At 69.0% G+C, this 217,990-nt stretch carries 222 protein-coding genes, 1 tRNA gene and 2 pseudogenes (1 of these 225 cut by a window edge); 93 read left to right on the top strand and 132 right to left on the bottom strand.

Annotated elements, in window-relative coordinates:
- The 3 genes in view from ACODSY_RS04100 to ACODSY_RS04090 are tightly spaced (at most 57 nt apart) and all read left to right on the top strand, a layout consistent with a single transcriptional unit that may run on beyond the window.
- On the top strand, positions 1-478 hold the end of the coding sequence (locus ACODSY_RS04100) for a DUF885 domain-containing protein (protein ID WP_488950379.1). 1,331 nt of this gene lie to the left of the window's left edge; only the last 478 of its 1,809 coding nucleotides appear in the window; the start codon falls outside the window, past its left edge; the stop codon is at positions 476-478.
- Between the two features lie 57 nt (positions 479-535).
- A complete protein-coding gene (locus ACODSY_RS04095) occupies positions 536-2,191 on the top strand; it encodes an MFS transporter (protein ID WP_488950378.1) in 1,656 nt (551 codons plus the stop codon).
- Between the two features lie 2 nt (positions 2,192-2,193).
- Positions 2,194-2,484 carry a DUF1905 domain-containing protein gene (locus ACODSY_RS04090; protein ID WP_488950377.1) on the top strand — a complete coding sequence of 97 codons (291 nt, stop codon included), beginning with the start codon at positions 2,194-2,196 and terminating at the stop codon, positions 2,482-2,484.
- A 127-nt stretch (positions 2,485-2,611) separates the two neighbouring features.
- On the opposite strand, the gene ACODSY_RS04085 is transcribed toward ACODSY_RS04090, so the two are convergent.
- From ACODSY_RS04085 to ACODSY_RS04070, 4 genes are all read right to left on the bottom strand, one after another.
- Positions 2,612-3,922: a dipeptidase gene (locus ACODSY_RS04085; protein WP_488950376.1), complete on the bottom strand. Its 1,311-nt coding sequence runs from the start codon at positions 3,920-3,922 to the stop codon at positions 2,612-2,614.
- A 75-nt stretch (positions 3,923-3,997) separates the two neighbouring features.
- Positions 3,998-5,011, bottom strand: a complete 1,014-nt coding sequence (locus tag ACODSY_RS04080) for a phosphotransferase (RefSeq protein ID WP_488950375.1) — start codon at positions 5,009-5,011, stop codon at positions 3,998-4,000.
- 70 nt (positions 5,012-5,081) lie between these two features.
- Positions 5,082-5,966 carry a precorrin-2 dehydrogenase/sirohydrochlorin ferrochelatase family protein gene (locus ACODSY_RS04075; RefSeq protein WP_488950374.1) on the bottom strand — a complete coding sequence of 295 codons (885 nt, stop codon included), beginning with the start codon at positions 5,964-5,966 and terminating at the stop codon, positions 5,082-5,084.
- 2 nt (positions 5,967-5,968) lie between these two features.
- The gene (locus ACODSY_RS04070; RefSeq protein ID WP_488950373.1) at positions 5,969-6,307 is read right to left on the bottom strand and encodes a c-type cytochrome; all 339 of its coding nucleotides are present in this window, start codon (positions 6,305-6,307) and stop codon (positions 5,969-5,971) included.
- 127 nt (positions 6,308-6,434) lie between these two features.
- On the opposite strand from ACODSY_RS04070, the gene ACODSY_RS04065 reads away from it, so the two are divergent.
- From ACODSY_RS04065 to ACODSY_RS04050, 4 genes are all read left to right on the top strand, one after another.
- On the top strand, positions 6,435-6,938 hold the full coding sequence (locus tag ACODSY_RS04065; protein WP_488950372.1) for a (2Fe-2S)-binding protein: 504 nt from the start codon (positions 6,435-6,437) through the stop codon (positions 6,936-6,938).
- 11 nt (positions 6,939-6,949) lie between these two features.
- Positions 6,950-9,154 (top strand): xanthine dehydrogenase family protein molybdopterin-binding subunit, encoded by a 2,205-nt coding sequence (locus ACODSY_RS04060; RefSeq protein WP_488950371.1) that lies wholly within the window; start codon positions 6,950-6,952, stop codon positions 9,152-9,154.
- 22 nt (positions 9,155-9,176) lie between these two features.
- On the top strand, positions 9,177-10,091 hold the full coding sequence (locus ACODSY_RS04055) for an acyltransferase family protein (RefSeq protein ID WP_488950370.1): 915 nt from the start codon (positions 9,177-9,179) through the stop codon (positions 10,089-10,091).
- Positions 10,092-10,177: 86 nt separating this feature from the next.
- Positions 10,178-10,474 carry a hypothetical protein gene (locus tag ACODSY_RS04050; protein WP_488950369.1) on the top strand — a complete coding sequence of 99 codons (297 nt, stop codon included), beginning with the start codon at positions 10,178-10,180 and terminating at the stop codon, positions 10,472-10,474.
- Between the two features lie 52 nt (positions 10,475-10,526).
- Here the strand turns inward: ACODSY_RS04050 and ACODSY_RS04045 are convergent, their stop codons facing one another.
- Complete coding sequence (locus ACODSY_RS04045) at positions 10,527-11,924, bottom strand: PepSY domain-containing protein (protein WP_488950368.1); 1,398 nt, start codon at positions 11,922-11,924, stop codon at positions 10,527-10,529.
- Between the two features lie 40 nt (positions 11,925-11,964).
- On the bottom strand, positions 11,965-13,932 hold the full coding sequence (locus ACODSY_RS04040; RefSeq protein WP_488950367.1) for a TonB-dependent receptor plug domain-containing protein: 1,968 nt from the start codon (positions 13,930-13,932) through the stop codon (positions 11,965-11,967).
- A 122-nt stretch (positions 13,933-14,054) separates the two neighbouring features.
- Between ACODSY_RS04040 and ACODSY_RS04035 the strand changes: the two genes are divergently transcribed.
- The 3 genes from ACODSY_RS04035 (at position 14,055) to ACODSY_RS04025 (ending at position 16,168) form a co-directional block, all read left to right on the top strand.
- Complete coding sequence (locus tag ACODSY_RS04035) at positions 14,055-15,254, top strand: helix-turn-helix domain-containing protein (protein WP_488950366.1); 1,200 nt, start codon at positions 14,055-14,057, stop codon at positions 15,252-15,254.
- A 50-nt stretch (positions 15,255-15,304) separates the two neighbouring features.
- Positions 15,305-15,679 carry a PRC-barrel domain-containing protein gene (locus ACODSY_RS04030; protein ID WP_488950365.1) on the top strand — a complete coding sequence of 125 codons (375 nt, stop codon included), beginning with the start codon at positions 15,305-15,307 and terminating at the stop codon, positions 15,677-15,679.
- A gap of 87 nt (positions 15,680-15,766) precedes the next feature.
- Positions 15,767-16,168, top strand: coding sequence for a hypothetical protein (locus tag ACODSY_RS04025; RefSeq protein ID WP_488950364.1), 402 nt, complete (start codon positions 15,767-15,769; stop codon positions 16,166-16,168).
- On the opposite strand, the gene ACODSY_RS04020 is transcribed toward ACODSY_RS04025, so the two are convergent.
- Positions 16,165-17,283 (bottom strand): serine hydrolase, encoded by a 1,119-nt coding sequence (locus tag ACODSY_RS04020; RefSeq protein ID WP_488950363.1) that lies wholly within the window; start codon positions 17,281-17,283, stop codon positions 16,165-16,167. The genes ACODSY_RS04025 and ACODSY_RS04020 overlap by 4 nt on opposite strands.
- A gap of 22 nt (positions 17,284-17,305) precedes the next feature.
- Positions 17,306-18,274, bottom strand: a complete 969-nt coding sequence (locus tag ACODSY_RS04015) for a cation diffusion facilitator family transporter (RefSeq protein WP_488950362.1) — start codon at positions 18,272-18,274, stop codon at positions 17,306-17,308.
- 87 nt (positions 18,275-18,361) lie between these two features.
- Here ACODSY_RS04015 and ACODSY_RS04010 point away from each other — a divergent pair, with 87 nt between their 5' ends.
- Positions 18,362-19,444, top strand: coding sequence for a CobW family GTP-binding protein (locus tag ACODSY_RS04010; RefSeq protein WP_488950361.1), 1,083 nt, complete (start codon positions 18,362-18,364; stop codon positions 19,442-19,444).
- A gap of 3 nt (positions 19,445-19,447) precedes the next feature.
- Here the strand turns inward: ACODSY_RS04010 and ACODSY_RS04005 are convergent, their stop codons facing one another.
- From ACODSY_RS04005 to ACODSY_RS03995, 3 genes are all read right to left on the bottom strand, one after another.
- Complete coding sequence (locus ACODSY_RS04005; RefSeq protein WP_488950360.1) at positions 19,448-19,636, bottom strand: hypothetical protein; 189 nt, start codon at positions 19,634-19,636, stop codon at positions 19,448-19,450.
- A 96-nt stretch (positions 19,637-19,732) separates the two neighbouring features.
- A complete protein-coding gene (locus ACODSY_RS04000; protein ID WP_488950359.1) occupies positions 19,733-20,152 on the bottom strand; it encodes an ExbD/TolR family protein in 420 nt (139 codons plus the stop codon).
- A 133-nt stretch (positions 20,153-20,285) separates the two neighbouring features.
- Complete coding sequence (locus ACODSY_RS03995; RefSeq protein WP_488950358.1) at positions 20,286-20,729, bottom strand: biopolymer transporter ExbD; 444 nt, start codon at positions 20,727-20,729, stop codon at positions 20,286-20,288.
- 160 nt (positions 20,730-20,889) lie between these two features.
- Between ACODSY_RS03995 and ACODSY_RS03990 the strand changes: the two genes are divergently transcribed.
- Positions 20,890-21,858: a WD40 repeat domain-containing protein gene (locus ACODSY_RS03990; protein WP_488950357.1), complete on the top strand. Its 969-nt coding sequence runs from the start codon at positions 20,890-20,892 to the stop codon at positions 21,856-21,858.
- A 42-nt stretch (positions 21,859-21,900) separates the two neighbouring features.
- Here the strand turns inward: ACODSY_RS03990 and ald are convergent, their stop codons facing one another.
- Positions 21,901-23,013 carry an alanine dehydrogenase gene (ald, locus tag ACODSY_RS03985; protein WP_488950356.1) on the bottom strand — a complete coding sequence of 371 codons (1,113 nt, stop codon included), beginning with the start codon at positions 23,011-23,013 and terminating at the stop codon, positions 21,901-21,903.
- A 130-nt stretch (positions 23,014-23,143) separates the two neighbouring features.
- Here ald and ACODSY_RS03980 point away from each other — a divergent pair, with 130 nt between their 5' ends.
- Complete coding sequence (locus tag ACODSY_RS03980) at positions 23,144-23,380, top strand: hypothetical protein (RefSeq protein WP_488950355.1); 237 nt, start codon at positions 23,144-23,146, stop codon at positions 23,378-23,380.
- Between the two features lie 351 nt (positions 23,381-23,731).
- Here the strand turns inward: ACODSY_RS03980 and ACODSY_RS03975 are convergent, their stop codons facing one another.
- From ACODSY_RS03975 to mtgA, 3 genes are all read right to left on the bottom strand, one after another.
- On the bottom strand, positions 23,732-24,157 hold the full coding sequence (locus ACODSY_RS03975) for a CBS domain-containing protein (protein ID WP_488950354.1): 426 nt from the start codon (positions 24,155-24,157) through the stop codon (positions 23,732-23,734).
- 73 nt (positions 24,158-24,230) lie between these two features.
- Complete coding sequence (locus ACODSY_RS03970) at positions 24,231-24,443, bottom strand: hypothetical protein (RefSeq protein ID WP_488950353.1); 213 nt, start codon at positions 24,441-24,443, stop codon at positions 24,231-24,233.
- A gap of 151 nt (positions 24,444-24,594) precedes the next feature.
- Positions 24,595-25,299 carry a monofunctional biosynthetic peptidoglycan transglycosylase gene (gene mtgA, locus ACODSY_RS03965; protein WP_488950352.1) on the bottom strand — a complete coding sequence of 235 codons (705 nt, stop codon included), beginning with the start codon at positions 25,297-25,299 and terminating at the stop codon, positions 24,595-24,597.
- Positions 25,300-25,369: 70 nt separating this feature from the next.
- Between mtgA and ACODSY_RS03960 the strand changes: the two genes are divergently transcribed.
- The 3 genes from ACODSY_RS03960 to ACODSY_RS03950 all read left to right on the top strand — a co-directional run bounded on the left by ACODSY_RS03960 (position 25,370) and on the right by ACODSY_RS03950 (position 27,219).
- Positions 25,370-26,035, top strand: a complete 666-nt coding sequence (locus ACODSY_RS03960) for a nitroreductase (RefSeq protein ID WP_488950351.1) — start codon at positions 25,370-25,372, stop codon at positions 26,033-26,035.
- Positions 26,032-26,685 (top strand): lysoplasmalogenase family protein, encoded by a 654-nt coding sequence (locus ACODSY_RS03955; protein WP_488950350.1) that lies wholly within the window; start codon positions 26,032-26,034, stop codon positions 26,683-26,685. Before ACODSY_RS03960 ends, ACODSY_RS03955 begins: the two co-directional genes overlap by 4 nt.
- Before the next feature lie 81 nt (positions 26,686-26,766).
- On the top strand, positions 26,767-27,219 hold the full coding sequence (locus ACODSY_RS03950; RefSeq protein ID WP_488950349.1) for a hypothetical protein: 453 nt from the start codon (positions 26,767-26,769) through the stop codon (positions 27,217-27,219).
- Here the strand turns inward: ACODSY_RS03950 and ACODSY_RS03945 are convergent.
- Entirely contained in the window at positions 27,216-27,983 is a 768-nt protein-coding gene (locus tag ACODSY_RS03945; protein ID WP_488950348.1) for a hypothetical protein, read from the bottom strand. The two genes, ACODSY_RS03950 and ACODSY_RS03945, sit on opposite strands and share 4 nt — an antisense overlap.
- Positions 27,984-28,074: 91 nt before the next feature.
- Here ACODSY_RS03945 and ACODSY_RS03940 point away from each other — a divergent pair, with 91 nt between their 5' ends.
- A complete protein-coding gene (locus ACODSY_RS03940) occupies positions 28,075-28,938 on the top strand; it encodes a dienelactone hydrolase family protein (RefSeq protein ID WP_488950347.1) in 864 nt (287 codons plus the stop codon).
- 3 nt (positions 28,939-28,941) lie between these two features.
- Here ACODSY_RS03940 and ACODSY_RS03935 read toward each other — a convergent pair whose 3' ends face one another.
- The 3 genes from ACODSY_RS03935 to ACODSY_RS03925 are packed head-to-tail and all read right to left on the bottom strand — an operon-like array spanning position 28,942 to position 31,968.
- On the bottom strand, positions 28,942-30,312 hold the full coding sequence (locus ACODSY_RS03935) for a M20/M25/M40 family metallo-hydrolase (protein WP_488950346.1): 1,371 nt from the start codon (positions 30,310-30,312) through the stop codon (positions 28,942-28,944).
- 22 nt (positions 30,313-30,334) lie between these two features.
- Positions 30,335-31,060 (bottom strand): sulfotransferase-like domain-containing protein, encoded by a 726-nt coding sequence (locus ACODSY_RS03930; RefSeq protein WP_488950345.1) that lies wholly within the window; start codon positions 31,058-31,060, stop codon positions 30,335-30,337.
- Complete coding sequence (locus tag ACODSY_RS03925) at positions 31,057-31,968, bottom strand: aminotransferase class IV (RefSeq protein ID WP_488950344.1); 912 nt, start codon at positions 31,966-31,968, stop codon at positions 31,057-31,059. Before ACODSY_RS03925 ends, ACODSY_RS03930 begins: the two co-directional genes overlap by 4 nt.
- Before the next feature lie 198 nt (positions 31,969-32,166).
- Here ACODSY_RS03925 and ACODSY_RS03920 point away from each other — a divergent pair, with 198 nt between their 5' ends.
- Both ACODSY_RS03920 and ACODSY_RS03915 read left to right on the top strand, forming a co-directional pair.
- Positions 32,167-33,351 (top strand): M24 family metallopeptidase, encoded by a 1,185-nt coding sequence (locus ACODSY_RS03920; protein WP_488950343.1) that lies wholly within the window; start codon positions 32,167-32,169, stop codon positions 33,349-33,351.
- Positions 33,351-34,541, top strand: coding sequence for a molybdopterin molybdotransferase MoeA (locus ACODSY_RS03915; protein WP_488950342.1), 1,191 nt, complete (start codon positions 33,351-33,353; stop codon positions 34,539-34,541). The genes ACODSY_RS03920 and ACODSY_RS03915 overlap by 1 nt, the downstream gene beginning before the upstream one ends.
- Positions 34,542-34,564: 23 nt before the next feature.
- On the opposite strand, the pseudogene ACODSY_RS03910 reads toward ACODSY_RS03915, so the two are convergent.
- Positions 34,565-35,443, bottom strand: a pseudogene (locus ACODSY_RS03910) (XdhC family protein); the annotation flags it as partial.
- Positions 35,444-35,558: 115 nt separating this feature from the next.
- On the opposite strand from ACODSY_RS03910, the gene ACODSY_RS03905 reads away from it, so the two are divergent.
- On the top strand, positions 35,559-36,425 hold the full coding sequence (locus ACODSY_RS03905; protein ID WP_488950341.1) for a bifunctional regulator KidO: 867 nt from the start codon (positions 35,559-35,561) through the stop codon (positions 36,423-36,425).
- Between the two features lie 162 nt (positions 36,426-36,587).
- On the top strand, positions 36,588-37,217 hold the full coding sequence (locus tag ACODSY_RS03900; protein ID WP_488950340.1) for a hypothetical protein: 630 nt from the start codon (positions 36,588-36,590) through the stop codon (positions 37,215-37,217).
- Here the strand turns inward: ACODSY_RS03900 and moaC are convergent.
- From moaC to ACODSY_RS03875, 5 genes are all read right to left on the bottom strand, one after another.
- Positions 37,214-37,684, bottom strand: a complete 471-nt coding sequence (gene moaC / locus ACODSY_RS03895; protein WP_488950339.1) for a cyclic pyranopterin monophosphate synthase MoaC — start codon at positions 37,682-37,684, stop codon at positions 37,214-37,216. The genes ACODSY_RS03900 and moaC overlap by 4 nt on opposite strands.
- Positions 37,681-38,229 (bottom strand): molybdenum cofactor biosynthesis protein B, encoded by a 549-nt coding sequence (gene moaB, locus ACODSY_RS03890; protein WP_488950338.1) that lies wholly within the window; start codon positions 38,227-38,229, stop codon positions 37,681-37,683. Before moaB ends, moaC begins: the two co-directional genes overlap by 4 nt.
- A gap of 39 nt (positions 38,230-38,268) precedes the next feature.
- Positions 38,269-40,086 carry a glutamine--fructose-6-phosphate transaminase (isomerizing) gene (gene glmS, locus ACODSY_RS03885; protein ID WP_488950337.1) on the bottom strand — a complete coding sequence of 606 codons (1,818 nt, stop codon included), beginning with the start codon at positions 40,084-40,086 and terminating at the stop codon, positions 38,269-38,271.
- Between the two features lie 12 nt (positions 40,087-40,098).
- Positions 40,099-40,371 carry a hypothetical protein gene (locus tag ACODSY_RS03880; protein WP_488950336.1) on the bottom strand — a complete coding sequence of 91 codons (273 nt, stop codon included), beginning with the start codon at positions 40,369-40,371 and terminating at the stop codon, positions 40,099-40,101.
- Positions 40,372-40,682: 311 nt separating this feature from the next.
- Positions 40,683-41,459 (bottom strand): SDR family oxidoreductase, encoded by a 777-nt coding sequence (locus ACODSY_RS03875; protein ID WP_488950335.1) that lies wholly within the window; start codon positions 41,457-41,459, stop codon positions 40,683-40,685.
- 163 nt (positions 41,460-41,622) lie between these two features.
- Here ACODSY_RS03875 and ACODSY_RS03870 point away from each other — a divergent pair, with 163 nt between their 5' ends.
- Positions 41,623-43,701: a 3-hydroxyacyl-CoA dehydrogenase NAD-binding domain-containing protein gene (locus ACODSY_RS03870; protein WP_488950334.1), complete on the top strand. Its 2,079-nt coding sequence runs from the start codon at positions 41,623-41,625 to the stop codon at positions 43,699-43,701.
- A gap of 66 nt (positions 43,702-43,767) precedes the next feature.
- Here ACODSY_RS03870 and ACODSY_RS03865 read toward each other — a convergent pair whose 3' ends face one another.
- Positions 43,768-44,484 carry a PEPxxWA-CTERM sorting domain-containing protein gene (locus tag ACODSY_RS03865; protein WP_488950333.1) on the bottom strand — a complete coding sequence of 239 codons (717 nt, stop codon included), beginning with the start codon at positions 44,482-44,484 and terminating at the stop codon, positions 43,768-43,770.
- A gap of 212 nt (positions 44,485-44,696) precedes the next feature.
- Here ACODSY_RS03865 and ACODSY_RS03860 point away from each other — a divergent pair, with 212 nt between their 5' ends.
- Both ACODSY_RS03860 and ACODSY_RS03855 read left to right on the top strand, forming a co-directional pair.
- Positions 44,697-45,902 carry an acetyl-CoA C-acyltransferase gene (locus ACODSY_RS03860; RefSeq protein ID WP_488950332.1) on the top strand — a complete coding sequence of 402 codons (1,206 nt, stop codon included), beginning with the start codon at positions 44,697-44,699 and terminating at the stop codon, positions 45,900-45,902.
- 110 nt (positions 45,903-46,012) lie between these two features.
- Positions 46,013-48,082 (top strand): PQQ-dependent dehydrogenase, methanol/ethanol family, encoded by a 2,070-nt coding sequence (locus tag ACODSY_RS03855; RefSeq protein ID WP_488950630.1) that lies wholly within the window; start codon positions 46,013-46,015, stop codon positions 48,080-48,082.
- Between the two features lie 2 nt (positions 48,083-48,084).
- Here ACODSY_RS03855 and ACODSY_RS03850 read toward each other — a convergent pair whose 3' ends face one another.
- The 3 genes from ACODSY_RS03850 to ACODSY_RS03840 form a co-directional block, all read right to left on the bottom strand.
- Entirely contained in the window at positions 48,085-48,678 is a 594-nt protein-coding gene (locus ACODSY_RS03850) for a DUF3501 family protein (protein WP_488950331.1), read from the bottom strand.
- A complete protein-coding gene (locus tag ACODSY_RS03845; RefSeq protein ID WP_488950330.1) occupies positions 48,678-50,042 on the bottom strand; it encodes a heterodisulfide reductase-related iron-sulfur binding cluster in 1,365 nt (454 codons plus the stop codon). Before ACODSY_RS03845 ends, ACODSY_RS03850 begins: the two co-directional genes overlap by 1 nt.
- Before the next feature lie 186 nt (positions 50,043-50,228).
- Positions 50,229-50,645, bottom strand: coding sequence for a rubrerythrin family protein (locus ACODSY_RS03840; RefSeq protein WP_293395839.1), 417 nt, complete (start codon positions 50,643-50,645; stop codon positions 50,229-50,231).
- Between the two features lie 171 nt (positions 50,646-50,816).
- Between ACODSY_RS03840 and ACODSY_RS03835 the strand changes: the two genes are divergently transcribed.
- Complete coding sequence (locus tag ACODSY_RS03835) at positions 50,817-51,008, top strand: hypothetical protein (RefSeq protein ID WP_488950329.1); 192 nt, start codon at positions 50,817-50,819, stop codon at positions 51,006-51,008.
- A 12-nt stretch (positions 51,009-51,020) separates the two neighbouring features.
- Here the strand turns inward: ACODSY_RS03835 and ACODSY_RS03830 are convergent, their stop codons facing one another.
- The 5 genes from ACODSY_RS03830 to ACODSY_RS03810 form a co-directional block, all read right to left on the bottom strand.
- Entirely contained in the window at positions 51,021-51,584 is a 564-nt protein-coding gene (locus ACODSY_RS03830; RefSeq protein ID WP_488950328.1) for an alpha-ketoglutarate-dependent dioxygenase AlkB, read from the bottom strand.
- 79 nt (positions 51,585-51,663) lie between these two features.
- Entirely contained in the window at positions 51,664-52,020 is a 357-nt protein-coding gene (locus ACODSY_RS03825) for a hypothetical protein (RefSeq protein WP_488950327.1), read from the bottom strand.
- A gap of 89 nt (positions 52,021-52,109) precedes the next feature.
- Positions 52,110-52,691: a hypothetical protein gene (locus tag ACODSY_RS03820; protein WP_488950326.1), complete on the bottom strand. Its 582-nt coding sequence runs from the start codon at positions 52,689-52,691 to the stop codon at positions 52,110-52,112.
- 80 nt (positions 52,692-52,771) lie between these two features.
- Positions 52,772-53,548 (bottom strand): alpha/beta fold hydrolase, encoded by a 777-nt coding sequence (locus tag ACODSY_RS03815; RefSeq protein ID WP_488950325.1) that lies wholly within the window; start codon positions 53,546-53,548, stop codon positions 52,772-52,774.
- A 14-nt stretch (positions 53,549-53,562) separates the two neighbouring features.
- Complete coding sequence (locus ACODSY_RS03810; RefSeq protein WP_488950324.1) at positions 53,563-54,825, bottom strand: LLM class flavin-dependent oxidoreductase; 1,263 nt, start codon at positions 54,823-54,825, stop codon at positions 53,563-53,565.
- Between the two features lie 175 nt (positions 54,826-55,000).
- On the opposite strand from ACODSY_RS03810, the gene ACODSY_RS03805 reads away from it, so the two are divergent.
- The 5 genes from ACODSY_RS03805 (at position 55,001) to ACODSY_RS03785 (ending at position 58,391) form a co-directional block, all read left to right on the top strand.
- Positions 55,001-55,210: a DUF2061 domain-containing protein gene (locus ACODSY_RS03805; protein WP_488950323.1), complete on the top strand. Its 210-nt coding sequence runs from the start codon at positions 55,001-55,003 to the stop codon at positions 55,208-55,210.
- Between the two features lie 23 nt (positions 55,211-55,233).
- Complete coding sequence (locus ACODSY_RS03800) at positions 55,234-55,671, top strand: Dps family protein (protein ID WP_488950322.1); 438 nt, start codon at positions 55,234-55,236, stop codon at positions 55,669-55,671.
- Between the two features lie 93 nt (positions 55,672-55,764).
- Positions 55,765-56,334: an NUDIX domain-containing protein gene (locus tag ACODSY_RS03795; protein WP_488950321.1), complete on the top strand. Its 570-nt coding sequence runs from the start codon at positions 55,765-55,767 to the stop codon at positions 56,332-56,334.
- Between the two features lie 137 nt (positions 56,335-56,471).
- Positions 56,472-56,744 (top strand): usg protein, encoded by a 273-nt coding sequence (locus tag ACODSY_RS03790; RefSeq protein ID WP_488950320.1) that lies wholly within the window; start codon positions 56,472-56,474, stop codon positions 56,742-56,744.
- A gap of 45 nt (positions 56,745-56,789) precedes the next feature.
- Entirely contained in the window at positions 56,790-58,391 is a 1,602-nt protein-coding gene (locus ACODSY_RS03785) for a peptide ABC transporter substrate-binding protein (protein ID WP_488950319.1), read from the top strand.
- A 3-nt stretch (positions 58,392-58,394) separates the two neighbouring features.
- Here ACODSY_RS03785 and ACODSY_RS03780 read toward each other — a convergent pair whose 3' ends face one another.
- Positions 58,395-58,688: a glycine zipper 2TM domain-containing protein gene (locus ACODSY_RS03780; RefSeq protein ID WP_488950318.1), complete on the bottom strand. Its 294-nt coding sequence runs from the start codon at positions 58,686-58,688 to the stop codon at positions 58,395-58,397.
- Between the two features lie 117 nt (positions 58,689-58,805).
- Between ACODSY_RS03780 and ACODSY_RS03775 the strand changes: the two genes are divergently transcribed.
- From ACODSY_RS03775 to ACODSY_RS03765, 3 genes are all read left to right on the top strand, one after another.
- Entirely contained in the window at positions 58,806-60,002 is a 1,197-nt protein-coding gene (locus ACODSY_RS03775; protein ID WP_488950317.1) for an MFS transporter, read from the top strand.
- Between the two features lie 63 nt (positions 60,003-60,065).
- Positions 60,066-62,195 (top strand): TonB-dependent receptor, encoded by a 2,130-nt coding sequence (locus ACODSY_RS03770; protein WP_488950316.1) that lies wholly within the window; start codon positions 60,066-60,068, stop codon positions 62,193-62,195.
- Positions 62,195-63,274 (top strand): PepSY-associated TM helix domain-containing protein, encoded by a 1,080-nt coding sequence (locus ACODSY_RS03765; RefSeq protein ID WP_488950315.1) that lies wholly within the window; start codon positions 62,195-62,197, stop codon positions 63,272-63,274. Before ACODSY_RS03770 ends, ACODSY_RS03765 begins: the two co-directional genes overlap by 1 nt.
- Here the strand turns inward: ACODSY_RS03765 and ACODSY_RS03760 are convergent.
- The 4 genes from ACODSY_RS03760 to ACODSY_RS03745 form a co-directional block, all read right to left on the bottom strand.
- Positions 63,271-63,975 (bottom strand): glutathione S-transferase N-terminal domain-containing protein, encoded by a 705-nt coding sequence (locus ACODSY_RS03760; protein WP_488950314.1) that lies wholly within the window; start codon positions 63,973-63,975, stop codon positions 63,271-63,273. The genes ACODSY_RS03765 and ACODSY_RS03760 overlap by 4 nt on opposite strands.
- A 46-nt stretch (positions 63,976-64,021) precedes the next feature.
- Positions 64,022-64,570, bottom strand: a complete 549-nt coding sequence (locus ACODSY_RS03755; RefSeq protein ID WP_488950313.1) for a PEPxxWA-CTERM sorting domain-containing protein — start codon at positions 64,568-64,570, stop codon at positions 64,022-64,024.
- A gap of 192 nt (positions 64,571-64,762) precedes the next feature.
- Positions 64,763-64,852 (bottom strand) — tRNA-Ser (locus ACODSY_RS03750).
- Between the two features lie 97 nt (positions 64,853-64,949).
- Entirely contained in the window at positions 64,950-65,372 is a 423-nt protein-coding gene (locus ACODSY_RS03745; protein WP_488950312.1) for a PaaI family thioesterase, read from the bottom strand.
- A gap of 179 nt (positions 65,373-65,551) precedes the next feature.
- Between ACODSY_RS03745 and ACODSY_RS03740 the strand changes: the two genes are divergently transcribed.
- The gene (locus ACODSY_RS03740) at positions 65,552-67,027 is read left to right on the top strand and encodes an AMP-binding protein (RefSeq protein WP_488950311.1); all 1,476 of its coding nucleotides are present in this window, start codon (positions 65,552-65,554) and stop codon (positions 67,025-67,027) included.
- Here the strand turns inward: ACODSY_RS03740 and ACODSY_RS03735 are convergent.
- The 3 genes from ACODSY_RS03735 to ACODSY_RS03725 form a co-directional block, all read right to left on the bottom strand.
- Entirely contained in the window at positions 67,024-68,868 is a 1,845-nt protein-coding gene (locus ACODSY_RS03735) for an FG-GAP-like repeat-containing protein (RefSeq protein ID WP_488950310.1), read from the bottom strand. The two genes, ACODSY_RS03740 and ACODSY_RS03735, sit on opposite strands and share 4 nt — an antisense overlap.
- 51 nt (positions 68,869-68,919) lie before the next feature.
- Positions 68,920-69,855: a calcium-binding protein gene (locus ACODSY_RS03730; protein ID WP_488950309.1), complete on the bottom strand. Its 936-nt coding sequence runs from the start codon at positions 69,853-69,855 to the stop codon at positions 68,920-68,922.
- A gap of 114 nt (positions 69,856-69,969) precedes the next feature.
- Positions 69,970-70,371 carry a helix-turn-helix transcriptional regulator gene (locus tag ACODSY_RS03725; protein WP_488950308.1) on the bottom strand — a complete coding sequence of 134 codons (402 nt, stop codon included), beginning with the start codon at positions 70,369-70,371 and terminating at the stop codon, positions 69,970-69,972.
- A 33-nt stretch (positions 70,372-70,404) separates the two neighbouring features.
- Here ACODSY_RS03725 and ACODSY_RS03720 point away from each other — a divergent pair, with 33 nt between their 5' ends.
- The 3 genes from ACODSY_RS03720 (at position 70,405) to ACODSY_RS03710 (ending at position 73,138) form a co-directional block, all read left to right on the top strand.
- Positions 70,405-71,454 carry an alpha/beta hydrolase fold domain-containing protein gene (locus ACODSY_RS03720; protein ID WP_488950307.1) on the top strand — a complete coding sequence of 350 codons (1,050 nt, stop codon included), beginning with the start codon at positions 70,405-70,407 and terminating at the stop codon, positions 71,452-71,454.
- 89 nt (positions 71,455-71,543) lie between these two features.
- The gene (locus tag ACODSY_RS03715; protein WP_488950306.1) at positions 71,544-72,737 is read left to right on the top strand and encodes a thiolase domain-containing protein; all 1,194 of its coding nucleotides are present in this window, start codon (positions 71,544-71,546) and stop codon (positions 72,735-72,737) included.
- A 2-nt stretch (positions 72,738-72,739) separates the two neighbouring features.
- The gene (locus ACODSY_RS03710) at positions 72,740-73,138 is read left to right on the top strand and encodes a Zn-ribbon domain-containing OB-fold protein (protein WP_488950305.1); all 399 of its coding nucleotides are present in this window, start codon (positions 72,740-72,742) and stop codon (positions 73,136-73,138) included.
- On the opposite strand, the gene ACODSY_RS03705 is transcribed toward ACODSY_RS03710, so the two are convergent.
- From ACODSY_RS03705 to ACODSY_RS03685, 5 genes are all read right to left on the bottom strand, one after another.
- Positions 73,135-73,719 (bottom strand): hypothetical protein, encoded by a 585-nt coding sequence (locus tag ACODSY_RS03705; protein ID WP_488950304.1) that lies wholly within the window; start codon positions 73,717-73,719, stop codon positions 73,135-73,137. The two genes, ACODSY_RS03710 and ACODSY_RS03705, sit on opposite strands and share 4 nt — an antisense overlap.
- Positions 73,716-73,859: a hypothetical protein gene (locus tag ACODSY_RS03700; RefSeq protein WP_488950303.1), complete on the bottom strand. Its 144-nt coding sequence runs from the start codon at positions 73,857-73,859 to the stop codon at positions 73,716-73,718. Before ACODSY_RS03700 ends, ACODSY_RS03705 begins: the two co-directional genes overlap by 4 nt.
- Before the next feature lie 168 nt (positions 73,860-74,027).
- Positions 74,028-74,591 carry a P-loop NTPase family protein gene (locus tag ACODSY_RS03695; protein ID WP_488950302.1) on the bottom strand — a complete coding sequence of 188 codons (564 nt, stop codon included), beginning with the start codon at positions 74,589-74,591 and terminating at the stop codon, positions 74,028-74,030.
- Between the two features lie 5 nt (positions 74,592-74,596).
- Positions 74,597-75,826: a CaiB/BaiF CoA transferase family protein gene (locus ACODSY_RS03690; protein ID WP_488950301.1), complete on the bottom strand. Its 1,230-nt coding sequence runs from the start codon at positions 75,824-75,826 to the stop codon at positions 74,597-74,599.
- Positions 75,827-75,837: 11 nt separating this feature from the next.
- Positions 75,838-76,578: an IclR family transcriptional regulator gene (locus ACODSY_RS03685; RefSeq protein WP_488950300.1), complete on the bottom strand. Its 741-nt coding sequence runs from the start codon at positions 76,576-76,578 to the stop codon at positions 75,838-75,840.
- Between the two features lie 154 nt (positions 76,579-76,732).
- On the opposite strand from ACODSY_RS03685, the gene ACODSY_RS03680 reads away from it, so the two are divergent.
- From ACODSY_RS03680 to ACODSY_RS03670, 3 genes are read left to right on the top strand one after another with little or no spacing between them, the layout of a single operon-like run.
- Positions 76,733-77,899, top strand: a complete 1,167-nt coding sequence (locus tag ACODSY_RS03680; RefSeq protein ID WP_488950299.1) for an acyl-CoA dehydrogenase family protein — start codon at positions 76,733-76,735, stop codon at positions 77,897-77,899.
- Entirely contained in the window at positions 77,896-78,678 is a 783-nt protein-coding gene (locus ACODSY_RS03675; protein ID WP_488950298.1) for an enoyl-CoA hydratase/isomerase family protein, read from the top strand. Before ACODSY_RS03680 ends, ACODSY_RS03675 begins: the two co-directional genes overlap by 4 nt.
- Before the next feature lie 2 nt (positions 78,679-78,680).
- A complete protein-coding gene (locus ACODSY_RS03670; protein WP_488950297.1) occupies positions 78,681-79,505 on the top strand; it encodes a hypothetical protein in 825 nt (274 codons plus the stop codon).
- Positions 79,506-79,517: 12 nt separating this feature from the next.
- Here ACODSY_RS03670 and ACODSY_RS03665 read toward each other — a convergent pair whose 3' ends face one another.
- Genes ACODSY_RS03665 through pgl form a run of 4 tightly spaced genes read right to left on the bottom strand, consistent with a single transcriptional unit; the run spans position 79,518 to position 83,218 of the window.
- Entirely contained in the window at positions 79,518-79,772 is a 255-nt protein-coding gene (locus ACODSY_RS03665) for a hypothetical protein (protein WP_488950296.1), read from the bottom strand.
- Entirely contained in the window at positions 79,769-80,740 is a 972-nt protein-coding gene (gene glk, locus ACODSY_RS03660; protein ID WP_488950295.1) for a glucokinase, read from the bottom strand. Before glk ends, ACODSY_RS03665 begins: the two co-directional genes overlap by 4 nt.
- Positions 80,740-82,551: a phosphogluconate dehydratase gene (gene edd / locus ACODSY_RS03655; protein ID WP_488950294.1), complete on the bottom strand. Its 1,812-nt coding sequence runs from the start codon at positions 82,549-82,551 to the stop codon at positions 80,740-80,742. Before edd ends, glk begins: the two co-directional genes overlap by 1 nt.
- 4 nt (positions 82,552-82,555) lie before the next feature.
- A complete protein-coding gene (gene pgl, locus ACODSY_RS03650) occupies positions 82,556-83,218 on the bottom strand; it encodes a 6-phosphogluconolactonase (protein WP_488950293.1) in 663 nt (220 codons plus the stop codon).
- Between the two features lie 152 nt (positions 83,219-83,370).
- Between pgl and ACODSY_RS03645 the strand changes: the two genes are divergently transcribed.
- The 3 genes from ACODSY_RS03645 (at position 83,371) to ACODSY_RS03635 (ending at position 88,585) form a co-directional block, all read left to right on the top strand.
- Positions 83,371-84,420 carry a glycosyltransferase family 4 protein gene (locus tag ACODSY_RS03645; RefSeq protein ID WP_488950292.1) on the top strand — a complete coding sequence of 350 codons (1,050 nt, stop codon included), beginning with the start codon at positions 83,371-83,373 and terminating at the stop codon, positions 84,418-84,420.
- A 26-nt stretch (positions 84,421-84,446) separates the two neighbouring features.
- A complete protein-coding gene (locus ACODSY_RS03640; RefSeq protein ID WP_488950291.1) occupies positions 84,447-86,600 on the top strand; it encodes an amylo-alpha-1,6-glucosidase in 2,154 nt (717 codons plus the stop codon).
- 95 nt (positions 86,601-86,695) lie between these two features.
- Positions 86,696-88,585: a glycoside hydrolase family 15 protein gene (locus ACODSY_RS03635; protein WP_488950290.1), complete on the top strand. Its 1,890-nt coding sequence runs from the start codon at positions 86,696-86,698 to the stop codon at positions 88,583-88,585.
- A gap of 40 nt (positions 88,586-88,625) precedes the next feature.
- On the opposite strand, the gene ACODSY_RS03630 is transcribed toward ACODSY_RS03635, so the two are convergent.
- From ACODSY_RS03630 to zwf, 3 genes are all read right to left on the bottom strand, one after another.
- Positions 88,626-90,554, bottom strand: a complete 1,929-nt coding sequence (locus tag ACODSY_RS03630; RefSeq protein ID WP_488950289.1) for an AMP-binding protein — start codon at positions 90,552-90,554, stop codon at positions 88,626-88,628.
- Entirely contained in the window at positions 90,542-92,632 is a 2,091-nt protein-coding gene (locus ACODSY_RS03625) for an AMP-binding protein (protein WP_488950288.1), read from the bottom strand. The genes ACODSY_RS03630 and ACODSY_RS03625 overlap by 13 nt, the downstream gene beginning before the upstream one ends.
- 121 nt (positions 92,633-92,753) lie before the next feature.
- On the bottom strand, positions 92,754-94,217 hold the full coding sequence (zwf, locus tag ACODSY_RS03620; RefSeq protein WP_488950287.1) for a glucose-6-phosphate dehydrogenase: 1,464 nt from the start codon (positions 94,215-94,217) through the stop codon (positions 92,754-92,756).
- Between the two features lie 141 nt (positions 94,218-94,358).
- Here zwf and otsB point away from each other — a divergent pair, with 141 nt between their 5' ends.
- Genes otsB through ligD form a run of 3 tightly spaced genes read left to right on the top strand, consistent with a single transcriptional unit; the run spans position 94,359 to position 99,135 of the window.
- Positions 94,359-95,108: a trehalose-phosphatase gene (gene otsB / locus ACODSY_RS03615; RefSeq protein ID WP_488950286.1), complete on the top strand. Its 750-nt coding sequence runs from the start codon at positions 94,359-94,361 to the stop codon at positions 95,106-95,108.
- Positions 95,105-96,517: an alpha,alpha-trehalose-phosphate synthase (UDP-forming) gene (locus tag ACODSY_RS03610; RefSeq protein WP_488950285.1), complete on the top strand. Its 1,413-nt coding sequence runs from the start codon at positions 95,105-95,107 to the stop codon at positions 96,515-96,517. The genes otsB and ACODSY_RS03610 overlap by 4 nt, the downstream gene beginning before the upstream one ends.
- Complete coding sequence (ligD, locus tag ACODSY_RS03605) at positions 96,517-99,135, top strand: DNA ligase D (protein ID WP_488950284.1); 2,619 nt, start codon at positions 96,517-96,519, stop codon at positions 99,133-99,135. The genes ACODSY_RS03610 and ligD overlap by 1 nt, the downstream gene beginning before the upstream one ends.
- 35 nt (positions 99,136-99,170) lie before the next feature.
- On the opposite strand, the gene ACODSY_RS03600 is transcribed toward ligD, so the two are convergent.
- From ACODSY_RS03600 to ACODSY_RS03590, 3 genes are all read right to left on the bottom strand, one after another.
- Positions 99,171-99,512: a hypothetical protein gene (locus ACODSY_RS03600; RefSeq protein ID WP_488950283.1), complete on the bottom strand. Its 342-nt coding sequence runs from the start codon at positions 99,510-99,512 to the stop codon at positions 99,171-99,173.
- Positions 99,513-99,573: 61 nt separating this feature from the next.
- On the bottom strand, positions 99,574-99,867 hold the full coding sequence (locus ACODSY_RS03595) for a DUF1330 domain-containing protein (RefSeq protein WP_488950282.1): 294 nt from the start codon (positions 99,865-99,867) through the stop codon (positions 99,574-99,576).
- A 9-nt stretch (positions 99,868-99,876) separates the two neighbouring features.
- A complete protein-coding gene (locus ACODSY_RS03590) occupies positions 99,877-100,314 on the bottom strand; it encodes a nuclear transport factor 2 family protein (RefSeq protein ID WP_488950281.1) in 438 nt (145 codons plus the stop codon).
- An 85-nt stretch (positions 100,315-100,399) separates the two neighbouring features.
- On the opposite strand from ACODSY_RS03590, the gene ACODSY_RS03585 reads away from it, so the two are divergent.
- Positions 100,400-101,305: a LysR family transcriptional regulator gene (locus tag ACODSY_RS03585; RefSeq protein WP_488950279.1), complete on the top strand. Its 906-nt coding sequence runs from the start codon at positions 100,400-100,402 to the stop codon at positions 101,303-101,305.
- Positions 101,306-101,381: 76 nt separating this feature from the next.
- Complete coding sequence (locus ACODSY_RS03580) at positions 101,382-102,887, top strand: carboxylesterase/lipase family protein (RefSeq protein WP_488950278.1); 1,506 nt, start codon at positions 101,382-101,384, stop codon at positions 102,885-102,887.
- A 7-nt stretch (positions 102,888-102,894) separates the two neighbouring features.
- On the opposite strand, the gene ku is transcribed toward ACODSY_RS03580, so the two are convergent.
- A complete protein-coding gene (gene ku / locus ACODSY_RS03575; protein ID WP_488950277.1) occupies positions 102,895-103,752 on the bottom strand; it encodes a non-homologous end joining protein Ku in 858 nt (285 codons plus the stop codon).
- A 42-nt stretch (positions 103,753-103,794) separates the two neighbouring features.
- Positions 103,795-105,219, bottom strand: coding sequence for a carboxylesterase/lipase family protein (locus ACODSY_RS03570; protein ID WP_488950276.1), 1,425 nt, complete (start codon positions 105,217-105,219; stop codon positions 103,795-103,797).
- Between the two features lie 143 nt (positions 105,220-105,362).
- Here ACODSY_RS03570 and ACODSY_RS03565 point away from each other — a divergent pair, with 143 nt between their 5' ends.
- The 5 genes from ACODSY_RS03565 (at position 105,363) to ACODSY_RS03545 (ending at position 113,554) form a co-directional block, all read left to right on the top strand.
- Positions 105,363-107,555, top strand: coding sequence for a TonB-dependent receptor domain-containing protein (locus tag ACODSY_RS03565; RefSeq protein WP_488950275.1), 2,193 nt, complete (start codon positions 105,363-105,365; stop codon positions 107,553-107,555).
- 120 nt (positions 107,556-107,675) lie between these two features.
- Positions 107,676-108,467 (top strand): ImuA family protein, encoded by a 792-nt coding sequence (locus ACODSY_RS03560; RefSeq protein ID WP_488950274.1) that lies wholly within the window; start codon positions 107,676-107,678, stop codon positions 108,465-108,467.
- The gene (locus tag ACODSY_RS03555) at positions 108,382-109,917 is read left to right on the top strand and encodes a Y-family DNA polymerase (protein ID WP_488950273.1); all 1,536 of its coding nucleotides are present in this window, start codon (positions 108,382-108,384) and stop codon (positions 109,915-109,917) included. Before ACODSY_RS03560 ends, ACODSY_RS03555 begins: the two co-directional genes overlap by 86 nt.
- Positions 109,918-109,940: 23 nt before the next feature.
- Positions 109,941-110,345, top strand: coding sequence for a VOC family protein (locus tag ACODSY_RS03550; RefSeq protein WP_488950272.1), 405 nt, complete (start codon positions 109,941-109,943; stop codon positions 110,343-110,345).
- A complete protein-coding gene (locus ACODSY_RS03545; protein WP_488950271.1) occupies positions 110,342-113,554 on the top strand; it encodes an error-prone DNA polymerase in 3,213 nt (1,070 codons plus the stop codon). The genes ACODSY_RS03550 and ACODSY_RS03545 overlap by 4 nt, the downstream gene beginning before the upstream one ends.
- Positions 113,555-113,600: 46 nt before the next feature.
- Here ACODSY_RS03545 and ACODSY_RS03540 read toward each other — a convergent pair whose 3' ends face one another.
- From ACODSY_RS03540 to ACODSY_RS03515, 6 genes are all read right to left on the bottom strand, one after another.
- Positions 113,601-114,338: a glutathione S-transferase family protein gene (locus tag ACODSY_RS03540; protein ID WP_488950270.1), complete on the bottom strand. Its 738-nt coding sequence runs from the start codon at positions 114,336-114,338 to the stop codon at positions 113,601-113,603.
- A 73-nt stretch (positions 114,339-114,411) separates the two neighbouring features.
- Complete coding sequence (serA, locus tag ACODSY_RS03535) at positions 114,412-115,986, bottom strand: phosphoglycerate dehydrogenase (RefSeq protein ID WP_488950269.1); 1,575 nt, start codon at positions 115,984-115,986, stop codon at positions 114,412-114,414.
- A 72-nt stretch (positions 115,987-116,058) separates the two neighbouring features.
- Complete coding sequence (locus ACODSY_RS03530; protein ID WP_488950268.1) at positions 116,059-117,243, bottom strand: phosphoserine transaminase; 1,185 nt, start codon at positions 117,241-117,243, stop codon at positions 116,059-116,061.
- A 122-nt stretch (positions 117,244-117,365) separates the two neighbouring features.
- Positions 117,366-117,815, bottom strand: a complete 450-nt coding sequence (locus ACODSY_RS03525; protein ID WP_488950267.1) for a hypothetical protein — start codon at positions 117,813-117,815, stop codon at positions 117,366-117,368.
- Positions 117,816-117,833: 18 nt separating this feature from the next.
- A complete protein-coding gene (locus ACODSY_RS03520) occupies positions 117,834-118,313 on the bottom strand; it encodes a hypothetical protein (RefSeq protein WP_488950266.1) in 480 nt (159 codons plus the stop codon).
- Positions 118,314-118,400: 87 nt separating this feature from the next.
- Positions 118,401-118,736: a hypothetical protein gene (locus tag ACODSY_RS03515; RefSeq protein ID WP_488950265.1), complete on the bottom strand. Its 336-nt coding sequence runs from the start codon at positions 118,734-118,736 to the stop codon at positions 118,401-118,403.
- A 206-nt stretch (positions 118,737-118,942) separates the two neighbouring features.
- On the opposite strand from ACODSY_RS03515, the gene ACODSY_RS03510 reads away from it, so the two are divergent.
- A complete protein-coding gene (locus ACODSY_RS03510; RefSeq protein WP_488950264.1) occupies positions 118,943-120,853 on the top strand; it encodes an ATP-binding protein in 1,911 nt (636 codons plus the stop codon).
- Positions 120,854-120,987: 134 nt separating this feature from the next.
- Entirely contained in the window at positions 120,988-121,353 is a 366-nt protein-coding gene (locus ACODSY_RS03505; protein ID WP_488950263.1) for a hypothetical protein, read from the top strand.
- 89 nt (positions 121,354-121,442) lie between these two features.
- Here the strand turns inward: ACODSY_RS03505 and ACODSY_RS03500 are convergent, their stop codons facing one another.
- On the bottom strand, positions 121,443-122,258 hold the full coding sequence (locus ACODSY_RS03500; RefSeq protein WP_488950262.1) for a PhzF family phenazine biosynthesis protein: 816 nt from the start codon (positions 122,256-122,258) through the stop codon (positions 121,443-121,445).
- Positions 122,259-122,353: 95 nt separating this feature from the next.
- Here ACODSY_RS03500 and ACODSY_RS03495 point away from each other — a divergent pair, with 95 nt between their 5' ends.
- Positions 122,354-122,779 (top strand): GNAT family N-acetyltransferase, encoded by a 426-nt coding sequence (locus tag ACODSY_RS03495; RefSeq protein WP_488950261.1) that lies wholly within the window; start codon positions 122,354-122,356, stop codon positions 122,777-122,779.
- On the opposite strand, the gene ACODSY_RS03490 is transcribed toward ACODSY_RS03495, so the two are convergent.
- Positions 122,776-123,345 carry a nucleotidyltransferase family protein gene (locus tag ACODSY_RS03490; RefSeq protein WP_488950260.1) on the bottom strand — a complete coding sequence of 190 codons (570 nt, stop codon included), beginning with the start codon at positions 123,343-123,345 and terminating at the stop codon, positions 122,776-122,778. The genes ACODSY_RS03495 and ACODSY_RS03490 overlap by 4 nt on opposite strands.
- On the bottom strand, positions 123,342-124,142 hold the full coding sequence (gene thiD / locus ACODSY_RS03485; protein ID WP_488950259.1) for a bifunctional hydroxymethylpyrimidine kinase/phosphomethylpyrimidine kinase: 801 nt from the start codon (positions 124,140-124,142) through the stop codon (positions 123,342-123,344). The genes ACODSY_RS03490 and thiD overlap by 4 nt, the downstream gene beginning before the upstream one ends.
- Positions 124,143-124,272: 130 nt before the next feature.
- Here thiD and ACODSY_RS03480 point away from each other — a divergent pair, with 130 nt between their 5' ends.
- The 3 genes from ACODSY_RS03480 (at position 124,273) to ACODSY_RS03470 (ending at position 125,389) form a co-directional block, all read left to right on the top strand.
- Positions 124,273-124,506, top strand: a complete 234-nt coding sequence (locus ACODSY_RS03480) for a hypothetical protein (RefSeq protein ID WP_488950258.1) — start codon at positions 124,273-124,275, stop codon at positions 124,504-124,506.
- Positions 124,507-124,589: 83 nt separating this feature from the next.
- The gene (locus tag ACODSY_RS03475; RefSeq protein ID WP_488950257.1) at positions 124,590-124,892 is read left to right on the top strand and encodes an ArsR/SmtB family transcription factor; all 303 of its coding nucleotides are present in this window, start codon (positions 124,590-124,592) and stop codon (positions 124,890-124,892) included.
- A complete protein-coding gene (locus ACODSY_RS03470) occupies positions 124,889-125,389 on the top strand; it encodes an SRPBCC family protein (protein ID WP_488950256.1) in 501 nt (166 codons plus the stop codon). Before ACODSY_RS03475 ends, ACODSY_RS03470 begins: the two co-directional genes overlap by 4 nt.
- On the opposite strand, the gene folP is transcribed toward ACODSY_RS03470, so the two are convergent.
- From folP to rpsU, 4 genes are all read right to left on the bottom strand, one after another.
- Positions 125,365-126,204 (bottom strand): dihydropteroate synthase, encoded by an 840-nt coding sequence (folP, locus tag ACODSY_RS03465; protein WP_488950255.1) that lies wholly within the window; start codon positions 126,202-126,204, stop codon positions 125,365-125,367. The two genes, ACODSY_RS03470 and folP, sit on opposite strands and share 25 nt — an antisense overlap.
- On the bottom strand, positions 126,201-126,416 hold the full coding sequence (locus ACODSY_RS03460) for a hypothetical protein (protein ID WP_488950254.1): 216 nt from the start codon (positions 126,414-126,416) through the stop codon (positions 126,201-126,203). Before ACODSY_RS03460 ends, folP begins: the two co-directional genes overlap by 4 nt.
- 142 nt (positions 126,417-126,558) lie before the next feature.
- Positions 126,559-128,445, bottom strand: a complete 1,887-nt coding sequence (gene ftsH / locus ACODSY_RS03455) for an ATP-dependent zinc metalloprotease FtsH (RefSeq protein ID WP_488950253.1) — start codon at positions 128,443-128,445, stop codon at positions 126,559-126,561.
- A 280-nt stretch (positions 128,446-128,725) separates the two neighbouring features.
- Positions 128,726-128,959, bottom strand: a complete 234-nt coding sequence (gene rpsU, locus ACODSY_RS03450; protein ID WP_091735317.1) for a 30S ribosomal protein S21 — start codon at positions 128,957-128,959, stop codon at positions 128,726-128,728.
- Positions 128,960-129,120: 161 nt separating this feature from the next.
- Between rpsU and ACODSY_RS03445 the strand changes: the two genes are divergently transcribed.
- The gene (locus tag ACODSY_RS03445) at positions 129,121-129,771 is read left to right on the top strand and encodes a COQ9 family protein (protein ID WP_488950252.1); all 651 of its coding nucleotides are present in this window, start codon (positions 129,121-129,123) and stop codon (positions 129,769-129,771) included.
- A gap of 30 nt (positions 129,772-129,801) precedes the next feature.
- Here ACODSY_RS03445 and ACODSY_RS03440 read toward each other — a convergent pair whose 3' ends face one another.
- The 5 genes from ACODSY_RS03440 to purE are packed head-to-tail and all read right to left on the bottom strand — an operon-like array spanning position 129,802 to position 132,599.
- Positions 129,802-129,999, bottom strand: coding sequence for a helix-turn-helix transcriptional regulator (locus tag ACODSY_RS03440; RefSeq protein WP_488950251.1), 198 nt, complete (start codon positions 129,997-129,999; stop codon positions 129,802-129,804).
- Positions 129,996-130,382, bottom strand: a complete 387-nt coding sequence (locus ACODSY_RS03435) for a hypothetical protein (protein ID WP_488950250.1) — start codon at positions 130,380-130,382, stop codon at positions 129,996-129,998. Before ACODSY_RS03435 ends, ACODSY_RS03440 begins: the two co-directional genes overlap by 4 nt.
- 60 nt (positions 130,383-130,442) lie before the next feature.
- Positions 130,443-131,024 (bottom strand): class I SAM-dependent methyltransferase, encoded by a 582-nt coding sequence (locus ACODSY_RS03430; protein WP_488950249.1) that lies wholly within the window; start codon positions 131,022-131,024, stop codon positions 130,443-130,445.
- Positions 131,025-131,026: 2 nt separating this feature from the next.
- Positions 131,027-132,106, bottom strand: coding sequence for a 5-(carboxyamino)imidazole ribonucleotide synthase (locus ACODSY_RS03425; protein WP_488950248.1), 1,080 nt, complete (start codon positions 132,104-132,106; stop codon positions 131,027-131,029).
- 13 nt (positions 132,107-132,119) lie between these two features.
- A complete protein-coding gene (purE, locus tag ACODSY_RS03420) occupies positions 132,120-132,599 on the bottom strand; it encodes a 5-(carboxyamino)imidazole ribonucleotide mutase (protein WP_488950247.1) in 480 nt (159 codons plus the stop codon).
- A gap of 337 nt (positions 132,600-132,936) precedes the next feature.
- Between purE and ACODSY_RS03415 the strand changes: the two genes are divergently transcribed.
- The gene (locus ACODSY_RS03415) at positions 132,937-133,539 is read left to right on the top strand and encodes a GGDEF domain-containing protein (RefSeq protein ID WP_488950246.1); all 603 of its coding nucleotides are present in this window, start codon (positions 132,937-132,939) and stop codon (positions 133,537-133,539) included.
- 120 nt (positions 133,540-133,659) lie between these two features.
- On the opposite strand, the gene ACODSY_RS03410 is transcribed toward ACODSY_RS03415, so the two are convergent.
- Genes ACODSY_RS03410 through ACODSY_RS03400 form a run of 3 tightly spaced genes read right to left on the bottom strand, consistent with a single transcriptional unit; the run spans position 133,660 to position 134,931 of the window.
- On the bottom strand, positions 133,660-133,875 hold the full coding sequence (locus ACODSY_RS03410; protein WP_488950245.1) for a YdcH family protein: 216 nt from the start codon (positions 133,873-133,875) through the stop codon (positions 133,660-133,662).
- A gap of 13 nt (positions 133,876-133,888) precedes the next feature.
- A complete protein-coding gene (locus ACODSY_RS03405) occupies positions 133,889-134,332 on the bottom strand; it encodes a TIGR02444 family protein (RefSeq protein WP_488950244.1) in 444 nt (147 codons plus the stop codon).
- A gap of 2 nt (positions 134,333-134,334) precedes the next feature.
- Positions 134,335-134,931: a UbiX family flavin prenyltransferase gene (locus ACODSY_RS03400; protein ID WP_488950243.1), complete on the bottom strand. Its 597-nt coding sequence runs from the start codon at positions 134,929-134,931 to the stop codon at positions 134,335-134,337.
- 129 nt (positions 134,932-135,060) lie between these two features.
- On the opposite strand from ACODSY_RS03400, the gene ACODSY_RS03395 reads away from it, so the two are divergent.
- A complete protein-coding gene (locus ACODSY_RS03395; protein WP_488950242.1) occupies positions 135,061-135,234 on the top strand; it encodes a YdcH family protein in 174 nt (57 codons plus the stop codon).
- A 150-nt stretch (positions 135,235-135,384) separates the two neighbouring features.
- On the opposite strand, the gene ACODSY_RS03390 is transcribed toward ACODSY_RS03395, so the two are convergent.
- The 8 genes from ACODSY_RS03390 to ACODSY_RS03355 form a co-directional block, all read right to left on the bottom strand.
- A complete protein-coding gene (locus ACODSY_RS03390) occupies positions 135,385-136,074 on the bottom strand; it encodes a DUF1013 domain-containing protein (RefSeq protein ID WP_488950241.1) in 690 nt (229 codons plus the stop codon).
- A 96-nt stretch (positions 136,075-136,170) separates the two neighbouring features.
- On the bottom strand, positions 136,171-137,859 hold the full coding sequence (locus tag ACODSY_RS03385) for a M10 family metallopeptidase C-terminal domain-containing protein (RefSeq protein WP_488950240.1): 1,689 nt from the start codon (positions 137,857-137,859) through the stop codon (positions 136,171-136,173).
- A 206-nt stretch (positions 137,860-138,065) separates the two neighbouring features.
- Positions 138,066-138,788, bottom strand: coding sequence for a DUF72 domain-containing protein (locus ACODSY_RS03380; protein ID WP_488950239.1), 723 nt, complete (start codon positions 138,786-138,788; stop codon positions 138,066-138,068).
- 32 nt (positions 138,789-138,820) lie between these two features.
- Complete coding sequence (gene ribB / locus ACODSY_RS03375) at positions 138,821-139,984, bottom strand: 3,4-dihydroxy-2-butanone-4-phosphate synthase (RefSeq protein WP_488950238.1); 1,164 nt, start codon at positions 139,982-139,984, stop codon at positions 138,821-138,823.
- Positions 139,981-140,562, bottom strand: coding sequence for an NADPH-dependent FMN reductase (locus ACODSY_RS03370; protein WP_488950237.1), 582 nt, complete (start codon positions 140,560-140,562; stop codon positions 139,981-139,983). Before ACODSY_RS03370 ends, ribB begins: the two co-directional genes overlap by 4 nt.
- Positions 140,563-140,631: 69 nt before the next feature.
- Positions 140,632-142,359, bottom strand: a complete 1,728-nt coding sequence (locus ACODSY_RS03365; RefSeq protein ID WP_488950629.1) for a class I adenylate-forming enzyme family protein — start codon at positions 142,357-142,359, stop codon at positions 140,632-140,634.
- Positions 142,360-142,452: 93 nt separating this feature from the next.
- Positions 142,453-143,775 (bottom strand): acyl-CoA dehydrogenase family protein, encoded by a 1,323-nt coding sequence (locus ACODSY_RS03360; protein ID WP_488950236.1) that lies wholly within the window; start codon positions 143,773-143,775, stop codon positions 142,453-142,455.
- Between the two features lie 119 nt (positions 143,776-143,894).
- On the bottom strand, positions 143,895-144,662 hold the full coding sequence (locus ACODSY_RS03355; RefSeq protein WP_488950235.1) for a crotonase/enoyl-CoA hydratase family protein: 768 nt from the start codon (positions 144,660-144,662) through the stop codon (positions 143,895-143,897).
- A gap of 88 nt (positions 144,663-144,750) precedes the next feature.
- Here ACODSY_RS03355 and ACODSY_RS03350 point away from each other — a divergent pair, with 88 nt between their 5' ends.
- Positions 144,751-145,974 carry a serine hydrolase domain-containing protein gene (locus ACODSY_RS03350; RefSeq protein ID WP_488950234.1) on the top strand — a complete coding sequence of 408 codons (1,224 nt, stop codon included), beginning with the start codon at positions 144,751-144,753 and terminating at the stop codon, positions 145,972-145,974.
- A 123-nt stretch (positions 145,975-146,097) separates the two neighbouring features.
- Here the strand turns inward: ACODSY_RS03350 and ACODSY_RS03345 are convergent, their stop codons facing one another.
- A complete protein-coding gene (locus ACODSY_RS03345) occupies positions 146,098-147,570 on the bottom strand; it encodes an MATE family efflux transporter (RefSeq protein WP_488950233.1) in 1,473 nt (490 codons plus the stop codon).
- Between the two features lie 186 nt (positions 147,571-147,756).
- On the opposite strand from ACODSY_RS03345, the gene rfbD reads away from it, so the two are divergent.
- A complete protein-coding gene (rfbD, locus tag ACODSY_RS03340; RefSeq protein ID WP_488950232.1) occupies positions 147,757-148,644 on the top strand; it encodes a dTDP-4-dehydrorhamnose reductase in 888 nt (295 codons plus the stop codon).
- Between the two features lie 10 nt (positions 148,645-148,654).
- Here rfbD and ACODSY_RS03335 read toward each other — a convergent pair whose 3' ends face one another.
- The 3 genes from ACODSY_RS03335 to ACODSY_RS03325 all read right to left on the bottom strand — a co-directional run bounded on the left by ACODSY_RS03335 (position 148,655) and on the right by ACODSY_RS03325 (position 150,724).
- Positions 148,655-148,804 (bottom strand): hypothetical protein, encoded by a 150-nt coding sequence (locus tag ACODSY_RS03335; protein ID WP_488950231.1) that lies wholly within the window; start codon positions 148,802-148,804, stop codon positions 148,655-148,657.
- A 70-nt stretch (positions 148,805-148,874) separates the two neighbouring features.
- A complete protein-coding gene (locus tag ACODSY_RS03330; RefSeq protein ID WP_488950230.1) occupies positions 148,875-149,333 on the bottom strand; it encodes a hypothetical protein in 459 nt (152 codons plus the stop codon).
- The gene (locus ACODSY_RS03325) at positions 149,330-150,724 is read right to left on the bottom strand and encodes an amino acid permease (protein WP_488950229.1); all 1,395 of its coding nucleotides are present in this window, start codon (positions 150,722-150,724) and stop codon (positions 149,330-149,332) included. The genes ACODSY_RS03330 and ACODSY_RS03325 overlap by 4 nt, the downstream gene beginning before the upstream one ends.
- A gap of 262 nt (positions 150,725-150,986) precedes the next feature.
- On the opposite strand from ACODSY_RS03325, the gene ACODSY_RS03320 reads away from it, so the two are divergent.
- Positions 150,987-153,089, top strand: coding sequence for a redoxin family protein (locus ACODSY_RS03320; RefSeq protein ID WP_488950228.1), 2,103 nt, complete (start codon positions 150,987-150,989; stop codon positions 153,087-153,089).
- Between the two features lie 164 nt (positions 153,090-153,253).
- On the top strand, positions 153,254-154,246 hold the full coding sequence (locus ACODSY_RS03315) for a D-2-hydroxyacid dehydrogenase (protein ID WP_488950227.1): 993 nt from the start codon (positions 153,254-153,256) through the stop codon (positions 154,244-154,246).
- Here the strand turns inward: ACODSY_RS03315 and ACODSY_RS03310 are convergent.
- Positions 154,243-154,881 carry a TetR/AcrR family transcriptional regulator gene (locus ACODSY_RS03310; protein WP_488950226.1) on the bottom strand — a complete coding sequence of 213 codons (639 nt, stop codon included), beginning with the start codon at positions 154,879-154,881 and terminating at the stop codon, positions 154,243-154,245. The two genes, ACODSY_RS03315 and ACODSY_RS03310, sit on opposite strands and share 4 nt — an antisense overlap.
- A 209-nt stretch (positions 154,882-155,090) precedes the next feature.
- On the opposite strand from ACODSY_RS03310, the pseudogene ACODSY_RS03305 reads away from it, so the two are divergent.
- From ACODSY_RS03305 to ACODSY_RS03295, 3 genes and pseudogenes are all read left to right on the top strand, one after another.
- Positions 155,091-155,273 (top strand): annotated as a pseudogene (locus ACODSY_RS03305) (TetR/AcrR family transcriptional regulator); the annotation flags it as partial.
- Positions 155,274-155,402: 129 nt separating this feature from the next.
- Positions 155,403-156,500 (top strand): glycosyltransferase family 4 protein, encoded by a 1,098-nt coding sequence (locus ACODSY_RS03300; protein WP_488950628.1) that lies wholly within the window; start codon positions 155,403-155,405, stop codon positions 156,498-156,500.
- Positions 156,501-156,598: 98 nt separating this feature from the next.
- Positions 156,599-157,069 carry an NUDIX hydrolase gene (locus tag ACODSY_RS03295; protein WP_488950225.1) on the top strand — a complete coding sequence of 157 codons (471 nt, stop codon included), beginning with the start codon at positions 156,599-156,601 and terminating at the stop codon, positions 157,067-157,069.
- 33 nt (positions 157,070-157,102) lie between these two features.
- Here ACODSY_RS03295 and phnE read toward each other — a convergent pair whose 3' ends face one another.
- The 3 genes from phnE to phnC are packed head-to-tail and all read right to left on the bottom strand — an operon-like array spanning position 157,103 to position 159,707.
- A complete protein-coding gene (phnE, locus tag ACODSY_RS03290) occupies positions 157,103-157,903 on the bottom strand; it encodes a phosphonate ABC transporter, permease protein PhnE (RefSeq protein WP_488950224.1) in 801 nt (266 codons plus the stop codon).
- Positions 157,900-158,916 carry a phosphate/phosphite/phosphonate ABC transporter substrate-binding protein gene (gene phnD / locus ACODSY_RS03285; RefSeq protein ID WP_488950223.1) on the bottom strand — a complete coding sequence of 339 codons (1,017 nt, stop codon included), beginning with the start codon at positions 158,914-158,916 and terminating at the stop codon, positions 157,900-157,902. Before phnD ends, phnE begins: the two co-directional genes overlap by 4 nt.
- Positions 158,913-159,707 (bottom strand): phosphonate ABC transporter ATP-binding protein, encoded by a 795-nt coding sequence (gene phnC, locus ACODSY_RS03280; protein WP_488950222.1) that lies wholly within the window; start codon positions 159,705-159,707, stop codon positions 158,913-158,915. Before phnC ends, phnD begins: the two co-directional genes overlap by 4 nt.
- Before the next feature lie 288 nt (positions 159,708-159,995).
- Here phnC and ACODSY_RS03275 point away from each other — a divergent pair, with 288 nt between their 5' ends.
- The 3 genes from ACODSY_RS03275 to ACODSY_RS03265 all read left to right on the top strand — a co-directional run bounded on the left by ACODSY_RS03275 (position 159,996) and on the right by ACODSY_RS03265 (position 163,352).
- Complete coding sequence (locus tag ACODSY_RS03275) at positions 159,996-161,267, top strand: type III PLP-dependent enzyme (protein ID WP_488950221.1); 1,272 nt, start codon at positions 159,996-159,998, stop codon at positions 161,265-161,267.
- A gap of 103 nt (positions 161,268-161,370) precedes the next feature.
- Complete coding sequence (locus ACODSY_RS03270) at positions 161,371-162,426, top strand: 1,9-bis(guanidino)-5-aza-nonane synthase (RefSeq protein WP_488950220.1); 1,056 nt, start codon at positions 161,371-161,373, stop codon at positions 162,424-162,426.
- A 134-nt stretch (positions 162,427-162,560) separates the two neighbouring features.
- A complete protein-coding gene (locus tag ACODSY_RS03265; RefSeq protein WP_488950219.1) occupies positions 162,561-163,352 on the top strand; it encodes an acid phosphatase in 792 nt (263 codons plus the stop codon).
- A gap of 4 nt (positions 163,353-163,356) precedes the next feature.
- On the opposite strand, the gene ACODSY_RS03260 is transcribed toward ACODSY_RS03265, so the two are convergent.
- Both ACODSY_RS03260 and ACODSY_RS03255 read right to left on the bottom strand, forming a co-directional pair.
- A complete protein-coding gene (locus ACODSY_RS03260) occupies positions 163,357-164,130 on the bottom strand; it encodes a molybdopterin-dependent oxidoreductase (protein WP_488950218.1) in 774 nt (257 codons plus the stop codon).
- Complete coding sequence (locus ACODSY_RS03255) at positions 164,127-164,954, bottom strand: cytochrome b/b6 domain-containing protein (protein ID WP_488950217.1); 828 nt, start codon at positions 164,952-164,954, stop codon at positions 164,127-164,129. The genes ACODSY_RS03260 and ACODSY_RS03255 overlap by 4 nt, the downstream gene beginning before the upstream one ends.
- Before the next feature lie 122 nt (positions 164,955-165,076).
- On the opposite strand from ACODSY_RS03255, the gene ACODSY_RS03250 reads away from it, so the two are divergent.
- Together ACODSY_RS03250 and ACODSY_RS03245 are read left to right on the top strand one after the other, a co-directional pair.
- The gene (locus ACODSY_RS03250; RefSeq protein WP_488950216.1) at positions 165,077-165,313 is read left to right on the top strand and encodes a hypothetical protein; all 237 of its coding nucleotides are present in this window, start codon (positions 165,077-165,079) and stop codon (positions 165,311-165,313) included.
- Between the two features lie 52 nt (positions 165,314-165,365).
- Positions 165,366-166,280 carry a thioesterase family protein gene (locus ACODSY_RS03245; protein WP_488950215.1) on the top strand — a complete coding sequence of 305 codons (915 nt, stop codon included), beginning with the start codon at positions 165,366-165,368 and terminating at the stop codon, positions 166,278-166,280.
- Here ACODSY_RS03245 and ACODSY_RS03240 read toward each other — a convergent pair.
- Positions 166,277-167,149: an alpha/beta fold hydrolase gene (locus ACODSY_RS03240; protein ID WP_488950214.1), complete on the bottom strand. Its 873-nt coding sequence runs from the start codon at positions 167,147-167,149 to the stop codon at positions 166,277-166,279. The two genes, ACODSY_RS03245 and ACODSY_RS03240, sit on opposite strands and share 4 nt — an antisense overlap.
- A gap of 40 nt (positions 167,150-167,189) precedes the next feature.
- Positions 167,190-168,473, bottom strand: a complete 1,284-nt coding sequence (locus tag ACODSY_RS03235) for an MFS transporter (protein ID WP_488950213.1) — start codon at positions 168,471-168,473, stop codon at positions 167,190-167,192.
- 71 nt (positions 168,474-168,544) lie between these two features.
- Here ACODSY_RS03235 and ACODSY_RS03230 point away from each other — a divergent pair, with 71 nt between their 5' ends.
- From ACODSY_RS03230 to ACODSY_RS03220, 3 genes are read left to right on the top strand one after another with little or no spacing between them, the layout of a single operon-like run.
- On the top strand, positions 168,545-169,144 hold the full coding sequence (locus ACODSY_RS03230) for a TetR/AcrR family transcriptional regulator (protein WP_488950212.1): 600 nt from the start codon (positions 168,545-168,547) through the stop codon (positions 169,142-169,144).
- A gap of 1 nt (position 169,145) precedes the next feature.
- Positions 169,146-169,601 carry a DUF488 domain-containing protein gene (locus ACODSY_RS03225; RefSeq protein ID WP_488950211.1) on the top strand — a complete coding sequence of 152 codons (456 nt, stop codon included), beginning with the start codon at positions 169,146-169,148 and terminating at the stop codon, positions 169,599-169,601.
- Between the two features lie 59 nt (positions 169,602-169,660).
- Complete coding sequence (locus ACODSY_RS03220) at positions 169,661-170,536, top strand: crotonase/enoyl-CoA hydratase family protein (RefSeq protein ID WP_488950210.1); 876 nt, start codon at positions 169,661-169,663, stop codon at positions 170,534-170,536.
- A gap of 129 nt (positions 170,537-170,665) precedes the next feature.
- Here the strand turns inward: ACODSY_RS03220 and ACODSY_RS03215 are convergent, their stop codons facing one another.
- The 3 genes from ACODSY_RS03215 to ACODSY_RS03205 form a co-directional block, all read right to left on the bottom strand.
- A complete protein-coding gene (locus ACODSY_RS03215; RefSeq protein WP_488950208.1) occupies positions 170,666-171,880 on the bottom strand; it encodes a pentapeptide repeat-containing protein in 1,215 nt (404 codons plus the stop codon).
- Between the two features lie 96 nt (positions 171,881-171,976).
- Positions 171,977-172,930: a magnesium transporter CorA family protein gene (locus tag ACODSY_RS03210; RefSeq protein WP_488950207.1), complete on the bottom strand. Its 954-nt coding sequence runs from the start codon at positions 172,928-172,930 to the stop codon at positions 171,977-171,979.
- A 60-nt stretch (positions 172,931-172,990) separates the two neighbouring features.
- On the bottom strand, positions 172,991-173,680 hold the full coding sequence (locus ACODSY_RS03205; RefSeq protein ID WP_488950206.1) for a CHAP domain-containing protein: 690 nt from the start codon (positions 173,678-173,680) through the stop codon (positions 172,991-172,993).
- Between the two features lie 505 nt (positions 173,681-174,185).
- On the opposite strand from ACODSY_RS03205, the gene ACODSY_RS03200 reads away from it, so the two are divergent.
- On the top strand, positions 174,186-174,980 hold the full coding sequence (locus ACODSY_RS03200) for a TerC family protein (RefSeq protein WP_488950205.1): 795 nt from the start codon (positions 174,186-174,188) through the stop codon (positions 174,978-174,980).
- A 152-nt stretch (positions 174,981-175,132) separates the two neighbouring features.
- Here ACODSY_RS03200 and ACODSY_RS03195 read toward each other — a convergent pair whose 3' ends face one another.
- Positions 175,133-177,289 carry a primosomal protein N' gene (locus ACODSY_RS03195; protein ID WP_488950204.1) on the bottom strand — a complete coding sequence of 719 codons (2,157 nt, stop codon included), beginning with the start codon at positions 177,287-177,289 and terminating at the stop codon, positions 175,133-175,135.
- A 56-nt stretch (positions 177,290-177,345) separates the two neighbouring features.
- Here ACODSY_RS03195 and fsa point away from each other — a divergent pair, with 56 nt between their 5' ends.
- Genes fsa through ACODSY_RS03180 form a run of 3 tightly spaced genes read left to right on the top strand, consistent with a single transcriptional unit; the run spans position 177,346 to position 179,683 of the window.
- Entirely contained in the window at positions 177,346-177,999 is a 654-nt protein-coding gene (gene fsa, locus ACODSY_RS03190) for a fructose-6-phosphate aldolase (RefSeq protein WP_488950203.1), read from the top strand.
- Positions 178,000-178,013: 14 nt separating this feature from the next.
- Positions 178,014-178,772 carry a DUF484 family protein gene (locus ACODSY_RS03185; protein ID WP_488950202.1) on the top strand — a complete coding sequence of 253 codons (759 nt, stop codon included), beginning with the start codon at positions 178,014-178,016 and terminating at the stop codon, positions 178,770-178,772.
- Entirely contained in the window at positions 178,757-179,683 is a 927-nt protein-coding gene (locus ACODSY_RS03180) for a tyrosine recombinase XerC (RefSeq protein ID WP_488950201.1), read from the top strand. The genes ACODSY_RS03185 and ACODSY_RS03180 overlap by 16 nt, the downstream gene beginning before the upstream one ends.
- Before the next feature lie 5 nt (positions 179,684-179,688).
- On the opposite strand, the gene ACODSY_RS03175 is transcribed toward ACODSY_RS03180, so the two are convergent.
- The 11 genes from ACODSY_RS03175 to ACODSY_RS03125 form a co-directional block, all read right to left on the bottom strand.
- Entirely contained in the window at positions 179,689-179,931 is a 243-nt protein-coding gene (locus tag ACODSY_RS03175; RefSeq protein ID WP_488950200.1) for a hypothetical protein, read from the bottom strand.
- Between the two features lie 17 nt (positions 179,932-179,948).
- Entirely contained in the window at positions 179,949-180,230 is a 282-nt protein-coding gene (locus ACODSY_RS03170; RefSeq protein WP_488950199.1) for a hypothetical protein, read from the bottom strand.
- Between the two features lie 159 nt (positions 180,231-180,389).
- The gene (locus tag ACODSY_RS03165) at positions 180,390-180,830 is read right to left on the bottom strand and encodes a GNAT family N-acetyltransferase (protein ID WP_488950198.1); all 441 of its coding nucleotides are present in this window, start codon (positions 180,828-180,830) and stop codon (positions 180,390-180,392) included.
- Positions 180,812-182,230, bottom strand: coding sequence for a dihydrolipoyl dehydrogenase (gene lpdA / locus ACODSY_RS03160; RefSeq protein WP_488950197.1), 1,419 nt, complete (start codon positions 182,228-182,230; stop codon positions 180,812-180,814). The genes ACODSY_RS03165 and lpdA overlap by 19 nt, the downstream gene beginning before the upstream one ends.
- A 79-nt stretch (positions 182,231-182,309) precedes the next feature.
- Positions 182,310-182,741, bottom strand: a complete 432-nt coding sequence (locus ACODSY_RS03155; RefSeq protein ID WP_488950196.1) for a response regulator — start codon at positions 182,739-182,741, stop codon at positions 182,310-182,312.
- A 14-nt stretch (positions 182,742-182,755) separates the two neighbouring features.
- The gene (locus ACODSY_RS03150) at positions 182,756-183,142 is read right to left on the bottom strand and encodes a DUF8776 family protein (RefSeq protein ID WP_488950195.1); all 387 of its coding nucleotides are present in this window, start codon (positions 183,140-183,142) and stop codon (positions 182,756-182,758) included.
- A gap of 152 nt (positions 183,143-183,294) precedes the next feature.
- On the bottom strand, positions 183,295-184,518 hold the full coding sequence (odhB, locus tag ACODSY_RS03145) for a 2-oxoglutarate dehydrogenase complex dihydrolipoyllysine-residue succinyltransferase (protein ID WP_488950194.1): 1,224 nt from the start codon (positions 184,516-184,518) through the stop codon (positions 183,295-183,297).
- A gap of 43 nt (positions 184,519-184,561) precedes the next feature.
- Positions 184,562-187,513, bottom strand: a complete 2,952-nt coding sequence (locus ACODSY_RS03140; RefSeq protein ID WP_488950193.1) for a 2-oxoglutarate dehydrogenase E1 component — start codon at positions 187,511-187,513, stop codon at positions 184,562-184,564.
- A gap of 83 nt (positions 187,514-187,596) precedes the next feature.
- Positions 187,597-188,475 carry a succinate--CoA ligase subunit alpha gene (gene sucD, locus ACODSY_RS03135; RefSeq protein WP_488950192.1) on the bottom strand — a complete coding sequence of 293 codons (879 nt, stop codon included), beginning with the start codon at positions 188,473-188,475 and terminating at the stop codon, positions 187,597-187,599.
- A gap of 3 nt (positions 188,476-188,478) precedes the next feature.
- Positions 188,479-189,678 carry an ADP-forming succinate--CoA ligase subunit beta gene (gene sucC, locus ACODSY_RS03130; protein WP_488950191.1) on the bottom strand — a complete coding sequence of 400 codons (1,200 nt, stop codon included), beginning with the start codon at positions 189,676-189,678 and terminating at the stop codon, positions 188,479-188,481.
- Between the two features lie 165 nt (positions 189,679-189,843).
- Complete coding sequence (locus tag ACODSY_RS03125; protein ID WP_488950189.1) at positions 189,844-190,326, bottom strand: DUF2306 domain-containing protein; 483 nt, start codon at positions 190,324-190,326, stop codon at positions 189,844-189,846.
- Positions 190,327-190,620: 294 nt separating this feature from the next.
- Here ACODSY_RS03125 and ACODSY_RS03120 point away from each other — a divergent pair, with 294 nt between their 5' ends.
- The gene (locus tag ACODSY_RS03120) at positions 190,621-191,373 is read left to right on the top strand and encodes a LytTR family DNA-binding domain-containing protein (protein WP_488950188.1); all 753 of its coding nucleotides are present in this window, start codon (positions 190,621-190,623) and stop codon (positions 191,371-191,373) included.
- Here ACODSY_RS03120 and ACODSY_RS03115 read toward each other — a convergent pair.
- Entirely contained in the window at positions 191,370-191,912 is a 543-nt protein-coding gene (locus tag ACODSY_RS03115) for a GNAT family N-acetyltransferase (protein WP_488950187.1), read from the bottom strand. The genes ACODSY_RS03120 and ACODSY_RS03115 overlap by 4 nt on opposite strands.
- A gap of 120 nt (positions 191,913-192,032) precedes the next feature.
- On the opposite strand from ACODSY_RS03115, the gene ACODSY_RS03110 reads away from it, so the two are divergent.
- The 3 genes from ACODSY_RS03110 (at position 192,033) to ACODSY_RS03100 (ending at position 195,568) form a co-directional block, all read left to right on the top strand.
- Positions 192,033-193,244, top strand: a complete 1,212-nt coding sequence (locus tag ACODSY_RS03110) for a lysozyme inhibitor LprI family protein (RefSeq protein ID WP_488950186.1) — start codon at positions 192,033-192,035, stop codon at positions 193,242-193,244.
- A gap of 108 nt (positions 193,245-193,352) precedes the next feature.
- A complete protein-coding gene (gene dapB, locus ACODSY_RS03105; RefSeq protein WP_488950184.1) occupies positions 193,353-194,126 on the top strand; it encodes a 4-hydroxy-tetrahydrodipicolinate reductase in 774 nt (257 codons plus the stop codon).
- 2 nt (positions 194,127-194,128) lie between these two features.
- A complete protein-coding gene (locus ACODSY_RS03100; RefSeq protein WP_488950183.1) occupies positions 194,129-195,568 on the top strand; it encodes an amidase family protein in 1,440 nt (479 codons plus the stop codon).
- 94 nt (positions 195,569-195,662) lie between these two features.
- Here the strand turns inward: ACODSY_RS03100 and dnaA are convergent, their stop codons facing one another.
- From dnaA to mutM, 5 genes are all read right to left on the bottom strand, one after another.
- Positions 195,663-197,153: a chromosomal replication initiator protein DnaA gene (gene dnaA, locus ACODSY_RS03095; RefSeq protein WP_488950182.1), complete on the bottom strand. Its 1,491-nt coding sequence runs from the start codon at positions 197,151-197,153 to the stop codon at positions 195,663-195,665.
- 451 nt (positions 197,154-197,604) lie between these two features.
- Positions 197,605-197,874: a 30S ribosomal protein S20 gene (rpsT, locus tag ACODSY_RS03090; RefSeq protein ID WP_488950181.1), complete on the bottom strand. Its 270-nt coding sequence runs from the start codon at positions 197,872-197,874 to the stop codon at positions 197,605-197,607.
- Between the two features lie 120 nt (positions 197,875-197,994).
- Positions 197,995-198,774 carry an enoyl-CoA hydratase gene (locus ACODSY_RS03085; RefSeq protein ID WP_488950180.1) on the bottom strand — a complete coding sequence of 260 codons (780 nt, stop codon included), beginning with the start codon at positions 198,772-198,774 and terminating at the stop codon, positions 197,995-197,997.
- A gap of 27 nt (positions 198,775-198,801) precedes the next feature.
- A complete protein-coding gene (locus ACODSY_RS03080; RefSeq protein WP_488950179.1) occupies positions 198,802-199,659 on the bottom strand; it encodes a TraB/GumN family protein in 858 nt (285 codons plus the stop codon).
- Positions 199,659-200,522: a bifunctional DNA-formamidopyrimidine glycosylase/DNA-(apurinic or apyrimidinic site) lyase gene (gene mutM, locus ACODSY_RS03075; protein WP_488950178.1), complete on the bottom strand. Its 864-nt coding sequence runs from the start codon at positions 200,520-200,522 to the stop codon at positions 199,659-199,661. The genes ACODSY_RS03080 and mutM overlap by 1 nt, the downstream gene beginning before the upstream one ends.
- Positions 200,523-200,582: 60 nt before the next feature.
- On the opposite strand from mutM, the gene ACODSY_RS03070 reads away from it, so the two are divergent.
- Positions 200,583-201,341 (top strand): class I SAM-dependent methyltransferase, encoded by a 759-nt coding sequence (locus ACODSY_RS03070; protein WP_488950177.1) that lies wholly within the window; start codon positions 200,583-200,585, stop codon positions 201,339-201,341.
- Between the two features lie 8 nt (positions 201,342-201,349).
- Entirely contained in the window at positions 201,350-202,840 is a 1,491-nt protein-coding gene (gene ubiB, locus ACODSY_RS03065; protein WP_488950176.1) for a 2-polyprenylphenol 6-hydroxylase, read from the top strand.
- Here the strand turns inward: ubiB and ACODSY_RS03060 are convergent.
- Positions 202,837-203,268: an NUDIX hydrolase gene (locus ACODSY_RS03060; RefSeq protein WP_488950175.1), complete on the bottom strand. Its 432-nt coding sequence runs from the start codon at positions 203,266-203,268 to the stop codon at positions 202,837-202,839. The two genes, ubiB and ACODSY_RS03060, sit on opposite strands and share 4 nt — an antisense overlap.
- A 61-nt stretch (positions 203,269-203,329) precedes the next feature.
- Complete coding sequence (locus ACODSY_RS03055) at positions 203,330-203,881, bottom strand: hypothetical protein (RefSeq protein ID WP_488950173.1); 552 nt, start codon at positions 203,879-203,881, stop codon at positions 203,330-203,332.
- 112 nt (positions 203,882-203,993) lie between these two features.
- Between ACODSY_RS03055 and coaBC the strand changes: the two genes are divergently transcribed.
- The 3 genes from coaBC to ACODSY_RS03040 are packed head-to-tail and all read left to right on the top strand — an operon-like array spanning position 203,994 to position 206,463.
- Positions 203,994-205,184, top strand: a complete 1,191-nt coding sequence (gene coaBC, locus ACODSY_RS03050) for a bifunctional phosphopantothenoylcysteine decarboxylase/phosphopantothenate--cysteine ligase CoaBC (RefSeq protein ID WP_488950172.1) — start codon at positions 203,994-203,996, stop codon at positions 205,182-205,184.
- Between the two features lie 21 nt (positions 205,185-205,205).
- The gene (gene dut / locus ACODSY_RS03045; RefSeq protein WP_488950627.1) at positions 205,206-205,640 is read left to right on the top strand and encodes a dUTP diphosphatase; all 435 of its coding nucleotides are present in this window, start codon (positions 205,206-205,208) and stop codon (positions 205,638-205,640) included.
- A gap of 46 nt (positions 205,641-205,686) precedes the next feature.
- Positions 205,687-206,463: an exodeoxyribonuclease III gene (locus ACODSY_RS03040; protein ID WP_488950171.1), complete on the top strand. Its 777-nt coding sequence runs from the start codon at positions 205,687-205,689 to the stop codon at positions 206,461-206,463.
- A gap of 174 nt (positions 206,464-206,637) precedes the next feature.
- Here ACODSY_RS03040 and ACODSY_RS03035 read toward each other — a convergent pair whose 3' ends face one another.
- Positions 206,638-207,366: an alpha/beta fold hydrolase gene (locus tag ACODSY_RS03035; RefSeq protein ID WP_488950170.1), complete on the bottom strand. Its 729-nt coding sequence runs from the start codon at positions 207,364-207,366 to the stop codon at positions 206,638-206,640.
- 225 nt (positions 207,367-207,591) lie between these two features.
- On the opposite strand from ACODSY_RS03035, the gene ACODSY_RS03030 reads away from it, so the two are divergent.
- Entirely contained in the window at positions 207,592-208,410 is an 819-nt protein-coding gene (locus tag ACODSY_RS03030) for an SDR family NAD(P)-dependent oxidoreductase (RefSeq protein WP_488950169.1), read from the top strand.
- An 83-nt stretch (positions 208,411-208,493) separates the two neighbouring features.
- Here the strand turns inward: ACODSY_RS03030 and pnp are convergent, their stop codons facing one another.
- From pnp to rbfA, 4 genes are all read right to left on the bottom strand, one after another.
- Positions 208,494-210,632 (bottom strand): polyribonucleotide nucleotidyltransferase, encoded by a 2,139-nt coding sequence (pnp, locus tag ACODSY_RS03025; RefSeq protein ID WP_488950168.1) that lies wholly within the window; start codon positions 210,630-210,632, stop codon positions 208,494-208,496.
- Between the two features lie 230 nt (positions 210,633-210,862).
- A complete protein-coding gene (gene rpsO / locus ACODSY_RS03020) occupies positions 210,863-211,132 on the bottom strand; it encodes a 30S ribosomal protein S15 (RefSeq protein WP_488950167.1) in 270 nt (89 codons plus the stop codon).
- A gap of 18 nt (positions 211,133-211,150) precedes the next feature.
- The gene (gene truB / locus ACODSY_RS03015; RefSeq protein WP_488950166.1) at positions 211,151-212,080 is read right to left on the bottom strand and encodes a tRNA pseudouridine(55) synthase TruB; all 930 of its coding nucleotides are present in this window, start codon (positions 212,078-212,080) and stop codon (positions 211,151-211,153) included.
- Positions 212,080-212,517, bottom strand: a complete 438-nt coding sequence (gene rbfA / locus ACODSY_RS03010; RefSeq protein WP_488950165.1) for a 30S ribosome-binding factor RbfA — start codon at positions 212,515-212,517, stop codon at positions 212,080-212,082. The genes truB and rbfA overlap by 1 nt, the downstream gene beginning before the upstream one ends.
- 179 nt (positions 212,518-212,696) lie before the next feature.
- Here rbfA and ACODSY_RS03005 point away from each other — a divergent pair, with 179 nt between their 5' ends.
- Positions 212,697-213,092 carry a DUF805 domain-containing protein gene (locus tag ACODSY_RS03005; protein WP_488950164.1) on the top strand — a complete coding sequence of 132 codons (396 nt, stop codon included), beginning with the start codon at positions 212,697-212,699 and terminating at the stop codon, positions 213,090-213,092.
- Positions 213,093-213,099: 7 nt separating this feature from the next.
- Here ACODSY_RS03005 and ACODSY_RS03000 read toward each other — a convergent pair whose 3' ends face one another.
- Entirely contained in the window at positions 213,100-213,891 is a 792-nt protein-coding gene (locus ACODSY_RS03000; RefSeq protein WP_488950162.1) for a dienelactone hydrolase family protein, read from the bottom strand.
- 36 nt (positions 213,892-213,927) lie between these two features.
- The gene (locus ACODSY_RS02995; RefSeq protein WP_488950161.1) at positions 213,928-214,431 is read right to left on the bottom strand and encodes a DUF2939 domain-containing protein; all 504 of its coding nucleotides are present in this window, start codon (positions 214,429-214,431) and stop codon (positions 213,928-213,930) included.
- 97 nt (positions 214,432-214,528) lie between these two features.
- On the opposite strand from ACODSY_RS02995, the gene ACODSY_RS02990 reads away from it, so the two are divergent.
- Positions 214,529-215,020 (top strand): GNAT family N-acetyltransferase, encoded by a 492-nt coding sequence (locus ACODSY_RS02990; protein ID WP_488950160.1) that lies wholly within the window; start codon positions 214,529-214,531, stop codon positions 215,018-215,020.
- Here the strand turns inward: ACODSY_RS02990 and ACODSY_RS02985 are convergent.
- Together ACODSY_RS02985 and infB are read right to left on the bottom strand one after the other, a co-directional pair.
- Complete coding sequence (locus ACODSY_RS02985) at positions 215,017-215,466, bottom strand: hypothetical protein (RefSeq protein WP_488950159.1); 450 nt, start codon at positions 215,464-215,466, stop codon at positions 215,017-215,019. The genes ACODSY_RS02990 and ACODSY_RS02985 overlap by 4 nt on opposite strands.
- A gap of 76 nt (positions 215,467-215,542) precedes the next feature.
- Positions 215,543-217,990: translation initiation factor IF-2 (gene infB / locus ACODSY_RS02980; RefSeq protein ID WP_488950158.1), on the bottom strand; the 2,448-nt coding region annotated here is incomplete at its 5' end.

Here is a 217,990-nt window from a genome sequence, read left to right as displayed (position 1 = left end):
GATCAGCCAGCAGTCCACCGACATCCCGATGATCCGGCGCCAAGGCGGCGGCTTCTCGGCCTATGGCGAGGGCTGGGGCCTCTATGCCGAGCAGCTGGGCGACGAGCTGGGCTGCTACGACGACGATCCGCTGGGCAAGATCGGCTATCTGCAGTCGATCCTGTTCCGCGCCGTGCGCCTCGTGGTCGACACGGGGCTGCACGCCAAGCGCTGGAGCCGCGAACAGGCGACGAACTACATGGTCGAGGCCACGGGTCGGCCGCGCGGCGGCATGCAGCGCGAGATCGATCGCTACTGCGTCTGGCCGGGCCAGGCCACCAGCTACAAGGTCGGCCACAATGAGTGGGTGCGCCTGCGCGAAGACGCTCGCAAACGCCAGGGCGACCGCTTCGATATCAAGCAGTTCCACGAGGTCCTGCGCCGCGGTCGCATGCCGCTGGTGGTGCTGGAGCGGGTGGTGAAGACGACGCTGGTATAGCCGCGAAGTTCCGCGCTAGACGGGACCGCACAAGTCCTTGGGGAAGGAAGACGAAGCATGGCGGAACTCGCCGCGGCGGACGCGCCCGAAAAGCCGACGTCGCTACGGACCGTGGTGGCCGCGTCATCTGCGGGCACGACCTTCGAGTGGTACGACTTCTTCGTCTTCGGAAGCCTGACCGGCGTCATCTCAAAGACCTTCTTCACCGGCCTGCCCGAGACCGCGGCGCTCGCGGCGGCGCTGGCGCTGTTCGGGGCGGGCTTCCTGTTCCGACCGCTGGGCGCGCTGGTGTTCGGGCGGATCGGCGACAAGGCGGGCCGCAAGGGCGCGTTCCTGGCCACCGTGCTGCTGATGGGCGGCGCCACCGTCGCGATCGGCCTGCTGCCCAGCTACACCCAGGCCGGCATCATCGGCCCGGCGCTACTGATCCTCATGCGGATCATCCAGGGCTTCGCCCTCGGCGGCGAATACGGCGGCGCGGCGATCTATGTGGCCGAGCACGCCCCGTCGAACGGCCGGGGCCAGGCGACCAGCTGGATCCAGACATCGGCGGCCTTCGGCCTGTTCGGCGCCCTGATCGTCATCCTGGTCACCCGTACGGCCATCGGCAATGCGGCCTTCGACGCGTGGGGCTGGCGGATCCCGTTCCTGTTCTCAGGCGTGTTGCTGGTCATCTCGATCTGGATGCGCCTGAAGCTCACCGAGAGTCCCGAGTTCGCCAAGCTGAAGGCCGAGGGCAATCAGACCAAGGCGCCCTTCAAGGAAGCCTTCGGCCATTGGCCCAATCTCAAGCTGGTGCTGATCGCGCTGGCAGCCGTCATGTTCGCCCAGGGGGCGGTCTGGTACACGGCGTTCTTCTACGTGCAGACCTTCATGGAGCGCTTCCTGAAGGTTCCGCCCGAGACCATCAACATCCTGATGCTGTCGGCCACCGCGGCCAGCGCCGTGCTCTACGTGGTGTTCGGCTGGCTGTCGGACCGGATCGGCCGCAAGCCGGTCATGCTGTTCGGCATGGCCCTGATGACCGCCGCCTACTTCCCCGGCTTCCACATGTTGTCGAAGACGCTGAACCCGGCCCTGGCCGAAGCGGAGGCCGCCACGCCGGTGGTGGTCATCGCAGACCCGGCCGACTGCTCATTGCAGTTCGACCCGGTGGGCAAGGCGACCTTCGTGTCGTCGTGCGACATCGCAAAGTCGACCCTGGCCAATGCGGGCGTGTCTTACCGCAACGAGCCAGGCGTGGCGGGCCAGCCCGCGCTGGTGCGGATCGGCGCCCGGACCGTGCCGTCGACCGGCGCCGAGGGCCTGTCTCCGCCGGTCGCCAAGGCGGTGAAGACCAGCGTCGAGACGCGGCTCAAGACCGCGCTGGCCCAGGCCGGCTATCCGCCCAAGGCCGACCCGAAGCGCATGAACCTGCCCGGCGCGTTCGGCGTCCTCCTGGTGTTCGTGATCGCCGCGACCGCGCTGTATGGACCGATCGCCGCCTGCCTGGTGGAGCTGTTCCCGACGCGGGTGCGCTACACGGCCATGTCCCTGCCCTATCACATCGGCACCGGCTGGGTTGGCGGCTTCGTGCCGTTCACCGCCTTCGCCATCGTCACCACCGTGGGCGATCTCTACTCCGGGCTCTGGTTCCCGCTGGTCTTCACGGTGATCTCGATCGTCACCTGCCTGTTCCTGCTGCCCGAGACCAAGGGCAAGCCGCTCAGCTGACCATGCGGTACGAAGCCGAAGCCGAGATCTGGGTCTTCCACACCGGCAACTGGCACTTCGTGACCCTGCCGGCCGAATTCAGCGAGGGCCTCAAGACGTTGCGTGGGCCGAAGGCGCCGGGCTGGGGATCGGTCCGCGTGACCGCGCGCCTCGGCTCCAGCGAATGGCGCACGTCCATCTTTCCCGACAGCAAGTCAGGCGCCTTCCTGCTGCCCATCAAGGCCGAGGTGCGGAACCGCGAGCGCGTGACCGCAGGCGACACCGTGTCGATCTCGGTGGAGATCGAAATCTAGCCCGAGTTCCTCCCCCGCAGGGGGAGGGGGACCGCGAAGCGGTGGAGGGGGTTCCTCCCCGACCTTCTGAGCGGAGCCCCCTCAGTCGACATGCGCCGACAGCTCTCCCAGCGGGGGAGCAACTGGATTACTTCTGCGGCCCGTCGAGGTCGGAGAGCTTGGCGTAGGACGGCTGGGTGGTCGTCTGGAGCTGCTTCGCCACGGCCTCGGCCTCGCGCAGCGCGCGCAGCACGTTGCCGCCCGCGACCTTACCCAGGTCCTCGTCCGACCAGCCTCGGCGGGCCAGCTCGGCCAGCAGGTCCGGAAACTTGTCGACGCCCTCCAGCCCCACCGGAGTGTCGGGGATGCCGTCGTAGTCCGAGCCGATGCCCACGCAGTCGACGCCGCAGACCTTGGCGATGTGCTCGACGTGGTCGGCCACCTGGCTGAGGGTCGCGGGCGGGCCCGGATGAGCCTTGTCCCATTGAGCCAGGGCGGCGGCGGCCTTCTCCGGCTGGCCGATGTAGAGGCCGCCGAAGGGCGGGGCGTTGTAGCGCGCCTGCTCGGCCGATCGATCGGCGGCCCAGCGATTGCGCGCCTCCGAGACATAGGTGGTCATGAAGTTGACCATCACCACGCCGCGGTTGCGCTTCACCATCAGGAGCACGTCGTCCGGGACGTTGCGCGCGTGGTCGGCGACGGCCTTGGCGCCCGAGTGCGAGAAGATCATTGGCGCCTGCGACACCTCGAGAGCGTCCTTCATCGTCTTCTCGGAGACGTGGCTGAGGTCGACCAGCATGCCCATGCGGTTCATTTCGCCCACCACCGCCTTGCCGAAGGGCGTCAGGCCGTTGTGCACGGGATTGGCGGTGGCGCTGTCGGCCCAGCGGTTTGCGATCGCGTGGGTCAGCGTCATGTAGCGCGCCCCGGCGGCGTACATCTGGCGCAGCGCCGGCAGGCTGTCGTTGATCTGGTGGCCGCCCTCGATGCCGATTAGCGAGGCGACCCTTCCCGCCTTGTGGATACGGACCACGTCGTCGGCCGTGTAGGCCATCTCGAAAACGTCGGGGTAACGCGCCGCCATCCCCTTCACGATGTCGATCTGCTCCAGGGTCATCTGCACCGCGATCGGACCATCGAAGCTGGCGGGGATGAACACCGACCAGAACTGGCCGCCCACATGCCCCGCCTTCAGGCGCGGGATGTCGGTCATCAGGCCGCTCTGGCCGGGACGTGAGCCCGGCAATTTCGAAGTGTCGGCGCGCAGGTCCAGCTTTCCGGGATCGCCGCCCGCCCGGCCGCGGATCTCGCCCGGCAGGTCGTTATGGCCGTCGATCAGCGGCGTCTTGGCCAGCACCTTCTCGACGCGCGCCTTGATCTTCGGGTCCACCGTCGTTTGGGCCTGGGCCGAAGCCGCCCACACCAGCGCCAGCACCGACGCGGTCACGATCCTATGCATTGGAAAATCCCCTCGAGACGCCGGCCGCGATGCGACCCCGCTCAAGAGAACGAGTCAAGGAACCCGCAACCGCCATCAGGTGGCGACGAGCGCCATTGCCGCCTCGAACGCCGGGCCCTGCAATCCGTCACGCGCGGCCCGCAACCGGGCCTTGGCGTAGGCGATGCGGTTCTCCCAGGCGGTCATGTCGAAGGCTCCCAGCCGCAACCGCGCGCCGATGTCATCGAGCGAGGGACCCGAGAGATCCGGGTCGGACAGCCGGGCCTCGGGCTGTTCGTCGGCGGCGCCGTTCAGCATCACCATGCCGTAGAACACGTGATTCACCTGCCGCATCAGGTAGAGCCGCGCCCGCTGTTCGTCGCTCGGCCCGGCGTTGAAATAGGTGCGCAGCAGCAGGTCCTCCCGCGCCGGGTCTGGGGCGAACCAGTTGGCGACCGTAGCCAGGTCCACATAGCGGTCGGCGAGGAACGCCGCCTCCCAGTCGATGATCCACAGTCGACGGCCGTCGTAGACGATGTTGGCCGGGTTGAGGTCGTTATGGCTGGAGACCAGATCTTCCTCGCGCGGCCGATAGCCGGCGGCCAGCACGGCATAGAGGCCAAGGACGGGCGCGGTCACCGCGGGGTCCAGCAGGTTCGACGCACGATGGCGCTCGATCAGCGCCTGCATGCCCTCCAGATAGTCGATGAGCGGGGGAAACGCCGGCGCCTGGTGCAGCACCCGAACCGCCTGGACCAGCTCGGTCACCAGCGGCCCGCCGTCGCCAGGGTAGTCCAGCGCCAGCGATCGGGGCTGGATGTAGTCGAGGATGGCCACACCGTCGTCGGCGCAGGCGTAGCGGACGCCCGGCGCCAGCGCCGCCTGGGCCGCGATGCGCAGACAGGCGTAGGCGCGGGCGACGTCGCCGAACGCGTTGCGAGGCGTCTCCAGCCGCAGGACGTAGGCGATCCCGCCCACCCGGATGCGGTAGACGCCTGCTCCCGAGAGGCCGCCGGACAGGCGCACAGCGCTGTCCGGCTCGGCCACCCCGAAAGTGCGGGTCAAGGCGCGGTCCACGGCGGCGCGGCGATCATCGGACAGGACGAGCATGGAGGGCTCCGCATAACGGGGCCGCCTTATTACCCGGATATATTAATCGGTCAATATTACCCGGATTAAATTAGCTCGCGATCGGAAGCACCTCCGTCGTGACGCCCGCCTGATTCAGCGCCGCCTGTTCCGTGCGCCAGGAGGAGCCCGTGATGAGGCGCGCGACCGTCAAGCCCTCCGCGGCGAGTTCGGCGAGCTGATCAGGCCTCTGCGCCTCGAGGCGCTCAGCGTCACGGCGAGCCAACGCCAGCACGTCCACGTGGGCGTCCGTGTCGCACACCAGCACGTCGGCGGCGGCGAGAGCGCGGGCGGCCCGCAGGGTCAGCAGGTCGGCAGGCCCACGGGCGTCGATGTACTGCACCCGCCCGGCGAGCGCGGGGCTGTCGAACAAGGCGGCGCGCAGGCGTTCCCGGGCGCCCTCCATGTCGCCCGCCATCGCGGCCTCGGCTGCGGGCCCGGCGAGGGCGGCGCGCAGAAAGCGGCGGCGGGCGTGGGCGTCGGGCAACGCTCCGCGCACCTCGTCCTGCATGCTGCGGAATAGGGCGGCGATCCGGCCGGTCCCCTCCGGCACGCGGGCCTCGATGTCGTGGCGCAACATGGTGGCGAGCATGGGCGAGGCGCCGCCGGTGCCGATGGCGGCCACCACCTCGCCTCGGTCGATCAGCGCCGGGGTCGTGAAGTCGCACAACGCCGGCCGATCCACGACGTTGACCGGCACATGGGCGGCGCGCGCGGCGTCGGCGGCCTCGCGCGCCCATTGGTCGTCCTCCCCGGCCACGAAGGCCAGCGTCATTCCCGCATAGGCGCGATGATCCAGCGCCTCGGCCGGCGACAGCCGCACCACCAACGCGGGCGAACCGTCGAACAGCCGGGCCTTCGCGTCCGCCGCCTCCCCCTCGCCCGCCACGGCCACCGAGCGGCCGGCCAGCGGGAAGAAGGCGGGGAAGGCGTCCATCGCTACTTCAGGGTCTTGATGTAGGCGACCAGGGCCGCGCGGTTCTCGTCGTTGGGGACCGAGATCATCATCTTAGTCCCGGGCGCGAAGGCGGTCGGGCTCTTGAGGAACGCGTCCAGGTTGGCGTCGGTCCAGGTCCCTTCCTTGTTCTTCAGCGCGGGCGAGAAGGCGAAGGTCCCTTCGCCGATCTTGGCCCCCGCGATGCCGGCCAGGCTCGGCCCCATCGGCGAGCCGCCATGGCACATCTTGCACTGCATGTTGAAGAGCTGCGCCCCGTCGGCGGCCAGCGCGGGGGCGGCGGCGAGCGAGAGGACGGCGGCAGCGGCGGCGACGCGAAGCATGAAGTCTCCTGGAATTCGTAGAGCCGGTACGGATTACCCTTCGGCCGCGTCCGACGCCAAGGTCGGATTTACGGGGCCGTCTGAACAACGTTAGGATCGGAGCCAAATCAGGTCGAGGAGCGGCTCCATGGCGACGACAGTGGATGTGAACGGACGGCCTCTGAACGTCAACTCGCCGCCCGACACGCCGCTGTTGTGGGTGCTGCGGGATGAACTGGGGCTGACTGGAACGAAGTACGGCTGCGGCGTCGCGCAGTGCGGGGCCTGCACGGTGCTGGCGGACGGCCAGCCGATCCGGTCGTGCCAGATGCCGATTTCCGCTCTGGGCGCCGCGAAAATCACCACGATTGAGGGCTTGGGCGGCAATCACGCGCTCCAGCAGGCCTGGGTGAAGCTGGATGTGCCGCAATGCGGCTACTGCCAGTCAGGCCAGATCATGAGTGCCTGCGCGCTGCTGGCGTCGAACCCAAATCCCGACGACGCTGCCATCACAGCCGCGATGGATGGCAATATCTGCCGCTGCGGCGCCTACCAGCGGATCCGCGCGGCCATCAAGGAGGCCGCAGCGATGCCGGCGACTCCCACCGAACAACCCGTCGCCTCGCCCGTCGCGGCGAAGCCGGCCGCGTAGGAGGGACGCCCATGAACAAGCCCTTCAAGAACATCGTCGCCGGCGCCAGTCGCCGCGAAGTCCTGGTGGTCGGCGCGACGCTCGCCGGCAGCTCGCTGCTGGTCGGCTGCTCGCTGCCCGACATGCTGGCCGCAGGCTCCAAGGTGGAGGTCGGGGCGTTCGGGCCGTTCCTCAAGTTCGCCCCCGACGGAACGGTCACGGTCATCTCGAAGCACATTGAGTTCGGCCAGGGGAACCACGCGGGCCTGGCCGCCGTCGCCGCCGAGGAACTGGACGCCGACTGGTCCAAGGTGAAGGTCGAGCAGGCGGCCGCCAACGCCAAGCTTTACGGCAACGCCGGCATGGGGGGGACACAGGGGACCGGCGGGTCGTCGGCCATCTCCAACTCCTGGACCCAGCTGCGCACCGCCGGCGCGGCGGCGCGGGCCATGTTCGTCTCGGCCGCGGCGACCAAGTGGAGCGTGCCGGCGAGCGAGGTCACCGTCTCGAACGGGGTGATCGGTCACGCGTCCGGCAAGCAAGCCGGGTTCGGCGAGCTGGTGTCGGAGGCCGCCAAGGTCACGCCTCCCGAGAAGCCAACCCTGAAGGACCCGAAGACCTTCACCCTGATCGGCACCGACCGGGTGCGCCGCAAGGATGCTCAGGCCAAGAGCGACGGGACGGCGCGCTACACCCAGGACGTGAAGCTGCCGGACATGCTGGTCGCCATGGTGGCCCACGCGCCGAAGTTCGGGGCCAAGGTGAAGTCCTTCGACGCGACGGACGCGAAGAAGGTTCCCGGGGTGGTCAATGTCTACGAGATCCCCTCCGGCGTGGCCGTGGTCGCCGACACGACCTGGGCCGCTCGCCAGGGCCGCGACGCGCTGAAGGTCGAGTGGGACGAGTCGAAGGCCGAAACCCGCGGCTCAGCTCAGTTGCTCCAGGAATTCAAGGATCTGGCCTCCGGCAAGACCGCCGGTCCCACGGACGAGAAGAAAGGCTGGAAGGGCTTCGATTCCAAGGGCGACGCCACCAAGGCCGCCGCCGGGACGGCGGCGGTCGACGTCACCTACGACTTCCCCTACCTCGCCCACGCGACGATGGAGCCGATGAACTGCGTGGCGATGGTGGGCAAGGGCCCGACCAAGCTGGTGTTCGGCTCGCAGACCCCGACGCTGGACCAGATGAACACGGCCAAGATCGTCCTGGCGCTGCCCGGTTCGGTCGAGATCGAGACCCTGTTCGCGGGCGGCTCGTTCGGACGGCGGGCGACCTTCCAGTCGGACTACGTGGTCGAGTGCGTCCACATCGCGAAGAAGGTGGGCAAGGGCCGCCCCGTGAAGCTGGTCTGGACGCGGGAAGACGACATGCGCGCCGGCTACTATCGCCCGCTCGTGCACCACGCCGTGCGGGTGACGGTCGACAAGGAGGGCTATCCCGCCACCTGGCGTCACCGCATCGTCACCCAGTCCATCATGAAGGGGGCGCCTCCCGGGGCGCCCGGCGGCGGCGGGGTCGACGGCACGGCGGTGGAGGGGGCGATGGGTTCGCCCTATCTCAAGGCCACTCCGATCGTGGACGCCCAGGTCATCACCCCCGACGCCGGCGTGCCGGTCTTGTGGTGGCGCTCGGTGGGCGCGACGCACACGGCCTATGTGATGGAGCACACCATCGACCAGCTGGCGAAGAAGGCGGGCAAGGACCCCGTCGAATACCGCCGCGCGCTCTACCAGAAGGCCGGTGCGACCCGGCACCTCGCCGTCCTGAACCTGGCGGCGGAAAAGGCCGGCTGGACCACGCCCGCGCCGCTCGGCTGGACTCGCGGCGTGGCCGTCCACGAGAGCTTCGGCTCGGTGGTGGCCCAGATCGCCGAGGTGAAGATCGACGGCGGGACGCCGATGGTGGGCCGCGTGGTCACCGCCATCGACTGTGGCACCGCCATCTCACCCGACCAGATCGCGGCGCAGATGGAAGGCGGGACCTGCTACGGCCTGTCGGCGGCGCTGTTCGGGAACATCACCCTCACCAACGGGGCGGTCGACCAGCAGAACTTCGACACCTATCGCGTGCTGCGGAACTCCGAAGCGCCGACCGTCGAGACCTATATCGTCCCGTCCGCGAATCCGCCCAGCGGGGTCGGCGAGCCCGGCACGCCGGTGATCGGACCGGCGGTCGCCAACGCCCTCCTCGCCATCACCGGTCAACCGACCCTCAGCCAGCCGTTCGTCAAGACCTGACGACGCGTGCTAGCAGCGCCGCATGAACTTCGACCTCATGCGGCTGGTCGCGGCGCTGCTGGTGGTGGTGAGCCACACGTTCCCGCTGGCCGGCCAGGCGCCGCTCCGGATCATGGGCGTGGAAGACCTCGGTGCGCTGGGCGTCTCGGTCTTCTTCGTCATCAGCGGCTACCTGGTCAGCGCCAGCTACGAGCGGGATCCCAAGACCTATCTGCTGAAGCGGATCCTGCGGATCGAACCTGGGCTGATCGCGTCGCTGGTCGTGACGGTAGCCTTGCTGGCGTTCGTCACTACGGCCCCGCAGGCCGAGTACTGGCCGGCGGCGGCCATGTACGTGCTGCGCAACGCCCTGCTGTTCCCGGCGACCTACGCCCTGCCGGGGGTCTTTCAGGACGTGCCCATGGCGGGGATCGTCAACGGCGTGTTGTGGACGCTGCGGCTCGAGTTCACCTTCTACGTCGTGCTGATGCTGATCGGGGCGCGGCTACGCTGGGTGCTGGCGCTGATGATCGCCTGCGCCGCGGTCTTCGTGATCATGACCTTCACCCAGCCCGACTGGGCGCACGAGAAGCTTACGCGCGTGATCTTCCTCGGCGCGCGCAACGGGTTGCTGTTCTTCGCTGGCGCGGCGCTCCAGCTCTCGCGACGCCCGATCCCGCTTTGGCTGGGTGGCGCTTCGGTCCTGGCGTTCCCGTTCCTGGGGCCCCTCGTGCTGCCCATGGCGGTGCTGGGGCTGTCGCGGCCCGGCAAGCTGCCCGCCGACCTGAGCTACGGCGTCTACATCTATGCCTTCCCCATCCAGCAGTGGCTGGCCGCCCAAGGCCACCTCAACGTGGCGACCGCGATCCTGGGCGTTGCGCCCTTCGCCGTGGCCAGCTGGTTCCTGGTCGAGCGTCCGTCCATGAAGCTCAAGCCTGGGCCGAGACCCGCCTGGTAGTTCCGCGACCCCACATTTGATGGGGTTCCCCGTGAACCAATCACGGTTTCGTGCGCTTCTTCCCGGTAACCACTCAGGAGAACCCCATGCGCATCGCGATCACCGCCCTGGCCGCCCTCGGCGCGCTGAGCATCGCCGCCTGCAGCAAGCCCGCCGAAAAGGCCGCCGACGCCCAGGCTGACGCGGTCGAGGCCAACGCCAACGCCGCCGCCGATCAGATGAATGCACAAGCCGACGCCATGAAGGCCAACGCCGACGCCGCCGCCGACGCCACCAAGGCGCAGGGCGAGGCGGCCGCCGAAAGCCTGGAAGCCAAGGCCGACGCTACCAAGGAAGCCGCGGACGAGAAGGCGGACGCCATCAAGGACGCGGCCAAGCACTAAGCCCGCCTTTCGTCGTCTCCACCCGACAACGACGACAGGGAAGGCCCCGGGCTCAGCCGAGCTTCGGGGCCTTTCTGCGTGCGAGCTGCAGACCGTCGGACTTCGCCCGCCGCCAGCCCAGCCAGACGCCAGTGGCCACGCCAGCTCCCGAGAAGATCAGCAGCGCGACCATGGCTATCGCCCACCCGGCCCCGCCGTAGAGCCCGCCCACGAAGTCGAACCGGTGCGGCGCGTTGAACAGCCAACGATAGCCCTTCGCCGCCCCGTCGATCCGCTGCAGCACCTCGCCCGAGACCGGGTCCAGATAGAACCGCACGCCATCGGTGAGCTCGACGCGATAGGCGGGAAGCCGCGCGTGGACGTCATGGCCCTCGTAGAAATAGGCGTCGGGTTCCGTGATCGTCCCGGCCCGGCGGATGGGCCCGAGCCGGTTCGCCGCCTCGGCAAGCTCCGATCCGGCGAGCGGCGCCGGCCGAGCCGCAGCGTCCAGGCGCTTGCCGTCGGCCATCAGGAAGACCTGGCCGCCCAACGGCGCGACGGTCAGCTGGCGCGCCTGGACGCCGCTTGCGCGTGCGGCCTGCACCGCCAGCTTGAGGTCGCCGAACGAGACCGCTCCGGTTAGCTGCTCGGACCGGTCGTCGGGCCCGCTCTCGAGGAAGCCCCACGGGCTCATCGACACCAGGCCGCTCGCCACCCAGGCCAAGGTGAGCAGGCCGGCGAACAGGCCGGTCAGATGGTGCCAGGCCATCCAGCCCCGATAGGGCGTCAGCCGCCGGTCTCGCCACGGCCGCCAGGACATCACGCCCAGGTAGAGGCCCGTCAGGGTCAGGAACGTGCCGACGATCGAGGTCCAGATCACCACCTGGGCCCAGAGCTTGGTGTCGGCCCTCAGCGCCTCGGGATAGAGCCAGTGCGGGATCGGCCCCAGCCAGTTCAGCACCTTCTCCCGCGCGTTAACGACCTGCGACACCGCGCCGGTGTGGGCCGAGACATAGATGTCGGTGCGGGCCGGATCGTCGAAATGGAAGAGATAGAAGGGCCGGCGCGTGTTGAAATAGCCGGTGACGGTCCATTGGTCGCGCTCGATAGCCTCGGGCGTTCCGGGACGGCCGCCGATCCCGTGCGCGGCCGCGTAGGCCTGGGCGACCCGCGCGGCCTCCGTCGAGCTGACCTGGTGGAGCTCCCGACCGCTGGCCAGGTCCAGCGTCTGGCCGTCGAAGCGGAGCACTGGACGGCCCGCAAGGTCCTCGACCACCGCGTTCGAGACCTGGAGCACCTCCTGGACTTCGCCGAAATTGCAGCAACGGGTCCAAGCGATCGGCGGCTGGGCCGCCGCGCGCTCCTGGTCGGTCACGTCAGGCCAGTGCACCCACAGCATCACCACGCCGCTCACGAACCAGAGCAGCATGAGCAGGCCCATGACGATGCCGACGTAGCGGTGGACGACCACCAGCCACCTGGGCGCCCAGGGCTTGCGAGCGGGCTTGGCGTCAGAAGGAATAGGCGTAGCTCACGTGCAGGGTGCGGGGGACGCCCAGGAAACGGTAGAAGAACCGCTGCGTCGAGAGGTCGATGGCGGCCGAGTTCACCCGCGTTGCATAGTCATCGTCGAAGGCGTTCTCCAGCCGGGCGGTGACCCGATGACGCCGGGCCTTGTCGAGGTAGGCGAAGGCCGCCAGGTCGATCACGACATAGTCCCCGTAGTTCACCCGGCCGAAGCCGCTGACCTGCTGATAGACGTCGCCGGTCCAGATGGCCGAGGCCGAGGCGCCGAACGGCCGGTCGGCGGGATCGTAGCTGATGGCGCCCTTGGCCTGGGCCTTGGGGATCCGATCGAACTGCCGGCCCGCGCCCTCGGCCCGCGTCCGGGTTGCGGCATAGGACGCCCGCGCCGAGATCGCGTCGGTGATCTGCGCTGTGCCCGACAGCTCCAGGCCGCGAGATTTAACCGCTTGGTTGACGTTGACGTACAGTCCGTCGGGGAAGGCCGGCAGGTCGTAGACGTCGACGATCAGGTCGTCGATCTTCCGCGCGAAGCCGGTCAGCTGCCAGGTGAACCGGCCCGCCTGGCCGCCCACCGAAACGTTGCCGTTCAGGCTCTCCTCGGGCTTCAGGTCCAGGTTGCCCGCCGCGCAGCAGGGGTCGAAGGCGTAGAGCTGTTCGGCGCTGGGCAGGATGAACGACGTGCCGACCACGCCCTCCAGGTAGATTTCCGGCGTCACGTCCCAGCGGCCCGAGACGTTCCAGACGGCCTTGTCGGCCTCGTCGGTCTTGTTGAACCGGAAGCCGGCCGCCAGGTGGGCGTTCGGCATCAGCTCGTCGGTGGTCCGGACCTGGGCCACGAAGGCGTGCACCTTCTCGGTCTGCTGAGCGATCAGCAGCACCTCGTCGCGGCCGTTGAAGTTCTGAAAGTCGTAGCCGAGATCGAACTCGAACCCACGCACCAGGTTCAGCCTGGCCAGGACACTGATGCCGTAGTCCTCGTAGCCCCAGTAGGTGAGGTCATCGATGATGACACCGGGCGCCGACAGGTTGCCGGGCACGTTGTTGACCGTCGAATAGACGCTGTCCCAGTCGTGGTAGTAGCCCTTCACCGAGAGCTGGACCTGCTCGCTGGCGGTCCAGTCCAGGCTGGCGCTGGCGATCTCCTCGTCGCGATCGTTGAACGACAGGCGGGTCAGGCGCGGGCCCGGATAGTCCAGATGCGCGTCGGTGTGCTGGTAGTAGAGGTTGGCCTTCACGTCGGCGCCCAGGTCGAAGCCCAGCTTGCCGCCATAGCTGACCACGTCGTAGCCGCGCTTGCGGGCCGTGGCGCTGGGCTGGAAGACGTCGAAGGTCTTGTAGCCCTCCGCCTCGTCCTTCGAGATCCAGGCGACAAGACGGGCCGGCCCCGCGGCGCCGCGGACCATGGCGTTGGCGCTGACCCCCTGGTTAGTGTCTCCGCCGACCGTGAGGTTGCCGCTGAGCTGGTCCGAATAGGCGCGGGTGACCACATTGATCACGCCTGCCGCGGCCTGGGTCCCGTAGAACAGGCTCTGGCCGCCCTTCAGCACCTCGATGCGCTCGACCATGCTGGCCGGCAGCGTGTCGGCCGGACTGGTCGACGTGTAGAGGCGGTTGTTGATCCGCACGCCGTCGACCAGCCAGAGCACGTCACCGGTGCGCGAACCCTGCAACGAGAGATCGACGTAGCTGAACGGACCGTTGCGCGGGGCGATGAACAGGCCGGGCGTCTGCATCTGCAGGGCCTGGGAGACGTCGACATAGGCGTTCCTGCGCACGGTCTCTGCGCTGATGGTCTCGAGGTCGCTGCCGTAGCGCGACAGTTCCTGTGGCAGCGTCTCGTCAAGGCGTGCGCCGGTGACGACCAGCTCATCCACCTCGGCCTCCGCCGCGCTCGCGCCGCCAGCCAGCGCCGCCAGCGCGGCGCCCAGCAGCCACGTATGCCGCATCCCCATCTCACGATCCCCCAGCCCCATGTCCCGGGCGTTAGGGCGCGCGCGGCCGGCGCACCCGTACTTTACGGTTTCCAGGCGCGTTACAGGGGGTTACAGGAGCGGCGGGGAGTCGAAAGTCGGGTATGAACGGGCAGCGTTCCGAAGCGTTGGCGGCGCAGGTCGCGAGGGTTCGCGAGAGCGGGGTCCTGGGACGCAGCCACGGCTTGGCGCGCCTGTTCGACTACCTCGCCGAACCGACCAGGGATGGCCGCGTCCTGCGGGAGGCCGACGTCGCCCTGGACGTGTTCGGCCGTGGCCTCGACCTGTCCGGCGACGCGTCGGTGCGGGTCTATGTCCATCGCCTCCGCAAGAAGCTGGAGGCCTTCTACGCCGGCCCTGGCGCAACCGAGCCGCACCGCCTGGTGATCCCCATCGGCGAATACCGGCTGGACGTGGTCGAGACCGGACCGGGCGAAGCATCGCCCGCCCCGAGCAAAGCGCGTCCCCGCCGGATCTGGCCGGCCATCGCCGGCGCACTGGCCCTGATTGCGGCCAACCTCGCCGGCTGGGCCTATGTTGCGCGGGAGACCGCGCCGTCGCGCGACCTGGCGCGCACCGCCGCTTCGCCCCTGTGGGCCGGGATCGGACGCGATCGCCCGGTCCTCGTCGTGGTGGGCGACTACTACATCTTCGGCGACACGGATTACGGCGACGGCCCCAAGCGCATGGTGCGCGCCTTCGAGATCAACTCGCCCGCCGACCTCGACGCCTGGCTGATGGACAACCCTCAACTCCAGGGCCGCTATGTCGACCTCGACACCTACTACACGCCGGTGGGCGCCACGCTGGCTCTGCGGGAGGTCATGCCGCTGGTGCGCCAGGCGGCCGGCGGCCTGGACGGGGTTCGGGTGATCACCGCCTCGCACCTGACGCCCGACCTGATGAAGGGCGCCGACATCGTCTACGTGGGCTACCTTTCCGGCCTGCGGCTCTTGCAGGAGCCGGTGTTCGAGCGTTCGCGCCTCACCATCGGGGCGACGTACGACGAACTGATCGACCGGAAGACCGGCCAGACGTTTGTCTCGGGAGCCGGCGCCGCCTCCGGCGACCGGCCGAACCGCGACTATGGCTACCTGGCCGCCTTCCAGGGGCCGGCAGGCAACCACTTCATCATCATCGCCGGCAACCGCGACATCGGGGTGATGCAGATGGCCGAAGTGGCCACAGACCGGAAGGCGCTGGTTGGGCTGGAACCTCAAGCCGGGCCGCTGGAGGCGCTCTACGAGGTCGACGGCGTCGGCCGGACGGCGCTTGGCGCCAAGCGGGTTATGACCGGCCGCTGAACCGGCGGGGAGCCTAGCCGTTTAACGGACCATCGAAGAAGGAGCCCTGCATGACCGCCAGCGAGCCGACGCACCCCCTGATCCCCGCCGACCGGGTGAACGGCACCGACGTCGTGAACAAGGCCGGCCAGAAGCTGGGCAAGATCGAGGACGTGGCCATCGAGAAAGTCTCCGGCGAGGTGGCCTACGCCATACTGTCGTTCGGCGGCCTCCTGGGGATCGGCGCCAAGTATCATCCCGTGCCCTGGAAGCTCCTGAAGTACGACAGGGACAAGGCTGCGTACGTCATCCCCCTGGAGAAGGCCGACCTCGAGACGGCGCCGATGATCGACGAGACGGAACTGTCGGGCTGGAACGACAGCCTGAGCCGGGACGCCATTTACAACTACTACTCCAGCTACGGCATCGGCCCCTACTGGGGCTAAGGCTTTCTTTCAGCTTGGGTTCAGGTGCGCGGGGCGATACGAGCGCCCCTTTCATCTTTCCGACCCGGCCGAGCGTACAGCAAACCCATGCGACTGTTCATTGCATCCCTGACCGCCCTCGCCCTCGTTGCGACCTCGGCCGAGGCCGCCCCGTCGCAGGGGATCACCGCGGCCTTCGGCAACACCGTCAAGGCGCTCTATCCCGACGGCAAGTACCAGTGGCTCTGGTTCAATCCCGACGGCAGCTGGGAAGCCTTTGGCCGGCGCGGCAAGTGGTCGTCGGGCAAGTGGTCGGCCAAGGACGCGGGCGAGGTGTGCCTGAAGCAGTCCAAGCCGATCCCGATCCCCATCAAGTACTGTACGCCCTTTCCGGCCAACGGCGGTGTGGGCGCGGTGTGGACCTCCAAGAGCATGGAGGGCGACCCGATCAAGGTGACCGTCGTGAAGGGCATCCAGCGGCCGTCTGGCGCGCGCCCCGCCGGAAACTAGTCCGCCGTCTGGAAGGCGTCGTCGCGCACCCACTGCTCGGCCACGGCGCGGGTCACCGATTGCATGAAGGCCAGGCGCGCCGGCACCGACTGGCGGGTGTGGCGCATCATCACCGCGACGGCATAGACGCGGCCGTCGGGGGCGGTCAGCAGGCCCACATCGTTTATGCCGACCGACGCGCCGCGGAAATCCTGGCCCGTGCCGGTCTTGTGGGCGATCGACCAGCCGGCGGGCAGGCCGCCCTTCAGCCGTCGCGGACCCGTGCGGGCCTGGGCCATCAGGCCGACCAGGCGCTGGGTCGAGGCTTCTGAGAGCAGCTCGCCGCGCGACAGGGCGGCCAGCGCCCCGGTGATGCCCGCCGGCGAGGCGCCGTCCAGCGGATCGGCGAGATAGGCGTCCATCGCCGCCTGGCGGAGGTCCATCGGCAGCGCCTGACGGGCGGCCTGGAAGTTCCAGCCGATGCCGTAGTCCGCCTGCCACACCAGCCCGGCCGTCCGGGCCTGCAGGTCACGTTCGTACGCGCCGACCTTGACGCCCGTCAGGCCCATGTCCTTCAGGGTCTCGGCCACGCCGTCGGGGCCGCCCAGTTCGCGCATCAGCCGGTCGTTGGCGGCATTGTCGCTTTCGACCAGCGCGCGGCGCAGCAGGTCGGAGATGGGCGTCGAGTAGCCGGCCGAACCGATCTTGTAGGAGACGGGCTGGAAGAAGACCGACCGATCGGCGTCGGTGAGGGTCACCGTGGCTTCCGGATCCAGCCGCCCCTCGTCGGCCGCCTTCATCACCGCGATGGCTACCCAGAGCTTGGAGACGCTCTGCTGGGGATAGGGCCGGTCCATGTCCACGCCGGCGGTCCAGCCGGTGTCGACGTCGGTCACGGCGACGCCGACTTCCTCGCCATAGGCCGCGACCAGCTCGGCGAGCCGCGTCTGCAAGGCCTCTGGGGCCGGCGGCGCCTGGCGGCGCTGGATCTCGAGGCGGGCCGCGGTCAGCGGCCCGGACGCGAGCCTGACGGATCGATCCGCGGAGACCAGGCCTCCGGCCAGCGCCGCGGCCGCGACCAGCACGCCGGCGGCGATCGCCCGGCGGCTACGGAAGATTCGAGACCACTGCGCCATACGGGCGGAACGCTCCAGCTACTCAATCGTGCGCGTGCCCATGGTGATGGTCGTGCGCATCGCCGCTCGCGCGGACTTCGACCGTCACATGGGACAGGCCCGCCAGTCCAGCAAGCCGGGCGCGGTATGTCGCCACGGGCTTGGGATGCTGGGCCGCGATGACCGCGATCACGGCGTGGTGGCCGGGCCCCAGACGCCAAAGGTGCAGGTCGACCACCGTCTCACCCTCGTCCGACAGCCGTCGCCGCACCTCCGAGGTCAGCTCGGGCGAAGGATTGATGTCCACCAGCGCCGCGCCGGCCTTGCGCATGAGGCTCCAGGCGAACTGGGCGACCAGGAACGCCGCCAGCAGACCGGCCAGGGGGTCGGCGAAGCTGAGGCCCCACCACTGACCCGCACCGATGGCCGCCAGGGCCAGCACCGATACGGCGGCGTCGGCGCTGAGATGCAGGTGGGCGGCCGACAGGTTGAGGTCGCCCTGCGGGTCGTTCCGGGACGCGGTGACGCCCGTGGGCTTCAGCAGCCAGATGCAGACCAGGTTCACCACGAGGCCGCCCGCGGCGATCGGGAGCGCGTCCTGATAGTCGACGGCCTCCGGGTTCAGCAGGCGCGCGACGCTCTCCACAGCGATCAGGACGGCGGTGACGGCCAGCACCACGGCGTTCGCGAAGCCCGCGAGGTAACCGATCTTGCCGGTGCCGAAGCTGAAGGCTGGGTTTTCGGCGTGACGCCGCGCGAGGGCGTAGGCGCCGGCGGCGACCACGAGAGCGACGACATGCGCGGCCATGTGCAGGCCGCTCGCGACCAGGGCCATGGAACGGGTCGCCGCACCGCCGGCGACCAGCGCCGCGAGGGTCGCCACGCAGATGGCGGTCACAATCCAGGTCCGGCGCTCGTTGCGCCGATGGTCCGCGCCCAGATAGGTGCGGTCCTCGCGGAAGGCGTCCAGCGGCGTGGCGGGCGCGGTCTCGGGCCGGTCGGCAGTGGTCATATGTTATAATATAACGCTCACGTCGGATAACACTAGCCCAGAGAACGGCACTTCATAAGTCCCGCTCGTCCGCTTACATGACGGCCCATGAGCGAGACCCTCACCAAGACCCCCGTCACCGTGCTGACCGGCTACCTCGGCGCCGGCAAGACGACCCTGCTGAACCGCATCCTCTCCGAGGACCACGGCAAGAAGTACGCCGTCATCGTCAACGAGTTCGGCGAGGTGGGGATCGACAACGACCTGATCGTCGGCGCGGACGAAGAGGTCTTCGAGATGAACAACGGCTGCGTCTGCTGCACGGTGCGCGGCGACCTGATCCGGGTGCTCTCGGGCCTGATGAAGCGCAAGGGCAAGTTCGACGGCATCATCGTGGAAACGACCGGCCTGGCCGACCCCGCGCCGGTGGCCCAGACCTTCTTCGTGGACGACGACGTGCGCGCCCGTACCGAGCTGGACAGCGTGACCACCGTCGTCGACGCCAAGCACCTGCCGCTGCGGCTGAAGGACTCCAAGGAGGCCGCCGAGCAGATCGCCTTCGCCGACCAGATCATCCTGAACAAGACCGACCTGGTCTCGGAGGCCGACCTCGCCGAGGTAGAGAAGGCCATCCGCACGCTGAACCCGATGGCGCCGATCCGCCGGGCGCAGCGCTCGAACGTGCCGCTGGACGCGATCCTGGGGCGCCACGCCTTCGACCTGACGCGCGTGACCGAGTTGCAGCCCGACTTCCTGAACCCGGCGCATGGCGAGGCCGGGCACGTGCACGACGAGCACTGCGACCACGACCATCATCACCACGACCATGATCATGACCACCATCACGGTCATGACCACGGGCACGGCCACATTCACGACCACGTCGCCGAGAGCGGGATCAGCTCCATCTCGCTGACGTCCGACAAGCCTATCGACGGAAACAAGGTCACCGCCTGGCTCAACAACGTCCTTCAGACTCAGGGCGTGGACATCCTGCGCGCCAAGGGGATCCTGGACGTGAAGGGCGAGGAGCGCCGGCTGGTGTTCCAGGCCGTGCACATGATCCTCGAAGGTGACTTCCAAGGGCCCTGGAAGGCCGGCGACAACCGCTATTCGCGGCTGGTGTTTATCGGCCGCAATCTGGACGAGGCGGGCCTGCGGGCCGGTTTCGAGAGCTGTATCGCGGCTTAGACCCTAAGCCGCGACCGCCGTCTCATTGAGCATCCGGCGGAGACGCTGGGCGGCGACGACCTCGGGGCGCAGGACGCCGCACCAGTCGACGGTGCGGCCGCCGCGCCATTCCATCACCACCTGGCGGCCCACCAGCCTGAACCGGGCGCGATGCGCCGCGCCTGCCACCGTGATCTCGAACGTCTGCCACATCGTCTTCCGCGCCTTTGCGCTGTTCCCAAGGCCGTTCTGGCCCCACCGCCGGCCATGGTTAAGCTTCCAAGGTTGCCCCGCGATTAATGATGAACATCAGAGATCTTCGCCGACGAGACCCACCTTCTCGAAGCCGTGGGCGCGCAGGCGGTTCATCACGCCCATGAGGGCGCCGTAGCGGACACCCTCGTCCGCCCGCAGGTAGATCCGTTGCTCCGTCGGCCGCGGACCTGCGCCCGCGGCGACCAGCTCGGGCAAGGCCTCAAGACTGACGGCGCGCTCGCCCACATAGATGCGGCCTGCCAGCGTCAGGGTCACGATCACCGGGGCCTGGGCCGGCGTGGGCGCCGCCTGCGCCTGGGGCAGGTCGACCTTCACCGACACCGTCGAGACCGGCAACGCCACCATGAAGATGATCAGCAGCACCAACATGACGTCGACGAAGGGCGTGACGTTGATCTCGGCGTTCTGGCGCACGTTCCAGACGTCGTTGCGGGCGGAAAGCGAGGCTCCCATGAGCGCGTCCTCCTGAAAGGTTACGCCTGTAATATATTATCTCTGTAAATTTATACAAGCCCAGGATCGGGTCGAAGAAAAAGCCCGCCGGGGTTTCCCCCGGCGGGCCTTTCGTGAAGCTGTTCGAAAGAGGCTAGAGCTCTTCGTTGATCAGGGCGACCTGATAGAAGCCGTTGCCCTGCAGGTCGTTCATGACGCCCATGAACTCGCCGTACAGCACGTCCCGGTCGGCGCGGATGTACACGCGCTGCTCGGTCGGCGGAATGGTCGGATCCTCGACCTGGAAGCGGGCCGTGAGGTCCGAAGCCAGACGATCGAGTGTCGTGCCCTGTTCACCGATGAAGATGCGCTGACCCCGCTGAATGTTGATCAGCAGGGGCTCCTTCACCTTGGTGCCCGGGGGCGGCGGGATCGCCGGCGGCAGGTCGAGCTTGATCGACACCGTCGCGGCCGGGATCGACACCATGAAGATGATGAGAAGCACGAGCATGACGTCCACGAAGGGCGTCACGTTCATGTCCGAGTTCTGGCCGAGGTCGAATTTGGATCCGCCCCCTCCGCCAACCTTACCGCCCATGAATCCTGGTTCCTTACCCTTAGCGCGCTCAGTCCGCGCCTTCGGCCCGACCATTGGCAAGCCGGTAAGGGCTTGTAAAGTCGAAAGCGCCGGAACGCTGTTCGCCTGTCGAAAACGCCCCGCGCTTGCCCGGCGCTTCCCGCCCTCCTAGGAAGCCGCCATGACCTTCAGCTTCGACGCCTATGTGACGGCCGCCCTCTTCGACCGGGCCGGGAGGGCCGCCTTCGCCCTCGGGGACGGCTCCGTCCGCTTCGAGGGCGGCGAGACCGTCGAGGCCCACGACGGCGCCATCCTCTCAGCCTGCCTGCCACCTAGCGGGGAAGGCATTCTCACCGGCGGGGACGATGGCCGGCTGGTGCTTTCCACGCCTGCCGGCGCCCAGGAAATCGCCAGGCTGCCCGGAAAGTGGATCGACTCGGTCGCCGCCAGCCCCGAGTCGAAGCTGGTCGCCTTCGCCGCCGGCCGCGAACTGCACGTGCGCGATCCCTCCGACCCGGCCTTCGCGCGCACCTTCGTCCACGAGAAGTCGATCGCCGACATCGCCTTCGACCCCAAGGGACGGCGCCTGGCCGCCGCGACCTACGGCGGCGTCTGGCTGTGGTATGCGCGGATCGCCGACCAGAAGCCCACGATCCTCAAGTGGGCGGGCAGCCACATCGCTGCCTGCTGGAGCCCGGACGGCAAGTTCCTGGTCAGCGCTATGCAGGAGAACCAGCTGCACGGCTGGCGGGTGGCCGACGAGAAGAACATGCGGATGGGCGGCTATCCGTCGAAGGTTCGCAGCCTGGCCTTCATGTCGAAGGGCGCGCTGATGGCCACGTCGGGCGCCAACGGGGCGGTCTGCTGGCCATTCGCCGGCGCGACCGGACCGATGGGCAAGCAGGCGGCCGAGATCGGCTATGACGACTCGGCGCTGACCACGCGCATCGCGACCGGGCTCGACAAGACCTGGCTGGCCGCCGGCCTGGACGACGGCCGCGTCTGGGCGGCTGACGTGACCGGCGAGAAGCTGGTCCCCATCAAGTCCGAGAAGGGCGCCGCCATCTCCGCCCTCGCTCTCAGCCCCGACGCCAAGCGCGTGGCGTGGGGGGACGAGGACGGCAATGGTGGCGTCGCCGAGATCTCGTAGGATGCAGATGCACCCCCAGCGGGGGAGGACTTTGTCGCTAGCCTACTTCCAGGCGCCGTAGGGGTCCTTGAAGGGCTTGCCGAGCGCCTCGGCCACCGCCGGGTGCGTGACCTCTCCCGCCAGCACATTCAGGCCCTTCGCGAGGTGCTTGTTCCTATTCAGCGCATCCAGGCCCTGGTCGGCCAGCTGCAGCCCGAAGGGCAGGGTCGCGTGGACCAGGGCTTCCGACGACGTCCGCGGCGCGGCGCCCGGCATGTTGGCCACGCAGTAGTGGACCACGCCGTCGATGACGTAGGTGGGCTCCTTGTGGGTGGTCGGCCGACTGGTCTCGAAGCAGCCGCCCTGGTCGATCGACACGTCCACCAGCACCGAGCCCGGCTTCATCCGTGACAGATGCTCGCGGCGGACGAGCTTGGGGGCCGCCGCCCCCGCCGACAGCACCGCGCCGATCACCACATCGGCCTTCAGGACCTCCTCCTCGACGGCGTCGTACGTCGAGTAGCGGGTGATGACCCGGCCGGCGAAGATGTCGTCGATGTAGCGCATGCGCGGGATCGAGCGTTCGACGATCACCACCTCGGCGCCCAGACCGGCGGCCATCTGCGCTGCGTTGGCCCCCACCACGCCGCCGCCCAGGATGCAGACCCGCGCCGGCGGCACGCCCGGCACGCCCGAGATCAGCAGGCCCATGCCGCCGTTGTGCTTCAGCAGGGTCTCGCCGGCCGAGAAGACCGCGATGCGGCCGGCCACTTCGGACATGGGCGCCAGGAGGGGCAGGCCACCGTTGTCGTCGGTCACCGTCTCATAGGCGACGGCCGCACAGCCCGACGCCAGCAGGCCCTCGGTCTGCGCCGGGTCCGGCGCCAGGTGCAGGTAGGTGAAGAGGATGTGGTCCTTCGTCAGGCGCGCCCACTCGACGGCCTGCGGCTCCTTCACCTTGACGATCATCTGGGCGCCGGAGAACACGGCCGCCGCGTCCGGCACGATCTTCGCGCCGGCCCGCTCGTAGGCGGTGTCCGCATAGCCTGCGCCGACGCCCGCGCCGGCCTCGACGATCACCTCGTGGCCCCTGGAGACGTATTCCCGCACCGCCGTGGGCGGCAGCCCCACGCGATACTCGTCCGGCTTGATCTCGCGCGGCACGCCAACACGCATCGGACGGTCTCCCAGGGTGAGTTACTGCGGTAGGGCGGGCATTTGGGGAGCGACCCCGCCGAGGGTCAAGCGTGGCAGGGCGAAGCCTTCGCCCTCGCGTTCTGCGTTGCCAGCGGACGGGCGGCCGCCCATGCTCCCAGCCATGCTGGCTGAGCTTCGATCGCTCGTCCTGGGCCTGATCATCGTCACGGCGCTGACGCCGCTGGCGGTGTGGGCCGTGCAGGCGGCCAAGCGCCGACGGGGCGGCGCCGCGCTGGTGACCGGCTTCCTGCTGATCGTCGGAATGAACATGCCCATACTCCGTCCACCGCCCTCACTGGCCGAACTGGTGCGTCGGCAGGCCGAGGGCGACGATGACGAAGGCTGACCAAAGGCAGACACGACCATCAGGGCTGCGTGTCGTGATGTTCTGGGCTCGCGAGCACTTCGGGCTGGTCGCCGCGCTCCTGACCCTGCTCATCCTCTGCGGCGGCCTCGTCGCGATCAACCTACCGGCCGGACCGCCTCGCGTCGCTCACGGGGTAATCGCAAGTCTGGGCTTCAGCGAAACGTAACACGGCTCGCAGCCCTACGCCGATGTCCTCGTCGATGGGCGCAGCGCGCGCATAGGGCTAGCCAGAGGATCCCGCTGCCGCACCGGCGACCGCGTGGCGCTCACGCGCCAGAAGGCGGGCGTGGGCGAACGATACGCCCTCGCTCCGCCCGGCTGCACGCGACCCTAGTGGGCCGCGGGCGAGTTCTCGGAAATCTCTTCCAGCGTCTGGCCGACCTTCTTGGCGCCGTAGTCCACGGCGATGTCGCCCAGCGAGATGATGCCGGCCAGCCGGCCCTGGTCGTTCAGCACAACCAGCCGGCGGATCTGCTTCGAACCCATCTTGGCCGTGGCGTCGGCGACATTGTCGTTCTCGCTGCACGTCTCGACGTCCTCGGTCATGACCTGGGACACCGGCGTATCGAGGCCCAGGCCCTCGGCGACCACGCGGATGACGATGTCGCGGTCCGTGACCAGGCCGACAACCTTTCCGTCGTCGACGACGGGCACGGCGCCGCTCTCGATCTTGGCCATGGTCTGCGCGACCTCGGCGATGGTCGAGCGGGGGGTGGCGGTGACCACCTGGGCGGTCATGACTTCACTGACGTTCATGGGGCGGGCTCCTTCGGGGTCGTCGGCAGACAAGAACCCCGATCGAGCTCGGCCGTTCCCGACCGCCGGTGCTTCACTGTTGATTGAACGTCGAAGTATCACGAACCGGCTGCGGGGCGGCGGCCCAGCTCCGGCGCATGCGGAGCATCGCGCCGGTCGCGCCAAAGCCCATGAGCATGAGCAGCCATGCGGCCGCCTCCGGATGCGGCAGGCGCGCGACCGGCGCGACCGGCATCGAAAGGGGCAGCGCCAGCACGCTGGCAGCGAGGGCGGATCTCAATCTCATGGCGCCAATCCTCGTGTGATTGGGCGTCCCTCCACGCGGAGAGACTACGCCGGCCACAAGTCACGACAACGACAATCGCCCGCCGGAACCGCGAAGCGCGGAATTGACGAGCGATTGGGCGCCGGACGGCCTGGATCGCCGAGGCCGCGCCTCAGAGCACGCAGGCGGTGAGGCCCTCGTTGCGCACCACGCGGGCGTTGCGGTTGATGCTGCCCGCCCGGCGCTTCATGTACGGCCCGGGCTTCGCGGCCTTCCACGAAAGGGGCTTAGGTACGATGGCGGCCAGGCGCGCGGCCTGGGCGGCCGTCAGCTTCGACGCCGGCACGTGGAAATTCTTCTGCGCCGCCGCCTCGGCGCCGTACACGCCGGGGCCCCACTCGATGGAGTTCAGATAGACCTCCATGATCCGCTCCTTGCCCCAGCCCACCTCGATCAGGACGGTGAACCAGGCCTCCAGGCCCTTGCGCACCCAGTCGCGGCCCGGCCAGAGGAAGACGTTCTTGGCCGTCTGCTGGCTGATGGTGGAGCCGCCGCGCATCTTCTTGCCGGCGGCGTTTGCCTTCATGGCCTTCTCGATCGCCTCGACGTCGAAGCCGTGATGTTCGCAGAAGCGCGCGTCCTCGGCGGCGATCACCGCGCGCACCAGCGCCGGCGAAATCCGCTCGATCGGGACCCATTTGCGCTCGAAGCCGTGGCCCTCGAACACCCGCTGGATCATGAGGTAGGTTATCGGCGGCGGCACGAACCGGTAGACCGCGACCACGATTACCGGGCCGATGAAGAACACCATCAGGCCGGCCACGACGATGGCCTTCACCACGCCCCAGAACCCGCCGCTCTTGCCTCGTTTCGCCACGCGCGCTTGCCTTCACCCTACGAACGGATGCTAGGCGCGATTCGTAAGGCCCTGGTCAATTGGAACAGCCATGAACGTCTCGGACGCGATCGCCCGCCGGATCTCCATCCGCGCCTTCACCGACCAGGCCCCCTCGCGCGCCATCGTGGCGGGCATCCTTGAAAAGGCGGCCCTGGCGCCCTCGGGCGGCAATCTGCAGCCGTGGCGGGTCTATGCCCTGGCCGGCCAGCCGCTGGCGGACTTCAAGGCCGAGGTGGCGAAGAACCCGATGGGCGAGACGCCGGAGTACGACGTCTATCCGCCCAGCCTCTGGGACCCCTTCCGCACCCGCCGCTTCGAGAATGGGGAGCAGCTCTACGCCGCCGTCGGCGTGCCGCGCGAAGACAAGGCGCAGCGCCTGCGCTGGCTGGCGCGCAACACCGAGTTCTTCGGCGCGCCGGTCGGCCTGTTCTTCTGCCTCGACCGCAAGCTCGGCCTGCCGCAGTGGGCCGACCTCGGCATGTACATGCAGAACGTGATGCTGCTGGCCGTCGAGGCGGGCCTCGACACCTGCGCCCAGGAGTTCTGGGCCCGCTACCCGAGGACCGTCGCCAAGGCGCTGGGCCTGCCCGACGATCACATGGTGTTCTCCGGCATGGCCCTCGGCTATCGCGACCCCGACCACGCCATCAACGCCTGGCGCTCCACCCGCGACCCGGTGGACGTCTGGTGCGAACTGAAAGGGTTCGAGGCTTGAAACGCATCGTCCTCTGGGCCGCCCTGTTCGGCGGGATCTCCTATGTGGCCAGTTGGTTCCTGGACCTGCCGCCCGGGCTCAGCACCGCCTGGAAGGGCACGGGGGTCGGCCTGCTCGCGGTCTACGCCGCGCTGAACGCCCGGAGCCTCGACGGCTGGCTGCTGGCCGTGGTCATGGCCTTCGGGGCCCTGGGCGACGTGCTGCTCGAGACGCACGGCCTGATTACGGGGGCCTTGGCGTTCCTGACCGGGCACCTGATGGCGATCTGGCTCTATCTGAAGAACCGCCGGCCCCACACGGCCGCGCGCCACTGGGCCATCGCCGGCCTGTTGTTCGTGGTCATCACCGGCGTCGCCTATCTCCTGCCGCCGGACCGGGCGGGCGCTCCTGGCATCGCGCTCTACGCCTCCGGCCTAGCCGCCATGACCGCCGCGGCGTTCCTCAGCCGCTTTCCGCGCACCCTGGTCTTCGCGGGGGCCCTGATGTTCGCGGTCTCGGACCTGCTGATCTTCCTGCGCACCGGCCGCCCGGCGATGGACACCTTCCCCATGGGCCTCACCGTCTGGGGCCTCTACTTCGGCGGCCAGGCGCTGATCGCGCTGGGCGCGGTGCGGACGCTGGGCGACCGTTCGCCGCAATCCGTGCGTTGAGGTTCCGCTAACCAACGATCTTCAACCGGTCTTCACCGCGTTCGGCCAGGGTTTGGGCTCGCCCGGCTCGAACGGAATCCCATGCGGCTCACGCCCCACAGCCTGATCAGGATGCTGCGCGTCGGCGCGATCGTCGGCGGCTTGGCCGCGGTGGCCGCGCTGTCGGGGCCGTTCCAGTACGACGACCTGCACCTGCCGTTCCCGGACACCATAGCGCATGGGATGCTGTTCTACGCCCTGACCCTGGTGGCCACAGGCGCCCTGCCCCGCTCCCGCGCCTTCGAGATCGCCCTGGCCTTCGTGGCGCTGGGCGGCGCAAGCGAGCTTGCCCAATCGCTGGTCGGCCGCGAGATGTCGTTTCACGACTTCTTCGGGGACATCGCGGGCGTAACCACCGCGTATGCGCCCGTCGCGATCGGCCGGCTGCGCGAGCTGGCGCGAACCCATCCGGACACCACGTTCGCCGAGCTCCGCAGCCAGGACCGTCGTCGGCGTCGTCGCGAAGCCGCCGCCGCGCCTGAGACGGCGCGCTAGAGCCCGTATTCGGCGGCGAAGCTGTCGATCGGCGCTTCGGTCGCCAGCACGCGCAGCGGGAAGACCAGCCACGGTCGATTCGCATCGAGCGACGGCAGGTTCGCGAGTAGCGCGTCGCGCACGTCCGGCCGCACCTGCTCGCGGCTGTCGATGATCTGGCCCCAGCTCGACGTTCCGGTCAGGTGCAGGGAGCCCGTCCATACCGTCCTCGACGCGGCGTAGTCCGCCGGAAACAGCCGGCGGTAGGCCTCGACGTTGTACAGCCAGGACTTGCCGCGGATGACCTGCGCCTCGGGATGCCCCGTCAGCACATGGCGGGTCATTGCCGCAAGTTCCGCGCGGCGGCGTTCCAGCTTGGCGCGGGCCAGGGGCCCGCCGACGTCGTCGGTGTCGGCGTTGAAGAAGTGGATTCGCACCACGCCCTCGGCGTCGGGCGCGTCGCAGGCGAAGCAGCCGAAGCCCGCCTGCCAAGGGTGCGGGATCGTCTCCGGCGGGTTGGAGGCGCAGGCCGACTGCGACAGCGCTACACGCGCGGCCAAGTCCCCCGCCGCCTCAAGCCCACGCGCGTAGGCCTTCCAGCCCTCAGAGCCGTCCTGGTCCGGCAGGTTCACGCCGAATCCGAGCCGTCGGTGAAGGTTGGTGTGGCGCAGAGCCATCTCGCCCAGCGGAGCGCCGGTCAGCTCGGCCATTCGCCCGGCCAGCCGAAGCTGCGCCTCGAAATAGGGTCCGAGGCGCTCCGCGCGCGCTGGGTGTTCGGACGACATCGCCTGTTGGTCTAGCGCGCCGGGAAATAACTCCGCAACATTCGGCCCGGCGCATACGCGTCCAGAAACAAGACCACCGGGAGGCTCTGCCATGTGTGACGACGACATCCACGTCGGGCTCGTCTACGACCCCACCGTTTCGCGCCGCACCTTTGGACTGATGTCGGTGGCCGCCGCGGGCGGCGTCGCCACCGCAGCTCACGCCGCCGGCGAGGTGGTGGAGAAGGATGTCGAGGTGAAGACCGCGGACGGCGTCGCCGATGGCGCGCTGTTCCATCCGGCCGGCAAGGGGACCTGGCCCGCCGTGCTTATCTGGACCGACATCGCCGGCCTGCGGCCCGCGTTTCGGGAGATGGGTCGCCGGCTGGCCGCGCAAGGCCATGTCGTGTTGGTCCCGAACCCGTTCTATCGCTCGGTGAAGGGGCCGGTGGCGACGCCCGGGTTCGACTTCAACAAGCGCGAAGATCGCGCGCGGGTGATGGGCTATCGCCAGGCGATGACCAATGACGGCGTCGACAACGACGCCAAGGCCTACCTGGCCTTCCTCGACGCCCAGCCGCAGACCGACAAGAAGAAGAAGGCCGGGGTGCAGGGCTACTGCATGGGCGGGCCGCTCTCGTTCCGGACGGCCGCGGCGGTTCCGAACCGCATCGGAGCCGTGGGCTCGTTCCATGGCGGCGGGCTCACCACGAAGGCGCCCGACAGCCCTCACCTGCTGATCCCAAAGACCAACGCCGCCTACCTGGTCGCCGTCGCCAAGAACGACGACGAGAAGCAGCCCGAGTCCAAGGACATCCTGAAGGCCGCTTTCGCCGAGGCGAAGAAGACCGCCACGGTCGAAGTCTATCCCGCCGACCACGGATGGTGCGTGAAAGGCAGCCAGGTCTACAACGAGGCCGCCGCGGAGAAGGCCTGGGCCGAACTCAGCAAGCTCTACAAGGCGAGCCTGGCCTGACCTCTACTTCGGCGCGGCGGCGGCCCCGCCGCGTTCGAACGTGCCCGCGGGGCCCGGAAACACCACCGGGCTCTCGTGGCCGTCGGCGCCGATGGCGCTGACCCCGAAGAACCAGTCGTCGATATTGACCCCGGTCAGCTTCATCTCGCCGCTGGTCCCGGCGACCCGCGAGTGGGTCCACTGCGGCTCGGTCGTGCCTCGCCACCAAACGCGGTAGGCGGCCGCGTCTGGCGAGGGGGTCCACTTCACCGTCGTGTCGGCGCTGACCGCGCCGGCGATCTGCACGCCCACCGGCGGCTTCGGGGCGGAAGCCAGCGCAGCCATGGTGACCACGTTGAGGCGGGTCACCTGGGCCAGGTAGGCGAAGTCGACGCCGTCCACCGTGTCGCCGAACTTGATCCCGTTCTCGGTGCGCAGGTCCTGGTGCTGGCGGGTGTAGTTCTCCACGGCCTCGGTGACGCGCACCGCCGGGAAGCCCGCCTTCAGCATCTCCACCTGGTCGCCGCCGCGGCTGAACCGGTCGGTGCGATAGACCATCACCACATCGAAGTTGCTGAGGTAGCGGTCGGCCATCCCGTCCATGAACCGAGCCAGGTTGCGCGACGGGCTGTCGACCTCGCCCCCATTGTACCGGCGGCGGTTGGCTTCCTCGGCGGTCTCGGTCGTGCGCGTACCCTCGGAGAAGATCCGCACATGGGTGTTGTTACGGGCGCCGCCGATGCCTTCGGTGTTGCCGACGATGTCGTTGTTGAGGTTGGCCTCGACGCTCCATCCCTGGGCGACGGCGTACTCGGCCAGCACCTTGCCGCCCAGCAGGCCCTGTTCCTCGCCGGCCAGGGCGGCGAACACCAGGGTGGCGGGGAACTGTTGCTTGCAGAGCACCCGCGCGGCTTCCATCACCGCCGCCGTTCCCGAGCCGTCGTCGTTGGCGCCCGGCGCATCGGATGTGAAGTTCTTCGCGTCGGTGACCCGGCTATCGTAGTGGCCCGAGATCACGATCACCCGGTTGGGGTCACTGGTCCCCGGCAGGATGCCCAGCACATCCACCACCTCGGTCGGCCCGGCCAGCCGCTCCGCGGTCATCAACTTCGAGGGCGTCGCGACCTTCAGCCGGCCGCCGCACTCCCTCGAAGCCGCCTCGAACTCCGAAGCGATCCAGCGCCGCGCGGCGCCGACGCCGCGCTTGTCCGACTTGGTGTCGGACCCGGTGTGCCGCGTGCCGAACGACACCAGCTTCTCGATGGTCGCCTTCTGCCGCGCAGGCGACACCTGGCCCGCCAGCTCCTTGAGCAGCGGCTGCTCACCACCGAGCGGCTGGGCGTGAGCCGTCGTTGCGACGAGAACGGCGGCGAGGGCGGGAATGGCGATGCGCATGGTGCGCGACCATACCCAAAGTTCAGGCTGGCGAAAGGCTGTGCTTCAGCAGGGCGTCGTAGTGAGGGCGGGCCCGATCGGCGATGCGGCGCAGATCATCGGGAAGCTGCGGCGCCGACTTCTGTCTGGGCGCCTCGAAGCCCGTGGACCGCTCGACGGCGTCGTACCAGGCCGGCGCCCAGACGCCGTCGCTGTCGCGGCGTCCAGCAGGCCAACTCAACATCCGTTCGTCGAAGGGCAGGCCCAGCGCCGCGCAGAGCGCCGACAACATTCCGCGCGGATCGGCCAGCACGTCGGCGCCGCGCACCACCGGCGGCGCTCGACCCAGCCGATCGGCCTCGCGGTCGAACAGCTCGCGCTGCTGCACGGCGCCGATGTCGTCCAGGGTCACGTCGGCGCGCTTCGCCGTGTAGGACGCCAGCACCTCGGCGGGATCGCGGATCAGGAAGCCGTTGGTGCGGTCGGCAGCCCAGTCGAGGCCCATGCCCGGCAGCATGTGGTGGGCCATGTGCTTCTCGTAGACCACCGGGCCGTCCAGGGCGTCCAGCTCACGTACAACGTCGCGCCAATCCTGTGGCTGCGAGGCCAGGACCTCGTCGCGCATGGGATGGTCCAGGCCGGTCTGGGCGAGGTAGGCGGCGTAGAACGGCTCGTCCACGACCGTGCAGTCCGCGCGGTTCTCGAAGCTGCGCATCATGGCGGTGGAGATGTTCCGCGGCCCCGACCACATGGCGATCCGCAGGGTCATGCGCCGGCGTCCTCGTCCTTCAGCGCCGCATAGGCGTCGCGGAGCCGCCGGGTCATCGGCCCGGGCAGCGCCTCGGGCAACTCATGGCCGTCGATCGAGCGCACCGGCGTCAGGCCGCCGAAGGTGCCGGTGACGAACGCTTCGTCCGCCTCCGCCACGTCGGCCAGGTCGAAGTCGCCGAGCGTGATCGGGATGTCGTGCCGCCGGCACAGCGCGATGACGTTGGCCCGGGTCACGCCGTTGAAGCAGTAGTCGCCGGTCGAGGTCATCACCCGGCCATCGCGCACCCAGAAAAAGTTGGTGGCGTTGCAGCTCGACACGAACCCGTTCGGGTCCAGCATCAGCGCCTCGTCCCCGCCCTTCTCGATCGCGTCCAGCAGGGCGCGGATCAGGGCCAGGCGGCTGTGCGAGTTCAGCCGCATGTCGAACATCTCGGCGGGCGTGCAGAGGATCGCCGAGGTGGCCAGCGCCAGGCCTTTGGTCAGGATCTCCGGCGACGGCTCCTTGTACTCGGCGGTGATGACGATGGTGGGCTTGCCCAGCCAGTTGCGCGGGTCCTGGTTGACCGCCTTCTTCTCGCCCCGCGTCACCATCAGTCGCAGGTGCGCGCCGTGCTCCATGCCGTTGGCGTCTAGTGTGCGCTGGATTTCGGCGGTGAGCTCCGCCTGGGTCAACCCGATGTCGAGGGCGATGTCTCTCAGTCCCTTGTAGAGCCGCTCAAGGTGGGCCTCGAGGAAGAGCAGCCGGCCCTTGTGCAGCCGCAGCCCCTCCCACACGCCGTCGCCGAGCACGAACCCCGCGTCGAACACCGACACGCGCGCCTTGTCCTTCGGGACCAGCTCACCGCTGACGTACACCTTGAGGTCGGCGTTCCGAGGGTCCGCCGCGAAGTCCTGACTGCCTGCCATGGGCGGGAACCTAGCGGCGCCGTGCGACGGCTCAAGCCCCTACATCCTGCTCGTCATCCCCGGGCCTGACCCGTGGATCCAACAGGCCTTTCCGGAAGGGCCGGAGGGATGGCCGGGTCAGGCCCGGCCATGACGAGCTGTTGGGGTGGCGTGGAAGGCGGCCGCACGCCATACCTCTCCGCTCTGAAGGAGCCATCCATGACCTACATCGGCGGATCGACGGCGGAACAGGAGCTGGCGGCGCTGGCGCCGTGGCCGAAGGCGCCGGCGATCACCCGCGAGGAGCGGCTGACCCGCCTCGCCAAGGCCCAGGCGCTGATGACCTCGGACGCCATGATCATCGGGGCAGGCGCGTCCTTGCGTTACTTCGCCGGTGTCGCCTGGGGCGCCACCGAGCGCCTAGTGGCGATGGTGCTGCCCAAGGCCGGCGAGCCGGTGATGATCTGCCCGCGCTTCGAGGAGGGGTCGCTGCTGGCCTCGCTCAGCATCAAGGCGCCTTTGCGCCTGTGGGAGGAGCACGAGGACCCCGCAGCCAGGGTCGCCGCGGTGCTGGCCGATTGGGGCGCGAAGTCCCTCGCGATCGACCCGGCCCTCGCCTTCGCCATGTTCGACGCCCTGCGGCTGGCCGCGCCGGGCGTCGAGATGATCAACGCCGCGCCTGTCGTGGACGGCTGTCGGGCGATCAAGTCGCCGGCCGAGCTGGCGCTGATGTCCCAGGCCAAGGCCATGACGCTGGAGGTCCATCGCCGGGCCGCCCGCATCCTGCGCGACGGGATCACCACCGCCGAGGTCCGCCGCTTCATCGACCAGGCGCACCGGGCCCTGGGGGCCGACGACGGCAGCTCGTTCTGCGCCGTGCAGTTCGGCGAGGCCTCGGCCTATCCGCACGGCCTGCCCGGCGAGCAGAGCCTGAAGGCCGACGACCTCGTGCTCATCGACACCGGCTGCCGCGTCCAGGGGTACAACTCCGACATCACCCGCACCTACGTCTTCGGCCAGGCGACCCAGGACCAGCTCCGCGTATGGGAGGTGGAAAAGAGGGCCCAGGCCGCCGCCTTCGAAGCGGTCAGACCCGGCGTGCCGTGCGAGGAGATCGACGCGGTGGCGCGGCGCGTGCTGGCCGCCGAGGGCTTCAGCCCGGATTACGATCTTCCGGGCCTGCCCCACCGCACCGGCCACGGGATCGGGTTGTCGATCCACGAGGCGCCGTATCTGGTGCGCGGCGACAAGACGCCGCTGGCCCCCGGCATGTGCTTCTCCAACGAGCCGATGATCGTCATCGAGGCCAGCTTCGGCGTGCGGCTGGAGGACCATTTTCACGTCACCGAGGACGGCGCAGCCTGGTTCACGCCGCCGCAACCGGCCATCGACAGGCCGGTCTGATGAAGCTGCTCACCGTCGAGGACGCCCGGGCCCGGATGCTGGCCGAGGTGCCCGTCTTGCCCACCGAAGTCGTGGCGATCCAGGAGAGCATCGGCCGGGTGCTCGCCGAAGACGTCACCGCCGTGCGGGACCAGCCGCCGTTCGACGCCTCCGCGATGGATGGCTGGGCCGTGAGGGGGGCCGACACGCCGGGGGCCTTGCGCATCGTCGGCGAGAGCGCGGCGGGCCACGGGTTCGAGGGCGCGATGCAGGCCGGCGAGGCCGTACGCATCTTCACCGGCGCGGCCATGCCCGCGGGCGCCGACGCCATCGTGATCCAGGAAGACGCCACCCGCGAGGGCGAAACGGTCACCGTGCCCGCGGTCGAGGCCCGGCATTACGTCCGGCCCGCGGGCGGCGACTTCAAGGCTGGCGCGGCGCTGTTGTCGCGGGGCGTGCGCATCGACCCTTGGCGGCTCTCGCTCGCCGCGGCGGCCGGACGGGCCGAGCTGTCGGTGACGCGGCGGCCGAAGGTGGCGCTGTTCTCGACGGGCGAGGAGATCGTCGAGGCGCCGGCCAAGCCGGGCCCGTTCCAGATCTACGACTCGGGGTCTCGCGCGCTGGAGGCCCTCATCGCCGGATGGGGTGGCGAGGTCCACCGCGCGCGCCCCGTGAAGGATGAGCTCGAGGCGACGATCCACGCCCTGCGCGACGCCGAAGGCGACCTGGTGGTGACGGTCGGGGGCGCCTCGGTGGGCGACCACGATCTGGTGCGGACGGCGGCCGAGGCGCTGGGCCTGCAGATGAAGGTGGCGAGCGTCGCGGTCCGGCCGGGCAAGCCCACCTTCTTCGGCGTGCTGGAGGACGGGCGACGCCTCCTGGGCCTGCCGGGCAATCCGGCCTCGGCCATGGTCTGCGCCGAGCTGTTCCTGAAGCCGATCCTGGCCGCTTACGCCGGCGCGGATCCCGCCCTGCCGATGATGGGAGCCCGACTGGCGCAGCCGCTGCCGGCCAACGGCCCGCGCGAGCAGTGGATGCGCGCGAAGCTCAGCTTCGAGGGCGGCGCGGTGACCGCCCAGCCGTTCCGGGATCAGGACTCTTCACTGGTCAGCATCTTCTCGGCCGCCGACGCCCTGCTGAAGCGCCCCGCCGACGCACCCGCCGCCGCGGCGGGCGATGTGGTCGAGGTGCTGCCGCTCTCGCGGGCGTAGCGCAGCGCGGTGATCTCGCCGATCACCGACACCGCCACCTCGAACGGCGCCTTGCCGCCGATGTCGAGGCCGATGGGGGCGTGCAGGCGAGCCAGGGCGCTTTCGGACATGCCCTCGATCTGCAGTTCGGCAAGCCGGCCGGCAAGGCGGCGCCGGGCGCCCAGCAGTCCGACGTAGCCGGCGTGAGAGGGCAAGGCCGCCTTCAGCGCCGCGCGGTCGGTTTCCAGGTCGTGGGTGGCCACCGCGACGCTGGTCCAGGGGTCCAGGCCGATGGCGGCCAGCGCCTGGCCAGGTTCGTCGCGCCGGTAGCCGACCCCCGGGATCGGCGGCGGCGCCTCGGGCCCCTTGGGCCGCACGAGGGTCGTCTCGAAGCCCGATTTCACGCCCAGTTCGGCGATGGCCAGGGCGGTGGGATCGCCGCCGATCACCACCAGGCGCGGTGTCGGCTCGTAGCGCTTCTCCACCCGGACCTCGGGCCAGGGCGACACGTCCGCCGCGCAGACCCGCGCCAAGCCGTCGCTGAGATAGGTCGCGGGCCGGCGCTCGGCCTCCGCGGCCAGGAGGTCGGACAAGGCCGAATCACCCGGTCCGATTCGCTCCAGGAAGATCTCGATTCGGGCGCCGCAGAGCAGCCGGATGTCCGGCCAGGGGCTGCCCTCGCCATAAACCAGGGTGCGCGGATTTGAATCAGCCAGGCACGCCCAGGCATGGCCCGCGACGTCGCCCTCGACGCAGCCGCCGGAGAAGTATCCGGCCAGGATTCCAGGCGCGAAAACCATCTGCGTCCCTTCGGGACGAGGTCCTCCGCCGTCCACCGACACCAGGGTCGCCAGGACGAGCGCCTGGTCCGCCGCAACGGCCTGCCGCAGGGCGGGCCGGACGTCCTCGGCGACGCCGAACATCGGCCACTCGGGAAGTTGGTCAATCACGCCTTAACCATCGCAGGGATACGGCTTCTTAGCCTTTCCTGCGGCAAAATGGCCTCTCGAACGGAATAGACCAAGCTTTTCAGGGCGCATGACCTCAACCCTCAGCAAGCTCGGCCTCGGGACCAGCCAGTTCGGTCTCGATCAGCCGCCCGGCCCGCGGGGGAAGCCCCGGGACGCTGAGGCGCGCGACATCCTTTCGATCGCCGGCCGTTCCGGCCTGTCGGTGCTGGAAGTCGCCCGCGGCACGGTCACGGCCGACGGCCTGCTGCGCTCGGCCCTGCCGCAACCCAACCCCTTCCGCATGACCCTGACGGCCGTGCGCCCCGACCGCGGGCCGGACGTCGTCGAGGCCGAACTGCGCGCGCAGATGCTGCGCCTGGGCGTGGAGCGCGTGGACGCCATCGTCGCGCCGTCCGCCACCGATCTGTTCTCGCCGCTCGGCCCGCAGCTCTGGGACCGCCTGAAGCAGCTCAAGGACGAGGGTGTCTGCAAGCGCATCGGCGTGCCGGTCTACGCCTCGGACGACCCCGTCGGCGTGGCCCGCCGCTTCAAGCCCGACCTCGTCCAGGCGCCCGCCTCGCTGCTGGACCAGCGCCTGTTGCTGGACGGCACGCTGTCCACCCTGGCGGAGATGGGGGTCGAGGTGCACCTGCGCTCGATCTTCCTGAACGGCGTCCTGTTCCTGCCGCCAGACCGTGCGCCTAGCCACCTGAAGGCCGCCGCTGGCCGCATCTCGCGGGCGCGACGCCTGATCGCCGAGGGCAAGTCCGATCCGCTCCAGGCCGCCCTGGGCTTCGCCCTGTCGCGGCCCGAGGCCAGCCACGTCCTGGTCGGCGTCACCTCGGCCGCCGAGATGAGCGCCGTGGTCGCCGCCGCCATGAGCCCGCCGCCGGACCTGGACTGGGACGAGATGGCGATCGACGACCCCGACGCCCTGAGCTGGGTCGCGGCCTAACGCGCCTCCGCGCGCCAGCGATACCTCCATCGAAGCCTGAAGGCGTGCGGCGTCCCCGCAGAGCCGCTGTGCAGGAGCGCCGATTGAGCGCGGCCTGACCGCGACGCTTACTCCCTCCGGCTCACGACGAGCCGTTCCAGTCCAACCGAGATGGGGGAGTCCATGCCTCGCGCCACGGCCGTTCTCGGCCTGATCCTTGCCGCCTGCGCCACGAGCGCTCTTGCCGATCCCGCACCGGGCGAACCCACGCTTGCCGAGGTGCGCGAGCTCACCGACCGCTTCAAGGACGTGAAGGTCGCCCTGGCCGAGGGGTACATCCGCGACCCGTTCGACATGTGCGACACCGCCGAGATGATGGGGAAGCCCGCGGTGCTGGGCGCCATGGGCGTGCACTACTTCCGGCCGGATCTGGTCGGCGTCACCGAGCCGCCGAACCCGCGCGTACACGGGAGCGGAACCCACACCGACTTCCGCAAGCCAGCGATCCTGATCTACGAGCCCCAGGCCGATGGGTCGATGGCCCTGGTGGCGGTGGAGAACCTGGTCTTCCAGGCCGCGTGGCATGCGACCGGCGCCAAGGGCCCGCCCACGTTCCACGGTCTCGCCTGGGACGCCATGGCCGACGACCCGGCGACGCCGATCGACGAGGCCCACATGTTCGCCCCGCACTACGACCGCCACGTCTGGATCTATCGGGACAACCCGAACGGCGTCTTCACGCCCTTCAATCCCAACGTCTCATGCCGGTATCACAAGGGCGCAAAGAGCCATGCCGCGGGCCACGACCACTAGGACGCCGACCAGTCCCCGCTCTTGCCGCCGGTCTTGGAGACGAGGCGCACGGCCTCGATGACCATTCCCTTCTCGGCCGCCTTCAGCATGTCGTAGAGCGTCAGGCAGGCGATCGAGACGGCGGTCAGCGCCTCCATCTCGACACCGGTCTGGCCGGTGGTCTTCACCCGGGCGGTCACCGCCAGCCCGCCCTCGGCCGGCTCCACCCGCACCTCGGCCTTCGAGATCGGTAGCGGATGGCACATTGGGATCAGGTCGGACGTCTGCTTGGCCGCCATGACGCCGGCGATCTCGGCCACCGCTCGGACGTCGCCCTTCTTCCCTTCGCCGGAGAGCGCCAGCGCCAGGGTCTCAGGGCTCATGCGGACGAAGCCCTCGGCCACGGCCTCGCGCGTCGTCACGGCCTTGTCCGAAACGTCGACCATCCGGGCGCGGCCGGTCTCGTCGATGTGGGTGAGCTTGCTCACGCCTCCATCAGCCGCGGCATGAGCTCGACCATGTTGCAGGGGCCGTGGCGGCTGTCGAGCTGGGCCGAGATGACCTTGTCCCAGCCGTCCTTCACCGCGCCGTTCGAGCCCGGCAGGCAGAAGACGAAGACGCCCTTCACGATGCCGGCGAGCGCCCGCGATTGCAGGGTGGACAGGCCCACCGACTGGAAGCTCACCATGTGGAACACCACCGAGAAGCCGTCGAGCTCCTTGTCGAACAGGGGGCGCACCGCCTCGGGCGTGACGTCGCGGCCGGTGATGCCGGTGCCGCCGGTGGTGACGATGGCCTCGACGAAGCCGCTGGCCACCCAGGCCTCGATCTTCTCGCGGATCGCCACGATGCTGTCTGGCACGATGGCCTTGTCGACCAGTTCGTGGCCGGCGTCGGTCACCCGCTTGGCCAGCAGGTGGCCCGAGGTGTCGCTCTCCTCGTCGCGGGTGTCGGAGATGGTGAGCACCGCGACCTTCACGGGCTTGATCTGTTGGCTGGTGTCGATCCGGCCGCCGGGGGTCAACGCGTTCATGGGGAGCTCCTTCACCGCCAATCTAGCGCGCCGCCGCCGCTATTCCACCGTCACCGACTTCGCCAGGTTGCGGGGCTGGTCGATATCGCGGCCGAGGACCTGGGCGACCTGGTAGGCCAGAAGCTGCAGAGGGATGTTCAGCAGGATCGCGTCCAGCTCGGGTTCCGAGCGCGGAACGGCGAAGCTCGCCTCAACCCCAAGGGCCGCCACGCCCGGGTGGGTGATCGCCAGCACCGGCCCACCGCGAGCGCCCACCTCGGCGATGGTGGAGAGGTTCTTGGCCAGCAGGTCGTCGTCGGGCAGCACCATGACGGTCGGCGTCTCGGCCGAGATCAGCGCCAGGGGCCCGTGCTTCAGCTCCGAGGCGGCATAGGCTTCGGCGTGGAGATAGCTGATCTCCTTGAGCTTCAGCGCGCCCTCCTGGGCGACGGCGTACCCTGCGGCGCGGCCCAGGAAGTACGCATGCTCGGCCTTCGCCAGGAGGAGGGCCATGGGGCCGAGCTCCGCCTCGCGGGCGACGATCTCGGCGATCTGGTCCGGCAGGGCCGACAGCGCCGCCAGCAGGCGCGCGCCCTGCCCGGCCGACATGTCGCGCACGCGGCCGAGCTGCAGCGCCAGCAGGGCGAAGGCGACCGCGGTCGACGTCCAGGTCTTGGTGGAGACCACCGCAACCTCGGGTCCCGCGTGGAGATAAACCCCCCGGCCGCATTCGCGGGCGATGGTGGAGCCCACGGAGTTGATCACGCCCAGGACGCGGCCACCCTTGCGCTTCACCTCCTGGATGGCGGCCAGGGTGTCGAAGGTCTCGCCCGACTGGCTGACCGCGACGTAGAGCGTGTCGGGCTCGATCACCGGGTTGCGGTAGCGGAACTCCGAGGCGGGCTCGGCGCTGGCCGGAATGCGGGCCAGTTGCTCGATCAGGTGGGCGCCCAGGGTCCCCGCGAAAAAGGCTGAGCCGCAGCCCAGGATCTTCACCCGGCGGATGTCGAGCATCTCGCGGGCGGCGAGCTCGATCCCGCCCAGGTGGGCCGTGGAGAACCGGTGATCGAGGCGGCCCAGCAGGGTGCGGCGCACGGATTCCTGCTGCTCGCCGATCTCCTTGCGCATGAAGTGGGCGTAGTCGCCCTTGTCGAACCCTGCGGCGTCACCAGACAGTTCGAGGGTGGTTTTGGTCGTCTCGCCGCCGTCGAGGGTGAGAACGGTGAAGCCGTCGGCGCGTACCTCGGCCACCTCTCCGTCGTCCAGGTGGGCGACGGAGCGGGCGTGGCCCATCAGCGCCGAGGCGTCCGAGGCCACGAACATCTCGCCCTCGCCGACGCCCACCACCACCGGCCCGCCGTTGCGCGCGGCGACGATGGTGTCGGGCCGCGCGGCGTCGATCACCGCCAGCCCATAGGCGCCCTTCACCTGGCGGAGCGCCGCGCGGACGGCGTCGACCAGGCTGTTCTCAGGTCGCCGCGCGATCAGGTGGGCCAGGACCTCGGTGTCGGTCTCGGATCGGAATTCGACGCCGTCGGCCTGCAGCGCGGCCTTCAGGGCGGCGGCGTTCTCGATGATGCCGTTGTGGACCACGGCGATACGGCCTGAGGCGTCGGCATGCGGGTGGGCGTTCTGGTCGCTGGGGGCGCCGTGGGTAGCCCAGCGGGTGTGGGCGATGCCGACCGTTCCCGGGATCTCGGCCGGCAGCACGCTCTCGAGTTCGCGCACCTTGCCCCGGCGCTTTTGGATGGTGAGACCGCCGCCGTCGGCGACGGCGACGCCCGCGCTGTCGTAGCCGCGGTACTCGAGACGGCGCAGGCCCTCGATCAGTAGCGGAAGCACGGGCCGCCCGCCGATGTAACCGACGATGCCGCACATCAGCGGAGCCCCTCAGCCGTAGATGATGCGGCGGATCTGCCGAAGGCTGTAAAGCGGCGCCGGGAAGCGGCGGCGCGCCAGTTCGTCGGCGATGAGACCGTAGATCTCGTCGTTGCGGCGGCCGAGCCGGGCGAGCGCCGCGTGCCGGCGACGAACGAAATCCTCGGGGCTTTCAGCCAGATAGGTGAGCACGTCATCGACGATCCGCCTCGCTTGCGACGGAGGCAGGTCGCTGGATCTCGCCACGTGGGCCACGAGATCGTCCAGGTCCCCCGCATCCGACATCGACGGTTCTTCTGGCGTCCGCATGTACCCCAGACAACGCGTTTGCCCGAAATCGGGCAAGCTAGTGACGTGCAGATTGTTTGTTCGACGAACGCGTTCTGCGAACCAAGATTTCCCGATTGATGGAAGTCACAGCCCAAGACTGACCGAAGTTGGCCGGCCGCGCTTTGGGGAGGACGCGGCCGGCGTAACTGGTGGAGGGGGTGAGATCAGGCTCGGAGCATAGACCCGTTGCGCTCCACCCGCCGGGGAACTGGCCGGCCGGTCCCCCTCCGCCCGACTCTACGGTTAACCGCGCGCGGCGGACGCAGTCAGACCCCGAGCTGCGCCAGGGCGACGCCGCCGTCGACCGCAATGGTCTGGCCCACGACGTAGTCGCCGGCGCGGCTGGCCAGGTAGATCGCGACGCCCTGCATGTCTTCGTCCACGCCGATACGGCGCGCAGGGATGCGCTTGGCGACTTCGTCGCCCTGGTCGCGGGCCACGCGATTCATCTCCGAGGCGAAGGCGCCCGGCGCGATTCCAGTCACGGCGATGTTGTCCTGGATCAGGCGCGCGGCCATGCGGCGCGTCAGGTAGATCAGCCCGGCCTTGGAGGCGTGGTAGGAATAGGTCTCCTGCGGGTTGAGGCGAATGCCGTCGATCGAGGCGATGTTGATCACCTTCGACGGGCGCTGGGCCGTGCCGGCCTTGGTGAGCGCGCCGTGCAGGGCCTGGGTCAGGAAGAAGGGCGATTTGAGATTCAGGTCGACGACCTTGTCCCAGCCGCTCTCCGGGAATTCATCGAAGTCGGCGCCCCAGGCGGCGCCCGCGTTGTTCAGCAGGATGTCGAGCTTGTCCTCGTGGCCCAGGTAGCGCTCGGTGAGCATCTTCACCCCCTCGACCGTGGAGATGTCGACCGGGATCGACACGCACTGCGGGCCGAGCTCCTCGGCGGTGGCGTCGCAGGCGGCAGCCTTGCGGGCCGTGATGTAGACCTTGCGGCAGCCCGCTTCGAGAAAGCCCTTGGCGATCATCTTGCCGATGCCGCGCGAGCCGCCGGTCACCAGCGCAACCTTGCCGTCCAGCGAAAACAGATTTGAGGCCATGAAAGCCGTCCCCTTCCCTTTCGTTGCGGCAGGCCGCCAACGTGGTCCGTTCCCTTCCGGGAATTGACTTGGCCCCGCCCGCCGAGGCCTATAACACGCGTTTGAATTTCACGGCCGCCAGATTTTTGAGCGAGCGGTCGGCCAGCCATTTCGAGGAAGCCAGATGACCGAGATCAATTCGGTGACCACCCTGACCCACGAGGGCGACGTCGCCGTCGTGACGCTGAACTCGCCGCCGGTGAACGCCCTGTCCGCCAACGTCCGCGACGGCCTGTTCGAAGGCTTCAAGCAGGCCATCGCCAGCGACGCCAAGGCCATTGTGCTGATCTGCGACGGCCGCACCTTCATCGCCGGCGCCGACATCACCGAATTCGGCGGCGCGTCGAAAGGCGCCAGCCTGTTCGACGTCCAGAACATGATGGAGAGCTCGCCCAAGCCGGTCGTGGCCGCGATCCACGGCACGGCCCTGGGCGGCGGCCTGGAAGTGGCGTTGTGCGCGCACTACCGCGTCGCGGTACCGTCCGCTCGCCTCGGCCTTCCCGAAGTGGCCCTGGGCCTGCTGCCGGGCGCCGGCGGCACGCAGCGCCTGCCGCGCGTGGTCGGTGTCGAGAACGCGCTGGAGATGGTGACCTCGGGCCGCCACGTGCCGGCGCCGGAAGCCGCCAAGCTGGGCCTGGTCGACGAGCTGGTCGATGAGGGCAAGCTCAAGGAAGGCGCCATCGCCTTCGCCAACAAGTGCGTGGCCGAGAACAAGCCGCTGGTGAAGATCAGCGAGAACAATTCCAAACTCGAAGCCGCCAAGGGCAAGCCCGAGATCTTCGCCGACTTCCGCAAGAAGAATGCCCGCAAGTTCCGCGGCTTCGACGCGCCGGAAGCCAACATCAAGTGCATCGAGGCGGCGGTGAACTCGAACTCCTTCGAGGAGGGGCTGGCCGAGGAGCGCAAGCTGTTCATGGGCCTGATGACCGGCCAGCAGTCGGCGGCGCAGCGCTATTACTTCTTCGCCGAACGCCAGGCGAACAAGATCCCGGACGTGCCGGACGACACCCCCACGCGCGCCATCAACAAGGTGGGCATCATCGGCGCCGGCACCATGGGCGGCGGCATCGCGATGAACTTCGCCAATGTCGGCATCCCCGTGGTGATCGTCGAGCAGCAGCAGGAGCCCCTGGACCGCGGCCTCGCCACGATCCGCAAGAACTACGAGCGCTCGCGCACCGCCAAGCCCGAGGAAACCGAGAAGCGCGTCGGCCTGATCACCGGCTCGCTGTCGATGGAAGAGGCCTTCAAGGACGTGGACCTCGTGATCGAGGCCGTGTTCGAGCGGATGGACATCAAGAAGGACATCTTCGCCAGGCTCGACAAGATCTGTAAGCCGGGCGCCATCCTGGCCACCAACACCTCGGGCCTGAACATCGACGAGATCGCCTCGGTGACCAGCCGTCCCGAGGACGTGATCGGCCTGCACTTCTTCTCGCCGGCCAACGTCATGAAGCTGCTGGAGATCGTCCGCGCCGACCACACGGCCAAGGACGTGATCGCCACCTCGATGAAGCTGGCCAAGAAGATCGGCAAAATCGCCGTGCTGGTGGGCGTGACCCCCGGCTTCGTCGGCAACCGCATCCTGGCCCAGCGCCAGCGCGAGGCCAACAAGCTGGTCATGGAAGGCGCCATGCCCTGGGACGTGGACCGCGTCCTGTACGACTTCGGCTTCCCCATGGGCCCGTTCGCCATGAGCGACCTGGCCGGCCTGGACATCGGTTGGGTCAAGGAGAAGTCGAACGGGGCCACGATCCGCGACGTGCTGTGCGAGATGGATCGCCGCGGCCAGAAGACGGGCGCCGGCTATTACGACTACGACGAGAACCGCAACGCCAAGCCGTCGCCGGTGACCGAGAAGATCATCCACGACTTCATCGTGAAGAGCGGCCGCAACCCGCGGAAGATCAGCGACGAGGAGATCCTGGAGCGCTGCGTCTATCCGATGATCAACGAGGGCATGAAGATCCTCGAGGAGGGCAAGGCGATCCGCCCGTCGGACGTGGACGTGGTCTGGGTCAACGGCTACGGCTGGCCCGTCTATCGCGGCGGCCCGATGCACTACGGCGACCAGATCGGCGCCGACAAGGTGCTGGCTAAGATGAAGGAATTCCAGGGCACGATGGGCGACGAGTTCAAGCCCTCGGCGGCTCTGGAGAAGCTGGTGGCCGACGGCAAGAAGCTGGCCGACTTCAAGCGCTGATATCCGGAAAAGGGGGAGAGCCCGCGGGCTCTCCCCAAGTCGGACATGTCCTTCGGGAGGACGCTGTCAGGCCGTGAGCGCGCGGCGCCGGCGCAGCGACGCCCCCGCCAGGCCAAACCCTGAAATCATGAGCGCCCACGTGGCGGACTCCGGAACCGGAGCCTGTTCGATGCGCAGGCTGCCTTCCGGCGAATTGGCCTCGTCGTTGAGGTAGAGCGTGCCATTGCGGCCGCCGCCGTGGTCGAAGTTGAACCGACCGTAGCCGGTGACTGCGCGCTCCAGCGGCTGGTTGAAGTCGGCGGGCAGCGTTTCGCCTACCTTCAGCACCGCGTTCAGCGAGATGTCGAACACACGCCCGTCCACCGCGCCGGCGAACGTCACGTTCTGCTGGGTCTGCGACCCTGGCTGGTAGGCGAAGAACATCAGGAAGGGGTTGCCCGGGACGAACGCGTCATAGTCGACTCCGCCCAGGTTGTATGACGCCGCCAGCAGGGGGTTGGTCGCGCCGCCGTTGTTTGAGAGCTGGTAGTTGCCGCCGAGCTCGGGGCGGGCGGGATCGCGGGTGTCTTCCGTGAGGCCCAGCTCGGTGTCGTACTTGATGCGCAGGATCAGGTCGCTGCCGACCAGGTCCTGCACGGCGCCGTCCGCGGCGGCGATCTTCACCGTGCGGGTCATCACCATGATCGCCGCGCTGGCGGGCTGGGCGCCAAGCGTCAGGCCCAGCGTCACCGACGCCAGCAGGGCGGCCGCGCGCCATCCCCGGCGGGGTTCGAAACTAGCCAACTGAATGTCTCCGTCCAAGTCGTAGGGACGGCGCTTATCCTTATTTTAAGTTGTATCGTCAAGCGCGATGCTCGTTTTGGTGCACTAAGCCGCGGACGTCACGTCAAGGCGCGCTCCGTATCGGGATACCGGTTGTGCAACGAACGGCTTGGCCTGCCCGCGCAAATGGGTAGAAGGCGTCAAACCGATGTTTGAAACAGGGACTCCCATCCATGCGTGAAGCCGTCATCGTCGCCGCCAAGCGGACCCCCATCGGCAAGGCCTATCGCGGCGCCTTCAACAACACCTATGGCGCAACGCTGGGCGCCGAGGCCATCCGCGCCGCCGTCGCCCAGGCCGGGATCGACCCGGGTGAAGTGGACGACGTGGCCATGGGCTGCGCGTTGCAGCAGGGCACCACCGGCAACAACATCGCCCGCCAGGCCGCGCTGCGCGCGGGCCTGCCCAACACCGTCTCGGGCATGACCATCGACCGCCAGTGCAGCTCGGGCCTGATGGGCGTGGCCACGGCCGCCAAGTACATCATCAACGACGGCGCCCCGATCGCCATCGGCGCCGGCATCGAGTCGATCAGCCTGGTGCAGAACGACAAGGTGAACCGCTTCATGGCCACCGACCCGTGGCTGAAGGAACATGTGCCGGAGCTGGGCACCTCGATGATCGAGACCGCCGAGATCGTGGCCGAGCGCTATGGAATCTCTCGCGAGGCGCAGGACGAATACGCCCTGCAGTCGCAGCAGCGCACCGCCCAGGCCCAGTCGGAAGGCCGCTTCGCCCAGGAGATCGTGCCGGTCACCACCATCATGAAGGTGCTGGTGAACAAGGAGACCGGCGAGACCGCCGACAAGGAAATCACTATCTCGGGCGACGAGGGCAACCGCCCGCAGACGACCCTGGCCGACCTGCAGAAGCTGAACCCGGTCTTCAAGGGCGGCCGCTACGTCCAGGAAGGCAAGTTCGTCACCGCCGGCAACGCCAGCCAGCTGTCGGACGGCGCCGCCGCCGTCGTGCTGATGGAGCGGAAGGAGGCCGAGAAGCGCGGTCTGGAAGCCCTGGGCGCCTACCGCGGCATGGCCGTCGCCGGTTGCGGCCCGGAAGAAATGGGCATCGGCCCGGTCTTCGCGATCCCGAAGCTGCTGGAGCGTAACGGCCTGACCGTCGACGACATCGACATCTGGGAGCTGAACGAGGCCTTCGCCTCGCAGGTGCTGTACTGCCGCGACAAGCTGGGCATCGATCCGGCGAAGTACAACGTCTCGGGCGGCTCGATCTCGATCGGCCACCCCTACGGCATGACCGGCGCGCGCTGCACGGCCCACCTGATGTACGAAGGCAAACGCCGCAAGGCCAAGTACGGCGTCGTCACCATGTGCGTCGGCGGGGGGATGGGCGCCGCGGGTCTCTTCGAGATCTTCTAAGCCGATACTGCGCTTCGAATGCTGAGGGCCGTCTGCGAGGGCGGCCCTTTTGCTTTGCGCGGCGCGCCCTACACTCCGCCAAAAGACCGGGGGATGAGGCGTTGAAGGGTGTGTGGCGTTGGGCGGCCGCGATCGGCTTGGCCCTGGGCGTGGCCGCGTGCGGACGAGGCGGTGTCGATGCGAAGCGGATCGAGGCGGCGGACGGGTCGGAGTGGCTGACCTACGGCCGGACCTATGACGAGCAGCGCTTCAGCCCGCTGACGCAGATTGATCGGCAGAGCGTCGGCAAGCTGGGCGTGGCCTGGTGGGCCGAGTTCGACACCGACCGCGGCCAGGAGGCGACGCCGCTGGTCGCGGACGGCGTGCTGTACACCACCACCGCCTGGTCGAAGGTGGCCGCGTTCGACGCGAAGACCGGCAAGCTGCTGTGGAAGTACGATCCCAAGGTCCCGGGCGAGGCCGGGTTCAACGCCTGCTGCGACGTGGTCAACCGGGGCGCGGCGCTGTGGAAGGGCAAGCTCTACGTCGGGACCATCGACGGGCGGCTGATTGCGTTGGACGCCAGGACCGGGGCCGTCGTCTGGGATGTCCAGACCACCGACAAGGCCCGTCCCTACACGATCACGGGCGCGCCGCGGGTGGTGAAGGGCAAGGTGCTGATCGGGAACGGCGGGGCCGAGTATGGCGTGCGCGGCTATGTCAGCGCCTACGATGCGGACTCGGGCAAGCTCGCCTGGCGCTTCTACACGACGCCCAATCCGAAGGGCGCGCCCGACGGCGCCGCCTCGGACAAGGTGTTCCGGGAGAAGGCCGCGGCCACCTGGAGCGACGGGGTCTGGAAGGAGAGCGGCGGCGGCGGCACCGTCTGGGACGCCATCACCTACGACCCGAAGCTCGACCTGGTGTTCGTGGGCGTCGGCAACGGCAACCCCTGGAACCACAAGCTCCGCTCGGGCGGCAAGGGCGACAACCTGTTCCTGTCGTCGATCGTCGCGCTGCGGCCGGAGACGGGCGAGTATGTCTGGCACTACCAGACGACCCCCGGCGAGAGCTGGGACTACACCGCCACCCAGCACATCATGCTGGCCGACCTGAAGATCGCCGGCGCGGACCGCCGGGTGGTGATGCAAGCGCCGAAGAACGGTTTCTTCTACGTGCTGGACGCCAAGACCGGCGCGTTGATTTCGGCCGGGAAGTACGTGCCGGTGGACTGGGCCGAGCGGATCGACCTGAAGACCGGCCGGCCGGTGGAGGCGCCGACTGCGCGCTATGCGAACGGCGGCGTCAGCCAGCAGGCGTCCAGCCCCTTGGGTGGCCACAACTGGCAGCCGATGGCGTTCAGCCCGAAGGAGCGGCTGGTCTACATCCCGGTCATGCGCAACCGCGGCTTCTACGCCGATGCGCAGGCCTTCAAGTTCATTCCTGGCGCATGGAACACGGGGCTGGTGCGCGCGCAGGCGGGACCGAACACGCCGTCGCTGAAACCGAAGACGCCGCCGGTCGCGACCGGCGAGCTGATCGCGTGGGACCCGGCGTCGGGTAAGGCCCGCTGGCGCCTGGCGCTGCCCACCGCCTGGACCAGCGGCGTGCTGGCGACGGACGGCGGGCTGGTGTTCCACGCCGCGGGCAACGCGTTCACCGCCTACGACGCGAAAGACGGCCAGGCGCTCTGGACGTACGACGCCAGCGCCAACGTCATTGCGCCGGCCATGACCTACGCCATCGACGGCGAGCAGTATGTGGCGCTGATGGTGGGCGTCGGCGGCGCGCCGATGGGCGGCGACCAGCCGCGGCGGCTGGGCCGCCTATTGGTCTTCAAGCTGGGCGGGACGGCGAAGCCGCCGCCGTTCCCGGCGCTGGTGACGATGCCGCCGCTGGACCTGACGGCGGCCACGCCCTCAAAGGGCGACGCCGACCGAGGCGCCGCGCTCTACGGCGAGTTCTGCGGCGCCTGCCACCGGGTGGGCGGTCTGCTACCCGTGCTGCCGCGATCGCCGGCGATCCTGGATGGCGACGGGTTCAAGGCGATCGTGCTGGATGGGGCGCTGAAGGCGAACGGCATGGCGCCCTTCCGCCGCTACTTCGACGAGGCGAGCGCCGAGGACATCCGCGCCTTCCTGCTCTGGCAGGCGAAGCAGCCGCCCCCCGCGCCGAAGCCGGGCGGGGCGAGTCACGGTTAGGGCTAGGCGAAGTCCTTCGCGAGTTCCGCGCGGGTGGCGGGGGAGAGGCCGGCCTGGTGGCTGTAGCGGTCGTGGCTGCAGCCGATGGCGATCTCGACGCCGGGGGTGCGGAACACGGCGATGTGCTCCGGCTTCAGCGGAAAGCGGAGGAAGTGGACCGACGAGGTCTTGCCGTCCTCGCGGGTGCGCTCCACGTCGCCTTCGGCCACGGCCACGACGCGTTCGCCGCCCACGGCCAGGAAGAAGCAGTCCTCGACCCCGCCCAGCCGCGCCAGCACGGCCTCGCGCCGGACCGGGTCGTCGATCTCGAACATCACCGTCGCGACCAGTTCCGACCCGTTCGGGATCAGCGGGTTGTAGGCGGCGAGCTCGTCGGGGATCTGGTCGGCGCCGCCCTTCTCGATCAGCAGCATCTCCTGCACCTGGAAGAGCATGGTGTCGTAGCTCTCGAAGTAGAAGGTGCAGTAGGGGCCGAGCTCGATGCGGCGCAGGCGCTTGAGGGGCAGGAGTTCCTGCCGCCGCTGCCTGCGGACCTTGGCGAACTCGGCGTCCGGCAGCAGGTCGGAAGGGTCGATCCGGCGTTCGGCGAGCGGCATCACAGCACTCCGTAGGCGCGGGCGAAGACTTCGATCGGATGCGCTTCCGCCGGGCGGGGCGGGGCGCTCTCGGCCGTGTCGTCGCCGATGATCTGGGCCAGGTGCTTGCAGGCCAGCGGACAATCCGAGCAGAGGGTCTCGTTGGCCTTGGTCATCACCTGGCGGGCGGCGGGCCGACCGACCTTGAGCGCGGCCGGTCGGGTCGCCTTCATCACCCCGAACGTGCCGCCGTGGCCCGAGCAGCGCTCGACCAGGTCGACCTTGGTCTCAGGGATCAGCTTCAGCATCTCCATGGACTTGGCGCCCATGTTCTGGGCTCGGGCATGGCACGCGTGATGGAACGTGACGCCGCCTTCGATGGGCTGCAGGCCGGGGACGAGGCCGACCGTCTTGGAGAGCTCGACGATGTACTGCGCCACGTCCTTGGTCGCCGCCGACAGCCGGCCGATGGCGGCGTCCTCGGGCAGCATGAGCGGCCACTCGAACTTCATCATCAGGCCGCAAGAGGCGGCGAGCGCCACCACGTCATAGCCCTGCTCAATGTAGGGAGCGAAGGCGGCGGCGGTGCGGCGGGCGCGCCCGGCCACGTCCTTCACGTCGCCGGCCTCGAGCTGGGGCATGCCACAGCATTCCGGATAGACCAGCTTCACCTCGACACCCTGCAGCGCCAGCACCTTGGCGGCGGCGACAGCGGTGTCGGGCTTGTTGTAGTCCACGAAGCAGGTCGCATAGAGCGCGACCTTTCGGCCGAAGGCCGGGCCCTGTGGGTTGGGCGCCAGCGGGTCCTTCAGGAGATCGGTCGCCGTTTTCGAATGGTATTTCGGAAGCTCGGCCTCGGCGTCGATCTGCGCGACAGCGTCCAACAGCTTGCGGAGCGGCGTGTTGGCCCGCGCGGTGGCCCAGTTGGCAAGGCCGGCGACCGGCTTGGCCAGCTTGCCGTTGCGATCGGTCTCGCCCAGCTGCTCGCGGATCCACTCCTTCTCGCCCGCGCGCCGCTTGGCGGCCCGATAGCGCAGGATCAGGTGCGGTATGTCGATGTCGAACGGATGCGGCGGGACGTAGGGGCACTTGGTCAGGAAGCACATGTCGCAGAGGGTGCAGGCCTCGGCGATGTGGGCGTGCTCCTTCGGACCGATGCCGTCGATCTCGCCGGTCGGGCCTTCGTCGATGGCGTCGAACATGCGCGGGAAGCTATCGCACAGGTTGAAGCAGCGGCGGCACGTGTGACAGACGTCGAACTGCCGCTGCAGCTCGGCCTCGACCTTGGCCAGGTCGTAATAGTCCTCGTCCTGCCACAGGATCGGACGGCGGAAGGGCGCGTCGAGGCTACCCTCGCGCGGCGGACCTTTTGTGTCTTCGCTCATGGACAAGTCGCTGGATCTTGCCGGCCCACGCCCCTCCTCACCCATAGGGGGAGGGGGACCATGCGCAGCATGGTGGAGGGGGCTTGCTGGGGCCGCTGCGGATGAGGCGTTCCCCCCTTCCACCGCGTTCCGCGGTCCCCCTCCCCCGATGGGTGAGGAGAAGGGACCGCATCGCAAACCGTGCGACTAGTCGAGCGTGTCGAGGGCGCGCTGGAAGCGGCCGGCGTGCGACTTCTCGGCCTTGGCCAGCGTCTCGAACCAGTCGGCGATCTCGTCGTAGCCTTCCTCGCGCGCGGTGCGCGCCATGCCCGGGTACATGTCGGTGTACTCGTGCGTTTCGCCGGCGATGGCGGCCTTGAGATTGTCGGACGTGCCGCCGATGGGCAGGCCGGTGGCGGGGTCGCCGACCGATTCCATGAACTCGAGGTGGCCGTGGGCGTGGCCCGTCTCGCCTTCCGCCGTCGAGCGGAACACCGCGGCCACATCGTTGTAGCCCTCCACGTCGGCCTTCTGCGCGAAGTAGAGATAGCGGCGGTTCGCCTGGCTTTCGCCGGCGAACGCGGCCTTGAGGTTTTCGATAGTCTTGCTGCTCGCAAGCGACATGTTGATCTCCCTAGGGACGGCGGCGAACCCCCCGGCTCTACCGCCATGCGCAGGGGACTATGGACCCCCGTCCCCATCGATCAACATGATATCCTCTATGCGTAGGATCGACCGGCTCTATGGAGCTTCACCGCGCCCCGACGGTTGTGGCTGGAGGCAAAGGAGACCGTCATGGCCGACAACAAGATTCAGGGCGAAGGCAACTACGACGCCGCGCGAAAGTTCGACGAGGACGAGCGCGCGTTCGTCGCCAAGGGCGACGTGGAGAAGAAGGCGCGAGAGGCCGAGCAAGCACTCGACGGACCGGAAGGCGGGGAGCTGGAACGCGCGCGGCGCGAGACCGGCGAAGGCAAGACCCGCTAACGAACCTCTCGCTCACACGTCCCGGAGGCTGCGGAAGGTCACCGAAAAGCGGTGGTCCTTGGCTTCCGGGATGCTGTGCTCCCACTCGCGGCGGGCGGGACCGTCGAGTACATAGACCGACCGCGGCGCCAGCACGACAGCGCTGCGCTGCCAGCGTGCGCCGTCACGGCGACGGAAGCGCAGGATGGTCGGCGACTTCAACGAAACCCCGACCACCTTGTCGAACACCGGCCGATCGCGATGCCAGCCGATGGGGGCGCCTTCGCGATATTCATTGAGCAGCACCTGGACGAGGGCGTCCGGCGGCACGCCGGCGAACCCCGCGGCGCGTTCGCGCATCGGGAGCAGCCAGTCGGGAATCGGTTCGGCCGGCGTCAACCCGCCACCGTTGAAGTCGTAGCGTAGGCCATACGAGACCACGCGTCGCCGCCCCTCGAACCCTTGGAATTGGAAAGGCTCGAAGGGCAGCGCCTCAAGGGTTTCCAGAAGGGCTCGTTCCTCCCGCGGGGTCACCAGGTTTTCGCGATAGGCGAAGCCTTCAGGTCCTAGCGGAAGGTCGAACAGTTGCGGGGTCATGGGTTGGGCTAAGCTGTAAACAAGGGCGGCGGGAAGGTCGCCCTCCCCGCCGCCGCTCATTCGCGTCCGTTATCCGCGGTTAATAGCGCGGATAGTCGTTGTAGCCGTAGCGGCGGTCGCCATCGCGGCGGTCCCAACGGATCTGCGCGGCGAGGGCGTCGAAGCGACGGTCGAGGTCGGCGCGTTCCCACTGCGACAGGCCGCCCCGGCGATAGCGGACCTCGAGGCGGGCGATGTCGTTAAACTTCGCCCGCGCGTGATAGGCCTCCCGGCGGGTCAGGTCGCCGCGTTCCACGCCGCGCTCGATGCGACGCTCGAGCATGACCTGGCGTTGGTTGATCGACGTCCAGTGGTCACGGCCGTAGCCGGGCTGCGCGGCGGCTGCGCCGGCGGTCAGGGCAGTGGCGGCGGCCAGGGTAACGATCAGGGTCTTCATGGTTCTCTCCTCAGAACGTGGGGGTGTTGTCCCTCGTCATGGGCGGTGAAAACGACGGGCCGCCCGATTGGTTCAACGGGTGTGGCCGTTCAGTAACGGTTCCACCCGTAGACGCGGTCGCGGTCGGTGCGGGCCACGCGGATGTCCGCGCTCAGCTCCTCGAAGCGGCGGTTGAGGTCCGCCCGCTCCTCGGCCGAGAGGCCGTCGACGCGATAGTTGGCCTCGACGCGGGCGATGTCGTTGAACTGGTCTCGCAGGGCGTCGGCCTCGGCGCTGGTCAGTTGGCCGCTCCGCACGCCCTGGTCGATGCGCGCATCGAGGTCGAGCTTGCGGTCTTCCATGGCGACGTAGCTGTCGGTCGCGCCGGTCCGGGCGGCGAGCCGCAACTGGTCGTCCACGAGCGTGAAGCGCCTGTCGAGATCCAGGCGCTCACGGGCGCTCAGGCCGCCATAGCGGTAGCGGGCCTCCAGCGAGACCAGCGCGCGCATGTCGGCGCGCATCAGCGCCGCCTCGGACGGGTTGATCTCGCCGGTGGCGAGACCGGCGTCCAGGCGGTCGTTCAAGGCGGCCTGGCGCTCGATCATCGGCATCCAGACCTGGGCGGAAGCCGTGCCCGCGCCCAGCGTGGTCGCAGCAGCGGCGGCGGCAAGTAGTAGAGTTGTCTTCCTCATCGTCTCGGACTCCTCGAGCGGATGGTTCGCTCGGTTGGTCCCCCGATGGGGAGGCGAAACTCCGTTCGCCGGATTTGGTTCTAGCCCAGCCTGCTCACGGCCTGGGCGACCAAGCCCGGCTTCTCCAGGGTGATCATGTGGCCGGCCTCGGGGATCGAGACCAGTTCGGCGCCCGCGATCCCCTTCTTGAACGCGTGCGCGTAGACGGGCGGGATCAGGCGGTCGCTGTCGCCCCAGATCAGGATGGTCTTCGCCGTGATGCGATAGAGCCGCTGGCGCAGCCCGCGTTCGGGGATCGGGAAGAGGATGCGACCGGCCATGCCGAGCTGGCGGGCGTTGGTGACCAGATAGGTCTGCAGGAAGCCCGGATCGGTCACGTCGCGGCCGGCCGTGAGCATGGCCGCCCCAGCCTCGGCGTCGTGGAACAGCAGCTCGGGCATCTCGAAGGGCAGCGTCGCGAACAGATCCGGGATCGGGTGGTCGTCGTCCCACAGGCCGGCGGGGGCGATCAGCGCCAGGCGCGAGACGTCGTTGGGCGCCGTCGCCGCCATCTCCGCCGCGATCATGCCGCCCATGGAGTGTCCGACCAGGATCGGATCCCTCAGGCCCAGGGCGGCGACCACGTCCCAGCTGTGGAGCGTGAAATCCAGCATGTCGCGGATCTCGGGCGCCTCCTCGCTGTCGCCGTAACCGGGCACGAGCGGGGCGTAGACGGTGTGGGTCTTCGCCAGCTCCGCCAGCAGCGGATCGTCCGCGGTCACGCCGCCGGCGCCGTGCAGGAAGACTAGGGCCGGCCCCGAGCCGCCGGTCAGGTAGCGGACGGGGACGTGGTGGGTCTGGACGGTCTGGAGTTCCATGCGCCGAGCTCCCCTCACTCGGCCGGGATCGGCGCGCGGGCGGGGGCCGCGGGCAGCGAGCCGGCCGTCACCCGCTTCGCCAGCGGTTTGCACCAGAAGCGGTCGTCATCGGCGTAGTCGGGGAAGATGTTGCGCAGCTTGGGCATCACCTTCTCGGCGAACAGCTTGGTCGAGTACATGCACTTGTCCGCCGGCATGTTCCCCACGTGCATCAGGCAGAAGATGTTGCCGACATGGAGGCCCTTGATCATCTCCTCCATCCGCTGGCGCACCGTCTCGGGCGAGCCCGCGATCACGTGGCCCTGCTCGGTCAGCTCTTTCCAGGTCAGGGTCGAATAGCCGCCGGTGGGCGGGGCGTATTGCGAGAGCGCGCCCGACTGGATGGTCTTGATGGTCCGGTAGCCCGGCGCATCGGCGAAGCCCGGATAGACGTGGAGGCAGCGGTTGTAGAAATAGCTGACGTGCTCGCTGTAGAGCCGCTCGGCCTCCTCGTCGGTCTCGGCCACGCAGATCGTCTGGGCGAAGCCGGCCCGGTAGGGGCTCTTGTCAGGCGCGCCGCGTTCCTCCACCCGCTTCCAGTAGCCATTCATCAGCGCCTGAGCCCGGATGTAGCCGCTGAAGCTGAGGTAGGAGTAGCTGTAGGTGTTGTCGATGCAGAAGTCGTAGGTCTCGACCGAGCCGCCGCCGGGAATGTGGATCGGCGGGCGCGGCTGCTGGATCGGCCGCGGCCAGATGTTGACGTGGCGCAGCTTGTTGTAGCGCCCGTTGAAGGCGAACGGGTCGCGCTCGGTCCACGCCTTGATGATCAGGTCGTGGGCCTCCTGGTACTTTTCCCGCGTCAGGCTGGGGATCTGCCCGTAGCAGTAGTTGGTGTCCATCGACGTGCCGACCGGGAAGCCCGCCACCAGCCGTCCGCCCGAAATGCAGTCCAGCATCGCGAACTCCTCGGCCACGCGGACCGGCGGGTTGTAGAGGGCGATGGAGTTGCCCAGCACCACGATGGCCGGGTCGGTCGTGCGGCGCGCCAGGCCCGCGGCGATGATGTTGGGGCTGGGCATGATGCCGTAGCCATTCTGGTGGTGCTCGTTCACGCCGATGCCGTCGAAGCCCAGCGTGCCCGCGTACTCCAGCAGGTCCATGTAGGTGTTGTAGACCTCGTGGCTCTTCGCCGGGTCGAACAGGCGCTGGTCGATGTCGACCCAGACCGAGCGGTTCGTCTCCCGGAAATCGTCCGGGAGATACGGCCATGGCATCAGGTTGAACCAGGTGAACTTCATCGTCGCTTCCTCCCGGCCCTCTCTGACGGAGGGTCTGTGAACGACGATAACCCATCTGGGCCGGGCGCCAAGCGAGGCCGGCTATACGAACGTGTCATTAGAGATTTCCATTGGATGATTGATTTTCGATTGGAATAGACTATGTTGAGAACCGTTCGCAAGAAGGAGTGCGCCGATGCGCCTCGCCGCCAAGACATTCAGCTGGTCGCTGGTTCACATGACCGTCGCCATCGCCGTGGCCTACGCCCTGACACAGAACTGGCGCGCGGCGCTGGCGGTGGGGCTCATCGAGCCCATCTTCCAGACCATCGCCTTCGCGCTGCACGAGCGCGCCTGGGCGGGGCGTGAACCCGTTCCGGTTCGCCTCCACGCCCATCAACACTGACCGATCCGAAAGGGGACAAGACCATGGCCGACAAGTCGCAGAAGAAGGTCGCCGCCGGGCTCTCAAAGCTGCTGGCCGACACCTACGCGGTCTACCTGAAGACCCACGGTTATCACTGGAACGTCCGCGGCCCGAACTTCGGCTCGCTGCACGCGCTGTTCATGACCCAGTACACCGAGATGTGGGCCTCCATCGACCTGATCGCCGAGCGCATCCGCGCCCTGGGCGAGTATGCCCCGCAGGGCTACGGCGCCTTCGCCGACCTTTCGCACGTCAAGGACGGCGACCCGAAGAAGACCGCCGACGAAATGCTGAAGGAGCTGGTCGCCGATCACGCCACCCTGGTGGAGACCGCCAAGGCCGCCCGCGAAGGCGCCGACGACGTCACCGCCTCGCTCATCGACGCCCGCGTCGAAGCCCACGAGAAACACGCCTGGATGCTGCGCGTGTCGATCGGCTAGGTCCGCAGAGTCGCCTTCCGGCTCGACGCGCCGACTGTTGTCGTGCATGGCCAAGCTTCCTCCGCTACGGAGGGACGCCTAGGGGATGGCGAAATGGCGGCGGTTGAGCTGCGCAAGGTCGAAACCGTCTACCAGGGCTACGTGACGCTCTTGCGGGCGACGTTTTCCGCCCCCGATGGCGAGGCCTTCGGGCGCGAGATCGAACACCATGGCCGCGCCGCCTGCGTCCTGCCTTACGATCCGGAGCGGAAGACCGCGCTCTTGATCAACCTGCCCCGCGCGCCGGTGATCTGGGCCGGCGGGCCGCCCGAGTTGCTGGAGGCGCCGGCGGGCATGGTCGAGGACGAGGATCCGGAGGAGACCGCGATCCGCGAGGCGCTGGAGGAGTGCGGGGTGACCCTGCATCGCCTCGAGGCCGTCGGCTCGCCGTTTTCGTGCCCCGGCGTCTCCAGCGAGCGGGTGGACCTGTTCCTGGCGGCCTATTCGGCGGCCGACCGTAAGGGCGCGGGCGGCGGGGCGGCCGGCGAGCACGAGTATGTCAGCGTGGAGGAGGTCCCGCTGGCGCTGCTGTGGACCTGGGTCGAACAGCGCCGCATCGAGGATCTGAAGTCCCTGGCGCTGATCCTGGCGCTGAAGGTCCGGCGGCCCGATCTCTTCGCATGACGGAGCGGTAGCAGCACCCGCAGGTGCTGAGTGCTAAACATTTGTATTCATAGAACTTTCACACAGAATCAGCCTTCCTGTCATCAAGCGCGGCCGGACGTCGCCGGCGGCGCGGTCTTCAGGTCGCGAGGTTGCCGATGAAAGCGTCTCCCGAGTTCCGCAAGCAGATGGAAGGCTACAGCCTGACCACGGCCGAGATCCTCTACCGGATGCCGGACCATCCCGCCCTGCTGCAGAGCTACGTGTGGCAGGACTACGATATCTTCCCCGAGTTTCCGACGCTGCGGAAGTTCCTAGACTTCTGGACGCGGACGCTCGACGGGCCGCTGTTCAAGGTCACCGTGGGACACCGCAAGCTGATCAAGTCGGCCGAGCTGAAGGCGATCGGGGCCGAGTTCAGGCTGAACTAGCCGCGCCCCTCGACAGCCGGCGAATCCGCGTGGACTGATGGCGAGGTGCTCAAGCTCCTCGCCGCCTTATTCGTCGCCGCGCTCGCCGCCGCGGGCTGCAGCAACGCCCCGCAGCGCGCCGCCTGTCCTACCGGGCAGGTCTGCCTGGAGTACGGCAACAATTCAGAGCCGCAGACGCTGGATCCTGCGAAGGCCAACCTCGTCGACGAGGCCTCCATCATCGGCGACCTGATGATGGGATTGACCACCGAGGATATCGACGCCAAGCCGATCCCCGGCGGAGCCACCCACTGGGAGGTGACCCCGGACGGCCTGGTCTGGACCTTCCACCTGCGCGACGCGAAATGGTCGGACGGCGTCCCGGTGACCGCCGAGGACTTCGCCTACGGCTTGCGCCGCGCGCTGGATCCGAAGACGGCGTCGATCTACGGCTACCTGCTCTACGTCCTCAAGGGCGGCCAGGCGGTCAATGAAGGCAAGGCGCCGCTCGACAGCCTGGGCGTTCGCGCGATCGATCCAAGGACCCTGGAGATCACCCTGGAACACCCGGCGCCCTACCTGCCGGAACTGCTCAAGCACCAGTCGTTCTTCCCCGTGCCCAAACATGTGGTGCAGCGGTACGGGGAGGGCTGGGTCCAGCCGGGGCGCTATGTCTCCAACGGGCCGTTCAAGCTGGTGTCCTGGCGCCTCGGCGACCGGATCACCGCGGTGAAGAACCCCTACTTCTGGGATGCGAAGAACGTCTGCCTGGATCGGGTGAACTACTATCCGACGCCCGACGTGGTCAGCGCCGAACGGCGGGTGGCGCGCGGTGAGCTGGACCTCAACACCCGCTTCCAATCGAACCGCTACGAGCGGTTGCAGAAGACGATGCCCGGCGTGGCGCGCACCGACGTGTCGCTGGCGACGGCCTACATGTCGTTCAACGCCGGCGTCCCGGCGTTCCGCGACATCCGGGTGCGCCGGGCGCTGTCGATGACCATCGACCGTGACTTCATCACCCGCAAGCTGCTGCGGGCTGGCCAGCAGCCGGCCTACGCCTTCGTGCCCGCCATCACCGCGAACTACGTCAAGAACGGGCCAACGCTGAGTTGGGCGGCGATGCCGTTCGCCGCCCGCCAGGTCGAGGCGAAGCGGCTGCTGGCCGAAGCGGGCTACACCGCGAAGCGGCCGCTGAAGGTGACCATCACCACGCCCAACAACACCGACACCCTGCTGCTGATGGAGGCGGTGCAGGCCGACTGGCGGTCCATCGGCGTCGAGGTGAAGATCGAGCAGAACGAGACCGGCGTCGCCTTCGCGGCCTACCGAAACCGGACGTTCGAGATCGGCAACATGAGTTGGTTCGGCGACTTCAACGACCCGGTGTCCTTCCTTGGCCTCTTCAAGTCGGACACGGGCGCGCAGAACTACGGCGATTACAAGAATCCCGCCTACGACGCGCTGCTCGCCCAGGCCGACCTGGAACCGGACGCGGCCAAGCGCGCGGCGGTGCTCGCGCGGGCCGAGAAGCTGATCCTAGACGACGAGGCGGTCGCTCCGATCTTCTTCGTGGTGAACCGCAACCTGGTGAGCCCGCGGGTCACGGGCTGGGCGCCCACCGCGCCGAATTTCCATCGGGCGCGGTGGATGTGCCTGCGGCGCTGACCGTTACCGGTACTCGTAGTGGCAACGCTTCTTCTTCGCGTTGCTCTTGGCGATCTGGTGACCGGCCACTGCGCCCACGCCCGCGCCGATCAGGGTGCCCTCGGTCTTGTTGCCGCTGCCCGCGACCACATTACCCAGCACGCCGCCCGAGACGGCGCCGATGACCGTGCCCTTGTTGGCCTTCTTCTTCACGCTCTTGCAGACCAGCACCCGCTTGGCCTCGGCGGCCGTGGGCACGGTGACCAGGGCGGTCCCCGCAGTGGCGAACACGATCGCGGCGATCAGCCGATTGCGCATGGCTTTTATCCTTTCGAGGGTTCGACACGCGGTCCCCTAAACACCCCAAGGCAGCGCTAGGTTTCCGGCGGCCGTGTGGCATGTTGCCCGCCGTCGGGCGGATTCGAGGGGGTCGCGTTGCAGGGGAAGTCGCTCGGAGGGGCCGGTGCGGGCCTCGTGGTGTTCATCTGTTTCCTGATCGCGGCCGTGGAAGGCTACGACATCCAGGCTTTCGGCGTGGCCGCGCCGCGGATGATCCCCGAACTGGGCCTGAACCCCGCGCAGCAGGGCTGGGCCGGCAGCGCGGCGATGATCGGCCTGGTCATCGGCGCTTTCGCCGGCGGCTGGCTGGCCGACCGCTATGGACGCAAGCCCGTGCTGCTGGGCTCGGTGGCGGCATTCGGGGTCTTCTCGCTCGTGACCGCCACGGCCCATACCTACGACGCCCTGCTGTGGGCTCGGCTGGCGACCGGCCTCGGCTTCGGCGGCGCCATGCCCAACCTGATCGCGGTGGCCGTGGAGATCAGCAAGCCCGAGCGGCGGGCGGCGACGGTCTCGGCCATGTTCTGCGGCATGCCCGTCGGCGGGGCCACCTCGGCGCTGATCGCGCGGCTGGCGGGCGACGCGCTGGAGTGGCGGACAATCTTCGTGGCTGGCGGGATCGTTCCCCTGGTGCTGCTGCCGCTCATCTTCCTGCTGCTGCCCGAGACCAAGCCGGCGCATGACCCCGCCGCCGACCGCAACCTCGCCCGCGGCCTGTTCGCCGAGAAGCGGGCGCCGGCGACGGTGCTGATCTGGGCGGCCTTCATGATGACCCTGGTGGTGCTGTACCTCGGCCTTAACTGGCTGCCGACGCTGGTGGTCGACAAGGGCCACCCGCCATCCGAGGGATTCATGGCCGCCATGGTGTTCAACGTGGCCGGCGCGGCGGGTTCGATCCTGGTGGGTGCGGTCGCGGATCGGACAGGGTGGCGATGGTCGCTGGCGATCGCCTACCTGGCCCTGGCCGGCGCCATGGCGGGGCTGGCGGCCGCGGACGCGCCGCTGGCCATCCTGGCCCTGTCGGGCGCGGCGGGGTTCCTCGTCATGGGCGCCCAGTTCTCGCTCTATGCCGTCGCTCCGATGCTCTATCCCGCGCATCTGCGCGCCGCAGGGGCCGGAGCGGCGATCGCCGTGGGGCGGCTAGGCTCGATCGCCGGGCCCCTGATCGGTGGAGAACTGCGCAATGCGGGCGCCACCCCGGGCGAGGTGTTCCTCTCCATGGCTCCGGTCGCACTTGCCGCGGCGGTCATCCTGGTAGCGCTGGGCCGGGTGGCGAAACCGCGGCAAGCGTGAGAATGCGAATGACTCGCATGATCTGCTGATCTATAGGGCGTCCCTCGACACCTGAGGGGGCCTATGCGTACTGCGACTTCCACCATCGCCTTGATCCTTGGCGCGGCGCTTGTGGCGTCGCCGGCGGCCGCGGACGACGGGGACGCCGGCGGTCGGGAGGTCGGGGAAGTCGTGGTCACCGCCGCGCGGACCATCCTGCCGGCCAATGCCCTGCCGCTCACCGTCGACGTCATCGGCCGCAGCGCCTTGGACCAGCAGGTCTCGATCTCGGGCTCGGTCGTCGACGCCGTGGCGGCGCTGACGCCGTCGTTCTCGCCTACGCGGCAGAAGCTGTCGGGCGCCGGCGAGACCCTGCGCGGCCGCTCGCCGCTCTATGCGATCAACGGCATCCCGCAATCGACGCCGCTGCGCGACGGCTCGCGCGACGGCTTCACGATCGACCCGTTCTTCATCGACCGCGTCGAGGTGATCTTCGGCTCGAACGCGCTGCAGGGCATCGGGGGCACGGGCGGCATCGTGAACCAGGTGACCGTCGGCGCGCCGAAGACCGACGGCTTCAGCGGCCGCACGCTGCTTCAGACCCTGGCCGACGACGGCTTCCACGGCGACGGCGCGGGCTACAAGGCCGCCGGCCTGGGCAGCTGGAAGACCGGCGCCTTCGACGCCACCCTGGGCGCCGCCTACGAGACCCGCGGCGCCTACTACGACGGCCACGGCAAGCGCGTTGGCTTCGACGCCGCCCAGGGCGAGACCCAGGACAGCCAGAGCTGGTCTCTCTTCGGGCGCTTCGGCTACGCGGTCAGCGAAACGGCGCGGGTGGACGTGATCCTCAGTCGCTTCCAGCTCGAAGGCGACGGCGACTACGTCAACCTGGCCGGCAACCGCACCACGGGCGTCCCGTCCACCGCGATCCGCGGCGTCCAGCCGGGCACGCCGGCGCGGGGCCGCACCGAGAGCGCCTCGATCTCCTATACCGACACCTCGCTGTGGGGCGGCAACCTGGTGACCCAGGCGTTCTGGAACCGCACCAGGGACCTGTTCGGCGGCGACAGCTCGGCCACCTTCCAGGACGTCCGCATCGCGCCGCTGGGCACGCTGCTGGACCAGTCGGAGAACCGCTCGAAGAAGCTGGGCGCCAAGTTCAGCTACGAGCGGGCCGTCCCGAACCTCGACAACCTGACCGCCACCGTCGGCCTCGACCTTCTGCAGGACCGCACCGAGCAGGCGCTGGTGCGTACGAACCGCGTCTGGGTGCCGCCGACCGAATATCGCTCGATCGCGCCCTTCGTGCAGGCCAACCTGGCCCTGTTCGACAAGAAGCTGCGCATCGCCGGCGGCCTGCGGAACGAGAACGTCCAGATCAAGGTCGACGACTTCACCACCCTGGCCTTCTATGGCTCGCGGGCGGTGGCCGGCGGCTCACCCGAGTTCCACGACACCCTGTTCAACGGCGGCGTCATCTTCGAGCCGATCCCCGGGATAAGGGGCTATGTCAGCTACGCCCAGGGATACACCGTGCCCGACGTGGGCCGGATCACGCGGGCAATCAACGTCAACGGTGTCGACCTCGACGACTATCTCGACATCAGCCCGATCGTCTCCAACAACCGCGAAGTCGGCCTGGAGCTGAAGCGCGGCTGGTTCGACGCCAGCGCCACCTACTTCTGGTCGACCAGCACCAAGGGCCAGCTCCTGGTCCTGGTGGGTACGGTGTTCGAGGTGCAGCGCCAGCGGGTCGAGATCGAAGGCCTGGAGCTGAACGCCACGATCCGTACGCCCGTCGACGGCCTGACCTTCCAGGCGGGCTACGCCGACCTGAAGGGCCGCGCGGACTCGAACAACGACGGCCGCGTCGACATCGACCTGGACGGCGCCAACATCTCACCCGACCGGATCGTCGCGGCGGTGAACTTCAACCGCGGCCCGTGGTCCACGCGGCTGCAGCTGGGCAAGTACCTGTCGCGCAGCTTCGACGGCGCCGACCCACGCAACAGCTTCGAGGGCTACACCCTGGTCGACGGCTCGGCGCGGTACGACTTCGGCCAGCTCGGCGCGGTGTCGCTCTCGGTGCAGAACCTGCTGGACGAGTATTACATCGACTACAACACCGACACGCAGCAGCCGACGAATAACGCCAGGTTCTTCTCGGGCCGCGGCCGCACTTTCACGCTCGGCTGGGACTACCGCTTCTGATGCAGCTCATCGACCTTCTGCATCGCTGGCTGGGAGGCCTGATCGGTCTCCTGCTGGCGGTGTTGGGGCTGAGCGGCGCCATTCTGCTGCACAAGGGCGCCTGGGTGATGCTGCCCCACGCGCACGACGTCCAGGTCCAGAGCACCGCGACGCTGGTCGCGACGGCCGAGAAGATCATGGCGCAGCCGGACCGGCCGCGCAGCATCGTGTTCGCGACCAACGACTTCGGGCTGAACCAGCTCAGCTATTCCCAGGCCGGGACCGGCGCCTACACGAGCCAGGCCGGCGAGCTGGTGACCAAGTGGACCAGCAAGTGGGAGCGGCCTGAGATCTGGCTGTTCGACCTGCACCACCACCTGTTCAGCGGCGAGACGGGCGACACCGTCGCGGGCGTCGCCGGCCTGATCGGCGTGGGCTTCGTGATCACCGGCGCGATCCTGTGGTGGCGGATGCGGCGCGCCTACGAATTCCGGCTGTGGCCGCGCAAGTTCGAGCGCTTCCAGATCCTGCGCCACCACCGCGACCTTGGGATCGTCATGGCGCCCCTGCTGCTCCTGTCAATGATCACCGGGGCGATCATGGTGTTCCGGCCGGTGGCCGATGTTGTGCTGGGTCCGGGCGCGTCGGCCGCGGTCACCGACGCGCTGAAGCCGCCGCCGCCGCGAAAGGCGAAGCTGGCCGACGACCTCGACTTCGGCGCGATGATCGAGACCGCGCGGCGGCTCTATCCGACCGCCGAGGTGCGGATCCTGTCGCTGCCGCGCGGCGGGAACGGGCTGGTCAGCCTGCGCCTGCGCCAGCCTGAGGAATGGCTGCCGAACGGCCGCACGACCCTCTACTTCGCCGCCGACACGGGCGCACTGGTCGAGGCCAGGGACGCCCTGAAGCTGCCCGATCAGGTCCAGGCCTATAACGCCCTTTACCCGCTGCACGCCGGCAAGGTGGGCGGCCTGCCCTACCGGCTGGTGATGACGTTATCGGGCTTGACGCTGACCCTGCTCGGCAGCCTGACCGTCTGGACCTTCTGGTTCCGCCGGAGGCCGAAGCGACGCCGGCGCGACCCGCTCCCGGCGACCTAGCCTCGCGCCGGGATCGTCAGGCCGCGCTGCACGGCCGGGCGGGCCAGCCCCCGGTCGAGCCACGCGGGGACGTTCCGCAGGGTATCGAACTGCACGAGGTCCCGCGCCTCGTAGAACCCGATCAGGTTGCGCACCCAGCCCAGCAGGGCGACGTCGGCGATGGTGTAGTCGTCGCCCATGATCCAGGTGCGGCCGGCAAGGCGCGTGTCCAGCACCGCCAGCAACCGCCGGCTCTCGGCGACGTAGCGCTGGAGGGGCCGCTTGTCCTCGTACTCGCGGCCCGCGAACTTGTTGAAGAAGCCGAGTTGGCCGAACATCGGGCCCACGCCGCCGATCTGCCAGTGCACCCACTCCAGCGTCTCGTAGCGGGTCGCCGGGTCGGCGGAGAGCAGCTTGCCAGTCTTCTCGGCGAGGTACTGCAGGATGGCGCCGGACTCGAACAGCGCCAGCGGCTTTCCGCCAGGCCCGTCGGGATCCAGGATGGCCGGGATCTTGCCGTTGGGGTTCAGCGAGAGGAACTCCGGCGTCTTCTGGTCGTCCTTGCCGAAGTCGACCAAGTGCGGCTCGTAGGCCAGCTCGATCTCCTCCAGCATGATCGACACCTTCACCCCGTTGGGCGTCGGCAGCGAATAGAGCTGCAGGCGGTCGGGATACTGCGCCGGCCAGCGCCGGGTGATCGGGAAGGTCGACAGGTCGGTCATCCAGGAGGCTCCGCTGTAGGGAGCCCCCCAGATGGGAAGTCGTGGCTTAGGCCGCCAGACACCGGCGGCGCGAACGCAGGGCGGCGCCCGCGCCGCCGAAGCCCAACAGCATCAGCGCCCACGCCGAGGGCTCAGGCACGTTGGCGATCTGAGTGAGGCCGCTGCGCGGGACGACCTGCGAGTTCGTCGCGAAGGCGCCGGCCGCCGCCGTCTCCTTCGGTCCGCCGAAGTCCCAGCAGGCCGTCGTCTGGACGCAGTAGCTCTGGCGGAAGGCGCTGACGAAGGCGGCGTAGTTCGTACCCGCGGCGCCGAAGTCGAAGTAGAGGCCGCTGGCGGCCGCCTTGAAGGCCGAGCCCACGATGGACAGCTTGGCGCCGTCGTCGGCGGCGCCGAACTCCGCGGTCTCGCCGTTGTTCGCGATCCGCATGGACCAGTCGAGGATGTTGTCGCCCGTCAGCGCGCCCAGCGTGTCGTCGGTGACGATCGTGAAGTCGACGGTGGCGGTCCCGACGGTGCGGTTGCCGAAATAGGTCGCCGCGTCGGCCGAGGCCACCGTGGCGAGCGAGGCCGCGAGGCCGATGAGAAGCGCGCGCATGCTGAAAATCTCCTGACTGTCTCAAGCACTCGCAGCCAGCGGTAGGGGCGCGAGGCGACAGTCGGGTGACGCTCAGGAGTCCGTTGCGCGAAGTTCGGAGACGATAGCGCGCGAAGGGGGCCTCAGGGTTGAGACCGATCCCAGCCGTTCGCCCGGCGCGCGATTTTCAGAAATCCCCTTCGGGTCGAAGGGTGGCGGAGAGGGTGGGATTCGAACCCACGATACGCTTTCACGTACGCCGCATTTCGAGTGCGGTACATTCAACCACTCTGCCACCTCTCCAGAGCCGGCGCGGGCCGCCCCGAAGAGGGCCCGCTGAGCGAGCGCGCGTTCTACTCATCTCGCCGGTGTCACGCAACTGCGATCTGACGACGCGATCTCAGCGCGGCCAGAGCACCATCTGCGTGCAGCGAAACACCGCTATGGTCTTGCCTGTCGTCGCGTTGACCGCCTCCGCGTCCCAGACCTGGGTCATGCGGCCGCCGTGGACCAGGCGGGCCTCGCAGGCGACCTCTTCGCCCTCCTTTGCGGTGCCCAGGTAGTTCGTCTTGATCTCGATGGTCGTGAAGCCGCTGGCCCCTTCCGGCAGGGAGGCGACGCAGGCGTAGCCGCACGCGCTGTCGACCAGGGCCACCACCGAGGCGGCGTGCATGAAGCCGTTGGGCGCCATGTGCTTGCGGGCCACGGTGAAGCGACCGCGCGCGCGGCCATTGGCGACTTCATCCCATTCGATGCCCAATTCGCCGGGCAGGGTGCCCTTCTGGCGCTCGGCGAAGGCGGCGGCCTGATTGCCTTCCAACATGGTGATCTCCTCTCAAGGTCAGGCGTCAGGTGGGGTGCTGACGTCGCGACAGCCAAGTGCGGAGAGTGAACCGACCCCGCTTGCCTGCCGTGGCGCGAGCCGCGAAAGTTGCGCCACAAGGCTCGCGGGCGATGCATCCGGGGCGAGACACCCAAGGATAGAGGGGCCGGGAGCACGCCATGACCGACGAGATGATCTCCTTCGGGGCCAAGCTGGCGCAGAACGCCGCGCTGAAGGGCGGCCAGCCGGCGGTCAGCTGCGCGGGCGAGACCCTCACCTATGCGGAGCTACACCGGCGCTCGAACCGGGTGGCGCGCGGGCTTGCGGCCAAGGGGGTGAAGCAGGGCGACCTGGTCACCCTGGGCCTGCAGAACAGCGTGGGCTTCGTGGTGGCGGCGCACGCCATCTGGAAACTGGGGGCGACGCCGCAGCCGATCTCCTTCCGCCTGCCCAAGGCCGAGCTGCAGGCCATCGTCGAGCTGGCCGACGCGCCCCTGGTGATCGCCACCTTCGAGCACCAGATCGACCGCCCGGTTGTGACCGTGGAGGATCTCGCGGCGCTCTCGGACGACGAGAGCGAGCTGCCCGACGCGATCCCGCCGATCTCCAAGGCGCCGACCAGCGGCGGCTCGACCGGCCGGCCGAAGCTGATCCTGGCGGGGCAGCCCGGCGTGACGCCGAAGGAGACGCCCGAGGTGGGCGGCTTCCGCATCCGCCCGGTGGACACCCTGCTGATCCCGGCGCCGCTGTATCACAACGCGCCCTTCGGCATGATGATGTCCGCGACCGCCCTGGGCGCCCATGTGGTGCTCATGTCGCGTTTCGAGCCGGAGCAGACGCTGGCGGAGATCCAGGCGCGCAAGGCGACATGGGTCTATCTGGTGCCCACGATGATGAACCGCATCTGGCACCTGCCGGGCGAGGTGAAGAACCGCTACGACCTCTCCAGCGTGGAGACGCTCTGGCACATGGCCGCGCCCTGTCCGGACTGGCTGAAGGAGGCCTTCATCCATTGGATCGCGCCTGGGGAGGTGATGGAGCTGTATGCGGGAACGGAAGCGCAGGCCGTCACCATCATCACCGGGAGCGAATGGCTGACGCATCGCGGCTCGGTGGGCCAGGTGTCGATCGGCGAGATGAAGGTGTTCGGCGAGGACGGGGCCGAATTGCCGCCCGGCGAGGTGGGCGAGATCTACATGCGTCGCCCACCCGGCGCGCCCGAGACCTACAGGTATGTCGGCGCCACGCCCAAGACGCTGCCCGGCGGCTGGGAAAGCCTCGGCGACCTCGGACGGTTCGACGAGGAGGGCTACCTCTACCTCGCCGACCGGCGCACCGACATGATCCTGGTGGGCGGTTCCAACGTCTATCCCGCCGAGATCGAAGCCGCGCTGCAGGAGCATCCGGCCGTGGAATCCTGCGCGGTCATCGGCCTGCCCGACGACGACCTGGGCGCCCGGATCCACGCGATCGTCAACGCCAAGGGCGACGTCTCGGCCGACGAGCTCGGAACGCACGTGAAGGACCGGCTGGTCACCTACAAGCAGCCGCGCAGCTACGAGTTCGTCGATGAGCCCGTGCGCGACGACGCCGGGAAGGTGCGTCGCACCGCCCTCCGCGACGCCCGCATCGCCGCCGCGAAGCAGCCGGCCTAGGCCCCGAAGATCCAGCCGGCCGTGAGCGTGCTCATCTGCACGCCGACCAGGATCATCTGGCCGCCGCCGGTCATGCTGATGACCGTGTCGGCGCCCGACTGGGCGACCGTGTACTGCGTGCCTGGATCGAGCTGCACCCGATCTCCCTGGGCGAGGCTGAAGTCCAGCACCCGATCGATCCCGGCGTCGCCGAAGGTATGGAAGCTGTCGGCGCCCAGCCCGCCCGTGACCGTGTCGTCGCCCTTGTCGCCCGAGACGTAGTCGTCCCCGGCGCCGCCGAAGATCACGTCGTCGTCCTGACCGCCGCGCACGATGTCGTTCCCGTCGCCGCCCTCGCAGGTGTCGGCGCCGATGTTGCCGTAGACGAGGTTCTGGCCGGCCGAACCCACCAGGCTGTCGTTGTCCTTGCCGCCGACCACCCAGTCGTCGCCGCCGCCGGAGACGCAGGTGTCATTGCCCATGTTGCCGTTGATGTCGTCGAAGCCGGTTCCGCCGACGATCCGGTCGTTCCCCTCGTCACCGCGCAGATAGTTCGTGCCCGCGCCGCCGAAGATCACGTCGTCGCCGGCCGCGCCCGCGATGGTGTCGTTGTCGGCGTCGCCCAGCAGGCCTTCGGTCGCCGCGGTCCCGATCTGGTTCGTCCCCGCGTCGACGGCGAGATCGATGCGCATCTGCTCAGAGCCATCGAACAGGCCCCGCCAGGCGATGAAGTCCACCCGCCCGTCGCCGTTGAAGTCGCCGGGCGTGATCTGGTCGAAGCCGTTGCCGGGCAGCACGTTCGGGAGCTGCACGAAGTTGCCGAGACCGTCCGCCAGATAGAACGGTGTCGACGAGCCGTTCGAGAGCACGAGGTCGGTAAGCCCGTCGCCGTTGACGTCCGTCAGATGGACCCGCCGGCTCCAGGCGCCGCCCTGGATGGACGCCGGCAAGCGGCTGGCCGTCTCGTCGGTGAAGCCGCCCTGGCCGTTGTTGACCAACAGCTGGATCTGGCGCGTAGGGTCGCCCGAGCCGAAGACCGAATAGCTCAGCACCAGGTCGGGCCGCCCATCGCCGTTGACGTCCAGCGCCTGGATGTCGACCGCATCGGCGTTGCCGGCTCCGGCCGGCATGGCGGTCGCTGAAAGGGTGAAAGCGCCCTGGCCGTTGTTCAGAAGCAGCTGGGCCGGACTGTTGAGGCTGGAGCCCAGGAACAGGTCCTTGTCGCCGTCGCCGTCCGCGTCGAGGAAGGCCTCGCTCCAGTGGTTGGGCTTGTTCCCGGTGGTCAGGACCGACGGAAGCGCCGTGTCGCTGCGCGTGAAGCCGCCCGCGCCGTTGTTGATCAGGAAATAGGGCGTGGTCACCGCCTGGCCGCCACCGCCGTTGCCGACGAAGATGTCCAGGTCACCATCCCGGTCGATGTCGGCGGCCTCGGCCGAATGCGTATAGTCGGAGAGCTGCGGCAGCTGGCCGGTGGCGTTGGTGAGTCCGCTCGCCCCGGAGGACAGGATCAGCCCGTTCTGGGCGCCCGGGAACGGGTTGGCGTCGTACCCGTGGTCACCGAGGAATGCATCCAGGCGGCCGTCGCGATTGAAATCGGCGACGATGGTCTCGCGGGCATGGACGGTCGTCGGCGCGCCGCTACCGAACGCCTGGGCCGTCACATCCGTGAAGCCCGAGCCATTCCCGGCGAGCAGCCGGACCGGCGTTCCACGTGTCTCCAGCGGGAAGAGGAAGTAGCTGAGGACCACGTCCAGCTTTCCGTCGCCCGTGAAGTCGCCGACCCCCACCTCGTGGACGAAGGCGGTCTCGAAGCCAGCGCGCAGCGGGACCGAGAAGGTCTGAGAATTGAAGTACGTCGGCACCGCCGTCCCCATGTGCTGCGCGCCGCCCGACGAGAGCGGCGCGGCCTTGCGTCAGGCCCCGAAGATCCAGCCCGTGGTGAGCGTGCTCATCTGCACGCCGACCAGGATCATCTGGCCGCCGCCGGTCATGTCGATGACGGTGTCGGAGCCCACTTGGCTGACGGTGTACTGGGTGCCGGGGTCGAGCTGGACCCGATCGCCCTGCGCCAGGCTGAAATCCAGCACCCGGTCGACGCCGGCGTCGCCGAAGGTGTGGAAGATGTCGGCGCCCAATCCCCCGGTGACGGTGTCGGCGCCCTTGTCGCCCGACACGTAGTCGTCCCCGGCGCCGCCGAAGATCGCGTCGTTGTCCTGGCCACCGCGGACGATGTCGTTCCCGTCGCCGCCCTCGCAGGTATCGTTCCCCAGGTTGCCATAGACCAGGTTCTGGCCCGCGCTGCCCACCAGGCTGTCGTTGTCGCGGCCACCGACCACCCAGTCGTCGCCCCCGCCCGAGACACAGGTGTCGTTGCCCATGTTCCCGTTGATGTCGTCGAAGCCAGCTCCGCCGACGATGCTGTCGTCACCCTCGTCGCCGCGCAGATAGTTCGTCCCGTCACCACCGGTGATGGTGTCGTTGCCCGCGTAGCCTCGCAGGTTATCGGCGGCGGCCGAGCCGCGGATCGTGTCGGCGGCGCCCAGGATCGTGCTGCGCGCGGCTTCATTGTCGTTGGTGTTGACCCAGTTCACGAAGGTGGTGACCGGAACGGAAAACCCGGAGACCTCGAACACCACATTGCCCTGGAAGCTTTCCTTCCAGGCCGTGACCGTTCCCCCCGAGAGCTCGTTGCCGGCATAGGTGAACTGGCCCTGGAATTCCTCCAGCCAGTCGCCGTCCTTCAGGGTGAAGCCGGTGGCCGTGGCGACGGTGGGCGTCCCCTCCAGCAGGTCGTCGATCTTGAGCGTGTCGACACTGATGCCGGCGGCGCCGGCGACGAGCAAAGCCATGACGAAAAGCCCCCATACGCAAACTTCGTCGGGAAGCTATGGAGACCCGCCGCTGGCGGCCTCCCCAATCTGGGGGAGGCGACGCGCTATTTTTTCGCGATAGTTAACAATAACTTACTCGTCACCCGAGGGGATGCCGGGGCGAGTCTGGAGGAGGGACGCCAGTTGCGACTGACGCGAGCGGCCGGTCTTGGCGAACACGGACTTCACATGGGTGCGGATCGTGCTTTCGGCCACGCCGAGGTCGGCGGCGCAGTCGGCCACGGTGGCGCCATCGATGAGCCGCAGGGCGACTTGGGCCTCCTGGCCGCTGAGCCCCCAGGCGTCGCGCAGCTGCCGCACCCGCTGGCCCTCCGCCTGGGCCAGCGCGGTCTGCATGGACTGGACGAGGGCCCTCAGCCCGGGGTTGCCCGCCTCCAGCGCCGCCTTCAGACGCGGCAGGACGCTGGGATAGAGACGGCTGTAGGCTTCGGCCTGCCGCAGCAAACGGTGGTCTAGGGCCTCGTCGTCGCTCATGGTTCCGTCGGTTGCGTTCGAGTCGGTGTGAGCATGAGTCTAGCGGGAAGCGTGGGCGGGGCCAGGGTCGGTCGCGCCGAGGTGGTGGAGATGGACCGGCCGGCCGCGCCGCTGAAAGCATGGCTGCGGACCTTCGCCAACCGGACCATGCAGCGGATTGTCAACGCCTCCATGCGGGCCTGCCTCCGCGCCGAGGCGGCCGGTCCCGCGGCCCTCGCCCGCTACACCGCGGGGCAGCGACGCCTCCACATGCGGTTCGACGCGCCTGTCCTGGCGCGGGTGGAGGCCGAGGCGATCCGCCAGGCGGGACCCGGCGCGGGCCTCGCGCCCCCGCCCTCCCCCGCGGAGTGGTTCGCGCCCCGCGCCGCCGAGCCGCAGGGGTTCGTCTTCTACGTTCACGGCGGCTCGTTCATCGCCGAGCGATCGCCCCGCATCACCCAACTCGTCGCGCGTTTCGCGGCCGCGGCCCAGGCCCGCGTGTTCGCCCCCAGCTACCGCCTGGCGCCCGAGCATCCCTGCCCAGCGGCGGTGGACGACATCCTGGCGGCTTGGAGCTGGTTCAAGGAAACCTGGCCGGAAGAGCCGGTCGTGGCGCTGGCGGAATCCGCGGGCGCGGCGATCCTGCTCTCGGCGCTGCAGCAGGCTCGCGCGCGGGGCCTGGCGATGCCCGACGGCGTGGTGCTGCTCTCGCCCTGGGTGGACCTGTCGCTGCAGAGCTGGTCGGTGACCGCCGCCTCGCTGCTGGGGACGACGCCTTACACCATGGAGAGCCTGGCCCTGGTGGCGCGGTTCTACCTCGACGGCCGCTCGGCCACCGACCCGCTCGCCTCGCCGCTGTTCGGCGGGTTCGAGGGCTTCCCACCGATCCTGATCCACGCGAGCCGGGGCGACATCCTCTACGACGACGCCGTGCGGCTGGCCGATGCGGTGCGCGACGCCGGAGGCGACCTCACCGTCAGGCTGTGGTCCGACGAGACCCACGTCTGGGAGCGCATGGGGACTCCCAAGGCTCGGCAATCGATCGAACTGGCGGCGGACTTCATCCGCCGGCGGCTGGATGCGGGCGCGCCGCACCTGAACTGACGCCGAGCCTGACCCTACGGACGATTGCTGCGGCGCCGCGAGACGGCTAAGCCCGTACCCCTTATTCAAGACGCTCTCCGGGAGATCGCATGAGCATCAAGGGCAAGGCCTACCTGATGGGGGCCTATGAGCACCCCACCCGCGACGCCCCGGACAAGACCACAGCCCAGTTGCACGCCGAGTGCGCCAAGGGGGCGCTGGAGGACGCGGGGCTCGGGTTCGACGACGTCGACGCCTATTTCTGCGCCGGCGACGCGCCGGGGTTCGGGGCCATGTCGATGATCGACTACATGGGCCTGAAGAACGTCCGCCACATGGACACGACGGAGACGGGCGGCTCGTCCTACATCCTGCACGTCGGCCACGCGGCCCAGGCGATCGCGGCGGGCAAGTGCCAGGTGGCGCTGATCACCTTGGCCGGCCGGCCTCGCAACGGCGGCAACCGGCCGGGCGCCAGCATGGCCGGCGGCGCGCGGGGCCCGGGCCTGAGTGATGGCCCACCCGAGGCCGGCTTCGAGAGCATCTACGGCGGCTCGACCCACAACACCTACGGCATGTGCGCCATGCGCCACATGTACGAGTACGGCACCACCTCGGAGCAGCTGGCCTGGATCAAGGTGGCGGCCAGCCACCATGCCCAGTGGAACGAGCACGCCTTCCTCAAGAACGTGGTCACGGTCGAGGAGGTGGTGAACAGCCGCATGATCTCGGACCCGCTGCACCTCCTGGACTGCTGCGTGGTGACGGACGGCGGCGGCGCCCTCATCGTCACGTCGCCTGAGGTGGCGAAGTCGCTGAAGCGGCCCAAGGTACGCGTGCTCGGCGCGGGCGAGGCGCCCAAGGCGCAGCAGGGCGGCAAGCTGGACCTGACCTATTCCGGCGCGGTCTGGTCGGGCCCGCGGGCGTTCGAGGAGGCGGGCGTGACGCCGGCCGACATCAAGTACGCCTCGATCTACGACAGCTTCACCATCACCGTGCTGATGCAGCTCGAGGACCTGGGCTTCTGCAAGAAGGGTGAGGGCGGCAGGTTCGTCGCCGACGGCGGCCTGATCTCGGGCGTCGGCAAGCTGCCGTTCAACACCGACGGCGGCGGGCTCTGCAACAACCACCCCACCAACCGCGGCGGCATCACCAAGGTGATCGAGGCGGTGCGCCAGCTGCGCGGCGAGGCGCATCCGAAGGTCCAGGTGGCCAACTGCGACCTGGCCCTGGCCCACGGCACCGGCGGCTCGCTGGGCATCCGCCACGGCGCGGCCACGCTGATCATGGAACGGGAGGGCTGAGCATGTCCGAACTGATGACCCGGCCGGTCCCGGCCCCCGCCGTCACTGTCGAGAGCAAGCCGTTCTTCGACGCAGCCGAACAGGGCAAGTTCCTGATCAAGCGCTGCACGGCGTGCAAGGAAGCCCACTGGTATCCGCGCTCGATGTGCCCGTTCTGCCATTCCGACCAGACGGTCTGGGAGGAGAGCCCGGGCGAGGGCGTGGTCTACAGCTTCTCGATCATGCGCAAGTCGCCGAGCGGCCCCTACGCCCTGGCCTACGTGACCCTGGACGAGGGCCCGAACGTGCTGACCAACGTCGTCGACGTGACGCCCGAGGATCTGAAGATCGGCCTGCGCGTGAAGGTGAAGCTCCAGCCCACCGACGGCGGCCCGCCCGTGCCGGTGTTCGTTCCTGCCTAGGTTTCTGCAGCACCCGCGAGCAACAGCTGGCGAACGGCTGCCACACGCGGCCGCTCTCGTGGATCGAGTCGTTCCGGAGGGTTCGCGAGAAGATCCCACGCCTCTTGAACGGCTCCCTTTTCGTGGAGGAGAACGGCGAGTTCTAGGACTGGGGTGACATAGGGCCAACGTCCGCCCGCGTACTGATGTTTCAACGCTTCCATATATGGATCGACGGCGTGCATCTTTTCGAGAAACGGCAACAAGCCCGTGCGAAGCAGATTGGAGACATCTGAAGGGCCTTCGATATCGTCACTCGGCCACCAAAGATCGAAAGGTCCTCGGAACTGTCCAATACGGCCCTGGATGGAAAAGTCGGTTCCCAAAGTTCCAGGACCGGCCGCCGCATGCACGATCCGGCGTGCGCGATCATGGCGAAGTGCGAAATTGACCGTCACCTTAGGCCCCGTTCGCGAGCCTTGAAGGCTGACCTCCTCGAAAAATCCGTTCTTTTCCCTACGCCATACCCCATCCTTGGCGCGGGCAAATCCAACCGGCCCTAGCGTCGATGAAATGGCCTTGGCGTACTTGGAGGCGCTCACTTCGGCGGATTCCGGCGGTAGTAGACGATACGAACCTTGCCCAAGTCCTTGTACTTCTCGAGCGCCTGAGCGCCAGCTCTGCGCCCCGTAGGCGAATCGGGCTTCTGTTCCAGGTACTTCTCAACCTTGTTTGGACGCACGGGCAGCTTCGCGTCGGGGCGAAGTAATTTTCCGCCCCGAACCATGCTTGGTTGCGACACCCAGCCTTCTTTCGCATCGACCGGGATCCGACGCTCCCAACGAGGCCTCAACCTCTCATGGTAGAGCTCTGGAGTCGAGAACAAAATAAGAACATATCAGAAGGGCCGCTACACCGTTGGGACAGCCTTGGCCTCCGCCGCCAGCTTCGCGATCAGGGGGGCGGCTTCGCGCGGGTGTGTCAGCCGATATTTCACCAGGTGGGCCAGCGCGGGATCCGCCATCTCGGCGGCGATGCGCTGCTTGCGGACCTCATAGGTGTCCCAGGCCCAGCGGATCGGGTGTTCCTTGTCGAGCCAGCGCCGGAAGGTCTCGGTATTGCCGGTGCCGGGCCAGAGCTCCTCGCCGGTCCAGGCCCGATGGAACGAGCGCCGGAAGACGCGCGTCATCACCACCCACTTCGGATAGTCGAGCCAGACCGCGTGCGTCGCGCGGGCCAGGATGATCGGTCGGACCTTGGAGTAGTTGCCGCAGCTGACCCAGGCATCCCCGGCGGCGGCGGCGGCCGAGACCCGGCGCTTGAACTCCTCCGGGTCGCCGCGGTGCAGGTCCTGCCAGTTCGGCTGCCAGTTGATGGCGTCGAGGTCGATGTGGCGCGCGCCGATGGCCTGGGCCAGCGCGCCGGCGAAGGTGGTCTTGCCCGACCCCGACGTCCCGCTGACCGTGACCCGCACCCGATCTAGGCCTCCTCGCCCTCGCTGACCTCCGCGCCAAGCTCGCCAAGGATCTCGTCGGTGTGCTCGCCCAGCTTGGGCGGATGGCGGCGGATGTTGGAGGGGCTCTTAGCGAACTTCACCGGCGGCTTCATCAGCCGATAGGTCCCGAGGTCGGGGTGCTGGTATTCTTCGAAGAAGCCCACGGCCTTCAGGTGCGGATCGTCGGGCAGCTCGTCGAGGGTGTTGGTCTTCACCACCGGGATCGACAGCGGCTTCAGGATATCGAGCCATTCCTGGGTGGTCTTGGTGGCCGCGGCCTTCTCGATCATCCCGTAGAGTTCCTGGATGTGCTTGGCGCGGGTGGCGTAGTCGGCGAAGCGCGGGTCGGAGGCGATCAGGTCGCCATAGCCCGCCGCCTGGAAGAACTGGTCCCACTGCTTGTCCGTATAGGGCAGCAGCCCGATGTAGCCGTCCTTGGTCTTGTAGGGCTTGCGGTTGGGGTTGATCACCCGCTGATAGCCCCATTGGCCGGTGGGGGGCTCGAACGTGTGGTCGTAGAGGTGCTCCACCAGCAGGAAGCTGGTCACGCACTCGAACATCGGCACCTCGACGAACTGGCCTTCGCCGGTGCGCGCCTTGTGCAGCAGGGCCGCGGTCACCGCCTGCGACAGGAACAGGCCCGAGACCTTGTCAGCCATCAGGGTCGGCAGGATCCGCGGCGTGGGGTTGCCGTCGGTTCGGCCCAGAATGTCGGCGGCGCCCGAGGCCGACTGGATCAGGTCGTCATAGGCCGGCTCGCCCGCGTAGGGTCCATCCGACCCGTAGCCGGCGGCATGGACGAAGACGATGTCCGGCTTGATCGCGGCGACCTCCTCGTAGCTCAGGCCCAGCCGCCTCATGCCGTCGTAGCGAACCGACGAGGCGAGCACGTCGCAGGACTTGATCAGCCGGCGCATGGCGCGTTTCCCGGCCTCGGACTTCATGTCCACCAGCACCGAGCGCTTGTTGCGGTTGATCGTGAGGAAGATCGGCCCCATTCCGCGCGGCGCGCCTTCAGGAAGGTGGCCGGCCCAGCGCATGATGTCGCCGCCGTCGCCGCGACCGGAGCCGGGGTCTTCCACCTTGATCACCTCGGCGCCCTGGTCGGCCAGGATCTGCGTGCCGTAGGCGCCGTTGACGACGCTGGTCAGGTCCAGGATGCGGATGCCGCTGAGCGGGCCGGTGGGCTTCGGGGCCATGGTCTTCGCGGTCATACCGGTTCCTCTCACGCGTGTTCGAGCCTGTGAATCATGGCCTCGAGCTCGGCCACGATCGCCTCTTGTTTTTCTTCCAGCCGCGCGACCCGCCCGGCGACGCCCACGGCGGCCACGCGGCCGAACGGACCCTTCGGCAGAGCCGCGCCGATGATCCCGAGGCCTGGGGAAATGCTGTTCTTCGAGAAGGCGTAGCCGCGGGCGCGGACCTCGTTCACCCGGGTCATCAACTCTTCCCGCGACTGCATGCCCCCATCGCCGGAAGCGTTGATCCGGCGGCGCAGGCGCTCGATCTCGGCGTCCTTCTTGGCCGACAGCAGGACCAATCCCATCCCCGACCGCGCCAGCGGCCGCAGCGTGCCCGGCGGAGCGCGGAATTGCAGCGGTTCGGCGGAATGTATGACGTGGACATACTGGGCGTGCAGGTCGCTCTGGACCGCCAGTACCACGGTCTCACCGACGTTGCGGTGCAGCGCCTCCAGCGACGCGAGCAGCGGACCCTCGCCGAACAGCGCGGCCGGAACCCAGCTTCCCAGAACCGCGATCCGCATGGTGGGGAAATAGGTGCGCCGTTCGCGGTCGTAGTCGAGGTAGCCCAGGGCCACGAGCGACTTCATCAGGGCCGATCCGCTGGAGGTGGGATAGCCCAGCTCGTCCAGGATCTCCTTGAGCGCCAGCGGACGCCGCTGGCGTGCGAAGACCTCGAGGATCTCCAGCGCCCGCTGCGCCGATTTCACCGCGCCTTCCGCCACGAGACCTCCCGAAAATGGCCTTCATTCAGATAAGCGGCCACTTATTCCACATATATGGAAATACAATCCACATATGGGCGATTGCAGTCAGAGCTAGTATCGCTTCGTCCAGGCCTGTTCAATGGCCGGAAAACAGATTGAGAGGGGAAGCGCCATGCATTTCGAGCTCTCGGAAGAGCACCGGATGCTGAAGGACCTGGTGCAGAAGTTCGTCCGCGACGAACTCATGCCCCTGGAGCCCGCCGTCATGGCCCGCGAGGCCGAAGGCAAGGGGCTCTACCTCCCCGACGATGAGCATCAGCGGCTCGACAAGAAGGCGCACGAACTAGGCTTGTTCGGCCTGGACGCCCCCGAAGACGTCGGCGGGTCGGACCTGCCGATGATGGCGATGGTCGGGGTCGAGGAGGAGATCGGCCGCTGCGTGACGCCCTACACCCTGCCGCCGGACAGCCCGAACCTGCGGATGCTGATGGCGACGGTGAACGAGCGCCAGCGCGAGGCCTACTTGGCGCCCTATGTGGCCGGTAAGACCGTGTCGGCCATCGGCATTTCCGAACCGGGCGCCGGGTCCGACCCCGCCGCCATGACGACCTATGCGGTCCGCGACGGGGACGACTGGGTCATAAACGGCCGAAAAATCTGGATCACGCGCGCTCAGGACGCCGACTTCACGATCCTGATGGCGGTGACGGACAAGGAGAAGGGCGCCCGCGGCGGGATGAGCGCCTTCCTGGTCGACAAGGGGACGCCGGGCTTCAACGTCCTGCGCCGCATCCCGATGGTGGGCGGGCAGTACACCTACGAGATCGCCCTGGAGGATTGCCGCGTCGAGGGCTGGAAGCTGCTGGGCCAGGAGGGCGCAGGCTTCGCGCCGATGCAGGTGCGGCTGGGCACACGGCGCATCCAGATGGCCGCCTGGTCGATCGGTATGGCCCAGCGCGCGCTGGACATGGTCATCGAGTACGCCCCGCAGCGGAAGACCTTCGGCATGCCGCTCTCGGAGCGACAGGCGATCCAGTTCTGGGTGGCCGAGGCGGCGACCAAGATCCACGCCACGCGGCTGATGACCTACGACTGCGCCTGGAAGCTGGACAGCGGGCGTGACGTCCGCTCCGAGATCAGCATGATCAAGTGGTTCGCCACCGAGATGGCCTATGAGACCGTCGACCGGGCCATGCAGGCCTTCGGCGCCATGGGTATGACCAAGGAACTACCGCTGCAGCTCATGCAGGCCAAACTGCGAACGATGCGTATCTATGACGGCCCGACCGAAGTGCATAAGTGGGTCGTGGCCAGGAACCTGTTGGGGACGAGACGATGAAGCAAGCTTACGGCGACCACGTGAAGGTCGCGCTGGACGGGCATGTGGCGGTGGTCACGCTGAACCGGCCGCCGCACAACTTCGTCTCGGTCGAGTTCATGAGCGACCTGGCCGACGCCATGGAGGCGGCGGACGCATCGAACGACGTGCGCGCCATCGTCCTGCAGAGCGAGGGCAAGACCTTCTCTGGCGGCGCCGACTTCTCCTCACCCACCGACAAGGTCGCCAGCGGGATGGAGGGCGTGAACGCGCTCTACGACCAGGCGGTGCGGCTGTTCTCGGTGGCGACGCCGATCGTGGCGGCGGTGCAGGGCTCGGCGGTGGGCGCGGGGCTTGGCCTGGCGCTGGTGGCCGACTTCCGCGTGGCGGCGCCCGAGGCGCGTTTCGCGGCCAACTTCGTGAAGCTGTCGTTCCACCCTGGCTTCGGCCTGACGCACACCCTGCCCCGCCTGGTCGGCCAGCAGCGCGCGGCGCTGATGTTCCTGACCGGCCGGCGGGTAAAGGCCGAGGAAGGCCTGGCCTGGGGCCTGGTGGATGAGGTCGTGCCGATGGACGAGCTGCGGGGCGCGGCCCTGAAGCTGGCCCGGGAAATCGCCGAGAACGCGCCTCTGGCCGTGGCGGCGACCCGAAAGACCCTGCGCGCCCAGCTGGCCGCCGACGTGCGCGCCCAGACCGACATCGAACACAAGGAACAGGCCATCCTGCGCGCCACCGAGGATTTCGCCGAGGGCGTGCGCTCGGTCGCCGAGCGGCGCCCCGGGAACTTCGTGGGGCGGTGATCGTGCGCGCCGCCCTGCTTGCCCTGGCGGTCGCCGCGTTCGCGGCTTCCGCGGGCGCGCAGGTGGTCGTGGATCCTGGGGGCCGCGAGACCGTGCAGGTGCGCACCCGCCCCGACGCGGTGGGCGATCGCTACAGCTATCGAAGCGAGACGCGCTTCGTCCAGAAGGACGACCAGGGCGGCCAGACCCAGACCAACGCTCTCACGTTCGATCTGGAGGTGCTGGGGCGGGAGAGCGACGGCTTGCGCCTGCGCTACACCCTGCGCGAGGCGACGATCGACGACAGCGGCGGCGCGTCGATGGCCGCGGCGATGAAGGCGGCCGTGGGCGGCAGCCTGGACTTCCGCATGGGCCCGGACGGCCGCATCGTCGCGGTGGAGACCTGGCCGCAGTATCGGACGTGGCTGCTGGACCGGGTGGCGGCCGCCCTCCCGCCGAACGACCCCATCCGGGCCATCGTCTTCGAGCGCATGGACGGCGCGCCTGTCGAGACCGCCCAGGAGATGGTGCTGGGCGACGTGGCGATCATGGCGCTTATGGAACCGCGGGGCGGCCTGCCCCTCGGTATGACCGACCTCCGCGACCCGGACGCCACGAAGGCGACGCTCGACGTCAAGGTGGCGAGGCCGGGCTGCGTCGTAGCTCTGGAGCGACAGACCAACCGCAACGCCATGGGCGCCGTCCGCGCGGCGGTCAGCAAGGCGGACTTGGCGGTCGGCGACGGCCGCGTCCTCCGGCTGGAAGAGCGCCGCGTCACCCGCACCTCGGGCGGCTCGCAGGAGGAGACGGTGACGATCCGCCGGCTGGGGGCGCCGCCGGCCTGCTAGGGGCCGGACGGACTAGCCCTCGGCGAACCTGGCGCCGGCGGCGCGCTCGCACTCGGCCGCGAGTTCCTTGAACAGCAGCGAGAGGATGACCAGGGCCCGGCCCTCCACGTCCGGCGCCTCGGCGCCCGGATGCCAGTCCACCGCGATGTCGAAGGCCAGCTCGGGGATCAGCGCATTGCGGCCCAGGACGCTCACCACCGCCGAGCCAGGCTCACCCGGCCGGGCCTGGGCGGCGATCATCCAGCGGAGCTGATCGGCGGTGGTCACAGCCGCTCCATCTGCTCGAGCTCGCGGGCGGCGCCCACGATGGCGGGATAGGGGTGCAGGACCAGGTAGGTGGGGATGGTCGCGACGTAGTCGGCCAGCCGTCCCTTGTCCTCGAAACGCTTGCGGAAGGCGCCGGCGGCCAGGCGTTCGGCGATGCGCGGCGCGATCCCGCCCGAGATGAACACCCCGCCACGGGCGCCGAAAGTCAGCGCGAGGTCGCCCGCCACCGCGCCCAGGATACCGCCGAAGCGATCCAGGGTCTCGCCCGCCAGCGGATCTCCGACCAGGCCTTCCTTCGTCACCTCGACCTCGTCCGCGAGCGCCGCGGGCCGTCCCTTGATATCGGCGAGGGCGGCGTAGAGGTCGTACAGGCCCTGGCCGGAAAGCAGACGCTCGATCGAGACGCGGCCATACTTGCCCATCAGCCGCTTCAGCACCTCGAGCTCCACCTCGTCGGTGGGGGCAAAGGCCGCGTGGCCGCCCTCGGTGGCGAGGGCGACGTCGCCGCGTTCGCTGCGGGCGAGAGCCGCGACGCCGAAGCCGGTGCCCGCGCCCAGGGCGAGCATGGGGCAGTCGTGCGGTCCTCTAGGCAGGGTCGGCCCGAGCGGCCGCAGGTCCGCGCCTTCCAGCAGCGGGCAGGCCAGGGCCTGGGCGGCGAAGTCGTTGATCAGCTCGACGGCCTCGAACTCGAAATGGGCGAGGAGGTCGCCCTCCGAGACCCGCCAGTCGAGGTTGGTGAACTCGATTTCGCCGTCGAGCACCGGCCCCGCGACCGCGATCACCGCCTTCGGCGGCCGCTTCTTGCCGACAGTCGTCTCGATGTATTCCGCCATGATGGCGTCGAGGCTTGGGTAGTCCTTGCAGGGGAAGCTGCGCGGATTGCGGATGTGGCCCTGGGAATCCACCAGGGCGAACCGCGCGTTGGTGCCGCCGACGTCGCCGACGAGACCCGACCAGTGAGGCTTCATCAGGCGGCCTCGAACAGGGCGCAGGCGCCAGTGTCGGCGGGGCCGGCGGCGCGGCGCATCCAGCCGAACAGCTCGCGGCCATACCCGTGGCCGGCGGGAGGGCATACCGCGCGCTCGCGCCGCATCAGCTCGGCGGGATCTACCTTGATCTCCAGCGTGCCCGCCTCGGCGTCGAGGCGGATGATGTCGCCGTTGCGCACATAGGCCAGGGGGCCGCCGACGGCGGCTTCGGGCGTCACGTGGATCGCGGCCGGCACCTTGCCGCTGGCGCCCGACATCCGCCCGTCGGTCACCAGAGCCACCTGGAAGCCCTTGTCGAGCTGCACGCCGAGCGGCGGGGTCAGGGAGTGGAGCTCGGGCATGCCGTTGGCCTGGGGGCCCTGGAAGCGCACCACGGCCACGAAGTCGCGGGCGAGTTCGCCGCGCTTGTGGGCGGCCAGCAGCTCGTCCTGGTCGTCGAACACCAGGGCCGGCGCCTCGATGATCCGATGCTGGGGCTTCACGGCGGAGGTCTTGATGACCCCACGGCCGAGGCCGCCGGTCAGCACGCGCAGGCCGCCTTCGGCCTCGAAGGGGTCGTCGGCCGGGCGCAGCAGGTCGCGGTTGAGGCTGGCGGCGGAGCCCTCGCGCCAGACCAGCTTTCCGCCGTCCAGGAACGGCTCCTGCTGGTAACGCCGCAGGCCTTCGCCGGCCACGGTCCGCACGTCGTCGTGGGCGAGGCCGTGGTCCAGCAGGGTGCGGGTGACGAACGCCATGCCGCCGGCCGCGTGGAAGGCGTTCACGTCTTCGGACCCGTTCGGATAGACGCGGGCGATCAGGGGCGTGACGCGGCTGAGGTCGTGGAAGTCTTCCCAGGTCACCAGGATGCCCGCGGCGCGCGCCATGGCCAGGATGTGCAGGGTGTGGTTCGTCGAGCCCCCAGTGGCCAGCAGGCCCGCCATGGCGTTGACCAGGCTCTTCTCGTCGATCACCGCGGAGAACGGCGTGTAGTCGTTGCCGCCGTCGCGGATCTCCACCGCCCGCTTGGGAGCGTGGGCGGTCAGGGCGTCACGCAGGGGCGTGTTGGGGCTGATGAAGGCCGCGCCGGGCAGGTGCAGGCCGGTCATCTCCATCATCATCTGGTTCGAATTGGCGGTGCCGTAGAACGTGCAGGTGCCAGGTCCGTGGTAGCTCTTCATCTCGCTGTCGAGCAGCTCCTCGCGAGTGGCCTTGCCCTCGGCGTAGAGCGCCCGGACACGGGCCTTCTCGGCATTGGAGATCCCCGAAGTCATCGGCCCGCCGGGCACGAAGATGGTCGGCAGGTGGCCGAAGGCGGCGGCGCCGATAAACAGGCCGGGCACGATCTTGTCGCAGATGCCCAGCATCAGGGCTGCGTCGAAGGCGTCGTGGGTCAGAGCCACCGCGGTCGACATGGCGATCACGTCGCGGCTGAACAGCGACAGCTCCATGCCCGGACGTCCCTGGGTGACCCCGTCGCACATGGCGGGCACGCCGCCGGCGAACTGGGCGGTGGCCTTCACCTCGTGGGCGGCCTTGCGGATGATGTCGGGGAAGCGCTCGTACGGCTGGTGGGCCGAGAGCATGTCGTTGTAGGCCGAAACGATGGCCACGTTCGGCGCCGTCGGATCGCGCATGCGCTGCTTGTCGCCGTCCGGGCTGGCCGCGAAGGCGTGGGCCCAGTTGGCGCAGGAGAGCTTGCCCCGGCCCGGGCCGGACTGGCGCGCCGCTTCCATGCGGTCGAGATAGTCGGCGCGGGTCTCGCGGCTGCGCTCGACGATCCGCTGGGTGACCTCCGCGGTGACAGGATGCATGACCTCAACCTCCGTCCGGGGTCCAGAAGATGCGCAGGCGCGCCTGGGATTGCGAGACGAGCCGGCCGACCGGCAGGTCCTCGCCCGCCAGCGCCCGCTCGACGACCCCGCGCTTAGCCTCCCCCGCGATCAGAAGGAAGATGGCCTGCGCATTCAGCAGCGCCTGAAGCGAGAGCGTGATCCGCGCGACGGGGGGCTTTCCCAGGCCGGCGGGCACGCGCCGCAGGGGGTCGGCGGTGGTCAGGCCGTCCTCCAGGCCGGGATCACCGGGGATCAGCGAGGCGATGTGCCCGTCCTCGCCCATCCCGAGCATGACGGCGTCGAACGGCTGCAGCGCCGCCAGCGCGGCCGCCTCGGGCTCGGGCCACAGCGGCAGGAGGTGCGCCTTGGCCGCGCGGCCAATCAGCAGCCGCTCGCGGACCGCCTTGGCATTGGACGCGGGATCGTCGGCGTCGACGCAACGCTCGTCCGAAAGCGTGACCACCACCCGCGCCCAGTCGACGTCGGTGGAACGGGCCAGGCAATCGAACACGGGCCCCGGCGAACGACCGCCCGTCGCCACCAGGCTGGCGCGGCCATGGGTGCGCAGGGCGGCGGCCAGCTGGGCCTCGATGGCCAGGGCGGCGACCTCGGCCAGGACGGCGGCGTTCGGATAGGTTTCGATCATGCCTGCCTTCCTAACGCGCCGCTGGGGCTCACGGCGCCCGCCGCCGGCGCCATTTCGCACATCCGATGGAACCGCACACGGCCGGACCGCGTCCTAGTGACGGATGTCAGGCGCCGCTGCTGGGACGCGTGCGGTGCGGAGGTAGTGCCAAGATGCGTATCGCCCAGGTCGCCCCGCTATATGAAGCCGTGCCCCCCCGCCTGTACGGCGGAACGGAGCGTGTCGTCGCCCACCTGACCGACGCCCTCGTCATCCTGGGTCACGACGTGACGCTCTTCTCCAGCGCCGAGGCCCAAACCCTGGGCGAACTGGCGGCGGTGCGGGACCAGGCGATCCGCCTCGATCCGGCGCTTCTGAAATCGGATCTGGCCGCCCACCTTAGCCAGCTCGCCGAGGTGCGCCGGCGCGCCGACGAGTTCGATGTGATCCACTTCCACACCGACATGATCCAGTTTCCCATGTTCCAGGACATGGCCGGGCGGACCATCACGACCCTGCACGGCCGCCTAGACCTCAAGGACCTGCCGGGCGTCTATCAGCGTTGGCCGCAGTTTCCGCTGGTGTCGATCAGCGACGATCAGCGCCGCCCCCTGCCCTTCGCCAACTGGGCGGCGACGGTCCACCACGGCATGTCGACCGACCTCTACCGGTTCAGCCCGAAGAGTGCGGGTTACCTCGCCTTCCTCGGCCGTATTTCGCCCGAGAAGCGGCCGGATCGCGCCATCGCCATCGCCGTGGCCGCCGGCCGGCGGCTGAAGATCGCCGCCAAGGTCGACGCGGCCGATCGCGCCTACTTCGAAAACGAAATAGAGCCGCTGCTGGCCCACCCGCTGGTAGAGTTCGTGGGCGAGATCGGCGATCAGGAGAAGTCGGCCTTCCTGGGCGGAGCGGACGCCCTGCTCTTTCCGATCGACTGGCCCGAACCGTTCGGGCTGGTGATGATCGAGGCGATGGCCTGTGGCACGCCCGTGATCGCGTGGGAGAACGGTTCGGTCCCGGAAGTTATCGAGCCGGGCCTCACCGGCTTCATCGTCAAGTCCGCGACCCAGGCCCAGCGCGCCGTGGCCGCCATCCACCAGCTGGATCGCACCGCGATCCGCGCCCGGTTCGAGGAACGGTTCTCGGCCATCGCCATGGCCCGGCGCTATCTCGAGATCTACCGGCGCCTTCCACAGGAAACGCCCCTGACGGAGGCCGCCTGACCCACGAATAGCGCCACGAGCCGCCGATGAACGACCTAGCGCCGTCGCACACCATCCCCGTCGAATGGGGCGAGATCGAGGAACCACGCGTTCCTCAACGGCTGTACGCGCTCAAGGACCGCGACACGTTCATCGTGGCCGACAGCCACGGCGACATCGCCGGCGCCGCCGACGGGCTGTTCCATGACGACACCCGAATCCTTTCGCGCTGGGAGCTCAGCCTGGGCGGCAAGTCGCCCACCCTGCTTTCCGGCGCGGTCAGCCAGGACAATGTCTACTTCACCTCGCATGGCCTGAACCGCGCGATCCCGGTGCCCAGCGGACCCACCGCGCCGCCCGGCGTTGTGCACCTGGAGCGCAAGCGCTTTCTCTGGGACGAGCGGCTCTACGAGCGGGTCCGGCTGACGAACTACGGTCGCGACCCCATGGCCCTGCCGCTGGTGTTCCGGTTCGCCGCAGACTTCCGCGACATGTTCGAGGTGCGCGGCGCGATCCGCCGCGCACGCGGTCGCACCTTCCCGCCGGAGCTGTCCCCCTGTGGGGTCCGCTACCGCTACGAAGGGCTGGACGGCGTGGCCCGCAGCAGTGTCGTCGCCTTTTCCCAGACCCCCGCCCAGCTCACGGAGAGCGAGGCCGAATTCCAGGTCGCCCTGCAGACCGACGAATGCTGGGAGCTCTACGTGGAGGTCTGCGGCGCCGAGGAAGCCTCGCCCTGTCGCGAGCGATTCCGGGCCGCCGCCGCCCGGGCTCGGTTCGCGATGCGGAAGCGGCGCAGGCAGGGTGCGCGGCTGACCACCAACGGCCGCCTGTTCAACGCCTGGATCGACAAATCGCGTGCCGACCTCGCCCTCCTGACCACGCCGATGAAGACCGGGCCCTACCCCTATGCGGGCATCCCCTGGTTCTCGACCGCCTTCGGACGCGACGGGATCATCACCGCTTGGCAGATCCTCTGGTTCGAGCCGGCCCTGGCCAAGGGCGTGCTCTCGTACCTCGCCGAACACCAGGCGCGGGAAACCTCTGCATTCCGCGATTCCGATCCCGGCAAGATCATGCACGAGACCCGTCGCGGGGAGATGTCGGCCCTGGGTGAAGTGCCGTTCGGCCGCTACTACGGCGGTGTCGACACCACGCCCCTGTTCGTGGCGCTGGCAGGCGCCTATGCCGAGCGCACCGGCGACTACGCCCAACTCGACCGGTGGTGGCCCGCGCTCGAGCGGGCGGCCGAGTGGATCGCCGAGAAGGCCGACCAGCACCCCCTCGGCCTGATCTCGTACGCCCGCGCCATGGACGGAGGCCTCGCCAACCAGGGATGGAAGGACTCGGGGGATTCGATCTTCCACGCCGACGGCCGCTTCCCGGCGGGGCCGGTCGCGCTCGTGGAAGTGCAGGGCTACGCCTTCGCCGCCTACCGAACCATGGCGGCCCTGACCGCGCGGCGCGGCGATGCGCGGGCGGCGGAGCGATGGAGCCGGCGGGCGGCAGGCTTGCGCAAGGTGGTCGAGGACAGGTTCTGGATGCCGGAGCACGGGTTCTACGGCATCGCCCTCGACGGCCAGGGCGAGCTCTGCAGGGTCATCGCCTCCAATCCGGCGCACCTGCTGGTGACAGGCCTGCCGCGGGCAGACCGCGCCGAGAAGGTCGCGCGGCGGCTATCTTCCGGCGGCTTCTTCTCAGGCTGGGGATTGCGGACGCTGGCGACCGAGCAGCCCCGCTTCAATCCGATGTCCTACCACAACGGTTCGGTCTGGCCCCACGATACGGCCCTCGCGGCGCTGGGGTTGTCATACTACGGCGAGCGCGCCGCAGTGGTGAAGCTGACCGCGGGACTCTTCGAGGCCGCGACGCAGTTCGAGATGCGGTTGCCGGAGCTCTTCTGCGGCTTCCCGCGCGCCGCGGGCGAGCCTCCGGTGGCCTATCCGGTCGCCTGCCTGCCCCAGGCCTGGGCTGCCGGCTCGGTGTTCATGCTGCTGCAGTCCTGCCTGGGGCTCTCCATCAGCGGCGAAGAGGCCGAGGTCGAGATCCGCAATCCGGTCCTGCCAATCGGCATCGACCGGCTGACCGTGGCCGACCTGCAGGTCGGCGACGGCGCGATCGACCTGACCTTCGAGCGCCAGGGCGGCCGGGTGGCGGTGCACTCGAACAGTCGGGGACCCCGATTGCGCGTCCGCTACGGTTGACCGCGGAGCAAACCGCGGCGATCGACGTTTCAGAGTCGACCAGCAGACGGAGGGGCCTGCTTGAACAGCGTGCGCGTCGTCCGGAGAGAGGGACGTTGACCCAGAACCTGGACCTCTTCCCTATCGGCAACTGCGCCGCCAGCGCCCTGATCGACCGGGCCGGCCGCTATGTCTGGGCCTGCGCGCCGCGCGTAGACGGCGATCCGTTCTTCTGCGGCCTGCTGGGCGGCAAGGATCCGGGCGCAGCCGACGCCTGTGGCATCTGGTCGGTCGAGGTCGAAGGCGCCACGGAATACGACCAGGCCTACCTGCGCAATACGCCCATCCTGCGCACCGAGATCCGCAACGCCGAGGGCGCCGCGGTCGAGATCCTCGACTTTGCGCCGCGCTACCGGCACCTGGGGCGCCAGTACCGGCCGCTGGCCTTCGCGCGCATCGTGCGCCCCTTGAGCGGCGCGCCACGGGTGCGCATCCGCCTGCGCCCGATGATGAACTACGGCGAGCGGCCCTGCTACCAGACGGCCGGCTCGAACCACATCCGCTATGTGGGCGACGAGGTGACCCTGCGCCTGACCACCGATGCGCCGGTGAGCCACATCGTCGAGGAGCGGGTCTTCCGGCTGGAGGAGCAGATCAGCCTGTTCCTCGGGCCGGACGAAGGCTTCGACGCCGAGGTTTCGACCACGGTGGCGCGCATGCTCCGCGAGACCACGGACTACTGGCGCGGTTGGGTGCGGACCCTGTCGGTGCCGCTCGAGTGGCAGGAAGCGGTGATCCGCGCGGCGATCACCCTGAAGCTCTGCGCCTACGAAGAGACGGGCGCCATCGTGGCGGCGCTGACCACGTCGCTGCCGGAACACGACGCGGAGCCCGGGGCCGGCCGCAACTGGGACTACCGGTACTGCTGGCTCCGTGACGCCTACTACGTGGTCCAGGCACTGAATCGGCTCGGCGCCGCCGACATGCTGGAGAACTACCTCGTCTACCTGCGCAACCTGGTGGACGAAGCCAGCCGCGGCGAGATGCATCCGAGCGGCGTTCCGGCGGCGCAGCGCGAATTGCCCGGCATGGAGCAGAGCCCGACGCCGAACGGCAAGGCCGGGCACGTGCAGCCGGTGTACGGCGTGGGCCTGGAGCCGGTTCTCACCGAGTGGATCGCGCCGAACCTGCCCGGCTACCGCGGCATCGGTCCCGTTCGTGTGGGCAATCAGGCGCACGAGCATCTCCAGCACGACGTGTACGGCCAGATCGTCTTGTCCACGGTGCAGGCCTTCTTCGACGAGCGGCTGCTGCGGCCCGCCACCGTGGCCGACTTCAAGGCGCTCGAGCCGATCGGGGAGCGGGCGTTCGAGCTGCACGACAAGCCGGACGCCAGCCTGTGGGAGTTCCGCGGCCGCGAGGCGGTGCACACCTATTCGTCGGTCATGTGCTGGGCGGCCTGCGACCGGCTTGGCAACGCCGCCGCGAAGCTGGGCCTCAGCGATCGCGCCGCCTATTGGAACGGCAAGGCGGCCCACGTGCGCAAGACCATCGAGACCCGCGCGTGGAACGAGAAGGAGGGGCGGTTCGCGGCCACCTTCGGCGGCGACGAGCTGGACGCCAGCCTGCTGCAGCTGGTCGACGTCCGCTTCATCCACGCCGACGACCCGCGGATGCAGGCGACCATGGCGGCGGTCGAGCACGGCCTGCGCCGCGGAACCTACATGCTGCGCTACGCCATCCCGGACGACTTCGGCCTGCCCGAGACGGCGTTCAACTTCTGCACCTTCTGGCTGATCGAGGCGCTGCACCTGTCGGGCCGCTCGGCCGAGGCGCGGCAGCTGTTCGAAGAGATGCTGGGCCGCCGGACCTCGGCCGGGCTGCTGTCGGAGGACATCAGTCTCGACGGCAAGGAGCTGTGGGGAAACTATCCCCAGACCTATTCCCTGGTCGGGCTGATCAACTGCGCCAACCTGCTGTCCAAGAGCTGGCAGAGCATCCGCTAGATCGTCGCGTCCGCACTCGACATCGACGGGTCCCGGCCTCTCAGCTTGCGGAACGCCGCGGCGGCGAAACTCCAGCCGCGCGCGACGCCGACGCCCACCAATAGCGCCGAGACCAGGTCGACGCCCGGGGCAGGGTCACGCCTAGCTGGCCCAGCCCATCCCGCCACAGGATATGGGTCAGGTAGATCCACAGCGACGCGCCCGCCACGGCGAAGACGCCGACCGCCAGCGGCCGGGGAATCGCCAGGCGCGGCGCGAAGGTCAGCAGCGTTCCGCTCAGGAACACGAACGCCGCTTGGCCGGGACCGTAGAAGGGCACGCTCGCCAGGGCGTAGGCCAGGATCACCGCGAACAGGCGCCGGCGCCTGACGGGCGTATCCGCACAGGCGACGAGGCCGCCGAGGGCGAAGGTGGCCAGGTGGGTCGTGGGTAGGAAGTGGATCATGTCCAGATGCCGGACGCCGATCCGCCAGAAGTTCGAATCGAGCACGGCGGGGAACAGGAAGCGGCCCGCGCATCCCAGGACGAACAGCCCCCAGAGGAAGGCGTCGCGGCCGACCTCCAGGCGGCGCAGCACCTGAAGCGCGCCGAGCGCCAGCGCGACGAAGGCCAGGATGTGAACCAGCGCATGGACGTACCACAGCGGCAGGTCCTGCGGATTGGCGGTGCGCCAGTCTTGGAGATCGGCGCTCATCAGCAGGAGGTAGGACGGAGGCGGACTGCCGGGCAGGCGAAACAGCCAGATCACCAGCCCCATGACCGCAGCGGGGATCACGATATTCCTCAGGATCGTGAAGGCCGGGATCGCGGACCGAGTACGAAACACTTCGCTGAGGCCCATCCCGGCGAACAGGAACCCCGAGATCAGCATCAGGGCGCCGGTCGCGCCGCCCCCGTAGTTCACCAGGCCATAGTGCGCGCCGACCACCAGCACGATCGCGGCGGCGCGGAGCAAGATGGCGCTGTCCATCTCGCGCGGCGCGACCTCGGCGGTCTTCACCGTCGCAGCCAGGTCGGCGATGGACATGAGCTGCCAGCCGGCCGGGGGATCGCCAATGACCTCTCCCGTCGCCAAATAGGCCTGGACGTAGGAAAGGCTGTCACCCCCCAGGCTCGCGAAGGTCGAACTCCGGGCCACCACGCGACCGCCCATCAGGGACGTCCAGGCTTCGATCAGGCGGCGTTCGGTGTCGCTGCCCACCGGCTCGGCGACGACCGGGACCGCGTCGCGGACCGCCAGATGTTCCAGCAGCGCCTCCCAACGCACCTTCCCGTTCGGTCCGAGCGGCATCGCCTCGATCCAGACCACCCGCTGCGGGACCATGTGCGGCGGCAGCCGGGCCGCGAGCGACTCGGCGATGTCGGCTTCGCGCCCGGCGAGCTCACGGGGGCCGCACACGAAGGCGACGAGGTTCGTCTCGTCGTCGTCACCGACGGGGACCACGACCGCGTCGCGTACGCCGGGCCGGCCCTGCAAGAGCCGCGCGATCTCGGCGGGTTCGACCCGATGGCCGCGGATCTTCAACTGGTCGTCCTGGCGGCCGACCACCATGATGGACCCGTCCGGCAGATAGAGGCCGCGATCGCCGGTGTAATAAACGTCCTGGTCCGCCGCCGGCACGATCCGGCCATCGTTCAGGTAGCCCAGGCTGAGCCGGCTGGACCGCACGGCGATCTCGCCGGGTTCGCCAATGCCCAGTGGACGGCGCTGGGCGTCGACGATGAGGAGCTGAGCGCCCGCGACCCCTCGGCCGATCGGCGCGCAGTCGCTCGTGAGACCCGGATCGACCGAGGCGGCGGCGACCGCCTGGGGGGTCTCTGTCGCCCCATAGAAGTTGGTCTGCCGCGCGGCAGGGGCGATGGTCGCCACGTCCACGACGATATCACGGCGAAGCCGGTCCCCACCCCAGAACACGTGCCGCAGGCGCGGCAGTTGCGCCGTGGCGCCGGTGGCGATCAGGCGACCCATCTGGGGGTCAGGTGCGTGACCGTGATCTCATCCGCTGCGAGCCAGCGCGAGAGGCCCCCTGGCGCGGCCATCGCCTCGGCCGGCGGGATGCAGACCCGCGCGCCGAGCGCCAGGGGCGTGAACACGTCGCGCATCACCGGGTCGTGCGAGAGTCCCGAGAGCAGCGACACCCGGTCCTCGCGGGTCAGGCCGAATTGCTGCGCCTGCCAGCGGACGAAGTGCGCCAGCGGATCATGCGACACCGCCACGCCCTTCGGACGGCCGGTGCTGCCGGACGTGAAGAGAATGTAGGCGGGATCGGACGGCCGGGCCCGATCCAACCCCTCCGCATCCGCCGCCGCGTCCGGCTCCGCGTCCGCGTCGAACACCGGGCTGCGGCGCTCGGAGGCCAGGCGCTCGGCGAGCGCCTCCAGGTTCGCACCGCCCGCGCGGATCACCGCACGGGGGGCCGCCATCGCTATCAGCTCGTTCAGCCGCGGTTCCGGATAGGCCCCGTCCAGGACGACGAAAGTCGCTCCGGCGCGGGCCGCCGCGAGCATCGACCAGACGAACGCCGGGCCGCGCTCCGCCAGGATGGCGACCCGATCGCCCGGCGCGACGCCGGCCTTCACCAGCCTCTGGGCCAGACTGCGGGACCGCGCCTCGACTTGGGCGTAGGTCAGGCGCATCTCGCCGAAGGACACCGCGACCGCGTCCGGCGTCTCGGCCGTTCGGGCGAGGAAGTCGTCGAAGATGCGTCGGCCTTCCGCCTCCGGGAGAGGCTCGGCGGGGTCGGGCAGGACGCCCGGCGGGGCCAGCTCGACCGAGCGCACCTCGCCCACCGCACGGCCGACGTCGCGGGCCAGCGCATCGGCCAGGCCGGCGAGCTGCCGCGCCGCCGCCGAGACCCTCGGCGCGTCATAGGCGCTGGGGTCGTAGTACAACGTGAGCTGCATCGACCCGTCGTACTCGCCGAACCGCAGGTTGAGGTCGTCGTCGTCTTGGTTCTGGTGCAGCAGGATGGGAATGATCTGGATGTTGTCGAAGGTGATCACGCCGCCCATAGGCGGCATCCAGTTCATGGCGTAGCGAGCCCGCACCCCGGTCGTCCGGATCGCGCGGTGGTAGGGGTAGATCTCGTGCGCGATGGCCGCCTTGACGTCGGCGCGCAGTCGGCGGGCGATCGTGGCGATGGACTCGTCCGGGTCGATCCGACTGGCCACGATCAGGCTGTTCGAAAAGACGCCGGCGGTCCGCTCGGCGCCGGGGAAGCCCTTGCGCCCCGCGCTCTGAAAGGTCGTGACCACGGTCTCGGATCCGATCATGCGCGACAGCAAGACCTGGTAGACCGCATAGAAGTAGGTGAAGGGCGTGACCCCGATCTCGGCAGCCGCGGCGCGGGCGCGGGCGACCATCTCGGGCTCCAGGCGCACCGGCTCCCCCAGCCGCGCCTGGCTGTGGCCGCGCGGCCGGTCGGCGGGCCAGGCGCCAGGGTCGCCGATGCCGCTCAGGCGCTCGCGCCAGAAAGCCTCGGCCTCGCGGTATGCGTCGGACTCCGCCCAGTCGAAATCCCAGAAATCGCTGTATTGGCTGGGCGCCTCGGGCAGCGGAAAGTCCAGAAGCCGTGCATACACTTCCATGACGAAGGCGCTGAAAGTGACGCCGTCCGCCGTGGCGTGGTGCAGGGCGAAGGCGAAGACGTGGTCGTCCGGCCCCAGCTCGATCAGGATGAAGCGGTGCAGTTCTCGCGGGGAGAGGTCGCCCTTGCGCATGGTGTGCGCGTTGACGGCCTCCATGATCTCGGCGTCGGTCGCGCCTGGCATGGAGAGCCGCTCCAGATGGACGCTGGCGCGCGCTTCCACATATTTGGTGAACGTTCCGTCCGGGCCGCGCTCGTAGCCGGTGCGCCGCGCCTCATGCCGATCGCAGGTCTCCTGCAGCGCCGTGATCAGCTTGTCGAACGGCAGCGGTCCCTTGAACCGCGCACCTGACGGCACGGCATAGACCTGTCCCGTCAGGGTCTCGGCCAGGACGTAGCGTTCCTCGTTGGGACTGAGGCGCAGGCCCTCGCGCAGCCGTGCCGGCTTCGGCGCAGCCACCGCCTCCCCTCGCCTCCAACGCCCCCATGCCATAGCTCGCAAACCCCCGGGCGCTACTTAACCCAAAGTGGAGTCGCAATGTGTATGCCACCCGACGGAGATGCGTACGTTGAGGCGTGCCTCAGTCCGACCAGTCGCGGCCGAAGCGCTCGATGAGCGCGAAGGCGCCCGACGGACCCCAGCTGCCGGCCGCGTAGGGCTTGGGCGCCTGGCCGGCCTCAGCCCACGCGTCGGCGACGCCGTCGACCCAGCGCCAGGCCTCCTCCACCTCGTCGCGGCGGACGAACAAGGTGGCGTCGCCGTGGATCACGTCCAGCAGCAGGCGCTCGTAGGCGATCCGGCGGCGGCCGCCCGCGCCCTCGTAGGTGTTGAGCAGGCTGAGCGACAGGGGCAGCGACTGTAGCCGCATGCCGCCCTGGCTGAGACCCGGCGCCTTGTTCATCAGGCTGAGCTTGATGTCCTCGTCCGGCTGCAGGTCGATCACCAGCCTGTTCGGCGCGAGATCCCCGGTGGACGCGCGGCCGAAGATCGAATGCGGGACCGGCTTGAACTGGATGGAGATCTGGGTGCGCTTCTCCGGCATCCGCTTGCCGGTGCGCAGGAAGAAGGGCACGCCGGCCCAGCGCCAGTTGTCGATGTCGGCGCGCAGGGCCGTGAAGGTCTCGGTGCCCGTCTTCTCGCCACGCTCGGCCTCGTAGCCGTCGACCGACTTGCCGCCTACGACGCCTGGCGTGTACTGGCCGCGCACCGACTTGTCGGCCACGTCCCGGCGGGTGAACCGGCGGAGCGACCGCAGCACCTTCACCTTCTCGTTGCGCACCGAGTCCGGCTCCATGTCGGCTGGCGGCTCCATGGCCACCAGGCAGAGCAGCTGCAGCATGTGGTTCTGGAGCATGTCGCGCAGGGCGCCGTACTCGTCGTAGTAGGGCCACCGGGCGCCGACGCCTTCCGTCTCGGCCACCGTGATCTGCACGTGGTCGATCGTCAGGTTGTTCCAAAGCGGCTCGAACAGGGTGTTGGCGAAACGCAACGCCAGCAGGTTCTGGACCGTCTCCTTCCCGAGGTAGTGGTCGATCCGATAGATCTGGTTCTCGTCGAACACCGCGCCCAGCGACGTGTTGATGTGACGGGAGGTCTCCAGGTCGCGGCCGATCGGCTTTTCCAGCACGATGCGGCTGTTCTCGCCGGCAAGACCCGCTCCGGCCAGGGCGACGCACACCTTCTCGTAAAGGCTCGGCGAGATCGCCAGGTAGAAGAAGGGCGCCTTGCAGCCCTCCAGGGCAGAGCACAGGCGGGCGACGCCCTCGGCCGTCGTCGCATCGGCGCCCACGTAGTTCAGGCGCTCGGAAAACCGCGCCCAGACCGCCTCGTCCAGGCCTTCGGGCCGCGCGGCGAGGGTGCTGTGGGTCTGTTCCAGGAACGCCTCGCGCGTCAGGTCCGCGCGAGCCGTCGCCACGATGCGGAAGCCCTTCGGCAGGAACCCGTCGGCGTCCAGGAAGTACAGCGACGCGAGGAGCATGCGCTTTGCGAGGTCGCCGGTGGCGCCGAACAGCACGATCGCGTCAGCCTTGGGCGTGGCGGGCATGGGGTCTCCTTGTCGAGCGGCGGGACACCACCGCGCGTCACGCATCCGGTCAAGGCCTTGGCCGCGCGCCTGTTCACATTTGTGCGCTGCAGGATCAAATGCAGCGCAGCGACGTTTTCCTACTGGACGGGTGGGAGAGCCATGACCCTGGATACATTGACTGTGAACCTTCCCGCGCCGAAGCCTTTGCGACTTGCGGACGCGGCCCTGTTTCTGGATTTGGACGGCACGCTGGCCCCCATCGCCGAGCGTCCGCAAGACGTGCGCCCCGATCCCCGGCGCACGCGCCTCCTCGAACGTCTGCACGATGCGCTGGACGGGCGCCTGGCCGTGGTCAGCGGCCGCACCCTCGAGGATATCGACCGCATTCTCGAGCGCCGGATTGTGTGCGCCTCGGCGGTGCACGGCCTGGTTCGCCGCGACTGCGACGGAAGCCTGCACGCGCCTGAGCCTCACCCCGGCCTGACGCTTGCGACAGAGGCGCTTCGCGCCTTCGCGGCCAAGGACCCCGGGCTGATCGTGGAGGATAAGGGCGCGAGCGTCGCCCTGCACTTCCGCCTGGCCCGGTCCCGGGCACTCGACGCCCAGGCCTTGGCCCGCCGCCTGGCCGCCGAGACCGGCCTCGCCCTGCAGGAGGGCGACATGGTCGAGGAACTCCGCACGCCCGGCCCTTCGAAGGGCGACTCGATCCGCGACTTCATGGATACGCCCGCCTTCCGCGGCGCGACGCCCGTCTTCGCCGGCGACGACGCCACCGACGAGCATGGCTTCGAGGAAGTGGCGCGCCTGGGCGGCGTCGGCGTGCTGGTTGGCGCCCCGCGCCGGACCCACGCTCGCTTCGGCCTGCGAAACGTCGAGGACGTGCTGGCCTGGCTGGAGGCCGCGCGATGAACGTCCCCGGCCGTCTGATCGTCGTCTCGAACCGGGTGAACCCGCCATCGGGCAACGGCGAGGAGAGCGTCGGCGGCCTGGCGATGGCGCTGGCCGCAGCGTTGAAACAGTACTCGGGCCTCTGGTTCGGCTGGTCGGGCAAGACCACCGAGACCTTTACCGGCGAGCTCCACGTCGAGACCGTCGGCGGGGTGACCGCGGCCACGGTCGACCTCGAGGAGATCGACCTGGAAGAGTACTACAACGGCTACGCCAACAAGACGCTGTGGCCGCTGTTCCACTACCGCAACGATCTGGCCGCATTCGACCGGGCTTACGACAAGGGCTACATGCGGGTGAACCGCCGGTTCGCCGAGACGCTGGCGCCCCTGGTTCGCCCGGACGACATCATCTGGGTGCACGACTACCATCTCATCCCGCTTGCCAAGGAACTGCGGGCGCTGGGCGTGAAGAACCGGATCGGGTTCTTCCTGCATATTCCCTGGCCGGCGCACCAGGTGATGGTGAACCTGCCCCGCCACAAACAGCTGGTGGAGGCGATGTTCGACTATGACCTCGTGGGCTTCCAGACCGCCGAGTACCAGCAGGCCTTCGAGGAATATGTCCTGAACGAAGCCGACGGCGCGATCGTGCGCCCGGGTTGCGTCAAGGGCTTCGGGCGGATGCTGGATGTGGACGCCTTCCCCATCGGCATCGACGCCGCAGACTTCGCGCGGATGACCCGCAGCGCGCGGGCGCGTCGCATGCGCGATCTCATGACCGCCTGCACGGTCTTTCGCCACCTGATCGTCGGCGTGGACCGGCTGGACTATTCGAAGGGGCTGGAAGAGCGGTTTTTGGGTTTTGAACAGTTCCTGCAGCGCAACCCCGACCTGCGCCGCGAGGTGCTGATGCTGCAGATCGCGCCGGTCAGCCGCGAGGCGGTCGAGGCCTATCAGGAGATCCGGGCGCGGCTCGACTCGCTGTCGGGCCGCATCAACGGCGAGTTCGCCGACGTGGACTGGGCGCCGTTCCGATGGGTGAACCGCAACTATCGCCGCGACGAGCTGGCCGGCATCTACGCCGCGGCGCGCGTCGGCCTGGTCACCCCGCTGCGTGACGGGATGAACCTGGTGGCGAAGGAGTATGTCGCGGCCCAGGATCCGGACGATCCGGGCGTGCTGATCCTGTCGCGTTTCGCGGGCGCGGCGCGACAGATGCCCGACGCCCTCCTGGTCAATCCGAATAGCCCGGAGGAGGTGGCCGACGCCCTGAAGCGCGCGCTGGCGATGGAGCGGCCCGAGCGGATCCGGCGCTGGCAGTCCCTGTTCGAGTGTGTCGAGCGCGAGGACGTGGTCGGCTGGCGCGACGCTTTCGTGCAGGCGCTCGTCGGTAAGCCGGCGGCGGTGCGCCCGGCCCTGGTCGTGTGATGGTCGACAAGCTCGCCCGCTATCGGTCCATGCGGGACTTCTCCAAGACCGCCGAACCCGACAGCGCGACGCAGACCAAGGCCTCGAACCGCCTCCGCTTCGTGATCCAGAAGCACGCCGCCACCCGCCTGCACTACGACTTTCGGCTGGAGCTGGACGGAGTGTTCCTCTCGTGGGCGGTGACGCGAGGTCCGTCGCTGGATCCCGCCGACAAGCGGCTGGCCGTCCAGACCGAGGACCATCCGCTGGACTACGGGGACTTCGAGGGGACGATCCCCAAGGGCGAGTACGGCGGCGGCACGGTGATGCTGTGGGACCGCGGCTACTGGGAGCCCGAGGGCGATCCCAAGGCGATGCTGCGCAAGGGCGACCTGAAGTTCACGCTCGACGGGGACCGGCTGAAGGGTTCCTGGGTCCTGGTGCGCATGAAGCGCCGCGACGGCGAGAAGCGCGACAACTGGCTGCTGATCAAGCACCACGACGGTTGGTCGGTGGACGCCGAGGGCGGGAAGCTCGTGGAGGAGGAGACGACCTCCGTCGCCTCGGGACGCGTCATGGATGACATCGCCGCCGGCAAGGGGAAGGGCCCGACCAAGTTCATGACCGGCAAGGGCCGCGCCAAGGCGCGCGACGTCTGGCGATCCGAGCGTTCCGAGGAGGCGGAGCCGGCTGAGAAGCCCGCCGCCCCTCTCAAGGCCTCGCCGGCGCCCAAGCTGAAAGCGGCCGCCCTCCCCGGCTTCGTGCCGCCCCAGCTTGCCAAGTCGGTGGATCGCCCGCCGCCCGGCGCCGGTTGGGCCCACGAGATCAAGTTCGACGGCTACCGGCTGCAGCTCCGCGTCGAGAAGGGTCGGGCGACCCTGAAGACGCGCAAGGGCCTGGACTGGACCGACAAGTTCCGCGCCATCGCCAAGGACGCGGCGGCCCTCCCCGACGGTATCTACGATGGCGAGGCCTGCGCCCTGGACACCCAGGGATCTCCGGACTTTCCGGCGCTGCAGGCGGCGCTTTCGGACGGCAAGACGGACGACCTTATCTTCTTTGTCTTCGACACCCTGTTCCTGGCGGGCGAGGACCTGCGCGGCCTGGCGCTCCGCGAGCGCAAGCTTCGGCTGCGGGCGGTGGTGAAGGCGGCCGGCAAGGCCCTGGAGAGGCGCATCCGCTACGTCGACCACTTCGAGACCGCCGGCGACGCGGTGCTGCAATCGGCCTGCCGCATGTCGCTGGAGGGCATTGTCTCCAAGCGGATGGATGCGCCCTATCGCTCGGATCGGAGCGACGCCTGGGTGAAGTCCAAGTGCCGGGCAGGCCACGAGGTGGTCATCGGCGGCTGGACCGGCGACAGGGGCCAACTTCGCTCACTCCTTGTCGGTGTGAACCGCGACGGGCGACTGATCTACACCGGACGCGTCGGGACCGGCTTCGGCCGCGACAAGGTGGGCCGCGTATTGCCCCAGCTCGAGACGGTCGAGGCCGACAAGAGTCCGTTCTCCGGGCCCGGCGCGCCACGCAAGGAGGCCAACGTCCACTGGGCCCGTCCGGAGCTGGTGGCGGAAATCGAGTTCGCAGGCTTCACCACCTCGGGCATGGTGCGCCAAGGCGCGTTCAAGGGCCTGCGAGACGACAAGCCCGCGCGCGAGGTGGAGGCCGAGACGCCCCAGCCCGTGGAAAAGGCCGAGCTGGCCGAGCCGAAGCCGGCGCGGAAGACCGCGACCAAGGCGGGCCCGCCCATCGTCATGGGCGTGACCCTGTCCAGCCCGGACAAGGCGATCTGGCCCGACGACGGCCATGGACGGCCGATCACCAAGCTCGAGCTGGCCCAGTACCTCGAGACCGTCGGTCCCTGGATGATGCAGCACATCAAGGGGCGGCCGTGCTCGATCATCCGCACGCCGGACGGGATCGGCGGCGAGCGGTTCTTCCAGCGGCACGCCGGCAAGGGCTCCTCCGCGCTGCTCACCGAGGTGGAGGTCTTCGGCGACCACAAGCCTTACCTGCAGGTCGACCGGGTCGAGGCGCTGGCGGCGCTCGCGCAGATCGCCGCCGTGGAGTTCCACCCCTGGAATTGCCAGCCGGACCAGCCCGAGGTTCCCGGCCGCCTGGTCTTCGACCTGGATCCCGACGAGAACATCCCCTTCGAACGCGTGATCGAGGCGGCCAAGGAAGTGAAGGAGCGGCTGGAGGCGCTGGGTCTCGTCGCCTTCTGCAAGACCACCGGCGGCAAGGGGCTCCACGTGGTCACGCCCCTGCTTGACGGCAAGGGCAAGACCGATTGGCCCACCGCCAAGAAATTTGCCCAGGACGTCTGCCTGGCGATCGCCGCCGACGCGCCGGACCGCTATGTGGTCAACATGGCCAAGGCCAAGCGGGTGGGCCGGATATTCCTCGACTACCTGCGCAACGATCGCATGGCCACGGCCGTCGCGCCCCTCTCGCCGCGGGCCCGGCCCGGCGCGACAGTGAGCTTCCCGCTCAATTGGACCCAGGTGAAGAAGGGCCTCGACCCCAAGGCCTGGACAGTGCGGACCGCGCCGGCTCTCCTCAAGAAGACCAAGGCCTGGGCCGACTACTGCGACGCCGAGCGGCCGCTGGTCGATGCGATCCGGAAGCTGAAGAAATAGCCCTGTCTCCCCCGAGGCTCAGCCTGAGGGGAGATTCAGCGGCTCGCCACGCGGGACCGTTTCTTGGCCAGCGGATCCGAGATGCAGGCGCGACGGACGCGCTCGTTCAGGACCTGCCGCTCGTCGTCCTTCATCTTGCTCATCGCCAGCGCCGCGGCGCTGCCCGCGAACGGGACGACGAGGTTGCCGGCCAGCGCGATTACGGCGCGGCCGTCCTTGTTGTCGTCGTATCGGGCCACGGCGGCGCGCGCCTGGCGGCAGTCGCGGGTGGCGTATTCGGGGTCGCGCTTGTTGAGGCTCTGTACCGTTTGGCGGGGCGAGGTCGCGCAGCCGGCCGCCACCAGCGCGAGGGTCCCAAGAATCAGGAAGCGTCGCACGTTGTCTCTCTCCAGGCGCATCCCGGGAGAGCGAACCGCAGACGGCGGCGAAGGTTCCGGCTCAGGCGCCGTAGCCGTCCACGATGTAGACGCGGCTGGTGGAGGTCGCCTCGCGGATGGGCAGGATGGCAAGGTACTCCGGTGAGTTGCGCCAGGCGCGCGCCGCCTCCCGGTTCTCGAAGCGCAGGACCACCAACCGCTCGGGCGGCGGCGGGCCATCCACGCTCTCGGGCGCGCCGCCACGGACCAGGTACTGGCCGCCATACTTCGCAAGGATCGCCGGCACCTGGTCGGCATAGGTCTGGAACCGCTCGGGCTCGGTGACGACGATCTCATTGACGACATAGGCGACCATGCGCCGAGGCTAGCGGGCGCCGGCGGCCTCCGGCAAGCGCACCGGCGGCGGCGGGTCCAGCACGCGCTCCACCAGGGCGCTGTCGGCGTATTCGCGCACCGAGACCGTGCGGCCGTCACGCAGTTCGTAGACCAGGCAGTATTTGTTGTCGTAGCGGTCGCCGCGCTTGGTGCTCACGCAACCCCGCGCCTCGACGACCACGAAGTTCCCCTCGGCGACGATGTTCACGGCCTGGATCGTGAAGGCGTCGGCGAACTGGGCCCGGAGCGGGCCATGCAGGTCGCGGATCACCGATTCCTTGCCCGTCCAGGTGCGCGCCCAGTCGGTCCCGCCCATCACGGTGAAGGTGAAATCGTCGGCCATCATCTCGAAGTGGGGGCGGCTGTTGGCCTTCGCCAACTCCGCGAAGGCGTGCTTCAGCAGGGCCTTATTCTCTGCGGCGCTCATGGGGACCTCCGGTTCTGTCCAACCAAGATGCGCCGTGGCCGCCACATGCTTCCAATCGATAGTTTACAGGCGATATATTCGGCGGATGAATTTAGCTTCCCTCGACTTGAACCTGCTGGTGGCCTTGGACGCGCTGTTGCGAGAGGTGAGCGTCAGCCGCGCCGCCGAGCGGATCGGCCTCTCGCAGCCGGCGACAAGCCACGCGTTGCGCCGCTTGCGCGAGCTGATGGGCGATCCGCTGCTGGTGCGGGCCGGTCCGCGGATGGAGTTGACGCCGAGGGCCGAGGCCCTGCGCGAGCCCCTGGCCGCCGCGCTCGCCCAGGTGCGCGGCCTGTTCGAGGAAGAGGTCTTCGATCCCGCGACCAGTCGGCGACAGTTCAAGGCGATGATCCCCGACGTCTGCACCAGCGTGCTGCTGCCGGGGATCGTGAAGCGGCTGGAGGCCGAGGCGCCGCACGTGCGGCTCACCCTGGCGCCGTTCCGGACGCCGGGCATGATCACCCCGGACTTCGCCCGGGCGCTGGATCTGATCATCGCCTACCAGGACCATGACTTCCCCGGCTTCCATCGCGAGCGGCTCTACACCGACAGCGACGCTCTTGCCGTGCGCCGCGGACGACCGGGCGCGCACCGCCTCTCCACGCTCGAAGGATTCCTGGCCGCGCGCCACGTCGCCGTCGTCTCGCGCGGAATGGCCGCCGACCCGATCGACGCCTGGTTGGACGAACTCGGCCATCGGCGCGACGTGGTCCTTACCACGCCCACCTACCTGCAGGCGCTGGAGGTGACCGCGCGGACCGACCTCGTGGCGTTCGTGCCTTCGCGGCTGATCGCGGCGGCGGGGGCGGACCTGGGATTGCGCCGCCTCGATCCGCCGCTCGACACCGGCCACGACGAGCAGGACCTGCTCCATCCCGCGCGGCTGCACACCGACCCGGCCTCGATCTGGCTGCGGCGGCTGGTGCTGGAGATCGGGCGCGGCCAGGCCTGAGACTCCGACACAATCGCGCAACAGCCGGCGGCTAACACACCCAAAATTCGAAAACTCGAACACCTTGGGGGAAGCCATGATCCGTCGACTGCTCGCCGCCAGCGCTGTCGCGCTGAGCCTCGCCGTCCTGCCGGTCGCCGTTCAGGCGCAGGCCGCCGCCGATGCCTTCGCCTCGGACCAGACCCAGGTGGTGAAGATCAAGCAGGGTGCGCTGAAGGGCACGGTAAAGGACGGGGTGGCCTACACGCTGGGCGTCCCCTACGCCGCCCCGCCGGTCGGCGACCTGCGTTGGAAGCCGCCGGCCGCCGCGCCCTCATGGAGCGGCGAGCGCGACGCGTCCAAGGCCGGCGCCCGCTGCCAGGACGTCGAGGACTGCCTGACGGTGAACGTGGTGCGTCCCGTCGGCGCCAAGCCCGGCCAGAAGCTGCCGGTGATGGTGTGGATCCACGGCGGCGCCTACGTGATCGGGACCAGCATGGGTGCGTTCGGCGCCGATACCGAAGGGACCAACTTTGCCAAGCGCGGGATTGTCCACGTCAGCCTGAACTACAGGCTGGGCCGGGCGGGATGGTTCGCCCACCCGGCGCTGACCCGCGAAGGCCCCACGGGCAACTATGGGATGATGGACCAGATCGCCGCGCTGAAGTGGGTGCAGGCCAACATCGCCCAGTTCGGCGGCGACCCGAAGAACGTCACCATCTACGGCGAGAGCGCGGGCGGGATCTCGGTGCTCTACCTGATGATGGCCCCACAGGCGCAGGGGCTGTTCCAGAAGGCGATCGGTGAGAGCGCCTTCGCGCGTCACGAGCCGACGCCGCTGAAGGTCGCCGAGGCCGCCGGGGTGAAGGCCGCCGTGGCTGCCGGCGTGGAGGGCGACGACGCCGCGGCCGCCGTGGCGCTCCGCAAGCTGCCGCTCAGCGCCATGCCCTACACCGGCGGCTTCGTGGGCCGCGCCGGCCCGATCCTGGACGGGACCTACATCACCCAGGGTCTCGCCAAGGGGTTCGCGGCCGGCAAGGCCGCCAAGGTGCCGCTCATCCTCGGCGGCAACTCCAACGAGGCCAGCCTGGTCCGGCCGCAGGCGGCGCAGCTGGACGCCATCCCCGAGCCCCAGAAGGGCGCCATCCTGAAGGCCTTCGATCCGCAAGGCTCCGGCGACAAGGCTAGGATCATCAACGACGTCACGACCGTTCAGCTGATCACCGAGCCCGACCGCAACGCAGCCCGCCTGCATGCCAAGTCCGGCGCGCCGACGTATCTCTACTACTTCAGCCGCGTGGCCCCGGCGGCCAAGGCGCGCAAACCCTACGGCGCGGGCCACACTGACGAGATCCGCTACGTCTTCGGCGCGCCCACCGCGCCTGCCACCTTCGACGCCGAGGACAAGGCGCTGTCCGACGCCATGGCCGCCTACTGGTCAAGCTTCGCCAAGGCGGGGAACCCCGGTTCGGCCGGGGGCGTGACCTGGCCGAAGTTTGACGCCGCCAGAGAAGCCCAGGTCGAGTTCGGCGACGAGGGCGTCAAAGTGCGCGAGCATTTCCTGAAAGACTGGCGCGACACCGTCGAGGCCGGCCAGAAGTAGACGCGCCCTAGGCTCGCTTCTTCGCCGGCGCCTTCCGGGTAGAGGCGGCCGCCTTCTTGGGCGCCGCCGGCTTGCGGGCCGGCGTCTTGCGCCGCTCTCCCCCCAGGCTGCGCTTGAGAGCCTCCATGAGGTCGATCACCTCGGCCTCCTTGGGCTCTTCGACCTTCTTCACGCCGTGGCCCTTCTCCTTTTCCTTGATCAGGGCCCGGAGCGCATCCTCGTAGCGGTCGTTGAACTTCGAGGGATCGAAGGCGCCGGATTGCTGCTCGATGATCTTCGCGGCGATGTCGATCATGGCCGGCGGCGCCTTGTGCGCGGGAATCCGATCGAACACGTCCTTGGCGTCCTTCACCTCGCGGTTCGAGCGCAGGGAATAGGCCAGGATGCCCTTGTCCCGCGGCTCCAGCGCCATCAGCCGCTCGCGTTGGTGCATCACCAGGCGGCCCAGGGCGATCTTGCCGGCCTTCTCCATCGCCTGGCGGATCACCGTGAAGGCCTCGACCGCCATGTCGCCGTCGGGCGTGAGAAAATAGGGGTCATTCCAGTAGAGGCGGTCGATGTCGTCCTCGTCGACGAACCGCTCGATGTCGAGCGTCCGGGTCGTCTCCAGTCGGACGTTCTTGATCTCCTCGTCGGTGACCACGACGTAGTGGCCCTTCTCGATCTCATAGCCCTTGACGATGTCCGATCGGTCGACCGGTCCGGTTTCCGGATCGGTGGGGATCATGCGGATCCGGTTCATCGTCTCCTTGTGGAGCATGTTGAACGAGACGTCGCTCGTCCGCTGGGTGGCGGTGTAGAGCGCGACGGGGCAGCTCACGAGGCTCAGGCGCAGGTAGCCCTGCCAGGTCGGACGGGTGGCCATGGGGGAACTCCGATTCCGCGAGTCAACGCGGCTACGGCCGAGTCAGTTCGGCGCCTTTTGCGCATCGAGTTGCGACTTGCGGAAATGGGTGCGCACGCCGCTGTTCGCGCCGAACTCCATCAGGCGATCGGACTGCGCGTCGTAGGCGGGCCAGGGTTCGTCCCCGCACCTGGGCGCCCCGCTCTTGGCGAAGGCGACCCAGCAGCCGTGCATCAGGGTGGCCATGGCGCGATCCTCGTCGCTGACCACGCTCATCGGCGTGCGCCGGCCCCAGTATTCAAAGACGTACTGGATCTCGGCCGCGTGGGCCGCGCGCGTCTGGGTGGGGCGGAAGCGAGAGCCGACATAGGAGAAGTGGTAGAGCCAGGCCGGCTTGCCGCTTGCCGCCCTCGCCGCGATCCAGCGGGCCGGGGCGCCGAACACGCGGTCGGTGAAGGCGTCGCGGTCGGCCGGGGTGCGGAGCTGCTCGGCGGGGCCGACCAGGCCGCCGAAGGCCACGGAGTCCTCGCCGGAGTTCCAGCCGACCACCAACGGCACGTCGGCGGCGTGGCCACGAGCCATGGCCTGCGCCGGCGTCTCGGTCATCAGCCGGCCGTCCACGAAGGGACCATAGTCGCCGGCGAGCGGGACCAGCTTCTCGAACGGGATGGCGCGCAGGTCGGCGGCCGTGGCGTCGGGCGCGGCGCCCGCCTGGGCCAGCGCCCGGACGCCCTCCTGTTCCATCTGGGCGAGGGTTCGCCCCGGCGACCAGCCGCCCCCGGATTGGATCATCGTCTTCTGGAAGAGTCCGCGCGCGGTGGGCGTCGCCAGGAGAGCCAGCACGCTGGCCCCGCCCGCCGATTCCCCGAAGACCGTCACATTGGCGGGATCGCCGCCGAAGGCCGCGGCGTTGCGCTTCACCCACTCGAGCGCGGCGACCTGGTCCATGAGGCCGAAGTTACCGGTCGCCGTCCCGCCCGCGTCCTTGGTGAGCGCCGGATGCGCCAGATAGCCCAGCGCGCCCAGGCGGTAGTTGATCGAGACGAGGACCACCCCGTCGCGGGCGAAGTTCTGTCCGTCATAGACCCAGCCGGCGCCCACCCGGTGACCGCCGCCATGGATCCAGACCATGACGGGCGCCTTCCGGGCGCCTCTCGGCGCGAAGACGTTGAGTTGCAGGCAGTCCTCGGACACCGGCCCGTTCGCGCCGCCGAAGGCGTTTGGCGTGCCGTCGGCGTTCATCGGCTGCGGACAGGACGGACCGTTCTTGGTGGCGTCGCGCTCACCCGTCCACTTCGCGGGCCGCTGTGGCGGCGCCCAGCGAAGCGCGCCTGTCGGCGGCGCGGCGAAGGGCACGTTGCGGAAGATGTTGGCCCGTTCGGTCGCTTCGCCCACCAGCGTCCCCGTCTCGACCTTCGCCTTGGGCGCCTGCGCGTGGGCCGCGCCCGCCGCCAGCCACGCCGCCGATAAGATCGCCGCCCAACGCATGCCAGCCTCCCCAAGAGCTGCATCGATTTAGCCTCGATATGCGACGCCGCCACAACCACCGGGAAATCGCGCAGTCATAAAGTGGCCCTTACATCGGGCCACGGTGCAGCTTGCTGCCGGGGGCGGCGTGTCGGGGGACAAACTTGCTTCAGCGTTCGTTCTGGCTCGCGTCCGCGGCGACGGCGATCTTGGCCACACCGGCCCTCGCGCAGCAGCCCCCGGCGACGAAGACGCCCGGCCCGCCCGCCGCGAAACCCGGGTCCACCGTCGGCGAGGTCAATGTCCAGGGGACGGCGCCGCCCGTGCGGCTGTCGATCGACCGCCAGAGCTACAGCGTCGCCAATGACCTGCAGGCGACGTCGGGTTCGATCAGCGACGCCCTGCGCAACGTGCCGTCGCTGGAGGTCGACGTTAACGGCAACGTCAGCCTTCGCGGGGACTCCAACGTCACCATCATGGTCGACGGCAAACCGTCGGGCATGTTCAAGGGCGAGAACAAGGGTCAGGCGCTGCAGAACCTGCCCGCCGACCGGATCGAGCGGGTGGAGGTGATCACCAACCCCTCGGCGGCCTTCGACCCCGAGGGCAGCGGCGGCATCATCAACCTGGTGATGAAGAAGACCCAGAAGCCGGGCGCCACCGGCTCGGTCCGGGCGAACGTCGGATCGGGCGGCCGGCAGAACGGCGGGCTGAACCTGTCGTACCGCGCGGGCAAGATGGCGCTGAGCGGCGACGCCAGTTTCCGGCACGATTCGATCAAGCAGACCTTCGAGCGCGAGCGCGCCATCGCCGAGGCCGGCGGGACGCGGCGCAGCGAGCAGGCCGGGACCGGCGGCGGACGGGTGAACGTCGCGAACCTGCGGGGCGGCCTGGACTACGACCCCGACTCCAAGACGCGACTGTCGCTGGAAGTGCGCTACCTGGACCTGGACTTCAACGACCGCAGCTACGAACGCTACGACGAGACCGGGCCCTCGGGCGCCGTGGCGCGCGGCTACGACCGGTTCGGCCACCAGCGACAGAAGCGGCCGATGCTGGACGCCGAGGTCCGCTTCCGCCGCACCTTCGGCGAAGGCCACGAGCTCTCCGCCGACTTCAGCCGCGAGCGCAACGACAGCAGCTTCCGTCGCGAGTTCCTGAACGTGAACCGCATTCCGGCCGGCGCGAACGTCTACGAGCAACTGCGCTACGACGCCCTGTTCTGGGAAACCCAGGGCAAGGTGGAATACACGCGGCCGCTCACCGGCGAGGTGAAGCTGAAACTGGGCTACGCCTACGACGCCGATGACAACGACTACGACAACCGGGGCTTCCGCGGGACCGGCACCGTCGACCTGACGCCCACCCCGTCGCTGACCAATCTCTTCAAGTTCGACCAGCAGGTGCATGCGGTCTACGGCACCTACGAGCGGCCGTTCGGGAAGCTGACCGCCCTGGCCGGCCTGCGGGTCGAGGCGGTGAAGATCGACCTGAACAACGTGACCCAGGCGATCAGGGCCGAGAACGACGACACCAGCCTCTATCCGTCGCTGCACCTGGCCTACGAACTGAGCGACAGCCAGAAGCTGACCGCCAGCTACAGCAAGCGGATCCAGCGGCCGCAGCCGCAGGATTACAACCCGTTCCGCATTTACCAGGACCCGCAGAACTTCCGGCAGGGCAATCCCGACCTGAAGCCCGCGGTGACCGACAGCTTCGAGCTGGGCTACCAGTACCGCAAGAACGGCCGCATCTGGCTGGCCACCCTCTATCACCGCGAGGTGCGCGACGCGGTCAACGACGTGACTCGCGACATCGGCGGCGGCGTCTTCCTAACCACCCGGGCCAACCTGGGCGAGAGCCGGAGCACGGGCCTCGAGCTGGTCGCCAACGGCCGCCTGCCCTGGAAGGTGAGCTACAATGTCAGCGGCAACCTGCTCCATAGCGAGATCGACGGCACGGGCCTGGGGTTCGGCGCGGGCAAGCGGTCGGCCTATGTCGCCTCGGGCCGCGCCAGCCTGAGCTGGCAGGCCACCGAGAAGGACTTCGTCCAGCTCTCGGGCTTCCTGAATTCCAAGCGTCTGACGCCGCAGGGATACGGGTCGCCGACGGGGATGCTGAACCTGGGCTACCGGCACAAGTTCACCGAGCAGCTCTCGGGCGTGGTGACGGTGCAGGACATGCTGAGCACCTTCCGCGACAAGCGGGTGATCGACACGCCGGCGCTGAAGGACGTGCAGCGGTTCGAGCCCAAGGTGCGCGGCGTGTTCGTGGGCTTCACCTACGCCTTCGGCGGCGGACGCCAGCGAGACCCGGGCTTCGACTTCGGTCAGGGCGGCGGCGGGCCGACGCCGTAGGCGGCGCGCGGGAGCTCCCGTCCCCGCACTCCAGCCGGTAGCGAATTCGAGGCCGCATCGGCTTGACTCCTCCGTTCCAGAGTTACAGAACAAAGATGGAACAAAAGGAGTCCCAAAGCCATGTCCGATTTTCGCGCCAAGCGGATCGCCGCGCTGGCCGCGAAGATCGCCGCGATCGAAAGCGGCGCGCGGCCTGACGCCGGGGTCCTGCCCTTCGGCGACGGCGGGATGGACGCTCGGTTGCCCGGCGGCGGCCTGCCCCTGGGACGCTGGCACGAGATCGTTGGGACAGGGCTGGAGGTCGAGACCTCGGCCGCGCCGGCGGCTTTCGCGGCCCTGATGGCGGCTCCGCTGGCCCGCCGGGGCGAGGCGGTGTGGGTGTTGCGCCGCGACGACCTGTGGGCGCCGGGGCTGGCCGGGCTGGGCTTCCCGCCCGAGCGGCTGATCCAGGTTTGCGTGCGCGACGAGGCCGAGGCGCTGGCGGTGATGGAGGACGCCCTGGCCACCGTGGGGGTGTCAGCCGTCTTCGGCGAGGTCGAGGCGGTGGACCTGACCGCGGGGCGGCGGCTGCAGCTGGCCTGCGAAAAGCGCGGGGCCACGGGCTTCGTGCTGAAGCGCAGGCCGTTCGGCGGGACCGCCAAGGCCGAAGCGGCAGGCTCGATCTCGACCACCCGGTGGCGGGTGTCGGGCGCACCGTCCGAGCCGCCGGCCGGCGAGTTCGGCTTGGGCGCCCCGCGGTTTCGCGTGGCGCTGGAACGCTGCCGGGGCGGACGCGCCGGCGAATGGATCCTCGAGGCCCAAGCGGCCTATTCCTGGGAGGCAGGCGATGTCGCGCATCCTCTGCGCCTGGTCGCCGACCTGGGCGATCGCGAACTGGCGCCGGCGCAACCCCGCGAACGCCGAGCAGCCTGAGGCGCCCCTCGCCCTGATCGAAACCGTGCGCCAAGTGCGGCGGCTGGCGGCGGTCAGCGCCGAGGCGGCGAAGCTGGGCCTCCATGTCGGACAGAAGGCCACCGACGCCATGGCCCTGGTCCCCGACCTCATGACGGCCGAGGCCGAGCCCGAGGCCGACACACGGGCCCTGGCCGAACTCGTAGACTGGTGCGTGCGATTTTCGCCGGCGGTCGCGGCCGACCGGCCCGACGGCCTGTTCCTCGACATTTCGGGCGTGGCCCACCTGTGGGGCGGCGAGGCCGAGTTGATGGCCGATTTCGGGGACCGGCTGAGGGCCAATGGCCTGTCCTTCCGCCTGGCCATCGCCGACACGCCCGGCGCGGCCTGGGCCTTGGCCCACCATGGCCGGGACGGAACCATCGCCCCGCCGAACGGCCAGGCCGAACTCATGAAGGCCCTGCCGCCGGCCGCCCTGCGCCTGGACCCCGAAGCCGCCGCCCAGATCGAGCGGCTGGGCCTGCGCCGGCTGGACCAGCTGATGGACATTCCCCGCGCGCCGCTGGGCCGCCGGTTCGGGGCGACGACCCTGGACCGGCTGGACCAGGCCCTGGGCCGCACCGCCGAGGCCCTGGCGTTCCGCCGCCCGGCCACGCCCTGGGTGGCGCGGCTGGCCTTCTTCGAACCGATCAGCGCGCCCGAGGACATGGCGCGCGTGACCGCCGACGTGGCCGCCAAGCTCTGCGCCCGACTGGAGGCCGAGGGTCAAGGCGCCCGGCGCTTCGAAGTCGCCTTCCATCGGGTGGACGGCAAGGCGCCCAGCGTCGCCGTCGGCCTGTCGCTGGCGGGGCGCGACGCTCGCCGCCTCTCCCGCCTGTTCCAGCCCAAGCTGGAGACCGTCGACCCCGGCTTCGGAGTCGAGAGCGTGACCATCGCCGCCTATGCGGTGGAGCCGGTCTCGGGCCGTCAGGTGAGGCTGGAGGCCGGGCTGGAGGCCGCTGTGGAGGATGGTCTGGCCCCTCTGGTCGACCGCCTGACCAACCGGCTGGGTCCCGGCGCCGTCTGGCGGGCCGCCCCGTTCGAGAGCCACGTGCCTGAGCTGGCCGTCACCCGCGAGCCGGCCCTGGGCGCCCCGGAAAACACGTCCCGTCCCTGGGACCGCGAGACGCCCCGGCCCGTGCGCCTGTTCCGCCGGCCCGAGCCGCTGGAACAGGTGGTGGCCCTGCTGCCCGACGACCCACCGGTCCAATTCCGCTGGCGCGGCCGCGTCCACCGCGTGCAGCGCGCCGAAGGCCCCGAACGGATCGGCGAGGAGTGGTGGAAGGGCGACATCGGCGACGTCTCGGTCACCCACGTCCGCGACTACTACCGGGTGGAGGACGCCGAGGGCGGCCGCTTCTGGCTGTTCCGCGCCGGCCTCTATGGCGGCGAGGGGGGCCCGAAGTGGTGGCTCCACGGCCTGTTCGCGTGAAGACATTCCCTGAGGAGCCCCATATGAAGCCCAAGATCAGCCTCGTCACCTTCGGAGTCCGCGACCTCGACCGGATGATCGCCTTCTACCGGGACGGTCTCGGCTTTCCGACGCACAACCACACGCCCGGCGACGACATGGTGATGTTCCGGCTGGAGGGAACCTGGCTGGGGCTGTTCCCCCGCGACGAACTGGCCAAGGACGCGACGGTCCCCGCCGAGGGCTCCGGCTTCAGCGGCGTGACCCTGGCTCACAACGAACCGTCCAAGGCGGGGGTCGACCGCGCGTTCGCCGAAGCGATCGCCGCCGGCGCCACGCCCGTGAAACCTCCGCAGGACGTCTTCTGGGGCGGCTACTCCGGCTATTTCGCCGACCCCGAGGGCAACCTCTGGGAGGTCGCCTTCAATCCGTTCACGGATCTGACGTGACCCGCTACGCCGAGCTCCAGGCCACCACCAACTTCTCGTTCCTGCGCGGGGCGTCGCATCCCCGGGAGCTGGTGATCGGCGCGGATGCCCTCGGGATCGAAGCCATAGGAATCTGCGACCGCAACAGCCTGGCCGGGGTGGTGCGGGCCTGGCGGCAGATGCAGGACCTGCGGGAAGCCGGTTCGAACATCCGCGCGCTGACCGGCTGCCGCCTGGATTTCGCCGACGGCACGCCCAGCCTGCTGGTCTATCCGTCGGATCGGGAAGCGTACGGGCGGCTGACGCGCCTGCTCACGGTCGGCCAGCGGCGGTCCGAAAAAGGCGAGTGCGAGCTGCACTGGGAAGACTTCCTGGGCCACGCCGAAGGACAGCTCGTCCTCGTCGTTCCGCCCGAGCGACTGGACCAGGTGTTCGAGGGCGACCTGCGGCGGATCCGGGGCGAACTGCCCGACGTCTGGCTCGCCGCCGCCCGGCGCTACAGTGCGCGCGACCTGCACCGGCTGGCCCGTCTGGACGCCCTGGCCCAGGCGTCGGCCATCCCGATGGTGGCCACCAACGACGTCCTCTACCACGGTCCCGAACGGCGGCCGTTGCAGGACGTGCTCACCTGCATCCGCGAGACCTGCACGATCCAGGAGGCCGGCCTGCGCCTGGAGGCCAACGCCGAACGCCACCTGAAGCCCACGCAGGAGATGGCGCGCCTGTTCGCGAAATTCCCGGGCGCCGTGGACCGCAGCGTCGAGATCGCGGAGCGGGTGGGCTTCGACCTCGACGACCTGCACTACGAATACCCCGACGAACCCGTGCCGCCCGGCAAGACGGCCATCCAGCACCTGCGCGACCTGGCCTGGGCGGGAGCCGACTGGCGCTTTCCCGACGGCGTGCCCGAGAAGGTGCGGAAGACGGTCGCCGAAGAGCTCGATCTGATCGAGGAGCTCGATTACCCGAACTACTTCCTGACCGTGCACGACATCGTTCGCCACGCGCGCGACGAGCTGAAGATCCTCTGCCAGGGACGGGGTTCCGCCGCCAATTCCTGTGTCTGCTACTGCCTGGGCGTGACCGCGGTCGACCCGACGAAGGAGGACCAGGACCTTCTCTTCTCGCGCTTCATTTCCAGGAACCGGAACGAGCCGCCCGACATCGACGTCGACTTCGAGCACGAGCGGCGCGAAGAGGTGATGCAGTACGTCTACGCGCGCTACGGCCGCCATCGCGCTGCGATTGTCGCCACGGTGATCCACTACCGGCCCCGCATGGCGATCCGCCAGGTCGGCAAGGCGCTGGGGCTGACCGAGGACATCACGGCCGCGCTGGCGAACACGGTCTGGGGCAGCTACGGCGATGACGTTCCGGACGAACACATCCGCCAGACGGGCCTCGATCCCGACGCCCCCGAGATCCGCCGCGCCACCGCGTTGGCCCAGGAGCTGCTGGGTTTTCCGCGCCACCTGTCGCAGCACGTGGGCGGCTATGTGCTGACCAAGCGCCGCCTGGACGAGACCGTGCCCATCGGCAACGCCGCCATGGAGGATCGCACCTTCATCGAGTGGGACAAGGACGACATCGACGCGCTCAAGCTGATGAAGGTCGACGTGCTGGCGCTCGGCATGCTGACGGCGCTGAAGCGGAGCTTCGACCTCCTGCCGCCGCTTCCCGACGGCACGATCATCACCGACGTCGCGCATATCCCTCAGGCCGATCCCGAGGTTTACGAGATGCTGTGCCACGCCGACTCCGTCGGCGTGTTCCAGGTGGAGAGCCGGGCGCAGATGTCGATGCTGCCTCGCCTGAAGCCGCGGAAGTTCTACGACCTGGTCATCGAGGTGGCGATCGTTCGGCCCGGGCCGATCCAGGGCGACATGGTCCACCCTTACCTCAAGCGCCGCGACGGCATCGAGAAGGTGACCTACCCCCGGCCCAGCCTCGAGTATCCGCAGGATGAGATGGAGGCGATCCTGGGCAAGACCATGGGCGTGCCGCTGTTCCAGGAACAGGCCATGCGCGTGGCGATCATCGGCGCCGAGTTCTCGGCCGACGACGCCGATGGCCTGCGGCGATCCATGGCCACCTTTCGCAACATGGGCACGGTGGGGAACTACGGCCGCAAGTTCGTCGAAGGAATGGTGAGACGTGGCTACGACGCCGAGTTCGCCGAGCGGTGCTTCCACCAGATCGAGGGGTTCGGCTCGTACGGCTTTCCGGAGAGCCACGCGATCAGTTTCGCGATCCTGGTCTACGCCTCGGCCTGGGTGAAATGGCATCACCCCGACGCCTTCCTGGTCTCGTTGCTGAACAGCCAGCCGATGGGGTTCTACCAGCCGGCCCAACTCGTCCGGGATGCGAAGGACCACGGGGTGGAGGTGCGGCCGCCGGACGTGATGTTCAGCGACTGGGACTGCACGCTGGAAGAGAAGGACGATCCCCGCGCCGAGAAATATCGCCCCGTCCGCCTGGGCCTGCGGCAGATCAAGGGGTTCAAGAAGGACGACGCGCTGGCGCTGGTGAAGGCCCGCGAGGCCGGCGCTGACAGCATCGAGGCCTTCGCCCGGCAGGCCGGCCTGACGCGCCGCGCACTGGAGCTGCTGGCCGAGGCCGACGCCTTCCGCAGCCTGGGCTTCCCGCGGCGCGAAGCGTTGTGGGCGGTGAAGGGTCTGTCTCCGGAATGGGACGCCGAACGGCGGGCGCCGCTGCTGCTGCGCCAGAGCCTGAAGGAGGCCCAGGTCGAGCTGCCGTTCATGAGCCTGCCGCAGCATGTGGCCGAGGACTATCGCACCACCAGCCTGTCGCTGAAGGACCACCCGGTGCGCTTCTTCCGCGAGGAGCTGATCCGCCAGAAGGTCCACCCTTGCTCGGCGCTGAAGACGGTGCGCGACCGCCGCCGCCTTTCGGTGGGTGGGCTGGTGCTGGTGCGCCAGCGGCCGGGCACCGCCAAGGGCGTCGTTTTCATGACCATCGAGGACGAGACCGGCATCGCCAACATCGTGATCTGGCGCGACGCCTTCGAGGCGCACCGGCGGCTGGTGATGACCTCGGCCTTCCTGATCGTCCACGGCCAGGTCCAGAAGGAGGGCGAGGTGGTCCACTTGGTGGCCGAACGCTTCACCGACCTCTCCGGCCGCCTCTCGGAATTGCGCGAGGACCAGGCCGAGATCGCGGTCCATTCGAAGGTGAGCGGCCGCCTGATCCGCAGCCGCGACTTCCACTGACCGTTGGCGACGTGGGGAACCGCTGGTCTTCGAACGCCTGGAGCCGCTAGAGCTCCATGACGCCCTTTTTCGGCGTCGGCGTCCCCACGGTCTGGGCGCAGAGAGGCGCACCGGCGGCGATCAGGGCCTGGCGGCGGCCGGCCGGGTTCGTGCTCATCTGGGCCTGCTCGAACGGCAGCAGGACCGCGATCGCGGGATGGCCCAGGACGCGCTCGACGAAGGCCGCGGTCCGGGGCCAGCGGTCGCCATCGATCGCGAAGCGGGCGTAGGCGGCGTTGCGGAAGAAGGTGGCGAGCGAGATGTCGGCCAGGCCGATGTCGCCGAACAGGAAGCCGTCCTCCGGGACCTGGCCCTCCAGGTAGTCCAGCACGCCAGGCGCATCGCTCGACAGCGTCCGTTCCACGCGGTCACGGTCGCCCGTCTCGCCCCACACCGCCGGGTGGACGATCACCTGGTAGAAGAGGCCCCAGATGAAGACGTCGCCCATCCGGCTGTCGGCATACTCCTCAAGCCAGCGGGCGCGGGCGCGGTCCTTGGCATCGGCCGGCAGCAGCGGGGCGCCGGGATAGGCCTCGTCGAGGTAGGCGCAGATCACCGAGGAGTCGCAGAGCGACAGATCGCCGTCGACCAGCACCGGGATGCGGCGCAGTGGGCTCACCTGCTCGAACTGGTCATCACCGAAGAACGGCGTGATCGGGTCGATCTGGTAGGGGATCCCCTTGAGGTTCAGGCAGGCCAGTACCTTGCGGACGTACGGGCTGACGTAGCTGCCAATGACCTTCATGAACCCTCCCGAAGCCTGCCGAGTAGGTGCGGTCGGAGGCTTCGGGAGACAAGGTCCAGTTTCTGAACGCGGGTCAGAACTTCAGAGCGCGGGCTTCCTTCACGTGCGGCAGGGCCTGGATCGCGGCCAGCAGCTTCTCGTTCGGCTCCTGGTCCACGCCGACCAGCGCGATGGCGTCGTCGCCAGCGTCGATGCGGCCCAGGTTGAACGTGGCGATGTTGATGCCCGCCTCGCCCAGCAGGCCGCCCAGCGCGCCGATGAAGCCCGGCTTGTCCAGGTTGTTGACGTAGAGCATCCGCGGCGAGAACGGGGCGTCGAGATCCATGCCCTTCACCTCCACCACGCGCGGCGCGCCCGCCTGGACGGTGCCGGCGAACGAGCGCTTGCCCTTCTCGGTCGTGACGGTGATCCGCACCAGGCTCTCGTAGATCGGCGAGTCCTCTTGGCGGCTCTCCGAGAAAACGATGCCACGCTCCTTCGCCACCGCGGGCGCCGAGACCATGTTGATCTCGGCCAGCATGGGCCGCAGGACGCCCGCCAGCGCCGCGGCGCTGAGCGGCTTGGTGTTTAGCGTCGACACCTGACCCTCAAAGGCGATGTCCACCGACTTGATGCCGAAGTCGACCATCTGGCCCGCCAGGGCGCCGAGCTTCTCGGCCAGCGCCACGAACGGTTTCAGGCGGGGCGCCTCTTCGGCCGTGACCGACGGGCTGTTCAGGGCGTTGGTCACCGCGCCTGTCAGCAGGTAGTCGCTGATCTGCTCGGCGACCTGCAGCGCCACGTTCTCCTGCGCCTCGTTGGTCGAGGCGCCGAGGTGCGGGGTGGCGACCAGGTTCGGCGCGCCGAACAGCACGTTCTCCTTGGCCGGCTCCTGACTGAACACGTCGAAGCCGGCGCCGCCGACATGGCCGCTTTCCAGCGCTGCGCGCAGCGCCGCCTCATCGACCAGGCCGCCGCGGGCGCAGTTGATGATGAACACGCCCTTCTTGGCCTTGGCGATGTTCTCGGCCGACAGGATGTTGCGGGTCTTGTCGGTCAGCGGCGTGTGCAGGGTGATGAAATCGGCGCGGGCCAGCAGCTCGTCCAGCTCGACCTTCTCGACGCCCATCTCCACGGCTCGCTCGGGCGACAGGAAGGGATCGTAGGCCACGACCTTCATCTTGAGGCCCAGGGCGCGGTCGGCGACGATCGAGCCGATGTTCCCGGCACCGATCAGGCCCAGGGTCTTGGCGTAGAGCTCCACGCCCATGAACCGGCTCTTCTCCCACTTGCCGGCCTGGGTCGAGGCGTCGGCGGCGGGCATCTGGCGGGCCAGGGCGAACATCATGGCGATGGCGTGTTCGGCCGTGGTGATCGAGTTGCCGAAGGGCGTGTTCATCACCACCACACCCGCGGCGGTGGCCGCCGGGATGTCGATGTTGTCCACGCCAATGCCGGCGCGGCCGATGACCTTCAGCTTCTTGGCCGCGGCGATCACGTCCCTGTTGGGCTTGGTGTCCGAGCGGACGACCAGGCCGTCGTAATCGCCGATCACGGCGATCAGCTCGTCTTTGCTGAGGCCGGTCTTGATGTCGGCGTCGACGCCGCGCTGCTTGAAAATGTCGACGGCGGCGGGGCTCAGGCTGTCTGCGATGAGAACGCGAGGCATGGTGAATCTCCTAGGGGAGCGCCCTCCCGGCCGGGCCGGGAGGGAAATGTTCAGGGTGTTTGGGCGGGCCGCTTAGGCGGCTTGCAGGTCGGCGGCGACGGAGGCGAAAGCCCAGTCGAGCCACGGCGTCAGGGCGTCGAGGTCGGAGGTCTCCACCGTGGCGCCGCACCAGATCCGCAAACCGGGAGGAGCGTCGCGGTAACCGCCGACGTCGAGGGCCACGCCCTCCTTTTCCAGCGCCGAGGCCAGCTTCTTGGCGAAGTCGGCCTGGGCGTCGGGCGAGAGGCCGGTGACCCGCGGGTCGACGACCTTCAGGCACACCGAGGTGTTGGAGCGCGTCGCCGCGTCCTCGGCCAGGAAGGCCACCCAGTCGGTCTTGGCGACCCAGGCGTCCAGCACCGCCAGGTTGGCGTCGGCGCGGCGCTTCATCTCGGGGAAGCCGCCGATGGCCGCGGCCCACTTCAGCGCGTCGACCGCATCCTCGACCGCTAGCATCGAGGGCGTGTTGATCGTGGCGCCTTCGAACAGGTCGAGGGTCACTTTCCCGCCCTTGGTCATGCGGAAGAGCTTCGGCATGGGCCAGGCTGGCGTGTAGCTCTCGAGACGAGCCACGGCGCGGGGCGACAGGATCAGGATCCCGTGCGCGGCCTCGCCGCCCAGGGCCTTCTGCCAGGAGAAGGTGACCACATCCAGCTTCGGCCAGTCGAGATCCTGGGCGAAGGCGGCCGAGGTGGCGTCACAGATGGTGATGCCTTCGCGATCCGCGGCGATGAAGTCGCCGTTCGGGACGCGGACGCCCGAGGTGGTGCCGTTCCAGGTGAAGACCAGGTCGGCGTCCTTGCGGACCTTGCTCAGGTCGGGAAGCTTGCCGTACGGCGCGTCCAGCACCTCGGCGTCCAGCTTGAGCTGCTTGGTGACGTCGGTCACCCAGTCCTTGCCGAAGCTTTCGAAGGCCAGCAGCTGGACCGGCTTGGGTCCCAGCATCGACCACAGGGCCATTTCCACGGCGCCGGTGTCGGAGCCGGGCACGATGCCGACGAGATAGTCGTCGGGCACGCCCAACACCTCGCGGGTGCGGTCGATGGCTTCCTTCAGGCGCGCCTTGCCGATCTTCGACCGGTGCGAACGGCCGAGGACGGCGTTGCTGAGATTTTCGGGATTCCATCCGGGGCGCTTGGCGCAGGGGCCGGAAGAGAATTCGGGGCGAGCCGGGCGCATGGCCGGCTTCGCTCCACCTTGGTCAGGCGGGGTAGTCATTGCGATGTCTCCTATCCTCGCAGATAGGCAGCGCCCCGTTGGGAGGGCGTGGCCCGCGGGCCAAAGGCCTTCGTTTGAGCTTCAGTGCAAGCGAAAGTTTTCTGGCGGCCCTTGCAGCGACTCTAGGCCGCGCCCGCCAGCGGCCGCAGCGCCGCCGCCCTCCGACGGCGCCGCCAGGCCGCGACAGAACCCGCGATCAGGCACAACACGATGGCGGAGTTGTTGGCGTTGTTGATCGCAGCATGCAGGTAGTCGGTCGGATCGCGGTCCACGGCCAGGTAGTAGGCGTGCAGGCCGAACTGGGCGGCGTAGAGCAGCATGATGACGCCCATCCACAGCGCCGCGCGGCGCAGCGCGATCCAAAGGAACGCCATGCCGGTCAGGGCGTCCGTCGCAAGCCGGAGCCAATCCGGGCGGATTTCAAGGGTCTCGGCGAGGAGGATGCCGACCACGAGGTTGGCCGCCAGCACGCACGCGCCCGCCCGTTCGGCCGCGCCACCCTTCCAGAGGGCGAAGGCGACGCCGGCGACGGCCAGGGCCAGTTGCAGCAGGACGATGGGCGAGGTGGGCATGGGATGCCCGGAGAGGCCCTAGAGCGGCGGGGCCGGTGCGTCCATGCGGGCTGGCGCCGCAGCAGGTTTCATGGCGCGCGACGCCAGAGCCCGACGGCGCCACGCGACGGCGGTGCCGAAGACCAGGCACCAGATGATGCCGCTGAAATTGATATTGTTGATCAATGCGTTGAGATAGTCGCCGGTGCGCCGCTCGGTGACCATGTAATACGAGTGCATGGCGAACTGGGCGGCGAAGAACAGCATCACCCCGCCCATCCAAGGCGCGCCGTACCGCACGGTCACCACCAGCAGCCCCACTGCGGTCAGGCCGTCGTTCACGAGCCGGATGATGTCGTCGCTGTTGGGGGCCAGCCAGTGGCTGCCTTCGCCGACGATCGTATTGATGATCACGATCGTGGCCGCCGACCGCTCCGCCACCCCGCCCTTCCACAGGGCGAACAGGGCGCCCAGGACGGAGAAGATGTTGATCAGCAGGCGGACAGAGATGTCTGGCATGATTAAGCGCCCCTAATGCGAATTAGAGGCGCCTAACCAGTTAATCTATTGCAATGATCCATCGGGTACCCGACGGGGCAGGTCGCCTTAGATGGCTTCCCGCATGATCGTCTGCTCGCGGGACGCGCCTTCTTGGGGCTTGTCCATGCCGCTCATCTTGGTGCGGATGCCGAGGCGAAGCTTGGCTTCGTTCAGCTCACCGTGGACGGCGACCATGGCGGTCCGAGCTTCGCTCAGCGCCTTCATGGCTTCCATCATCTTCACTTGTACGTCGTCCGCGAACACCAGCGAGGTATTCACGTCTTGGCGGGCCTTGAGCATTTCGCTCATCAGCTCAGTGGCTTCGATCAGCGCGCCGTCGACGGCGGCTTCGGTCGTGAAGAGCTTCTCGGCCACACGTTTGGCCACGAAAACCTTGTCCATCTGGATACACCCCTGAAAGTTACCCGACACTCGTTAAGGTAAAGGAAAGATTACCTTGCACGCAATCGATTCAATGGTTGTTAACCATGTTTTCTCCTGCGGCCAGTTGTAGCGTGGCGCCAAAGGCACAGTTTGAAGGTAACGCGCGACGTCCACAGGTTGAGACGGAAGCGAAGCGTTAGGACTATCCCGCTATCCCTGGATGCATGAACCTGCCGGGGGACACGTCTGAGCACGGGGCGCCGACGAGCGCTGCCCCGACGGCGACGTTCCACGCGCGCGTGGCGGGGGTCGGCCTGATCACCACGGTGGTGGTGCTGTTGGCCGCGTGCCTGACCTTCATGCTCCAGCAATGGGCGGTGGCGCGCACCCAGTCGCACAAGTTCCACGAGGGCCTCGCCGAGATCGCCGCCCAGATGGCGGCCCCCGAAATGACCCCGGCGGGCCGCATCCACCTGGGCCAGACCATGGCGGCGGTGAAGACCAGCCGCGACGTGGTGTCGGCCCGCGTGATCGACGCCGGGGGCCGCGAGATCGCCAGCTTCCGCAGCGTCGCGCCGACCGAAGGCTCCACCGAGACCCTGACCAAGCCGGTCATCCTTGACGGCAGGCCCGTGGGACAGCTCACGATGACCGTCGTGCAGCCGTCGCTGGCGCCGCTCCTGCCCCAATTCATCGCGCTGACCTTCGTGCTGCTGTTCGGCGGCGTCGGCGTGGCGCTGTTCCTGGCCCGCAGTCTGGCGCACCGGGTGATCCAGCCGGTGCAGACCCTGTCGCAGGCGATGCGCGAGGTCGCCGCGGGCGGCAGCTTCACGCCCGTGCAGGTCGATGCGTCGGACGAGTTGTTCCAGAGCCTGACCGAGAGCTTCAACCACCTGCTGGGCAAGCTGGCCGAGCGCGAGGACGACCTGAAGCGCGCGATGCGCGAGCTGGAGGTCGCGCGCGATGAAGCCAACGCCGCGAACGTTCTGAAGACCCAGTTCCTGGCCAACATGAGCCACGAGATCCGCACGCCCCTGAACGGCGTGCTGGCGATGGCCGAGGTCATGGCTCTGGGCCAGCTCGACCAGGTGCAGCGCGACCGCCTCGATGTGATCCGCCGCTCGGGCGGGCTGCTGCTCGCGGTGCTGAACGACGTGCTCGACCTCTCGAAGATCGAGGCCGGCAAGCTGACCCTGTTCGAGGAAGACTTCGACGCCGAGGCGGCCCTCGACAGGGCGCGCGAGAACTTCGAGATCATGGCCAAGGCCAAGGGCCTGGGCTTCGCCGTCACCATCGCCGACGAGGCCAAGGGCTGGTGGCGCGGCGACGCCGACCGCCTCCGCCAGATCGTCGGCAACCTGCTGTCCAACGCGGTCAAGTTCACCCCGCAAGGCTCGGTGTCGGCGCACGTCGATATCGGCGCGGCCGGGGGCCTGCGCATCGTCGTCAGGGACAGCGGCGTCGGCATCTCGCCCGAGAAGCTGCCCAGCCTGTTCGAGAAGTTCACCCAGGCCGACAACTCCGCCACGCGCCGCTTCGGCGGCACGGGTCTGGGCCTCGCCATCTGCCGCGAGCTGACACAGATGATGGGTGGCTCGATCGACGTGGAGAGCCGCGAGGGCCATGGCTCCACGTTCACCGTCGAACTCCCTCTGACCCGCGGCCGCCCCGCTTCGCTGCAGGCGGCGGAACCGGCCCCGGCGTCCGACGATGGCGACCTGCGCCTGCTGGCCGCCGAGGACAACCCCACCAACCAGCAGGTGCTGGCCGCGGTCCTGGGGTCGCTGGGCATCGAAGTGCACATCGTCCCGGACGGGAAGGAAGCGGTCGAGGCTTGGCGCACGGGCAGCTACGACCTGATCCTGATGGACATCCAGATGCCCGTCATGGACGGCATCACCGCCGCGTCGACGATCCGCGAGGCGGAGCGGGTCAGCGGGCGCCGCCGCACGCCGATCGTGGCGCTGACCGCCAACGCCCTCACCCATCAGGTCGAGGAATACTTGGCCGTCGGCATGGACGCCCACGTGGCAAAGCCGATCGAGATCGCCAAGCTCTACGACGCGATCTCGTCGGTCCTGAACGCCGCCGCCACCGGCGGTCAGGCGAACGCGCAGGCCGGCGCCGCGGCCTGATCCGCGACCTGAATTTTCTGCAAGCTAGGTGAACCTTGGCCAACCGCGCGCCTCAGGCCGCGGTCAGGCGCGACGTGGTCTCTTGTCGTCACTGAAGGCCGATCCCCGGCCGACACGGACCAAGGAGACCAGACATGAAGACCCTGATCGCCGCTCTGGCCGCCGTCACCACCGTGACGGCCGTCGCCGCCCCCACCCTCGCCTCGGCGCAGCCGGGCCGCTGGGACAACCATGGCGCCTACAACCTGAACCAGCGCCAGGCGGAACTGAACCGACGCATTGAGATCGGCGCCCGCCAGGGTGTGATCACCCGTCGGGAGGCCGCCGACCTGCGGGCGAAGTCCTACGAGATCGCCCGCCTCGAGGCGCGCTATCGCGTCAACGGCCTGACGCCCCGCGAGCGCGCCGACCTGGACCGTCGCTTCGACCGACTGGAAACGCGGATCGCCCGCGAGGTCCACGACCGCGACTACGGCTACGGCTACGGCCACCGCCGCTAGTCAACTGAGCTGACATCCCGCCGGACGCACACCCCGGCGGAGTAGGGGAGGCGCCCTCGAAGCCTCGGCTTCGGGGGCGCATTTCCATGTCACGCTGTTGCGCGCAGACGGCTTTCCACAATGGTCACGGCGCCGCCGCGGATCAGCACCCGATCGCCGCGGTGCTCGCACTCCAGGTCGCCGCCCCGGCCGGGATAGGCCTGGTGGAACCGCACCGTCGGCCGCCCCAGTTTCTGAGCATAGAGCGGCGCCAGGATGCAGTGGAGCGAGCCGGTGGCGGGATCCTCAGGGATGCCCGACCCGGGCGCGAAGAAGCGATCCACCACGTCGTGGTCCGCACCCGTCTTCGCGAGCGCCGCCACCCCGACGTTTCCCCGCTCCCGCACCGAACCGGCGGCGCGGTTCAGACCCGGGATGTCGGGCTTCAGGTTCCGAACCGTCGCCTCGTCGTCGAACAGGGCGATCAGGTAGCTCGACGCCCAGACCTCGGTCGGCTTGGCGCCCAGGGCCTCGATCAGCCCTTCCGGCGCCTCGATCCGTTCGGGCGGCTGGGCGGGGAAGTCCATCTCGTAGCCGGCGCCCTTTCGCGCCACGATCAGCGGCCCCGACTTCGTCTCGAAGGTCACGTTGTCCGCTGCCAGCCCGAGCTCGGCGAACAGCACGTGGGCGGACGCCAGGGTCGCGTGGCCGCACAGCGGCACCTCCAGCGCCGGCGTGAACCAGCGCAGGCCGAAGCGCGCCGGATCGGCCGACTTCAGCAGGAAGGCGGTCTCGGCCTGATTGTTCTCCGCGGCCAGCGCCTGCATCCAGCCGGCGTCAGGCCAGGCCTCGAACGGCTCGACCACGCAGGCGGGATTGCCGCGGAAGGGCTGGGCGGCGAACGCATCGACGGTCCACTGGCGCAAGACTGGCCTCCTCGAAATCGGCCCCAGCACTTGCGTCCCTGCAGGCCCGGCGGCAAGGGCCAGTTCCCGCGCCGCGGACCCGACAGGAGGCCAGGATGACGTATGAGGTGAGCGACGACCCTCGGCGGTTCGATCTGGCCCGTGGCCATCGGTGGATTGCGACCCAGAGCTATTGGGCCGAGGGCCTCCCCTTCGAGACCTTCGCCAAGTCCGTCGCCAACAGCCTGGTCATCGGCGTCTATGCGGCCGACGGGACCATGGCCGCCATGGCGCGGGTGGTGACCGACCGCGCCACCTTCGGCTGGATCTGCGACGTCTTCGTGGACGAGGCCCATCGCGGCGCCGGCCTGGGCAAGCTGATCATGGCCTTCATCAAGGCCCACCCCGATCTGCAGGGTTTCCGCCGCATGCACCTGGCCACCCGCGACGCCCACGGCCTCTACCGCCCGTTCGGCTTCGGCGAGCTCACCAAGGTCGAGAACTGGATGGAAATCCGCGATCCGGACGTCTACCGCCGCTAGTCCGCTACGATCGTGAGTTCGGGCCAGCGCGCCTTGGCCCGCCCGGCGATCTCTTCGAAGTTCGGGCTGCGGCGATTGGGGTTGTAGCGCATCCGCATGGCGAAAAGATCCTCCAGGCCGAACGGCGCCTGGATCGCCAGTCTGTCGTCCGCCTCCAGCCTCGCCGCGACCGCGAACAGCGGGCTCACGAACCGCGTCAGGGCTTCGGCGCTCGAGCCCAGGGGGTCATACGGCTCGTTGAAATGGCCTTCGAACCAGACGTGAACCCGCGCCTGGTTCCGCACCTCGACCATCTCGCGCAGGGGCGGATCGAAGGCGGCGGCGACGCGGCGGATCACCACGTCCTCGGCGTCGTACGAGATGTCGGACGCGTCGTAGTAGCCGACGTCGTAGTCCTTGATGCCGTAGTCCAGCGGTCGCCCCGTCAGGTCGTTCAGCACCCGCTGGTAGATGGCGCCTGAGAAGATCATCCAGTCGGGCGGGTCCAGCGCCCGCAACGTCCGCATCACCTGCATCAGGGGTTCGGAGCGCCGCAGGATCGCCTCGAGCCGGTCGGCGTGCCTCATGCCCGCCCCCGCAGCGGCCAGGCGTGGTCCAGCGGGCCGTGGCCGGCGCCCAGGCCGGGCGCGCGCAGCATCGCCTCGTGCACATAGTCCCAGGCTCGCGCCACCGCCTCGACCAGCGGCAGGCCCTGGGCCAGGCCCGTCGCGCACGCGGACGCCAGTGTGCAGCCGGTGCCGTGGGTGTGGCGGCTGTCGATCCGCTCGCCCTCGAAGGCGGTCTCGCTGGCCGGGGTTATCAGGACGTCGACCACGCGCTCGCCCGGCACGTGGCCGCCCTTCATCAGCACCGCCCGCGCGCCCATCGCCAGCAGCGCCTCGCCCGCCCGGCGCAGGTCGTCGGTCGTCCGAACGGCGATCCCGCTCAGGGCCTCGGCCTCGGGCGCGTTTGGGGTCAGCAATGCCGCGCGGGGGATCAGCCGCTCGCGCACCGCCGCCACCGCCCCCGCCGCCAGCAGCGAGGCGCCGCCCTTGGCCACCATGACCGGATCCACCACCGCCGCGACCTTCGCCTCGTCCAGCAGGCTGGCGACCAACTCCACCGTCGCCGCGTCGCCCAGCATCCCAGTCTTGATCGCGTCGGCGCCGATGTCCGACAGCACCGCCCGCGCTTGCGCCTCGACCACCTCAAGGGGGATCGGGTGCACGGCGGTGACGCCCAGGGTGTTCTGTACCGTCACCGCGGTGATCGCCGTCGCCGCATAGCCGCCGAGGGCCGTGACCGTCTTGATGTCGGCCTGGATCCCCGCCCCACCCCCGCTGTCGGAACCGGCGATGATCAGGACTCGGCCCAGCTTGCTCATGCCCAACCGCTAGCCCGGCGGCGGGTGGAATGCATCGGGATTTACGAACTATCCCCAAGCGGCCAGCCTGCCGGCCATGGATGCCGACGCCTTCGCCGACCGGCGCCCTCCAGACCGAAAGGCCCGACCCATGACCCACAAGTGCGAGAGCTGCGGCATGCCCGTCGAGACCGGCCGCTATTGCCAATACTGCGTCGACGAGACCGGAGCTTTGCAGGACTTCGAGACCCGCTTCGGCCGCATGGTCGACTGGCAATTGCGTGAAGAAGGCGGCGACCGCGCCGACGCCGAACGCAACACCCTGGCCTACATGGCCACCTTGCCGGCCTGGCGCGACCATCTGCGGGTGAAGACCCCCTCCTGATCGTCATCCCCGAGCTTGTCCCGCGATGAGGCGGGAATAAATTCCTATTGAGTTATATTTCTTATAAGGCATATAAATGCCCTATGACCCCCTTCGAAGCCGTCGCCGAACCCAGCCGTCGGGCCATCCTGGACCTGCTCCGGGAGGGTGAGCGGCCGGCCGGGGCCATCGTCTCGGCGATGGACCTGAGCCAGCCCGGCGTCTCCAAGCAGTTGAAGCTGCTGCGCGAGGCCGGGCTCGTCAGCGTGCGGGCTGACGGCCAGCGCCGGCTTTACCGGCTGGACCCTCGCGGCCTGGCCGAACTCGACGCGTGGCTGCTTCCCTATCGCCGATTCTGGGCGCGCCGCCTGGCCGCCCTCGACGACCATCTGGAGCGTGAACAATGACCGACCTCGGCGAGATCCGGCGCGCCGGCGATAAGGTGGAGGTGGTGTTCCAACGGCGCTACGCCCGACCGGTGGAGAAGGTCTGGGCCGCGCTGACCGTCCCCGAGCGCATCTCGGACTGGTTCGCCAACACGACGATCGACCGCGTCGCGCCCGGTGGCGTCATGCAGCTCGACTTCAAGGACGAGAACTATCGCAGTCTGGGCCGGATCGTGATCTTCGAGCCGATGCGCGCCTTCGCCTGGGCCTGGACCGAACTGGACGGGTCGAAGGAGTCTCTGGTCCGCTGGGACCTGGAGCCGGACGGCGACGGCTGCAAGGTCACCCTCACCCATTCCGGCCTGCCGCCCGAGGACGCCGCCGGCGTCGGGGCGGGCTGGCATGCGCACCTGCAGGCGATCGCGGACGCCGCCGACGGGATCGAGACGCCCTGGAGCACCGTGCGCGCCCGCGCCGACGCCGCGGGGCCGCTCTACGCCGGCTGGGCGCCCGCCTGAGCGATCGCCGCCTGCACGGCCAGCGCCTGGACCGTCTCGCGCACATCGTGGACACGCACGACCGCCACGCCGGCTGACGCCCCGGCCAGCGCTGCGGCGATCGAGCCGCCGAGCCGCGCGTCCGCCTTCGCCCCACCGTCGAGGGCGCCGATAAAGGCCTTGCGACTGGCGCCCAGAAGCACCGGAAACCCCAGGGCGACGATCCGGTCCAGGTGGGCCAGCAGGGGCAGGTTATGGTCGAGGCTGCGCTTGCCGAAGCCGATGCCGGGATCGAGCCAGATCTTCTCGCGCGCCACGCCCACCGCCATGGCCGCCTCGGCGCGCTCCGCCAGGAAGTCACGGACCTCGGTCACCACGTCGCCGTAGCGCGGCTCGGCCTGCATGGTGCGCGGCTCGCCCTGCATGTGCATCAGCACCACCTCGCAGCCCAGCTCGGCGGCTGTCGCCAGGCTGTCGGGCGCGAAGCGCAGGGCCGCCACGTCGTTCCAGATCGTCGCGCCAGCCGCGATCGCCGCCCGCGCCACCTGCGGCTTCATGGTGTCGACCGAGATCGGGATCGCGCTCTCCGCGCGGATCGCGGCGATCAGCGGGACCAGCCGTTCGATCTCCGCCTCGGCGGCCACCGGCTCAGCGCCGGGGCGCGTGGATTCCGCACCTACATCCAGGATGTCGGCCCCGTCGGCGATCAGCTTGCGGGCCTGGGCCAGCGCGGCGTCGGGCGCGAGGAAGCGGCCGCCGTCCGAGAAGCTGTCGGGCGTGGCGTTGACGATGCCCATGACCTTTGGGCGGGCGATGCGGGTCGGTGTGGAACTCATGGGGCTCGGCGCCAGTCATACTGTGGAGCCAGGCTTCTCAGGAAGCCTGCCGATCGGGCGATCCGGGGGCTGACACCATCACCGGCGGCGCGGGCGCCGACGTCTTCAACAGCTTCGGCGACGCCGGCGTTGCACGCGTGGCCGACTTCAATCGCGGCGAGGACGACCGCGTCCGCCTCGACGCCGACAACACCGACATCGTGGCCCAGCACGGCGCCGATACGGTGGTGACGGTGAGCGGTGGCGCGACATCCCGACACGAAGAAGGGGCCGCCGGATACTCCGTGCGACCCCTCATCCGTCACCCTACGGGCGACACCTTCTCCCGCAAGGGGAGAAGGATCGGTCTCAAGATCAGGCCGGTTCGGCGCTGGGCTTGGGCGAGATCGGCACCGCCACGGCGGGGCCGGTCGGACGCTTGGCTTCGCTCTCGTCGCGCACCGGGGGCACGCCCTTCAGCGCGTTGACGATCTCGTCGCCGGTCAGGGTCTCGTACTCGAGCAGAGCCTTCGCCAGGGTGTGCAGGTCTTCCAGCTTCTCGGTCAGGATCCGGCGGGCCTCGCTCTCGCCGCCCTCCACCAGTTGCCTGACCTCTTCGTCGATGATCTTGGCGGTCTCTTCCGAGACGTTCTGGTTGCGGGCGACCGAGTGGCCCAGGAACACTTCTTCCTGGTTCTCGCCGTACTCCACCGAACCCAGGCGCTCCGAGAAGCCCCACTTGGTCACCATCGCCCGGGCCAGCTTGGTGGCCTGGCTGATGTCGGACGAGGCGCCCGAGGTGATCTTGTCCTTGCCGAAGATGATCTCTTCCGCCACGCGGCCACCGAACAGGATGGCCAGGCGCGAGGTCATCTGCTCGTAGCTCATCGAGAACTTGTCGCGTTCCGGCAGCTGCATGACCATGCCCAGGGCGCGGCCGCGCGGGATGATGGTGGCCTTGTGCACCGGGTCGGTGGCCGGGACGTTCAGCGCCACCAGCGCGTGGCCGCCCTCGTGATAGGCCGTCAGCTTCTTCTCGTCCTCGGTCATGACCATCGACCGGCGCTCGGCGCCCATCATGACCTTGTCCTTGGCGTCCTCGAAGTCGCGCATGGTGACCATGCGACGGTTCTTACGCGCCGCCATCAGGGCGGCCTCGTTGACCAGGTTAGCCAGGTCGGCGCCCGAGAAGCCGGGGGTGCCGCGCGCGATGACCTTCACGTCCACGTCGGCCGCCAGCGGCACGTTCTTCATGTGGACCCGCAGGATGCGCTCGCGGCCATTGATGTCGGGATTCGGCACCACGACCTGGCGGTCGAAGCGGCCGGGACGCAGCAGGGCCGGGTCCAGCACGTCGGGACGGTTGGTGGCGGCGATGAGGATGATCCCCTCGTTCGCCTCGAAGCCGTCCATCTCGACCAGCAGCTGGTTCAGGGTCTGCTCGCGCTCGTCGTTGCCGCCGCCCAGGCCCGCGCCACGATGGCGGCCCACGGCGTCGATTTCGTCGATGAAGATGATGCACGGGGCGTTCTTCTTCGCCTGTTCGAACATGTCGCGCACGCGGCTGGCGCCGACGCCCACGAACATCTCGACGAAGTCCGAGCCCGAGATGGTGAAGAACGGCACGCCCGCCTCACCCGCGACGGCGCGGGCGATCAGGGTCTTACCCGTGCCGGGCGGGCCGATGAGCAGCGCGCCCTTCGGGATCTTGCCGCCCAGACGTTGGAACTTCTGCGGGTCCTTCAGGAAGTCGACGATTTCCGTCAGCTCTTCCTTGGCCTCGTCCACGCCCGCCACGTCCTCGAACGTCACGCGGTTCTTGTTCTCGGTCAGCAGGCGGGCCTTGGACTTGCCGAAGCCCATGGCGCCTCGCGCACCGCCCTGCATCTGGCGCATGAAGAAGATCCACACGCCGATCAGCAGCAGGATCGGCAGCGAGTTCAGCAGCAGGCCCACCAGGGTGATGCCGCCGGCGGCCTTCACCGAGATGTTGGCGCCGCTCTTCTCGAGGCGCTGGACCAGGTCGTCCTGGTTGTTGGGCGTGGTGCTCGTATAGACGCGGTTGCTCTGGTCCGTGACCTCGACCAGCGGGCCACGGATCGTCGCGCTCTTCACCTCGCCGGCGTTCACCTTCTGGAGGAGCTGCGAATAGGTGACCTCGTGGGTCCCGGCGGCGCCACGGCCGCCCCCCGTCATCATGCTGTAGAGCCCGATCAGGACGACGACGATGACGCCCCAGATGACGAGATTGCGGAGGTTCATGTGATGACCGTTCCCAGGAAAGCGGCGTACCAAGCCGATAGATAGTGCGCCGACCGGTGTTGGACCATTTAACGCCAGCCCATTGCGACGGAAGACCGCGCCTTGAGCATGACCGAAGTCATGCTCAAAACACTTAGCCTAAGTCGGGAGCCGTTCGATTTCAGGACAAGACGTCCGAGATCGAAAGACCCCATGGGAGCATATACGCAAAAAGGGCCGCGCCGGTGGCGCAGCCCTTCAAATAAGCATCATTCGTGCCAGGTTTTAGACCTGGATCAAATCAGCGCGCCGGCTTCTTCGGCGCGGCGATCAGGCCTTCGCGCTGGGCGCGCTTGCGGGCCAGCTTACGGGCGCGGCGCACGGCCTCCGCCTTCTGGCGGGCGCGCTTTTCCGAAGGCTTCTCGTAGTGGACGTGCCGCTTCATTTCGCGGAACGAGCCTTCGCGCTGCATCTTCTTCTTCAGCGCCTTGAGGGCTTGGTCGACGTTGTTGTCGCGGACGAAAATCTGAACCAGAGGAACCTCTCCTGCGTAACGCTAGCCGCCCGCCTCGACCGGTCTAAAAGGCGGCGAGCGTGCAAAAATGGATCGCCCGAAGGGGTTAGCCTTCGAGTTTGAGGGCGCGCAGATAGCAGAACGAAGATGCGATGTCCACGCGTTCGGCCTAGAAAGCAACTATGACCACCGCCGCGCAGGACTGGGCCGAAACCACCGAGCAGAAGCTCCTCGACGAGGCGCTGAAGCTTGCCCCCGTTCACGGCTGGACCCGCCGGACGGCGACCCTGGCCGGTCAGGCGCTGGGCATGTCACAGGGCGAGACCGAGCTCTTGGCGCCCCACGGCCCGTCGGACCTGGCCGCGCTGCTCTCGCGCCGGCATGACGCGCGCGCCCTGGCAGCCCTGGCCGAGGTCCACGCCTCCAACCTGAAGATCCGCGAACGCATCCGCCGCGCCGTGGAGGCCCGCCTGGACGCCTCGGCCTCGGACGAACCGGCCCTTCGCCGCTGGATGGGCTTCCTGGCCCTGCCGCAGAACCTGCCGCTAGGCTCGCGCCTGGCCTGGGAGAGCGCCGACGTCCTCTGGCGCTGGGCCGGCGACGAGGCGACCGACGAGAACCACTATTCCAAGCGCGCCCTGCTGGCCGGCATCCTCTCGGGCGCCATGACGATCCGGATGACCTCGGGCCGCAAGGAAGCTCTCGACTTCGTCGACCGCCGCATCGACGACGTCATGCGCTTCGAGAAGTGGAAGGCCACCACCGACTTCCGCCCGAGCCGCTGGCTGAACGCCGCGGCCGAGCACCTTGGCCGCACGCGGTACGGCGGCTGAACCTTTCCCTCCCCCCTATGGGGAAGAAAACTACCCGTGCGGGTTCTCGAAGATCGCCTCGACCGGCTGGCCGAACAGGGCGGCGATCCGATAGGCCAGGTCCAGCGACGGGTCGTGCTTGTCGCTCTCCAGGGCGATGATCGCTTGGCGCGAGACGCCGAGCCGTTCGCCCAGGTCAGCCTGGGTCCAGCCATGGGCGGCGCGCAGCTCCTTGAGCCGGTTCTTCACCGGGTGGTCCGCACGAAGGGCGTCACCACGGCGTAGCAGGCCCAGAACAGCATGTAGACCGCGTATCCCGGCACGTGCGGGGCGCGAGCGTATTCCTCGACGAAGCCCCACGCCGTGAAGATCGCCATCGCCCCGCCCGACGCCAGGATGAACCGCTTGGCGGTCAGGGCGCGCACGAACTCGTCGGCGTCGTGCATCAGCGCCAGCGTAGCCCAGAGCTGTCCGATCACCGGGGCGGCGACGGCGAGGCCCAGCAGGTAGGAGCCCGGCCTCGTCCGGTCGTCGAAGGCCCCGCCGATCGCGGCGATGTTGATCGCTACATAGGGGACCATGAACGCGACGGTGCGGATCATGTAGCGGCGGTGGGCAATGTCCATGGCCATGGCGGCGCTCCTCGATGTAAGGAGAACCTGACATGAGCGGGATGTAAGGTCAACCTTACATCAGGCGCGTCGGGCGATCACCGTCAGCCACAGGTCGCCGGCCCGGCCGTCGCGGACGTCCCCTGTCGTCTCCAAGGACAGGAGGTCGAGGCCGCCGGTCTCCCCCAGCAGGGCCGCGGCGCCGGCCTCGTCGAGGTCGGTGAAGCGGCGTTCGCCGGACTGCCTCTCCCCTGCCCCGTACTTGAACGACATCCAGAGCACGCCGCCTGGGCGGAGCGCTTCTCGCAGCCGGCCGACCGCCGCCGCGAGATCCGCGCGGGCGATGTGGAGCAGCGAAGCGCAGGCCCAGACGCCGTCGAACGTGTCGCGCCACGCCACGTCGTCGAAGGTCATGACCTCGATCGGCAGCCCCGTATGGGCGCGCGCCAGCTCGGCGAGGCGGGGCGAAGCTTCCATGGCGGTGACGTCGAAGCCCATCTGCGCGAAAGCCAGGGCGTCGCGGCCCGAGCCGCAGCCGGCGTCCAGCACCCGACCGCCGGACGGCAGGAGCGCGGTGAACTCGGCGCGACCGACCGACATGTCGGCGTCGACCGAGCGGTTGAAGAAGTCCTCGGCGTTCCGATCGTAGAAGCCGATGCTCACGCTCAGAGCGCTTTGAGCTTGTTCACATGGCCCATCTTGCGGCCGGGCTTGGGGTCGCGCTTGCCGTAGAGGTGGATCCGGGTCTCGGGCTCGTGGGCCAGCTTCGCCCAGCCCTCGGCCTCCTCGCCCAGCAGGTTCAGCATCTCGACCCGATGGTGAGGCTCCGTGGGCCCGAGCGGCCAGCCGGCCACGGCGCGGACGTGCTGCTCGAACTGGTCGACCTGGCAGCCGTCCATGGTCCAGTGGCCAGTGTTGTGCACCCTGGGCGCGATCTCGTTGACCAGCAGCGTGCCGTCCTTGAGCTCGAACAGCTCGATGCCGACCACGCCCACGTAGTTCAGGCCCTTCAGCACCCGGGCGGCGATCTTCTCGGCCTGGAACGCCAGGTCTTCGCTCACCTGGGCCGGCGCGAGGCTGCGGCGCAGGATCCCACTCTCGTGATGGTTCTCCGCCAGGGGATAGACGGCCGTCGCGCCGTCGCGGCCGCGCGCGGCGATGATCGACAGTTCTCGCACGAAATCGGCGGGAGCCTCGAGGATGACCGGAACGCCGCCCAGGGCGTCGAACGCGGCCGCGGCGTCTGAGGCGTGCTCCACCCACCGCTGGCCCTTGCCGTCGTAGCCTTCCCGGCGGGTCTTCATCAGGACGGGGCAGCCCATCTCGGTCGCGGCCGCCACCGCCTCATCGGCGCTCTCGGCGGAGGAAAAGGCCACGGTCGGCGTGCCGCTGGCGTTCAGGAACTGCTTCTCGGCGATGCGATCCTGGGCGACCGCCAGCGCCTCGGGCCCCGGCGCGACCTCGACCCCCAGCGACTGCAGCTTGGCCACCGAGGCGGCGGGCACGTTCTCGAACTCGAAGGTCACGACCTGCGCCAGGGCGGCCAGCTGCTCGAGGGCGGCGGGGTCGTCATAGGCCCCGACGATGGTGTGGGCGGCTACGCGGCCGGCCGGGCTGTCGGCGTCGCGCTCCAGCACCGCCACGTCGAAGCCGAGGCGCGCGGCGGCCAGGGCCAGCATGCGGCCGAGCTGGCCGCCCCCCAGTATGCCGAGGGTGGAGCCGGGCGGTAGCGGAAGCGTGGGCATTGCTCTTGGGTCCCTACTCGACCGCCTCGGAGACGCTGGCGGTCTGTTGGGCGGCGAAGTCGGCGATCCGCTTCGCCAGGGCGTCGTCCGACAGCGCGAGGATCCGCGCCGCCAGCAGGCCGGCGTTCTTGGCTCCGGCCTCGCCGATGGCCAGCGTCCCCACCGGGATGCCGCCGGGCATCTGGACGATGGAGAGCAGGCTGTCCATGCCCTTCAACGCCTTCGTCTCCACCGGCACGCCCAGCACCGGCAGGTCGGTGAGCGAGGCGGTCATCCCGGGCAGGTGCGCGGCCCCGCCGGCGCCGGCGATGATCACCTTGAATCCTTCGGCCTTGGCCCCCTTGGCGAAGTCGTACATCCGCTCCGGCGTGCGGTGAGCCGACACGACGCGGGCGTCGTAGGCTACGCCCAGGCCCTCCAACATCTCGGCCGCATGACGCAGCACGGGCCAGTCGGATCGGCTGCCCATGATGATGGCGACAGGCGCGCTCATGATGATGTGAAGTCCTACTGCTCCCCTGAGTGAAACCCTGGGGGTTTCACTCAGAAATCTTTGAAGTGAAGCCGCCTTCGGACGCCGAACCGGTGTCCACTTCGGCTGAAGGCGGCCGCGAAGGGCGCGGAGTATAGGCGCCGGCTTTGCCCGCACAATGCGCCGCGGTTAGAATCCCTTAACCGCGGTGGCGTCGTATGGCGTTAACCATTCCGAGGGCGCGATGAAGGTCGGCGGCGCACGTAGCGAACCCATAGCGGCGAACCGCCGGCGCGCCGCGGCGCCCGGGGGTTCGGCGGCTGCGACCGCGCTCCAGCGCATCGACAGCGCCAGCTTTATGGGAATCGGCCGCGCCGAGATGACGCCGGCGGTCCAGGCGGCCATCGAAGCCCTCCTGGGCGAGATGGACGAACTGAAGGCCGAGGTGGGCCGGCTGAAGGCGCGGCTGGAGGCGGCCGAGGACCTGGCCGACCGCGACAGCCTGACGCCCCTGCTCAACCGCCGCGCCTTCGTGCGCGAGCTCAGCCGCGCGCGAACCTTCGCCCAACGCCACGGCTTCCCGCTCAGCCTCGTCTACTTCGACCTCGACGGCTTCAAGGCCTTGAACGACCGGCTGGGGCATGCGGCGGGCGACGCCGCCCTGCAGGTCGTGGCCGAGCGGCTGACCTCCAACGTGCGCGAGAGCGACATCGTGGGCCGGATGGGTGGCGACGAGTTCGCTGTCGTGCTGATGCCGGCCGACGGGGCGGCCGCCGAGGGCCGGGCCGCGACGCTGGCCGGCGCCATCGAGCAGGAGCTGGGCGTCCCAGGCGACAGCCGGGCGCGGCTGCGGGTGAGCTACGGCGTCCGCGAGATCGATCCCGAGGCCGACGCCGAGGCCCTGATCGCGCAGGCCGACGCGGCCATGCTGGACGCCAAGCGACAGCGCAAGGCCAGCTAGAGCGCATCGGGCGAAGGTGGATGCCGGCTTCGTCCCCAAACGCGTCCTAAATCAAAGAGATCGAGCCTGTTTATCTGGGTCCGATGAGTCCATCCTAACCCGACAGGCTCTAGGGTCCGCTCAGGCGATGATGTCGGGGTTCAGGAAGTCCTCAACGCGGGCCATCTCATCCTTCAGCGCCAGCTTCTTGCGCTTCAGGCGGCCGATGACGATCAGGTCCGGCACAGCGGTGTTGGACAGCGCCTGGATAGCGGCGTCCAGGTCGGCGTGATCCTGACGCAGTTCGGCCAGACGGGCCTCGAGGGCCTCATCGCTGAAGGTGGAATAGTCGATCATAGGCCCCGACACTCTACCCCAGGGCGGCGGCCAGTTCAGCCAAGGCGCCTGCGGGCGCGGGCTTGTCCCACGCCTTCGACGCCGCTTCCAGCGCTTCGAGCGCATGAGCCCCGCCCAAGCCGTGCGACATCCCGTCCAAGGTCTCCAGCAACAGGCGCTCGGCGGCGAGTTCCAGCCCCTTGACGTCCTCGCGCAGCGCCAGCCGCGCGGCGTCGTCCACCGGCGGGAGCGGCGGCTTGAGCGCGCGGCGCACGTCGCGAAGGGGCTTCAGCGCGGTCGCGTCCCACGCGCGCGCCGCGGCCGCGGCCTTCTTCAACAGCTCGGGGTCCTTCATCTCGGAATGGACGGCCCACAGCAGGAGCGAGGTGTTCTGGCCGTACTCGTCCTGCAATCGCAGGCAGGCCTCCGGCACCCCGGGCCGTGCGTAGGCCTCCAGCGCCCATTCCCAGATCGCCATGCTCAGGCCTCGCCCTTCAGCGGCTGGATGTCCTCGCCCCATCGCTTGACCGGCTTCCAGGCCAGGCCGAACAGGTCGAGCGCCCGGCCGACGGACTGGTCGACCATCTCCTCCAGGCTCGCCGGCTTGGCGTAAAACGCGGGCAGCGGCGGGGCGATGACCGCGCCCATCTCGGCCAGCCGGACCATGGTGCGCAGGTGGCCGAGATGCAGTGGCGTCTCGCGCACCATCAACACCAGCGGGCGACGCTCCTTGAGCGTGACGTCGGCGGCCCGCGTCAGCAGTGACGAGGTCACTCCGGTCGCGACCTCGCTCATGGTCCTCACCGAACAGGGCGCGACGATCATGCCCAGCGTCTGGAACGAGCCCGACGAGATGGCCGCGCCCACGTCGCCGACCTTGTGGACCACGTCGGCCCGGGCCTGCACGTCGGCGGGCGAGAGCTCGGTCTCCTGCGCCAGGGTGAGCGCCGAGGAGCGGCTCATGACCAGATGGCTTTCCACCCCCAGGTCGCGGCAGGCGTCCAGGGCGCGCAGCCCATAGGCCACGCCCGACGCGCCCGAGATCCCGACGATCAGCCGCGGCCTGTCGCCCGTCAATTTGCGGCTCCCTCAACAACTGAGACGCGTTCGCGGTTCGTCCGCGCCCGCGCAACCATATGTGATCTGACAGCCGCGGGAAGCGGGTGTTCACTCATTCGTCGTCCAACTGAGAGGAGGCTCTCCGCCATGGCGCTAGATGCCCGGATCCGCGAGCTCGGATCCCGCCACCAGTCCCTGGAACAAGCGATCCAGGACGAGATGCGCAGGCCCTACGCCGACGACCTCAGACTCAAGGAACTCAAGCGACAGAAGCTCAAGCTGAAGGAAGAGATCGAAACTCTCCGCGGCCAGCTGCACTGACGCCTGCCTTCGCTCCCTTCATGGGGAGGGTGGCGAGCGCAGCGAGACGGGTGGGGAAATCACGACCGGGCGCTGAGCCCGATCCGGCATTCCCCACCTCCGCGCGCCTTGCGGCGCCTGTCCCTCCCCATCAAGGGAGGGGGCATCCGATCAATCCTCGTCGTCGCCTTCGGGGCTGTTCGCGAACACGGCGCTGAGATCCGTTTCGCGCTCCGGCTCGTCGTCGTGCCCGTCTTCGACCACGCCGGCCTCGGACGCCGGGCGCAGGGTGGCGCCCTCGGGCTCGACGATGCCGCGGCGGGCGTCGTCCTTGGCCTTCTTGTCCGCCGCCTTCTTCACCACCGCGTCCAGCTCGAGCTGGGTGGCGAGGCCCAGCGTCACCGGGTCGACCGGCTTGATCTGGGCCGAGTTCCAGTGCTGGCGATTGCGGACCTGGTCGATCGTGGCCTTGGTGGTGCCCAGCAGGCGCGCGACTTGGCTGTCGGCCACTTCCGGGTGGTTGCGGATGAACCAGGCGATGGCGTCCGGACGGTCCTGGCGCCGCGACACGGGCGTGTAGCGCGGAGCCTTCTTCACCGGCTTCAGGAGCTCGGCGTGCCGGCTCTTCTGGGCCTTCATCCGGTACTTCTCGTTCTTCTCGGCCGCGTCCAGCTCGTCGCGCGACAGCTGCCCGTTGGCGATCGGGTCGGCGCCGCGGATGTCGCGCGCCACTTCCCCATCGGCGATGCCCTTCACCTCGAGCGGGTGCAGTTCGCAGAAGTCCGCGATCTGGTCGAAGGTGAGCGAGGTGTTGTCGACCAGCCAGACGGCGGTCGCCTTGGGCATGAGAATTTGCGTCATGGGCCAAATCCGAAAACGAAGGCGCCCGGCCTTTCGGCCGGGCGGTGGAGGCTTTCATATAGGCCGGTTACGTCGGCCTGGAAACGGGATTCTCGGTCAGGCCCCGAAGATCCAGCCCGGCGTCAGGCTGCTCATCTGCACGCCCACCAGGATCATCTGGTCGTTCGGCGAGCCCAGCGTGATCACCGTGTCGCCGCCCACCTGGGCGACGCTGTAGGTCGTTCCGGGGTCCAGCAGCACCCGGTCGCCCTCGGCCAGGTTGAAGTCGAGCACGCGGTCGATGCCGGCGTCCGATGAGGTGTGGAAGAGGTCGGCGCCCGTGCCGCCCGACACCGTGTCCGAGCCCCGGTCCCCCGAGACGAAGTCTACGCCGGCCCCGCCGGTGACCACGTCGTCGCCCTGGCCGCCGCGCACCGTGTCGTTTCCGTTCCCGCCGTCGCAGGTGTCGTTTCCGAGGTTGCCGTAGACGATGTCGACGCCGTCCTCGCCGTACAGCAGGTCCTGGTCCTTGCCGCCCACTACATAGTCGTCGCCCGCGCCGCCACGCTCGGTGTCGTTGCCGGTGTTGCCCTGCAGGTCGTCGAAAGCCGACCCGCCGGTGATGGAGTCGTTGCCTTCCTCGCCGCGCAGGTAGCTCTGGCCGGAGCCCCCATCGATGGTGTCGTTGCCGGCGCCGGCGAAGATGCTGTCGTAGCCCGCGCCGCCGTCGATGTCGTTGTTCAGCGCGTTGCCGTTGATGGTGTCCGAGCCGAAGCCGCCGACGGCGTTCTCGATCTGCGCGCCCTGGGCCACCGCCACGTTCCCGGTCAATCCCCCCACGTTCGAGAAGAAGCCTTCGCGCAGGTCGATCAGCTGGTTCTGCGAGTAGCCCGAGAAGTCGAAGGTGTCGCGTCCGCCGGCGTCCCAGACCGCGAAGATCAGGCGGGTCGAGCTGCTGGCGGCGGCGAACCAGGCGCGTTCGGCGGTGGAGTTGAAGCCGTAGACCGTGTCGCCGGTCCGCGTGCTCATGTTCGCGCCGTACTCGATCTGCGCCGCGCGGATATCATCGAGCTGGGGCGCGGCCGCATAGCGTCCGCCATAGCTGCCGCCGGTGTTGCTCTCCGAGAAGTAGCTCATCACCGTGTACTGGCGGCTGTCCTCGTAATACTCGGCGCTGCTCGCATAGGTAATGGGGCTGTCGCCCTCGCCCGCGTTGTAGTCGCCCGGGTGCGCCAGGCCGATGGCGTGGCCGATCTCGTGAATTAGGACCTGGGCGCCATAGTTGCCCATGGACGGCAGGCTGTTGGTGCCCGAGGTGATGTTGACCCAGACGTCGCCCGCGCCGCTGCTGGCGGCGGGATTGCCGGGGAAGTTGGCGAACGCGGCCGAGCCGCTCTCGCCTGAGCTGTAGTTCCCGAACAGGATCGAGGCGTTGTCGGAATAGGCGGTCTCGCCCTCGGTCCCGGCGCCGACGCGCTGGAAGCGGATGTTGGCCACGTCCGCCCAGGCCTGCATCGCCTGCTCAGCCTGGTAGATCTGCTGGGCGTTGAACCGCTGGAACCCCTCGGTGTCGCTCGGCATGTCCAGCGGCGCGGTCGAGCGGAAGGCGTAGGTGACCGTGTAGGCCCGTCCCGCCACGCCGCCCCAGCCGGGCGCGGGCGCCATCGTGTCGGCGTTGAAGCCGGTGAGCTGCAGGCCCGCCCGGTCGATGGTGAAGCTCTCCTTGCCGTTCACCACCGTGCCGAGCCGCTGGTCGGCGTTCAGGTAGGACAGGCCGGTCTCGTAGACGTCGCCGAAAGCGGTCATCGCCGGGGCGAGGCCATCCAGCGAAGTTGTGTCGACGGAAAGGGGGGAAGGATCCGTGGGCATGCTCGCACTCTAACCAGACCCGTCCCCTTCAAATCTTTAAGGGAATGGGCAAAACCGCACAATGCGGCAGCCGCGCGGCCGATACGCGCAGGGATTGTACGGCCGCCCTGTCGTTCTGGCCGCGCCGTACGTCCGCAGAACGGCTAGGCGTTGGTGAGCCGCTTCAGCGCCATGGCGTCGAACGGCGCGGCGCTTTTGATGTCGTTGTCGAAGTAGGCGTAGACGTCACGATCCTCGAGCCGCCATTCGCGGATCTGGGCCGCCCAGCGCTGGAGCTGCTTCTCCGGATAGCGGCCCACGTAGCGGCCGCCGGGCCCGTGACCGCGCACATAGATCCAGCTCGCCGTCCGCTCCCAGGGCGCGGGCGCATGGTGGTGGTCCGAGATGCACAGCGCGATGTCGAAGTCGGCAAGCAGGGCCAGGACCGGGGGCTCGTACCAGGATGGATGGCGGAACTCGACCGTGTGCCGGCCCGGCGGCAGCAGCTTGAGGAAGCCCGCCAGCCGGTCATCGTCGCGGTGCAGCTGCGGCGGGAGCTGGATCAGCGAGGGACCGAGCTTGCCGCCCAGCGGCGCCATGCGGCCGAACACCAGCGTCACCGGGTCGGCGCAGTCGTTCAGCTTCTTGTTGTGGGTGATGAAGCGGCTGACCTTCCACGCGAAGACGAAGTCCTCGGGCGAACGCTCGGCCCACCCCTGCACCATCGCCTCGGACGGCAGGCGGTAGAAGCTGGCGTTGATCTCGGCGGTGTCGAACCGGGTGGCGTAGTATTCCAGCCGCGCACGGTCCTTCACCTCTGGCGGATAGAACGGCCCGCGCCAGTCCTTGTAGACCCAGCCCGAACAACCGATGCGCAGATCCGACATGGCTTCCGAATGCGGGAGCCTGCCGCCGGTTGCTAGGCCAGCGGCTGGCGGCCCACGATCCTCAGGCCATACCCCGCAGAGCCGGGCAGGACGGTCTTGGACGAGGTCAGCAGCGTCATGTCGCGCACGCCGAGGTCCAGCAGGATCTGGGCGCCGATGCCGTAGTCGCGCAGGACGTTGCCGCTGTGGTCGGCCTGCGACTGGCCGTAGCGCTCGCTGAGCCAGTGCGGGTTGGAGTCGCGGATGAACACCGCCACCGACGCGCCGTCGTAGTCCGCCAGAGCCTGCAGCGCCTTGGGCACATATTCGCGCCGCGTCTCCACCGCGCCCAGCATGTCGGTGGCCATGTCGACCCTGTGCATGCGCACCAGGGTGGCCTTGTCCGGGTCGATGCGGCCCTTGGTGAGGACCACGTGCTCGGTCTGGTCGATGGAGTTGCGGTAGATCACCATCCGGAACCGCCCGCCGTAGGCGCTGTCGAACGGCGTCTCCAGCACCCGCTCCACCTGGCGCTCGGTGCGGCGGCGATAGGCGATCAGGTCGGCGATGGTGCCGATCTTCAGGCCGTGGAGCTGGGCGAAGGCGACCAGATCGGGCAGACGCGCCATCGACCCGTCGTCCTTCATGATCTCGCAGATCACCCCGGCCGGGTTCAGGCCCGCCATACGGCTGATGTCGACGGCCGCCTCGGTGTGGCCGGCGCGCACCAGCACGCCGCCGTCCTTGGCCACCAGCGGGAAGACGTGGCCCGGCGAGACCACGTCGTCGACGCCCTTGGTCGGGTCCACCGCCACGGCGATGGTGTGGGCGCGGTCGTGGGCCGAGATGCCGGTGGTCACGCCCTCGCGCGCCTCGATCGACACCGTGAAGGCGGTGCCGTGGCCCGATTGGTTGTCGGTGGCCATGGGCGGCAGGCGGAGCTGGCGCGCCCGCTCCGCGGTGATCGACAGGCAGATCAGGCCGCGGGCGTGCTTGGCCATGAAGTTGATCTGGTCCGGCGTGGCGAACTGCGCCGGGATGATGACGTCGCCCTCGTTCTCGCGGTCCTCGGCGTCGACCAGGATGTAGGGCCGCCCGTTGCGGGCGTCCTCGATGATGTCCTCGATCGGGCTGATCGCGCCCGAGACGCCCTCGGCTTCGGCCGAGCCGCCGGAAGACCCGCCGGTCGCGGGGTGAACGAGGTGGGGGCGTTTCATCGGCCTGCTCTCATCTGGGCGAACTCGACCACCTGTTCGGCGACGGTGGAAAGCTGCCAGGCGTCCTTCTGGTCCTTGCAGTCGCCCGCCTCGTTGAAGAGGCCGGCGCCGGCGTTGAGGGCGGCGCCGAACGGCGTCGGCCAGCCCCTCAGGGCATGTATGATGGCCCGCAGCGCCATCAAGGTGGTGCCGGCCGCCTGCCAGCCATCGGCGGTGATGATCGTGCCGACCGCCTTGTGCGACAGGTAGGGCTGCGGGTCGGTGCGCGTCAGCTCCAGGGTGTCCAACGCGTTCTTGATCACGCCCGAGATGGACCCGTGATAGCCCGGACTGGCGACGATGATCCCGTCGGCGGCGCGGATGGCGTCGGCGAGCTCCTGCTGCGCCGCATGGGTCTCGCCCGGTCGCGGGTCGAAGATCGGCAGGCCCGACAGGAACGTCCCGCCCAACAGCCGCGTCTCCGCGCCCCGGGCCTCGGCGGCCTTCAGGGCGCAGATCAGGGCCTTCTCGGTGGACGACCCCGGACGGACCGTGCCGCCCAGGCCGACGATGAGGGGGCGCGCGCCCGTGCTGGTCATGCCTAGACCTCTAAGGCGCGGACGCCGCGAGCGCCAGTTCTCGTAGCGAGACGATGCCGCACCGAGGTCTCAGGCCGCCGCGCTTTCCTCGGCGAAGACCTTCTTGAGCTCGTTCTTCATGATCTTGCCGTTCGCGTTGCGCGGCAGGGTCTCGGGCCAGAAAGCGATCTTCACCGGAACCTTGAAGGCCGCCAGCCGCGCGCGGACGAACTGGCGCAGTTCCGCCTCGGTGGCGGTCCCGCCCGGCTTCAGGTGAACGACAGCGCCCGGTTCCTCGCCCAGCGTCTTATGCGGGATGCCGACGATGGCCGCGTCCATCACGTCGGGGTGGTCGTAGAGGACGTTCTCGACCTCGACGCAGTAGATGTTCTCGCCGCCGCGGATCAGCATGTCCTTCGCCCGGTCGATGATGAAGAGGAAGCCCTCCTCGTCGATCCGCGCCAGGTCGCCCGTGCGCAGCCAGCCGTCCTGGAAGGTCTCGGCCGTGGCCTCGGGCTTGTTCCAGTACAGCTTCACCACCTGTGGGCCCTTGACCCAGAGCTCGCCGACGCTGCCCACGGGCAGCAGGGTCTTGCCGTCGGCCGGGTCGCGCACCTGCATCTCACCCACCGGCGCGGCGGGGCCGGCGCTGTCGGGGCGGTTCAGGTAGTCCTTGCCCATGTGGCTGGTGAAGGTGGCCGTGGTCTCGGTCATGCCCCAGCCGTTGCCGGGCTGCGATCCCGGGAACACCTCGGCGATCTTGCGCACCAGCTCGGGGGCCGACGGCGCGCCCCCATACGTGACGGCCATGAGGGACGAGAGATCGTACTTGGCCCGGGCCGGATGCTCGATCAGCTGCCAGGCGATAGTCGGGACGCCGCCGGTGGACGACACCTTCTCGCGCTCGATCAGCTTCATGGCCGGTTCGGCGTCCCAGCGGCGCATCAGCACCAGCTTGCCGCCAGAATTCATCGTCGGGCCGATCGTTGCCGACAGGCCGGTGGCATGGAACATCGGCACGACCAGCAGGGTCACCCGCTGCGGGACCTTGGTCGGATCCATCTCCGGCAGCGGCTCGCCCGCGCGCAGGAAATTCCGCGCCGCCGAGATCCCGCCGGCGCCGATGTTGGAGGTCATGTTGCGGTGGGTGCCCAGCGCGCCCTTCGGCCGGCCCGTCGTGCCCGACGTATAGAGGATGGTGGCGTCGTCCTCCGGCTCCAGCGGCACGTCGGGCAGCGCCAGCTCCGGCAGCGTCGGCCAGGCGTTCACGACGCCGATCACGTCCTCCAGCCGCTCGGTCTTGGAGGGCAGGTCCGGCCCGGCATGGCGCGTGACATAGACCTTCTCGAGGTCGGGCAGCTTGGCCAGGAACTCCTCGACCCGATCCAGGCGCTCGTCGTCGACGAAGGCCACCTTGGTCCCGGAGTCGGCCAGGCCATATTCCAGCTCGGGCCCGGTCCACCAGGCGTTCAGCGGTGTGACGATGGCGCCCACCAGCTGCCCGGCCCAGAACGCCACCGGCCACTCCGGCAGGTTGCGCATGATCACGGCGACCCGGTCGCCCTTCTTCACCCCGTCGGCGATCAGGCGGTGCGCCAGCGTGATCGTGGCGCGGGCGAAGCTGTCGAAGGTGGCGCGGTCGTCCTCGTAGACCAGGAACTCTCGGTCCTTGAACCGCTGGCCGTTCACGAACACGTCGCGCAGGGTCGGCGGCGCGTTCTTCCATGTCTTCGTGGGAATGCCCCGGATCACCCGCTCCTCGATCTCGAACGGCGACCCCGCCCCCGTCAGCCTGGCGTGGGCTTCGGCGATCGACATCACGGGCCAGGTGTCACTCAACGCGCATCCTCCAGAACGAACGTCATCCCGGACGCTGGTCCGGGATGACGGCGACAATACAGCAGATTGGTTTCAAGCGGTCTCGGTCTTGCGCGACGCGTAGGCCTCGCGCAGCTCGCCCAGCTCCTTCTTGAAGCGGGTCCGCGCCTCCTCCTGGAGCTTCGGGATGTGGTAGGCCGGGAACAGGTCGTTGTCGGGCTGGTAGTCCTTCAGGATCTGCTTCGCGAGCGTGACCTTGTGCACTTCGGTCGGGCCATCGGCGATGCCCATGACCAGCGCCGAGGTCACCATCCGCATGAACGGCATCTCGTTGGACACGCCCAAGGCGCCGTGCAGGTGCGCCGCCTTGGCCGCCACGTCGTGATAGACCTTGGGCATCGCCACCTTGATGGCCGCGATGTCCTTGCGCACCTTCTGGTAGTCCTTGTGCTTGTCGATCAGCCAGGCGGTGCGCAGGACCAACAGGCGGAAGCTCTCCACCGCGATCCAGCTCTCGGCGATCTGGTCCTGCACCATCTGCAGGTCGGACAGACGTCCGTCCCGCGTGGTGCGCGACACCGCCCGCTGGCACATCAGGTCCAGCGCGTGGCGGCAGGCGCCGACGGTCCGCATGGCGTGGTGCACCCGCCCGCCGCCCAGGCGCACCTGGGCGATCACGAAGGCCGCGCCGCGCTCGCCCAGCAGGGCGTCGTAGGGCAGCCGCACATTGTTGTAGCGGACGTAGCCTTCGTTCCCCCCGCCGATCTCGCCGCCCGCGCCCACGCCGACGTTGCGGATGATCTCGACCCCGGGCGTGTCCGTGGGCACCAGGAAGATCGACGTCCGCCGGTAGGGATCCTTCGCGTCCGGATCGGTGATGGCATAGAGCACCAGCACCTTCGAGTACTTGGCGTTGGTGGAGAACCATTTCTCGCCGTTGATCACCCACTCGTCGCCGTCCAACACCGCGCGGGTGGTGAAGGTGAGCGGGTCCGACCCGCCGGTGGGCTCGCTCATTGAGAAGGCCGACCGGATCTCGCCGTTCAGCAACGGCCAGAGGTACTGCTCCTTCTGCTTGTCGGTGCCGTAGTGGGCGATGATCTCGGCGTTGCCGCTGTCGGGCGCCTGGCAGCCGAACACGCTGGGGGCCAGGCTGTTGCGGCCTAGCTTCTCGTTCATGAGCGCCAGCTTGAGCTGCCCATAGCCCTGCCCGCCCAGCTCCGGACCCAGGTGGCAGGCCCACAGCCCCTGGTCCTTCACCTTCTGCTGCAGCGGTTTGATGAACTTCTCGCGGCCCAGCGACGAATAGACCGCCATGCCCAGGTGCGAGAGGGGCTCCACCTCCTCGCGCATGAAGTCCTCGATCCAGTCCAGCTTCTTCTGGAACTCGGGATCCGTCTCGAAATCCCACGCCATGCGCGTCTCTCCCAGCGCCTCTCGTTGGGCGCATTTTTCGTAATTTCGGTACGCTAGACCCGTCGCCAGTGAAGATCAAACGCTCGTTTGTGGCCTTGCCAAGGCAGAGCTTGTCCGGCTCAGAACGCGCCCCCGCGCCCTTGTCCGGAGGCGAAGCGTGTCGCGCCTTCGACCGCCGAACCGGTGCGCAAGGTCTCCATGCCCACCTTCACCTCGAAGGCCTGGGCCTCATCCCAGTCCAGCGACCACTGCCTCAATGCGGAGAGCCGGTCGTTGCGCATGCAGAGCTGCGGGAAGGCGCTGATCTGGCGGGCGAGGTCGATGGCGGCGGCCAGCGCCTGGCCCTGCGGGACCACCCGGTTGGCGAGGCCGATGGCCAGCGCTTCCTGCGCGTCGACCGGACGGCCGGTCAGGATCAGGTCCATGGCCCGTGAGTGGCCGATCAGCCGCGGCAGCCGCACGGTGCCGAGATCGATCAGCGGCACGCCGAACCGGCGGCAGAACACGCCGAAGGTCGATCCCTCGGCCGCCACGCGCAGGTCCGCCCAGCAGGCCACCTCCAGCCCGCCCGCCACCGCCGGCCCCTCGACCGCCGCGATCACCGGCTTGCCCAGCGCCAGCCGCGTGCAGCCCATCGGGCCGAAGTCGCCGCTCTCCTGCACCCGGTTTCCGGCGCCCTCGCTGATCGCCTTCAGGTCGGCGCCCGCGCAGAAGAACCCGCCCCGCCCGGTCAGCACCGCCACGTCCAGGCCTTCGTCGGCGTCGAAGGCCTTGAACGCGTCGTAGAGTTCGCGCGCCGTCGGCCCGTCCACCGCGTTCCGGCGCTCGGGCCGCTCGATGGTGACCACGCCGATCCGCCCGTCGCGTTCGAAGCTCACATTGGCCATGGCTGGCTCCTGTCGAAAGTCCGCCATCGTCGCGCTTGCGACGACGCGGAAGGCAAGGGCAAATGCCGGGCGCCAAGGAAGGAACGCCATGAGCAAGGCCAGGTCGTTGGGGTTCAGCCCGGAGCGTCTTCAGAGGATCGACCGCTTCCTGCAGGACAGGTACGTGGGCGCCGGCCGGCTGCCGCACGCCCAGTTTCTGCTCGCCCGCGGGGGCCGGATCGTCCACCAGACGGTGCTGGGCATGCAGGACCCCGAGCGGGGCGTGAAGCTGGCCGAGGACAGCGTCTACCGCATCTATTCCATGACCAAGCCGGTCACCTCGGTGGCGCTGATGAGCCTGGTCGAGGAAGGTCTGATCGCCCTGGACGATCCGGTCGCGCGGCACATCCCGGAGTGGAAGGACCTGGGTGTCTTTTCCGCCGGCGTCGGACCCTATCTCACCACCGCCCCCGAACGGCCCATGCAGGTGGTCGACCTGCTGCGCCACACCTCGGGGCTGACCTACGGCTTCCAGAACCGCACCAACATCGACGCGGCCTACCGCAAGCTCAAGCTGGAGGCCATGCACGGCGAGCACGACCTCGAGGCCATGATCCAGATGATGGCGAAGCTCCCGCTGGAGTTCTCGCCGGGGGAGGCCTGGAACTACTCGGTCTCGACCGACGTCTGCGGCTGGCTGGTGCAGAAGGTGGCCGGCAAGCCGCTGGACCAGGTTTTCCAGGAGCGCATCTTCGACCCCCTGAAGATGACCGACACCGGCTTCCACGTCCGCGAGGACCAGCGGAGCCGCTTCGCCGCCTGCTACGACGCCGCGCCCGGCGGCGCGATGAAGCTGCAGGACGATCCCGCCACCAGCCCCTACCTCGCGCCGCCGAAGCTCCTCTCGGGGGGCGGCGGCCTGGTGAGCACGGCCGCCGACTACATGCGCTTCGCCAACATGCTGGTGAACCGCGGCGAGTTGGACGGCGCGCGGATCCTGGCGCCCAAGACCGTCGACCTGATGGCGTCCAACCATCTGCCGGGCGGCGCCGACCTCACCGAGATGTCGCGCTCGCTGTTCTCGGAGAGCACCAACGCCGGCGTGGGCTTCGGCCTGGGCTTCGCCGTCGTCTTCGACCCGCCGCAGACCCTCATCCCCTGCAGCCTGGGCGAGTTCTACTGGGGCGGCGCGGCCTCGACCGCGTTCTGGGTCGACCCGCTGGAGGACATCACCGCGGTGTTCATGACCCAGCTCCTGCCCTCGTCCACCTATCCGATCCGCCGCGAGCTCAGGACCCTCGTCTATTCGGCGCTGATGGAGCCCAACGGGTAGGACTGCGCCAATTGCTCCCCCGCTGGGGGAGCTGTCGGCGACTGCCGACTGAGGGGGTCGCTCAGAACGGGGGGATGACCCCCTCCACCACTTCGTGGTCCCCGTCCCCCGTCGGGGGAGGAATTAGCTTCGGGCCTTCTCCGCCACCTTCGCCCGCTCCGCCGCCTCGGCGAGCACCTCGGCCTCCTCGATCATCGGCTGGCCGAAGCCGGTGTCGGGCTCGTCGGTGACCGGCGGGGTCGTGGGCAGCATCCGCGATTTCCGCCAGCCGCCCCACACGTAGTAGGCCCAGGCCAGCACCAGCGTCGCGAAGCTGCCGATCGGGAAGCTGATCCAGATCGCCTGGGCGCCCATGTGCGGCTCCAGGATGTTGGCCAGCGGCACGCGGATGCCCCACAGCGAGATGATCATGGCGATCAGCGGCGGCCAGACCGCGCCCGTGGCCCGCACGATGCCGGAGAAGATGAACGCCATCCCGAAGAAGATGAAGCCCCACAGCACGATCGAGTTGATGTGGACGGCGATCGGCAGCGACGGACTGGTTCCCGGCAGGAACGCGCGCAGCACCCAGGGATCGGCCAGGTAGATCAGCACCACCGGCACGGCGGTGAACAGGAAGGCGTAGAGCACGCCCGAGCGCGCGATCCGCTCCACCCGGTCCATCTTGCCGGCGCCGACGTTCTGGGCCGCCATTGACGACACCGCCGCGCCCAGCGCCATGGCAGGCATCTGGACGTAGGTCCAAAGCTGGGCCGCCGCGCCGTAGGCCGCCGAGGTGTGGATCCCGTGCTTGTTCACCAGCCCCATCATCGTCACCGCCGCCAGGCTCGTGACGATCATCTGGAACCCCATGGGCAGGCCCTTGAGCACCAGCGAGCGGATGATGCCGAAGTCGGGGATCAGCAGCTTCAGCTCGTGCGCCCGCAGCACCAGGATCGAGTTCTTGCGATAGAGGTGCACGATCATCGCGAAGAGCGTGACCGTCTGGGCGATCAGGGTCGCGGTGGCCGAACCGGCGATGCCCAGCTCGGGGAACGGCCCGTAGCCGGTGATCAGCAGCGGGTTCAGGATCACGTCCAGTCCCACCACCACCAGCGAGAACCAGAAGGGCGTGCGGCTGTCCCCCGTGCCCCGCTGGGCCATCATCACGTAGGTGAAGAAGTACATGAACGGCATCGCCGAGAAGATCACCCGCAGGTAGGCGATGGCGTCGCGCTTGGCCTCCTCGGGCGTGCCCATCCAGCTCAGGATGTGCGGCGTCAGCCAGGCGCCCACCGCGCCCACGGTCAGCGACACCACGATGAAGAAGGCGGTCGAGGTGCCGATCACCTTCTTGGCCAGGGCCTCGTTCCGCCCGCCCACGGCCTGGCCGATCATGATGTTGGCGGCCATGGTCAGACCGAAGCTGGCCCCCAGCATCAGGAACATGATCTGGTTGGCGTTCGACGTCGCGGTCAGGGCCGCCTCGCCGAGCACGTGGCTGACCCAGATGGCGTTGGCCGATCCGTTCAGCGACTGCAGGATGTTGGTGGCCAGCACCGGCAGGGCGAACAGGATCAGCGTCCGACCGATGGGGCCCGTGGTAAGGTCCGGCATCTTGCGTCCCGGCGGTCCGCCCGGCCCTCGCGCCGCTGTCGCTCCCCCGGCCACGAACCACCCCCTCAACGCGTCGTCACATACTGCTTCTACGAGCGGGGCGACCCGCGGTTCAAGCTTTGGCGGCAGCAGTGGTGTCGCTTCTGCACAGCTTGAGGGACCGCCGTTTCGCGGTAAGGAGAGGCCATGACCGTCCAGATCCTGCAGTTCGGAACCACCGGCCAGCTGGCCACGGAGCTGTTGCGCCAAGCCTCGGGCCATGACGTGGCGATCACCGCGCTGTCGCGCGCGGACGTCGACCTCGCCGATCCCGCCGCCTGCGCGCGCAAGGTGATGGAGGCGCGTCCGGACGTCGTGGTCATCGCCGCCGCCTACACCGCCGTGGACCTGGCCGAGACCGAGGCCGACCTGGCCCGCGCCGTGAACGCCGGTTCGCCCGGGGCCATCGCGACGGCGGCCGACGCGGTCGGCGCGGCGGTGATCAACGTGTCGACGGACTACGTCTTCGACGGCGCCGGCGGCGCGCCCTACGCGGAGGACGCCCCGACCAACCCCCTGAACACCTACGGTCGTACGAAGCTGGAAGGCGAGGTGGCCGTGGCGGCCGCGAACCGCCGCTCGCTCAGCATCCGGACGTCATGGGTGGTCTCGCCCCACGGCAAGAACTTCGTGAAGACCATGCTGCGCGTCGCGGCCGCGGGAAATCCGCTGAAGGTCGTGGACGACCAGTCGGGCCGCCCGACCTCGGCGGCCGACCTCGCCGGGTTCATCCTGTCCCTCGCGCCGCGCCTGGCCGAGACCAAGGCGGGCGACGACCTGTTTGGAGTGGTCCATTTCGCCAATTCGGGCGAGGTCACCTGGCGCGACTTCGCGGTGGAGATCTTCCGCCAGGCGCTTGGCGATAAGGCGCCCGAGGTCGGGGGCCAGAAGACCGCCGACTACAAGACGCCCGCCCAGCGCCCGCTGCGAGCGACGATGGACCTGGACAGGCTCCAACGAGTCTACGGGGTCGCGCCGCGTCCATGGCAGGCGGCGCTCGCCGACATCGTGGCGGAGCTCCGGACGACCGCCTGAGGCGGGGCGTTCAGAGAATCCGGCCGGCGAGCGCGGGTTCGGCCGACCGGGCGCTTTGCGCCGTCGCCCCGGGATCGCTCGAATGCGGGGCCGCCAGCGCGATCGCGGCGAGCAGGAGCAGGGTCACCACCAGCAGAACGGCGTTTCGCGTTCGATACATGCATGGTGGATGCCAATATCGTGCCTGCGAAGCAAGCGAGCGCAGTCGCCGGAGTCCCCATTCTGAGGAGCTAGTCCAGCGCGATGCCGGCGCGCCGGAGGATCCGGTAAAGGCGCCGCAGGTTGGCCAGGTTGGCCGCCAGGAACTCCCGATGCCGGGGCGTATCGAGGGCCTCGGTCGGAACGATGACCCCGCCCTTCACCCGCCGGCAGCGGCCTGCGGCGCACATCTTCTCCACGTGGCGGCGCGTGGTCTCGTAGGGCATGCCCAGGCTGTTGGAGAGCGCCAGGATGCTGATCGGACGCCGCATCTCATCCGGCGGAATATCGGTCAGGTCGCGGAAGCCGGCGTCTTCCTCGTGGCCGAGGTGGGTCACGTTGGCCTGGACGATCGCGATCGAGATCAAGCCCGCCAGCAGCTCCCCGTCCGCCAGTTCCCCAAGCATGCGAAGCGAGCGCAACAGGTAGTCCCCGCCGGCGCGCGCCGCGACGCGGGCGCCGGCCAGGTCTTCTGGGGGCTCGTGGCTCACGACCCCGCCAGGCGGCTCTTGTTCCGCCCGTACAGCAGGTAGAGCACCACCCCGATGGCGTTGCAGGCGAAGAAGAAGATCATCGTCTGGGTCTGCAGGCTGGAGAACAGATAGAGGCAGCCGGCGATCGTCGCCGGCGCGACCACCCAGACGAGCGGCGTCACGAACGGCCGCGGCAGGTCGGGCGAGCGGCGGCGCAACACCATCACCGCGAGGGCCACCGCGATGAAGGCCGCCAGGGTGCCGGCGTTGGCCAGGGACGCGATCTCGTCCAGCGGAACCAGGCCCGCGAAGATCGCCGCGATCACACCGGTCATGATGGTCACCGTCGTCGGCACGCCCCGCTTATCCACCGACGCCAGGCGCCGCGGAAGCAGGCCGTCTCGCGCCATGGCGAAGAACACGCGGCTCTGCCCGAACATGAAGACCATGATGACCGTCGGCATGGCGACGACCGCCGCGCCGGCGATGATCGCCGCGGCGCCCGGCCGGCCCAGCTCTTTAAGAACGAAGGCCAGGGGCTCCGGGCTGGCCGAGAACACCTGGAAGGGCACGGCGCCCAGCGCGCAGGCGGCGATGACCATGTAGATCAGGGTGCACAGCACCATCGAACCCACGATGCCGATGGTGAGGTCGCGCTTCGGGTTCTTCGCCTCCTCGGCGGCGGTCGAGATCGCGTCGAAGCCGTAGAACGCGAAGAAGATGATCGCCGCGGCGCCCATCACGCCGAACTTCTTTCCGTCGATCTCGTGCGCGCCGAAGCCGAAGGGCGCGAACGGCTCGAAGTGGCTGGCGTCGAAGCTGGGCAGGGTGAAGGCCACGAAGGCGGCGAGCGCCAGCAGCTTCACGCACACCAGGACGAAATTGACCGTGGCGCTCTCCCGCGTGCCGACCAGCAGCATGCCGGTGACGGCCAGCGCGATGAAGATGGCGGGGACGTCGACCACGCCCTTGTCCAGGAACGCCTCGGGCACGCCCCAGCCGGCCTGGCGGATCAGCCCCGACGCGTAGCCCGACCAGCCGACGGACACCGCGCTGCAAACCAGGGTGTATTCGAGGATGAGACTGACGCCGATGATCCAGGCGATGGCTTCGCCCAGGGTCACGTAAGCGTAGGTATAGGCGCTGCCGGCCTGCGGCGTCAGACTGGCCATCTCGGCGTAGCAAAGGGCGGCGCCCGCGCAGATCACGCCCGCGATGGCGAACGACAGGATCACGCCCGGCCCCGCCAGGCCTGCGGCCACGCCGGTCAGGGTGTAGATGCCGGTGCCGATGATGGCGCCGACGCCCAGCGCGATCAGGTGGGGCCAGCCCAGAGTCGCCTTGAGGTGATGGCCGCCGTCGGCGGGCGCGCCCAGTTCGAGCGGCTTGCGGCGGGTGATGAAGCTCATGGCGTCCCCTCGTTTTGAGCGATCATTTGCCCTGAGCCGCGTGGAACTGCCAAGCCTTGCCCCGAAACGCGGGCGTGGAGGGGCGAGCCTTTCCGCGCGGGAGGCGGCCGGAGCTGCCTTGGCGGAACCTCATCTGAACATTGATTAGAAATAATGATGCAACGCGTCGGTGGTTGGGTATGATTTGGCGTAACACGCAATTCTGGGGATGGGCCCGGACGGAGCACGAAGCTCCGCCGCGGTCCATGGGAGGAGTATTTCCATGAGCAAGGCGCGCTTTTCCGCGTTCATGACCACCGCGGCCGCGAGCGGCCTGCTGTTCGGCTGCGCGGCCGACGGCCAAGCCCCGAACGCCCTGTCGGCGGGCACGCCGACGGCCGCCGCCGCGGCTGAGACCAGCGCGCTGCACACGCCGGCCACCATCGACAATTTCATGCTCGCCGACACCGACTACATGGGTCACGAGCTGTATCGCACGGACGCCAAGCTGGTCGTCATCGTCACGCAGGCCAACGGTTGCCCGATCGTGCGCAATCTGGCCCCGTCGCTGAAGGCGCTGAAGGCCAAGTACGAGGGCCAGGGCGTCCAGTTCCTGATGCTCAACTCGGCCATCCAGGACAGCCGCGACTCCATCGCCGAGGAAAAGAAGGAATACGGGTTCGACATCCCGATCCTGATGGACTCCAACCAGCTCGTCGGCGAGCAGCTGGGCGTGACCCGCACGGGCGAGTTCTTCGTGGTCGACCCCAAGACCTGGAAGGTCATCTATCGCGGCCCGCTGGACGACCGGCAGACCTATGGCTCGCAGAAGGCCGAGGCCACCCACACCTATGCCGCCGACGCCATCGAGGCGGGCCTGGCCGGCAAGCAGGTGATGGCCACCAACATCCAGAGCCCCGGCTGCCTGGTCGACTTCCCGAACCGCAAGGTCGCGGCGATCTCCTACACCAAGCAGGTCGCCCCGATCCTCGAAGCCAAGTGCGCGGGCTGCCACACCGAAGGCGGCATCGGTCCCTTCGCCATGTCGAGCTACGAGATGGTCAAGGGCTTCTCGCCGATGATCCGCGAGGTGCTGCGCACCGATCGCATGCCGCCTTGGAACGTCGACCCGCACGTGAGCAAGTTCGCCGACGACAAGAGCCTGACGCCGGCCGAGATCAAGACCGTGGTCCACTGGGTGGAACAGGGCGCCCCGCGCGACGGGACCAGCGACCCCCTGGCCGTCGCCGCCAAGAAGCGCGTCGTCCAGGAATGGCCGCTGGGCAAACCAGACCTGATCCTGGCGCTGCCGACCTACAAGATCCCGGCCTCGGGCGTGGTCGACTACCAGCGGCCGATCGTCGTGAACCCGCTGACCGAGGGCAAGTGGGTCAAGGCCTCGACCTACGTCGTCAACCAGCGCCAGGCGGTGCACCACTTCCTGTCGGGCTACCTCAAGGAGGTGCCCGCCGACGGCAAGGGCAACGAGAGCCGCTGGGGCGCCTCGATGGGCGGCTACGCCGTCGGCGCCGAGAGCACGCTGTGGCCGAAGAACGTGGGCACCTACCTGCCCCCGGGCGGCGCCATCGGCTTCCAGGCCCACTACACCCCGTTCGGCAAGGAGGTGACCGACGCCTCCAAGATCGGCCTCTACTTCTACAAGGACGGCGAGAAGCCGGACCTGGTGATGCGCAACTCGGTCATCGTGGACAACACGATCAAAATCCCGGCCGGCGAGGCGCGCCACAAGGAGACCGCCTACCTCGACGTGCCGAAGGACATGCTGCTCTATTCGGCCTTCCCGCACGCCCACTACCGCGGCTACGCCTCTGACCTGTGGCTGCGGACGCCGGACGGCAAGGAGAAGCTCATCCTCGCCATGCCGCGCTACGACTTCAACTGGCAGCGCGAGTACACCTTCGCCCAGCCGCTGAACGTGCCGGCGGGCTCCAGGCTGATCGCCCACTACTGGTACGACAACTCCAAGCAGAACCCGGCGAACCCGGACGCCACCAAGACCATCGTCTGGGGCGACCAGTCCTTCGAGGAGATGTTCTACACGGCGATCCGCTACCGTTGGACCGAAGAGACCTCAAGCAAGCTGACCGAGAACGACCGGCTGATGGATGAAACCCGCCTGCTCGGCATGTTCGACGACAATCTCGACGGCAAGATCGAGAAGGCCGAATTCAAGGGTGAGCTGGGCGACAAGCTGTCGCCGTACTTCGCCCAGATGGACCAGAACAAGTCGGGCGCCATCGAGAACAGCGAGCTGATGGCCGCGCTGAAGGTGATGGGCGGCGGTCGTCGCCGTGAACAGGCCCAACAGGCCCCGGCCGCCCCCGCGGCGCCGGCCGCCACGCCCGCCAAGTCCGGCGGTCGCTAGCGAGTAGCGCAGACGGTCTCTCCCCGGCTAAGACGATACGGCCAGGGCCCGTCCCAGTTGGCGCCCGCCAACTGGGATCAACGGGCCCGACATCTATGGTTTAGAGGCCTTCTTGTCCGGTCGTGACGTGCGTCACGGCCGGGAAGGCCTCTGGGGAGAGACCGATGCGCCTGCTGATCCACGAGAAGTCCTATCGCCGCATCCACGCGGCCATCGCGGCTCACGGCCCTGCCGTCGAGCCGCTTCTCGTTTCCGACACCGGGGAGATCACGCTGGCGGGCAGGCCGGTGGACGCCGAGGCCGCCGACGCCGAAGCGGCCTGGGTCAATTCCGACGTCTTCTTCGGCGGGGCCATGCGCCCGTTCGCGGTCGCGGCGCTGAAGTCGCCCGCCCTCAAGTGGGTGCAGAGCGGCGCCGCCGGCTTCGACAACGCCATCTTCGGCCAGTTCGTGCAGAAGGGCGCCCAGCTCACCACCAGCCACGGTCAGGCCGTCGGCATCGCGGACTACGTCCTGTGGGGCGTCCTGGACGTGTACCAGGGCGGTCCCGCCCGCCGGGCGGCCCAGGCCGCGCACGACTGGAAGCGCCTGCCCTACCGCGAGATCGAGGGCTCGCGCTGGGTGGTCCTGGGCTTCGGCGCCATCGGCCAGGGCGTGGCCGCGCGGGCCAAGGCGTTCGGCGCCCATGTCACCGGCGTCCGGCGTAGCGGCGGGTCCGATCCCGCGGCCGACGCCATGGTCACGCCCGACCGGTTCCTGGACGCCATCGCCGAGGCCGACGTGGTCGCCCTGTGCGCGCCGGCGACGCCCGAGACCCGCCACATCATGAACGCCGAGGCCTTCGGCGGCATGAAGCCCGGTTCGGTGCTGGTCAACGTGGGCCGCGGCGCGCTGGTGGACGAGCCCGCCCTGCTGGCCGCCTTGGCCAAGGGCGCGCCGGCGCATGCGGTGCTCGATGTCTTCGAGGCCGAGCCTCAGCCCGCCGACAGCCCGTTCTGGGACCATCCGCAGGTCACTCTAACCCCGCACGCCGCCGGCATGAGCTCGGGCAACGCCCCCCGCAACGACGCCCTGTTCGTCGACAACCTCGCCCGCTACCTCTCCGGCCAACCGCTGGAGAACGTCGCCGACCCGAAGGACGTGCTGGGCGACCGCTAGTCCGGCCAGAGGTCCTGCAGGTCGCCCTTGCGGTTCAGCATCCGCACGGCGCGCTTCACCACCGCCAGCAGCCGTTCGCGCCGGGCCGCCTCGTCATAGGTCATCGACCCCTTGGCCATGCCCTCCAGCAGGAAGCGGCCCAGGTCGCGGCTGGTCTGGAAGCGGGGATCGACGCCGGCCTGCATCAGGGCGCCGATGCGGTCGCCGCCCAGCTGGGCGTGATCGAAGGCGCTGCGCGCGGCGGCCAGGCGCTCGTCCAGCATGGGATCGGTGCGCGCCGCGGCCTCGAGCTCGGCGAAGGCCTGGAACGGGATCTCGTGCAGCAGGGCCCAGTAGACGTCGATGGCATGTTCCGACGCGTCGACGCCCGCCGCCGGCGGCGTCGAGGCGGCCTGTTCGAACAGCCGCGCGCGGTTCAGTTCGATGTGCGCCACGGCGGCCTCGACCAGCTCCTCGCGGGTGGCGAAGTGGTAGAGCATGGCGCCGCGGGTCAGCAGCGCCGCGTCGGCGATCACCGCATTGGTGGCCGCGTGATAGCCGATCTCCGCGAAGAGGCGCATGGCGGCGTCGAGGATCCGCGCGCGCGTCCTCTGCGACTTGGGCGTCGCCTTGGCCGGATATATCGAGGCGTCCATCGGACCCAATTGGCGACGACCTGACAGGCCTGTTTCCTTCAAATGCCCTAGCCATATGGGTGACGGCCGTGCCAGATCATACGACCACTCTGCGGGTATTGGACGCGCAATGTTCGCCGATTGGGCGCCGCTCCGCCCGGTTTGCCGCTTTGTCGGATAACGGCGGCATCCGTTGACTTCCCCCTCGAACTCATGACAGTGCGGCTGCCATGAAAACCCCTCTGCCGAACCTTCGGGACCGCCAGCGTGAGGAGACCCGCGAGCAGATCCTGCGCGCCGTGGGCGACCAGCTCGAAAACAGGTCGCTGGAAGACCTCAGCTTCGCCGAGATCGCCCGCGACGCCGGCGTCGGGGAGCGCACCGTCTATCGCCACTTCCCCACCAAGGAGGCGCTGCTGGGCGCCTTCTGGGCCTGGCTGCAGAGCGAGGCGTTCCGCCAGCAGCCCGACCGGCCCAAGCCCCTGCGCACCGACCGGCGCATCCGCGAAGCCATCACCGCGCCGCGCGACGCGCAGCGACCCATGCGGATCCTCATCGCCACCGACGCCTGGGAGCCGCAAGTGAACGGGGTGGTCCGCACCCTGACCCGCGTCGTGCAGGAGTTGCAGGCCATCGGCCACGTGGTGGAGGTGATCCACCCCGGCCAGTTCAAGACCTTCCCCCTGCCCACCTACGCCGAGATCAAGGTCGCCATCGGCGTCTACGAGCCGGTGCAGGAGCTGTTCAAGGCGTTCGAGCCCGAGGCCATCCACATCGCCACCGAAGGGCCCATCGGCCTGGCGGCGCGGCGCATCTGCGTCGAGTGGAAGCTGCCCTTCACCACCAGCTATCACACGCGATTCCCGGAATACGTGTCGGCGCGCCTGCCTTTGCCCCTGGCGGCCGGCTACGCCTACATGAAGTGGTTCCACAAGCCATCGGGCCGGCTGATGGTGGCGACGCCGACCATGCGCGAGGAGCTGTCGAACCACGGCTTCCGCAACATCTCGGCCTGGTCGCGGGGGGTCGACACCGACACCTTCCGCCCGCGCCGCGAGGACGAGCCCGACATCTTCGCCGACCTGCCGAAGCCGGTGTTCCTCTACGTGGGCCGCGTGGCCGTGGAGAAGAACATCGAGGCGTTCCTGGCGCTCGACCTGCCCGGCACGAAGGTGGTCGTGGGGCCTGGCCCACAGCTCGACGAGCTCAAGGAGAAGTATCCCGGCGTCGTCTTCAAGGGCTCGCGCTCGGGCAAGGAGCTGGCCGATCACTACGCCTGCGCCGACGTCTTCGTGTTCCCCTCGCTCACCGACACCTTCGGCCTGGTGATCCTGGAGGCCATGGCCGCCGGCACGCCGGTGGCGGCCTATCCGGCGCCGGGCCCTATCGACCTGATCCCCGGCTCCGGGGCCGGCGTCCTGGCGCTGACGGCCACCGAAGGGCTGCGCGAGGCCTGCCTGCAGTGTCTCGACCTGGACCGGAAGAGGGTGCGCGCCTTCGCCGAGAAGTTCTCGTGGCGCGCCTGCGCCGAGGACTTCGTCAAGAACCTCCAGCCCTATCCCGAGCCCGAGAAGACGCGCTTCTGGCGGCGACTCCGCCGGCTGGCCCGTGTGCGGCGCCGGCGCCCGGAAGTCGCCTGACGCGACGGTTGCGTGACACTTTTATGACAATCGGTGTTGGCGCGGGCCACAACCCCGCGTAAACCCGCCGGCTCTAACGGCCCGCCGATGGCCGATCTATGGGGAGCCGCACGACGTCGATGGGCAAGAAGAGCGACAGGCTGCGTCCGGAGCCCGATCGGGAACCGCGCACCCAATATGCCGCCCTGCCTTGGCGCAAGCGCGACGACGGCGCCGTCGAGATGCTTCTCATCACCTCCCGCGAGAGCAAGCGCTGGGTGATCCCCAAGGGCTGGCCCATGAAGGACAAGCTGCCCGAGGAGGCGGCCGCCCAGGAGGCCTATGAGGAGGCGGGCGTGCTGGGCAAGCCGGGCCACAAGACCCTGGGCGTCTACCACTACGACAAGCGCCTGCGCTCGGGCCGCCTGCAGCACGTGCGGGTGATGGTCTTCCCGTTGGAAGTGCGCGAGGCGCGCGACATCTGGCCCGAGATGGCCGAGCGCGACCGCCTCTGGTCGTCGCCCGCCGAAGCCGCCAGCCTGGTCGACGAGCCCGAGCTCCGGACCCTGCTGGCGAAGTTCAAGGCCTGAGCCTTTCCCTCCCCTTCATGGGGAGGGATGACCTTACAGCAGGCGGCTGCGGATCGCCTGGCTCAGCATGTCGATCAGGCTGACCGCCACGATGATCACGACCACGATGGCCGCGGTGTTCGAATAGGCGAAGGCGTTCAGGCTGTCGAACAGCACCTGGCCGATGCCGCCGGCGCCGATCAGGCCCAGCACCGTGGCGCTGCGGCTGTTGGATTCGAAGCGATACAGGGCATAGCTGGTCCAGAGCGGGGCCACCTGCGGGATCACCCCCCAGACCACCTCGTGCAGCTTGTGGCCGCCCGTGGCGCGCACGCCCTCGACCGGCCCCTTGTCGATGGACTCGACGGCCTCCGAGAACAGCTTGGCCAGCACGCCCGAGGTGCCGATCGACAGCGCCATGACGCCCGCCAGGGGGCCGGGCCCCACGGCCACCAGGAAGATCATCCCGATCACCAGGTCCGGCACCGAGCGGACGACGTCGAGGAAGCGGCGGACCGGCAGCTGGATGTAGGCCGGGGTGATGTTGCGCGACGCCAGCAGGCCCAGTGGCGCGGCCGCCAGGATGGCCAGCGCCGTACCCCACAGCGCCATTTGCACCGTCAGCCACATCTTCGAGACGTAGAGCTTCCAGTCGGTGAAGTCGGGCGACAGGAAGCCCCGGCCCAGCTCCTGCATGTTGCCGGAGTTCTGGAACAGCAGCGGCAGCTTGTTGAGCTCGGCCGGGCCGAACGCGATCGCCAGCAGGATGATCAGCCCGCCCCACAGGGCGAGGTCCGGCGCACGCTGCGCCAGCGTCCGCCGGGGCGGCGGCGGAATCGCGGTCTGGGTCGTCATTGCGCGGGGACCGGCTCGAGCTGACGGCTCTTGGCGGCCTCGGCGGAGATCCTGTCGAACTCGGCCTGGGCCTTGGCGACCTTGGCGGCGTCGCCCGAACGCTTGGCGGCGGCCAGCGCCTCGCTGGCCTCCATCTCGCGCACCGGGTCGAGGTAGGAGTTGTCGGCCGGGCGGAAGCCTCCGTAGGCGAGGCCCTTCAGCACTTCACGCTGCTTCTCGGCCTTCGCGTCGGTCCCGGTCCCATAGGTGAGGAAGAACTGGCGGATCTTCTCCTTGAGCGCCGGGTCGAGGTCCTTGCGCACCACGATCGAGCTTTCGGGAAGCGGCGGCGATTGCCAGATCACCTCGACCTTGGCGGCCAGTTCGGGGCTCTGGCGCGCGAAGAACAGCATGCCGACCGAGTTGTTGGTCGCCACGTCGACCACGCCATTGGCCACCGAGAAGGCGTTCGCCTGGTGGCTGGCCGAGCGCACCGACTTGAAGCACTTGTTCGGCTCGATGTTCTTGGGCGTGAACAGATAGGTCATCGGCGCCAGCGTGCCGGACGTCGACTGGGTGTCGCCCAGGCCGAACGACAGGGTCTTGTCGCACTTCAGCACCTTGTCGAGCGTGATCCCGCTGCCCTTCTTGACGATGATCACCGACTTGTAGGTCGCGTCGCCGCCGGCATCGACCACGCGGCCCAGCACCTCGGCGTCGGCGCGGTTCACGGCTTCCAGCGCGGGAGACGCCGAGAACCAGCCCATCTGCACCTGCTTGAAGCGCATGGCCTCGACCAGGCTGGTGTAGTTGGTGGCGAAGTACGGCTTCACCTTCACGCCGATCTGCTCGGACATGTCGGCCAGGAGGGGCGCCCACAGGGGCTCCATCGAGGTCTGGTTCTCGGCCGAGAGGATCGAGAAGGTCAGCTCGCCCGGCGTGCCGCCGTCGGCCGTCTTCTCGGCGGGCTTGCCGCAGGACGCCAGCGCCAGCGCGGCGGCGCTCAGGGTGAGGATGAGGGTGCGACGGATCATGTGGGCGCTCCTTCCCAGAAGACGTCCTCGAATTCGGGGCCGTAGATGTCGATGAGTTGCTCGCGCTTCAGGCCGTCGGAAGGGCCGTCGTAGACGACCTGGCCGGCCTTAAGCGCCACCACGCGGTCGCAGTAGCGCAGCGCGTAGTCCACCTGGTGCAGGGTGACGAGGACCGTCAGGCCGTCGTTCTTATTCAGCTCGCGCAGGATCTCCATCACCCGGCGGGCCGAGACGGGATCGAGCGAGGCCACGGGCTCGTCGGCCAGGATGATCTTGGCCTTCTGGACCAGGGCGCGGGCGATGGCGCCCCGCTGCTGCTGGCCGCCCGACAGCGTGTTGGCGCGCTGGGTGGCATAGTCGGACACGCCGAACCGGTGCAGCGCCGCCATGGCCGCCTGCTTGGTCTCCGCAGGCCACAGCCCGAGGGCGGCCTGCCAGAAGTTGATCCGCCCCAGCGACCCCAGCGCCACGTTGGTGAACAGGCTCAGGCGGCCGACCAGATTGAACTGCTGGAAGATCATCCCGATCCGCGTGCGGGTCTTGCGCACGTTGGAGTCGATCCGGCCGTCCTTCTGGACCGGACCGTCGAAGGCCACGATCTCGCCGGGACCGGCGTCAATGGTCTGCAGGGCGCTGATCGAGCGCAAGAGGGTGGATTTCCCCGACCCGGAGGGACCGATGAGGGCGATCATCTCGCCCTTCCTGGCCTCCAGCGACACCCCGTCGAGGGCGCGGCGCTGGCCGAAGGTCTTGGAGACGTTCCGTATCGACAGAACGGCGGCGTCAGGCATGAGGGTTTTCGGAGCTTTCCCGTAGTAGCCCGGCTTCATGGCACGCCGCGGCGCCCCCGGTCTAGCGCGCGCCTCGCACACTTGGCGGCCCAGGCGAAAAAGCCGCGAAGTTCGACGCTGGCGTCCCACGGACCGACCCGTACGGCCGCCGCGCGAAGGCGCCGCACACACAAAGGCTTTACACGCCCGTTCAAAGACCCTATTTGCGCGCCTTCCGGCGGACCCGAAGTCCTAAAAAGCGCTGCTAACGCCGGTCTGGGTTCAACAATCCGTTGGGGGTTGCGTGAGGTGCAGACGTACCATACGCCCCTGGACCTGGTCCGTGAGCGGTCTCCGGAGCGTCCTGTCGCCTTTGCGCGGCCGGATGCTGTGGCCGTAGCGGCGCGCTGGTTCCAGGACAAGTTTCAAGGCGACGTTTTCTACGCTGTGAAGGCGAACCCTTCGCCGTGGGTCATCGAGGCCCTGGTGAAGGCTGGCGTGAACAGCTTCGACGTCGCGTCGGTCCCCGAGATCGAACTGGTCGCCCAGTTCGCCCCGGGCGCGCGCATGGCGTTCATGCACCCGGTGAAGAGCCGCAAGGCCATCTCCGAGGCGTATCATCGCTATGGCGTGAAGACGTTCTCGTTCGACACCCATGAGGAACTGCGCAAGATCCTCGAGGCGACGGACGGGGCCAACGACCTCACCCTGATCGTCCGCCTGGCCGTGCAGGCCGAAGGCGCGTCGTACTCGCTCTCGGGCAAGTTCGGCGTTGACGCGCACGATGCGCCGTCGCTCCTGCTGGCCGCGCGCCGCGCGACCCAGGGCAAGATGGGCGTGTCGTTCCACGTCGGCAGCCAGTGCATGCGGCCCACCGCCTACCAGGCGGCCATGGCCCAGGCGAACCGCGCCATCGTGCGCGCCGGCGTTCTGGTCGACATCGTGGACGTGGGCGGCGGCTTCCCGTCGATCTACCCCGGCATGGCGCCACCCGACATGGCGGAATACGCCGACAGCATCCATCGTGGCTTCGCCGAGATGAGCGTGCACGAGGACACCGAGCTCTGGGCCGAACCCGGCCGGGCGCTGGTGGCCGAGGCCTCGTCGATCCTCACCAAGGTCGAGCTCAAGAAGGGCGACGCGCTGTACCTCAACGACGGCAGCTACGGCTCGCTGTTCGATGCGGCGCACGTGAAGTGGCCCTTCCCGGTGAAGCTGTATCGCGGCGAGGGCGAGGCGGCGCACGAAGTGGACGGCCCGCTGAAGCCCTTTCGTTTCTACGGCCCCACCTGCGACAGCCTGGACCACATGCCGGGCCCCTTCTGGCTGCCGGAAGACATCCAGGAGGGCGACTACATCGAGATCGGCATGCTCGGCGCCTACGGCGTCGCCATGAACACCCGCTTCAACGGCTTCGGCGACGCCGAGACCGCCATTGTGGGCGATGCGCCGATGGCCTCGATGTTCGGTCTGGCCGGCCGCTCGATCCGCCTGCCCCGCGAGGAGCGGGAGGAAGAGCGCAAGGTCGTCCGTTTCTCGCGTCCGAAGGGCCGCGCCGGGAAAAGCCGCCGCAAGCGGTGACAACTGACGCGTTTGGAATGTTATAGGCGCGGCCGGTCGCTCCGTCCCGGTCGCGCTTTTCTATTGTCGACGGGCGATCACCCTCAGAAGGGAACTTCAGAAGATGAACGCTCCGGCGAACACGAACCGCAAGGCCGAGCTGCTGGCCAACACCGTCGAACACGTGGCGATCGACCAGTACGACGCCCGTCCCGTCATCGACGCCATGCGCAAGATGAGCTTCACCAGCCGCGACACCGCGCGCGCCGCCGACATCTGGGCGATGTCGCTGGAGGACGCCGAGTGCTCGACCTGGCTGACCCTGGCCGGGTCCACCTCGGCCGGCGGCTGCATGCACATCTACCGCGACATGGTGAAGTACGGCATGATCGACGCGATCGTCGCCACCGGCGCCTCGATCGTGGACATGGATTTCTTCGAAGCCCTCGGCTTCAAGCACTACCAGGCCGACTCCACCGTCGACGACCGCGAGCTGCGCGAGATGTACATCGACCGCATCTACGACACCTACATCGACGAGGAAGAGCTCCAGAACTGCGACGGCACGATCTACGCGCTGTGCGAACTGCTGGAGCCCCGCCCTTATTCGAGCCGCGAGTTCATCCACGAGATGGGCAAGTGGCTGGCCGCCGGCAACGCCAAGAAGCCCGACAGCCTGGTCGAGGTCGCCTATCGCGAAGGCGTGCCGATCTTCTGCCCCGCGTTCGTGGACTCATCGGCCGGCTTCGGCCTCGTGAAGCACCAGGTCGAGCGGATGAAGGCGGGCAAGCCCTACCTGACCATCGACGCCGTGGCCGACTTCCGTGAGCTGACCGAGATCAAGCTGAAGGCCGGCGCGACCGGCCTCTTCATGGTCGGCGGCGGCGTGCCGAAGAACTTCGCGCAGGACACCGTCGTCTGCGCCGAGATCCTCGGCCACGAGGTCGACATGCACAAATACGCCGTCCAGATCACCGTGGCCGACGTGCGCGACGGCGCCTGCTCGTCCTCGACGCTCAAGGAAGCCTGCTCGTGGGGCAAGGTGGACGTGACCTGGGAGCAGATGGTGTTCGCCGAAGCCACCACCGTGGTGCCGCTGATCGCCTCCGACGCCTGGCACCGCGGCGCGCACAAGAACCGCAAGAAGCGCCGCTGGGCCGACCTGTTCCAGAAGGCGTAGCGCCTTTCCCGAACGCCAGACGAAGGGGTCGCCGGCACAGCCCGGCGGCCCCTTTTTCTTTGCCGCCCCGCTCGGCCGTTGCCACGCCCCCGCCGCTTTGCGACACCTCGGGAGGTTGTTTGGGAGAGCGTCTCATGCGGATGAAGCTTGTCGTCGTGGCCATGGCCGCCGTTGGCCTCATGGGAGCCGCCCCGGCGGCCAGGCAGGCCTTAGCTCCCGCGCCGCCCCAGCCCTACCTCGGCCCCGACGACCTCGACACCTACAAGATCCTGCCGCCCGCGCCCGTGCCGGGAACCACGCGCTACGAGGCCGACCGCACGATCTACCTGCAGACCCGCAAGCTGGAAGGCACGCCACGCTGGGATATGGCCGAGGCCGACGACAACTCGTTCGGAATCCTGAAGGGCATGGCCTGCGCCCTGGGCGCTGAGCTGACGCCGCAGAATGCGCCCAGGACCTACGCCCTGTTCGCCAGGGTCGGGCGCGACGCCAGCGCGGTCACCAACCGGCCGAAGGACATCTACAAGCGCCAGCGGCCCTACCTGATAGACGAAGGGAACATCTGCATCGCCAAGTCCGAGGCGCTCGCCAGGAGCCCGGACTACCCCTCGGGGCACAACACCTGGGGCTGGACGGTCGGCCTGCTGCTGTCCGAGATCGCGCCGGACCGGGCCACCCCGATCATGTCCCGCGCGCGCGCCTTCGGGGAAAGCCGCCTCGTCTGCGGCGTGCACAACCTCAACTCGGTCTACATGGGCTGGGCGAACGGCTCGATGCTGGTGGCCGCGCTGCACGGAAAGGAAGGGTTCCGCAAGGACCTGGACGAGGTGCGCAAGGAGGTCGCCGCCGTGCGGAAGTCAGCGCCGGCGCCGGACGCCGCCAGATGCGCCGCCGAGGCCGAGGTCGTGGCGCAGAACCCGTACTGAGACCTCAGATCCCGGCGTACCACTCGTAGCCGCGATCGGGCCAGAAGCCGCCCGAGCCGCGCCCGATGCCGTCTAGCGACGCCACCGCCTCCACTCGCATCACGTACTTCGCGTGCTTGTAGCCCAGCTGGCGCTCGACCCGCAGGCGCAGCGGATAGCCGTGACGGATCGGCAGCGTCGCGTCGTTCATCTGGTAGGCCAGGATCGTCTGTGGATGGTAGGCGTCGACCAGGTCGATGCTCTCGTAGTACCTGCCCGCCCCGTCCGTCGCCGTGGGGTCGAGCGTGTCGGCGCAGTGGAACACGATGTAGCGGGCCTCGGGCTTCAGCTTCGCCCGGTCCAGCAGGGCGGACAGGCGCGCACCCTTCCACTTGCCGATCGACGACCAGCCCTCGACGCAGTCGTGCCGGGTGATCTGGGTGCGGGCCGGCGCGGCGCGGATCTCGGCCAGGCTGAGCGCCAGCGGCTGTTCCACCAGCCCGCCGATCTCCAGCCGATAGCTCGCGAAGTTCTCGGCCAGCAGGCGGACGTACTCCGGATCCTGCGGCCGCATGGTGCCATTGGCCTTGAAGTCGCTCGAGATGTCCGCCGGCGCGAACTCGCGGGCCAGCGCGTTGCGGTCGGTGACCAGCCGCTGGGCGCCCTTGGTCCACCTCTCGGCGACCTTCAGCACGCCGTTGAAGCCGGGGTTCGCGACGAGCCGGTCGCACCCCGCAAGCCACAGCGAGCCCAGGGTCGCGCCCGCGGCGGCCAGCCAGCGTCGGCGGTCGAGGCTCACGAACGGTCTCCTTCGACTTCGATCGCGTACCGGCCGGTGATCATCGAGCGGATGTTGTTCCAGAAGCCGGACGCGACCACGAGCAGCAGGTGCACGATCACGAACAGCACGATCAGGCTGGCCGACAGGAAGTGGATCGTCCGCGCCGACTGCCGCCCACCGAACAGGTCGATCAGGCCGGGGACGGTGGCGTTGAAGCCGGGGGACATGGAAAGCCCCGTCAGCACCATGAGCGGCAGCAGCAACGCGATCACGGCCAGGTAGGTGAACTTCTGGATCACATTGTACCGGCGGGCGTCCTCGCCCTTCGGAAACTGAAACCGCGCGTGGGTGGCGATCTCGTGCAGGATGTGGCGCGGCTTGACCTGATCGCGATCGGGCAGCAGGTCGCGCTGGATGTGTCCGCGCCCCAGGCTCCACAGCCAGTAGACCAGCCCGTTGATCACGAAGAGCCAGGCGAAGAAGAAGTGCCAGCGGCGTCCGTCGGCCAGCGAGCGGTAGCTAGGAACGGTGGCCCAGCTCGGGAAACCGCGCTGCTCCCGGGCGCCTGCGGCGCCGGACCAGCCGAAGACGCCGGTGGTGTCGAACTGCAAACCGCCGATGGTGGTGATCCCCCGCGGTTCCCCGCCGATCTCTTCCTTCTTCATCGAAACCCACGGCTGGGCGAAGGTCGACTTCGCGCCCCAGTACAGCGCCGGGTGCGCGTTGAAGATCTGCAGGCCGCTCATCAGCAGCAGGCTGATCACCAGGACGTTCAGCCAGTGGGTGATCCGCGTGACGCCCGAATGGCGGCGGACCAGCACCTTGGCGGGTTTATCGGCCATCGGTTCCTCCGCCCCCAATGTGGCCCGCGCCGGCGCCCATGGCGAGCCCATGAAAAGGCATCGGAACGATAGCTTGGCCCGGCGCGCTTTCAGGAGACAGCACCAAATTGTGGAGCTTCGCCATGGGCGCCGAGAGAACCGCGAACGATGACCGAATTCAGTCCGAGGGCCGCAAGGACAACGCCGCCCAGCCCCTGAACGCCGCCGAGCCCAATGCGGGGGCCGAGCGCTACCCGTCGGCCGGCAAGGATGACGGGGTCGAACCGCCCGCCGGAGAGCGCCGCAGCTTCGATGGCGCGGCGAACCCGCGGCCGCCCCAGGGGGCCGGCGACGGCGGTCCGGCCGCAGGCAAGCGCTAGCCGAAGCAGGCGAACCCGCTAATCTCCGCCCCGAACCGGGGGAGCCTTGAGCGTGGCGGAAGTGGAAGTCTGGCGGGGCGGCGTGGCCTCCTGGGAATGCGACCAGATGGGCCACCTCAACGTCGGCTTCTACGTCGCCAAGTCGATGCAGGCCCTGGCCGGCTTGGCCGCCGAACTGGGGATGCCCGGCGCCTTCGCGTCCAGCGCCGAGGCCACCTTGCTGGTCCGGGAGCAGCACATCCGCTTCATCCGCGAGGCGCGGCCCGGCGCGCCCCTGCGCATGACCGGCGGCGTCGTGGCCATGGGCGAGGACCAGGCTCGCCTGATGCTGCTGATGCATCACCAGTCCGGCGAACTGGCCGCCAGCTTCCAGACCGTCGTCGCCCACGTCACGGCCCGCGATGGCCGGTCCTTTCCCTGGTCGGACCGTATCCTGGCCCGCGCCGAGGCCCTTCGCGTCGAGGTGCCCGAGACGGCCGCGCCGCGCTCGGTCGGACTTGAGCCGGTGGAGACCCAGGCCAGCCTGGCGCGCGCCGACGAGCTGGGCCTGGTCCGCACAAGCCTGGGGGTGATCGACGCTGGCGAGTGCGACGCCTTCGGCCGCATGCGCACCGAGACCTTCATGCACCGGCTGTCGGACGGCATCCCGCACTTCTTCGCCGGCCGGCGGCCGGGGTCGCTCGATCCCGAGCGCAAGGTGGGCGGGGCGGCGCTGGAATACCGACTGATCCATCACGCCTGGCCGCGCGCCGGCGACCGCGTGGCGCTGCGCTCGGGCTCGGCGGGCGGCGACCGCCGCTTCCGCCGCCTGGTGCACTGGCTGCTGGACCCCGCCACCGGCCGTCCCTGGGGCAGCGCCGAGGCCATCGCCGTCTCCTTCGACCTGGAGACCCGCAAGCTGATCACCCTTTCGGACGAGGAGTTCGCCCGCGTCGAGGCCGACGCCGTGCCGGGCCTCGGCCTCTAGCCGGCCACGTCGAGCAGCGTCTCGCGCACCAGCTCGGGCCGCTCCATGGGCAGGAAGTGGCTCGTCCCGGGGATCACCTCGATGCGCACGCGACCCGTCGCCTCCAGCTCGGCCTGGCCGTCGTCCAGCCTGGCCGTGGAGCCCACCTCGGCGCGCAGGATCCGGATCGGACAGCGCGTGGCGCGGAAGGCCGCCCAGGGGTCGTAGTGGTGGGTGCGGAAGTTGGACGCTTCCCACTCCGGCGCGCAGGTCAGGGTGACCTCGCCGGTGGCCGTCTCGCGGAACCCCGCCTCGACGTAGTCGGCCAGCTGCTCGGGCCGCCACGACCGGAAGGCGCCGCGGCCCGTATAGGCCTCCACGGCCGCCGCCTTGCTGGGGAACGTCGCCCGCCGGCGCAGCGCGCCCTCGGCCAGCGGGTTGTCGCCCAGGCTGGAAGGCCGCTGCTCGGGCGTGAAGATCACGGGATCGAACAGCGCCAGCGCCTTCACGGCCTCGGGCCTGTGCGCCGCGGCCAGCAGGCTGGACGTACCTCCCATCGAATGGCCGGCCAGCACGACGGGGCCATCGGCTTCGGCCTCGACCAGGGCCAGCAGGTCGTCGCGAAACTCGTTCCAACCCTCGCGGCCCTCGACCACGGCCGGGATCGTCGTGGCCCCGTGGCCCCTCAGGTCCAGCGCCAGGATCCGCAAGCTCGCGGCCAGCGGTCCCAGGATCGTGCGGTAGGTGCGGGCGTTGAAGCCGTTCGCGTGGGAGAACACCACGTCCACCGGCCGCTCGGGCGGGCCGAAGTCCAGCACCGCCATCTCGCCGCCCCGCGCCGGCAGCGCCACCCGCCGCGCACGCGGCTCATATCCGACCATCGCGTTCATTCCGCTTCCTATCGCGATGACGCCGCGAGAGGAAAGCCGCTCACGCCGTAACGGGGATCGCTTCGGCGTCGTCGTCCTTGCGGCGGATCGCCATCGCGGCGCAGGCGGCCACGATCCCCAGCAGCCCGGCGATCACGAAGGCGGCCACATAGCTGCCCTGCACGTCGCGCAACACGCCCGCCCCGAACGCCGCCGTCGCCGCGCCCACCTGGTGGCCGAAGGCGATCCAGCCGAACACGATGGGGCCTTCACGCTCGCCGAAGTTCTCGGTGGCCAGGCGAACGGTGGGCGGCACGGTGGCCAGCCAGTCCAGGCCGTAGAAGACCGCGAAGATCGACAGGCTGACCAGGTCGAACTGCAGGAACGGCAGCGCCATCAGCGAGAGGCCGCGCAGGGCGTAGTAGACAAACAAGAGCTTGCGCGGATCGTACCGGTCGGTGAGCCAGCCCGAGGCCGTGGTGCCGACGATGTCGAACGCGCCCATGGCCGCCAGCAGCGCGCCGGCCTGGACGAGCGCGAGGCCCTTGTCACCGCAGAATGAGATCAGGTGGGTGCCGACCAGGCCGTTGGTCGTGAAGCCGCAGACGAAGAAGGTGGCGAACAGCAGCCAGAAGGCGGGCGTGCGCGAGGCGCGGACCAGCACCCCGATCGCCAGGGCCACGGCGTCCTGCGGCCGCGCCTTCGGTGGCGCGGGCTCGATCTCGGTCGCGCCATAGGCCGGCTGGCCGATGTCGGCCGGACGCTCGGGCATCAGGAAGAACACCAGCGGGACCAGGGCGGCGGCCACAAGCGCCACGGCGATCACCACCGGCCGCCAGCCGCCACTCTCGGCCAGGGCCGCCATGCCCGGCAGGAAGATCAGCGATCCGGTGGCGGTCGAGGCGCTCAGCAGCCCCATGACCAGGCCCCGGCGATGCACGAACCAGCGGTTGACCACCGTCGCGCCCATCGACAGCGCCACCGCCCCGCTGCCGAACCCGGAGAGGATTCCCCAGGTGACCACATAGTGCCAGGGCTGGGTCATGAAGAGGCTGAGGGCGGTCGACGCGCTCATCAGGACCAGGCCGGTCAGCAGGGTGCGCTTCAGGCCCAGCGTCTGCATCAGGGCCGCGGCGAAGGGACCGACAAGCCCATAGAGAAAGATGCCGACGGCGGCGGCCGCGGAGAGATGCCCTCGCTCCCAGCCGAAGGCCTGATGCAGCGGGGTGAGCAGGACACCCGGCGCCGAGCGCAGTCCGGCGGCGGCCAGCAGGCTCAGGAAGGTGACCGCGGCCACGACCCAGGCGTAGTTCTGGCCGAACGGCCGCCCCTGTGTTATGTTCATGTGACTGACCGGTACGGCAAATGCGAGCCCATGTTCAATACGTACCGGTCTGTAACGAGGCAAGCGTTTTCATGGCGAGAAAACCTAACGAGACGCCCAAGGCGGCTGAACGCATCCTGACCACGGCGGGCGAACTGTTCTACCGTGAAGGCACGCGCGCCATCGGGGTGGACGAGATCGTCGCGCGGGCGGGGGCGACGAAGCCCACGCTGTACCGGGCCTTCCCTTCCAAGGACCACCTGATCGCCGCCTACCTCGAGGGACAGGGCGAGGGCTTCTGGGCCTATTTCGAGGCCGCGGCGCAGAAGCATCCCGACGATCCCCGGGCGCAGATCCTGACCTTCTTCGACGAGCTGGCCGAGCGGGCGTTGAAGCCCGGCTATCGCGGCTGCGCCCTGACCAACGCGGCGGTGGAGTATCCGGCCGCCGACCATCCTGGCCGGCTGGTCTCGGTGGAGCACAAGCAGGGCCTGCGCGATCGCCTGCGCCAGATGACCAAGGCCATGGACGCCAGGAAGCCCAAGAAGCTGGCCGACGCGCTGCTCCTGCTGATCGAGGGGGTCTATGTCTCCAGCCAGCTCTTCGGAAGCGACGGGCCGGCCGGCGCAGCCAAGGGCGCCGCCCAGGCGTTGATCGAGGCCCACACGCGCGGCCATCAAGATCCCGAGTAGGATGACGAGCTATCCCCTGGCCACCATCGGCTACGAATCCGCGCCCCAGGCGCGCGTGATTGAGACGCTCAAGGCGGCGGGCGTCGAGGTTCTGATCGACGTCCGCGCCGTGGCCGCGTCGCGCCGCGCCGGATTCTCGAAAGGCCTGCTTTCCTCCAGCCTGCAGGACGCTGGGATCGAGTATGTGCATCTGCGCGAGCTGGGCACGCCCAAGGAGGGGCGGATGGCGGCGCGCAAGGGCCGCACGGCCGAGATGCGCGAGATCTTCGAGGCTCACCTGGAAGAGCCCAAGGCTCAGCTCCAGCTGGCCCAGGCCATCGAGATCGCCAAGGCGAGGAAAGCCGCCCTGCTCTGCTACGAGGCCGACCACCGCGGCTGCCATCGCTCGATCGTGGTCGAGCGGATGCTGGACGTCGCCGACTTCCGGGTCGAGAACCTGGAACCGTCTACGCTGTAAACGAGCGCTGGCCTTCCCCCGCGTCCCCGCGCGATGATCCGCGGCAAAGGGAGCACGCCATGAACGCGCCGGCCGCCATCGACATCACCACCACCGACTGGACCTGTTTCGACGTCTCGATCGAGGACCACGTCGCCCACATCCGCCTGAAGCGGCCCGAGGCCATGAACAGCATGGTCCGCGAGTTCTGGAACGAGCTGCCGCGCATCGTGCGCGACATCGACGAGAACGCGCGGGCCCGCTGCATCGTGATCTCGTCCACCGGCAAGCACTTCTGCGCCGGCATGGACCTGGCCGTCTTCGGCGGCGGCGGGTCGACGTCGGCGGCCGCCTCGCAGGACAAGGCGATCAACGCCGAGGCCATGCGCTACCATGTGAAGATGCTGCAGGACGCGTTCTCTTGCCTGGACGAGGCGCGCATGCCGGTGATCGCCGCCATCCAGGGCGGCTGCGTCGGCGGCGCCGTCGACATGACCAGCGCCTGCGACATCCGCTACTGCAGCGCCGACGCCTTCTTCGTGATCCAGGAGATCAACATCGGCATGACCGCCGACGTGGGCACCTTCCCGCGCCTCTGCAAGCTGATCCCCGAGGGCTGGGTGCGCGAGCTGGCCTATACTGGGCGCCGCCTGCCGGCGCTCCGCGCCCGCGACATCGGCCTGGTCAACGAGGTGCTGGAGACCCACGAGGAGGTGGTGGCTCACGCGCTCGCCACCGCCCGCGAAATCGCGTCCAAGGCGCCGCTGGCGGTCACCGGGTCCAAGGTGATGATCAACTACGCCCGCGACCACACCATCAAGGACGGCCTGGACTATATCGCCGTCTGGCAGACCAGCATGTTCTCGGGCCCGCACATGGCCGAGGCTTTCAAGGCGAAGTCCGAAAAGCGCGACGCCGACTTCCCCGACCTCGCGCCCCTACGGAAGGAAATGTAAGGGCTAGTTCCTCCCCCGCTGGGGGAGGGGGACCGCGAAGCGGTGGAGGGGGTCATCCACGGCGGTTGAGGACCCCCTCAGTCGGCATGCGCCGACAGCTCCCCCAAAGAGGGGAGCAACTAGGAAAGTCTACACTTCCAGTTCGGCGCCGGTGAGATCGCAGCCGGCGATGCGGGCGCCGTCCATCTCGGCTTCCAGGAAGCGGGCCCGCGGGGCGTGGGCGCCGCGCAGGTCGGCGCCGCGCAGCGAAGCGCGGCTGAAGTCGGTGCGCACGAAGCGGTTGTCGCCGATGGCCAGCGGACCCATCTTCGCGCCACGCATGTCGCAGCGGGCCAGCTGGGCGCCGGTGAAGCGGGCGCCGCGCAGGTCGGCTTCCCGCAGGTTGGCGCCGCGGAAGTCGCAGGCGGTGAGGTCCGCGCCCTGCAGCTGGGCGCCCTCCAGGTCCATGCCGAAGAAGATCGACTTGGGCGCCGACAGGCCTGAAAGCCTGCGCCGCTTCAGGGTCTTCATCGGCCGGAAGTCGACCTCGTGCATCTTCAGCACCTGGCCCTTGCCGCCGCCCGAGTCGCAGAACTGCTCGTGCTCGGCGATCACCTCGGTCAGCGACTTGTCGTCGATGTAGAAGATCGGCGGCGGCGCGCGCAGCACGTCGGTGAGGTCGGCGTCGTCCAGCCGGGCCTGGCTCAGGTTCACATTGGTCAGGACCGCGCGCTTCATCGAGCAGCCCGACAGGTCGGCGCCGCCGAGATCCGCGCCCGACAGGTCCGCGCCGTCCAGCACCGCCCGCATCAGCTTGGCGCCGGTCAGGATTGCGCCCGACAGGTTGGCGTCGGTGAAGTCGCTGGTCATCGCGACCGCGCCGCTCATCTGGGCGCCCGACAGGTTCGCGCCCGAAAGCACGGCATAGTTCAGTTCGCCCGGCCGGTGCTCGTGGCGCAGGATCCGGAAGCCGTCCAGCTTGTCCTGCAGGGCGATCCGGCCCTCGCGCAGGTCACAGCCGGCCAGTTCGGCGCCCGCCAGGTTGGCGCCGCGCATGCAGGCGCCCCGCAGGTCGGCGCGCTTCAGGTTCACGTGCCGCATGTCGGCTTCGCGAAGGTCGGCGCCGAACAGGATGGCCCGCGAGAGGTTGGCCCGCGCCAGGGTCGATCCCGACAGCTTGGCGCCCGTCAGGTCGGCGTCGCGCAGGTCGACGCCTTCCAGGCTGCAGTTGGCCAGATCGGCATAGGTGAGGTTCAGGCGCCGTCCGCCGGCCCGGCCCGCCAGGTACCGCTGGTGCGCATCGAGCGCCTCTCGGAGGGCGTGGGCGTCGAGCGCCGTATGATGCTGCTGTGCTTGGGACGACATGAAGGCCTTCGCGTTCACCATGCCGCCAACGGCTTTAAAGATGGGTTGCCGGGCAGCCTTAAGCGAACCTTGAACGCAACTTTTCGTGGTGAAGCTTCATAGCCACCCGCGTTTCTTGAACCACAGCACCGGCAACGCCGCGGCGACGACCATGGCGATGAGGGCCATTGGGTAGCCGGCCACCCAGTGCAGCTCGGGCAGGATGTCGAAGTTCATGCCGTAGATCGAGGCGATCAGCGTCGGCGGCATGAACACCACCGCCACGACCGAGAAGAACTTGATGATGCCGTTCTGCTCGATGTTGATCAGCCCCAGCGCCGCATCCAGCAGGAAGGCGACGTGCGACGACTGGTAGCCCGCGTGCTCGCCCAGCGACTGGGCGTCACGATGCAGGGCGTCGACGTGCGCGCGGCATTCCGGATCGCCCGCCACCTCGGCCGCCAGGCCGGCGTAGCCGATCGTGCGCCCAAGGCTGTTCAGGCTGTTGCGGGTGAGCGAGGTGACCGACTGGGCCTGGGCCAGCTCGGTGAGAAGCGGGCGGAAATTCCCCGCCTTCGGCCGGTTGAAGATGGCGTTCGAGGCGATCTGCACCTTGTCGCCCATGTCATCCAGCGTTCGGGCCAGCCGTTCCACGATGGCGTCCATCAGGCCCAGCAGGGCCGCCGTCCCGGTGCCGATATCCGCGCCGGGCGCGCGCTCGGAGAAGATCGTGAACGCCTTCAGCTCTTCGTAGCGCAGGGTCACCAGCATGCCCTTGGCGAGGACGAAGGTGGCCGGCGTGGCGAATGGCATGTCCTCGTGGCTCCGCGCCAGGAGGGTGGCGGTCATGAAGGTCGCGCCGCGCTCCTGGTACAGGCGGCTGGAGGGCTCCAGGGCCGCCATCTCCTCGACCGTCGGCAGCTCGAGGTCCAGGGCGGCCTCCACCGCGAGCTCCTCCTCGCGGGTGGGCCTCAGCAGGTCGATCCAGATGATATCGGCGCTGGGACGCCAGCCCGGGCCGACTTCCTCCATCTGAGTGGCGCGTTGCCCGCGCCGGAGCACCTTGAGCATGGCCGCGCCTCCGCGCGCCTCTTGTGGGCGTGCGTCGGCGGCAGCGTCAACCGGGTCGGATCAGCGCGTCGGCGGCGGCGGCTGGGGCTGGTCGCCACGCGTCGCGGCCGCGATCAGCGCGGCGATGCGGTCGGTGGAGTCGGCGGCCTGGCTCAGCACGCTGAGGGCGCCCTGGCCGGGACGAACCGCGCCCGCCATCTGCGAGGCGGCCGACTGGGCCACGGCGATGGCGCCGTTCTGCAGGCGACTCATGCCCGAGTCCGCCATCACCCGGGCCGTAGCGTCCGGATAGATGAAGCCATGGGTGGAATAGGTGGAACCGCCCAGGTCGCGGTTGGGATCGTACCAGACCTTCACCTCGCTCCAGTCGCCGGCGGGCGACACGTCGATGACGGTCACGTCCTTCTCGACCTTGCCGCGAGAGCCCTCGATCGGGCTCCAGTTGGCATGGGTGATCTGGACGACGCGGTCGGTCAGCACCTGGCTCACCACGGCCACGTGGCCCAGGCGCATGCGCTGGGTCGGCTTGAAGCACAGGACGGCGCCGGCGCGCGGCTGGAAGCCCGTCTCGTACTTGCCGGCGGCCTGACGCCACCAGGTCCAGGCATCGCCGAAAATCTGGATGCCAGAAATCAGGCGCGCGAACGGCACGCACTGCCAGTAGGTGTCGGCCACGGCCCCAGCGGGCGTGAACGCGACGAACGCCGCAGCGGCGAGGGACCCGATGAGGGCCTTCGTCCGTTTAAGCATGCTTCGGTTACTCCCCGACACTCCCAGGTGAAGCGGTAACCGTATCCGCGTTGAGTGAAAAGAGGGTTTACATGGCGCGGCGGGATGTCGCGCACGGTTTATCCACAACTCGTCCCAGGCATGCCGCCAAACGACCGTATGGATGGGAAAGTGAATCTCGCACAATTCGCTGTACTGAGCCGCAGTCCAAGAAAACTATTGGCGAACGATCGTGCGGTTTCTCGTATTAGAGCTCCAGTTAACTCGATTTACCCCCCACTCTTAACACCCTGTAATTTTTTCTAAGCTTGCGCTCACGCCGCTGCAACAAGCCGAAATAAGAGCTGGGCGACGGCAGACGGGTGTTTGGCCAGACTCGCCTAAGAGGAGAAATTGGCCCTTCACGAAAACGCGAGCCATGGCAGCGCTGCCCACAAAAGCGGCGCCACCGCCAGCAATCGAAGGGGGCTAGCCATACGCGTATGATGTTTCTAGAATACACGTACGTGATGGAACGGAGAGCTCGATGGATATCGCTGCCCTTGTGACCGATCCGGCCGCCTGGGCCGCGCTGGTGACGCTCGTGGTCATGGAGGTCGTGCTCGGCATCGACAACCTCATCTTCATCTCCATCCTCTCGAACAAACTTCCCGAACATCAGCGGGCGCGGACGCGGCGGATCGGCATCGCGCTGGCGCTCATCATGCGCCTGGCGCTGCTCTCGACCCTGGCCTTCATCGTCGGGCTCACCCAGCCGGTGTTCTCGCTGCCGTGGCAGGGCCCCATGGGCGAACACGGCGAGCCGGCGTTCGAACTCGCCTTCTCCTGGCGCGACCTGATCCTCATCGCCGGCGGCCTGTTCCTGGTGTGGAAGGCCACCACCGAGATCCACGAGAAGGTCGAGCCCGCCGACGGTCACGGCGTCATGGACACCGGCGGCAAGGTGATCACCAACATGGGCGCGGCGATCTTCCAGATCATCCTGCTGGACCTGGTGTTCTCGATCGACTCGATCCTGACGGCCGTCGGCATGACCGACCACCTGCCGATCATGATCGCCGCCGTGGTGATCACCGTCGCCATCATGCTGGTGGCCGCCGACCCGTTGGCCAACTTCATCAACAACAACCCGACCGTGGTGATGCTGGCCCTGGGCTTCCTGCTGATGATCGGCGCCGTACTGATCGCCGACGGCTTCGGCGTCCACGTGCCGAAGGGCTACATCTACGCCGCCATGGCCTTCTCGGCCGGCGTCGAGGCCCTGAACATGCTGGCGAGGCGGAAGAAGCCGGCAACGGTCGAGGACAAGACGCTGCATTGACCCCTTCCCTCCCTTGATGGGGAGGGACAGGCCGCGCCAGCGGCCAGGGTGAGGCAGGGTGGGCCGGGGTGAGGCGTGGGAGCTTGATCCCTTCTCCCTCACCCTGATCGCTTCGCGATCTTTCCCTCCCCATCAAGGGACGGAAAGGCGCTCTACAGAAAGCTATACGGGTCGATGTCGATCGACACGCGCACCTGGCCCGGCGGTCTCACCCGCGCCCGCCAGGCCGCCATATAGGCCGACAGGTCCACCGCGCGGTCCGCCCTCACCAGGAAGCGCTTGCGGCGGCGGCCGCGGATCAGGCTCAGCGGCGCGTCGGCCGGGCCATAGACCTCGACCCCCGGCGTGTTGGGCGCCTCGCGCGCCATCCGCTGCACGAAGTCCTCTAGTTGCGCCATGTCGGGGCCCGAGGCGATCACCGCCGCCAGGCGCCCGAAGGGCGGCAGGCCGGCCAGCTCACGCTCGGCCATTTCGGCGGCCACGAAGGCGTCGCGATCCTGGGCCTTGAGCGCCTGCATCACCGCGTGCTCCGGCGCGTAGGTCTGCAGCAGCGCGCGGCCCGGCCGGTCCTTGCGCCCCGCCCGGCCCGTCGCCTGGGCGAGCAGCTGATAGGTCCGCTCCGCGGCCCTCAGGTCGCCGCCGCGCAGGCCAAGGTCGGCGTCGACCACGCCCACCAGGGTCAGCTTCGGGAAGTTGTGGCCCTTGGCCGCCGCCTGGGTGGCCACCAGGATGTCGATCTCGCCCGCCGCCATGGTCTCGACCAGCCGGCGCGCCTCGCGGGCGTCGAAGACGGTGTCCGACGAGAAAACGGCGATGCGGGCGTCGGGGAACAGCGCGCGCGCCTCCTCCTCGACGCGCTCCACGCCCGGCCCGATGGAAACCAGGCTGTCCTTGGCGCCGCAATGCGGACATGCCGCCGGCTTGGGCATCGAAAAGCCGGTCAGGTGGCAAACCAGCCGTCCCGTGTAGCGATGCTCGACCAGCCAGCTGTCGGTGTCCGGCGCGGTCATCCGCTCCCCGCACGCCTTGCACAGCACCAGCGGCGCATAGCCCCGGCGGTTGAGGAACAGCAGGCTCTGCTCGCCCCGTTCCCAGGTCTCCGCCATCGCCTTCACCAGCGGCGGCGACAGCCAGCGGCCCGCCTCGGGCGGGGTCTCACGCAGGTCGACCAGCTCGATGTCGGGCAGCCGCGCCGTCCCGTGCCGCGCCGAGAGCCTGAGCCAGCGGTAGCGGCCCGCCTCGGCGTTGCGCAGGGTCTCCAGCGACGGCGTGGCCGAGGCCAGGATCACCGCCGCTCCTTCGATGCGCCCGCGCACCACCGCCAGGTCGCGGGCATGATAGATGAAGCCGTCCTCCTGCTTGAACGAGCCGTCGTGCTCCTCGTCCACCACGATCAGGCGCAGCTTGCGGAACGGCAGGAACAGCGCCGAGCGCGCGCCCACCACGATCCGGCAGTGTCCGGCCGCCACGGCCTCCCAGACCTTGCGGCGGCCCGGCGGCGCCACGTCGGAGTGCCACTCGCCCGGCTGGGCGCCGAAGCGGGCGGCGACCCGGGCGATCACCGCCTGGGTGAGCGCGATCTCGGGCAGCAGGATCAGGACCTGGGCCTCGGCATCGGCGGCCAGGGCGGCGGCGGCGGCATCGAGGTAGACCTCCGTCTTCCCCGAGCCCGTGACCCCGTCCAGCAGGGCGACCGAGAAGCCGGCCGTCGCCACCTCCTTCAGCACCTCGGCAGCCGCCGCCTGGCTGGCGCTGAGCTGCGAGCCGTGGCGCGAAAGGTCCGGCGGATCGAACCGCGCCTCCGCCGTCACCTCCCGCACCGCCAGCACGCCCTCGTCCAGCAGGCCCTTCACGACGCCCGACGACACGCCGGCGGCCCGGGCCAGCTCGGCGGGCGGCATCGGCGCCGTCGCCGCCTCCAACACCTTCACCCTGGCGGGTGAGGATCGCGCCGGCTGCGCGCCGGTCGGCTCGACCACTCGGACGGGCCGCGGCTTCGGCGCGCGGGCGCCCCGCAGCGCGATCGCCAACGGCTGGCCCGGCGCGTCGACGGCGTAGCGTGCCGCCCACTGCACGAACTCCAACGTGCCCGGCGGCAGCCGCGGATCGTCCAGCCGTTCGGCCACCGGCTTCAGCGGTCGGTTCCCGCCCAGGCCGTCACGAAGTTCGGTGACCACGCCGCGTATGAGGCGGGGCCCCAGCGGCACCGCCACCTGGTCGCCAGCCTCCAGCCCCATGCCCTCCGGCTCGGCGTAGTCGAACGCCTCGGGCAGGGGCATGGGCAGGAGGACGGAGGCGATGCGGCTCATGGGTTTTGTGCTGAGGCCATCGCAGCTACAAGCGGCCTGAACAAGAGATAGGATCGATGCAGCTCTTCCTCGACACCACCGACACCGCCGTCCTGAAGGACCTCGCCGCCACGGGCCTCGTCGACGGCGTCACCACCAATCCGTCGCTGATCGCCAAGTCCGGCCGCAACATGCTGGAAGTGATCGCCGAGATCTGCGGCCTGGTCGACGGTCCGGTGAGCGCCGAGGTCGCCGCCATGGACACCGCCGGTATGCTGGACGAGGGCCGCAAGCTGGCCGGCGTCGCGCCCAACGTCGTGGTGAAGGTGCCGCTGACCCGCGACGGCCTGATCGCCACCCGCGAGTTCGCCGCCGAGGGCATCCTGACCAACGTGACCCTGTGCTTCTCGCCGGCCCAGGCGCTGCTGGCCGCCAAGTCGGGCGCCACCTACATCAGCCCCTTCATCGGCCGTCTGGACGACCACGGCGCCACGGGCATGGACCTGATCACCGAAATCCGGGCCATCTACGACAACTACGACTACGACACCGAAATCCTCGCCGCCTCGATCCGCACGCCGGCCCACGTGGCCGAGGCCGCGCTCTCGGGCGCCGACTGCGCGACCATCCCGCCGGCGGTCTTCGAGGCGCTTTTCAAGCATCCGTTAACCGAACAGGGGCTCCAACAGTTCATGGCGGACTGGGCCAAGACGGGTCAGTCCATCCTGTAGGAGCTAGGGCGTACATGGACGGGTCGCAGGGTGAATTCAGCTTCGAGACGCCCCAGCCGGCCCCTCCGGCCAAGCTGAAGCCCGCGCGCCGCGCCGCGGCCCTGGCACAGGACGCCGCGGCGGAAGGCGGGCTCGATCCCGCGGCTGTGCGGCGCTTCCTGACCGAGAACCCCGATTTCCTGACCGCCGACACCGGCCTGCTGGCGGATCTGGGCCTGGCGCGCGCCGCCGGGAACATCGTCGAGTTCGCCCCTATGGCCCGGGTGCGCGCCGACCACCAGCGCGAGGCCGAGCAACGGCAGATGCTGGAGGAGGTGGCGCGCGCCAACTTCGCCGCCCAGGCCCAGACGCACGGCGCGGTCGTCGACCTCCTGGAGGCGCGCAACCTCTCCGACCTGGCCCGCCGCGTGGACGACCTGGCGCGCGAGCGTTTCGGCCTGGCCGCGGGCGTGATCGCGCTTGAGACCGAGGGGCTGCCGCCCGCCGGCTGGCGACCATTGGTCGAGGGCCAGGTGGATCTGCTGCTGGAAGGCCCGCACCGGGCGTCACGCATGGGCTTCGCGCCCACCGCCCTCGGCCTGTTCGGCCACGACGCGGGCGAGATCCGCTCGATGGCCATGGTGCGACTGGCGATCTGGGAGCCTTCGCGCCAGGGCCTTCTGGCCTTCGGCTCGCACAAGCCCGACGACTTTACTCCGGACATGGGCGCCGAACTGGTGGCCTTCCTGGCCCGGGTGGTCGAGCGCACGGCGGAGCGATGGCCGCTTCTTTGACGGCTCAGGCCGCGAGGCTCCAGTGGCTCGAACACCTGGAGTATGAGCGCCGATCGTCGCCGCGGACGCTGGAAGCCTACGGCTTCGCGGCCGCGCGCTACATCGCCTTCCTGGAGCGGCACCGCGGCGAGAGCCTGACGGTGAAGGGCCTGGCCGAGGTCACCGCCGGCGAGGTCCGCGCGTGGCTCGCGCACCTGCGGTCGGGCGACCACCCACTGTCGCCGCGCTCGCTCAGCCAGGCGCTGTCCGCGATCCGCACGTTCCACCGCTTCGTCGACCGCCGGCTGGACGCGCCGAACCCGGCGATCGGCCTGGTTCGGGGGCCGCGCGTGAAGCCCGGCGCGCCCCGACCGGTCACCGAGGACCAGGCGGCCGGGATGCTGGCCGAGCCCGCGCTGGACCCCGACCGGGAGGACTGGGAGGCGGCGCGCGACCAAGCGGTGCTGTCGCTACTCTACGGCTGCGGCCTGCGGATCTCGGAGGGGCTGTCGCTGAAGCGCTCCGACGCGCCCCTGCCGGACCTTTTGAGGATCACCGGCAAGGGCGGAAAGACGCGGATGGTGCCGGTGCTGCCGGCCGTGCGCGAGGCGGTGGACGCCTATCTCACCGAGGTCCCGTTCGCCCTGGACCCGGACGGCCCGCTGTTCCGGGCCAAGCGCGGCGGCCCGCTGGGGCCGCGGCATGTGCAGGCGACGGTGCAGAACCTGCGGGGCCGGCTGGGACTGCCCGCCAGCGCCACGCCGCATGCGCTCCGCCACTCGTTCGCAACCCACTTGCTGGGCGCCGGCGCCGACCTGCGCTCGATCCAGGAACTGCTGGGCCACGCTTCGCTGTCGACCACGCAGCGCTACACCGAGGTGGACGCCGCGGCCCTGCTCAGCGTCTACAACCAGGCCCACCCACGGGCCTGAGACGCCTAGTCGGCATTGCGGAAGGTGGTGCGGCCTTCGTTCGGCGTGCGGGTGAGGTGGCAGGGGCGTCCACGCTTGTCGATCACCGTGATGGAGCGGCCCTTGGGCGTGTCCAGAAGCACGCGCGGGATCTGTTTTCCCGTGCGCTCGGAGATGTAATAGGGCGCGGGCCGACAGCGGATCGGCGTGCGTGCGTCATGCAGATCCTTCATCGACGGTTGGGCGGCGGCGAGCGTCGCCGCGATCATGAGCGAAACTGGATCCACTAGCGCCCCACCTCGTAGCCCACGACCATCGGCGCCGTGCAGCCATCGATCACCCGCAGCACAGCCTTCTCGTGATTGGCCTTGGGCAGCTGAGAGAGCAAGGACGCACGGGCCCTGCCGTCGTCGCGATAGAGGAGCGCGGGATCGGCGATTTCGAACCGACCGTTCGTCTTACAGGTCTCCGCGGTCGGCGCGAAGGTCAGGGCAGGCCGACGCGGGTCAGCGGTCGGCGCGGCGGCCACGGTGGCGGTCATCGCGGCGGCGGCGAGCATCGCCAACATTGCGGCCTCCCTTTTTGCCCAAGCCCCGGCAGGCTGCCACCGCTCGGCGGCGTCTCCAAATTAAGTTTCAGCCACTTGACCGCAGCTTGACCGATCAGTGGCGTTGCGTGTCCGGTTTTCGCCGGCCTTGCGGCACATCGGTCTTGCCCAGCGAAGGTGTCAGCCTCGTTCGAACCTCAGCCAGGCGACCCCGCCATCTTCCCCGGCTTCGGTGCAGCGGAAGCCCTCGCGAGCGTAGAAGGCTTGAGCCCGCAGGTTGGCGGCCTGGCACTTGAGCTGGAGGCGCCCGCCCGCCGCGGCGGCCACGTGGTCGAGCAGCGCCTTGCCCACGCCCCGCCCCCGCTCGGTCACGTACAGCGAATGCAGGAAAGCCTGCGGCCGGTAGAGCGCGGCCAACCCCAGGATGCGTCCGGCCTCGACCGCGACGAAGACTTCCTCGTCGCGGGCCGCGGCCAGGAAGTCAGAGGCCCGGTGCCGCTCGGGCGGCAACCAGGTGAAGGTGTCTGTCAGGACGCGCACATAGAGGCTGGCGCAGGCGGCCAGCTCGTCGAACCGCGCGCGGCGGACCGTGAGGCCAGGCGTCAGGCCTGCATCGTCCAACCTTCGACCCCCATGGCCGCCTGCCGCAGCGCCTCGGAACGTGTGGGGTGCGGGTGGCAGGTGCGGGCGACGTCCTCGGACGCGGCGCGGAACTCCATCGCGACGGCGTACTCGCCGATCATCTCGGAGACCGACGGCCCGATCAGGTGGGCGCCCAGGATCTCGTCGGTCTTGGCGTCGGCGAGAACCTTCGCGAAGCCCTCGGTCTCGTGATTGATCTTGGCGCGGCTGTTGGCGGTGAAGGGGAACTTCCCGACCTTGTAGGCGCGGCCCTCGGCCTTCAGCTCTTCTTCGGTCTTGCCGACCCAGGCCACTTCGGGGCTCGTATAGACCACGCTGGGAATGAGCCCGTAGCTCACGTGGCCGGCCTTGCCCGCGACCGCCTCGATGCAGGCGACGGACTCCTCCTCGGCCTTGTGCGCCAGCATCGGACCGTGGGTGACGTCGCCGATGGCCCAGACGCCCGGCGCCGAGGTCTTCCAGTGATCGGTCTCGATGAACCCGCGCTTGTCGGGCGTGATCCCCACCGTCTCCAGGCCCAGCCCGTCGGTGAAGGGCCGCCGCCCGATCGCCAGCAGGACATAGTCCGCCTCCAGCGTCTCGGCCGCGCCGCCGGCGACGGGTTCGAAGGTGAGCGTCACGCCCGTCTTCGAGGCCTTCGCGCCGGTGACCTTCGAGCCCAGCTTGAACTCCATGCCCTGCTTGGTCAGCGAGCGCTGGAAGGTCTTGGCCACCTCGGCGTCCATGCCCGGGGTGATGCGATCCAGGAACTCGATGACGGTGACCTTTGCGCCCAGGCGGCGCCAGACCGAGCCCAGCTCCAGGCCGATGATGCCGGCGCCGATCACCACCAGGTGGCCGGGCACCTCCGGCAGCGACAGGGCGCCGGTGGAGTCGACGATGCGCTTCTGGTCCACCTCGACGCCGGGCAGGCCCGAAGGCAGCGAGCCGGTGGCGATGACGATGTCCTTGGCGGCCAGCGTCGTCACCGCGCCGTCGGCGCCCGTGACGTTGACCTTGCCGGGACCCGCGATGGCGCCCGTGCCCTGGTAGCGGTCGACCTTGTTCTTCTTGAACAGGAACTCGATGCCCTTGGTGAGCTGGGCGACGGACTCGGCCTTCTGCTTCATCATCTGTTCGAGGTTGAGCTTCGGCGTCACCTCGATCCCCAGCTGGGCGAACTCGGTGTTGGCCGCGGCGAACAACTCGGAAGCGTGCAGCAGCGCCTTCGACGGCATGCAGCCCACGTTGAGGCAAGTGCCGCCCAGCGTGTTTCCGCCATCGATCCCCTTATCCACGCACGCGACCTTGAGGCCGAGCTGGCCGGCGCGGATCGCTCCGTTGTAGCCGCCGGGGCCGCCGCCGATGATGACGACGTCGTAGTTGGGTGTGTCAGCCATGGTTCGCCTGCGCCTTAGATGGGCGCGCAACCTAGTGTTCGAAAGTCACAGGTCAACCGGCGCGGGCCGATCTTCCGGCTCAGACCTCGAGCCAGGCCTCTTCCGGCTCGGCCGCGAGGGCCGGCGCCCCGTCGGCGAGCATGCGGTCGACGGCCTCCAGAAGGGCCGCGCCGCTGTAGGGCTTGGCCAGGCCGCCGCAGACCCCGTGGCCGGCCGCAGCCTCTATGTCCTCGTCCGTGAGCTTGCGCCCGGTGAGGAGGACAGGGACGGGGCCGCCGGGCGCGGAAGCGAGCGCCTCCAGGATCTGCAGGCTGGCCATGGCGGGCAGATGGCGCTCCAGGACCACCGCGTCCGCGCCGCCGGCCTCCAGCACCGCCAGGGCGGCCACGGCGTCGCGGACGGCTGTCACGGCATAGCCGGCCACTTCGAGGCGGATCTGGACCATCTCGAGCGTGGTGCGGTCGTGATCCACGACCAGGACCCGATACGAAGGCGGTGCGTCGAACAGCATCTGCGGCGCGTCTCTCAGAACAGGTCCACTTCGCCGGGATCGACATCGTCGCCCTCGGCCACCGGCTTGCCCAGGCCCTCGGCCATGCGTTCGGCGAGCGCGCCCAGAGTGAGGCTGGCCAGCGCGCTGTCGACCGGCGAGCCTACATCTTCGGGCGCGGTGAAGCTGGCCGTGCGCGCGAAGCTGGCGAGGCCGGTGAGGTGCTGGGCCAGCAGGTCCACGCCATGCAGGCTCTCGGTCAGCGTCTGGCGCTCAGCCGTGGGGAGGCGATCCATGAACTCGCCCAGGGTCTTGTCCAGGCGGATACAGCGGGCGGCCGCGAGCTCGATCTCGGCCGACAGCACATCCAGCGTCATGGCGACGCTGGGCGCGAAGGCCTCGCTCTGGATCGGCGCGGTCATGGAAACCTCTCCCTTTTCAAGGAGCTTTCCCAGGCCACGCCTAAGCATTGGTGAATTGTGGGAAACGCCGTTCGCCTAAAGCTGTGGATATGGCGCAGGTGCGGCGATCCGCCTCGGTCCGCCGCACCTATCGCTTAGAAACCTCAGGTTTTTCAGACGTCCAACAGCAACCGTTGCGGGTCCTCGATGGCTTCCTTCACGTGGACGAGGAAGGTCACCGCGCCCTTGCCGTCGACGATCCGGTGATCGTAGCTCAGGGCCAGGTACATCATCGGCCGGGCCACGATCTGCCCATTCACGACCATCGGCCGCTCCTGGATCTTGTGCATCCCCAGGATGCCCGACTGCGGCGGGTTCAGGATCGGCGTCGACATGAGCGAGCCGTAGATGCCGCCGTTCGAGATGGTGAAGGTGCCGCCCTGCAGGTCTTCCATCGAGAGCTGACCGTCGCGGGCCTTCCTGCCCAAGGCGCCGATCTCCTTCTCGATGTCGGCCAGGCTCATGGCGTCGGCGTCGCGGACCACCGGCGTCACCAGGCCCTTCTCGGTGCCGACGGCGACCGAGATGTCGTAGTGGTTCTTGTAGATGACGTCCGTACCGTCGATCTCGGCGTTGACGTCCGGCACCTGCTTCAGACCGTGGATCACGGCCTTCACGAAGAAGGACATGAAACCCAGCTTCACGCCGTGCTTCTTCTCGAAGACGTCCTTGTAGGCGTTCCGCAGCGCCATGACCTCGGTCATGTCCACCTCGTTGAAGGTGGTCAGCATGGCGGCGCTGTTCTGGGCTTCCTTCAGCCGGCGCGCGATCGTCTGGCGCAGGCGGGTCATCTTCACCCGCTCCTCGCGCTCATGGATGGCGCGCGGGGCGGCGGGAGCGGCCGGCGCGGCGGCCGGAGCCTTGGCGCGGGCTTCCAGGGCGGCGAGCGCGTCGCCCTTGGTCACCCGGCCGTCCTTGCCGGTGCCGGGGATCGCGGCCGGGTCGAGGTTGTTCTCGGCCGCCACGCGCTGGGCCGACGGCGCCAGCACGGGTTCGGCCGCCGCCTTGGCGGCCGGAGCGGGCGCTGGCGCGGGGGCCGGCTTCGGCTCGGGCTTGGCTTCCGCCTTGGGCGCTTCGGCCTTGGGCGCCGCCGCGGCCGCGCCGCCTTCGCTGATCTTGCCCAGCACCGCGCCCGGCTCGACCGTGGCGCCTTCCTCGGCGGTGATCTCGCTGAGCACGCCGTCCGACGGGGCGGCTACTTCCAGGCTCACCTTGTCGGTTTCCAGCTCGACCAGGATCTCGTCCTTGCGGACCGCATCGCCGGCCTTCTTCGCCCAGCGCGCCACCGTGGCTTCGGTGACGGATTCACCGAGGGCGGGGGTCATGATGTCGGCCATTGGGGGGTAGGCTCCTTGGTCTCTCAGGTCGGCAGGACGGGTTCTAGGCGAACGCTTCGGTGAGGAAGGCGTCGAGTTCTTTCAGGTGGCGGCTCATCAGGCCGGCGGCCGTGGAGGCCGAGGCCGGCCGACCGACGTAGCGGGCGCGCTTGGCCTTGATGCTCATGCGCTCCAGCGTCAGCTCCAGCCACGGGTCGACGAACTGCCAGCCGCCCATGTTCTTGGGCTCTTCCTGGCACCACACCAACTCGGCGTTCTTGAAGCGCTTCAGCTCGTTGGTGAGCGACTTCAGAGGCCACGGATAGAACTGTTCCAGGCGCAGGATGTAGACGTCGTCACGGCCGGACTTGGCGCGCTGTTCGACCAGGTCGAAGTAGACCTTGCCCGAGCAGACGATGACGCGGTTGATCTTGTCGTCCGCGGTGAGCGTAACGCCGCCCACGTCGCAGCCGGCCTCGGCGCCGTCGACCATCACGCGGTGGAAGCCGGTGCCGGTCTCCAGGTCGGCGAGGTTGGACACCGCCCGCTTGTGGCGCAGCAGCGACTTCGGCGACATGACGATGAGCGGCTTGCGGAACTCCCGCAGCAGTTGGCGGCGCAGCGCGTGGAAGTAGTTGGCCGGCGTCGTCGCGTTGATCACCTGCATGTTGTCTTCGGCGCAGAGCTGCAGGAAGCGCTCGAGGCGCGCCGACGAGTGCTCGGGACCCTGGCCCTCGTAGCCATGCGGCAACAGCATCACCAGGCCGCTCATCCGCAGCCACTTGCGTTCGCCCGAGCTGATGAACTGGTCGATCACCACCTGGGCGCCGTTCACGAAGTCGCCGAACTGGCCTTCCCACATGGTGAGCGTGTCGGGATCGGTCAGCGAGAAGCCGTACTCGAAGCCCAGCACCGCCTCTTCCGACAGCGCCGAGTCCAGCACCTCGAAATGGGCCTGGTTGGGCCCGAGGTTCCGGAGCGGGAAGTAAACTTCCTCGGTCTTCTGGTCGATGATGCCCGAGTGGCGCTGGCTGAAGGTGCCGCGCACGCTGTCCTGGCCCGAGAGGCGAACCGGATAGCCCTGGTCCAGCAGGCTGGCGAACGCGAGGCTCTCGGCGGTGGCCCAATCCAAGCCCTCGCCCGCCTCGATGGCGTCGCGGCGGCCTTGGATCACGCGCTCGACCGTCTTGTGGACGCTGATGCGGTCGGGGATCGAGGTGAGCTTGCGGCCCAGGTCGAGCAGCTTCTGCTTCGGCACGCCGGTGGCGTAGCGCTCCTCGCCCGAAGGAAGCTTGAGGCCCGACCACTTGCCGTCCAGCCAGTCGGCCTTGTTGGCCTTGTACTGCTTGCCGCTCTCGAATTCCTCGTCGAGGAACTTGTCGAACTCGGCGATCCAGCCGTCGACGTCGGCCTGGCTGCAGACGCCCTCGCCCACCAGCCGCGTGGCGTAGAGGTCGCGAACCGACGGGTGGTTCTTGATCTTCGCGTACATCAGCGGCTGGGTCATCGTGGGGTCGTCCCCCTCGTTGTGACCGAAGCGCCGGTAGCAGAACATGTCGATGACCACGTCCTTGCCGAACAGCTGGCGGTACTCGGTGCCCACCTTGGCGGCGAAGGTGACGGCTTCGGGATCGTCGCCGTTCACGTGGAAGATCGGGGTTTCCACCATCAGGGCCACGTCGGTCGGATAGGGCGACGAGCGGCTGTTCTTCGGGCTGGTGGTGAAGCCGATCTGGTTGTTGACCACGAAGTGCATGGTGCCGCCGACGCCGTAGCCGCGCAGGCCCGAGAGCGCGAAGCACTCGGCCACCACGCCCTGGCCCGCGAAGGCGGCGTCGCCGTGCAGCAGCAGCGGCATGACGTGGCCACGGCCCGCGCTGGGCTGGTCGCGCAGGGTGAAGGCCTGCTTGGCGCGGACTTTCCCGATCACCACCGGGTTCACGATCTCCAGGTGCGACGGGTTGGCAGTCAGCGACAGGTGGACGCTGTTGCCGTCGAACTCGCGGTCGGACGAGGCGCCCAGGTGGTACTTCACGTCCCCCGAGCCCTGCACGTCGGAAGGCACGGCCGAGCCGCCTTGGAACTCGTGGAAGATGATGTGGTACGGCTTGCCCATCACGGCGGCCAGCACGTTCAGGCGGCCGCGGTGCGGCATGCCCAGGACGATGTCCTTCACGCCCATGGCGCCGCCGCGCTTGATGATCTGCTCCAGCGCCGGGACCATGGCCTCGCCGCCGTCCAGGCCGAAGCGCTTGGTGCCGGGGAAGCGGCGGTGGAGGAACTGCTCGAACCCCTGGGTCTCGATCAGCTTCTTCAGGATGGCGACCTTGCCCTCCTTGGTGAAGACGATCTCCTTGTCGCGGCCCTCGATGCGCTCCTGCAGCCAGGCTTTTTCCTTGGGGTCCGAGACGTGCATGTACTGCACGCCGACGTTGCCGCAGTAGGTGCGGCGCAGGATCGCCAGGATCTCGCGGATCGAGGCGGTCTCCAGACCCAGCACGTAGTCGAGGAAGATCGGCCGGTCGAAGTCGGCCTCGGCGAAGCCGTAGGTGGCGGGATCCAGCTCGGATGCGTCGCCCGGCGTGGCGGCGATGCCCAGCGGATCCAGGTTGGCCTTCAGATGGCCGCGCATCCGGTAGGCGCGGATCATCATGATGGCGCGCAGACTGTCGAGGGTTGCGGCGCGGACTTCGTCGACCGAGGCGGTCGGCTTCTTTTCCTCGATGGTCTTGCCGAGCTTGGCTTCCACCGCTGGCCACAGGCCGTCGATGGCGCTCATCCAGTCGGGACGGGCGTAGGGCGTCTCGGTCTTGGCCCACGCGGGCCGGCCGGCGGCGCGGGCCACATCGGACTTGCCGTCCAGCAGCGAAGCGAAGAAGGCCTGCCACGAGGGCGCGACCGAATTCGGGTCGGCCGCCCACCTCGCGTAGAGGTCCTCCACGAAGGCCGCATTGCCGCCGTAGAGGAATGAGGTCTCGGCCATCACTTCGTTGATGAGGCCCGCGTCGTCCGCCATGTCCTTCGCCTTACCGAGGGCGGGCCCACGGACTTCGGAAGAAGGAGCCGAGCGCGGACCGCCCAATACCGAATGTGCGGCGCTTACGCGCCCTTGAGAACGTCCAGAAGCGTCGTGCCGAGGGCCGCCGGGGATGGCGACACGCGGATGCCCGCAGCTTCCATCGCCGCGATCTTGTCCTCGGCGCCGCCCTTGCCGCCCGAGATGATCGCGCCCGCATGGCCCATGCGCCGTCCGGGCGGCGCGGTGCGCCCCGCGATGAAGCCGACCATAGGCTTCTTTATTGCTGAATTCTTGATGAATTCAGCCGCGTCTTCCTCGGCGGAGCCGCCGATCTCGCCGATCATGATGATCGACTCGGTCTCCGGGTCCTTCAGGAACATGTCGAGCATGTCGATGAACTCGGTGCCCTTCACCGGGTCCCCGCCGATGCCGACGGCCGTCGTCTGGCCGAGGCCCACCTGCGAGGTCTGGAACACGGCCTCGTAGGTAAGCGTGCCCGAGCGGGAAACAACACCCACCGAGCCCTTCTTGAAGATGTTGCCCGGCATGATGCCAATTTTGCACTCATCCGGCGTCAGGACGCCGGGGCAATTCGGGCCAATCAGCCTGGATTTCGAGCCGCTAAGCGAGCGCTTCACCTTGACCATGTCGGCCACCGGGATGCCCTCGGTGATGCAGATGATCAGCGGGACTTCGGCGTCGATGGCTTCCAGGATCGAGTCCGCGGCGAAGGGCGGCGGCACATAGATCACGCTGGCGTCCGCGCCCGTCTGCTTCACCGCCTCGGCGACGGTGTCGTAGACCGGCAGGCCGATGTGGGTGGTCCCGCCTTTGCCGGGCGTCACGCCGCCGACCATCTTGGTCCCATAGGCGATCGCCTGTTCCGAGTGGAACGTGCCCTGGGCGCCGGTGATGCCCTGGCAGATGACGCGGGTGTTCTTGTTGATCAGGATCGACATGTCTTACGCAGCGCCCCGCACGGCCTTGACGATTTTCTCGGCGCCGTCCGAGAGGTCGTTGGCGGCGATCACGTTCAGACCGCTCTCGTTGATGATCTTCTTGCCGAGCTCGGCGTTGGTGCCTTCCAGGCGGACGACCAGCGGCACCTTGAGCCCGACCTGCTTCACTGCGGCGACGACGCCCTGGGCCAGGATATCGCAGCGGGCGATGCCGCCGAAGATATTGACCAGGATGCCCTTCACGTTCGGGTCGGCGATGATGATCTTGAAGGCCGCCGTCACCTTGGCCTCGTCGGCGCCGCCGCCCACGTCCAGGAAGTTGGCCGGCTCGGCGCCGTACAGCTTGATGATGTCCATGGTCGCCATCGCCAGGCCCGCGCCGTTGACCATGCAGCCGATCTCGCCGTCGAGGGCGATGTAGCTGAGGTCGTACTTGGAGGCCTCGATCTCCTTCGGGTCCTCCTCGGTCTCGTCGCGCAGCGCCTGGATGTCCTTGTGGCGGAACAGGGCGTTGCTGTCGAAGCTGACCTTGGCGTCCAGCACGCGGAGCTGGTCGTCGGCGGTGACGATGAGCGGGTTCACCTCCAGCATGCTCATGTCCTTGGCCACGAAGGCCGTGTAGAGCTGCGAGAGAAGGGTGGCGGCCTGCTTGGCCAGGTCGCCCTTGAGGCCCAGGGCGCCGGCCAGAGCGCGGCCGTGGTGGGCCCAGACGCCGGTGGCCGGGTCGATCGAGAAGGTGACGATCTTGTCCGGGGTCGAGTGGGCGACCTCCTCGATGTCCATGCCGCCTTCGGTGGAGGCCACGACCGAGACCCGGCTCGTCTCGCGGTCGACCAGCAGCGACAGGTAGAATTCCTTGGCGATGGCGGCGCCTTCCTCGATGTAGAGGCGGTTCACCTGCTTGCCCTTGGCGCCCGTCTGGTGGGTCACCAGCACGCGGCCCAGCATCTCGGTCGCGTTGGCCTTGACGTCCTCGACGCTCTTGACCACCCGCACACCGCCCTTGGCGTCGGGGCCCAGCCCTTCGAAGCGCCCCTTGCCGCGCCCGCCGGCGTGGATCTGCGACTTCACGACGAACACGGGTCCGCCCAGTTTCTTCGCAGCTTCGACGGCTTCGTCGACGGAGAACGCGGGATAGCCGCGCGGGACCGCCACGCCGAACTCCGCGAGGACGGCTTTGGCTTGGTGTTCGTGGATGTTCATGAGGCCTTGGGGGCGACTGGCGGGGAAAGCTCGCCCCTGGCGGCGAGTGAGGCGGCTTATAGGCGCCGCCTCCTGCGATGACAACCGCGTGAGGGGCGGAAAACCGCCCCGCGGCGCACGAACCTCCCCCGAGGTGAACGCGCCCGCTCTCTCGCAGAGAGCGATTTATCCCAGGAACATCATCCACAGGGTCCGGCCGGGGATCAGGGCGATGAACAGGTTGACCGCGAAGCCACCGTAGAACAGGCCCATCATGGTCCGCCGATGGCGCGCCACGTTGTGGCGCTTCGCCCACATCACCGCGAGCGGCAGGACCAGCAGCACCCAGCCGGTGAAGAGGTGCAGGATCGACCACTTGCCGTGATTGAGGCTGGTGATGAACAGCGTCGCCCCGGCCGTCACCATCACGAGGCTCACCCAGACCCAGCCGGCCACGCGGTGGAACGTTCGGCCTTTGCGCACCGTCATCAGCACGCCCCCCAGGACGAGCGCGGCCAAGGCGGTGAACAGGTGGATCTTGATGGCGGGTGAGAGGCTGTCGAACAGCGCCATGTCGGGGGCGTGCAGGCGCGCCGTCATCGCGACGGCGGCCACACCCTTCCAGGCGCCGCCCAGCGACAGGCCCACGATGACGGCGACTATGGCCATCGCGAGGGAAAACCGCACTTGGAAGCTCAGCGGCTTCGAGCGGGAACCGCTCGTCTTCCTTCGAACATCCGCGCTTTCGAACTCGACAGCGCGGGGGGCGGGCGTTTGCGAAACGGACGACATCCTTTATCTCCGGACAGTGTTGGGCGGCGCGCGGCGCGGCCCGTTCGAGTCAGGACATGACGGCGGTCGGAAACCGGTGCGAGCGGGGATACGTCGGGTGACGGCGCAGCTTCGCGAACGGCCGCGGGCCGCCGTTCACGCTTCGCGAGCGGCGCGGCGATGAAGGGCCTCTTGGGGCGCTTGTTCCGCCACGAGGACGCGCGATCCTGGCTTCGCGGCATGGCCGTGGCGGTGGCCGCCGGCCTTTTCCTCACCTTCTCGGGCGCGTTCGGCACCGGCGACTCGCCCCTGCCACTGCGCCTTGCCTATTGGATGCTGATGATGGTGGTCGGCTACTTCGTCGGCTCCGTCATCGCGAACTGGTTCTTCCAGGGCGGCCGCCGTCGGACGGGCGCCATCTGGCTGGACGTGGCGCTCGCCTCGCTCGCCATGTCGCTGCCCTTCACGCTGCTGGTCTGGGTGGTGACCCGGGGGATGCTGGGCTCGCGGATCAGCGTGTCCGGCCTGCCGGTGCTCTTCGGGTATGTGCTGATCGTGGCGCTGGCCATCACGACCATCAACGTGCTCATCGAGAGCCGCCGGGTCGCGATGACCGAGGCCGCGCCGGAGCCGCCCAAGTTCCTGGAGCGGCTGCCGCTGAAGCTGCGCGGCGCCGACGTCTGGGCGGTAGAAGCCGAGGACCACTACCTGCGCCTCCACACCTCAAAGGGCCAGGACCTGATCCTGATGCGCCTGGCCGACGCGGTGTCCGAGCTGGAGGGCATCGAGGGCGCCCAGGTCCACCGCTCGTGGTGGGTGGCCCGCGACGCCATCGCCGACGCCCGACGCGGCGACGGCCGCGCCACGCTGACGCTGAAGGACGGCGCGGAAGTCCCGGTCAGCCGGACCTATGCGGGAATCTTGCGGGAGCGGGGCTGGATCTAGCCCCTCCGCTTCGCCAGCCACGCCTCCCGCGACTGGCCCCAGCAATCCACCGGCACGTTCATCGGCGGCGGCAGGACGGCCTGGCGCAGGATGCGCGAACCCAGGCGCTGGGCCACCTTCTGGGAGTTCACGTTGGCCGCCTCGATGGTGTGGATCACCTCGATCCAGCCCTGGGTCTCGAACGCCCAGTCGATGGCGGCCGCCGCCGCTTCGGTGGCGTAACCCTTCCCCCAGCAGTCGCGGGCGATGCCCCAGCCGACCTCGGTCCCCGGCCATCCCTCGGGCTGCCACGGCCCCACCCGGCCCACCCAGCGGCCCGTCGATTTCTCGATGACGCAGAACATCGAGAAGCCCCGGCTGAACCAGCCTCCGGCCATGACGCTCATGATCCGCCAGGCGCCGATCCGGTCCTGCGGGCCGCCGATGTAGCGCGCCGCCTCCTCGTCGGCGCAGAACGCCGCCCAAGCCTCGAAGTCGCCCGGTTCCGGGGCGCGCAGAATGAGGCGTTCTGTCTCAAGAGTGGGGATTTCCAACAGCACGTTTTTGCCTCAATCTGAAGTTGGGAGAGAGTTCGGGGTTGGGGCGAGCTGTGACGGCCATTGCGCCGTAGCCGAACCCTGCCCTGTGCGTCGAGGGACCCGTGTATCAGGGGGCGCCTCATGACGCAGGTCCAGTTCGACGATCAACAGCCGGAAGCGCCGGCTCAGAAACCGCAGGGGCCGGGAGGCCGGCTGGTGGCCGCGGGCGTCGTGGGCGCGATCGCGCTCGGCGCCGGCATGGGCCTGTGGGCCAGGCCCGCCCCGCCGCCGCAGGCGCAGCCATCGGCCAAGCCCGTCGCGCCGGAGGACATCGTGCGTCCCGCCCTCCAGATCGTGGTCGACGATGGCCCGGCGCCCATCGGGCCGCTGCTCGAGGTGCTGCCGGGCGAGGCTTCCGCAAGCGAGCCGCCGCCGCTGATGGCCGAGCCGGCGGCGCCGCGCCGTCCAGCCGCCGGCCTGATGAAGGTCGACGCCGTCGTGGCGGCCGAACCGCTCCAGGTGGTTCCCGCGGTCAAGGTGGACGAGAAACCCCCGGCCCTGCCGCCTGCGCCCGTGAAGGCGGAAGCTCGGCATAAGGCGAAGGTCGAAAAGCCGGTGGTCGAGACGCCCAAGGTGGGGAAGGCTAAGACGCCGAAAGCCGAGCCCAAGTCCGACCGCATGAAGATCGCCGAAGCCAAGGCGAAGAAGGCCGAAACAGCCACGGCTGAAAAGGCCCGCGCCGAGACGGCCGTCCGCCTGGCCAAGTTGGAGAAGGCCAAGCGGGAGAAAGCCAAGCTGGAGAAAGCCAAGGTGGCGAAGGTCGCGAAGGCCGAGGTCCGGAAGCCGAAGGTCGACAAGGCCAACGCCGAGCCGAAGCGGCTGGCCTCGCTGGTCAAGGCGGTGAAGACGGCGCCGGCGAAGATCAAGGCCGAGGCCGCCAAGGCGAAGAAGGTCCAGCTCGCCAAGGCCAAGCCGAAGCCCAAGGTGGAGAAGGCCTCGACGAAGCCGGCCCCGGTCGCGAAGGCCAAGGCGCCGCCGCCCCGGAAGCCGGTCGTCCCGCGCGGCGAAGGCCCGATGCGGGTGGCGCGCAACGACGGCTGCGCCTCGGCCGATCCTGGCGAGGCCGTGGTTTGCGCCGACGGGCGGCTGGGCGCGCGCGACCGCCAACTGCAGCAGGCCTACCGCAACGCCGAGGCCGCGGGCGTGCCCGCCTCGGCGCTCCGCCGGCAGCAGGCCCGCTGGCTGCAGGCCCGCGCCGCCGCCGCCCGCGAGGCGCCCTGGGCCGTCGAGGACGTCTATGAGGCGCGGATCTCGGAGCTCAACGACCTGACCCGGGACGCACGCGAGAACTGACGCCTCGCTGCCTGTCGGAGGCCGTTTCACGCGCGGCCGTGGTCTCGCCACGGTTGACGCTCGCGCCGCGTCGCTAGCATTTGCCAGCCAGCAGACCCGGAGAGCGCCGTGCCCGATCCCATACGCATCGCCATCGCCGGCGCCCAGGGCCGCATGGGCCAGGCGGTGGACAAGGCCGTGTCGGCTGATCGCGCGCTGGTGCTTGCCGCGCGGTTCGACCGTCCGGGCGGAGAAGACGCCGGCCTCAGCACCGCGGCCGAAGCACTGGCCGCCGCCGACGTGATCATCGACTTCACAACACCGGCCGCTTCGGTCGAACTGGCTCGCCAGGCCGCCGGCCATGACGTCGCCCTGGTGATCGGGGCCACCGGGGCGAGCGACGAACAGCGCGCCGCCATCGCCGAGGCCGCGAAGCAGACGCCGATCGTCTTCGCGGGCAACTATTCGCTGGGCGTGAACATGCTGATGGGCCTGGTGGCCCAGGCGGCGCGCGCCCTGCCGGCCGAGACCTACGACATCGAGATCTTCGAGGCCCATCACCGGCACAAGGTGGACGCCCCGTCGGGCACGGCCTTCATGCTAGGCGAAGCCGCCGCCCGGGGGCGGGGCGTGGCCCTGAAGGACGTCGAGCGCCGCAGCCGCGATGGCATTACCGGCGAGCGGCCTATTGGCGAGATCGGCTTCTCAGTCCTGCGCGGCGGGGGGATCATCGGCGAGCACAGCGTCACCTTCGCCGCCGAGGACGAGATTCTCACCCTCAGCCATTCCGGCCGCGACCGGGGCCTGTTCGCCCGCGGGGCTGTCGCCTCGGCCAAGTGGGTCGCCGGCAAGCCGCCCGGGCTCTACGACATGCAGGACGTGCTGGGCTTCCGCGGTAACTGACCATGGCCGACCTCATCGATCAGGACGCCGTCAGCCAGCTCGTGGCCCTGGCGAGCAAGCGCGTCTCCGCCGTGGAACTGCTGAAGACCTCGCTCGCGCGTCACGCCGAGACCCACGGCAGGCTGAACGCCGTGGTCGCCGCCGACCCCGAGCGGGCGCTGGAACGGGCGCGGGCCCTGGACGACGCCCGGATCCGTGGCGAGCCGCTGGGGCCGCTGGCCGGCCTGCCCATGACCATCAAGGACACCTTCGACGTCGCCGGCATGGCCGCCTCGTCGGGCCTGCCCGAATTGCGCCGCCGGATGACCGAGGACGCGGCGGCCGTCAGCCACGCCCGTCGGGCCGGCGCGGTGATCTGGGGCAAGACCAACGTGCCGGTCATGGCGGCCGACTGGCAGAGCGCGAACGCGCTCTATGGCGCCACCAACAATCCCTGGGACCCCAAGCGCACGCCCGGCGGCTCGTCCGGCGGCGCCGCGGCCGCCCTCGCTGCGGGCGTGACGCCGCTCGAGATCGGCTCCGACATCGGGGGCTCGTTGCGCGTGCCCGCCAGCTTCTGCGGGGTCTTCAGCCACAAGCCGACCTGGGGCATGGTCAGCCAGCGGGGTCACGTGCCGCCCAGCCCGGGCTCGTTCTCCGAGCGCGACCTCAATGTGATCGGGCCGATGGCGCGCTCGGCGCGTGACCTGCGCCTTCTGCTCTCCATCATCGAGAACGGCCCGCTTGCGCCGAAGGCCCCGCCCGCCGACCTCAAGCAAACCAAGATCGGGCTGTGGCTCGACGATCCCCTGTGCCCGCTCGACCCGCAGGTGCGAGGCGTAATCCAGGCCTTCGCCGACGAGCTGCGCGCGGCGGGCGCGGAGGTCGAGACCATCCCCAGCCCGGTCGACATGCGCGCCCTGTTGCACAGCTACCAGACCCTCCTGGGCGCGGTGCTGGGCGAGGACCTGCCGCCCAGGACGCTCCGCGGCATGGAGCGCATGCGGCTGTTCGCGAAGGGCTCGGTCGCGAAGGCGGGACCGCTTTCGAGCGCGGCGATGGTCATGGCCTATACCGCGCGCCACCGCGAGTGGATGGCCGCCGATGCGGTGCGCGCGCGCCTTCGCTCCGAGATCGACGAGACGTTCGGCAGCTACCACGCGATCCTCGCCCCCATCGCGCCGGTCCCCCCTTTCCCGCACGACCGCGCGCCGTTCCAGAAGCGGAGCTTGCGGACCTCCGACGGCCGGTCGATCCCCTACACGTCCATGCTGACCTGGATCTCGGTGGCCACCGCCCTGCGCCTGCCGGCCACCGCCGTGCCGGCGGGTCAGACGTCGTCGGGTCTGCCGGTGGGCGTCCAGCTCATCGGCCCCCACGCCGGAGACGCCCGCACCCTCGCCATCGCCCAGGCGATCGATGAGAACGTGCGCGGCTTCGTCAGCCCGCCGTTGGGGTCCTAAGGCCTCGACGGAACGGCGACTCGAGATCCGGCGCTCGGCCCTACGAAAAAGGCCCGCCTCGCGGCGGGCCTTCGTCGTCGACGCTCTCCAGAACTCAGCCGCGCAGCTTGCGCAGCAGCACGTCCACGTCGCGGGCGATGGTGGCGTCCTCGGCCTTGAGCGCCTCGATGCGGCGCACGGCGTGCAGGACGGTGGTGTGGTCGCGCCCGCCGAACCGGCGGCCGATGTCGGGCAGCGAGCGCGTGGTGATCTGCTTGGCCAGCCACATCGCCACCTGCCGCGGGCGGGCCACGGCGCGGGCCCGGCGTTCCGAGATCAGGTCGGCCTGCTTCAGCGCGTAGTGCTCGGCCACGGTCTTTTGGATCATGTCGACCGTCACCTTGCGCTCGGTGACCGACAGGTGGGGCCGCAGGATCGCCTGGGCTTCGTCTAGGCTCAGCCGGGCGATGTCGCCGCCCACCCGGGCCACCAGGGTGTTCAGAGCGCCCTCCAGCTCGCGGACGCTGTCGGTGAAACGGTCGGCCAGGAACTGCAGCACCTCGGGCCGGGCCGCGGGGTGGAAGCCCCCCTGCTGGGCCAGGGTGTTCAGCTTGCGCTCCAGGATGCCCAGGCGCAGCGTGCGGTCGGCCGGCTCAATGCCGCAGACCAGGCCGGCCTGCAGGTGCGAGCGCAGACGCGGCTCCATCTCGCTGAGCTCGGTCGGCGAGCGGTCGGCGGTCAGCACCACGCGACGGCCATCCTCGACCAGGGCGATAAGCGTATGGAACAGCTCTTCCTGGGTCTGGGTCTTGCCGGCAACGAAGTGGACGTCGTCGATCAGCAGCAGGTCGGCGTTGCGCAGCTCTTCCTTGAAGGCCGCGGTCTGCTTGGTCTGCAGGGCGTTGACGAAGGTCGAGGTGAACCGCTCGGCCGAGAGATAGACCACCCGCTTTCCGGCGCCGGTGCGCATGGCTTCCCACGCGAGGGCGTTCAGCAGGTGGGTCTTCCCGAAACCGTAGGGGCCATGGAAGACCACCGGGTTGAAGTGTCCATCGGCCCATGAGGCCACCCGGCGCGCGACCGCGAAGGCGAACTCGTTGGCCGGGCCGGCCACGAAGGTGTCGAACGAATAGCGTTCCTGGAGGCCCTGGAGGCGCCCCTGGCGGGCGGCGACCGGCGCAGCGGCCTCGACCTCGATCTCGAACACTTCGGCCGTCCTTGGCGGCGCCTGCGTGCCGCGCGGCGCCGGGGCGCTCATGACGGGCGCGCCGATGCCGGGACCGTTCGCCGCAACCGGCGGACGCGCGGTCATCGAGGCGGCCTCGACCTCCATGCGTGATTTCAGGTCCAGGCGGCGGCCCAGCGGATCGTTCTGGGCCCACAGCTCGCCGATCCGGCGCCAGGCGTTGTGGCGGATCCAGTCGCGCGCGACACCCGTGGCCGCGACGACGCAAACTTCATCGCCGGATTCCCGCAGCGCGGCCTGGCCCAGCCAGGATCCGAACGTGGCGTCACCCAGCTCGCGCTTGAGAACCTGGCAGGTCTTGCTCCACACGGCCATTGCCGGCGCGCTTGCCATAGCTCCCGCAGCCCCCCCGCTTGTCATCTCTCAAACCCCATAGAACCCAAATGCCGACAAGCCAGGGCCCCGAACCCCCCGGACAACGCTTTACGCAACACAAACAGACTCTTATTCGCCGAACACATGTGGTCCGCCGCCGCCCCGGTTTCGGCCGGGATCAAGTCAAAGACGCCTGTAAGACCCCCGACACTAATGGGGGCCATGGGGGGGGTCAACGGTGATTCTTTTCCCGGTCGAGACTTATTTCTGTTGACTCGCGGGGGACCCTTTTCGGTCCAAGGGAAAGCCGAAAAACCGAGTGCGGAGACTGAGCAAATCGGTCGCAGGCAGCGCATTCCGCAGCCCAATTTCGCGCACAAAAAAGCAGCGCCCGAGAGGGCGCCGCCGATCAGAATTCCTAGAGGGAAAGAGGGGGTGAACCACCCCCTACGGTCCAGCTTGAAAACGGAGGCCCAGAGGGCTCCGCGCGGAGCTCTTAGGCCGCCGACATCTTCTTCAGCTGGGCGGCCAGGCGCGACACCTTCCGCGAGCCGGTGTTCTTGTGCACGACGCCCTTGCCGACGGCGCGCATCAGCTCGGATTGGGCTTCCACGAACGCGGCCTTGGCGGCGCCGGCGTCGCCCGAGGCCAGGGCCTCTTCGAACTTGCGCAGGAAGGTCCGCACGCGCGAGCGGCGGGCGGTGTTCACTTCGGTGCGGCGGGCGATCTTGCGGACCGCCTTCTTGGAGCCGGGCGTATTGGCCATTCGGAACTGCTCTCGAAACGGGTAGCACCCGCCGGTTGGCCGGCGGGCGAAATTGGAGGCGCGGATATACTGAAAGGGGCCGGGCGGGTCAATGCCGCTTCGGCGCCATCTCGCCGCGCCCTATCGGCCCTTGAAGTCCGGTTTCCGCTTCTCGACGAAAGCGGCCATGCCTTCCTTCTGGTCGTCGAAGGCGAAGAGCGAGTGGAAAAGGCGCCGCTCCACCGCCACACCGGTGGCCAGGGTGGTCTCGAACGCAGCGTTCACCAGCTCCTTGTTCATCATCACCGCCAGCGGCGACTGGCCGGCGATCTTGGCCGCAGCGGCCAGGGCTTCGTCCAGCAGCTTGTCGGCGGGCACGATGCGGCTGACCAGACCGGCGCGCTCGGCCTCCGCGGCGTCCATCATCCGGGCGGTCAGCACCATGTCCATGGCCTTGGCCTTGCCCACGGCGCGCGGCAGGCGCTGGGTGCCGCCGATCCCGGGCATGACGCCCAGGTTGATCTCGGGCTGGCCGAACTTGGCGGTCTCGGCGGCGATGATGAAGTCGCACAGCATGGCCAGCTCGCAGCCGCCACCGAGGGCGTAGCCGGCCACCGCGGCGATGATCGGCTTGCGGAATTGTTCGACCCGCCGGCCCGCGGCGCCGAAGAAGTTCGAGGCGAACATCTGGGCGTAGGACTTGTCGGACATCTCCTTGATGTCGGCGCCGGCCGCAAAGGCGCGGTCCGAGCCGGTCAGCACCACGCACCGGACCCCCTCGTCGGCCTCGGCGGCGTCCAGCGCCTGGCCCAGCTCGCCCAGGAGCTGGCTGTTCAGGGCGTTCAGCGCCTCGGGCCGGTTCAGGCGGATCAGGGTCACGCCCGCGCTGGGCGTCTCGACGATCAGGGTCTCATAGGCCATGGGGCTCTCCGATTTCCGAAGAGCGCCTTACGGCCCCGTGACCGAATAGCCAAGCGCCCTCAGGCGCGAGGGTAACCCGCCGGAACCCACCAAGTGGCCGACGCCGACCACCACCACGGTGCGGCCCTTGCCTTTCAGCCGGGCGTCGAGCTCGCCGATCCAACGAGCGTTCCGGTCGGTCACCAGGCGCTTGTAGAGCTCAGGCGAGGCCTTGCGCATCGGTTCCAGCGCCTCCTCGTCGAGGGCGCGCACGTCGCCACCCATCCAGGCGCGCACCAGCTTGCCGAAGGCCTCGGGATCTTCGGACAGCTCGCGCACCGTCTGGTTCAGCGAGGCGACCTGTTCGTCCAGGGGCGATTGGTCGAACAGGCTGAGCTGCTCGGCCGGGGTCTCCAGCGCCATGCGCTTGACGTTCGGGGCCGCGGCCCCCTCGACGGTCTTCTCCACGCCGTTTTCGGTGTCGGCGCCGGCGGCTCGGTACGAGGCGCCGGCGATGGCGACTTCGGCCAGCCAGGGCTCCAGCCGGTCCAGCGTCGTCTTGTCCACACCCAGGGCGTCGGCCGCGCGAAGCAACGACTCTGCATCCCGCGGGGTCAGCAGGGTGAAGAGCGATTTGCCGGGCGGCAGCACGCCAGTCGTGGCCGCCAGGCGGGCGATCTCCTGCTCCGCCGCGGGGCCGGGCGGCAGTTCGAACCAAAGGTCGTCGGCGCGCTTGAGGCCCGCGTCGAGCGTCGGCGGCCGCCAGGAAAGGCCCGGCGGCAGGACGTGGATCGAGCCGAACAGGATCATCTCGGAGTCCGCGTCGCGCACGACCCACACGGGCGGGGCGGCGATAGCGGGCGCGGCGAGGGCGAAGGCGGCGAAGAGGCCGGCGAGGGTACGCATCAGGTCTGGCACACGGGGCAGAAGAAGGTGGAACGGCCGGCCTGGACCTCGCGGTCGATGATCCCGGGGCAACCCTTGTTGCAGCAGGGCTGGCCCTCGCGGTCGTAGGTGCGGAAGCGGTGCTGGAAATAGCCGAGGGCCCCATCGGCCTGGGCGAAATCGCGCAAGGTCGAGCCGCCGGCGGCGATCGCCTCCTGCAGCACGGCCTTGATCTCAGGGACTAGCTTGGCCAGCCGCGCCCGGCTGATCCGGCCGGCGGGCTTGAAGGGCGAGATCTTCGCGCGGTTCAGCGCCTCGCAGACGTAGATGTTGCCCAGCCCGGCGACGATCCGCTGGTCCAGCAGCAGCGTCTTGGGTCCCTGCTTGCGGCCGGCGAAGGCCTCTTCGAGATGCCGGGCGTCGAAGGCCTCCGACAACGGTTCCGGCCCCAGGCCCGCGAACCAGGGGTGCAGATGCAGGGTCGCGGTGTTGACCAGGGCCATGTAGCCGAAGCGGCGGGGGTCGTAATAGGTCACCCGGGTCCCGGCGTCGGTCTCGAAGACGATGTGGGCGTGCTTGGGATCGGGATCGGGGGCGTAGTGGAATTGGCCGGGCCGTTCCTCGCCGTCCGGCCGCGCGATCTCGAAGCGGCCGCTCATGCCCAGGTGCATCACCAGGGTGTCCTCGCGGTCCAGGCGAGCGAGCAGGTATTTCGCCCGCCGCTCCAGCTTCTGGATAGTGGAGCCGGTGAGGAACTGGACGAAGTTCGGCGGCAGGGGAAAGCGCAGGTCCGGACGCCGGGCCTCGACGCGGGCCAGCCGGTGGCCCTCCAGCACGGGCGCGAGGCCGCCCCGCACCGTCTCGACTTCGGGCAACTCAGGCATGGTGCTGGCTTGGCACGGCATCGCTGGCGCGCCAAGGCCCCAGCCGCTAAAGACGCGGCCATGACGGGACCTTCCGCCACCTTCGGCTTCCGCGACGTCGACGCCTCCGAGAAGGCCGGCCTCGTCCGCGGCGTGTTCGACAGCGTCGCCAAGCGCTACGACCTGATGAACGACCTGATGAGCGCGGGCGTGCACCGCCTCTGGAAGGACGCGGCCGCGGCGCGCCTCAATCCGCAGCCCGGCGAAGTGATCGTCGACTGCGCCGGAGGCACCGGCGACATGGCCCGCCGCTTCGCGAAGATGGCCCGCCGCGCCCAGGAGCGCCGGGGCGGCGAGGACGCGAAGATCTTCGTGGTCGACTACAACGCCGAGATGATCATGGCGGGCCGCGAGAAAGGTTCGCTGCCCGAGATGGCCTGGGCCGTGGGTGACGCCCAGCGGCTGCCTCTGCCCGACGCGACCGCCGACGCCTATGTGATCAGCTTCGGCATCCGCAACGTCACGGACATTCCCGCCGCCCTGCGTGAGGCGCGGCGGGTCCTGAAGCCGGGCGGCCGGTTCCTCTGCCTGGAGTTCTCGCGGCCGACCACCGAGGCGCTACGGGCGGCCTATGACGCCTATTCCTTCAAGGTGATCCCCGAGATCGGCGCCCGCGTCGCCAACGACCGCGAGAGCTACCAGTACCTCGTCGAGAGCATCCGCCGCTTCCCCGACCAGAAGACGTTCGCGGCCATGATCGGCGAGGCCGGCTTCGGCCAGGTGGGCTGGACCAACTTCTCCGGCGGCGTGGCGGCGCTGCACACCGGTCGAGCGATCTAGAGCGGCGGATGGCCTCGCTGGGCGCCTATCTGCGGCTGTTCGGGGCCGGCTGGACCCTGGTCCGCAACGACGCCCTGCTGCCCCGCGAGCTGGACGCCTTTTATTCGCCCGTGGTGCGGGTAGCGGCCGATACGCTCCGGATGTTCGCGACCCGGCGCAGCGGCCGACCCGGCGAGCGGTTGGCGCGATCGCTGGAGGGGCTGGGACCCGTGGCGATCAAGCTGGGCCAACTCCTATCCACGCGCGGCGACATCTTCGGCCGCCAGTTCGCCGAGGACATGGGCCACCTGAAGGACAGGCTCGCGCCGTTCCCTACCGCCCAGGCCCGCGCCCTGGTGGCCTCGGAACTGGGCCGTCCGGTGGACGAGATGTTCGCCAGCTTCAGCGATCCGGTGGCCGCCGCCTCCCTGGCCCAGGCGCACGACGCGACGCTGCTCGACGGCCGGCGTGTGGCGGTAAAGGTGCTGCGGCCAGGCATCGACCGCCGGGTGGCCGCCGACTCCGCGGTGCTGAACCTGGCCGCGCGCCTGATCGAGCGGTTCGGGGAGCCGATCCGCCGGCTGGAGCCGGTGAAGTTCGCCGACACTGTGGTGCGCGCCACTGAGCTGGAGCTGGACCTGCGCCTCGAGGCCGCCGGCGCCGACGAACTGGCGGAGGTGATGGCCAAGGACGGCTACATGTCGGCGCCGAAGGTGCTGTGGGAGGGCGTTGGCAAGCGGGTGCTCACCATGGCTTGGGCCGAGGGCATGCCCCTTTCGGACGAGGCGGCGCTCAGCCAGCCGGGGCTCGACCGCAAGGCGCTGGCCGACAACCTGACGCGCGCGTTCCTGGCCCAGGCCCTGGACCACGGCGTCTTCCACGCCGACCTGCACGAGGGCAACCTGTTCGCCGCCGCCCCGGCGAAGCTCCAGGCGGTGGACTTCGGCATCATCGGCCGGCTGGGTCCCGTGGAGCGGCGCTATCTGGCCGAGATCCTGTGGGGCTTCCTGCAGCGGGACTATCCGCGCGTGGCCCAGATACACTTCGACGCGGGCTACGTGCCGCGCAAACACAGCGTGGCCTCGTTCGCCCAGGCGCTGAGGGCCGTGGGTGAGCCCGTGTTCGGCCAGAAGGCCAACGCGGTCGCCATGAGCCGGGTGCTGACCCAGCTCTTCGAGATCACCGCCCTCTACGAGATGCACCTGCGCCCCGAACTGGTGCTGCTGCAAAAAACGATGATGACGGTGGAGGGCGTGGCCCGCCGCATCGATCCCGAGCACGACATCTGGGCGGCCTCGGAACCGGTGGTCCGTCGCTGGATCGCCCGCGAGCTGTCGCCGGTCAGCCGGGTGAAGCAGTTCGCCAGCGAGGCCGAGACCGCGCTGCGCAGCATCGCCCGTCTGGCCCAGCCGGTGGCAGTGGTCGAAGCGGAGCCTCAGCGCGGAAATGCCCTGCTCTGGTTCGCCCTCGGCGCCCTGGCGGCGGGCGCGGCGTTCCTGACCGGAGCGCTGCTGGGCTAGACCCAGTCGAACCCGGAATAGGGCTCGCCGGCGCGGATGTGTCCGATCGCGGCCAGGATGTAGGGGATCGTGTCGCCCGGTGGGCGATCCAGCGGGAACCACGATAGATCGTCGCACTTGTGCGGCTCGCGGTTTTCCGGCTGCCCGATCCACCTGGAAGGCCGGAAGAAGAACCCCAGCCGCTCGTCCGTCGCCTTGCGGTGCATGGTGTGCACCAGCGTTAGGTCAGCGGGATCAATGATCAATCCCGCCTCTTCGCGCGCCTCGCGGGTCATCGCCGCCGCCAGGCTCTCGCCGCCATCGACGTGGCCCGCCACGAGGCTGTAGCGACCGTCCTCATATCCGGTGTTGAAGCGTCTCAGCATCAGGAGGCGCTCGTCCTGGATCAGCACGAGATAGACCTCCGCGATCAGCTTGAAGCGCGCCATCCGTTCCTGCCCCCAATATGCCGCCGCCGTCGTTCCCGCGCTTCGTGGCGGGAAGCAAAACCTAAGCGTCGTCGTCGCGGCCGCGCCTTGACGCCTGGCGCCTCGCCTCTCTCGCCTTCTGTTCCTCCCAGTAGGCCATGCCCTCGTCGGGCTTGAACATGGTTCGGGGCGCGCCGGCCTTGCTGGCGACGGCGAAGACGTTGCCCTTGGGGTCGTAGAGCAGGCGATCGCCGTTCGCCCGGGTCATCGTCAGCGTACCCTTGGGCGGGTGCGAAACGAAGCCGTGCGCCTTATCCACGAAGGCGTCCACGCTGTCGGCCCCGAACGCACGGCCGTTGCGGTCGAAGGCGCGCTGGGCGTTCTCCTGCGCCGAGAACTTGCGGCTGGCCGACCACATCGGCTTGCCGTCCACTTCGGGGACCGGGTCGCGGCGGTGGTCCTCCCGTGGCGCGCCGTCCGACCGGAAATTCGCGTCCGACGCGTTGTCGCCGGCGCTGGAGGCCATCTGGGTTCCGGCGGCCTGCTTCTGGGCCACGGCGGAGGGACCGTTGTCGCACGCCGTCAGCGCAAGCGCGGCGCCCGCGAGCAACAGCGCAATCTTCGATTTCGTCATCTCGTTCCCCACTCTATGGTCGAGCTGGAACAAAGAAAGAACACAAGCTCAGGTATTTGTCGAGTCTCGTGTGATCGCCTAAATCGGTCCCTCTCTCAGGAGGTGTCGGGCCTTGGCCGAACAGCGCGTTCTCCTCGTCGTCGGCGGCGGCATCGCGGCCTACAAGGCGCTGGAGCTGACCCGGCTCCTGCGTAAGGCCGGCGTCGGCGTGCGGCCGATCCTGACCAAGGCCGGCCACGAGTTCGTCACCCCGCTCAGCCTGTCGGCCCTCAGCGAGGACAAGGTCTATTCAGAGCTGTTCAGCCTCACCGACGAGGCCGAGATGGGCCATATCGAGCTCTCTCGCTCAGCCGATCTGGTGGTGGTGGCGCCCGCCACGGCCGACCTGATGGCCAAGGCCGCGAACGGCCACGCCAACGACCTCGCCTCCACCACCATCCTCGCCACCGACAAGCCCGTGCTGATGGCGCCGGCCATGAACGTGAGGATGTGGGAGCACGCGGCGACGCGACGCAACTTCGAGCGGCTGAAGGCGGACGGGGTGCTGTTCGTGGGGCCGGACGAGGGCGCCATGGCCTGCGGCGAGTACGGCCCAGGCCGGATGGCCGAGCCGCCGGCGATCCTCGAGGCGATCATGACGGCGCTGTCCGGCGCCGCCGGGCGGCCGCTGGCGGGCAGGCGCGCCATCGTCACGGCCGGCCCCACCGCCGAGCCCATCGACCCGGTCCGCTTCCTCTCGAACCGCTCCTCGGGGAAGCAGGGCTACGCCATCGCCAGCGCGCTGGCGGCCCTGGGCGCCGAGGTCACCCTGGTCAGTGGGCCCACGGCTCTTGCCGCTCCGCCCGGCGTCAACCGCGTGGACGTCGAGACGGCCCGCGAGATGCTGGCCGCCAGCGAGGCCGCCCTGCCCGCCGACATCGCCGTCTGCGTCGCGGCGGTGGCCGACTGGCGGCCCGAGGCCGTGGGAAGCGGCAAGATCAAGAAGGGCGCCGACGGGCCGCCCACCATCGCTTTGGTCGAGAACCCGGACATCCTCGCCACCCTGTCGAAGGCCAAGACCCGACCGAAGCTGGTGGTCGGCTTCGCCGCCGAGACCAGCGATGTGGAGGCCTACGCCCAGGCCAAGCTGGCCCGGAAGGGCTGCGACTGGATCGTCGCCAACGACGTCAGCGTCGAGGGCACCATGGGCGGCGACCAGAACGCCGTCGCCATAGTCTCCAGGGCGGGAATCGAGCGATGGGACCGCATGGCCAAGGGCGAGGTCGCCCGCCGGCTGGCCGCCCGCATCGCCGAGGAATTCTGAGTGCCCCCCACCGTCCCCATCATGCGCCTGCCGCACGGCCAGGACATCCCTCTCCCGGCCTACGAGACCGCCCAGGCGGCGGGCATGGACCTGCGCGCCGCGGTGCCGGCGGACGAGCCGCTGATCCTGCACCCCGGCGACCGGTTCGCCGTGCCCACCGGCCTGGCCTTCGCCCTGCCGCCCGGGTTCGAGGGCCAGGTGCGGCCCCGCTCGGGCCTGGCGTTCAAGAACGGGATCACCTGCCTGAACAGCCCAGGCACCGTCGACGCCGACTATCGCGGCGAGGTGAAGGTGATCCTGATCAACCACGGCCCGGAGGCCTTCACCATCCGCCGTGGCGACCGCATCGCCCAGCTGGTGATCGCGCCGGTGGTCCAGGCCGCCTGGGCCGAGGTCGACAGCCTGGACGACACCGCGCGCGGCGTCGGCGGCTTCGGGTCGACCGGCGCGAGCTGATCCTCCGCCGGGAACGAGCCGCGCCTGCGGCGGTTCTCACCGCTGCGTGCGGATTGCGACCTACAACGTCAACGGTGTGAACGGACGGCTCGAGGCCCTCCTGGCCTGGCTGGCCGAGACCCGGCCCGACGTCGTCTGCCTGCAGGAGCTCAAGGCGCCCGAGGAGCGGTTCCCCGCCGCGGCGCTGCGTCGCGCAGGCTACGGGGCGGTCTGGCACGGGCAGAGCCGGTGGAACGGCGTGGCGATCCTGGCGCGGGACGCCGAGCCGGTCGAGATCCGCAAGGGCCTCCCCGGAGACCGAAGCGATATCCAGAGCCGCTATATCGAGGCCGCCGTGAACGGCGTGATCGTCGCCTCGCTCTATGCGCCCAACGGCAATCCGCAGCCCGGACCCAAGTTCGAGTTCAAGCAGCGCTGGCTGGAGCGGCTGGAGGCCCACGCCGCCGGCCTGCTGGCCACGGGCCATCCGGTGGTGCTGGCGGGCGATTTCAACATCATCCCCGAGCCGCGCGACGTGTACGCGCCCGAGCGCTGGCTGGACGACGCCCTGTTCCAACCGGCCGTGCGCGAGTCCTTCCGCCGCCTGCTAGACCAGGGCTGGACCGACGCCATCCGGGCGAAATTCCCGGACGATGCGGTCTACACCTTCTGGAAGTACTGGCGTGGCGCCCTGGCCCGCGACGCCGGCCTGCGCATCGACCACCTGCTGCTGAGCCCGGCGCTGGCCCCGCGCCTCATGGACGCCGGCGTCGACCGCGCGTTCCGTGCCCGGGAAGGCGCCAGCGACCACGCCGCCGTCTGGATCGAGCTCAGCGCCTCGTGAAGCCGTTACGATGCAGGTCCACGCGGCGAGCCCGCCGACGACGCTCGGCGGCGGACTTTCCGAACTTCGCAGAGGGGTCGAGCGCTGCATCTGGGCCCCGCGACGGACGCCGACTCTCGCGGGTTCGGCAACGAGCACAGGTCCACGAGCTCAGCCAGGGGCGGAAGGACTCGCCTAGTGGCGCGGCAGGGCCGCGGAGGAGGCCATCTGCAGCAGCGCGGCGGTAAGTTCCTGGGGCCGGTCGAGCATGACGTCATGGCCGCAGGCGATCTCCCGCGTCGACCATCCCCGTGCCTTGGCGTTCTCGTAGAAGGCGGTGAACGGTGTTCCCGCCCAGTCAGCCGCGTAGATGTAGTGGATCGACCGGACAGGGGCCGGGTCGTGGTCCAGGCTCAGCTTCTGCTGGAAGCTGGCCAGCGGCTGGTCGGTGCACTGTTCGTCCACCCAGGCCGCGTCGGCGGCATTGAGGTTGAACACCGCCGCCGGGATCGGCGGAACGCGCCAGCCCTCACCGACCGCCACGGCCGCGTCCAACTGGGCCTGACGATGCTCCGCCGGCAAGGTGTCGTGCAGGCACTGGCCGCTCTCCAGCACGAACGCGTCCAGATAGACGAGGGCGGCGATCTTATCGCTCAGCCGATCGGCCACGCCGCTGATTACGCAGCCGCCATATGAGTGGCCCACCAGGACGACGTCCGTCAGCTGTTCCCAGCGGATCAGGTTGGCGACATCGTCGATGTGCGTGTGAAGGTCGACGTCGCGCGACAATAGGTGGCTGCGTTCGCCCAGGCCGGTCAGGGTCGGCGTGAAGACGGCGTGCCCTTCGGCCGTCAGCGCATCGCGCACCCGCTTCCAGCACCAGCTGCCGTGCCACGCCCCCGTGACCAACACGAAGGTCGCCATCGTCATTCCCCCACGCCGCCAGAGCAGCAGCCTAACATGGGTATGCGGCGTTGCGGCGAGTTCCTGGCCCGAGCCCGGCAACCTCACCAAACCTCACACCCTCCGCAGAATATATGATCGTCATCATATAAAAGTCTGAGCCTCCCGGCCTTGAGGTATGACGGGGGCGGTTTCCATCTTTCGTCCAGCGGCCGGCGGGCACTCCGACCGGCAGGAGGCGAGAGCATGAGCGAGAAGACTTCCCAGGGCGCGGCCCTGATCACCGGCGCGTCCAGCGGCATCGGGGCGGTCTATGCCGACCGCCTGGCCCGACGCGGGTACGATCTGATCCTGGCGGCCCGCGACGTGGGCCGGCTCGACGCGCTCGCGGCGCGCCTGCGGTCCGAGGCCGGCGTCAGGGTCGACGTTATTCAGGCCGACCTGACCCGGCGCGGCGACCTGACCGTGCTGGAGTCGCGGCTGCGCGAGGATCCTGCCGTCACCCTCCTGGTGAACAACGCCGGCGCGGCGCTGTTCGGCGACTTCGCCGACGCCGACCCGGACGCGCTGGAGAACCTGATCCAGCTCAACGTGACGGCCGTGACCCGCCTGGCCAACGCGGCCGCGGCCGGCTTCACCGCGCGCGGGCGCGGCACGGTGATCAACATCGCCTCGATCGTGGGCCTCGCCCCTGAGCTGTTCCCCGGCTCGGTGTATGGCGCCACCAAGGCCTTCGTGACCTACCTGACCCAGACGCTGAACGCCCAGCTCGCCGCCAAGGGGCTGAGGTTCCAGGCGGTGTTGCCGGGCGCCACGCGCACTGAGATCTGGGACCGTTCCGGTCGGGGTATCGAGAACGTGCCAGACGAAATCCTGATGGACGTCGACGACCTGGTGGATGCCGCCCTCGCGGGCCTGGACGCGGGCGAACTGGTGACAATTCCGTCCCTGCCCGACCCCGCCGACTGGGCGGCCGCGGAAGGCGCGCGCCTGAAGCTGGCCCCGAACCTGTCGGCGAAGCGGCCCGCCGCGCGCTACGGCGTGAAGGTGGCCGAGCCGGCCTGACGCCAGCGGCGTCTCGCCCCAAATGAAAAGGGCGGCCGCATCGCTGCGGCCGCCCTCGTCATTCCGGTCCGTCGTCCGGCGCCTTAGGCGTCCGCGCCTTCCGGCTGCTTGGACGACAGATCCTCGCCGGTCTCCTGGTCGACGACCTTCATGGAGAGGCGGGTCTTGCCGCGATCATCGAAGCCCAGGAGCTTCACCTTGACCGACTGGCCTTCCGACAGGACGTCGGAGACTTTGTTCACGCGCTCGTTGGCGATCTGCGACACGTGGACGAGGCCGTCCTTGGCGCCGAAGAAGTTCACGAACGCGCCGAAGTCGACGATCTTGACCACTTTGCCGGTGTAGATCGCGCCGATTTCCGGCTCCGAGGCGATGGACTTGATCCACTCCTTGGCCGCGTCGATCTTCGACTGTTCGGCGGCTGCGATCTTGATCGTGCCGTCTTCGCCGATGTCGATCTTGGCGCCCGTCTCGGCGGTGATCTCGCGGATCACCTTGCCGCCCGAACCGATCACTTCGCGGATCTTGTCGACCGCGATCTTGATGGTCTCGATCTTCGGCGCGAACTCGCCCAGTTCGGCGCGCGGCGCCTCCATGGCCTTGTTCATCTCGTTGAGGATGTGGTCACGGCCGCCCTTCGCCTGGGCGAGGGCCTGCTTCATGATCTCCTCGGTGATGCCGGCGATCTTGATGTCCATCTGCAGCGACGTGATGCCGTCGGCGGTGCCGGCGACCTTGAAGTCCATGTCGCCCAGGTGGTCCTCGTCGCCCAGGATGTCCGAGAGAACGGCGAAGCCGTCGCTCTCCAGGATCAGGCCCATGGCGATGCCAGACACCGGCTTCTTCAGCGGCACGCCGGCGTCCATCAGGGCCAGCGACGAACCGCAGACCGAGGCCATCGACGAGGAACCGTTGGACTCGAAGATCTCCGAGACCAGGCGGATCGTGTAGGGGAACTCTTCGTAGGCCGGCAGCATCGGGCGGATCGCCCGCCAGGCCAGCTTGCCGTGGCCGACTTCGCGGCGGCCCGGCGCGCCCATGCGACCCGTTTCCCCGACCGAGAAGGGCGGGAAATTGTAGTGCAGCATGAACTTCTCATAGTACTTGCCGTCGAGCGCATCGATCAGCTGCTCGTCGTCGCCGGTGCCCAGCGTGGCCACGACCAGCGCCTGGGTCTCGCCGCGAGTGAACAGCGCCGAGCCGTGGGCCCGGGGCAGCACGCCCACTTCCGAGACGATCTGGCGGACCTGGTCGACCTTGCGGCCGTCGATGCGGACGCCGGTGTCCAGGATCGAGCGGCGGACGACGTCAGCCTCCAGTTCCTTGAACACGCCGCCCAGCTTGTCGGGGGCGTAGCCGGCAGGGTTGGTGTCCGACTTGGCGAACTTGGCCACGGCCTTTTCCTTGGCCGCGGACAGGGCCGCGTGGCGTTCGGTCTTGGCGGTGATCTTGTAGGCGGCGGCCAGGTCCTTGCCGATCAGCTTCTTCACTTCGGCCTTGATGGCGTCGGTGTCGTCCGGCTGGAAGTCGAAGGGTTCCTTGGCGGAGTGTTCGGCCAGCTCGATGATCGCGTCGATCACGGCCTGCATGCCCTTGTGGGCGAAGGTGACGCCGCCCAGCACTTCCGATTCCGAAAGCTCCTGGATCTCGGACTCCACCATCATCACGGCGTCCTGGGTGCCGGCGACCACCAGGTCCATCCGGCTTTCCTTCATCTCGTCGGTCGTCGGGTTCAGGACGTACTCGCCATCGATGAAGCCGACGCGCGCGGCGCCGATCGGGCCCATGAACGGGGCGCCCGAGATCACGAGGGCGGCCGAGGCGGCGACCATGGCGACGATGTCGGGATCGTTCTCGAGGTCATGCGCCAGCACGGTGGTGACGACCTGGACTTCGTTCTTGAAGCCCTTCACGAACAGCGGGCGGATCGGACGGTCGATCAGGCGGCTGGTGAGGGTTTCCTTCTGCGAGGGCGCGCCCTCGCGGCGGGGGAAGCTGCCGGGGATCTTGCCCGCGGCGTAGAACTTCTCCTGGTAGTTCACGGTGAGCGGGAAGAAGTCCTGACCGGGCTTCGCGCTCTTGGCGTAGACGGCGGTCGCCAGGACCATGGTCTCGCCGTAGGTGGCCAGGACGGCGCCGTCGGCCTGACGGGCCATGCGGCCGGTTTCGAGCGTGAGCGTCTTGCCCCCCCACTCGATGGTCTTGCGTTTGATATCGAACATTTTGGCTTCTTTCTGGTCCCGCGGGCGTATTCCCGGCGGGGGCGGACAGGGGATCGGTCTTCCGAAATCCTCTCCAATGGCACAGGCGGTGAGGATCTCTCGGGACCCTCGGCGTGTGTGGGGCGCAACTGCCCCGTTCGCCGCATCCATCCCCCGGCCTGTGACAGGGGAGCGGCCTCAAAAGCGAAACGGACCCGGTTCCCGGGCGGGAAACGGGTCCGCTTGAAGAACTAGCGGCGCAGGCCGAGCTTCTCGATGAGCGCCTGATAGCGAGCCACGTCGGACTTCTTCAGGTGGTCGAGGAGCGAACGACGGGCGGAGACCAGCTTCAGCAGGCCCCGGCGCGAGTGGTTGTCCTTCTTGTGCGTCTTGAAGTGCTCGGTGAGGTTCGAAATCCGTTCGGACATGATCGCCACTTGCACTTCGGCGCTGCCCGTATCCGCGTCGCCGCGGGCATGGGACTTGATGACTTCGGCTTTACGTTCGGCCGTGATCGACATCGGGTTTCTCCGCTCTGATCAAAGGTTGAAGACGCGCGAGGGTTCGAGCCGTCCCGCACGCATCTCGCAAAGCGCCACCATCGACCCGCCCGACATCGCCGAAACGGTTCTGGAGCCCGGCTTGAGCCCGGCTTTGACCGCTTCCACCTGTCGGGGAACGAGAACGACCGATCGTCCCTGCTTCAATCGGAAGGCGTCTTCGTCGGTCACGGCGAGCACCGGGATGTCGTCCAGTGCCGTCTCGACCGGGAGCAAGGCCTCCGATTGGCGGGCCTTATGCCCTAGATCTTCTAGATATTCCAGTGCCACCGCAGATTGCTCAGTGAACCGGCCGACCCGCGTGCGGCGAAGCGCGCTGACGTGGCCGCAGGCGCCGAGGGCGTCGGCGATGTCGCGGACCAGCGCGCGGACATAGGTGCCCTTGCCGCAGTCCACTTCGAGCGTGATGTGGTCCGCGTCCGGCGCGTCGACGACCCGTGCGTCGAAGACGACCACTTTCCGAGACGCCAGCTCGACGATTTCACCGGCCCGGGCCAAGTCGTAGGCGCGCTCGCCGTCCACCTTGATCGCCGAATAGGCGGGCGGAACCTGGTCGATCTCGCCGACGAACCGGGGCAGCACCGCCTGCACCTGGGCCAGCGTCGGGCGCACGTCGGACGAGGCGGTGGTTTCGCCCTCGCGATCATAGGTCGCGGTGGTGCGGCCCCAGGCGATGGTGAAACGGTACGATTTGTCGGCGTCGACCAGGTACGGCACCGTCTTGGTCGCCTCGCCCAGGGCGATGGGCAGGATGCCGGTGGCGAGCGGGTCCAGCGTGCCCGCGTGGCCCGCCTTCTGGGCGTCGAACAGGCGGCGCACGCGGCTGACCGCGTGGGTCGAGGTGAGGTCGTAAGGCTTGTCGAGGTTGATCCAGCCCGAGATAGCCTGGCCCTTCTTGCGGCGGGCCATCAGTCCTCGTCCTTCCACGAATCCGAGGGCGCGTCCGGCGTCAGGTCCTGGCGCACGCGCGGATCGTCGAACAGCCGCGCCATCCGAGCCGCCTCGTTGAAGCTCTCGTCGTGGCGGAAGTGGACGTCGGGCGTGAAGCGCATGTCGATCAGCCGACCTAGGTGGCCGCGGACGAACTTCGAGTGCTTGTTCAGCGCCTTCACGACCTCGTCGGCGTGTTCGCCGCCCAGCGGCTCCACGAAGACGGTGGCGTGGCGCAGGTCGGGGTTCATCCGCACCTCGGTGACGGTGACCGACACGCCCGCCAGCATGGGGTCGTTGATCTCCTCCTCGCGGAAGATGTCGACCAGCGCGTGGCGCACCAGTTCGCCGGCGCGGAGCTGGCGCTGCGACGGGCCTTGCGGCGCCGCGCGGCCCTGGGGGTTCGGTCGTTTCATGGGACGTCTTTCCGGCCAACCTGGCGGGCGGATCGGACGCCCGCGCAGGAAAGCGGCGGCTTCTAGTCTCTGAGAGGCAGGGTGTCCAGTAAGGCGCGCCGAATAGCGCTGCGAGCGCATCTGGACAGCTCTGCCGCGTGTCTCCCATTCTGGCCACACTTTGGTTGTGGGGGTGAAGTATGCTGGGCGTTTCGTTATTCAGCTTTGCGGGGCGGATGCGCCGCTCCCGGTGGTGGCTGATACAGGTTGGGCTGCTATTAGGTCCGGGCCTCGCCTTCTTTATCGCAGTCTACCTGACCTCGACGCTCGAGCGCACGCTTACCCTGCAGCTGTTGACCGGCGTCGCTGCGACCATCGCTGCCGGAGTCGTGGTCTGGGTAAACCTCGCGGCCAGCGTCCGCCGGTTCCACGACCAGAACCTCTCAGGCTGGTTCTATTTGTTGAACCTTCTCCCTATCGTCGGCCAGTTCATCGCGCTGGCCCTGCTCGGATTCCGTGACGGCACCAGCGCATCGAACCGCTTCGGTCCGCCTCTCAAGCACTTGGACCCGGCCATCGCAGAGACCTTCACCTGAAGCGCGTCTAAGCCCCCGTCCGCTCCTTGAAGAACTGGATGACGCGCTGCTCGGCCGCCTTGGTCGGGCCCTCCTCCTTCAGGTGGAGGCTCAACACCGAGTGCGGCGGGATGATCGCCGGCGCGGCGTCCTCGTCGGCGAGTTCGATGGCCTCGAAGCGGTCGCCGAACTCGCGGCGGTAGGTCTCGAACCGGGCGTCCGGGACCAGCTTGTCGCTGGTGAAGCGCAGGCCCAGCACGGTGAGGTCCTCAGTGTCCAGTCGGCCCTTCACGCAGGCGACCTCCTCGCGCGACAGGCCGATCTCGGCCGACCGCTTCGGATCGCCCCGCGCCAGCGGCAGCGAGGGTTGCGACAGCGCGGGCGCCACCACGCTGGGATCGGTCATCATCGCCAGGGCAAAGCCGCCGGTGAAGCACATGCCGACCGCGCCCACGCCCTTTCCGCCGCAATCGGCGTGAGCCTTGCGCGACAGGGCCCGCAGCCAGTCCACGACGGGACTCGAGCGGTCGCCGCGCCAGACGTAGAACTCGCGGCGCACGCAGAGCACGCCCAGCGCCGTGCCCAGGGTGTAGCCCCGGCTCACCGGCTTGCCGGGCGTCCCGAACAGGCTGGGGCAGAAGACGGTCATGCCCGCCGCGGCCACCCGGTCGGCGAAGCGGATCACCAGCGGATGCAGCCCCGGCATCTCGTGCATGACGATCACCGCCGGCCCGGAACCGCGTCGATAGACGGGATAGGTCCGCCCGTCGTGCGTGAAGTCGAACTTGTCGTAGGCCGCCAGCGCGGTCTCGTATCCCATGGCCATCCCCCGTCTAAGGCGACGAGCTTAGGCCGATCAGCGCTTCAGGCGCAGCATCGAAAGATCGCCCTCGAAGCCCGACAGCTTCCAGCGGCCGTCGGGCGCCTTGGTGAAGACCAGGAGGCAGGGACCATCCTTCTTCGTCGTCGCGCACACCTGGTCGTCGGGCAGCTCACGCAGCATGGTCGAAATGCCAATGGGCCCGGGGATCTTCATGTCGGGCCGATAGCCATAGTAGTCGGCCACCGCGCGGAAGACGCTCGGCTGCACCAGGGACTCGCCGGCCAGTTCGGCCAGGCCCGGCGCGAGGATCGCCGCAAGGCCGGCGGGGATGCGGCTGTCCTTCGACGCTTCCGCGACCAGGCGGTCCTGGATCTCGCGCTTGAGCGCGCGCCGGTCCACCAAGCTGTCGAACGTCGCCTGATCGCCGTCGCGGATCGAGATCAGCAGGGCGTGCACGTCGCCTGCCGCATCCAGCTTCTGCACCGTGGCGCAGGCCGAGAGGGTCAGGGCCATCAGGGCGATCACGATCGCGCGCATTTCATTCTCCGAGCTGCAAGCTGCGCTACAACGGGCTCAATCCCATGGCGAGGCAGAACCGCAGATGAACGGATCCGAGGCTACGTTGGACCGGCCGATGCTCGAAACCGCCCGCCTGGTCTTCCGTCCCTTCACAAACGCGGACTTCGACCTTTTGGCTACGTTGCACCGTGACCCCGAAGTGGGGCGCTACATGGGCGGCGTGTGGAGCGACGAGCGGATCGCCGACGCCCTGGCCCGATTTGTCGCCGAGCAGGCCGAGCGCGGCCACTCGAAGTGGGCCGCCTTCACCCATGACGGCGCCTTCGTGGGGCGCGCCGGCGTCAGCCTGTGGCCCGCGACCGGGGAGCTGGAGCTGGGTTACAGCCTGATGCCGGAATATTGGGGACAGGGCTTGGCCACCGAGGCGGCGCAGGCGGTCGCGGACTGGACCTTCGCCCGCACCGAGGTCTCGCACTTCATCGCCTTCACGGACCTCAAGAACTACAGCTCCCAGCGGGTGCTGGAGCGGATCGGCATGAACCGCCAGCCGGATCGGGACATGGGTTTCGGCGATCTCAGCGCCGTCTACCGACTGGACCGGCGCTAATCCTTCACAAACAGCCGGGCGGCCAGTGCGATGGGCAGGCCCACCAGGAACAGGTGACCGGCGATCTCCCAGTAGAGGTCGGGCGGCGGCGGCATGCTGTAGCCCGCGGCCGATAGCGGCAGCACCACGAAGCGCATCACGCAAAAGATCGCCGCGCCGTAGAGCGGTCCGGCCACGTACCAGAGCCGGCGCAGCGTAGGCGCGCGCAGGGACGCCGCGACGTAGACGGCCGCGAACACCAGTACGATCGTGAAGTGCGAGGCGAGCCCGATCCACGAGACCTCCAGCCCGCCGCCCATCGCCTTCTCGCGCCCGAGCCAGCCGCGCGCCACCGCCTTGCCGATGGCGAGGAGCGGCAGGCCCGACAGCGTGCAGGCCACCCAGAGGTCCGCTGCCCCACCGAACAGGCCGCCGACGAGCGTCGCCGGCGCGACTCCACGCCGCATCAAAAAGCCTCCCCCGTTTCCGAGGGAGGCTTTCACGATTTCAACAGGCTAGCAAAGCAACGCCCGAAGGCCGCTGCTAGAGGCTCCGCTTCACCTCTTCGAGGGTGAAGCACTCGATGACGTCGCCGGCCTTGATGTCCTGGAAGCCCTGGAACGCCATGCCGCATTCCTGGCCGACCGGAACCTCGTTGACCTCGTCCTTGAAGCGCTTGAGCGTCTGCAGCGTGCCGAGTTCGAGCACGACGATGTCGGCGCGGACGATCCGGACGCGCGCGCCCTTGCGGACCACGCCTTCGGTGACCTTACAGCCCGCGACCCGGCCGACCTTCGAAATGTCGAAGGCCTGCAACACCTCGGCATTGCCGAGGAAGGTTTCGCGCTGGATCGGCGCAAGCATGCCCGAGAGTACGCCTTTGATGTCGTCGATCAGGTCGTAGATGATCGAGTAGTAGCGGATCTCGACGCCTTCGCGCTCGGCCAGCGCCTGCGCCTGCTTCGAGGCGCGGACGTTGAAGCCGAGGATCGGCGAGTTGGCGCCCTTGGCCAGCATCACATCGCTCTCGCTGATGGCGCCCGCGCCCGACAGGATGATCCGCGCGCGGACCTCCTCGTGCGCCAGCTTCTCCAGCGAGCCAACGATGGCTTCGGCGGAACCCTGCACGTCGGCCTTGATGATGACCGGCAGCTCCGAGACCTTCTTGTCGGCCAGCTTGGCCATCATGTCGGCCAGGCTCGCGCTCTGGACCGGCGAGCCGGCCTTTTCGCGCTTCACGCGGATGCGGTACTCGGTCAGCTCGCGGGCACGCGCCTCGTTTTCCACGACGGCGAACGCGTCGCCCGGCGAGGGCGTGCCGTCCAGGCCGAGGATCTCCACGGGCACGGACGGGCCGGCCTCGGTGAGCTGCTCGCCACGCTCGTTCAGCAGGGCGCGGACCCGGCCGAAGGTGTCGCCGGCCACGACGATGTCGCCGCGCTTCAGCGTGCCGCGCTTGACCAGCACGGTCGAGACCGCGCCCCGACCGCGATCCAGCTTCGCCTCGATGACCATGCCGTCCGCGGTGCGGTCGGGATTGGCCTTCAGGTCCAGCACTTCGGCCTGCAGCAGGACGGCCTCGATGAGGTTGTCCAGGCCCATCTTCTGGGTGGCGGAGACCTCGACCGCCTGGGTGTCGCCGCCCAGGCTTTCCACGACGATCTCGTGCTGCAGCAGCTCGTTGATCACGCGCGTCGGGTCGGCGCCCGGCTTATCGATCTTGTTGATCGCCACGATGATCGGGGCGCCGGCGGCCTTGGCGTGGTTGATGGCCTCGACCGTCTGCGGCATCACGCCGTCGTCGGCCGCGACCACCAGGATCACGATGTCGGTCACATTCGCGCCGCGCATCCGCATGGCGGAGAAGGCGGCGTGGCCGGGGGTGTCCAGGAAGGTCACCGCCTGGCCGCTTTCCAGCCGCACCTGATAGGCGCCGATGTGCTGGGTGATGCCGCCGTGTTCGCCGCCCACCACGTCGGTGGAACGCAGCGCGTCGAGCAGCGAGGTCTTGCCGTGGTCGACGTGGCCCATGACGGTGACCACCGGGGGCCGCGGCTCCAGATGATCGTCGATGTCCTCGGCGCCGATGAAGCCCTCTTCGACGTCGGCTTCGGACACGCGCTTCACGGTGTGGCCGAACTCGGTGGCCACCAGCTCGGCGGTGTCGTTGTCGATGACGTCGTTGATCTTCAGCATCACGCCCTGACGCATCAGGAACTTGATGATCTCGACGCCGCGGGTGGCCATCCGGTTGGCGAGCTCGCCCACCGTGATCACGTCCGGGATGACGACTTCGCGGGCGATCCGGGCCTGTTCCTGGACGCCGCCCTTGCGCTTTTCACGCTCGCGTTCGCGGGCGCGGCGCACCGAGGCGAGCGAGCGCATCCGCTCGGCGCCCTCGGCGTCTCCGGCGACGGTCTGGATGGTCAGGCGGCCTTCGCGGCGGGTCGGCGCGCCCTTGACGCGGCTGATCGCCTTGCCGGGGCCGGCGTCGCGGCGACGGTCGTCCTCGTCCGGACGACGGTCCATGGCGCCGCCGCCGGGACGCGGAGCCTGGCGCGCGGCGCGCTGGACTTCGGGCGTCGCGGGCGGCGCGGCGGGGCCGACGCGCGGACCGCCGGGACCACGGGGACCGCCGGGGCCACGCGCCGCGCCGGGCGCCGGGCGCGGAGCCAGGGCCGAATAGCGAACCGTGCCGCCTTCGGGACGCGGCGCGCCGCCTTGCGGGCGGTCGTCGCGGCGCTGCGGCGGACCGCGATCGTCGCGGGGCGGACGCGGGCCATCGGCGCGCGGCGCGCGCTGGCCGAAGTTGGCGTTCTCGAACCGGCCTTGCGGACGATCGTTGCGCTCGGGACGATAGGTCGTGGTGGTGGGCCGGTCGTCACGGCGATCGTGCGACGGCTGATAGGTGCGGGTCTGGCCCTGCGCCGGGGGCGCGGCCGGAGCCTGCGGACGCGGCGCGGGGGCGGGCGCCGCGGCCTGGACCGGAGC

Source organism: Phenylobacterium sp. FG114, from assembly GCF_057809855.1.
The sequence above is the reverse complement of the archived record's forward strand: the minus strand, read 5'-3'. Positions and strand labels throughout refer to the sequence as shown.

Bases quoted from the DNA above. Each gene is read 5' to 3' on its own strand.
- ACODSY_RS04095 (WP_488950378.1), top strand. From the start codon at position 536: ATGGCGGAACTCGCCGCGGCGGACGCGCCCGAAAAGCCGACGTCGCTA.
- ACODSY_RS04090 (WP_488950377.1), top strand. From the start codon at position 2,194: ATGCGGTACGAAGCCGAAGCCGAGATCTGGGTCTTCCACACCGGCAAC.
- ACODSY_RS04085 (WP_488950376.1), bottom strand. From the start codon at position 3,922: ATGCATAGGATCGTGACCGCGTCGGTGCTGGCGCTGGTGTGGGCGGCT.
- ACODSY_RS04080 (WP_488950375.1), bottom strand. From the start codon at position 5,011: ATGCTCGTCCTGTCCGATGATCGCCGCGCCGCCGTGGACCGCGCCTTG.
- ACODSY_RS04075 (WP_488950374.1), bottom strand. From the start codon at position 5,966: ATGGACGCCTTCCCCGCCTTCTTCCCGCTGGCCGGCCGCTCGGTGGCC.
- ACODSY_RS04070 (WP_488950373.1), bottom strand. From the start codon at position 6,307: ATGCTTCGCGTCGCCGCCGCTGCCGCCGTCCTCTCGCTCGCCGCCGCC.
- ACODSY_RS04065 (WP_488950372.1), top strand. From the start codon at position 6,435: ATGGCGACGACAGTGGATGTGAACGGACGGCCTCTGAACGTCAACTCG.
- ACODSY_RS04060 (WP_488950371.1), top strand. From the start codon at position 6,950: ATGAACAAGCCCTTCAAGAACATCGTCGCCGGCGCCAGTCGCCGCGAA.
- ACODSY_RS04055 (WP_488950370.1), top strand. From the start codon at position 9,177: ATGAACTTCGACCTCATGCGGCTGGTCGCGGCGCTGCTGGTGGTGGTG.
- ACODSY_RS04050 (WP_488950369.1), top strand. From the start codon at position 10,178: ATGCGCATCGCGATCACCGCCCTGGCCGCCCTCGGCGCGCTGAGCATC.
- ACODSY_RS04040 (WP_488950367.1), bottom strand. From the start codon at position 13,932: ATGGGGATGCGGCATACGTGGCTGCTGGGCGCCGCGCTGGCGGCGCTG.
- ACODSY_RS04035 (WP_488950366.1), top strand. From the start codon at position 14,055: ATGAACGGGCAGCGTTCCGAAGCGTTGGCGGCGCAGGTCGCGAGGGTT.
- ACODSY_RS04030 (WP_488950365.1), top strand. From the start codon at position 15,305: ATGACCGCCAGCGAGCCGACGCACCCCCTGATCCCCGCCGACCGGGTG.
- ACODSY_RS04025 (WP_488950364.1), top strand. From the start codon at position 15,767: ATGCGACTGTTCATTGCATCCCTGACCGCCCTCGCCCTCGTTGCGACC.
- ACODSY_RS04020 (WP_488950363.1), bottom strand. From the start codon at position 17,283: ATGGCGCAGTGGTCTCGAATCTTCCGTAGCCGCCGGGCGATCGCCGCC.
- ACODSY_RS04015 (WP_488950362.1), bottom strand. From the start codon at position 18,274: ATGACCACTGCCGACCGGCCCGAGACCGCGCCCGCCACGCCGCTGGAC.
- ACODSY_RS04010 (WP_488950361.1), top strand. From the start codon at position 18,362: ATGAGCGAGACCCTCACCAAGACCCCCGTCACCGTGCTGACCGGCTAC.
- ACODSY_RS04005 (WP_488950360.1), bottom strand. From the start codon at position 19,636: ATGTGGCAGACGTTCGAGATCACGGTGGCAGGCGCGGCGCATCGCGCC.
- ACODSY_RS04000 (WP_488950359.1), bottom strand. From the start codon at position 20,152: ATGGGAGCCTCGCTTTCCGCCCGCAACGACGTCTGGAACGTGCGCCAG.
- ACODSY_RS03995 (WP_488950358.1), bottom strand. From the start codon at position 20,729: ATGGGCGGTAAGGTTGGCGGAGGGGGCGGATCCAAATTCGACCTCGGC.
- ACODSY_RS03990 (WP_488950357.1), top strand. From the start codon at position 20,890: ATGACCTTCAGCTTCGACGCCTATGTGACGGCCGCCCTCTTCGACCGG.
- ald (WP_488950356.1), bottom strand. From the start codon at position 23,013: ATGCGTGTTGGCGTGCCGCGCGAGATCAAGCCGGACGAGTATCGCGTG.
- ACODSY_RS03980 (WP_488950355.1), top strand. From the start codon at position 23,144: ATGCTCCCAGCCATGCTGGCTGAGCTTCGATCGCTCGTCCTGGGCCTG.
- ACODSY_RS03975 (WP_488950354.1), bottom strand. From the start codon at position 24,157: ATGAACGTCAGTGAAGTCATGACCGCCCAGGTGGTCACCGCCACCCCC.
- ACODSY_RS03970 (WP_488950353.1), bottom strand. From the start codon at position 24,443: ATGAGATTGAGATCCGCCCTCGCTGCCAGCGTGCTGGCGCTGCCCCTT.
- ACODSY_RS03960 (WP_488950351.1), top strand. From the start codon at position 25,370: ATGAACGTCTCGGACGCGATCGCCCGCCGGATCTCCATCCGCGCCTTC.
- ACODSY_RS03950 (WP_488950349.1), top strand. From the start codon at position 26,767: ATGCGGCTCACGCCCCACAGCCTGATCAGGATGCTGCGCGTCGGCGCG.
- ACODSY_RS03945 (WP_488950348.1), bottom strand. From the start codon at position 27,983: ATGTCGTCCGAACACCCAGCGCGCGCGGAGCGCCTCGGACCCTATTTC.
- ACODSY_RS03940 (WP_488950347.1), top strand. From the start codon at position 28,075: ATGTGTGACGACGACATCCACGTCGGGCTCGTCTACGACCCCACCGTT.
- ACODSY_RS03935 (WP_488950346.1), bottom strand. From the start codon at position 30,312: ATGCGCATCGCCATTCCCGCCCTCGCCGCCGTTCTCGTCGCAACGACG.
- ACODSY_RS03930 (WP_488950345.1), bottom strand. From the start codon at position 31,060: ATGACCCTGCGGATCGCCATGTGGTCGGGGCCGCGGAACATCTCCACC.
- ACODSY_RS03925 (WP_488950344.1), bottom strand. From the start codon at position 31,968: ATGGCAGGCAGTCAGGACTTCGCGGCGGACCCTCGGAACGCCGACCTC.
- ACODSY_RS03920 (WP_488950343.1), top strand. From the start codon at position 32,167: ATGACCTACATCGGCGGATCGACGGCGGAACAGGAGCTGGCGGCGCTG.
- ACODSY_RS03915 (WP_488950342.1), top strand. From the start codon at position 33,351: ATGAAGCTGCTCACCGTCGAGGACGCCCGGGCCCGGATGCTGGCCGAG.
- ACODSY_RS03905 (WP_488950341.1), top strand. From the start codon at position 35,559: ATGACCTCAACCCTCAGCAAGCTCGGCCTCGGGACCAGCCAGTTCGGT.
- ACODSY_RS03900 (WP_488950340.1), top strand. From the start codon at position 36,588: ATGCCTCGCGCCACGGCCGTTCTCGGCCTGATCCTTGCCGCCTGCGCC.
- moaB (WP_488950338.1), bottom strand. From the start codon at position 38,229: ATGAACGCGTTGACCCCCGGCGGCCGGATCGACACCAGCCAACAGATC.
- glmS (WP_488950337.1), bottom strand. From the start codon at position 40,086: ATGTGCGGCATCGTCGGTTACATCGGCGGGCGGCCCGTGCTTCCGCTA.
- ACODSY_RS03880 (WP_488950336.1), bottom strand. From the start codon at position 40,371: ATGTCGGATGCGGGGGACCTGGACGATCTCGTGGCCCACGTGGCGAGA.
- ACODSY_RS03875 (WP_488950335.1), bottom strand. From the start codon at position 41,459: ATGGCCTCAAATCTGTTTTCGCTGGACGGCAAGGTTGCGCTGGTGACC.
- ACODSY_RS03870 (WP_488950334.1), top strand. From the start codon at position 41,623: ATGACCGAGATCAATTCGGTGACCACCCTGACCCACGAGGGCGACGTC.
- ACODSY_RS03860 (WP_488950332.1), top strand. From the start codon at position 44,697: ATGCGTGAAGCCGTCATCGTCGCCGCCAAGCGGACCCCCATCGGCAAG.
- ACODSY_RS03850 (WP_488950331.1), bottom strand. From the start codon at position 48,678: ATGCCGCTCGCCGAACGCCGGATCGACCCTTCCGACCTGCTGCCGGAC.
- ACODSY_RS03845 (WP_488950330.1), bottom strand. From the start codon at position 50,042: ATGAGCGAAGACACAAAAGGTCCGCCGCGCGAGGGTAGCCTCGACGCG.
- ACODSY_RS03840 (WP_293395839.1), bottom strand. From the start codon at position 50,645: ATGTCGCTTGCGAGCAGCAAGACTATCGAAAACCTCAAGGCCGCGTTC.
- ACODSY_RS03835 (WP_488950329.1), top strand. From the start codon at position 50,817: ATGGCCGACAACAAGATTCAGGGCGAAGGCAACTACGACGCCGCGCGA.
- ACODSY_RS03830 (WP_488950328.1), bottom strand. From the start codon at position 51,584: ATGACCCCGCAACTGTTCGACCTTCCGCTAGGACCTGAAGGCTTCGCC.
- ACODSY_RS03825 (WP_488950327.1), bottom strand. From the start codon at position 52,020: ATGAAGACCCTGATCGTTACCCTGGCCGCCGCCACTGCCCTGACCGCC.
- ACODSY_RS03820 (WP_488950326.1), bottom strand. From the start codon at position 52,691: ATGAGGAAGACAACTCTACTACTTGCCGCCGCCGCTGCTGCGACCACG.
- ACODSY_RS03815 (WP_488950325.1), bottom strand. From the start codon at position 53,548: ATGGAACTCCAGACCGTCCAGACCCACCACGTCCCCGTCCGCTACCTG.
- ACODSY_RS03810 (WP_488950324.1), bottom strand. From the start codon at position 54,825: ATGAAGTTCACCTGGTTCAACCTGATGCCATGGCCGTATCTCCCGGAC.
- ACODSY_RS03805 (WP_488950323.1), top strand. From the start codon at position 55,001: ATGCGCCTCGCCGCCAAGACATTCAGCTGGTCGCTGGTTCACATGACC.
- ACODSY_RS03800 (WP_488950322.1), top strand. From the start codon at position 55,234: ATGGCCGACAAGTCGCAGAAGAAGGTCGCCGCCGGGCTCTCAAAGCTG.
- ACODSY_RS03795 (WP_488950321.1), top strand. From the start codon at position 55,765: ATGGCGGCGGTTGAGCTGCGCAAGGTCGAAACCGTCTACCAGGGCTAC.
- ACODSY_RS03790 (WP_488950320.1), top strand. From the start codon at position 56,472: ATGAAAGCGTCTCCCGAGTTCCGCAAGCAGATGGAAGGCTACAGCCTG.
- ACODSY_RS03780 (WP_488950318.1), bottom strand. From the start codon at position 58,688: ATGCGCAATCGGCTGATCGCCGCGATCGTGTTCGCCACTGCGGGGACC.
- ACODSY_RS03770 (WP_488950316.1), top strand. From the start codon at position 60,066: ATGCGTACTGCGACTTCCACCATCGCCTTGATCCTTGGCGCGGCGCTT.
- ACODSY_RS03765 (WP_488950315.1), top strand. From the start codon at position 62,195: ATGCAGCTCATCGACCTTCTGCATCGCTGGCTGGGAGGCCTGATCGGT.
- ACODSY_RS03760 (WP_488950314.1), bottom strand. From the start codon at position 63,975: ATGACCGACCTGTCGACCTTCCCGATCACCCGGCGCTGGCCGGCGCAG.
- ACODSY_RS03755 (WP_488950313.1), bottom strand. From the start codon at position 64,570: ATGCGCGCGCTTCTCATCGGCCTCGCGGCCTCGCTCGCCACGGTGGCC.
- ACODSY_RS03745 (WP_488950312.1), bottom strand. From the start codon at position 65,372: ATGTTGGAAGGCAATCAGGCCGCCGCCTTCGCCGAGCGCCAGAAGGGC.
- ACODSY_RS03740 (WP_488950311.1), top strand. From the start codon at position 65,552: ATGACCGACGAGATGATCTCCTTCGGGGCCAAGCTGGCGCAGAACGCC.
- ACODSY_RS03730 (WP_488950309.1), bottom strand. From the start codon at position 69,855: ATGGCTTTGCTCGTCGCCGGCGCCGCCGGCATCAGTGTCGACACGCTC.
- ACODSY_RS03725 (WP_488950308.1), bottom strand. From the start codon at position 70,371: ATGAGCGACGACGAGGCCCTAGACCACCGTTTGCTGCGGCAGGCCGAA.
- ACODSY_RS03720 (WP_488950307.1), top strand. From the start codon at position 70,405: ATGAGTCTAGCGGGAAGCGTGGGCGGGGCCAGGGTCGGTCGCGCCGAG.
- ACODSY_RS03715 (WP_488950306.1), top strand. From the start codon at position 71,544: ATGAGCATCAAGGGCAAGGCCTACCTGATGGGGGCCTATGAGCACCCC.
- ACODSY_RS03710 (WP_488950305.1), top strand. From the start codon at position 72,740: ATGTCCGAACTGATGACCCGGCCGGTCCCGGCCCCCGCCGTCACTGTC.
- ACODSY_RS03690 (WP_488950301.1), bottom strand. From the start codon at position 75,826: ATGACCGCGAAGACCATGGCCCCGAAGCCCACCGGCCCGCTCAGCGGC.
- ACODSY_RS03680 (WP_488950299.1), top strand. From the start codon at position 76,733: ATGCATTTCGAGCTCTCGGAAGAGCACCGGATGCTGAAGGACCTGGTG.
- ACODSY_RS03675 (WP_488950298.1), top strand. From the start codon at position 77,896: ATGAAGCAAGCTTACGGCGACCACGTGAAGGTCGCGCTGGACGGGCAT.
- glk (WP_488950295.1), bottom strand. From the start codon at position 80,740: ATGAAGCCTCACTGGTCGGGTCTCGTCGGCGACGTCGGCGGCACCAAC.
- edd (WP_488950294.1), bottom strand. From the start codon at position 82,551: ATGCATCCTGTCACCGCGGAGGTCACCCAGCGGATCGTCGAGCGCAGC.
- pgl (WP_488950293.1), bottom strand. From the start codon at position 83,218: ATGATCGAAACCTATCCGAACGCCGCCGTCCTGGCCGAGGTCGCCGCC.
- ACODSY_RS03645 (WP_488950292.1), top strand. From the start codon at position 83,371: ATGCGTATCGCCCAGGTCGCCCCGCTATATGAAGCCGTGCCCCCCCGC.
- ACODSY_RS03640 (WP_488950291.1), top strand. From the start codon at position 84,447: ATGAACGACCTAGCGCCGTCGCACACCATCCCCGTCGAATGGGGCGAG.
- ACODSY_RS03630 (WP_488950289.1), bottom strand. From the start codon at position 90,554: ATGGGTCGCCTGATCGCCACCGGCGCCACGGCGCAACTGCCGCGCCTG.
- zwf (WP_488950287.1), bottom strand. From the start codon at position 94,217: ATGCCCGCCACGCCCAAGGCTGACGCGATCGTGCTGTTCGGCGCCACC.
- otsB (WP_488950286.1), top strand. From the start codon at position 94,359: ATGACCCTGGATACATTGACTGTGAACCTTCCCGCGCCGAAGCCTTTG.
- ACODSY_RS03610 (WP_488950285.1), top strand. From the start codon at position 95,105: ATGAACGTCCCCGGCCGTCTGATCGTCGTCTCGAACCGGGTGAACCCG.
- ligD (WP_488950284.1), top strand. From the start codon at position 96,517: ATGGTCGACAAGCTCGCCCGCTATCGGTCCATGCGGGACTTCTCCAAG.
- ACODSY_RS03595 (WP_488950282.1), bottom strand. From the start codon at position 99,867: ATGGTCGCCTATGTCGTCAATGAGATCGTCGTCACCGAGCCCGAGCGG.
- ACODSY_RS03590 (WP_488950281.1), bottom strand. From the start codon at position 100,314: ATGAGCGCCGCAGAGAATAAGGCCCTGCTGAAGCACGCCTTCGCGGAG.
- ACODSY_RS03585 (WP_488950279.1), top strand. From the start codon at position 100,400: ATGAATTTAGCTTCCCTCGACTTGAACCTGCTGGTGGCCTTGGACGCG.
- ACODSY_RS03580 (WP_488950278.1), top strand. From the start codon at position 101,382: ATGATCCGTCGACTGCTCGCCGCCAGCGCTGTCGCGCTGAGCCTCGCC.
- ku (WP_488950277.1), bottom strand. From the start codon at position 103,752: ATGGCCACCCGTCCGACCTGGCAGGGCTACCTGCGCCTGAGCCTCGTG.
- ACODSY_RS03570 (WP_488950276.1), bottom strand. From the start codon at position 105,219: ATGCGTTGGGCGGCGATCTTATCGGCGGCGTGGCTGGCGGCGGGCGCG.
- ACODSY_RS03560 (WP_488950274.1), top strand. From the start codon at position 107,676: ATGTCCGATTTTCGCGCCAAGCGGATCGCCGCGCTGGCCGCGAAGATC.
- ACODSY_RS03555 (WP_488950273.1), top strand. From the start codon at position 108,382: ATGTCGCGCATCCTCTGCGCCTGGTCGCCGACCTGGGCGATCGCGAAC.
- ACODSY_RS03550 (WP_488950272.1), top strand. From the start codon at position 109,941: ATGAAGCCCAAGATCAGCCTCGTCACCTTCGGAGTCCGCGACCTCGAC.
- ACODSY_RS03540 (WP_488950270.1), bottom strand. From the start codon at position 114,338: ATGAAGGTCATTGGCAGCTACGTCAGCCCGTACGTCCGCAAGGTACTG.
- serA (WP_488950269.1), bottom strand. From the start codon at position 115,986: ATGCCTCGCGTTCTCATCGCAGACAGCCTGAGCCCCGCCGCCGTCGAC.
- ACODSY_RS03530 (WP_488950268.1), bottom strand. From the start codon at position 117,243: ATGACTACCCCGCCTGACCAAGGTGGAGCGAAGCCGGCCATGCGCCCG.
- ACODSY_RS03525 (WP_488950267.1), bottom strand. From the start codon at position 117,815: ATGCCCACCTCGCCCATCGTCCTGCTGCAACTGGCCCTGGCCGTCGCC.
- ACODSY_RS03520 (WP_488950266.1), bottom strand. From the start codon at position 118,313: ATGCCAGACATCTCTGTCCGCCTGCTGATCAACATCTTCTCCGTCCTG.
- ACODSY_RS03515 (WP_488950265.1), bottom strand. From the start codon at position 118,736: ATGGACAAGGTTTTCGTGGCCAAACGTGTGGCCGAGAAGCTCTTCACG.
- ACODSY_RS03510 (WP_488950264.1), top strand. From the start codon at position 118,943: ATGAACCTGCCGGGGGACACGTCTGAGCACGGGGCGCCGACGAGCGCT.
- ACODSY_RS03505 (WP_488950263.1), top strand. From the start codon at position 120,988: ATGAAGACCCTGATCGCCGCTCTGGCCGCCGTCACCACCGTGACGGCC.
- ACODSY_RS03495 (WP_488950261.1), top strand. From the start codon at position 122,354: ATGACGTATGAGGTGAGCGACGACCCTCGGCGGTTCGATCTGGCCCGT.
- ACODSY_RS03490 (WP_488950260.1), bottom strand. From the start codon at position 123,345: ATGAGGCACGCCGACCGGCTCGAGGCGATCCTGCGGCGCTCCGAACCC.
- thiD (WP_488950259.1), bottom strand. From the start codon at position 124,142: ATGAGCAAGCTGGGCCGAGTCCTGATCATCGCCGGTTCCGACAGCGGG.
- ACODSY_RS03480 (WP_488950258.1), top strand. From the start codon at position 124,273: ATGACCCACAAGTGCGAGAGCTGCGGCATGCCCGTCGAGACCGGCCGC.
- ACODSY_RS03475 (WP_488950257.1), top strand. From the start codon at position 124,590: ATGACCCCCTTCGAAGCCGTCGCCGAACCCAGCCGTCGGGCCATCCTG.
- ACODSY_RS03470 (WP_488950256.1), top strand. From the start codon at position 124,889: ATGACCGACCTCGGCGAGATCCGGCGCGCCGGCGATAAGGTGGAGGTG.
- folP (WP_488950255.1), bottom strand. From the start codon at position 126,204: ATGAGTTCCACACCGACCCGCATCGCCCGCCCAAAGGTCATGGGCATC.
- ftsH (WP_488950253.1), bottom strand. From the start codon at position 128,445: ATGAACCTCCGCAATCTCGTCATCTGGGGCGTCATCGTCGTCGTCCTG.
- ACODSY_RS03445 (WP_488950252.1), top strand. From the start codon at position 129,121: ATGACCACCGCCGCGCAGGACTGGGCCGAAACCACCGAGCAGAAGCTC.
- ACODSY_RS03435 (WP_488950250.1), bottom strand. From the start codon at position 130,382: ATGGCCATGGACATTGCCCACCGCCGCTACATGATCCGCACCGTCGCG.
- ACODSY_RS03425 (WP_488950248.1), bottom strand. From the start codon at position 132,106: ATGCCCACGCTTCCGCTACCGCCCGGCTCCACCCTCGGCATACTGGGG.
- purE (WP_488950247.1), bottom strand. From the start codon at position 132,599: ATGAGCGCGCCTGTCGCCATCATCATGGGCAGCCGATCCGACTGGCCC.
- ACODSY_RS03415 (WP_488950246.1), top strand. From the start codon at position 132,937: ATGGGAATCGGCCGCGCCGAGATGACGCCGGCGGTCCAGGCGGCCATC.
- ACODSY_RS03410 (WP_488950245.1), bottom strand. From the start codon at position 133,875: ATGATCGACTATTCCACCTTCAGCGATGAGGCCCTCGAGGCCCGTCTG.
- ACODSY_RS03405 (WP_488950244.1), bottom strand. From the start codon at position 134,332: ATGGCGATCTGGGAATGGGCGCTGGAGGCCTACGCACGGCCCGGGGTG.
- ACODSY_RS03395 (WP_488950242.1), top strand. From the start codon at position 135,061: ATGGCGCTAGATGCCCGGATCCGCGAGCTCGGATCCCGCCACCAGTCC.
- ACODSY_RS03390 (WP_488950241.1), bottom strand. From the start codon at position 136,074: ATGACGCAAATTCTCATGCCCAAGGCGACCGCCGTCTGGCTGGTCGAC.
- ACODSY_RS03385 (WP_488950240.1), bottom strand. From the start codon at position 137,859: ATGACCGCTTTCGGCGACGTCTACGAGACCGGCCTGTCCTACCTGAAC.
- ACODSY_RS03380 (WP_488950239.1), bottom strand. From the start codon at position 138,788: ATGTCGGATCTGCGCATCGGTTGTTCGGGCTGGGTCTACAAGGACTGG.
- ribB (WP_488950238.1), bottom strand. From the start codon at position 139,984: ATGAAACGCCCCCACCTCGTTCACCCCGCGACCGGCGGGTCTTCCGGC.
- ACODSY_RS03370 (WP_488950237.1), bottom strand. From the start codon at position 140,562: ATGACCAGCACGGGCGCGCGCCCCCTCATCGTCGGCCTGGGCGGCACG.
- ACODSY_RS03365 (WP_488950629.1), bottom strand. From the start codon at position 142,359: ATGTCGATCGCCGAAGCCCACGCCAGGCTGACGGGGGCGGGGTCGCCG.
- ACODSY_RS03360 (WP_488950236.1), bottom strand. From the start codon at position 143,775: ATGGCGTGGGATTTCGAGACGGATCCCGAGTTCCAGAAGAAGCTGGAC.
- ACODSY_RS03355 (WP_488950235.1), bottom strand. From the start codon at position 144,662: ATGGCCAATGTGAGCTTCGAACGCGACGGGCGGATCGGCGTGGTCACC.
- ACODSY_RS03350 (WP_488950234.1), top strand. From the start codon at position 144,751: ATGAGCAAGGCCAGGTCGTTGGGGTTCAGCCCGGAGCGTCTTCAGAGG.
- ACODSY_RS03345 (WP_488950233.1), bottom strand. From the start codon at position 147,570: ATGCCGGACCTTACCACGGGCCCCATCGGTCGGACGCTGATCCTGTTC.
- rfbD (WP_488950232.1), top strand. From the start codon at position 147,757: ATGACCGTCCAGATCCTGCAGTTCGGAACCACCGGCCAGCTGGCCACG.
- ACODSY_RS03335 (WP_488950231.1), bottom strand. From the start codon at position 148,804: ATGTATCGAACGCGAAACGCCGTTCTGCTGGTGGTGACCCTGCTCCTG.
- ACODSY_RS03325 (WP_488950229.1), bottom strand. From the start codon at position 150,724: ATGAGCTTCATCACCCGCCGCAAGCCGCTCGAACTGGGCGCGCCCGCC.
- ACODSY_RS03320 (WP_488950228.1), top strand. From the start codon at position 150,987: ATGAGCAAGGCGCGCTTTTCCGCGTTCATGACCACCGCGGCCGCGAGC.
- ACODSY_RS03315 (WP_488950227.1), top strand. From the start codon at position 153,254: ATGCGCCTGCTGATCCACGAGAAGTCCTATCGCCGCATCCACGCGGCC.
- ACODSY_RS03310 (WP_488950226.1), bottom strand. From the start codon at position 154,881: ATGGACGCCTCGATATATCCGGCCAAGGCGACGCCCAAGTCGCAGAGG.
- ACODSY_RS03300 (WP_488950628.1), top strand. From the start codon at position 155,403: ATGCGGATCCTCATCGCCACCGACGCCTGGGAGCCGCAAGTGAACGGG.
- ACODSY_RS03295 (WP_488950225.1), top strand. From the start codon at position 156,599: ATGGGGAGCCGCACGACGTCGATGGGCAAGAAGAGCGACAGGCTGCGT.
- phnE (WP_488950224.1), bottom strand. From the start codon at position 157,903: ATGACGACCCAGACCGCGATTCCGCCGCCGCCCCGGCGGACGCTGGCG.
- phnD (WP_488950223.1), bottom strand. From the start codon at position 158,916: ATGATCCGTCGCACCCTCATCCTCACCCTGAGCGCCGCCGCGCTGGCG.
- phnC (WP_488950222.1), bottom strand. From the start codon at position 159,707: ATGCCTGACGCCGCCGTTCTGTCGATACGGAACGTCTCCAAGACCTTC.
- ACODSY_RS03270 (WP_488950220.1), top strand. From the start codon at position 161,371: ATGAACGCTCCGGCGAACACGAACCGCAAGGCCGAGCTGCTGGCCAAC.
- ACODSY_RS03265 (WP_488950219.1), top strand. From the start codon at position 162,561: ATGCGGATGAAGCTTGTCGTCGTGGCCATGGCCGCCGTTGGCCTCATG.
- ACODSY_RS03255 (WP_488950217.1), bottom strand. From the start codon at position 164,954: ATGGCCGATAAACCCGCCAAGGTGCTGGTCCGCCGCCATTCGGGCGTC.
- ACODSY_RS03250 (WP_488950216.1), top strand. From the start codon at position 165,077: ATGGGCGCCGAGAGAACCGCGAACGATGACCGAATTCAGTCCGAGGGC.
- ACODSY_RS03240 (WP_488950214.1), bottom strand. From the start codon at position 167,149: ATGAACGCGATGGTCGGATATGAGCCGCGTGCGCGGCGGGTGGCGCTG.
- ACODSY_RS03235 (WP_488950213.1), bottom strand. From the start codon at position 168,473: ATGAACATAACACAGGGGCGGCCGTTCGGCCAGAACTACGCCTGGGTC.
- ACODSY_RS03230 (WP_488950212.1), top strand. From the start codon at position 168,545: ATGGCGAGAAAACCTAACGAGACGCCCAAGGCGGCTGAACGCATCCTG.
- ACODSY_RS03225 (WP_488950211.1), top strand. From the start codon at position 169,146: ATGACGAGCTATCCCCTGGCCACCATCGGCTACGAATCCGCGCCCCAG.
- ACODSY_RS03220 (WP_488950210.1), top strand. From the start codon at position 169,661: ATGAACGCGCCGGCCGCCATCGACATCACCACCACCGACTGGACCTGT.
- ACODSY_RS03215 (WP_488950208.1), bottom strand. From the start codon at position 171,880: ATGTCGTCCCAAGCACAGCAGCATCATACGGCGCTCGACGCCCACGCC.
- ACODSY_RS03210 (WP_488950207.1), bottom strand. From the start codon at position 172,930: ATGCTCAAGGTGCTCCGGCGCGGGCAACGCGCCACTCAGATGGAGGAA.
- ACODSY_RS03205 (WP_488950206.1), bottom strand. From the start codon at position 173,680: ATGCTTAAACGGACGAAGGCCCTCATCGGGTCCCTCGCCGCTGCGGCG.
- ACODSY_RS03200 (WP_488950205.1), top strand. From the start codon at position 174,186: ATGGATATCGCTGCCCTTGTGACCGATCCGGCCGCCTGGGCCGCGCTG.
- ACODSY_RS03195 (WP_488950204.1), bottom strand. From the start codon at position 177,289: ATGAGCCGCATCGCCTCCGTCCTCCTGCCCATGCCCCTGCCCGAGGCG.
- fsa (WP_488950203.1), top strand. From the start codon at position 177,346: ATGCAGCTCTTCCTCGACACCACCGACACCGCCGTCCTGAAGGACCTC.
- ACODSY_RS03185 (WP_488950202.1), top strand. From the start codon at position 178,014: ATGGACGGGTCGCAGGGTGAATTCAGCTTCGAGACGCCCCAGCCGGCC.
- ACODSY_RS03180 (WP_488950201.1), top strand. From the start codon at position 178,757: ATGGCCGCTTCTTTGACGGCTCAGGCCGCGAGGCTCCAGTGGCTCGAA.
- ACODSY_RS03175 (WP_488950200.1), bottom strand. From the start codon at position 179,931: ATGATCGCGGCGACGCTCGCCGCCGCCCAACCGTCGATGAAGGATCTG.
- ACODSY_RS03170 (WP_488950199.1), bottom strand. From the start codon at position 180,230: ATGTTGGCGATGCTCGCCGCCGCCGCGATGACCGCCACCGTGGCCGCC.
- lpdA (WP_488950197.1), bottom strand. From the start codon at position 182,230: ATGGCTGACACACCCAACTACGACGTCGTCATCATCGGCGGCGGCCCC.
- ACODSY_RS03155 (WP_488950196.1), bottom strand. From the start codon at position 182,741: ATGCTGTTCGACGCACCGCCTTCGTATCGGGTCCTGGTCGTGGATCAC.
- ACODSY_RS03150 (WP_488950195.1), bottom strand. From the start codon at position 183,142: ATGACCGCGCCGATCCAGAGCGAGGCCTTCGCGCCCAGCGTCGCCATG.
- odhB (WP_488950194.1), bottom strand. From the start codon at position 184,518: ATGGCCGACATCATGACCCCCGCCCTCGGTGAATCCGTCACCGAAGCC.
- ACODSY_RS03140 (WP_488950193.1), bottom strand. From the start codon at position 187,513: ATGGCGGACGACGCGGGCCTCATCAACGAAGTGATGGCCGAGACCTCA.
- sucD (WP_488950192.1), bottom strand. From the start codon at position 188,475: ATGTCGATCCTGATCAACAAGAACACCCGCGTCATCTGCCAGGGCATC.
- sucC (WP_488950191.1), bottom strand. From the start codon at position 189,678: ATGAACATCCACGAACACCAAGCCAAAGCCGTCCTCGCGGAGTTCGGC.
- ACODSY_RS03125 (WP_488950189.1), bottom strand. From the start codon at position 190,326: ATGGCCATAGTCGCCGTCATCGTGGGCCTGTCGCTGGGCGGCGCCTGG.
- ACODSY_RS03110 (WP_488950186.1), top strand. From the start codon at position 192,033: ATGACGCAGGTCCAGTTCGACGATCAACAGCCGGAAGCGCCGGCTCAG.
- ACODSY_RS03100 (WP_488950183.1), top strand. From the start codon at position 194,129: ATGGCCGACCTCATCGATCAGGACGCCGTCAGCCAGCTCGTGGCCCTG.
- dnaA (WP_488950182.1), bottom strand. From the start codon at position 197,153: ATGACAAGCGGGGGGGCTGCGGGAGCTATGGCAAGCGCGCCGGCAATG.
- rpsT (WP_488950181.1), bottom strand. From the start codon at position 197,874: ATGGCCAATACGCCCGGCTCCAAGAAGGCGGTCCGCAAGATCGCCCGC.
- ACODSY_RS03085 (WP_488950180.1), bottom strand. From the start codon at position 198,774: ATGGCCTATGAGACCCTGATCGTCGAGACGCCCAGCGCGGGCGTGACC.
- ACODSY_RS03080 (WP_488950179.1), bottom strand. From the start codon at position 199,659: ATGCGTACCCTCGCCGGCCTCTTCGCCGCCTTCGCCCTCGCCGCGCCC.
- mutM (WP_488950178.1), bottom strand. From the start codon at position 200,522: ATGCCTGAGTTGCCCGAAGTCGAGACGGTGCGGGGCGGCCTCGCGCCC.
- ACODSY_RS03070 (WP_488950177.1), top strand. From the start codon at position 200,583: ATGACGGGACCTTCCGCCACCTTCGGCTTCCGCGACGTCGACGCCTCC.
- ubiB (WP_488950176.1), top strand. From the start codon at position 201,350: ATGGCCTCGCTGGGCGCCTATCTGCGGCTGTTCGGGGCCGGCTGGACC.
- ACODSY_RS03060 (WP_488950175.1), bottom strand. From the start codon at position 203,268: ATGGCGCGCTTCAAGCTGATCGCGGAGGTCTATCTCGTGCTGATCCAG.
- ACODSY_RS03055 (WP_488950173.1), bottom strand. From the start codon at position 203,881: ATGACGAAATCGAAGATTGCGCTGTTGCTCGCGGGCGCCGCGCTTGCG.
- dut (WP_488950627.1), top strand. From the start codon at position 205,206: ATGCGCCTGCCGCACGGCCAGGACATCCCTCTCCCGGCCTACGAGACC.
- ACODSY_RS03035 (WP_488950170.1), bottom strand. From the start codon at position 207,366: ATGGCGACCTTCGTGTTGGTCACGGGGGCGTGGCACGGCAGCTGGTGC.
- ACODSY_RS03030 (WP_488950169.1), top strand. From the start codon at position 207,592: ATGAGCGAGAAGACTTCCCAGGGCGCGGCCCTGATCACCGGCGCGTCC.
- pnp (WP_488950168.1), bottom strand. From the start codon at position 210,632: ATGTTCGATATCAAACGCAAGACCATCGAGTGGGGGGGCAAGACGCTC.
- rpsO (WP_488950167.1), bottom strand. From the start codon at position 211,132: ATGTCGATCACGGCCGAACGTAAAGCCGAAGTCATCAAGTCCCATGCC.
- truB (WP_488950166.1), bottom strand. From the start codon at position 212,080: ATGGCCCGCCGCAAGAAGGGCCAGGCTATCTCGGGCTGGATCAACCTC.
- rbfA (WP_488950165.1), bottom strand. From the start codon at position 212,517: ATGAAACGACCGAACCCCCAGGGCCGCGCGGCGCCGCAAGGCCCGTCG.
- ACODSY_RS03005 (WP_488950164.1), top strand. From the start codon at position 212,697: ATGCTGGGCGTTTCGTTATTCAGCTTTGCGGGGCGGATGCGCCGCTCC.
- ACODSY_RS03000 (WP_488950162.1), bottom strand. From the start codon at position 213,891: ATGGGATACGAGACCGCGCTGGCGGCCTACGACAAGTTCGACTTCACG.
- ACODSY_RS02995 (WP_488950161.1), bottom strand. From the start codon at position 214,431: ATGCGCGCGATCGTGATCGCCCTGATGGCCCTGACCCTCTCGGCCTGC.
- ACODSY_RS02990 (WP_488950160.1), top strand. From the start codon at position 214,529: ATGCTCGAAACCGCCCGCCTGGTCTTCCGTCCCTTCACAAACGCGGAC.
- ACODSY_RS02985 (WP_488950159.1), bottom strand. From the start codon at position 215,466: ATGCGGCGTGGAGTCGCGCCGGCGACGCTCGTCGGCGGCCTGTTCGGT.